Origin of the sequence: Citrobacter sp. Cb004 (genome assembly GCF_030337065.1) — a bacterium.
In the GTDB taxonomy this organism is placed as follows: Bacteria; Pseudomonadota; Gammaproteobacteria; order Enterobacterales; family Enterobacteriaceae; genus Citrobacter; species Citrobacter braakii.
In genome coordinates this window covers 1-225,498 of the sequence record NZ_JAOWCH010000065.1, presented here as the reverse complement: position 1 = coordinate 225,498, position 225,498 = coordinate 1, and the positions used below count along the sequence as shown (strand labels likewise).

The 225,498-nt window shown below is 51.0% G+C and carries 256 protein-coding genes, 5 tRNA genes, 6 pseudogenes, 1 riboswitch and 1 other annotated feature (1 of these 269 only partly in view); of the genes and pseudogenes, 110 read left to right on the top strand and 157 right to left on the bottom strand.

Annotation, left to right across the window (positions count from 1 at the left end):
• From OGV65_RS16660 to OGV65_RS16645, 4 genes are all read right to left on the bottom strand, one after another.
• Positions 1-815 carry the 5' portion of a conserved phage C-terminal domain-containing protein gene (locus OGV65_RS16660; RefSeq protein ID WP_286455209.1) on the bottom strand. Its footprint begins 52 nt before the window's first position, so the window shows 815 of its 867 coding nt (coding positions 1-815); it begins with the start codon at positions 813-815; the stop codon falls past the left edge of the window.
• On the bottom strand, positions 805-984 hold the full coding sequence (locus tag OGV65_RS16655) for a DUF4222 domain-containing protein (protein WP_200104050.1): 180 nt from the start codon (positions 982-984) through the stop codon (positions 805-807). The genes OGV65_RS16660 and OGV65_RS16655 overlap by 11 nt, the downstream gene beginning before the upstream one ends.
• A gap of 172 nt (positions 985-1,156) precedes the next feature.
• Positions 1,157-1,708: a YmfL family putative regulatory protein gene (locus OGV65_RS16650; protein WP_049015427.1), complete on the bottom strand. Its 552-nt coding sequence runs from the start codon at positions 1,706-1,708 to the stop codon at positions 1,157-1,159.
• A 22-nt stretch (positions 1,709-1,730) separates the two neighbouring features.
• Entirely contained in the window at positions 1,731-1,934 is a 204-nt protein-coding gene (locus OGV65_RS16645; RefSeq protein ID WP_000278289.1) for a Cro/CI family transcriptional regulator, read from the bottom strand.
• Positions 1,935-2,026: 92 nt separating this feature from the next.
• On the opposite strand from OGV65_RS16645, the gene OGV65_RS16640 reads away from it, so the two are divergent.
• The 16 genes and pseudogenes from OGV65_RS16640 to cmoB all read left to right on the top strand — a co-directional run bounded on the left by OGV65_RS16640 (position 2,027) and on the right by cmoB (position 11,708).
• A complete protein-coding gene (locus OGV65_RS16640; RefSeq protein ID WP_000845984.1) occupies positions 2,027-2,686 on the top strand; it encodes a LexA family protein in 660 nt (219 codons plus the stop codon).
• 347 nt (positions 2,687-3,033) lie between these two features.
• A complete protein-coding gene (locus OGV65_RS16635) occupies positions 3,034-3,405 on the top strand; it encodes a YfdP family phage-associated protein (RefSeq protein WP_001515608.1) in 372 nt (123 codons plus the stop codon).
• A 56-nt stretch (positions 3,406-3,461) separates the two neighbouring features.
• Positions 3,462-4,289: a YfdQ family protein gene (locus tag OGV65_RS16630; protein WP_286455208.1), complete on the top strand. Its 828-nt coding sequence runs from the start codon at positions 3,462-3,464 to the stop codon at positions 4,287-4,289.
• A gap of 128 nt (positions 4,290-4,417) precedes the next feature.
• A complete protein-coding gene (locus tag OGV65_RS16625; RefSeq protein ID WP_286455207.1) occupies positions 4,418-4,957 on the top strand; it encodes an HD family hydrolase in 540 nt (179 codons plus the stop codon).
• Positions 4,945-5,121 carry a hypothetical protein gene (locus OGV65_RS16620; RefSeq protein WP_286455206.1) on the top strand — a complete coding sequence of 59 codons (177 nt, stop codon included), beginning with the start codon at positions 4,945-4,947 and terminating at the stop codon, positions 5,119-5,121. The genes OGV65_RS16625 and OGV65_RS16620 overlap by 13 nt, the downstream gene beginning before the upstream one ends.
• Positions 5,118-5,372, top strand: a complete 255-nt coding sequence (locus OGV65_RS16615; protein ID WP_286455205.1) for a hypothetical protein — start codon at positions 5,118-5,120, stop codon at positions 5,370-5,372. Before OGV65_RS16620 ends, OGV65_RS16615 begins: the two co-directional genes overlap by 4 nt.
• Positions 5,373-5,392: 20 nt before the next feature.
• Positions 5,393-5,908, top strand: a pseudogene (locus tag OGV65_RS16610) (hypothetical protein); the annotation flags it as partial.
• A 4-nt stretch (positions 5,909-5,912) separates the two neighbouring features.
• Positions 5,913-6,113: a hypothetical protein gene (locus OGV65_RS16605; protein ID WP_142972720.1), complete on the top strand. Its 201-nt coding sequence runs from the start codon at positions 5,913-5,915 to the stop codon at positions 6,111-6,113.
• A gap of 3 nt (positions 6,114-6,116) precedes the next feature.
• Entirely contained in the window at positions 6,117-6,539 is a 423-nt protein-coding gene (locus OGV65_RS16600; protein ID WP_286455203.1) for a hypothetical protein, read from the top strand.
• Position 6,540: 1 nt separating this feature from the next.
• Positions 6,541-7,110: a 3'-5' exonuclease gene (locus tag OGV65_RS16595; protein WP_286455202.1), complete on the top strand. Its 570-nt coding sequence runs from the start codon at positions 6,541-6,543 to the stop codon at positions 7,108-7,110.
• Positions 7,111-7,150: 40 nt separating this feature from the next.
• Positions 7,151-7,387 (top strand): excisionase family protein, encoded by a 237-nt coding sequence (locus OGV65_RS16590; RefSeq protein WP_003839185.1) that lies wholly within the window; start codon positions 7,151-7,153, stop codon positions 7,385-7,387.
• 58 nt (positions 7,388-7,445) lie between these two features.
• Positions 7,446-8,759, top strand: coding sequence for a tyrosine-type recombinase/integrase (locus tag OGV65_RS16585; RefSeq protein WP_180484842.1), 1,314 nt, complete (start codon positions 7,446-7,448; stop codon positions 8,757-8,759).
• A complete protein-coding gene (locus tag OGV65_RS16580; protein ID WP_286455270.1) occupies positions 8,738-9,511 on the top strand; it encodes a DUF72 domain-containing protein in 774 nt (257 codons plus the stop codon). The genes OGV65_RS16585 and OGV65_RS16580 overlap by 22 nt, the downstream gene beginning before the upstream one ends.
• A 52-nt stretch (positions 9,512-9,563) precedes the next feature.
• A complete protein-coding gene (locus tag OGV65_RS16575) occupies positions 9,564-9,959 on the top strand; it encodes an MAPEG family protein (RefSeq protein ID WP_016153418.1) in 396 nt (131 codons plus the stop codon).
• A 40-nt stretch (positions 9,960-9,999) separates the two neighbouring features.
• The gene (gene cmoA / locus OGV65_RS16570; protein WP_016153419.1) at positions 10,000-10,743 is read left to right on the top strand and encodes a carboxy-S-adenosyl-L-methionine synthase CmoA; all 744 of its coding nucleotides are present in this window, start codon (positions 10,000-10,002) and stop codon (positions 10,741-10,743) included.
• Complete coding sequence (gene cmoB / locus OGV65_RS16565) at positions 10,740-11,708, top strand: tRNA 5-methoxyuridine(34)/uridine 5-oxyacetic acid(34) synthase CmoB (protein WP_286455201.1); 969 nt, start codon at positions 10,740-10,742, stop codon at positions 11,706-11,708. Before cmoA ends, cmoB begins: the two co-directional genes overlap by 4 nt.
• 167 nt (positions 11,709-11,875) lie before the next feature.
• Here cmoB and cutC read toward each other — a convergent pair whose 3' ends face one another.
• Positions 11,876-12,622 (bottom strand): copper homeostasis protein CutC, encoded by a 747-nt coding sequence (gene cutC, locus OGV65_RS16560; protein ID WP_235117132.1) that lies wholly within the window; start codon positions 12,620-12,622, stop codon positions 11,876-11,878.
• Positions 12,623-12,624: 2 nt separating this feature from the next.
• Positions 12,625-13,191, bottom strand: coding sequence for a VOC family protein (locus tag OGV65_RS16555; protein ID WP_047502136.1), 567 nt, complete (start codon positions 13,189-13,191; stop codon positions 12,625-12,627).
• 238 nt (positions 13,192-13,429) lie between these two features.
• Here OGV65_RS16555 and argS point away from each other — a divergent pair, with 238 nt between their 5' ends.
• Positions 13,430-15,163 (top strand): arginine--tRNA ligase, encoded by a 1,734-nt coding sequence (argS, locus tag OGV65_RS16550; RefSeq protein ID WP_181221654.1) that lies wholly within the window; start codon positions 13,430-13,432, stop codon positions 15,161-15,163.
• A gap of 183 nt (positions 15,164-15,346) precedes the next feature.
• Positions 15,347-17,266 (top strand): peptidoglycan DD-transpeptidase MrdA2, encoded by a 1,920-nt coding sequence (gene mrdA2 / locus OGV65_RS16545; protein ID WP_016156805.1) that lies wholly within the window; start codon positions 15,347-15,349, stop codon positions 17,264-17,266.
• Here mrdA2 and bglB read toward each other — a convergent pair.
• From bglB to OGV65_RS16500, 9 genes are all read right to left on the bottom strand, one after another.
• Positions 17,238-18,377 (bottom strand): beta-galactosidase BglB, encoded by a 1,140-nt coding sequence (bglB, locus tag OGV65_RS16540; RefSeq protein ID WP_049283059.1) that lies wholly within the window; start codon positions 18,375-18,377, stop codon positions 17,238-17,240. The genes mrdA2 and bglB overlap by 29 nt on opposite strands.
• Positions 18,378-19,964, bottom strand: coding sequence for an MFS transporter (locus OGV65_RS16535; protein ID WP_049269087.1), 1,587 nt, complete (start codon positions 19,962-19,964; stop codon positions 18,378-18,380).
• A 262-nt stretch (positions 19,965-20,226) separates the two neighbouring features.
• On the bottom strand, positions 20,227-20,619 hold the full coding sequence (gene flhE / locus OGV65_RS16530) for a flagellar protein FlhE (protein ID WP_019077041.1): 393 nt from the start codon (positions 20,617-20,619) through the stop codon (positions 20,227-20,229).
• On the bottom strand, positions 20,619-22,697 hold the full coding sequence (gene flhA, locus OGV65_RS16525) for a flagellar biosynthesis protein FlhA (RefSeq protein ID WP_016153428.1): 2,079 nt from the start codon (positions 22,695-22,697) through the stop codon (positions 20,619-20,621). Before flhA ends, flhE begins: the two co-directional genes overlap by 1 nt.
• Positions 22,690-23,841: a flagellar biosynthesis protein FlhB gene (flhB, locus tag OGV65_RS16520; protein ID WP_016153429.1), complete on the bottom strand. Its 1,152-nt coding sequence runs from the start codon at positions 23,839-23,841 to the stop codon at positions 22,690-22,692. The genes flhA and flhB overlap by 8 nt, the downstream gene beginning before the upstream one ends.
• Positions 23,842-23,981: 140 nt before the next feature.
• Entirely contained in the window at positions 23,982-26,306 is a 2,325-nt protein-coding gene (locus OGV65_RS16515; protein ID WP_286455200.1) for a family 78 glycoside hydrolase catalytic domain, read from the bottom strand.
• Positions 26,290-26,649: a glycoside hydrolase family 78 protein gene (locus OGV65_RS16510; protein WP_286455198.1), complete on the bottom strand. Its 360-nt coding sequence runs from the start codon at positions 26,647-26,649 to the stop codon at positions 26,290-26,292. The genes OGV65_RS16515 and OGV65_RS16510 overlap by 17 nt, the downstream gene beginning before the upstream one ends.
• 24 nt (positions 26,650-26,673) lie before the next feature.
• The gene (locus OGV65_RS16505) at positions 26,674-27,975 is read right to left on the bottom strand and encodes an MFS transporter (protein WP_286455197.1); all 1,302 of its coding nucleotides are present in this window, start codon (positions 27,973-27,975) and stop codon (positions 26,674-26,676) included.
• A gap of 106 nt (positions 27,976-28,081) precedes the next feature.
• Positions 28,082-28,933: a helix-turn-helix domain-containing protein gene (locus OGV65_RS16500; RefSeq protein ID WP_286455196.1), complete on the bottom strand. Its 852-nt coding sequence runs from the start codon at positions 28,931-28,933 to the stop codon at positions 28,082-28,084.
• Between the two features lie 600 nt (positions 28,934-29,533).
• On the opposite strand from OGV65_RS16500, the gene OGV65_RS16495 reads away from it, so the two are divergent.
• The 4 genes from OGV65_RS16495 to OGV65_RS16480 all read left to right on the top strand — a co-directional run bounded on the left by OGV65_RS16495 (position 29,534) and on the right by OGV65_RS16480 (position 34,639).
• Positions 29,534-30,136, top strand: a complete 603-nt coding sequence (locus tag OGV65_RS16495) for a fimbrial protein (RefSeq protein WP_103766425.1) — start codon at positions 29,534-29,536, stop codon at positions 30,134-30,136.
• A gap of 96 nt (positions 30,137-30,232) precedes the next feature.
• Positions 30,233-30,940 (top strand): fimbrial biogenesis chaperone, encoded by a 708-nt coding sequence (locus OGV65_RS16490; RefSeq protein ID WP_047502122.1) that lies wholly within the window; start codon positions 30,233-30,235, stop codon positions 30,938-30,940.
• Positions 30,941-30,945: 5 nt separating this feature from the next.
• Complete coding sequence (locus OGV65_RS16485) at positions 30,946-33,501, top strand: fimbria/pilus outer membrane usher protein (RefSeq protein WP_286455195.1); 2,556 nt, start codon at positions 30,946-30,948, stop codon at positions 33,499-33,501.
• The gene (locus OGV65_RS16480; RefSeq protein ID WP_286455194.1) at positions 33,488-34,639 is read left to right on the top strand and encodes a fimbrial protein; all 1,152 of its coding nucleotides are present in this window, start codon (positions 33,488-33,490) and stop codon (positions 34,637-34,639) included. Before OGV65_RS16485 ends, OGV65_RS16480 begins: the two co-directional genes overlap by 14 nt.
• Positions 34,640-34,742: 103 nt before the next feature.
• Here OGV65_RS16480 and cheZ read toward each other — a convergent pair whose 3' ends face one another.
• Genes cheZ through tar form a run of 6 tightly spaced genes read right to left on the bottom strand, consistent with a single transcriptional unit; the run spans position 34,743 to position 41,047 of the window.
• Positions 34,743-35,387 (bottom strand): protein phosphatase CheZ, encoded by a 645-nt coding sequence (cheZ, locus tag OGV65_RS16475; RefSeq protein ID WP_029139578.1) that lies wholly within the window; start codon positions 35,385-35,387, stop codon positions 34,743-34,745.
• A 13-nt stretch (positions 35,388-35,400) separates the two neighbouring features.
• Entirely contained in the window at positions 35,401-35,790 is a 390-nt protein-coding gene (cheY, locus tag OGV65_RS16470) for a chemotaxis response regulator CheY (RefSeq protein ID WP_016153434.1), read from the bottom strand.
• Positions 35,791-35,808: 18 nt separating this feature from the next.
• The gene (locus OGV65_RS16465) at positions 35,809-36,858 is read right to left on the bottom strand and encodes a protein-glutamate methylesterase/protein-glutamine glutaminase (RefSeq protein ID WP_016153435.1); all 1,050 of its coding nucleotides are present in this window, start codon (positions 36,856-36,858) and stop codon (positions 35,809-35,811) included.
• On the bottom strand, positions 36,855-37,727 hold the full coding sequence (cheR, locus tag OGV65_RS16460; protein WP_016153436.1) for a protein-glutamate O-methyltransferase CheR: 873 nt from the start codon (positions 37,725-37,727) through the stop codon (positions 36,855-36,857). Before cheR ends, OGV65_RS16465 begins: the two co-directional genes overlap by 4 nt.
• Before the next feature lie 19 nt (positions 37,728-37,746).
• On the bottom strand, positions 37,747-39,348 hold the full coding sequence (gene tap / locus OGV65_RS16455) for a methyl-accepting chemotaxis protein IV (protein ID WP_235117129.1): 1,602 nt from the start codon (positions 39,346-39,348) through the stop codon (positions 37,747-37,749).
• Between the two features lie 43 nt (positions 39,349-39,391).
• Positions 39,392-41,047, bottom strand: coding sequence for a methyl-accepting chemotaxis protein II (gene tar / locus OGV65_RS16450; RefSeq protein WP_286455193.1), 1,656 nt, complete (start codon positions 41,045-41,047; stop codon positions 39,392-39,394).
• 406 nt (positions 41,048-41,453) lie between these two features.
• Here tar and OGV65_RS16445 point away from each other — a divergent pair, with 406 nt between their 5' ends.
• Complete coding sequence (locus tag OGV65_RS16445; protein WP_049283066.1) at positions 41,454-42,713, top strand: dicarboxylate/amino acid:cation symporter; 1,260 nt, start codon at positions 41,454-41,456, stop codon at positions 42,711-42,713.
• Between the two features lie 75 nt (positions 42,714-42,788).
• Here the strand turns inward: OGV65_RS16445 and cheW are convergent, their stop codons facing one another.
• The 6 genes from cheW to flhD all read right to left on the bottom strand — a co-directional run bounded on the left by cheW (position 42,789) and on the right by flhD (position 48,238).
• The gene (cheW, locus tag OGV65_RS16440; protein WP_003034638.1) at positions 42,789-43,292 is read right to left on the bottom strand and encodes a chemotaxis protein CheW; all 504 of its coding nucleotides are present in this window, start codon (positions 43,290-43,292) and stop codon (positions 42,789-42,791) included.
• Positions 43,293-43,312: 20 nt separating this feature from the next.
• The gene (gene cheA, locus OGV65_RS16435; protein WP_142417409.1) at positions 43,313-45,373 is read right to left on the bottom strand and encodes a chemotaxis protein CheA; all 2,061 of its coding nucleotides are present in this window, start codon (positions 45,371-45,373) and stop codon (positions 43,313-43,315) included.
• 4 nt (positions 45,374-45,377) lie between these two features.
• The gene (motB, locus tag OGV65_RS16430) at positions 45,378-46,307 is read right to left on the bottom strand and encodes a flagellar motor protein MotB (protein WP_016153441.1); all 930 of its coding nucleotides are present in this window, start codon (positions 46,305-46,307) and stop codon (positions 45,378-45,380) included.
• On the bottom strand, positions 46,304-47,191 hold the full coding sequence (gene motA, locus OGV65_RS16425) for a flagellar motor stator protein MotA (RefSeq protein ID WP_016153442.1): 888 nt from the start codon (positions 47,189-47,191) through the stop codon (positions 46,304-46,306). The genes motB and motA overlap by 4 nt, the downstream gene beginning before the upstream one ends.
• A gap of 124 nt (positions 47,192-47,315) precedes the next feature.
• Entirely contained in the window at positions 47,316-47,900 is a 585-nt protein-coding gene (gene flhC / locus OGV65_RS16420; RefSeq protein ID WP_085951062.1) for a flagellar transcriptional regulator FlhC, read from the bottom strand.
• Positions 47,897-48,238, bottom strand: coding sequence for a flagellar transcriptional regulator FlhD (gene flhD / locus OGV65_RS16415; RefSeq protein WP_016153444.1), 342 nt, complete (start codon positions 48,236-48,238; stop codon positions 47,897-47,899). Before flhD ends, flhC begins: the two co-directional genes overlap by 4 nt.
• A gap of 793 nt (positions 48,239-49,031) precedes the next feature.
• Here flhD and uspC point away from each other — a divergent pair.
• A complete protein-coding gene (gene uspC, locus OGV65_RS16410) occupies positions 49,032-49,460 on the top strand; it encodes a universal stress protein UspC (protein ID WP_016153445.1) in 429 nt (142 codons plus the stop codon).
• A gap of 17 nt (positions 49,461-49,477) precedes the next feature.
• On the opposite strand, the gene otsA is transcribed toward uspC, so the two are convergent.
• The 6 genes from otsA to OGV65_RS16380 all read right to left on the bottom strand — a co-directional run bounded on the left by otsA (position 49,478) and on the right by OGV65_RS16380 (position 56,346).
• Complete coding sequence (gene otsA / locus OGV65_RS16405) at positions 49,478-50,899, bottom strand: alpha,alpha-trehalose-phosphate synthase (RefSeq protein ID WP_047502112.1); 1,422 nt, start codon at positions 50,897-50,899, stop codon at positions 49,478-49,480.
• Entirely contained in the window at positions 50,874-51,677 is an 804-nt protein-coding gene (gene otsB / locus OGV65_RS16400; protein WP_047502110.1) for a trehalose-phosphatase, read from the bottom strand. The genes otsA and otsB overlap by 26 nt, the downstream gene beginning before the upstream one ends.
• 175 nt (positions 51,678-51,852) lie before the next feature.
• The gene (araH, locus tag OGV65_RS16395; protein WP_047502108.1) at positions 51,853-52,839 is read right to left on the bottom strand and encodes an L-arabinose ABC transporter permease AraH; all 987 of its coding nucleotides are present in this window, start codon (positions 52,837-52,839) and stop codon (positions 51,853-51,855) included.
• A 14-nt stretch (positions 52,840-52,853) separates the two neighbouring features.
• On the bottom strand, positions 52,854-54,368 hold the full coding sequence (gene araG, locus OGV65_RS16390; protein WP_049283070.1) for an arabinose ABC transporter ATP-binding protein AraG: 1,515 nt from the start codon (positions 54,366-54,368) through the stop codon (positions 52,854-52,856).
• A 115-nt stretch (positions 54,369-54,483) separates the two neighbouring features.
• Positions 54,484-55,473 carry an arabinose ABC transporter substrate-binding protein gene (locus OGV65_RS16385; RefSeq protein WP_003034602.1) on the bottom strand — a complete coding sequence of 330 codons (990 nt, stop codon included), beginning with the start codon at positions 55,471-55,473 and terminating at the stop codon, positions 54,484-54,486.
• Between the two features lie 315 nt (positions 55,474-55,788).
• Positions 55,789-56,346: a DJ-1/PfpI family protein gene (locus OGV65_RS16380; protein WP_019077051.1), complete on the bottom strand. Its 558-nt coding sequence runs from the start codon at positions 56,344-56,346 to the stop codon at positions 55,789-55,791.
• A 553-nt stretch (positions 56,347-56,899) separates the two neighbouring features.
• On the opposite strand from OGV65_RS16380, the gene OGV65_RS16375 reads away from it, so the two are divergent.
• Positions 56,900-57,403, top strand: coding sequence for a non-heme ferritin-like protein (locus OGV65_RS16375; RefSeq protein WP_016153451.1), 504 nt, complete (start codon positions 56,900-56,902; stop codon positions 57,401-57,403).
• Between the two features lie 138 nt (positions 57,404-57,541).
• Here the strand turns inward: OGV65_RS16375 and OGV65_RS16370 are convergent, their stop codons facing one another.
• Complete coding sequence (locus OGV65_RS16370) at positions 57,542-57,793, bottom strand: DUF2766 family protein (protein ID WP_016153452.1); 252 nt, start codon at positions 57,791-57,793, stop codon at positions 57,542-57,544.
• A gap of 128 nt (positions 57,794-57,921) precedes the next feature.
• Here OGV65_RS16370 and OGV65_RS16365 point away from each other — a divergent pair, with 128 nt between their 5' ends.
• Positions 57,922-59,343: an MFS transporter gene (locus tag OGV65_RS16365; protein ID WP_286455191.1), complete on the top strand. Its 1,422-nt coding sequence runs from the start codon at positions 57,922-57,924 to the stop codon at positions 59,341-59,343.
• Between the two features lie 33 nt (positions 59,344-59,376).
• Here OGV65_RS16365 and OGV65_RS16360 read toward each other — a convergent pair whose 3' ends face one another.
• On the bottom strand, positions 59,377-60,015 hold the full coding sequence (locus OGV65_RS16360) for an RpiB/LacA/LacB family sugar-phosphate isomerase (RefSeq protein WP_279264030.1): 639 nt from the start codon (positions 60,013-60,015) through the stop codon (positions 59,377-59,379).
• 268 nt (positions 60,016-60,283) lie between these two features.
• On the opposite strand from OGV65_RS16360, the gene yecR reads away from it, so the two are divergent.
• Together yecR and ftnA are read left to right on the top strand one after the other, a co-directional pair.
• Positions 60,284-60,619: a YecR family lipoprotein gene (gene yecR, locus OGV65_RS16355; protein WP_080858829.1), complete on the top strand. Its 336-nt coding sequence runs from the start codon at positions 60,284-60,286 to the stop codon at positions 60,617-60,619.
• A 194-nt stretch (positions 60,620-60,813) separates the two neighbouring features.
• On the top strand, positions 60,814-61,311 hold the full coding sequence (gene ftnA / locus OGV65_RS16350; RefSeq protein ID WP_016153456.1) for a non-heme ferritin: 498 nt from the start codon (positions 60,814-60,816) through the stop codon (positions 61,309-61,311).
• A gap of 45 nt (positions 61,312-61,356) precedes the next feature.
• On the opposite strand, the gene OGV65_RS16345 is transcribed toward ftnA, so the two are convergent.
• A complete protein-coding gene (locus OGV65_RS16345) occupies positions 61,357-61,596 on the bottom strand; it encodes a YecH family metal-binding protein (RefSeq protein ID WP_016153457.1) in 240 nt (79 codons plus the stop codon).
• A 225-nt stretch (positions 61,597-61,821) separates the two neighbouring features.
• Between OGV65_RS16345 and tyrP the strand changes: the two genes are divergently transcribed.
• On the top strand, positions 61,822-63,033 hold the full coding sequence (gene tyrP / locus OGV65_RS16340) for a tyrosine transporter TyrP (protein WP_286455190.1): 1,212 nt from the start codon (positions 61,822-61,824) through the stop codon (positions 63,031-63,033).
• A gap of 28 nt (positions 63,034-63,061) precedes the next feature.
• Here the strand turns inward: tyrP and OGV65_RS16335 are convergent, their stop codons facing one another.
• The 5 genes from OGV65_RS16335 to OGV65_RS16315 all read right to left on the bottom strand — a co-directional run bounded on the left by OGV65_RS16335 (position 63,062) and on the right by OGV65_RS16315 (position 66,368).
• Positions 63,062-63,727: a YecA/YgfB family protein gene (locus OGV65_RS16335; protein WP_216403206.1), complete on the bottom strand. Its 666-nt coding sequence runs from the start codon at positions 63,725-63,727 to the stop codon at positions 63,062-63,064.
• Positions 63,728-63,936: 209 nt separating this feature from the next.
• Positions 63,937-64,218 carry a heavy-metal-associated domain-containing protein gene (locus OGV65_RS16330; protein ID WP_016153460.1) on the bottom strand — a complete coding sequence of 94 codons (282 nt, stop codon included), beginning with the start codon at positions 64,216-64,218 and terminating at the stop codon, positions 63,937-63,939.
• On the bottom strand, positions 64,215-64,571 hold the full coding sequence (locus tag OGV65_RS16325) for a mercuric transporter MerT family protein (protein WP_047416569.1): 357 nt from the start codon (positions 64,569-64,571) through the stop codon (positions 64,215-64,217). Before OGV65_RS16325 ends, OGV65_RS16330 begins: the two co-directional genes overlap by 4 nt.
• Positions 64,549-65,691 carry a transglutaminase-like domain-containing protein gene (locus OGV65_RS16320; protein ID WP_286455188.1) on the bottom strand — a complete coding sequence of 381 codons (1,143 nt, stop codon included), beginning with the start codon at positions 65,689-65,691 and terminating at the stop codon, positions 64,549-64,551. The genes OGV65_RS16325 and OGV65_RS16320 overlap by 23 nt, the downstream gene beginning before the upstream one ends.
• A gap of 206 nt (positions 65,692-65,897) precedes the next feature.
• Entirely contained in the window at positions 65,898-66,368 is a 471-nt protein-coding gene (locus OGV65_RS16315) for an SRPBCC family protein (protein ID WP_080858831.1), read from the bottom strand.
• A 396-nt stretch (positions 66,369-66,764) separates the two neighbouring features.
• On the opposite strand from OGV65_RS16315, the gene OGV65_RS16310 reads away from it, so the two are divergent.
• Entirely contained in the window at positions 66,765-67,106 is a 342-nt protein-coding gene (locus tag OGV65_RS16310; RefSeq protein WP_016156827.1) for a hypothetical protein, read from the top strand.
• A 333-nt stretch (positions 67,107-67,439) separates the two neighbouring features.
• Here the strand turns inward: OGV65_RS16310 and OGV65_RS16305 are convergent, their stop codons facing one another.
• From OGV65_RS16305 to OGV65_RS16290, 4 genes are all read right to left on the bottom strand, one after another.
• Positions 67,440-68,021, bottom strand: coding sequence for a YrbL family protein (locus OGV65_RS16305; RefSeq protein ID WP_047502094.1), 582 nt, complete (start codon positions 68,019-68,021; stop codon positions 67,440-67,442).
• A 282-nt stretch (positions 68,022-68,303) separates the two neighbouring features.
• Entirely contained in the window at positions 68,304-68,729 is a 426-nt protein-coding gene (gene arsC, locus OGV65_RS16300) for a glutaredoxin-dependent arsenate reductase (protein ID WP_141875343.1), read from the bottom strand.
• A 12-nt stretch (positions 68,730-68,741) separates the two neighbouring features.
• Positions 68,742-70,031 carry an arsenic transporter gene (locus tag OGV65_RS16295; protein WP_016156830.1) on the bottom strand — a complete coding sequence of 430 codons (1,290 nt, stop codon included), beginning with the start codon at positions 70,029-70,031 and terminating at the stop codon, positions 68,742-68,744.
• Between the two features lie 44 nt (positions 70,032-70,075).
• A complete protein-coding gene (locus OGV65_RS16290; protein WP_016153468.1) occupies positions 70,076-70,396 on the bottom strand; it encodes a transcriptional regulator in 321 nt (106 codons plus the stop codon).
• An 86-nt stretch (positions 70,397-70,482) separates the two neighbouring features.
• Here OGV65_RS16290 and arsH point away from each other — a divergent pair, with 86 nt between their 5' ends.
• The gene (arsH, locus tag OGV65_RS16285; RefSeq protein WP_016153469.1) at positions 70,483-71,181 is read left to right on the top strand and encodes an arsenical resistance protein ArsH; all 699 of its coding nucleotides are present in this window, start codon (positions 70,483-70,485) and stop codon (positions 71,179-71,181) included.
• A gap of 18 nt (positions 71,182-71,199) precedes the next feature.
• Here arsH and OGV65_RS16280 read toward each other — a convergent pair.
• Positions 71,200-71,373: pseudogene (locus OGV65_RS16280) on the bottom strand (IS30 family transposase); the annotation flags it as partial.
• A 131-nt stretch (positions 71,374-71,504) separates the two neighbouring features.
• On the opposite strand from OGV65_RS16280, the gene OGV65_RS16275 reads away from it, so the two are divergent.
• Positions 71,505-71,675: a YnfU family zinc-binding protein gene (locus OGV65_RS16275; protein WP_162835200.1), complete on the top strand. Its 171-nt coding sequence runs from the start codon at positions 71,505-71,507 to the stop codon at positions 71,673-71,675.
• 394 nt (positions 71,676-72,069) lie between these two features.
• On the opposite strand, the gene cspA is transcribed toward OGV65_RS16275, so the two are convergent.
• Complete coding sequence (cspA, locus tag OGV65_RS16270) at positions 72,070-72,285, bottom strand: RNA chaperone/antiterminator CspA (RefSeq protein ID WP_016153470.1); 216 nt, start codon at positions 72,283-72,285, stop codon at positions 72,070-72,072.
• 297 nt (positions 72,286-72,582) lie between these two features.
• On the opposite strand from cspA, the gene cspH reads away from it, so the two are divergent.
• Both cspH and OGV65_RS25525 read left to right on the top strand, forming a co-directional pair.
• Positions 72,583-72,795 carry a cold shock-like protein CspH gene (gene cspH, locus OGV65_RS16265; protein ID WP_049040548.1) on the top strand — a complete coding sequence of 71 codons (213 nt, stop codon included), beginning with the start codon at positions 72,583-72,585 and terminating at the stop codon, positions 72,793-72,795.
• A 65-nt stretch (positions 72,796-72,860) separates the two neighbouring features.
• Positions 72,861-72,950, top strand: coding sequence for a hypothetical protein (locus OGV65_RS25525; RefSeq protein WP_016153471.1), 90 nt, complete (start codon positions 72,861-72,863; stop codon positions 72,948-72,950).
• Between the two features lie 500 nt (positions 72,951-73,450).
• Here the strand turns inward: OGV65_RS25525 and OGV65_RS16260 are convergent, their stop codons facing one another.
• A complete protein-coding gene (locus OGV65_RS16260; protein WP_502874461.1) occupies positions 73,451-73,840 on the bottom strand; it encodes a HumD family translesion DNA polymerase in 390 nt (129 codons plus the stop codon).
• A 146-nt stretch (positions 73,841-73,986) separates the two neighbouring features.
• Between OGV65_RS16260 and OGV65_RS16255 the strand changes: the two are divergent.
• Positions 73,987-74,067: pseudogene (locus tag OGV65_RS16255) on the top strand (DinI family protein); the annotation flags it as partial.
• A 205-nt stretch (positions 74,068-74,272) separates the two neighbouring features.
• Here the strand turns inward: OGV65_RS16255 and OGV65_RS16250 are convergent.
• From OGV65_RS16250 to OGV65_RS16135, 24 genes are all read right to left on the bottom strand, one after another.
• Entirely contained in the window at positions 74,273-75,451 is a 1,179-nt protein-coding gene (locus tag OGV65_RS16250; protein ID WP_286455187.1) for an SGNH/GDSL hydrolase family protein, read from the bottom strand.
• A 57-nt stretch (positions 75,452-75,508) separates the two neighbouring features.
• Positions 75,509-77,977 (bottom strand): tail fiber/spike domain-containing protein, encoded by a 2,469-nt coding sequence (locus OGV65_RS16245; RefSeq protein WP_286455186.1) that lies wholly within the window; start codon positions 77,975-77,977, stop codon positions 75,509-75,511.
• A 56-nt stretch (positions 77,978-78,033) separates the two neighbouring features.
• Positions 78,034-80,751: a host specificity factor TipJ family phage tail protein gene (locus tag OGV65_RS16240; protein ID WP_286455185.1), complete on the bottom strand. Its 2,718-nt coding sequence runs from the start codon at positions 80,749-80,751 to the stop codon at positions 78,034-78,036.
• On the bottom strand, positions 80,748-81,128 hold the full coding sequence (locus OGV65_RS16235; RefSeq protein WP_286455184.1) for a nitrite transporter: 381 nt from the start codon (positions 81,126-81,128) through the stop codon (positions 80,748-80,750). Before OGV65_RS16235 ends, OGV65_RS16240 begins: the two co-directional genes overlap by 4 nt.
• Positions 81,129-81,137: 9 nt before the next feature.
• On the bottom strand, positions 81,138-81,620 hold the full coding sequence (locus tag OGV65_RS16230) for a DUF1833 family protein (protein ID WP_219372121.1): 483 nt from the start codon (positions 81,618-81,620) through the stop codon (positions 81,138-81,140).
• Positions 81,617-82,090, bottom strand: coding sequence for a hypothetical protein (locus OGV65_RS16225; protein WP_286455183.1), 474 nt, complete (start codon positions 82,088-82,090; stop codon positions 81,617-81,619). Before OGV65_RS16225 ends, OGV65_RS16230 begins: the two co-directional genes overlap by 4 nt.
• The gene (locus tag OGV65_RS16220; RefSeq protein WP_286455182.1) at positions 82,090-84,615 is read right to left on the bottom strand and encodes a phage tail tape measure protein; all 2,526 of its coding nucleotides are present in this window, start codon (positions 84,613-84,615) and stop codon (positions 82,090-82,092) included. Before OGV65_RS16220 ends, OGV65_RS16225 begins: the two co-directional genes overlap by 1 nt.
• A gap of 1 nt (position 84,616) precedes the next feature.
• Positions 84,617-84,772 (bottom strand): phage tail assembly protein T, encoded by a 156-nt coding sequence (locus OGV65_RS25520; protein ID WP_003833939.1) that lies wholly within the window; start codon positions 84,770-84,772, stop codon positions 84,617-84,619.
• Positions 84,773-84,882: 110 nt separating this feature from the next.
• Positions 84,883-85,260, bottom strand: a complete 378-nt coding sequence (locus OGV65_RS16215) for a phage tail assembly chaperone family protein, TAC (protein WP_042063953.1) — start codon at positions 85,258-85,260, stop codon at positions 84,883-84,885.
• Between the two features lie 50 nt (positions 85,261-85,310).
• Positions 85,311-85,808 (bottom strand): phage tail tube protein, encoded by a 498-nt coding sequence (locus tag OGV65_RS16210; RefSeq protein ID WP_048231627.1) that lies wholly within the window; start codon positions 85,806-85,808, stop codon positions 85,311-85,313.
• A gap of 52 nt (positions 85,809-85,860) precedes the next feature.
• Positions 85,861-86,226, bottom strand: a complete 366-nt coding sequence (locus OGV65_RS16205; protein WP_047741116.1) for a DUF3168 domain-containing protein — start codon at positions 86,224-86,226, stop codon at positions 85,861-85,863.
• Positions 86,223-86,708, bottom strand: a complete 486-nt coding sequence (locus OGV65_RS16200) for an HK97-gp10 family putative phage morphogenesis protein (protein WP_286455181.1) — start codon at positions 86,706-86,708, stop codon at positions 86,223-86,225. The genes OGV65_RS16205 and OGV65_RS16200 overlap by 4 nt, the downstream gene beginning before the upstream one ends.
• Positions 86,701-87,033: a phage head closure protein gene (locus OGV65_RS16195; protein ID WP_099530398.1), complete on the bottom strand. Its 333-nt coding sequence runs from the start codon at positions 87,031-87,033 to the stop codon at positions 86,701-86,703. The genes OGV65_RS16200 and OGV65_RS16195 overlap by 8 nt, the downstream gene beginning before the upstream one ends.
• A gap of 2 nt (positions 87,034-87,035) precedes the next feature.
• Positions 87,036-87,230 carry a hypothetical protein gene (locus OGV65_RS16190; RefSeq protein ID WP_033807316.1) on the bottom strand — a complete coding sequence of 65 codons (195 nt, stop codon included), beginning with the start codon at positions 87,228-87,230 and terminating at the stop codon, positions 87,036-87,038.
• Positions 87,231-87,300: 70 nt separating this feature from the next.
• Positions 87,301-87,627 (bottom strand): head-tail connector protein, encoded by a 327-nt coding sequence (locus OGV65_RS16185; protein WP_048231618.1) that lies wholly within the window; start codon positions 87,625-87,627, stop codon positions 87,301-87,303.
• Complete coding sequence (locus tag OGV65_RS16180; RefSeq protein WP_286455180.1) at positions 87,624-88,508, bottom strand: ATP synthase subunit B family protein; 885 nt, start codon at positions 88,506-88,508, stop codon at positions 87,624-87,626. The genes OGV65_RS16185 and OGV65_RS16180 overlap by 4 nt, the downstream gene beginning before the upstream one ends.
• A complete protein-coding gene (locus OGV65_RS16175; protein WP_286455179.1) occupies positions 88,505-89,857 on the bottom strand; it encodes a phage portal protein in 1,353 nt (450 codons plus the stop codon). The genes OGV65_RS16180 and OGV65_RS16175 overlap by 4 nt, the downstream gene beginning before the upstream one ends.
• A 202-nt stretch (positions 89,858-90,059) precedes the next feature.
• Positions 90,060-91,997, bottom strand: a complete 1,938-nt coding sequence (locus tag OGV65_RS16165) for a phage major capsid protein (RefSeq protein ID WP_286455178.1) — start codon at positions 91,995-91,997, stop codon at positions 90,060-90,062.
• Between the two features lie 58 nt (positions 91,998-92,055).
• Positions 92,056-93,714 carry a terminase large subunit gene (locus tag OGV65_RS16160; RefSeq protein WP_286455177.1) on the bottom strand — a complete coding sequence of 553 codons (1,659 nt, stop codon included), beginning with the start codon at positions 93,712-93,714 and terminating at the stop codon, positions 92,056-92,058.
• Positions 93,715-93,717: 3 nt separating this feature from the next.
• Positions 93,718-94,179: a terminase small subunit gene (locus OGV65_RS16155; RefSeq protein WP_052432371.1), complete on the bottom strand. Its 462-nt coding sequence runs from the start codon at positions 94,177-94,179 to the stop codon at positions 93,718-93,720.
• A 100-nt stretch (positions 94,180-94,279) separates the two neighbouring features.
• Entirely contained in the window at positions 94,280-94,648 is a 369-nt protein-coding gene (locus OGV65_RS16150) for an HNH endonuclease (protein ID WP_085396149.1), read from the bottom strand.
• Positions 94,641-95,234 carry a hypothetical protein gene (locus OGV65_RS16145; protein ID WP_286455176.1) on the bottom strand — a complete coding sequence of 198 codons (594 nt, stop codon included), beginning with the start codon at positions 95,232-95,234 and terminating at the stop codon, positions 94,641-94,643. The genes OGV65_RS16150 and OGV65_RS16145 overlap by 8 nt, the downstream gene beginning before the upstream one ends.
• Complete coding sequence (locus tag OGV65_RS16140) at positions 95,216-96,673, bottom strand: glycosyltransferase family 2 protein (RefSeq protein WP_286455175.1); 1,458 nt, start codon at positions 96,671-96,673, stop codon at positions 95,216-95,218. The genes OGV65_RS16145 and OGV65_RS16140 overlap by 19 nt, the downstream gene beginning before the upstream one ends.
• Positions 96,658-96,996, bottom strand: coding sequence for a hypothetical protein (locus tag OGV65_RS16135; protein WP_003833962.1), 339 nt, complete (start codon positions 96,994-96,996; stop codon positions 96,658-96,660). The genes OGV65_RS16140 and OGV65_RS16135 overlap by 16 nt, the downstream gene beginning before the upstream one ends.
• A 197-nt stretch (positions 96,997-97,193) precedes the next feature.
• Between OGV65_RS16135 and OGV65_RS16130 the strand changes: the two genes are divergently transcribed.
• Entirely contained in the window at positions 97,194-97,484 is a 291-nt protein-coding gene (locus OGV65_RS16130) for a hypothetical protein (RefSeq protein WP_286455174.1), read from the top strand.
• 41 nt (positions 97,485-97,525) lie between these two features.
• Here the strand turns inward: OGV65_RS16130 and OGV65_RS16125 are convergent, their stop codons facing one another.
• The 21 genes and pseudogenes from OGV65_RS16125 to OGV65_RS16025 all read right to left on the bottom strand — a co-directional run bounded on the left by OGV65_RS16125 (position 97,526) and on the right by OGV65_RS16025 (position 107,884).
• Complete coding sequence (locus OGV65_RS16125) at positions 97,526-97,819, bottom strand: hypothetical protein (protein ID WP_286455269.1); 294 nt, start codon at positions 97,817-97,819, stop codon at positions 97,526-97,528.
• Between the two features lie 33 nt (positions 97,820-97,852).
• Complete coding sequence (locus OGV65_RS16120) at positions 97,853-98,050, bottom strand: hypothetical protein (RefSeq protein WP_286455172.1); 198 nt, start codon at positions 98,048-98,050, stop codon at positions 97,853-97,855.
• The gene (locus tag OGV65_RS16115) at positions 98,007-98,276 is read right to left on the bottom strand and encodes a hypothetical protein (RefSeq protein WP_286455171.1); all 270 of its coding nucleotides are present in this window, start codon (positions 98,274-98,276) and stop codon (positions 98,007-98,009) included. The genes OGV65_RS16120 and OGV65_RS16115 overlap by 44 nt, the downstream gene beginning before the upstream one ends.
• A complete protein-coding gene (locus OGV65_RS16110) occupies positions 98,273-98,815 on the bottom strand; it encodes a glycoside hydrolase family 108 protein (RefSeq protein ID WP_268064837.1) in 543 nt (180 codons plus the stop codon). The genes OGV65_RS16115 and OGV65_RS16110 overlap by 4 nt, the downstream gene beginning before the upstream one ends.
• The gene (locus tag OGV65_RS16105; RefSeq protein WP_286455170.1) at positions 98,815-99,096 is read right to left on the bottom strand and encodes a phage holin family protein; all 282 of its coding nucleotides are present in this window, start codon (positions 99,094-99,096) and stop codon (positions 98,815-98,817) included. Before OGV65_RS16105 ends, OGV65_RS16110 begins: the two co-directional genes overlap by 1 nt.
• Complete coding sequence (locus OGV65_RS16100) at positions 99,083-99,469, bottom strand: phage holin family protein (protein WP_003833974.1); 387 nt, start codon at positions 99,467-99,469, stop codon at positions 99,083-99,085. The genes OGV65_RS16105 and OGV65_RS16100 overlap by 14 nt, the downstream gene beginning before the upstream one ends.
• A 115-nt stretch (positions 99,470-99,584) precedes the next feature.
• Positions 99,585-99,740 carry a DUF3927 family protein gene (locus OGV65_RS16095; RefSeq protein WP_114680312.1) on the bottom strand — a complete coding sequence of 52 codons (156 nt, stop codon included), beginning with the start codon at positions 99,738-99,740 and terminating at the stop codon, positions 99,585-99,587.
• Positions 99,737-100,161 (bottom strand): annotated as a pseudogene (locus tag OGV65_RS16090) (tellurite resistance TerB family protein). Before OGV65_RS16090 ends, OGV65_RS16095 begins: the two are co-directional and overlap by 4 nt.
• A 481-nt stretch (positions 100,162-100,642) precedes the next feature.
• Positions 100,643-101,221: a DUF1133 family protein gene (locus tag OGV65_RS16085; protein ID WP_191225974.1), complete on the bottom strand. Its 579-nt coding sequence runs from the start codon at positions 101,219-101,221 to the stop codon at positions 100,643-100,645.
• Between the two features lie 14 nt (positions 101,222-101,235).
• Positions 101,236-102,225, bottom strand: coding sequence for a DUF968 domain-containing protein (locus OGV65_RS16080; RefSeq protein WP_286455169.1), 990 nt, complete (start codon positions 102,223-102,225; stop codon positions 101,236-101,238).
• The gene (locus OGV65_RS16075) at positions 102,222-102,938 is read right to left on the bottom strand and encodes a phage antirepressor KilAC domain-containing protein (RefSeq protein ID WP_088583161.1); all 717 of its coding nucleotides are present in this window, start codon (positions 102,936-102,938) and stop codon (positions 102,222-102,224) included. Before OGV65_RS16075 ends, OGV65_RS16080 begins: the two co-directional genes overlap by 4 nt.
• A 25-nt stretch (positions 102,939-102,963) precedes the next feature.
• Positions 102,964-103,353 carry a RusA family crossover junction endodeoxyribonuclease gene (locus OGV65_RS16070; RefSeq protein ID WP_191225971.1) on the bottom strand — a complete coding sequence of 130 codons (390 nt, stop codon included), beginning with the start codon at positions 103,351-103,353 and terminating at the stop codon, positions 102,964-102,966.
• Positions 103,350-103,670 (bottom strand): LexA family protein, encoded by a 321-nt coding sequence (locus tag OGV65_RS16065; RefSeq protein WP_191225970.1) that lies wholly within the window; start codon positions 103,668-103,670, stop codon positions 103,350-103,352. The genes OGV65_RS16070 and OGV65_RS16065 overlap by 4 nt, the downstream gene beginning before the upstream one ends.
• Before the next feature lies 1 nt (position 103,671).
• A complete protein-coding gene (locus tag OGV65_RS16060; protein WP_003833987.1) occupies positions 103,672-103,890 on the bottom strand; it encodes a hypothetical protein in 219 nt (72 codons plus the stop codon).
• Entirely contained in the window at positions 103,877-104,545 is a 669-nt protein-coding gene (locus tag OGV65_RS16055) for an MT-A70 family methyltransferase (protein ID WP_286455167.1), read from the bottom strand. The genes OGV65_RS16060 and OGV65_RS16055 overlap by 14 nt, the downstream gene beginning before the upstream one ends.
• Positions 104,545-104,988: a hypothetical protein gene (locus OGV65_RS16050; RefSeq protein ID WP_286455166.1), complete on the bottom strand. Its 444-nt coding sequence runs from the start codon at positions 104,986-104,988 to the stop codon at positions 104,545-104,547. The genes OGV65_RS16055 and OGV65_RS16050 overlap by 1 nt, the downstream gene beginning before the upstream one ends.
• Before the next feature lie 2 nt (positions 104,989-104,990).
• Positions 104,991-105,974, bottom strand: coding sequence for a phage replication protein O (locus OGV65_RS16045; protein ID WP_286455165.1), 984 nt, complete (start codon positions 105,972-105,974; stop codon positions 104,991-104,993).
• On the bottom strand, positions 105,931-106,143 hold the full coding sequence (locus OGV65_RS16040) for a DUF4222 domain-containing protein (RefSeq protein ID WP_104651423.1): 213 nt from the start codon (positions 106,141-106,143) through the stop codon (positions 105,931-105,933). Before OGV65_RS16040 ends, OGV65_RS16045 begins: the two co-directional genes overlap by 44 nt.
• A gap of 240 nt (positions 106,144-106,383) precedes the next feature.
• Positions 106,384-106,848, bottom strand: coding sequence for a YmfL family putative regulatory protein (locus OGV65_RS16035; protein WP_286455164.1), 465 nt, complete (start codon positions 106,846-106,848; stop codon positions 106,384-106,386).
• A 4-nt stretch (positions 106,849-106,852) separates the two neighbouring features.
• Positions 106,853-107,581, bottom strand: a complete 729-nt coding sequence (locus tag OGV65_RS16030; RefSeq protein WP_286455163.1) for a hypothetical protein — start codon at positions 107,579-107,581, stop codon at positions 106,853-106,855.
• 36 nt (positions 107,582-107,617) lie between these two features.
• Positions 107,618-107,884: a transcriptional regulator gene (locus tag OGV65_RS16025; RefSeq protein WP_286455162.1), complete on the bottom strand. Its 267-nt coding sequence runs from the start codon at positions 107,882-107,884 to the stop codon at positions 107,618-107,620.
• A 69-nt stretch (positions 107,885-107,953) separates the two neighbouring features.
• Here OGV65_RS16025 and OGV65_RS16020 point away from each other — a divergent pair, with 69 nt between their 5' ends.
• The 12 genes from OGV65_RS16020 (at position 107,954) to OGV65_RS15965 (ending at position 116,113) form a co-directional block, all read left to right on the top strand.
• Positions 107,954-108,673, top strand: a complete 720-nt coding sequence (locus tag OGV65_RS16020) for a LexA family transcriptional regulator (RefSeq protein WP_048231587.1) — start codon at positions 107,954-107,956, stop codon at positions 108,671-108,673.
• A gap of 1,081 nt (positions 108,674-109,754) precedes the next feature.
• Positions 109,755-110,075 carry a hypothetical protein gene (locus OGV65_RS16015; RefSeq protein WP_286455160.1) on the top strand — a complete coding sequence of 107 codons (321 nt, stop codon included), beginning with the start codon at positions 109,755-109,757 and terminating at the stop codon, positions 110,073-110,075.
• Positions 110,076-110,177: 102 nt separating this feature from the next.
• Complete coding sequence (locus OGV65_RS16010) at positions 110,178-110,660, top strand: hypothetical protein (RefSeq protein ID WP_286455158.1); 483 nt, start codon at positions 110,178-110,180, stop codon at positions 110,658-110,660.
• The gene (locus tag OGV65_RS16005; protein WP_286455157.1) at positions 110,660-111,700 is read left to right on the top strand and encodes a ParB-like helix-turn-helix domain-containing protein; all 1,041 of its coding nucleotides are present in this window, start codon (positions 110,660-110,662) and stop codon (positions 111,698-111,700) included. The genes OGV65_RS16010 and OGV65_RS16005 overlap by 1 nt, the downstream gene beginning before the upstream one ends.
• Positions 111,684-112,250 (top strand): hypothetical protein, encoded by a 567-nt coding sequence (locus OGV65_RS16000; RefSeq protein ID WP_286455156.1) that lies wholly within the window; start codon positions 111,684-111,686, stop codon positions 112,248-112,250. The genes OGV65_RS16005 and OGV65_RS16000 overlap by 17 nt, the downstream gene beginning before the upstream one ends.
• Positions 112,247-113,083 (top strand): ead/Ea22-like family protein, encoded by an 837-nt coding sequence (locus tag OGV65_RS15995; protein ID WP_286455155.1) that lies wholly within the window; start codon positions 112,247-112,249, stop codon positions 113,081-113,083. Before OGV65_RS16000 ends, OGV65_RS15995 begins: the two co-directional genes overlap by 4 nt.
• 1 nt (position 113,084) lies before the next feature.
• Positions 113,085-113,342, top strand: a complete 258-nt coding sequence (locus OGV65_RS15990; protein ID WP_286455154.1) for a hypothetical protein — start codon at positions 113,085-113,087, stop codon at positions 113,340-113,342.
• A gap of 10 nt (positions 113,343-113,352) precedes the next feature.
• Entirely contained in the window at positions 113,353-113,952 is a 600-nt protein-coding gene (locus tag OGV65_RS15985; protein WP_286455153.1) for a hypothetical protein, read from the top strand.
• Positions 113,949-114,290 carry a hypothetical protein gene (locus tag OGV65_RS15980; RefSeq protein WP_286455152.1) on the top strand — a complete coding sequence of 114 codons (342 nt, stop codon included), beginning with the start codon at positions 113,949-113,951 and terminating at the stop codon, positions 114,288-114,290. Before OGV65_RS15985 ends, OGV65_RS15980 begins: the two co-directional genes overlap by 4 nt.
• The gene (locus OGV65_RS15975; protein ID WP_085396192.1) at positions 114,290-114,574 is read left to right on the top strand and encodes an RNA-binding protein; all 285 of its coding nucleotides are present in this window, start codon (positions 114,290-114,292) and stop codon (positions 114,572-114,574) included. Before OGV65_RS15980 ends, OGV65_RS15975 begins: the two co-directional genes overlap by 1 nt.
• A gap of 301 nt (positions 114,575-114,875) precedes the next feature.
• Entirely contained in the window at positions 114,876-115,103 is a 228-nt protein-coding gene (locus OGV65_RS15970; RefSeq protein ID WP_065944714.1) for a DUF4224 domain-containing protein, read from the top strand.
• Positions 115,103-116,113: a tyrosine-type recombinase/integrase gene (locus OGV65_RS15965; protein ID WP_080221473.1), complete on the top strand. Its 1,011-nt coding sequence runs from the start codon at positions 115,103-115,105 to the stop codon at positions 116,111-116,113. The genes OGV65_RS15970 and OGV65_RS15965 overlap by 1 nt, the downstream gene beginning before the upstream one ends.
• A gap of 125 nt (positions 116,114-116,238) precedes the next feature.
• Here the strand turns inward: OGV65_RS15965 and OGV65_RS15960 are convergent.
• From OGV65_RS15960 to uvrY, 6 genes are all read right to left on the bottom strand, one after another.
• Positions 116,239-116,325 (bottom strand) — tRNA-Leu (locus OGV65_RS15960).
• 12 nt (positions 116,326-116,337) lie between these two features.
• Positions 116,338-116,411 (bottom strand) — tRNA-Cys (locus tag OGV65_RS15955).
• Between the two features lie 51 nt (positions 116,412-116,462).
• Positions 116,463-116,538 (bottom strand) — tRNA-Gly (locus tag OGV65_RS15950).
• A 151-nt stretch (positions 116,539-116,689) separates the two neighbouring features.
• Positions 116,690-117,238, bottom strand: a complete 549-nt coding sequence (pgsA, locus tag OGV65_RS15945) for a CDP-diacylglycerol--glycerol-3-phosphate 3-phosphatidyltransferase (RefSeq protein ID WP_016153472.1) — start codon at positions 117,236-117,238, stop codon at positions 116,690-116,692.
• A 55-nt stretch (positions 117,239-117,293) separates the two neighbouring features.
• The gene (uvrC, locus tag OGV65_RS15940) at positions 117,294-119,126 is read right to left on the bottom strand and encodes an excinuclease ABC subunit UvrC (protein ID WP_016153473.1); all 1,833 of its coding nucleotides are present in this window, start codon (positions 119,124-119,126) and stop codon (positions 117,294-117,296) included.
• On the bottom strand, positions 119,123-119,779 hold the full coding sequence (uvrY, locus tag OGV65_RS15935; protein ID WP_006684079.1) for a UvrY/SirA/GacA family response regulator transcription factor: 657 nt from the start codon (positions 119,777-119,779) through the stop codon (positions 119,123-119,125). The genes uvrC and uvrY overlap by 4 nt, the downstream gene beginning before the upstream one ends.
• Positions 119,780-120,075: 296 nt before the next feature.
• Between uvrY and OGV65_RS25515 the strand changes: the two genes are divergently transcribed.
• Together OGV65_RS25515 and OGV65_RS15930 are read left to right on the top strand one after the other, a co-directional pair.
• On the top strand, positions 120,076-120,219 hold the full coding sequence (locus OGV65_RS25515) for a hypothetical protein (protein ID WP_422651153.1): 144 nt from the start codon (positions 120,076-120,078) through the stop codon (positions 120,217-120,219).
• Between the two features lie 19 nt (positions 120,220-120,238).
• Positions 120,239-120,463, top strand: coding sequence for a DUF2594 family protein (locus OGV65_RS15930; RefSeq protein WP_016153474.1), 225 nt, complete (start codon positions 120,239-120,241; stop codon positions 120,461-120,463).
• A 66-nt stretch (positions 120,464-120,529) separates the two neighbouring features.
• Here the strand turns inward: OGV65_RS15930 and sdiA are convergent, their stop codons facing one another.
• From sdiA to OGV65_RS15890, 8 genes are all read right to left on the bottom strand, one after another.
• On the bottom strand, positions 120,530-121,252 hold the full coding sequence (gene sdiA, locus OGV65_RS15925) for a quorum-sensing transcriptional regulator SdiA (protein ID WP_016156833.1): 723 nt from the start codon (positions 121,250-121,252) through the stop codon (positions 120,530-120,532).
• A gap of 231 nt (positions 121,253-121,483) precedes the next feature.
• On the bottom strand, positions 121,484-122,236 hold the full coding sequence (gene tcyN / locus OGV65_RS15920) for an L-cystine ABC transporter ATP-binding protein TcyN (RefSeq protein WP_003030477.1): 753 nt from the start codon (positions 122,234-122,236) through the stop codon (positions 121,484-121,486).
• The gene (gene tcyL / locus OGV65_RS15915; RefSeq protein WP_003030474.1) at positions 122,233-122,901 is read right to left on the bottom strand and encodes a cystine ABC transporter permease; all 669 of its coding nucleotides are present in this window, start codon (positions 122,899-122,901) and stop codon (positions 122,233-122,235) included. Before tcyL ends, tcyN begins: the two co-directional genes overlap by 4 nt.
• Before the next feature lie 21 nt (positions 122,902-122,922).
• The gene (gene dcyD / locus OGV65_RS15910) at positions 122,923-123,909 is read right to left on the bottom strand and encodes a D-cysteine desulfhydrase (RefSeq protein ID WP_104651509.1); all 987 of its coding nucleotides are present in this window, start codon (positions 123,907-123,909) and stop codon (positions 122,923-122,925) included.
• A 106-nt stretch (positions 123,910-124,015) separates the two neighbouring features.
• Positions 124,016-124,816 carry a cystine ABC transporter substrate-binding protein gene (gene tcyJ, locus OGV65_RS15905; protein ID WP_016156835.1) on the bottom strand — a complete coding sequence of 267 codons (801 nt, stop codon included), beginning with the start codon at positions 124,814-124,816 and terminating at the stop codon, positions 124,016-124,018.
• A gap of 100 nt (positions 124,817-124,916) precedes the next feature.
• Positions 124,917-125,468 (bottom strand): flagella biosynthesis regulatory protein FliZ, encoded by a 552-nt coding sequence (gene fliZ, locus OGV65_RS15900; protein ID WP_016153478.1) that lies wholly within the window; start codon positions 125,466-125,468, stop codon positions 124,917-124,919.
• 57 nt (positions 125,469-125,525) lie between these two features.
• Positions 125,526-126,245, bottom strand: a complete 720-nt coding sequence (gene fliA, locus OGV65_RS15895; RefSeq protein WP_016153479.1) for an RNA polymerase sigma factor FliA — start codon at positions 126,243-126,245, stop codon at positions 125,526-125,528.
• Between the two features lie 162 nt (positions 126,246-126,407).
• On the bottom strand, positions 126,408-128,078 hold the full coding sequence (locus OGV65_RS15890) for a FliC/FljB family flagellin (protein WP_286455149.1): 1,671 nt from the start codon (positions 128,076-128,078) through the stop codon (positions 126,408-126,410).
• Between the two features lie 255 nt (positions 128,079-128,333).
• Here OGV65_RS15890 and fliD point away from each other — a divergent pair, with 255 nt between their 5' ends.
• The 4 genes from fliD (at position 128,334) to amyA (ending at position 132,096) form a co-directional block, all read left to right on the top strand.
• Positions 128,334-129,746 carry a flagellar filament capping protein FliD gene (gene fliD / locus OGV65_RS15885; RefSeq protein ID WP_094761581.1) on the top strand — a complete coding sequence of 471 codons (1,413 nt, stop codon included), beginning with the start codon at positions 128,334-128,336 and terminating at the stop codon, positions 129,744-129,746.
• Between the two features lie 15 nt (positions 129,747-129,761).
• Positions 129,762-130,169 (top strand): flagellar export chaperone FliS, encoded by a 408-nt coding sequence (gene fliS, locus OGV65_RS15880; RefSeq protein ID WP_047357997.1) that lies wholly within the window; start codon positions 129,762-129,764, stop codon positions 130,167-130,169.
• Entirely contained in the window at positions 130,169-130,540 is a 372-nt protein-coding gene (gene fliT, locus OGV65_RS15875; protein ID WP_003030458.1) for a flagella biosynthesis regulatory protein FliT, read from the top strand. The genes fliS and fliT overlap by 1 nt, the downstream gene beginning before the upstream one ends.
• A 68-nt stretch (positions 130,541-130,608) precedes the next feature.
• Entirely contained in the window at positions 130,609-132,096 is a 1,488-nt protein-coding gene (amyA, locus tag OGV65_RS15870) for an alpha-amylase (RefSeq protein WP_049282101.1), read from the top strand.
• 40 nt (positions 132,097-132,136) lie between these two features.
• Here amyA and yedD read toward each other — a convergent pair whose 3' ends face one another.
• Entirely contained in the window at positions 132,137-132,550 is a 414-nt protein-coding gene (yedD, locus tag OGV65_RS15865) for a lipoprotein YedD (RefSeq protein ID WP_016153484.1), read from the bottom strand.
• 128 nt (positions 132,551-132,678) lie between these two features.
• On the opposite strand from yedD, the gene yedE reads away from it, so the two are divergent.
• Both yedE and yedF read left to right on the top strand, forming a co-directional pair.
• A complete protein-coding gene (gene yedE / locus OGV65_RS15860) occupies positions 132,679-133,941 on the top strand; it encodes a selenium metabolism membrane protein YedE/FdhT (RefSeq protein ID WP_353655134.1) in 1,263 nt (420 codons plus the stop codon).
• Complete coding sequence (gene yedF / locus OGV65_RS15855) at positions 133,938-134,171, top strand: sulfurtransferase-like selenium metabolism protein YedF (protein ID WP_000790504.1); 234 nt, start codon at positions 133,938-133,940, stop codon at positions 134,169-134,171. Before yedE ends, yedF begins: the two co-directional genes overlap by 4 nt.
• A gap of 45 nt (positions 134,172-134,216) precedes the next feature.
• Here the strand turns inward: yedF and fliE are convergent, their stop codons facing one another.
• On the bottom strand, positions 134,217-134,531 hold the full coding sequence (gene fliE, locus OGV65_RS15850) for a flagellar hook-basal body complex protein FliE (protein ID WP_016153486.1): 315 nt from the start codon (positions 134,529-134,531) through the stop codon (positions 134,217-134,219).
• Between the two features lie 216 nt (positions 134,532-134,747).
• Between fliE and fliF the strand changes: the two genes are divergently transcribed.
• The 14 genes from fliF to rcsA all read left to right on the top strand — a co-directional run bounded on the left by fliF (position 134,748) and on the right by rcsA (position 146,255).
• Entirely contained in the window at positions 134,748-136,430 is a 1,683-nt protein-coding gene (gene fliF / locus OGV65_RS15845; protein ID WP_047357996.1) for a flagellar basal-body MS-ring/collar protein FliF, read from the top strand.
• Positions 136,423-137,418, top strand: coding sequence for a flagellar motor switch protein FliG (gene fliG / locus OGV65_RS15840; RefSeq protein WP_016153488.1), 996 nt, complete (start codon positions 136,423-136,425; stop codon positions 137,416-137,418). The genes fliF and fliG overlap by 8 nt, the downstream gene beginning before the upstream one ends.
• Positions 137,411-138,118: a flagellar assembly protein FliH gene (gene fliH / locus OGV65_RS15835; RefSeq protein WP_137352144.1), complete on the top strand. Its 708-nt coding sequence runs from the start codon at positions 137,411-137,413 to the stop codon at positions 138,116-138,118. The genes fliG and fliH overlap by 8 nt, the downstream gene beginning before the upstream one ends.
• The gene (gene fliI, locus OGV65_RS15830; protein ID WP_016153490.1) at positions 138,118-139,488 is read left to right on the top strand and encodes a flagellar protein export ATPase FliI; all 1,371 of its coding nucleotides are present in this window, start codon (positions 138,118-138,120) and stop codon (positions 139,486-139,488) included. The genes fliH and fliI overlap by 1 nt, the downstream gene beginning before the upstream one ends.
• A gap of 21 nt (positions 139,489-139,509) precedes the next feature.
• Positions 139,510-139,953, top strand: a complete 444-nt coding sequence (gene fliJ, locus OGV65_RS15825; RefSeq protein ID WP_016153491.1) for a flagellar export protein FliJ — start codon at positions 139,510-139,512, stop codon at positions 139,951-139,953.
• Positions 139,950-141,164, top strand: a complete 1,215-nt coding sequence (fliK, locus tag OGV65_RS15820; RefSeq protein ID WP_016153492.1) for a flagellar hook length control protein FliK — start codon at positions 139,950-139,952, stop codon at positions 141,162-141,164. The genes fliJ and fliK overlap by 4 nt, the downstream gene beginning before the upstream one ends.
• Positions 141,165-141,268: 104 nt before the next feature.
• A complete protein-coding gene (gene fliL / locus OGV65_RS15815; RefSeq protein WP_016153493.1) occupies positions 141,269-141,736 on the top strand; it encodes a flagellar basal body-associated protein FliL in 468 nt (155 codons plus the stop codon).
• 4 nt (positions 141,737-141,740) lie between these two features.
• Entirely contained in the window at positions 141,741-142,745 is a 1,005-nt protein-coding gene (gene fliM / locus OGV65_RS15810; RefSeq protein WP_003030434.1) for a flagellar motor switch protein FliM, read from the top strand.
• Positions 142,742-143,155 carry a flagellar motor switch protein FliN gene (gene fliN / locus OGV65_RS15805; RefSeq protein WP_003030433.1) on the top strand — a complete coding sequence of 138 codons (414 nt, stop codon included), beginning with the start codon at positions 142,742-142,744 and terminating at the stop codon, positions 143,153-143,155. The genes fliM and fliN overlap by 4 nt, the downstream gene beginning before the upstream one ends.
• On the top strand, positions 143,155-143,532 hold the full coding sequence (fliO, locus tag OGV65_RS15800) for a flagellar biosynthetic protein FliO (RefSeq protein ID WP_286455267.1): 378 nt from the start codon (positions 143,155-143,157) through the stop codon (positions 143,530-143,532). The genes fliN and fliO overlap by 1 nt, the downstream gene beginning before the upstream one ends.
• On the top strand, positions 143,532-144,269 hold the full coding sequence (gene fliP, locus OGV65_RS15795) for a flagellar type III secretion system pore protein FliP (protein ID WP_006684053.1): 738 nt from the start codon (positions 143,532-143,534) through the stop codon (positions 144,267-144,269). Before fliO ends, fliP begins: the two co-directional genes overlap by 1 nt.
• A 9-nt stretch (positions 144,270-144,278) precedes the next feature.
• Complete coding sequence (fliQ, locus tag OGV65_RS15790; RefSeq protein WP_003030425.1) at positions 144,279-144,548, top strand: flagellar biosynthesis protein FliQ; 270 nt, start codon at positions 144,279-144,281, stop codon at positions 144,546-144,548.
• Between the two features lie 8 nt (positions 144,549-144,556).
• The gene (fliR, locus tag OGV65_RS15785; protein WP_016153496.1) at positions 144,557-145,342 is read left to right on the top strand and encodes a flagellar biosynthetic protein FliR; all 786 of its coding nucleotides are present in this window, start codon (positions 144,557-144,559) and stop codon (positions 145,340-145,342) included.
• A gap of 289 nt (positions 145,343-145,631) precedes the next feature.
• Positions 145,632-146,255, top strand: coding sequence for a transcriptional regulator RcsA (gene rcsA, locus OGV65_RS15780; protein WP_016153497.1), 624 nt, complete (start codon positions 145,632-145,634; stop codon positions 146,253-146,255).
• Positions 146,256-146,309: 54 nt separating this feature from the next.
• Here rcsA and dsrB read toward each other — a convergent pair whose 3' ends face one another.
• Entirely contained in the window at positions 146,310-146,498 is a 189-nt protein-coding gene (dsrB, locus tag OGV65_RS15775) for a protein DsrB (protein ID WP_003030419.1), read from the bottom strand.
• Positions 146,499-146,661: 163 nt separating this feature from the next.
• Between dsrB and yodD the strand changes: the two genes are divergently transcribed.
• On the top strand, positions 146,662-146,889 hold the full coding sequence (gene yodD / locus OGV65_RS15770) for a YodD family peroxide/acid resistance protein (RefSeq protein WP_003030417.1): 228 nt from the start codon (positions 146,662-146,664) through the stop codon (positions 146,887-146,889).
• A gap of 206 nt (positions 146,890-147,095) precedes the next feature.
• Here yodD and OGV65_RS15765 read toward each other — a convergent pair whose 3' ends face one another.
• Positions 147,096-147,278 (bottom strand): YodC family protein, encoded by a 183-nt coding sequence (locus OGV65_RS15765; RefSeq protein ID WP_016153498.1) that lies wholly within the window; start codon positions 147,276-147,278, stop codon positions 147,096-147,098.
• Positions 147,279-147,355: 77 nt separating this feature from the next.
• On the bottom strand, positions 147,356-148,267 hold the full coding sequence (locus tag OGV65_RS15760; RefSeq protein ID WP_016156847.1) for a DUF808 domain-containing protein: 912 nt from the start codon (positions 148,265-148,267) through the stop codon (positions 147,356-147,358).
• Positions 148,268-148,445: 178 nt separating this feature from the next.
• Here OGV65_RS15760 and yedA point away from each other — a divergent pair, with 178 nt between their 5' ends.
• Positions 148,446-149,366 carry a drug/metabolite exporter YedA gene (gene yedA / locus OGV65_RS15755; RefSeq protein WP_047502067.1) on the top strand — a complete coding sequence of 307 codons (921 nt, stop codon included), beginning with the start codon at positions 148,446-148,448 and terminating at the stop codon, positions 149,364-149,366.
• Here yedA and OGV65_RS15750 read toward each other — a convergent pair.
• The 3 genes from OGV65_RS15750 to OGV65_RS15740 all read right to left on the bottom strand — a co-directional run bounded on the left by OGV65_RS15750 (position 149,358) and on the right by OGV65_RS15740 (position 152,005).
• Positions 149,358-149,825, bottom strand: a complete 468-nt coding sequence (locus OGV65_RS15750; protein ID WP_235117119.1) for a very short patch repair endonuclease — start codon at positions 149,823-149,825, stop codon at positions 149,358-149,360. The two genes, yedA and OGV65_RS15750, sit on opposite strands and share 9 nt — an antisense overlap.
• Positions 149,806-151,236: a DNA cytosine methyltransferase gene (locus OGV65_RS15745; RefSeq protein ID WP_200107942.1), complete on the bottom strand. Its 1,431-nt coding sequence runs from the start codon at positions 151,234-151,236 to the stop codon at positions 149,806-149,808. Before OGV65_RS15745 ends, OGV65_RS15750 begins: the two co-directional genes overlap by 20 nt.
• A gap of 76 nt (positions 151,237-151,312) precedes the next feature.
• On the bottom strand, positions 151,313-152,005 hold the full coding sequence (locus tag OGV65_RS15740) for a phosphohydrolase (protein ID WP_053389322.1): 693 nt from the start codon (positions 152,003-152,005) through the stop codon (positions 151,313-151,315).
• 442 nt (positions 152,006-152,447) lie between these two features.
• Between OGV65_RS15740 and ompC the strand changes: the two genes are divergently transcribed.
• The gene (ompC, locus tag OGV65_RS15735; RefSeq protein WP_235117117.1) at positions 152,448-153,626 is read left to right on the top strand and encodes a porin OmpC; all 1,179 of its coding nucleotides are present in this window, start codon (positions 152,448-152,450) and stop codon (positions 153,624-153,626) included.
• Between the two features lie 168 nt (positions 153,627-153,794).
• Here the strand turns inward: ompC and OGV65_RS15730 are convergent.
• Positions 153,795-153,884: transfer RNA gene (locus OGV65_RS15730), tRNA-Ser, on the bottom strand.
• 93 nt (positions 153,885-153,977) lie between these two features.
• On the opposite strand from OGV65_RS15730, the gene mtfA reads away from it, so the two are divergent.
• The 5 genes from mtfA to OGV65_RS15705 all read left to right on the top strand — a co-directional run bounded on the left by mtfA (position 153,978) and on the right by OGV65_RS15705 (position 158,616).
• The gene (mtfA, locus tag OGV65_RS15725) at positions 153,978-154,775 is read left to right on the top strand and encodes a DgsA anti-repressor MtfA (RefSeq protein WP_259686339.1); all 798 of its coding nucleotides are present in this window, start codon (positions 153,978-153,980) and stop codon (positions 154,773-154,775) included.
• A gap of 99 nt (positions 154,776-154,874) precedes the next feature.
• Positions 154,875-154,950, top strand: a tRNA-Asn gene (locus tag OGV65_RS15720).
• A gap of 262 nt (positions 154,951-155,212) precedes the next feature.
• Positions 155,213-156,250: an extracellular solute-binding protein gene (locus OGV65_RS15715; RefSeq protein ID WP_286455148.1), complete on the top strand. Its 1,038-nt coding sequence runs from the start codon at positions 155,213-155,215 to the stop codon at positions 156,248-156,250.
• Positions 156,234-157,922 (top strand): ABC transporter permease, encoded by a 1,689-nt coding sequence (locus tag OGV65_RS15710; protein ID WP_286455147.1) that lies wholly within the window; start codon positions 156,234-156,236, stop codon positions 157,920-157,922. The genes OGV65_RS15715 and OGV65_RS15710 overlap by 17 nt, the downstream gene beginning before the upstream one ends.
• Positions 157,923-157,932: 10 nt before the next feature.
• On the top strand, positions 157,933-158,616 hold the full coding sequence (locus OGV65_RS15705; RefSeq protein ID WP_065554950.1) for an ABC transporter ATP-binding protein: 684 nt from the start codon (positions 157,933-157,935) through the stop codon (positions 158,614-158,616).
• Positions 158,617-158,639: 23 nt separating this feature from the next.
• Here OGV65_RS15705 and ldtA read toward each other — a convergent pair whose 3' ends face one another.
• The 23 genes from ldtA to pduF all read right to left on the bottom strand — a co-directional run bounded on the left by ldtA (position 158,640) and on the right by pduF (position 178,700).
• Positions 158,640-159,569, bottom strand: a complete 930-nt coding sequence (gene ldtA / locus OGV65_RS15700) for a L,D-transpeptidase (RefSeq protein WP_185654816.1) — start codon at positions 159,567-159,569, stop codon at positions 158,640-158,642.
• Positions 159,570-159,694: 125 nt separating this feature from the next.
• Positions 159,695-160,759, bottom strand: coding sequence for a nicotinate-nucleotide--dimethylbenzimidazole phosphoribosyltransferase (gene cobT / locus OGV65_RS15695; protein WP_204551797.1), 1,065 nt, complete (start codon positions 160,757-160,759; stop codon positions 159,695-159,697).
• Positions 160,760-160,783: 24 nt separating this feature from the next.
• Positions 160,784-161,527: an adenosylcobinamide-GDP ribazoletransferase gene (gene cobS / locus OGV65_RS15690; RefSeq protein ID WP_047415506.1), complete on the bottom strand. Its 744-nt coding sequence runs from the start codon at positions 161,525-161,527 to the stop codon at positions 160,784-160,786.
• Positions 161,524-162,069, bottom strand: a complete 546-nt coding sequence (gene cobU / locus OGV65_RS15685) for a bifunctional adenosylcobinamide kinase/adenosylcobinamide-phosphate guanylyltransferase (RefSeq protein ID WP_286455145.1) — start codon at positions 162,067-162,069, stop codon at positions 161,524-161,526. The genes cobS and cobU overlap by 4 nt, the downstream gene beginning before the upstream one ends.
• Entirely contained in the window at positions 162,066-163,586 is a 1,521-nt protein-coding gene (locus tag OGV65_RS15680) for a cobyric acid synthase (protein WP_047357945.1), read from the bottom strand. The genes cobU and OGV65_RS15680 overlap by 4 nt, the downstream gene beginning before the upstream one ends.
• Positions 163,583-164,398 (bottom strand): energy-coupling factor ABC transporter ATP-binding protein, encoded by an 816-nt coding sequence (locus OGV65_RS15675; protein WP_046275697.1) that lies wholly within the window; start codon positions 164,396-164,398, stop codon positions 163,583-163,585. Before OGV65_RS15675 ends, OGV65_RS15680 begins: the two co-directional genes overlap by 4 nt.
• Before the next feature lie 8 nt (positions 164,399-164,406).
• Positions 164,407-165,084 carry an energy-coupling factor ABC transporter transmembrane protein gene (locus OGV65_RS15670; RefSeq protein WP_200047032.1) on the bottom strand — a complete coding sequence of 226 codons (678 nt, stop codon included), beginning with the start codon at positions 165,082-165,084 and terminating at the stop codon, positions 164,407-164,409.
• Complete coding sequence (locus tag OGV65_RS15665; protein ID WP_006683999.1) at positions 165,071-165,352, bottom strand: energy-coupling factor ABC transporter substrate-binding protein; 282 nt, start codon at positions 165,350-165,352, stop codon at positions 165,071-165,073. Before OGV65_RS15665 ends, OGV65_RS15670 begins: the two co-directional genes overlap by 14 nt.
• 2 nt (positions 165,353-165,354) lie before the next feature.
• Positions 165,355-166,092: a cobalt ECF transporter S component CbiM gene (cbiM, locus tag OGV65_RS15660; RefSeq protein WP_016153516.1), complete on the bottom strand. Its 738-nt coding sequence runs from the start codon at positions 166,090-166,092 to the stop codon at positions 165,355-165,357.
• Entirely contained in the window at positions 166,089-166,802 is a 714-nt protein-coding gene (locus OGV65_RS15655) for a cobalt-factor II C(20)-methyltransferase (protein ID WP_016156863.1), read from the bottom strand. Before OGV65_RS15655 ends, cbiM begins: the two co-directional genes overlap by 4 nt.
• Entirely contained in the window at positions 166,799-167,593 is a 795-nt protein-coding gene (gene cbiK / locus OGV65_RS15650; RefSeq protein WP_046275696.1) for a sirohydrochlorin cobaltochelatase, read from the bottom strand. Before cbiK ends, OGV65_RS15655 begins: the two co-directional genes overlap by 4 nt.
• A gap of 10 nt (positions 167,594-167,603) precedes the next feature.
• Positions 167,604-168,389, bottom strand: a complete 786-nt coding sequence (locus tag OGV65_RS15645) for a cobalt-precorrin-6A reductase (protein WP_047499027.1) — start codon at positions 168,387-168,389, stop codon at positions 167,604-167,606.
• Positions 168,386-169,111, bottom strand: coding sequence for a precorrin-3B C(17)-methyltransferase (locus tag OGV65_RS15640; RefSeq protein WP_286455143.1), 726 nt, complete (start codon positions 169,109-169,111; stop codon positions 168,386-168,388). The genes OGV65_RS15645 and OGV65_RS15640 overlap by 4 nt, the downstream gene beginning before the upstream one ends.
• On the bottom strand, positions 169,111-170,166 hold the full coding sequence (cbiG, locus tag OGV65_RS15635) for a cobalt-precorrin 5A hydrolase (RefSeq protein ID WP_016153520.1): 1,056 nt from the start codon (positions 170,164-170,166) through the stop codon (positions 169,111-169,113). The genes OGV65_RS15640 and cbiG overlap by 1 nt, the downstream gene beginning before the upstream one ends.
• Complete coding sequence (locus OGV65_RS15630; RefSeq protein WP_003030275.1) at positions 170,147-170,920, bottom strand: cobalt-precorrin-4 methyltransferase; 774 nt, start codon at positions 170,918-170,920, stop codon at positions 170,147-170,149. Before OGV65_RS15630 ends, cbiG begins: the two co-directional genes overlap by 20 nt.
• Positions 170,913-171,482 (bottom strand): decarboxylating cobalt-precorrin-6B (C(15))-methyltransferase, encoded by a 570-nt coding sequence (locus OGV65_RS15625; RefSeq protein ID WP_016153521.1) that lies wholly within the window; start codon positions 171,480-171,482, stop codon positions 170,913-170,915. Before OGV65_RS15625 ends, OGV65_RS15630 begins: the two co-directional genes overlap by 8 nt.
• A complete protein-coding gene (locus OGV65_RS15620; protein ID WP_047357940.1) occupies positions 171,472-172,077 on the bottom strand; it encodes a cobalt-precorrin-7 (C(5))-methyltransferase in 606 nt (201 codons plus the stop codon). The genes OGV65_RS15625 and OGV65_RS15620 overlap by 11 nt, the downstream gene beginning before the upstream one ends.
• Positions 172,071-173,207 (bottom strand): cobalt-precorrin-5B (C(1))-methyltransferase CbiD, encoded by a 1,137-nt coding sequence (cbiD, locus tag OGV65_RS15615; protein WP_016153523.1) that lies wholly within the window; start codon positions 173,205-173,207, stop codon positions 172,071-172,073. Before cbiD ends, OGV65_RS15620 begins: the two co-directional genes overlap by 7 nt.
• On the bottom strand, positions 173,204-173,836 hold the full coding sequence (locus OGV65_RS15610) for a cobalt-precorrin-8 methylmutase (protein WP_008785140.1): 633 nt from the start codon (positions 173,834-173,836) through the stop codon (positions 173,204-173,206). The genes cbiD and OGV65_RS15610 overlap by 4 nt, the downstream gene beginning before the upstream one ends.
• 10 nt (positions 173,837-173,846) lie before the next feature.
• Entirely contained in the window at positions 173,847-174,806 is a 960-nt protein-coding gene (cbiB, locus tag OGV65_RS15605) for an adenosylcobinamide-phosphate synthase CbiB (RefSeq protein ID WP_286455142.1), read from the bottom strand.
• Positions 174,803-176,182 (bottom strand): cobyrinic acid a,c-diamide synthase CobB, encoded by a 1,380-nt coding sequence (locus tag OGV65_RS15600; protein ID WP_275395389.1) that lies wholly within the window; start codon positions 176,180-176,182, stop codon positions 174,803-174,805. Before OGV65_RS15600 ends, cbiB begins: the two co-directional genes overlap by 4 nt.
• Before the next feature lie 88 nt (positions 176,183-176,270).
• Positions 176,271-176,445, bottom strand: a riboswitch (cobalamin riboswitch).
• Positions 176,446-176,777: 332 nt separating this feature from the next.
• Positions 176,778-177,689, bottom strand: coding sequence for a transcriptional regulator PocR (gene pocR / locus OGV65_RS15595; protein WP_016153526.1), 912 nt, complete (start codon positions 177,687-177,689; stop codon positions 176,778-176,780).
• A gap of 201 nt (positions 177,690-177,890) precedes the next feature.
• On the bottom strand, positions 177,891-178,700 hold the full coding sequence (gene pduF, locus OGV65_RS15590; protein ID WP_115190477.1) for a propanediol diffusion facilitator PduF: 810 nt from the start codon (positions 178,698-178,700) through the stop codon (positions 177,891-177,893).
• A gap of 525 nt (positions 178,701-179,225) precedes the next feature.
• On the opposite strand from pduF, the gene pduA reads away from it, so the two are divergent.
• The 21 genes from pduA to OGV65_RS15485 all read left to right on the top strand — a co-directional run bounded on the left by pduA (position 179,226) and on the right by OGV65_RS15485 (position 195,986).
• Complete coding sequence (gene pduA, locus OGV65_RS15585; protein ID WP_003030255.1) at positions 179,226-179,507, top strand: propanediol utilization microcompartment protein PduA; 282 nt, start codon at positions 179,226-179,228, stop codon at positions 179,505-179,507.
• Positions 179,507-180,319, top strand: coding sequence for a propanediol utilization microcompartment protein PduB (gene pduB, locus OGV65_RS15580; RefSeq protein WP_016153528.1), 813 nt, complete (start codon positions 179,507-179,509; stop codon positions 180,317-180,319). The genes pduA and pduB overlap by 1 nt, the downstream gene beginning before the upstream one ends.
• An 18-nt stretch (positions 180,320-180,337) precedes the next feature.
• The gene (gene pduC / locus OGV65_RS15575) at positions 180,338-182,002 is read left to right on the top strand and encodes a propanediol dehydratase large subunit PduC (RefSeq protein ID WP_003030249.1); all 1,665 of its coding nucleotides are present in this window, start codon (positions 180,338-180,340) and stop codon (positions 182,000-182,002) included.
• A gap of 10 nt (positions 182,003-182,012) precedes the next feature.
• Complete coding sequence (gene pduD, locus OGV65_RS15570) at positions 182,013-182,687, top strand: propanediol dehydratase medium subunit PduD (protein WP_003844241.1); 675 nt, start codon at positions 182,013-182,015, stop codon at positions 182,685-182,687.
• 14 nt (positions 182,688-182,701) lie between these two features.
• Complete coding sequence (gene pduE, locus OGV65_RS15565) at positions 182,702-183,220, top strand: propanediol dehydratase small subunit PduE (protein ID WP_153690249.1); 519 nt, start codon at positions 182,702-182,704, stop codon at positions 183,218-183,220.
• Positions 183,221-183,235: 15 nt separating this feature from the next.
• Positions 183,236-185,068, top strand: coding sequence for a diol dehydratase reactivase subunit alpha (locus tag OGV65_RS15560; protein WP_286455140.1), 1,833 nt, complete (start codon positions 183,236-183,238; stop codon positions 185,066-185,068).
• Positions 185,058-185,408: a glycerol dehydratase reactivase beta/small subunit family protein gene (locus OGV65_RS15555; protein WP_200051474.1), complete on the top strand. Its 351-nt coding sequence runs from the start codon at positions 185,058-185,060 to the stop codon at positions 185,406-185,408. Before OGV65_RS15560 ends, OGV65_RS15555 begins: the two co-directional genes overlap by 11 nt.
• Before the next feature lie 19 nt (positions 185,409-185,427).
• Positions 185,428-185,703, top strand: a complete 276-nt coding sequence (gene pduJ, locus OGV65_RS15550; protein ID WP_001057752.1) for a propanediol utilization microcompartment protein PduJ — start codon at positions 185,428-185,430, stop codon at positions 185,701-185,703.
• A gap of 24 nt (positions 185,704-185,727) precedes the next feature.
• Entirely contained in the window at positions 185,728-186,192 is a 465-nt protein-coding gene (locus OGV65_RS15545; RefSeq protein WP_141875385.1) for a BMC domain-containing protein, read from the top strand.
• Positions 186,192-186,824, top strand: a complete 633-nt coding sequence (locus tag OGV65_RS15540; RefSeq protein ID WP_016153533.1) for a phosphate propanoyltransferase — start codon at positions 186,192-186,194, stop codon at positions 186,822-186,824. The genes OGV65_RS15545 and OGV65_RS15540 overlap by 1 nt, the downstream gene beginning before the upstream one ends.
• Positions 186,821-187,312, top strand: a complete 492-nt coding sequence (gene pduM, locus OGV65_RS15535; protein ID WP_049040282.1) for a microcompartment protein PduM — start codon at positions 186,821-186,823, stop codon at positions 187,310-187,312. Before OGV65_RS15540 ends, pduM begins: the two co-directional genes overlap by 4 nt.
• Before the next feature lie 3 nt (positions 187,313-187,315).
• On the top strand, positions 187,316-187,591 hold the full coding sequence (locus OGV65_RS15530) for a EutN/CcmL family microcompartment protein (RefSeq protein WP_003030211.1): 276 nt from the start codon (positions 187,316-187,318) through the stop codon (positions 187,589-187,591).
• A gap of 8 nt (positions 187,592-187,599) precedes the next feature.
• The gene (gene pduO, locus OGV65_RS15525) at positions 187,600-188,607 is read left to right on the top strand and encodes a two-domain cob(I)yrinic acid a,c-diamide adenosyltransferase PduO (RefSeq protein ID WP_141875387.1); all 1,008 of its coding nucleotides are present in this window, start codon (positions 187,600-187,602) and stop codon (positions 188,605-188,607) included.
• Complete coding sequence (gene pduP / locus OGV65_RS15520; protein ID WP_141875388.1) at positions 188,604-189,989, top strand: CoA-acylating propionaldehyde dehydrogenase PduP; 1,386 nt, start codon at positions 188,604-188,606, stop codon at positions 189,987-189,989. Before pduO ends, pduP begins: the two co-directional genes overlap by 4 nt.
• Before the next feature lie 10 nt (positions 189,990-189,999).
• The gene (locus tag OGV65_RS15515; protein ID WP_016156879.1) at positions 190,000-191,112 is read left to right on the top strand and encodes a 1-propanol dehydrogenase PduQ; all 1,113 of its coding nucleotides are present in this window, start codon (positions 190,000-190,002) and stop codon (positions 191,110-191,112) included.
• Positions 191,109-192,464, top strand: a complete 1,356-nt coding sequence (gene pduS / locus OGV65_RS15510) for a cobalamin reductase PduS (RefSeq protein ID WP_049281921.1) — start codon at positions 191,109-191,111, stop codon at positions 192,462-192,464. Before OGV65_RS15515 ends, pduS begins: the two co-directional genes overlap by 4 nt.
• A gap of 2 nt (positions 192,465-192,466) precedes the next feature.
• Entirely contained in the window at positions 192,467-193,021 is a 555-nt protein-coding gene (gene pduT / locus OGV65_RS15505; protein WP_003030201.1) for a propanediol utilization microcompartment protein PduT, read from the top strand.
• Positions 193,021-193,371, top strand: coding sequence for a propanediol utilization microcompartment protein PduU (gene pduU, locus OGV65_RS15500; protein WP_016156881.1), 351 nt, complete (start codon positions 193,021-193,023; stop codon positions 193,369-193,371). The genes pduT and pduU overlap by 1 nt, the downstream gene beginning before the upstream one ends.
• Before the next feature lie 4 nt (positions 193,372-193,375).
• Entirely contained in the window at positions 193,376-193,828 is a 453-nt protein-coding gene (gene pduV / locus OGV65_RS15495) for a propanediol utilization protein PduV (RefSeq protein ID WP_235117111.1), read from the top strand.
• Positions 193,813-195,027: an acetate/propionate family kinase gene (locus OGV65_RS15490; RefSeq protein ID WP_047499004.1), complete on the top strand. Its 1,215-nt coding sequence runs from the start codon at positions 193,813-193,815 to the stop codon at positions 195,025-195,027. The genes pduV and OGV65_RS15490 overlap by 16 nt, the downstream gene beginning before the upstream one ends.
• A 92-nt stretch (positions 195,028-195,119) precedes the next feature.
• On the top strand, positions 195,120-195,986 hold the full coding sequence (locus OGV65_RS15485) for a GHMP family kinase ATP-binding protein (protein WP_016153543.1): 867 nt from the start codon (positions 195,120-195,122) through the stop codon (positions 195,984-195,986).
• A 40-nt stretch (positions 195,987-196,026) separates the two neighbouring features.
• On the opposite strand, the gene OGV65_RS15480 is transcribed toward OGV65_RS15485, so the two are convergent.
• From OGV65_RS15480 to phsA, 7 genes are all read right to left on the bottom strand, one after another.
• A complete protein-coding gene (locus tag OGV65_RS15480; RefSeq protein WP_003834176.1) occupies positions 196,027-196,362 on the bottom strand; it encodes a DUF496 family protein in 336 nt (111 codons plus the stop codon).
• Positions 196,363-196,600: 238 nt separating this feature from the next.
• Positions 196,601-197,659 carry an FUSC family protein gene (locus tag OGV65_RS15475; protein WP_016156885.1) on the bottom strand — a complete coding sequence of 353 codons (1,059 nt, stop codon included), beginning with the start codon at positions 197,657-197,659 and terminating at the stop codon, positions 196,601-196,603.
• 86 nt (positions 197,660-197,745) lie between these two features.
• Positions 197,746-198,213: a DNA gyrase inhibitor SbmC gene (sbmC, locus tag OGV65_RS15470; protein WP_235117110.1), complete on the bottom strand. Its 468-nt coding sequence runs from the start codon at positions 198,211-198,213 to the stop codon at positions 197,746-197,748.
• A gap of 123 nt (positions 198,214-198,336) precedes the next feature.
• Entirely contained in the window at positions 198,337-199,509 is a 1,173-nt protein-coding gene (dacD, locus tag OGV65_RS15465; RefSeq protein WP_032931656.1) for a serine-type D-Ala-D-Ala carboxypeptidase DacD, read from the bottom strand.
• A 138-nt stretch (positions 199,510-199,647) separates the two neighbouring features.
• Complete coding sequence (gene phsC, locus OGV65_RS15460; RefSeq protein WP_032319018.1) at positions 199,648-200,415, bottom strand: thiosulfate reductase cytochrome B subunit; 768 nt, start codon at positions 200,413-200,415, stop codon at positions 199,648-199,650.
• Entirely contained in the window at positions 200,412-200,990 is a 579-nt protein-coding gene (gene phsB, locus OGV65_RS15455) for a thiosulfate reductase electron transport protein PhsB (protein ID WP_016153548.1), read from the bottom strand. Before phsB ends, phsC begins: the two co-directional genes overlap by 4 nt.
• A 14-nt stretch (positions 200,991-201,004) precedes the next feature.
• Positions 201,005-203,278: a thiosulfate reductase PhsA gene (gene phsA, locus OGV65_RS15450; protein WP_286455138.1), complete on the bottom strand. Its 2,274-nt coding sequence runs from the start codon at positions 203,276-203,278 to the stop codon at positions 201,005-201,007.
• Positions 203,279-203,675: 397 nt separating this feature from the next.
• Here phsA and sbcB point away from each other — a divergent pair, with 397 nt between their 5' ends.
• A complete protein-coding gene (gene sbcB, locus OGV65_RS15445; protein WP_016153550.1) occupies positions 203,676-205,100 on the top strand; it encodes an exodeoxyribonuclease I in 1,425 nt (474 codons plus the stop codon).
• A gap of 60 nt (positions 205,101-205,160) precedes the next feature.
• Here the strand turns inward: sbcB and plaP are convergent, their stop codons facing one another.
• The 4 genes and pseudogenes from plaP to OGV65_RS15430 all read right to left on the bottom strand — a co-directional run bounded on the left by plaP (position 205,161) and on the right by OGV65_RS15430 (position 208,586).
• Positions 205,161-206,522, bottom strand: coding sequence for a putrescine/proton symporter PlaP (gene plaP / locus OGV65_RS15440; protein WP_016153551.1), 1,362 nt, complete (start codon positions 206,520-206,522; stop codon positions 205,161-205,163).
• A complete protein-coding gene (yoeI, locus tag OGV65_RS25430; RefSeq protein ID WP_099045591.1) occupies positions 206,512-206,574 on the bottom strand; it encodes a membrane protein YoeI in 63 nt (20 codons plus the stop codon). The genes plaP and yoeI overlap by 11 nt, the downstream gene beginning before the upstream one ends.
• Positions 206,575-206,736: 162 nt before the next feature.
• Positions 206,737-207,721: pseudogene (locus OGV65_RS15435) on the bottom strand (LysR substrate-binding domain-containing protein).
• 40 nt (positions 207,722-207,761) lie between these two features.
• Positions 207,762-208,586 (bottom strand): SDR family oxidoreductase, encoded by an 825-nt coding sequence (locus tag OGV65_RS15430; RefSeq protein WP_016156891.1) that lies wholly within the window; start codon positions 208,584-208,586, stop codon positions 207,762-207,764.
• Between the two features lie 174 nt (positions 208,587-208,760).
• Here OGV65_RS15430 and hisL point away from each other — a divergent pair, with 174 nt between their 5' ends.
• The 9 genes from hisL to hisIE all read left to right on the top strand — a co-directional run bounded on the left by hisL (position 208,761) and on the right by hisIE (position 215,991).
• On the top strand, positions 208,761-208,808 hold the full coding sequence (gene hisL, locus OGV65_RS15425) for a his operon leader peptide (RefSeq protein WP_100250077.1): 48 nt from the start codon (positions 208,761-208,763) through the stop codon (positions 208,806-208,808).
• Positions 208,784-208,906 (top strand) — a sequence feature (His leader region). Its footprint overlaps the gene before it by 25 nt.
• A 45-nt stretch (positions 208,907-208,951) precedes the next feature.
• Positions 208,952-209,851, top strand: a complete 900-nt coding sequence (gene hisG, locus OGV65_RS15420) for an ATP phosphoribosyltransferase (RefSeq protein WP_200080126.1) — start codon at positions 208,952-208,954, stop codon at positions 209,849-209,851.
• A gap of 5 nt (positions 209,852-209,856) precedes the next feature.
• Positions 209,857-211,161 (top strand): histidinol dehydrogenase, encoded by a 1,305-nt coding sequence (gene hisD / locus OGV65_RS15415; RefSeq protein ID WP_046275333.1) that lies wholly within the window; start codon positions 209,857-209,859, stop codon positions 211,159-211,161.
• Positions 211,158-212,237: a histidinol-phosphate transaminase gene (hisC, locus tag OGV65_RS15410; RefSeq protein WP_286455137.1), complete on the top strand. Its 1,080-nt coding sequence runs from the start codon at positions 211,158-211,160 to the stop codon at positions 212,235-212,237. The genes hisD and hisC overlap by 4 nt, the downstream gene beginning before the upstream one ends.
• On the top strand, positions 212,234-213,301 hold the full coding sequence (gene hisB, locus OGV65_RS15405; protein ID WP_131346294.1) for a bifunctional histidinol-phosphatase/imidazoleglycerol-phosphate dehydratase HisB: 1,068 nt from the start codon (positions 212,234-212,236) through the stop codon (positions 213,299-213,301). Before hisC ends, hisB begins: the two co-directional genes overlap by 4 nt.
• Positions 213,301-213,891: an imidazole glycerol phosphate synthase subunit HisH gene (gene hisH / locus OGV65_RS15400; protein WP_003030129.1), complete on the top strand. Its 591-nt coding sequence runs from the start codon at positions 213,301-213,303 to the stop codon at positions 213,889-213,891. Before hisB ends, hisH begins: the two co-directional genes overlap by 1 nt.
• Entirely contained in the window at positions 213,891-214,628 is a 738-nt protein-coding gene (gene hisA, locus OGV65_RS15395; RefSeq protein WP_016153557.1) for a 1-(5-phosphoribosyl)-5-[(5-phosphoribosylamino)methylideneamino]imidazole-4-carboxamide isomerase, read from the top strand. The genes hisH and hisA overlap by 1 nt, the downstream gene beginning before the upstream one ends.
• On the top strand, positions 214,610-215,386 hold the full coding sequence (hisF, locus tag OGV65_RS15390) for an imidazole glycerol phosphate synthase subunit HisF (RefSeq protein ID WP_019077116.1): 777 nt from the start codon (positions 214,610-214,612) through the stop codon (positions 215,384-215,386). The genes hisA and hisF overlap by 19 nt, the downstream gene beginning before the upstream one ends.
• Complete coding sequence (hisIE, locus tag OGV65_RS15385; protein WP_103766463.1) at positions 215,380-215,991, top strand: bifunctional phosphoribosyl-AMP cyclohydrolase/phosphoribosyl-ATP diphosphatase HisIE; 612 nt, start codon at positions 215,380-215,382, stop codon at positions 215,989-215,991. The genes hisF and hisIE overlap by 7 nt, the downstream gene beginning before the upstream one ends.
• Positions 215,992-216,055: 64 nt before the next feature.
• Here the strand turns inward: hisIE and wzzB are convergent, their stop codons facing one another.
• Complete coding sequence (wzzB, locus tag OGV65_RS15380) at positions 216,056-217,033, bottom strand: LPS O-antigen chain length determinant protein WzzB (RefSeq protein WP_235117106.1); 978 nt, start codon at positions 217,031-217,033, stop codon at positions 216,056-216,058.
• A 417-nt stretch (positions 217,034-217,450) separates the two neighbouring features.
• Here wzzB and OGV65_RS15375 point away from each other — a divergent pair.
• Positions 217,451-218,445: pseudogene (locus OGV65_RS15375) on the top strand (NAD-dependent epimerase).
• Positions 218,446-218,573: 128 nt separating this feature from the next.
• Here the strand turns inward: OGV65_RS15375 and tnpA are convergent.
• The 6 genes from tnpA to cpsG form a co-directional block, all read right to left on the bottom strand.
• Positions 218,574-219,032 (bottom strand): IS200/IS605 family transposase, encoded by a 459-nt coding sequence (gene tnpA / locus OGV65_RS15370; RefSeq protein ID WP_286455136.1) that lies wholly within the window; start codon positions 219,030-219,032, stop codon positions 218,574-218,576.
• Between the two features lie 186 nt (positions 219,033-219,218).
• Entirely contained in the window at positions 219,219-220,385 is a 1,167-nt protein-coding gene (gene ugd / locus OGV65_RS15365; protein WP_235117104.1) for a UDP-glucose 6-dehydrogenase, read from the bottom strand.
• Positions 220,386-220,631: 246 nt separating this feature from the next.
• Positions 220,632-222,038: an NADP-dependent phosphogluconate dehydrogenase gene (gene gnd, locus OGV65_RS15360; protein WP_235117103.1), complete on the bottom strand. Its 1,407-nt coding sequence runs from the start codon at positions 222,036-222,038 to the stop codon at positions 220,632-220,634.
• 121 nt (positions 222,039-222,159) lie between these two features.
• Positions 222,160-223,203 (bottom strand): acyltransferase family protein, encoded by a 1,044-nt coding sequence (locus tag OGV65_RS15355; RefSeq protein ID WP_235117102.1) that lies wholly within the window; start codon positions 223,201-223,203, stop codon positions 222,160-222,162.
• A 42-nt stretch (positions 223,204-223,245) separates the two neighbouring features.
• Positions 223,246-224,058, bottom strand: coding sequence for a glycosyltransferase (locus tag OGV65_RS15350; RefSeq protein WP_235117101.1), 813 nt, complete (start codon positions 224,056-224,058; stop codon positions 223,246-223,248).
• A 78-nt stretch (positions 224,059-224,136) separates the two neighbouring features.
• A partial coding sequence (gene cpsG / locus OGV65_RS15345; RefSeq protein WP_286455135.1) for a phosphomannomutase CpsG occupies positions 224,137-225,498 on the bottom strand: 1,362 nt, incomplete at its 5' end.

Below are 225,498 nucleotides of genomic sequence, written 5' to 3'. Positions count from 1 at the left end.
TTTGCGCGGCTGGCTGAGTTAGTCTCCCATTTGCCGTTAACACGTTCAGGCCGGCCAGCACTGGACCATTTGGTCGCGCTTTGCAGGTAACCAGGGAAGTTTTTTGGAATGAACAGAGTTGCCGGGCGGAGGTATTGAGCCTGCTCGCTATCACGCCAATCAGCGTTTTTGTAATCCACCACAAGGCACAGATCATCAACAGTGAACTGTTCCCGCAGACGGGCGCGAATGTTCTCCAGCGACGTGCTGCATACCTGGTATCGTGAACCAGTTGTCTGGTTCAGATAAGACAAAACCTGTCTGGCCTGATCAGTAATCACAACCTCAGGGTCGGGTTGCGCCGCAACCGGACAAGAGGGTTTTGAAGTTACTTGTGGATCTTGTTTTGATTTTACTGACGGATCCCCGCCAGATTCTGACGGGTCAAAACCGCCGTTTTTGCCAGCTTTCGACGGGTCAGTTTTTGAGGCGTCAAATTTTGATGCGTCAGATTTTGACATGTCAGAATCTGACAGTTGAGAAAATGCGGCAGCCTGAAGTTTCACCACATTCAGTCGGTACACGTTCGAAGCATTACGGTTACCATTACGGCGCTGTGTACGCGTGAGCCAGCCATCTTTTTCAAGCTTTGCGATTGCCGTTCTGATAGTGCTCGGGCCTGCGCCAAGCTGGCGAGCAATAGTTTCAATGGACGGCCAGCACACACCTTCATCGCTGCTGAAATCAGCAAGGCGAGCCATGATCGCGACACTAGACAACTTCATGCCCGACGCTGCGCAACCATCCCATACGTAGCCGGTTAATTTAGTGCTCATGATCGTCCGTTATCTCCCTGAATTTTTGCCTGAAATGCTCAAGTGGGCTGAAGCATTCGTGCGGGTAGCCATCACGCAGATAGATAACGCGCTGTGTTTCTGGCTCCCAGCGGATAACACGGACTGGCACTCCACGGTAGTCTTTGAACCTTCGGTTAAGTTCGCGCACAGGCGTTTTGCCCTCCGGTTGTAGCCCCCCACAATTGAAACCGCCCTACTGTGGTTACACGGAACCCAGCGGTTTGATAATCTGCGTTCATACCGAAACAACGGAGTACCCGAAACCGGGATCATCCTGAGTTGCGGTAGACGGTCAAAAGCCGTTAAACTGCTCATGCGGATTATTTCTCCATACTCGAAGAGTTGTTCGCCAAGGCGCCCGGAGCTGCACACTCGCGGGCGTCACTCTTTTCAGCGACACAAAAAACTCGATAAAGAAGCGCTACGTGCTCCTGGAACTTCGCGATAACCTGATAGCTGTTTTCCTCAATCTGAGCACGCTCATCTGCGTCAATTACCCCATCAGCCGTGGCTTTACGTACAAAATTCGAATGACGGCCTATCCATTCGATGGACTCCATCAGGCGCTGATTTATATCGGCGTTATCCAGATCATCGACATCTGCCAGCGGTACAAATACGCCCTGAGAATGGCGCGCAACGGCATCAGCGATATGGGTTGAACCACCAGCACGTTGTAAAACCATTGCCCAGCCCAGCGGGAAAATCTGGTCGCCGTCAACACGAAGGCGGTTAAACAATGCGTTCTCTGTCACGCCCAACCATTCCGCCGCCTCGGCATAACCACCAGGTAGATCGGTGATCGTTTTTTTTATCGCCGCCACCAGCCAGGCTGGCTGACGTTCGACTTTCCAAATAGGTTCGTTACCCACGGCTTACTCCTTTTTCCTGTGGTTACTGGTTAGCAGATACGCCTGTAACCTTGTGATATAGGGATGCGTCATACTTAAGTTTCCCATTAGTAATTCTCTCTATTACGAAAGCTTGCTTCTCAGGGATGACCTTTCCCCAACGACATACGGCAGGGTGTGAGATATTCAAAGCAACAGCTGTTTTAGAGATACCGCCAAAATGCTTTACGACTTCGGACTTATACATAGTTCCTCCGGTGTGATGAATGAAGTAAAGGTAACAAAAGGTACATTAAATAGCAAACAACAGTTACAGGTAAAGGGTGTAACATTGGTTACATGAAAACAGAGATGAAAGACCGCATCAGATCCAGACGAATCCAGCTGGATATAACCCAATTAGCACTAGCTAAAAAGCTTGGTGTAAGCCGTGTATCGGTTACAAAATGGGAAAACGGCACGACAAAGCCTGATGGTGAGAACCTTCACCAGTTGGCTCAGGCTCTATCAACAACACCAGAGTGGATACTCTATGGAAGCGGTGATGAGGCCATTGACGACACGCGCGTCGTGCCTTTTTTGAAACCCCCTGTAGCTGTACCGATCATATCGGCAGTTCAAGCCGGTTTATGGACGGATAGCTATGCCTGCTCAAGACTTACAGACGTGATTTCCTGGACTCAAACAACTGCAAATGTATCGGATGAAGCGTTTGGGTTAGTAGTCCGCGGTGAGTCGATGACTAACCCGCAAGGACTTCCATCTATACCTGAAGGTTCTATTGTTATAGTCGAGCCCCATTATGGGCAGCTTGATGATCTATATGGGAAAATAGTCGTTGCTATATTGGATGGGACATCAGAAGCAACGGTTAAAAAATTAGTTTGGGATAGCCCCTACTCATACCTAATGCCACTGAATCCGTTATTTAAGCCAATCCAAATTGATGGTAACTGTCGCATTGTCGGAAAAGTTGTACAAATCACTCAAAACATTTAATCCCTTCAAAATTAAGAGCCGAGCATAGCCTCGGCTTTTTTACATTCCCCAAGGTAACATAAAGTACATTACTCGCTTGACCGCAAAAGTAACTAAAGGTACATTTAAATCATCAAACGTAATCATTGGTACGTTTGGTGAAGATAACAAATGCCTTGTATCACTATTCTGGCGGCCCAGTGTTTTCCCTTTTGTCTGGTTACCGCCAGCCTTTTTCAAGGCACAACATGCAAGCGCACTTCTTCACTTATCAGTTATGGGTGACAGGCGTGAAACAAGCGGAGTGCACTTCCAGTTGAGTATGGAGAAAGTTCGGCGGTTGCAGCCGCCTTAACGAGGGTAAAACCATGAGTAATGACCGCATGACCGTAGTGCCAGATTTTCTTGGCGAACTGGATGCCGGCGTGTTCATGAACAAAATCGCGGCAGCACTTAATACCACCGCGCTTGGCGTTCTGAACAACGGCAACAAAGGCAAAGTAGTCCTCACCTTTGATTTTGAGCGTATGGGTAATTCCGTTGAAGAGAAGCGCGTCAAGATCAAGCACAAGCTGAACTACAGCACCCCAACACCGCGTGGTAAAGCCTCAGAAGAGGACACAACCGAAACCCCGATGTGGGTCAACAAAGGCGGGAAGCTAACCATCCTGCAGGAAGATCAGGGTCAGCTGTTCGGGATCACTGGCGCGGTGGATGGAAAGCTTAAAGCGGCTCAGTGATCCGCAACAACAAACTCACTGATACCACTTTGATCATCAGTTAATAAGGAATTTTTATGTCTCAGTTAGACAGCGGTACCTTCAAGCAGGTCAAAGACCTGGTTCTTTCCGGTTATCACCTGAATGATATTCATGGCCTGGCTTGCCCGACCGCATTACTGCCAGAGGGTACTGGCGTTGAAAGCCTCGAGCGCTTTTCTCTGGAGCGTTTCCGCTTTCGTGGCGCAATGACCACAACCAGTATTGACGACTTCGCACGTTATTCTAAAGGTTACGCCAGCGACAGTGAGCCAGCTCGTTGCTTTATTGACGCTGACAACATGACCGCCCGTTCAGTGTTCAACATCGGCACCCTGGATAATCCCGGTCACGCCGATAACGTTGCTTCAATCACCCTGAAGAAAACCGCCCCGTTCCGTGCGCTACTGCAGATCGACGGTCAACGTCTGAAGCAAAAGCAAATCGCCGAATGGCTGGAAGACTGGAGCGATTACCTGCTGGCGTTTGATGCTGATGGCAATGCGATGCAGATTTCCCAGGCGGCTCAGGCTGTGCGTCGTATCACCATTCAACAAGCAACACAGCAGGACCATGAAACAGGTGATTTCGCTGGTAAAAGATCGCTGATGCAAAGCGTTGAAGCAAGCAGCAAAGACGTAATGCCTGTGGCGTTCGAGTTCAAATGTGTGCCGTATGAAGGTCTGGGCGAACGCCGCTTTAGCTTGCGTAACAGCCTGCTGACCAGCGATGAACCCTGCTTTGTTCTGCGCATCGTCCAACTTGAAGCCCAGGAAGAAGAGATCGCCAACGAATTCCGCGATTTGCTGATCAGCAAGTTCGAAGGTGAATCAGTGGAAACTTTTATCGGTAACTTTAAAGCCTAATTGCTCTGCATTAAATCCCCGGCGCCGCGGGGATTTATTGAAGCGTAATTCCATTAATTATCGCCACCCGGCGAGGGATTCGTGCAACCAAAATCTGCGCGGTGCAGCGCGCCAATATGGAGAAAACCATGAGCTACATTCAGACATTATCCGGTAAAAAATTTAACTACCTGACCGCCACAATCGACGATATCGATGTTGAGGATATCGCGACTGCTCTTTCCAACATCTGTCGATTCGCTGGGCATCTCCCAGAGTTCTACAGCGTGGCCCAGCACTCTGTGCTTGTAAGCCAGATTGTGCCGCCAGAGTTCGCCTTTGAAGCGCTGATGCACGAAGCTGCGGAGGCATATTGCCAGGATATTCCAGCCCCGCTCAAAGCCTTGCTGCCTGACTACCAGCGCATGGAAACTTATATTGATGGTCTTATCCGCTTTAAATTCGGTATCCAGCTTGAGCAAGCTGCCGTCGTGAAATATGCCGATCTAACCATGTTAGCTACCGAGCGCCGTGATCTGGAAATCGATGACGGTTCGAAGTGGGAAATTCTCGAAGGTATTCCCTGCTCTGATCTCGTTCAGGTTATTCCTCTCCGTCCTGGTCAAGCCTATGGCCTGTTCATGAACCGCTTTAACGAACTGGTGGAGCTGCGCCAATGCGCCGCATGAAGGTAAAAGAACTCGTTGCGGAGGCTTTTGCCTCCGTTGCTGAACTGCCACCAAAGCATGCACCGCTTATGCGCGAAGTCGCCACCAGACTAGAAGCTACGTTCGCAGTATTAAAAGAGTCTCTGGTGCAACTGGAACAGGAACGTAAAGGTAAAACGCCATGACCGTATTTGAATATCTCCAGGCTCATCCGAATACCACCAGCGGTGAAATCGCCAAAGGTATGAACAAAACGACGCCAGCGGTCGCCGGAGCATTATCGCAACTCTATGGCACAGGCCGGATCGTGAAGTCTGGTGTTCGTAAGGGCATTCCAACATACCGTGTTAACGATATGCCGTTTGGGCGCAGTAACAGCCTAACCATGATGTTTAACCAGCTGTTGAATAGAGCAAGACAGGGAACTGCACAATGAGCAAATCACTTGAAGTGCTGATTGCCAAAATCAAAAAGCAGATTGAAAGCTATGACTCCGTAATTTTGAAGGAAAGTGAAGCCATGGCACTTATCGCAGAACTGGAGGCAAAATCCGCGCCAGAATCGTTCAGTGCCATCGGCAAAAACATTTTATCACAGGATAACCGTATTACATCTGACCCGATGTTTTGCGTTTACCAAAAGCGCGAAATTGTTGTTGATGCTGATTACGACTATGACCGCATCGTTTGGGTTGATGAAGATGGTAACGAAGCTAATGAGCGCCAACGAATGCGCCTTGAATTGCTCCATGAAAACTTCCGTGAACCACCTGAAAAATGGCGCAGAGTTGCACTGAAAGAAATTGAAGATTTCGTTACCTGCTGTTTCACCGAACAGGGATGCAAAGACTACCTGGCATGTAATGGCCACAACCTACGACTGCCATTCATCTACGCCAAAAGCGGATTTAGGAATGCTGAGTTTATCAGCGTTCGTAACTGGCTCGCTGGCATTGGCGTGAAGGGGGAGTGAGTCAGTGGAAAAATGTAATCGCTGTATTGTCGGCCTGATTGGGTCACAGCCAGTTCTTTCCGGTGACTGGGCTAATGCGGTCGCAAATTTTGAAATCGTAATTGCTGACTGGAACGAGAAAACCAAACGCTTTGCCGTTCCGCATCCTGGATTCGCCCGTAAGTTCAATTACTGCCCGCATTGCGGAAACAAGGTAGAAGACTAACCCATGACAACTAACAACCACCCAGCGAACGGTCCTGTATCACTTGAGCGCCTGCACCAGATAAGCGAAATACTCAGCAAAGCAGCAGCACAAAGCGACGGCGGTAATCTCGGCTACGCAATGGCTGATGCTGTGAAGGTGATTGATGGGGCTATTGCATCGTTTGGTGCTGAGCCTGTGGCATGGATGATTATAGATATTGATACGGGCGAAAAAATAATCCGTCCTGATAGGTCGTATTTTGAAGGTCCTTGTCAGCCGCTCTACGCCGCCCAGCCAGCGCCGGTAGTGCCGGATGAAAAACCGATGCCAGAGGCGTCGAAAATGTATGTCATAGACGCTGTAGCTGCAATCGCTGAAGTCAGGGGATGGAACGCCTGCCGCGCCGCAATGCTTAAAGCAGCAACAAAACAGGAGAATATTTAACGTGAACAATTTAATGATCGACCTCGAATCCATGGGCAAAAAACCGAATGCCCCTATCGTCTCCATTGGTGCCGTGCTCTTCGATCCGCAAAGTGGTGAACTGGGTCAGGAGTTTTACACCGCAGTTAATCTTGAAAGCGCTATGGAGCAGGGAGCGGTGCCGGATGGTGACACTATTCTGTGGTGGTTAAGACAAAGCTCAGAAGCACGATCAGCAATCTGTGTTGATGATGCGATGCCGATATCATCTGCCCTATCTGAACTGAACCATTTCATTAACCGGCATTCTGATAACCCTAAATACTTAAAAGTTTGGGGCAATGGAGCTACTTTCGACAACGTTATATTGCGCGGCGCATATGAGCGTGCCGGCCAGGTTTGCCCGTGGCAATTTTGGAATGATCACGACGTCAGAACCATCGTCACATTGGGCAGAGTTGTAGGTTTCGATCCTAAGCGTGATATGCCATTTGATGGGGTTGCACATAACGCACTGGCTGATGCCCGCCACCAGGCGAAATATGTTTCAGCGATTTGGCAGAAACTAATCCCAACCACCAGCAACAGCTAAAGTTTTCCCCGGGTGCAGCCGGGATAATGGAGAAATAACTATGAGCAATATTTTCCAGTTAGCTCCCAACGATTGGGTTTGTGAAAGCGTTTTGATCGCGGTTACCGGGCTCAAACCCGGAACCATCCTCCGTGCCAGAAAAGAATGCTGGATGATTGGGAGGGAGTATATCCACGTATCGCCTGACGGAAATCCTAAACCTTCCAGTGAGTGCATGTATAACAGAAAGGCTGTAGATGCCTGGGTCGCTTCAATGAAAAGCAAGCAGCCAGGGTGATTTGATGCCATGAAAAAGGTAAGCTCGTATCGCTCTTGGGCGTCTGGAGGTAACACCAATGGATAAAGTCACATATCCAACAGGCGTCGAAAACCACGGTGGCACATTACGCATCTGGTTTAATTTTAAAGGTAAGCGTGTCAGGGAAAGTCTCGGTGTCCCTGACACCGCTAAGAACAGAAAGATAGCCGGGGAACTGCGGACATCAGTATGTTTTGCCATCCGCACAGGAACCTTTGATTATGCAACCCAGTTTCCTGACTCCCCTAACCTCAAGGCTTTTGGTGTAAGTAAAAAAGACATTACAGTGAAAGAACTTGAAGAAAAGTGGCTGGATCTGAAACGGATGGAAATCTGCGCGAACGCATTCAATCGCTATGAATCTGTCGCAAGGAATATGGTGCCGAGGATCGGAGGTAATCGCCTGGTGTCAGCAGTAACCAAAGAGGAATTGCTGTATCTTAGGAAAGATTTGCTAACTGGTTATCAGAGTCCGACGAAAAACAAAGCCCCGGCAAAAGGGCGAAGCGTTGTTACTGTGAACTATTACATGACGACAATGGCCGGAATGTTTCAGTTTGCTGCGGATCACGGTTACTTAGAGGTGAACCCATTCGAGGGAATTAAGCCTCTGAAAAAAGCCAGGGCAGAACCAGATCCTCTGTCTCGTGATGAATTTATTCGCCTGATAGATGCATGCCGGCATCAGCAGACGAAAAACCTGTGGTCATTAGCAGTATACACAGGAATGCGTCACGGGGAACTGGTCTCCCTGGCCTGGGAAGATATCGACCTGAAGGCGGGAACAATTACCGTCAGGCGTAATTATACGAAACTTGGTGAGTTCACTCTACCGAAAACCGAGGCAAGCACAGATCGAGTGGTGCATCTTATCCAGCCCGCAATCAGCATCCTGAAAAATCAGGCTGAAATGACAAGGCTGGGCAGGCAATATCACATTGAAGTGCAGTTACGTGAGTATGGCCGTTCGGTGAACCATGAGTGTACATTCGTCTTTAACCCGCATGTGGTCAGACGCAGTAAGCAGGTCGGATTTATCTACCGGGTCGATTCAGTAGGCGACTCATGGGAAGCGGCACTAAAGCGCGCGGGGATCAGACACAGAAAGGCGTACCAGTCACGACATACCTATGCGTGCTGGTCATTATCTGCAGGTGCAAACCCGAGTTTTATTGCCAGTCAGATGGGGCATGCGAGCGCGCAGATGGTGTTCAATGTTTACGGTGCATGGATGGCTGACAGCAGCGCAGAGCAGATCGCAATGCTGAATCAGAAGCTGGCAGATTTTGCCCCATTGATGCCCCATAGCCACGAGAGCAGTACGGGAGGATTATTAAAATCAGTAAGTTAACCCCTAACGCCCGTCATGTTAACTGTGTGGAGGGCAATACCACGCTGTACGCGCTGCCAAAAGCCGACATTGTGGCCCGCTGGCATGCGCAGACTACTGATGCGTTTCGATTTTGTTTTAAGTTTCCGGCCACCATTTCGCATCAGGCCGCGCTGCGTAATTGCGATGACCTGGTGCATGAGTTTTTCACGCGCATGTCGCCACTTGAATCACGCATTGGGCAATACTGGCTGCAATTACCCGCAACTTTTGGCCCGCACGACCTGCCTGCCTTGTGGCAGTTTCTTGATGCGCTCCCCAAATCCTTTACCTACGGTGTGGAAGTTCGCCATCCGGACTTTTTTGCCAAAGGCGAAACAGAGCAGCTATTCAATCGTGGCCTACATGAGCGCGGGGTAAATCGGGTGATTCTGGACACTCGACCGGTACATGCCGCCATACCACATACTGAAGCGATACGCGACGCCCAGCGCAAGAAGCCAAAGGTTCCGGTGCATGCGGTGGTGACGGCAAACCATCCGATGGTACGCTTTATCGGCAGCGATAATATGGCACAAAACAGCGCGCTTTTTGCCGTCTGGCTGACCAAGCTGTCGCAATGGCAACAAACCACAACGCCGTATCTGTTTTTACATACCCCGGATATCGCGCAGGCCCCGGAGCTTGTCGATACGCTATGGGCAAATTTACGCAGCGCCCTGCCAGAGATCGGATCAGCTCCGTCTATTCCACAGCAATCTTCTCTTTTCTGAAAATGCCACCTATCATAGTCAATGCCATCAGCCATTTTAAAAGGGAGTTTGTATGGTAAGCGCGCTTTATGCCGTATTGGGTGCGTTATTGTTAATTAAGTTCTCCTTTGACGTCGTTCGCCTGCGCATGCAATACCGCGTTGCATATGGTGACGGAGGTTTTAGCGAACTACAAAGCGCTATCCGCATTCACGGTAATGCGGTGGAATATATTCCCGTCGCATTGGTGCTGCTGTTATTTATGGAAATGAACGGCGCTGAAACGTGGATGGTGCATATTTGCGGGCTGATTTTGATTGCCGGACGACTGATGCATTATTACGGATTCCATCACCGGCTTTTCCGCTGGCGCCGTTCAGGCATGAGCGCGACCTGGTGTTCGCTGTTGCTAATGGTGCTGGCGAATCTTTGGTATATGCCCTGGGAGTTGGTTTTCTCCCTGCATTAGCGCACAATACGCCACTTTATTTTTCCCGGATTTTTACGTTATGTCTCACCGCGACACGCTTTTTTCTGCGCCTATCGCCAGTCTGGGTGACTGGACCTTTGATGAACGGGTAGCTGAAGTCTTCCCGGATATGATCCAGCGATCCGTTCCTGGCTATTCCAATATCATTTCTATGATTGGGATGTTGGCCGAACGTTTCGTACAACCCAACACACAGGTCTACGATCTGGGCTGTTCTCTGGGCGCTGCGACGCTCTCGGTGCGTCGCAATATTCATCACGAGAATTGCAAAATTATTGCCGTTGATAACTCCCCGGCTATGGTTGAGCGCTGCCGCCGTCATATTGACGCCTATAAAGCGCCGACACCGGTTGACGTTGTCGAAGGCGATATTCGCAACATTACTATCGAAAACGCCTCGATGGTGGTGCTGAATTTTACCCTGCAATTCCTTGAGCCACCTGAGCGCCAGGCATTGTTGGATAAGATTTATCAGGGGCTGAACCCCGGCGGCGCGCTGGTACTGTCTGAAAAATTCAGTTTCGAAGACGCTAACGTTGGCGAGCTGCTGTTCAACATGCACCACGATTTCAAACGGGCAAATGGCTATAGCGAGCTGGAAATCAGTCAAAAGCGCAGCATGCTGGAGAACGTGATGCTGACCGACTCGGTCGAAACGCACAAAGCGAGACTGCATCAGGCGGGCTTTGAACACAGCGAATTGTGGTTCCAGTGCTTTAACTTTGGTTCTCTGGTGGCACTGAAAGCTGAGGTTAGCGCATGATCGACTTTGGTAACTTTTATCAACTGATTGCCAAAAATCACCTTTCCCATTGGCTGGAAACGCTCCCGGCGCAAATCGCGACCTGGCAGCGCGATCAGCACGGCTTGTTTAAGCAGTGGTCAAATGCGGTCGAGTTTCTGCCCGAGCTGACGCCGCATCGCCTGGACTTACTGCATAGCGTTACCGCCGAAAACGATGAGCCGCTCAGCGACGGTCAGCTCATACGTATCGACACCCTGATGCGTAACCTGATGCCATGGCGTAAAGGGCCGTACTCGTTGTACGGCGTCAATATAGATACCGAGTGGCGCTCGGACTGGAAATGGGATCGCGTTCTGCCGCACTTGTCTGACCTCACTGGGCGCACCATTCTTGATGTCGGCTGCGGGAGTGGATATCACATGTGGCGCATGATTGGCGCGGGGGCGCATCTGGCGGTTGGCATCGATCCTACCCAACTGTTTCTGTGCCAGTTCGAGGCCGTGCGTAAACTGCTGGGCAATGACCAACGCGCTCACCTGCTGCCGCTGGGTATTGAGCAGCTTCCGGCGCTCAACGCCTTTGATACCGTATTCTCCATGGGAGTGCTTTATCACCGCCGTTCACCGCTGGAACACCTGTGGCAGTTGAAGGATCAGTTGGTGAAAGATGGCGAACTGGTACTGGAAACGCTGGTCGTCGAAGGTGATGAAAATACCGTACTGGTACCGGGCGATCGCTACGCACAGATGCGTAACGTTTACTTTATTCCTTCTGCGCTGGCGTTAAAAAACTGGCTGGAAAAATGTGGGTTTGTTGATGTGCGCATCGCTGATGTCTGCGTCACCACCACCGAAGAGCAGCGCCGCACCGAGTGGATGATAACCGAATCCCTGGCCGACTTCCTCGACCCGAACGATCACAGCAAAACGGTGGAAGGCTACCCGGCCCCATTACGCGCGGTATTGATTGCACGTAAGCCGTAGTTATTTTTGCCAGATAGCATTCTTTCTGCAAAATAGTTCAACTTGCAGCAAGGCAGACAACTCCGCTGCGGCTTGAAATATGCAGGATAAAAAAAGGCCCCTGTTGAAATTGCAGGGGCCTGGTACGAGCAAGCATCATATTGGGCGACATGATGCAACGGTAAAAATCAGCTGGCCTGGTGGTGTGCAATGATTGCTTTCATTTCCGCAACCGCCGCCCCGTCTACCGCATAGCGTGAATACTCATCCGCCTGTGCATCCGAAGACATCGACAACCCCGAATTGCGATAACGCATGGGGGAAGCCAGCCATACTCCGGCAGAACTGTGGACTTCCTGCACTCCAGCATCAAGGAACAGGGACAAATTCGAGGCGCGAACCCCCGCTCCGGCCATAATGATTGGAGCATTCACCTGCGCAATAAGTTCCATAATTTTTGTTAAACCTTGCGCCGCATCTGATTTTTGCCCGGAAGTCAGCACTCTGGCGATGCCCAAATCAGCTAATTTTTTTAGCGCATTGAATGGGTTAGCGCACATGTCAAAGGCCCGATGAAAAGTGACGTGCAGCGGTCCCGCCGCGATCATTATTTTCTCCATGCGCGGCATATCGACATCACCTTCTGCATCTAAAATGCCGGTTACCAACCCTGAGAACCCCAGATCTCTTACCAGCGCAATATCACCCAGCATTGCAGCGAATTCACCGTCGGTGTAACAAAAGTCCCCCCCGCGCGGGCGAATAATGGGATTGACCGGAATCGAGATATGCTGGCGAACCGAACGCAAGACGCCCAGGGACGGCGTTAAGCCCCCTTCTTTGGGCGCCGAGCAAAGCTCAATGCGATCCGCGCCGTTTTGCTGCGCCGTGCGTGCGCACTCCATGCTGTAACAGCAGATTTCCAGTAATGCCATACTCACTCCTGACGTTCGCTTGCCACAATGGCTTCAATCGACCACGGATGGAATTTTATCGTCACGCTGCCATCGCTGACCGCCAGCGTTGGATTCGGTAAACGTTCGCGCTCGCCTTTTGGCGAACTGGTTTTTACAAATATACCCGGCTGGCTCAGCCCGTGATCTGAAAGCAGCGCCAGCGCTCGTGCATTCAGCGTTTCCACCTCACCCGGCAGAACAATTTCAACATGCTCCCAGCCTTCATGCGGATAGCGCTTTTCGCCCGGCCACGGCAGTTCTACGATAGTAAATTGCCAGTGTTGCACACAAACTGGCTCATCGAGTTTGAACAAGCAAATCGGTCGGCCATTGATGATATTTTCTGACAGCAATTCGCCGCACTGTTCAAACCCACGACGCCAGCGCTCTGCGGTGGTATTTTGATGACAACGCAGAGAAATGTGATCGGCTTCAAGCGATGAGACATCCAGCCCAAGGCGAGTGGAAAGATCCGTTAACGCCTGAATGAAATGCGGTAAATCTGCGGAAATATCATGCAGTTCTGCAACTGTTTGCCAGTTCGCCATAATGAAAGCTCATATCCATATTCAAAGCCGCTAATTTACCCTGTTGCGCAGCCCCAACCAACTGCTGATTTTCTTAAGCGCAATATGAATAATTATACGTAATGACAATGTTTATATTTCAGGCTGCTGGCGATACTCGCAATGCTGACGGCAACGGGCATTTGCAGTATACTCCCGCCCTTAATTCTTAAACTGGTGCGGTGCATTTTAAGCCGCTTCATAAATGTAAGGTATTCCGGTGAATATTCAGGCTCTTCTCTCAGAAAAAGTCAGTCAGGCCATGATTGCTGCAGGCGCGCCTGCAGATTGCGAACCGCAGGTTCGTCAGTCAGCAAAAGTACAGTTCGGCGACTATCAGGCTAACGGCATGATGGCTGTCGCTAAAAAACTGGGTATGGCGCCGCGACAACTGGCTGAGCAGGTGCTGACTCATTTGGATCTCAACGGGATCGCCAGCAAAGTTGAAATTGCAGGCCCGGGCTTTATCAATATTTTTCTCGATCCGGCATTTCTGGCGCAGCACGTTCAGCAGGCGCTGGCTTCCGATCGTCTGGGCGTCACCCAACCGGCTAAACAAACCGTTGTGGTTGATTACTCCGCACCTAACGTAGCGAAAGAGATGCACGTTGGTCACCTGCGTTCCACCATCATCGGTGACGCTGCGGTGCGTACGCTGGAGTTCCTCGGCCACAATGTTATCCGCGCCAACCACGTCGGCGACTGGGGTACTCAGTTCGGTATGCTCATCGCATGGCTGGAAAAACAGCAGCAGGAAAATGCTGGCGAGATGGCGCTGGCTGACCTTGAAGGTTTCTACCGTGATGCGAAAAAACATTACGACGAAGATGAAGCCTTCGCGGAACGTGCCCGGAGTTATGTCGTGAAACTGCAAGGCGGCGACGAGTACTTCCGTGAGATGTGGCGCAAACTGGTCGACATCACCATGTCGCAAAACCAGTTAACCTACGATCGCCTGAACGTCACCCTGACCCGTGAAGACGTCATGGGTGAAAGCCTGTACAACCCGATGCTGCCTGGCATCGTGGCCGATCTCAAAGCTAAAGGCCTGGCTGTTGAAAGCGAAGGCGCTACCGTCGTATTCCTTGATGAGTATAAGAACAAGGAAGGTGAACCGATGGGCGTAATCATTCAGAAGAAAGATGGCGGCTATCTCTACACCACGACCGACATCGCCTGCGCCAAGTACCGTTATGAAACGCTGCATGCCGACCGCGTACTTTATTACATCGACTCCCGTCAGCATCAGCACTTAATGCAGGCCTGGACCATCGTGCGTAAAGCCGGTTATGTGCCGGACTCTGTGCCGCTGGAACACCACATGTTCGGTATGATGCTGGGTAAAGACGGCAAGCCGTTCAAAACCCGCGCGGGCGGCACGGTTAAACTGGCCGATCTGCTGGATGAAGCGCTGGAACGCGCACGCCGTCTGGTAGCGGAGAAGAACCCGGACATGCCTGCCGACGAGCTGGAAAAACTGGCGAATGCGGTCGGTATCGGCGCGGTGAAATATGCCGATCTGTCCAAAAACCGTACCACCGACTACATCTTCGACTGGGACAATATGCTGGCGTTCGAAGGGAACACTGCGCCGTATATGCAGTACGCCTACACCCGCGTACTGTCCGTGTTCCGTAAAGCGGATATCGACGAAAGCGCGCTGGCAAATGCGCAGGTGATTATCAGTGAAGATCGCGAGGCTCAGCTGGCAGCGCGTCTGCTGCAGTTTGAAGAAACGTTGACCGTTGTTGCACGTGAAGGTACGCCGCACGTGATGTGTGCGTACCTGTACGACGTTGCCGGTCTGTTCTCCGGCTTCTACGAGCACTGCCCTATCCTCAGCGCTGAAAACGAAGAGATTCGTAACAGCCGCCTGAAACTGGCACAGTTGACGGCGAAAACCCTGAAGCTGGGTCTGGATACGCTGGGTATCGAAACCGTAGAACGTATGTAAATCAGCTCACCTATCAGGCCTGACTCCGAAATTCGGACTCAGGCCTTTTTTATTTCTGTAACAGGCAATCTGTAACAACTCACAAGGAATGACACATTTCCGTAGAGATATGGAACATTTTTTGCCTGTCATCCCGTTTAAGCCTCCGTATCATGAGGCGGCGAATTAATCGGGTACGGGTCAATGACATTCAGAGATTTTGAGGCGGAGGAAAAACTCTTCCAGCGGCGTGTATTGGTGGCCTTTGGCCTGGTGGTCATCTGCTTTGGCATCCTGATTTACAATCTCTACAACTTACAAATCTGTCAGCACCAGTATTACACCACCCGCTCGAATGCAAACGACATCAAAATGCTGCCCGTGGCCCCGACGCGTGGCATGATTTACGATCGCAACGGCATCCCGCTGGTGCGCAACGTAACCTGGTACGACATTTCCGTTACGCCTTATAAAATCAGTGATATGAATGCCCTGATCAGGCAGCTCACGCCTATCATTGACCTCACTCCTGATGACATTGACCAGTTTCGCCATGCGCTGAAAGCCAGCAGCCGCTATCGCCCGGTCGTGCTAAAAAATGCGCTGACCGATGTGGAAATCGCCCGCTTCTCGGTTAACCAGTTTCATTTCAGCGGCGTCAATATCAATAGCTATGAAGACCGCCAGTACCCTTATGGCGCAGCGCTGGCGCATGTCCTTGGCTATGTGTCAAAAATCAATGACAACGACCTGAAAGCGCTGGATCAAAAAGGCCTGACAGAGAACTACGCCGCCGATCACAACATCGGTAAGCAGGGTATCGAGCACTACTATGAAAATGAACTGCATGGGAAAACCGGTTATCAGGAGGTCGAAGTTGATAACCACGGACGCATCGTACGCCTGATCAAAGATGTGCCGCCCGTTGCCGGAAAAGATATCCACCTGACGCTGGACCTCCATTTACAGCAATATATTGAGAGTCTGTTGGTGGGCCAGCGGGCCGCCGTTTTGGTTGAGGATCCGCATGACGGTTCCGTGCTGGCAATGGTTTCGAATCCCAGCTATGACCCCAACCCGTTTGTCAAAGGTATCAGCTATCAGGACTATAACAAGCTGCTTCAGGATAAGGACCTGCCGTTAATCAACCGCGTCACGCAAGGGTTGTATCCTCCCGCCTCCACGGTCAAACCGTATATGGCGATGTCAGCATTACTGGACGGCGTGATCACGCCGCAGACCCGTTTCTTCGGCGCCCCCACCTGGACGCTCCCCGGCACGGAGCGACATTACCGTGACTGGAAAAAAACGGGCCACGGTATGCTGGATGTCACCAAAGCAATTGAAGAATCTGCCGACACGTTCTTTTATCAGGTGGCATATATGATGGGGATTGACCGTATTAACAGCATGCTCAGCCAGTTTGGCTATGGCAAACCGACCGGCATCGATCTTGGTGAGGAGTATAACGGCCTGCTCCCGAGCCGCGAATGGAAGCAGAAAGTGCATAAAAAAGCCTGGTATCAGGGAGATACCATTTCGGTTGGCATCGGCCAGGGCTACTGGATTGCCACGCCGATCCAGATGGTAAAAGCCATGGTCGCGCTGATTAACAATGGCAAGGTTATCGCCCCTCACCTGCTACGTGATGAAGAGAGCGGAAAAGTCATCACGCCGTACCAGGCTCCCGAAGCACCGTCACAAATTGCCTCTGCTTCGTCCCCCTACTGGGGACTGGTGCGTCAAGCGATGTTCGGCATGGCGAATGAGCCAAACGGTACCGGTTATAAGTTCTTTCACACCGCGCCTTACGGCATTGCAGCGAAAAGTGGCACATCACAGGTCTTTAGCCTGAAAGAAAATCAGACCTACGATGCGAAAATGATCCCCGTGCGTCTGCGCGACCACGTGTTCTATACCGCATTTGCGCCATATAAGAACCCAAAAGTCGCCATAGCGTTAATTCTGGAAAACGGTGGCAGCGATGGCGTCACCGCCGCACCAGTCATGCGTCAAATCATGGATCATCTGTTTGCTGCGCAGGACGACGACGCTCAAGCGGGTCCGATAGCCGCAACGCCATCGGACACCGATATCAAAAATACTTACGCAAGTATTCGGTAAGGCACAGCATCGCCATCGCCTGACCGTAAGGCATGGAGGTCCGGGGGATGTTGCGGTAGAAATCGAGATTGTGGCCCATCCCGGTACCAAACGAGGTATGCAGCAATTCACCTTCCGGCGAAATATGTTGCACAATGCCTCTGATCGCTTTTTCGGCTACAGCCGCATAGTCTTGTCCGACATAGCGTTTACGTACCGCTTTGAGGATCCCATAGGCAAATCCGGCGGTTGCCGAGGCTTCAAGATACGACTGCGGGTCGTCCAGCAAGGTGTGCCACAGTCCGCTTTCATCCTGGCACTTCGCCAGCGCCGCGATTTGTGCGTTCAAAACTTGCACCAGATAGCGGTGCACTGCATTGTTTTCCGGCAAATCAAGTAATTCGAGGAAATCCGGGATGACTATAGTTAACCAGCTGTTGCCACGCGCCCAGCGAGCGTTGGCGAAGTTATGCTGTCCTTCATAGCTCCAGCCGTGGAACCACAGCCCCGTTTCTTTATCCATCAGGTTTTGCACGTGCAGCAGGAACTGATAGGTTGCCTCTTCAATATACTCGGGACGGTTGAGCAACTTGCCAATCTTCGCCAGCGGTAAGACCGTCATCATCAACGTGTCATCCCACATCTGCTGGTGATTTTCTTCCGCCAGCGTAATGTGCTGCATACCGCCGAATTGGGTACGCGGCATATCATGCATTGCCCACTCAGCCCAGCTGTCGAGCCACGGCAGATACGCGGGATTACGCGTCTCTTCATAGCGATATGCCAGCGTTAAAAACGGCGCCATGGTGTTAACGTTTTTAGTCGTTGCACCTTCCGCAAAGCGATCGGCAAACCAGTTGTCGATAATATCGCGCATCGTGGCATCGCCGGTTTGCTGATAATACTGATACATCCCGTACAAGCCGATGCCGTGCGTCCACTCCCATCCCGCCCAGCCTTTGGTATCAATAACGCGTCCGTCATCCAGACGTAGCAAGAACTCGCCGGTCTCGTCATGAATATTGACCAGGTTATGCGTCACCTTTTTGATCAACGCTTTTAATTCATCCCTGGCAATAAAATGTTCTGGCTGGCGCAACAATGGGCTGTGTTTAACCGGATAAACAATCATTTACTTAACCTCTGTCAATGTCGAATTCAATACAGCACCCTTTTCCAGTTTCGGTGCCGCTGGTTTATTACGATTCAGGTAACCAATATTGTTGTTACCCCAAAGTGATTCATAAGGCATGCCCGATAGCATCTCTACGGTCGCGCGTCCTTTAGCGGATAGTCCTTCCAGCACGGGTTGCCCGGACTCACGCATTTTTGCTGTCTCTTCACGCAGGGTGCTGTGCGTTTGCAGGTTCAGTTTGAAGCGCAAGGAAACCAGGAAACCCAGCGCCAGAACAATCAGCGTTCCGCAGCTCAGAATTAACAGGATGGTATGACTGACCGCCGCGGGCTGTGCGCTCTGACCGGAGACAAAACCAGACAACTGCATCACAATACCCACCAGCATCACCGCTCCCGCCTGCGACGCTTTACGCGTTAACGTCATAATGCCGGCGAAGATCCCTTCCCGACGCTGACCGGTGATCACTTCGTCAACGTCGGCAATATAGGTGTAGATATTCCAGGGAACGTAGTTGATACCACCGCGTCCCAAACCCGCAACGGCGGAAACCAATAGCAACAGAGAATAAACATCGCTTAATCCGGCGTAATACAGCCCCGCATAGGAGAGTGAACTGAGGCCAAACAGGACGACCACCATGCGATAAGACGGCGCAGGTCCGAAACGGATGCACAATGGGATCATGGCGATAACGGCAATAAACTGGAAGATAGCCATCGTACCCAGCAGGTTTGACGCCATCGATGCTTCCTGCATCAGCACAAACACCACATAGTAAGTAAAGACGGCGTTAAAGACGTCCTGGGCAATATAGCCGCCAAGATACATTCCTAAATGCTGGCGAAAGATACGGATGCGCAGTGTTGAACTCAGTTCCACAAATAAACGGTTCATACTCTGACTTAAGGTCAGGCTTTTCTTCTCTTCTTCGGCTCGCAGCGCCGCCTCAGTCCACTCTTCCCGTGGGCGTTCCCAGGTAAAGAACCAGACGAAGGTCAGCATCATTGCGCACAGCACAGAAAACACCAGGCTGGCGTAGAAAAAAGAGACGGGGTTGTCCTTGCCAAACAGCGTCAGCAGAACGCCGGGTAAGAATGAGGCCAGAATGGCAGACATTTGCGCCATCGAAATGCGCGCGCCGGAGAATTTGGTTTTCTGTTTAAAGTCATCGGTCATTTCGGGTACCAGCGTTTCGTAAGGCACCAGAATCATGGTGTAGACCACGTCAAAAATCAGATAGGTGAGCAGGTAGTACCAGAACCCCATATCACCCACCCACATTAGTGAGTAGCTAAAGACACAGGGTATCCCCAACAGAATAAAAAACTTGCGTCGCCCAAAGCGTTTGCCGAGCCAGGTGGAGCCAAAGTTATCGGTTAAAAAACCCATTAATGGGCTAACAACGGCATCCAACACCCTGGCGGTAGCGAAGATAAAGGTTGCTTCGATTGGCGTCAGGCCACAGAACGTCGTGTAAAAATAGAGTAGCCAGGCCGCGGTTAACGCCGTGGTGCCTGCGCCTAAAAAATCCCCCGAACCGTAGGCAAAATAGTTAACCAACCCAATTTTACGTGTATTCATTGCCGTTACCCCTGCACATTATTGGGAGGCCCCGCAATCCTCGCTTTGACATTGGGCCTCCTTACAGGGCCACAGTAAAAGCTAACAGCAAGTGAAACCTTTCTATTTTTGCCAGGGGTATTCGTGAAATGGCAACAGCACAAAGAGTCCGGCAACGTATGTCACCTATTTTATAAAACAGCGTTTCTATTTAATCAAAGAGGCGGACTAGAATTGCGAAGCAGCCAGCAGTTTCTGCTGCTGGCCGGAATGAAGGGAGGCGTTAACGATAGTTCACAATCACCTGATTGCTCTGAACCTGTAAGGCGGGGATCAGGCGACCGCCACCGGGTACTTCCCAGACAAAATGCATCGGTTCGATGGCGGGAACATTATTGAATCCGTTGGTGGTCCCGCTTTGCCCGTCCAGCTCAACACAGCGGGACTGAGAACATAAACGCACCCGTAAACCCGCGGGCGTTGGGCCATTGAGCTCATAGCGCCAGGCCACCAGCGTCATCAACCCCGAGACCGGCTGGCTGGGCGTCAGAGGTGCAGACGAGGCTGACTGGCCGCGGTGATTTAAAGTAATCCCCATGCCGCTGGCCTGCCAGGCGCCTTCTCCGGCAGCCTGCGCTACCAGAGGAAAAAACAACAACCACAGTAATTTACGCATTACTTACCTCCAATAGTCGCCGTCATACGGATATGGCGGTTGTCAGACAGCTCCATGTTCGATAACACCACCAGTTGCGGAATGCTGCGACGTAAAAAGCGTGCCAGTAATGGACGCAACGCGTGGTTGACCAGTAAGACCGGCGGCGCACCCAACATTTCCTGACGGGACAGCGCTTCCTGAGTCTGGGCCAGCAGTCGGTCTGCAAGACCCGGCTCCAGACCGCCGCCGCCCTGCAGCGCCTGCAGAAGCAAACGTTCGAGCGGAGTATCAAGGCCGATAACCTGAACCTCTTCATTACCCGGGAACCACTGCTGAGTGATGGCGCGTCCCAACGCAACACGTACCACCGCGGTAAGCTCATGCGGATCGTTTTGCAGCGGTGCATGTTCAGCCAGCGTTTCGAGAATGGTGCGCATATCGCGAATCGGTACTTTCTCATCCAGTAAGTTCTGCAGCACTTTATGCAGCGTAGTGAGCGTCACGACGCCCGGGACCAGGTCTTCCGTCAGTTTTGGCATCTCCTGCGAGACGCGATCCAGTAGCTGTTGCGCCTCCTGACGGCCAAACAGCTCAGCAGCGAACTGCCCAATCAGGTGATTAAGGTGCGTGGCGACAACGGTACTGGCTTCAACAACCGTAAAGCCCTGAATCTGCGCCTGTTCCTTCAATGCGCTTTCAATCCAGATAGCGTCCAGACCGAAAGCCGGATCGACCGTTTTCTCGCCCGGCAGTGACCCGGCGGCAGTACCAGGGTTAATGGCCAGCCAGCGTCCCGGATAGGCGTCACCGCTGCCAATTTCCACCCCTTTCATCAAAATACGATAGCGGGCTGGCTGCAGATCCATATTGTCGCGGATATGTACCACCGGCGGCAGAAAGCCCATATCCTGGGCAAATTTCTTACGAATACTGCGGATTCGCCCCAGCAACTCGCCATCTTGCTGAAAGTCCACCATTGGGATCAGGCGGTAGCCTACCTCCATCCCCAGGGAATCCTCCAGCTGTACATCATTCCATGTTGCTTCCACCACGGAGTTGTTTTCCGGCATTTTCACCGGCTGCGGCTCATCCGGGGCTTTTTGCTCACGACCACGCATCCACCAGGCCAGACCCAGTAACGCGGCGGTAAACATCAAAAACACCAGGTTCGGCATGCCCGGAACCAGACCCAAAAGACCAAGCACCGCCGCACTAAGCAGCATGACACTAGGATTACTGAACAGTTGGGTCACCATCTGTTCGCCTACATCCTGGTCGGTACTCACGCGGGTCACGATAACCCCAGCCGCGGTGGAGATTACCAGCGCAGGAATTTGCGCCACCAGCCCGTCACCGATGGTCAGCAGGGTATAACTTTCCGCTGCGCTACCCATGCTCATACCATGCTGCAACACCCCGACTAACAGACCGCCGACCACGTTGATCACCATGATCAAAATACCGGCGATGGCATCTCCACGTACGAATTTACTCGCACCGTCCATAGAGCCGTAGAAATCCGCTTCCTGCGTCACCTCCGAGCGTCGTTTTTTGGCTTCATCTTCGCCAATCAGACCCGCATTCAAATCCGCATCAATCGCCATCTGCTTGCCGGGCATACCATCCAGCACGAAGCGCGCGCCAACCTCGGCGATACGCCCGGCACCTTTGGTGATAACCATAAAGTTGATAATGACGAGAATAACGAAGACCACGATACCGATCGCAAAGTTACCGCCCACCAGGAAGTGACCAAAAGCTTCAACCACCTTTCCCGCCGCCGCCGCGCCGGTATGCCCTTCCATTAAAATGATACGCGTCGACGCAACGTTCAGGGCGAGGCGTAATAATGTGGTAAACAGCAAAATCGTCGGGAATGCGGCAAACTCCAGCGTACGCTGGGTGAACATCGCCACCAGCAGCACCATGATCGACAGCGCAATGTTAAACGTGAACAGCAAATCGAGGACGAAAGCCGGCAACGGCAACACCATCATCGACAGGATCAGCAGGATAAGGATCGGTCCGGCAAGGATTTGCAGTTGCGTGGATTTCAGGTTGCTGGGCAAACGCAACATCGCGACCAGATTAGCCATCAGTATTCTTCTCGTTCATGAAATCCAGTGCTTCAGGCACCGGAAGGTTTTCAGGTTGTGGTGGACGCTTGCCGCCGGCGAGACGCCAGCGTTTTAGCTGCCATACCCATGCCAGCACTTCGGCAACGGCGGCATATAATTGACCCGGTATTTGTTGACCAATCTCAGCATGACGGTATAGCGCACGCGCCAGCGGCGGCGCTTCTAACGTAGGGACTCGATGTTCAGCGCCAATCTCACGAATGCGCAGCGCCACCAGCCCCGCGCCTTTGGCAACAACTTTCGGTGCGCTCATTTTGTTCTCGTCATACTTCAACGCCACCGAATAGTGCGTGGGGTTGGTAACAATCACGTCCGCTTTCGGCACATCCGCCATCATGCGACGCTGCGCGGCCGCGCGCTGCATTTGGCGTATTTTGCCCTTAACGTGCGGGTCGCCTTCGCTTTGCTTAAATTCGTCACGGATATCCTGACGCGACATGCGCAGCTTTTTCAGATGGCTGTAAATCTGGAAAAAAACGTCGAACCCCACCATCGGAATAACGCCAAGCACCACCAACAGCGCGCACATGCCAACTAAATCCAGAGCGTTGCCCATCGCCGTAATCGGCGATTCCGCCATCAGACGCATCATCGCCGGCCAGTTATGCCAGAGATAAAATCCGGCCACGCTCCCCACCAGCGTGGACTTCAGTATCGCTTTGAGCAGTTCCGCCCCGGTTTGCGCTGAAAACATGCGTTTAATGCCCGGCAACGGATTCAGCTTAGAGAACTTGGGCTGCAGAGATTTACCGCTGAAAATCAAGCCGCCAAGCATCACCGGGGAGATTAATGCCACCAGAACGACGCCGGTAATCAAAGGTAACAGCGCAATCATCGCGTCTTTAATCAGCAGGATGATTTGGCTGAGGATCAGGTTAGGGTCATTGACCATACTGTGGTCAAAACGTAATCCGGCCGACAGCATACCGGCCAGTCTGCGGGCAAGCGACTCCCCACCAATCCAGATAATGCACACGCCCACCAGCAAAATAAGCAGTGAGGTCAGTTCTTTGGATCGGGGGACTTGCCCTTCTTCCCGTGCTTTTTCAAGTCGGTGGGGTGTGGGGGCTTCTGTTTTGTCGTCGTCGCTTTCTTCTGCCACGGCATTACTCTCGTCGTCACGGTCACGAGTATTATCGCGACCGCAACCATTGCCAATGCGTCGAATAGCGAAACGAAAACAGAGGAATTCGAGCGTTCGTTTGCCACGACAGCGCGAACGCTGCCGTGACAATCACGCGGTTAGCGCTGCCAGATAACGCGATAATGGCCCGATCCCACCTGCGCGCCATAGCCGCCGTCTACTGGCGCGAAGTCGAGGCCATCGGTATCGAGCAGCGTTTGTGCGCCATCGAGGATCACCATTGAGTGAGTATTCGGCGGAATATCTACCTCAAGAGTGATGGTCTGCAAGCCATCGCGCGCCGGTTCCTGCGTCCAGTGGACGGCAATATCACCATATACCGAGCCGTATCGCGCTTTCAGCCATGTCAGGCCACCGCCCGGAATAGGCCGCAGTACCGAAGATTTAAAGCCCGGCGCGTGTTCTTCGGTATTTACTCCCGCCGCCACGCGATACAGCCATTCACCGATCGCCCCGTAGGCATAATGGTTGAAGGAGTTCATGTCCGGGCTCCACATTGTGCCGTCCGGTTTCACGCCATCCCAGTGTTCCCAAATCGTCGTCGCCCCGGCTTTTACCTGATACAACCAGCTTGGGAAGTCCTCTTTCATCAGTAATTGCCACGCCGCGTCGGCCTGTCCGTTTTCGCTCAATGCGTGACAGAAATAGGGTGTGCCGACAAACCCCGTCACCAGATGACCGTCATTTTCCGCCAGCAGTTCCAGCAGCGTTTGCACGGTGCGCTCGCGGTGCGCATCCGGCACTAACTGGAAGTAAAGCGCCAGAATATGCGCCGTTTGCGTGCGCGCCGCCAGCCGCCCGGTGGCGGTAAAAAACTCATTGCGGAAGCTTTCGACAATCGCGGTATGCAGCGCCTGATAATGAGTGTGGTCAACGTCATTTCCCAGTGCTTTGGCTGATTTCGCCAGCAGCAGCGTGGACAACGCATAGTAGGCCATGCAGGTCAGTTCATTCGGCGTTGCACCAAAATAGCTGCCCTCTTTGGCATCCAGCGCAACCCAATCGCCAAACTGCAGTTTCCACGACCACTGGTTCTCAACAGCGTTGTCATGCATAAACTCCACCCAGGCTTTCATGCTTTTGTACTGGCGGGCCAGCGTCTGTTTATCGCCGTACATCAGGTACAGCGTCCACGGGTTAATCACCGCCGCATCGGCCCAGGCGGCGGCGGAATGGGTGCGCCCGTGGGATAAAAAGCGGTCGTTGTCGCATTTGCCGGTGAGGATATCGGGGATGACGTGCGGCACACCGCCCTCCGGCGTTTGGTCATGCTGAAGATCGGTCAGCCATTTGGCAAAAAAAGTGCGCGTTTGCATCAGATAACTGGCGGTGCGGCAGAAAATTTGCGCATCGCCCGTCCATCCCAGACGTTCATCGCGCTGCGGGCAGTCGGTTGGGATATCGACGAAATTGCCCTTAAGCCCCCACATGATGTTGTGATGCAGTTGGTTGAGATCCGCGTTTGAGGTTTCAATGTGACCCGTCGGCGTCATCGCGGAATGCAGCACGACCGCGACAAAATCATCCCGCGTCGGTGTGCCAGGCCAACGTTCAATCAGCACATAACGGAACCCCTGAAAGGTAAAATGCGGGTGATAACATTCTTCACCCTCGCCGCGTAAGGTGTAATCAATGCACTGTTTGGCGGTGCGCAGGTTCGCCAGATAAACATTGCCTTCGGCATCCAGCACTTCAAAATGGCGCAGCACCACGCGCTCACCTGCCGCACCGCGCACCCGAAACTCCACCCAGCCGCTGAGGTTCTGGCCAAAATCAAGCACCGTCTCGCCTTTTGGCGTCGTGATGATTGAGCACGGCACAAGCCGTTCTATTTCTTGTACCGGGCAGGCCGTTTGCGGTTGCAGCACCGACGTCTCTGCCGCAAGCGTCGTCACCGCGCGCCAATGCCCGGCGCTAAACGCAGGCTCGCTCCAGCCGCGCTGCTCCCGACGTGCGTCATACACTTCGCCATCATAAATTTCAGCAAACAAAATCGCGTCATCGCAGCCCTGCCAGTGTGCATCCGTGGCGATTATCCGCTGGCTACCATCGCGGAGCGTCACCACCATATGGCAAATAAACCCCGTCTGCTGGCCGTAATAGTTGCGATAGCGGTTGAAGCTCATATCCCCTTTATACCAACCCGCTCCCACCATCGCGCCAATCACGTTTTCGCCTTCTCGCAGGTGCTCGGTCACATCCCAGGTTTGATACAACAGATGGTGGTGGTAGCTCGTCCAGCCGGGCGATAACTCATCACGCCCGACTTTTTCGCCGTTGATCCACAGTTGATACAGCCCCAGCGCGCTGGCATGTACCACCGCCGAAACAATGTCATCACCGTCGGGCAAACTGAACGCATGGCGCAACAACGTGCCTTTTGAGTTGTCTTTATCCTGCGGCGTTTCAGCCGAGATAAACACCCCTTGCCACGCTTGCGCTGGCAGCGCCGGTAATAAACGTTGCCGCCGGGCTCCAGCCGCTCTCTTCACCGTGGTTGTCGGTAATATGCACCCGCACAAAATAGCGCGTCGAGTGCTGGCAGGCGACGTCGGGCAATTCGATATTACTGGAGCGGTCATCGTGCATTTCGCCGCTGTCAAACAGGCATTGGGCAAAATCTTCTTGCGCCGACAGCTGCAAACGCCAGCTACGCTGCTGTACATCGCGCAAGGTACTGGTGATTATCCAGCCGAAAACCGGCAACGTTTCGCAGCCCGTCAGCGTGGTTTCATAGTTGAGCGTAATCTTTTCTACTGCCAACATAATTTTTCCCTCAGTGGCTCATATTCAGGCTTTGGCCCGCAAAGTATCGTGCGACGCCTGTCCGTTATCAGACGTCGCCACCATTTCTGTTTCTGCATTAAATTCATTACGTTGCTTGCCGTGGAAGCACAGCCAGCCGATAACCATGCCTATCGCCACAATCGCCGTCAGCAGGCAATAAAGAACCACCGGCCCCGCGCTCAACAGCACAGGAGTGACGAACGCCAACAAGCCGCAGGTCAGACGGGCGACACCGACAATCACTCCTTGCGCGGTGGCGCGTAGCATGGTGGGGAATGACTCTTGCGCCCACACTTTCATGATGCCTTCGAAGGCAAATCCTGTGCCGATATTGGTAAACAGCAGGCAGCAGAACCAGGAGAGTGGCGAGAAATTAAACAGCACCGGCACGAAATAACCACCGGACATCATCACCGCGCCAAAAATAAAGAATGGAACCCGTTTTGAGGTATCAACGACGCGCATAAACATCAACCCAGACGCCACGCTCACTGGCAGAATCAACAGCCCCCACAGCGAGTGCGTGCTGACCGAAATGCCCACCACATTTACCGCTACATAAGCCCCAAACTGCCCGCCGGTATTGGCCGCCAGATTGGTGAAGGTATAAAAGATACACAGCGAGATAAACGGCCACAGGTATTTGCCTTCGAGCAGATGGCGCCAGCCGGTTTTCTGCGCCCGCACGGTGGCGATGCCACGACGCAGTTCATCCTTTGCCGCCAACCACAGCGGCGACTCAGGGATAGACCAACGCAGGATCATCAGCACAACCGCCACCAGCCCAACGTGCATATACATGATTTGCGCGCCAATCACCCCCCAGTCGCCGACGATAGCGGAGATCCCCATCGTGGCGCCAATTCCCACCAGCCAGAGTAAATTGGACAAGCCGATAATCTTGCCGCGGTTTTCATCGTTCGCCGCTTCGGAGATAGTCGCCAGAGAGACGGGTAAATCAGCCCCTGTCGCCAGCCCCACCAAGAGTGTGCCCAGCACCAGGAACGGGAAGTTCAAACCAAAGGCCAGCGCTAGCGTGCCGATAAAAATCATCGCCATCGTAATAATAAAAACATTACGACGACCAATACGGTCTCCAAGACGACCGCCACCAAAAGCCCCAGCGGCAATACTCAGCGTTAATAATCCAGATAAAATGCCAATTTGTAGTGCAGTAATACCCATTGTTTTTTGATAAATGACTAAGGCTGTACCACTGGAAACAATAGCCGCCGAATCAATATATGATGCCATTCCAGACACCACCCCAATATACCAGGGGTTAGGTGTTTTATTTTTTGACATAACGATTCCCTTAAATTTACAGACAGTATGGCGAGAAATAAGCGTATGGCCTACCCCCGTCACGATGGATGGTAGTAATAATTTTTTATTGTTATTAACCTAACAATTAAATCGCTATTAAAACTCGTGAATGAAGTTCACGTTCATGGCTTGGAGGATAATGAAAATACCGTCGGTACGATTCAGTCAACCTGATCGCATTCATAAAACCACAACGTGCCGCAATTTCACTGATGGTTTTATCCGTAGTGCGCAGTAATTCTTGAGCTTTTAATACACGATACAACATCTGGAATTTAACCGGAGTATAACCGGTCACTCGCTTAATTAAGCGATACATCGTGCGCCTGGCGACACCGTTATCATCACTCAACACATTCCAGTCCAAATGACGCAAGCTACTGGTCTTGAGCATACGGATCAGGTTGGCTCGCCCTCGCTCATCAGGGCTAAGCGCCTCGGTTTGGCGGTCGCACTGGCAAAGCGTGTTGATGATGTTCAGCAAAGCGACTTCACACAATGAAAAATAGAGCACGTCATAGTTACTCTCGTTACGTGAGATTATCTCCTGGCTCAATACCTCAATACGCGCCAGCGCTCCCTGAGTTAACGCCAGCGCGGTAGGCTGTAGAAGTTTTTCTTTTATACAATCGAGCAAATTATCAATGTGCTGTAAAAAATGAAAACTGCGCGGGCGACGAATCAATATATTAATAACCAACAGATTATTAGTTGAAACATAACTATGGGTATCGTTAGCGGTCACTAAAAAAAAGTCACCCTGACAGATAAAACGAACCAAGTCATTAATAATATGAAACCCGCTACCGCTACGGACAATCACCAATTCATCAAAATCATGCCCGTGCACACCTTCCATTAATTGGTTATTCATCGAAAAAAGACAAAACGCATGTTGCTCTGAATGAAAAAAATCATTCTCACGTAAAATTCGCATATCTCCCCCGCCGCTATTCGAGTAAAAACACTCGGGATATCGATAAATAACCTACTGACATAATATATTGCCTTGCACCGATAACCATTTAACTGCAATTATTATGACAAGTCTATATATCGCACTGTCACTCAGGCGTAACCTGCTGTGACCTCAGCATCATTTCGGCAAATAACCGCCAAGTTATGGCATAAAAAAGAGGATATACGCCGTGCAGATGAACCCACTTCATCCAGGCATTCAACCGGTTCTCGTAGGCTATTAGTGAAGGGAATATATATAGGTGAATCATTCTACGCAAACTGTTTACGCACCATAGGATTTACATTTATTATTTTATAATAAACGCACACCCCACACCATATTAAAAACAAATTAATAAACATTAACACATAAATATCACCAAACAATTAAAAATAGATCTTATGCGCTATTGATAAAAAAAGAAATCAAATTATAATCCGCAAAAATCAGCAAGGCTTATATCTAATAGCAGGGATTGATACACCGGTTACGCTATTCACTAAAAGATTATCAATCTCTTAAGTAGAATTACAGTGAATGGATTAATAATATTATTAACAGATGGAGTTTGTTAACATGAAGTTACGTTATAAATTAATATCCGCAGTCATTCTCACGATGGCGACCACCAGTAGTGCATTCGCTGATGAAGCCAATGCCGGAAAGATTCATTTCACCGGTGAACTGATAGAGCCAAGTTGTGTCATTGAGGGCGATACAGATACCGATAGCACCGTTCCTTTAGGGACTTATCCAACGTCGTTGTTTAACGAAGGCAACGTAGGTACCGAGTCGCCGTTGAAACCGTTTACTATTGTGCTGAAAAACTGCCCGGTTGCCACCACAGGTCTGCCACAAGTGCAACTCACCTTTCAAGGTACCCACGCGTTAACAGGCAGCTCCAGCTTACTGGATGTCAGCGCGATTACCGCCGCGGCTGAAAACCCTGGCGGCAGTAACCCAGTTGCCACCGGTGTGGGTATTGCCGTTTCACCTGCGGGTGCAGATACGACATTGTTAACGATGGACGCCACCGAAGGCCAGGTCTATATCGACCTGCCCGATACAGCGGGTGATGCCATTATTGCTGAGTTTAATGCCCGCTATAAATCCTTCGCAGCGGTCACTACCGCGGGTGCGGCAGACGCCGATATGACCGTGAATATTGTCTATCGTTAATCACACCGCAATACAGACCGTTGTTTAATATTAAACAGAGCCAGTCGCCATTGGCTCTGTTTAACGGGTTCTTTCGCTATTTCGCAGGGATTTGCGATGCGTAAAATAATTTCATCTGCTTTTTTGCTGCTGCCTCTTATCATTAGCACCGTGGCTCCCTGCGATGCAGCAGGTATTCGTATTGGTCGCACCCGTGTCGTTTACGATGCCAATAAAAAAGAGGTCGCATTATCGCTCGCTAACGAGGATAACGAATTACCGTGGCTGGTTCAGTCATGGACCGACACCGGCGACGGGAAAACCCGTGGCCCCTTTATTATTACCCCGCCGCTGTTTCGCCTTGACCCGCAAAAAGAGCAAAACCTGCGTATCGCCTGGTCAGGCGCAGCCGTCGCCCAGGACAAAGAGTCACTATTTTACATTAACGTCCGTACGATACCCGCCGTCGCCAAAGAAGATGGCAGTATCGACAAAAACGTCCTCCGGCTGATTTATAAAACCCGACTCAAACTGTTCTTTCGCCCCAAAGGTCTGGCAGGTTCGCCGGGCGAAAACTGCAAAAACCTGCGTTTTAGCCGTAACGGCAACGTCCTGCGCGTGGTCAACGAGGGAGCTTTCCACAGCATCTTCGACTCTGTGAAGCTGGGTGGCACACTGCTTAAAAAAGCCGACATGGTGACACCAAAAAGCAGCGCGGAGATCCCGCTACCGGCCAATGCCAACGGGCAATCGGTCACCTGGCGCTGTATTAGCGATTACGGCAACGCGACCCCTCCCTTTACTACCTCGCTGTCAAAGGGATAATTCGAATGGTAAAAACGTTGACACAGCCCCAGCCACACTGGCGGCTCAACCCGCTATTACAAGCGCTAGGTGCGGTTCTGCTTTTGTTCTCAACTCAGCCGTACGCCCGCGAATACTACTTTCCACCCACCGGGCTGGAAGGCGATGCGGCGCTGCACGAGGATGTTGATCTATCATTGTTTTCCAACAATAAAGCGCAGCTCCCCGGGACTTACTCATCAACGATTGTGATTAACAAGCAGCGTTCAAAACAGCAGGATATCAACTACCTCAACGACGCCAGCGGCGAATTACAGCCGCAGATTACCCCCGCGATGCTGCGCGACTGGGGCGTACGCGTGGAGGCCTTTAGCGAACTGGCCGCACTGCCCACTGATAAACCACTGCCCAAAGCACTGGGGGAGTACATTACGGCAGCCACGGCGATCTTCGATTTTAACGCCATGATGCTGCGTATCAGTATGCCGCAGGCGGCGCTGGATGAACACAGCCGCGGCTCGGTAGATCCTTCGCGCTGGGACAACGGCGTGCCGGTTCTGTTTGCCAACTATGCATTTTCTGGCTCGCAAAATGACAGCGGCAATGGCGGCACTGACAAAAACCAATACCTGAATCTACAAAGTGGGCTAAATCTCGGCGGCTGGCGGTTGCGTAATTATGCCACCTGGGGCAAAAACGACGATGAACAGTCCTGGCAGTCGCTGCAAACTTATATTCAGCATGACGTACAATTTCTCAAGTCTCAGTTCACCGCTGGTGAAAACAGCACCCGTGGTGAGGTGTTCGACAGCGTGCAATATCAGGGCGTTAACCTCGCTTCCGACGAGAATATGCTGCCCTTTAGCCAGCGAGGCTTCGCGCCAACCATTCGCGGTATTGCCAACAGCAATGCTGAAGTCTCCGTGCGGCAAAATGGCTACCTGATTTATCAGGCTAACGTCGCGCCGGGGGCGTTTGAAATTAACGATATCTCGTCCACCTCTAACAGCGGTGATATGGAAGTAACGATTAAAGAAGCCGATGGCAGCGAGCGCCACTTTACCCAACCCTACTCCAGCGTGGCGGTCATGCTGCGCCCTGGTCGGGTAAAATATGAAGTCACTGCCGCCCGTTATCGTGCCAATAACAACAGCGGCGACAAAGAACCGATGTTTGTGCAGGGCAGCGCCATTTATGGTCTGAACAATATTTTCACGTTGTTTGGTGGGCTAACGGCTGCGGAGGATTATCAGGCTGGCGTTGGCGGCGTCGGCGTCGCGCTGGGCACTATTGGATCTGTTTCCGCAGATGTCACCTGGGCAAAAACCACGCTGGATAACGGTGAACAGCACGATGGGCAGTCTTACCGCTTGCTGTACAGCAAAAATATTGAAACTACCGACACCAACATCACACTGGCCAGTTATCGTTATTCCACCAGCGGCTATTACAGCTTTGCTGATGCCAATCAGAGAATAGATGATAATGGCGATGATGACTGGCGCTATCAGTACAATAAACGTAACCGCATTCAGGCCAGCATCAGCCAAAGCATTTTCTCCAGCAGCCTGTATCTTAACGGCTACCAACAGGATTACTGGGGAACCTCACGCAAAGAACGTAATTTATCCGCAGGCTTTAGCACCACCGTCAACGGCATCAGCTACCATCTGGCCTATACCTACAGCAAAAATGACGATAGCGACAGCGATCGAATCGTCTCCTTCAGCCTTAGTGTGCCGCTGAGCCGCTGGCTGCCGAATAGCTGGGCGAGCTATAACATCAGCAACAGCCAACGCGGCGATACCAACCAGAATGTTGGGCTGGGCGGCACATTACTTGACGACCAGCGCTTGAGTTATTCACTACAGCAGAGCCACACCAACCATGACGGCACGGGTAACAGCAGCATTTACAGCACCTACCGCTCGCAGTACGCCAACTTAAGCGGCGGCTATTATTATGCGTCTGACGATTCCCGACAGATCAGCTACAGCGTCAGCGGCGCAGTAGTGGCGCATCCTCACGGCGTCACCCTGGCACAGCCGTTAAGTAGCGAATTTGCCATCGTCGATACCGATGAGGCTTCCGGCTTGCGCTTTCAGAATCAGCGTGGCGTGCAGAGCGATAGCTTTGGCAACGCGATCATTCCATCCCTTTCCGCCTATCAGGAAAATCGCATTGTGCTGGACACCACCACATTGCCGGATGATGTCGATACCAATGCCACCGTCGTCACCGTGGTTCCCACCCGCAACGCAGCCGTCACCGCCCATTTCAGCACCTGGGTTGGTTATCGTGTACTGGTCACCTTGCGGCGTGAAAGCGGCAGTCCCGTCCCCTTTGGCGCGTTTGCTAGTGTCGATGGGCAAACACAAACCGGTATTGTCGATGAAAACGGCGTGCTCTACCTGGCAGGTATCACCGATGGCATGACCATTACGGTGAAATGGGGCGATGGGCCAGAACAGCAGTGCCGTGCAACGCTGGCTCTGGCAACCGATTCTGATAGTAACAACCCAACGGGAATACGTAACACGCGCGCACAGTGTCTTCAGGAGAAAAAACATGCTCAGCCTTAACCAAAAGCGCGGGCTCGCCGGTCTGATACTCTTCAACGCCGCAGGATCTTGCGCAGCTACGCCACTACAAAGCTGCTTTAGCTCGCCGGGCATCTATACGACCCATATCGAACAAGACGTCGTGGCGGCCAACAATCTTTCCGGAATGACACACAATGCGGGACACATTGTCTCTGCGGGTGGGCCTATCACCGCCAACTGTCGCTGCCCATCAAACATGCCAATCGACAGCGGGGCCACTGTTTATTCCATATCTTTTGCTGGTAGTCCATTACCGTCAGGGACTTCAAGAGAGGGCGTTGGTTTCCTCACCGAAAAGCTGGATGTTAAGCTGGCAGGATATCCTGATGCCATCAATCACCAGGATGGTAATAACATGGTCAATATCGACATTACCGATTACACCCCCAACCGGACCATGAAGAAATATGCCGACGCCAACACAAAATCCACGGAATCACAGCAATCCGTATGCAGTGATGAAACCCGGCCTGTCGGCGCCAGCACGGTAAAACGCCAGTTTCAGTGGAATGTCATTGCCGCCACTTTCTATCTTAAAAAACCGGTGTTTGGTGAAGAGATTTTCCAGCCACAAACCGTCGTGGAAAACTATGCCTGCCTGTACTACGGTTCCAGCAACAATCCTAACGGCTGTACCGTACCTGAGAAGGTGTCCGAGATTCGCCTCGGCGGCGTTCTCCGCGCCCCGCTCAGTTGCACCATTAACGCGGGGAGTCAGATTGAGGTTGAGTTTCCGGTTCTCACTACCAGCGCATTTACCACGCCAGGCGTTCCGCCTGCTAATGGCATTAAATCGGTCGATATCTCTTACCATTGTGACAATCCCGCCACAGATAATCAGGACAAAATCAAAATGACCCTAACCGCCGACCACGGGAATAGCGGCAGCGACGGCTACATTGCCAAAATGTTAGGCCGCGACGATATCGGCGTCAGGATGTATGACGACAACGATACAGCCGTCAAGCTCGATGGCTCGTTTGACTTCCCGATAACCCTGGATGAACAGGGCAACGGCGTAATTAAAATGACCGCCGCCCCAGTGAGCACCACCGAGAGGAAACCGGTAGCCGGTAAATATGAAGGCAACGTCACCGTAAAAATGGATATTAAGTAAAGAGAACGATAGGTATCTGTAGGCCGGATAACGCGCAAGCCGTTATCGGTTAGAATGCCCGGCGGCGAGCGCCTGCCGGGCCAGCAAATAAAAACGCTACGGATCAGAACCCGAGGCTATCCAGCAGGTCATCAACCTGATCCTGACTTGCCACCACGCCGGCTTTTGAGGTGTCAACCTGCGGGCCGTTAAGCAAGCTTTCGTTTTCACGTTTTGGACGAGCGCCCTGCTCTGGAATGTTTTCCAGCAGAACCATCAGCAGCTGACGTTCAATCTCCTGGATAACATCCATCATGCGCTTGATGACCTGACCGGTGAGGTCCTGGAAATCCTGCGCCATCATGATGTCCAGCAGTTGAGCGTTAGTAAAGCTGGTATGCCCTGGCACATCACCCAGGAACTGGCGGGTATCGGTGACCAGTTCACGAGCATCAGACAGCTCGATCGGATTTTCGAACCATTCATCCCAGCGTTTGGTCAGGTCTTTGGCCCCTTTTTCCATCGCGTCCTGGTGCGGCTGCGAAGCTTCCACGCTGTTCAGCGCGCGCTCGGCCGCCTGTGCGGTCATCTGCACAACGTAATCAAGACGATCGCGGGCATCGGGAATCGCTTCTGCCGCTTCGGCAATGGCCTGATCCAGCCCCAGTTCACGCAGGCTGTCGCGCAGCATTCGGGTCAAACTGCCGATGCGCGCGATGATGTCCCCGGCTGAATGTTCGTCAGCAGGTTTAATTTGTGGTTGCATCATCATTATCACACCCTCACATGCCCAGTTTCTCAAAGATTTTATTGAGTTTCTCTTCTAGCGTCGCCGCCGTGAACGGTTTCACGACATAACCACTGGCGCCAGCCTGTGCCGCCGCAATGATATTCTCTTTCTTCGCTTCCGCCGTAACCATCAGCACCGGCAGGGCCGACATTCCGCCATCAGCGCGAATGGTTTTCAGCAGTTCCAGGCCATCCATGTTCGGCATATTCCAGTCGGAAATGACAAAACCAAATCCCCCAGCCTGTAGCTTATTCAGCGCGTCCACGCCGTCTTCGGCCTCTTCAACATTGTTGAAACCCAGTTCTTTGAGCAGGTTACGCACGATGCGACGCATGGTGGAAAAGTCATCCACAACCAAAAACTTAAGCTCTTTATCCGCCATAAAAAATAAACTCCTGATTCAAATACGTATTGCCTGTCCGGCACTGATTTTCGCCAGCATTTGCTGGCTTACCTGGCTAAGATCGACCACTTCGCTTACGCCACCCATATTGATGGCCTCGCGCGGCATGCCGAACACCACACAACTTGCTTCGTTTTGCGCAATGGTCCAGGCACCCGCCTGGTTCATCGCTAACATTCCGGCGGCGCCATCGTTGCCCATACCCGTCAGGATCACTCCCACGGCATTACGCCCCGCATGTTTTGCCACCGAATGGAACAGCACATCCACTGAAGGCCGATGCCGGTTAACCGGTGGACCATCATGAATTTTTATCTGGTAGTTCGCCCCGCTGCGCGCCAGTTCCATATGCTTGTCACCAGGGGCGATATACGCATGCCCTGGGAGCACGCGCTCCCCATCTTCAGCCTCTTTCACGGTGATCTGACACAGTTTGTTCAGACGCTCGGCGAATGAGCGGGTAAATCCTGGCGGCATATGCTGGGTAATAAGAATACCGGGACTTGAAAGCGGCAATGGCTGGAGTACATGGCGAATTGCCTCTGTTCCTCCGGTTGAGGCGCCAATCGCCAGCAGTTTTTCAGAACTGAGTAACGGTCCCGCTTTCAAGGTCACCTGTGCCGTCATGGGTTTGTGGGCCGCCAGTTTTGCCCGCGACGCGGTGCGGATCTTCTCAGCGATCATTTCGCTGTAGGCCAACATCCCTTCACGGATCCCCAACTGTGGTTTGGTGACAAAATCAATCGCCCCCAACTCCAGCGCCCGCAGCGTGACCTCAGAACCTTTACCGGTCAGCGAAGAGACCATAACCACTGGCATCGGACGCAGACGCATCAGCTTCTCAAGAAAGTCGAGGCCGTCCATGCGCGGCATTTCCACATCCAGCGTCAGGACGTCGGGATTGAATTTTTTGATTAAATCCCGGGCAACCAACGGATCCGGCGCCGTCGCCACCATTTCCATATCACTGTGGCTGTTAATAATTTCGGTCATGATTTGACGCATCAGTGCAGAATCATCAACCGATAAAACCCTGATTTTACTCATGCTTTATCCTTACCTGGCGCATGCGCATACACCGTCTGTCCACGCAAGCTAAACTCGCGCACGAGGTTGCTAAAGTTTTCTGAATGACCTGCAAACAGCAGCCCATCTGGTTTAAGAAGTGGAACAAAACGGTGCAAAATGTCCTGCTGCGTCGTTTTGTCGAAATAGATCATTACGTTACGGCAAAATATGGCATCGAAGGGGCCTGGCACGTTGTACTGCTTATCCAGTAAATTCACGCTGGAAAATTCAACATGTCCCGCCAGTTCCTGCCGAACGCGTACCAGTCCTTCATGCGGTCCGGTGCCGCGCATGAAATAACGCTGTAGCTGCTGCGGTGACAGCGTCTTTAGCTCATCAAGGCGGTAGATGCCGCTTCTGGCTTTTTCCAGCACTTCGGTATCAATGTCGCTGGCAAAAACACGCCAGCGGCCCGGAGCCATACCTAAGGTATCGGCGAGCGTAATCGCAATGCTGTACGGCTCTTCTCCGGTTGACGCCGCCGCGCTCCAGACACGGTATTCACCGCTGCGCCGACGAGCATGATCTGACAGCACTGGAAAATGATGCCCTTCGCGAAAAAATGCGGTCAGATTGGTAGTCAGAGAGTTAATAAAAGCCTGCCACTCAGCACTGTTCTGGTTAGCTTCCAGCATGCTGAGATAGCGACCAAAGTCATCCAGTCCCAGGGTTCGCAGACGGCGGACCAGGCGGTTATAAACCATGTCCCGCTTATGGTCGGCCAGTACGATCCCCGCACGCTGGTAGATTAATTGACATATCCGACGAAAATGCGCGTCAGACAGCGCGAGGCGCTGTGTCATCTGTAACAATAATGACGTTTGCCCAGGGGGCAGAGATGATGTCATAGCGCCTTCTCAATCACATTCAGGATACAACGGGCACAACCTGCGGCTGCGCCAATTCTTGTTTTGCTACGGTTTGCTCTTCAAGCTTAAAAAATGCGACACAGGCAGAAAGATTATCGGCCTGCATGGCAAGTTGTCCGGTGGCGGATGCGGCTTCTTCCACCAGCCCGGCGTTTTGCTGCGTCACAGAGTCCATCTGGCTGACGGCCTGCGCCACCTGCTCGATGCCTCTGCGCTGTTCATCAGAAGCAGAGGCAATCTCGCCCATGATGTCGTTAACCCGGGTAACCGAGCTGACAATTTCCGTCATGGTGCGCGCAGCCATATCAACCAACTGCGAGCCCTGATGCACTCGGGTGACAGACTCCTCAATGAGCCCCTTAATTTCTTTCGCCGCCTGTGCGCTACGGCTTGCCAGATTGCGCACTTCACCTGCAACCACGGCAAAACCACGCCCCTGCTCACCCGCGCGAGCGGCCTCAACCGCAGCATTCAGCGCGAGGATATTGGTCTGAAAGGCAATGCTGTCAATCACGCCGATGATGTCGCCAATTTTCTGCGAGCTCGCGGAAATCTCATGCATGGTGCTGGCGACCCGGGAGGTCTGTTCGCCGCCTTTATTCGCTGTATCTGCCGCACTTTTGGCAATTCCTGACGCCTGGCGCGCGTTATCCGCATTCTGTCCTACGGTGGCGGTCAGTTGTTCCATGCTGGCTGCCGTTTGCGCCAGCGCGGCCGCCTGCTGTTCAGTGCGCGAAGACAAATCGTTATTACCCATCGCGATTTCTGAAATACCGCTATGCATGGCTGAGCTGCCCTGGCGTACTTCGCTTACCGTTTCACGCAGTGCCTGCTGCATCTTCTTCAGACTGGCAAAAATGGCTGAGATCTCATTGCGCCCATAAACCGCTACCGGCCGGGCCAGATTACCCGCGGCAATGCTGTCGAAATGACTGCCCACGATCGCCAGCGGCTGGACAATCATCTTGCGCGACCAGTACAGCGCACCGCTGGTGAGCAGTGCCGCCAGTACCACCATGGTGGCGAAAATCACCCCCGACATATGGTAATTTCGCTGGCTCTGCTCTCCTGCCGTTTGCAACACGCGATCGATGTTGCTCTGCCACGCATTCACATTTGCATCAAAAGCATCCTGAGCAGCCTGCACCGGCGCGGTCAGAAAATCTGACAACTGATTGTTTTCAAGCCAGGTGGCCTGATGCGCGAGAGCGCTGTGCCACTGGCTGTAACTTTTCTCCGTTGCGCCAAACAGCGCCTTCCCTTGTGCCGTCGTATCCGATGTCGCCATAAAGCGTTTAAACATCAATTCAGACTGCGCCAGGCTATCACGTGCGAGGGTCATCAGCGTGTTGATATCCTCTGGCGGATAGCTCAGGGCGGTCAGCGTCCCTGCCTTATTAAGGGCCGTACTGGCCTGTAATAACACAGCGCGGGTTTGGGCCAGCGCAGCGCGTTGCTGATTACTTCGTTCGACCTGATTCAGGTTCTGAAAACCGTCCCGAAATGCCCAGAAGGACAAGCCATTACTGCCAATCTGCAAAACACCGCAGAGGATTAAAATCAAAAACAGCGTGGTCGAAATTCGAATACGATTAAACATCAACGCTCCCATTGGGCGGCACTGGCCGCGGTTTAACTATCAGTCAAAATGTTTCCCAATTCGTATCTTGCTCATTGTTCTGGCGCGGATAGGATGCGGCCGCCGTTGCAGGTAATCGTGTATCGCGCGGCTTAGCAGACGCCGGACGTGACGCAAGGCGGAAAGTCGACACCGACTGCGTCAGGCGGCTGGCCTGTTCTTCAAGAGCAGCGGCAGCGGCAGCCGATTCCTGTACCAACGAGGCGTTCTGCTGCGTAACGCGATCCATCTCGGATACCGCGAGCGCCACCTGATCAATCCCCCGGCTTTGCTCGTCGGAGGCCGAGGCAATCTCGCCCATAATGTCGGTCACCCGCGTTACGGCATTTACGATGTCGTTCATCGTTTCGCCTGCGCTTTCTACCAATACGGACCCGGTATCCACTCGGGAAACCGAATCCTCAATCAACGCTTTGATCTCTTTCGCCGCCTGCGCACTGCGACTTGCCAGATTACGCACTTCGCCCGCAACCACAGCAAAGCCACGGCCTTGTTCACCGGCACGCGCCGCTTCAACCGCCGCGTTCAGTGCGAGAATGTTGGTCTGAAAAGCAATACCATCAATAACGCTGATGATGTCGGCGATTTTCTTCGAGCTATCGGCGATTTCGTGCATGGTGTTCACCACGCTATCAACCACTTTGCCGCCATGCTGTGCGGTATCGGAGGCGCTTTTCGCCAGTTGCGAGGCCTGACGCGCGTTGTCCGCATTTTGCTTCACGGTTGCGGTCAACTGTTCCATGCTGGCTGCGGTCTCTTCCAGCGCAGAGGCCTGCTGTTCAGTACGAGATGAAAGGTCGGTGTTCCCGCTGGCAATTTCGCTGGTCCCGGAATAAATCGCATCAGAACCTTCACGTACCAGGGTGACGGTTTCCGTCAGCGAGCGCTGCATATGATCAACCGTACTGGCCAGCTCGCCGATTTCATTACGACCGCTGACGGCCAGGGTCGCGGTCAGGTTACCGCTGGCGATTTCCCGAATATGGGCAATGACGCGAGACAGAGGATTAAGCAGGGTATGGCGGATGCCGTACCACACCACCACCAGAATCAGCACCAGCACTACGGCCAGCACGCCAAGCTGCCATTGGGCGAAATGGTAATCCCGCGCACTTTTATCGAATGCCTGAGCGTAAAGCTTTTCGCTAACGCTGGCGTACTTGCCCAGCGCCTCACCGAGCGCGTTTTGCATTCCCTGAGTCGGTTGCGCGAAATAGGCGTCCATATTGCCGTTCTCCAGAAACTGAACCAGTTCTGTTAAGGCCACATGGTACTGCTGATATTTCTCCTCAACGTTGCCGCTGGCTTCTGCCATCTCGGGTAACGGTGTGATGTTCTTAAATTTTGCGTAATGTGTTTCGGCCTGCGCCAACGATGCTTTCGCATTCTTCAGCAGATCGTTTTTCGCGCTGCTTTGCTGGTTGGACGCGTCCATCATCATGCGTGCAGAAGAACGGCTTAAATTGATACGTGTTTGCAGCATCAGATCCCATGTTGAGGTGAGTTCACTTTGCTGCTGTCGAAGATCGTTAGAAATAACAAAACTTTGCTGATTCTGCTGCAATGAAGAAAACAACAGACCACCGGAAACAAGCTGTAGCAGTGCGAAAACCCCCAGCACCATCATCAGCATTGTGACAACGCGGATACGGTTAAACATAAGGCACCTTCCTGAAAACGAGTTATCAACGTTATCGGCAGTCGCTGAGATAACTTTACGTTTGCGAAAAGGAAATCCTGAAGGGACGTGAAGCCTCGCGGAAGGAGGGGAAGACGGGTGTACGGCAACCACAAATCATTCACATAAAAACGTCACAATTATCATGTGAATAACATTCAAATTTATCTGTGGACGCGGTCATATTGGATGAAATAGTCATTATTTCGTGACCAGGATCACAAATACATATCCTCTGCACCACAACAAAATGGATAAAAAATTAAAAAAAGTTGTATCAGCTGGCGCTTTAATTCAATTTATATGATGAATACTTAGTTACCAATTAATAAATATAAAAAATGAGTAACCGAACAATAAATGTTAAATCCTTACTGAGGGCTTTTTAGTGGCAAATGCAAACAAACTCACGTTGTTTATCGTGATCTTCATGCTGGCGGGGATCCTGTCAGGGGCGGTGATCCACTCTTATGCCGCCCCCAGCGTAGTGACCGCCTGGGCCGATAATATTACGCTTCTCACCGACATCTTTTTGCGCCTGATTAAAATGGTGATCGCACCTTTAGTATTCAGCACCCTGACCGTCGGTATTATGCGCCTGGGGGAAACGTCCACCATCGGGCGCGTAGGCGGCAAAGCGATGATCTGGTTTATCAGCTCTTCCATACTGTCTATTCTGGTCGGTCTGTTTGTGGTTTCTCTTGAGCAACCCGGCAGCGGGCTGAACCTGGCGATCCCGCTGGAAGCCACTGATACCGGCCTGGCCGTGAGCGGCATGAGCCTGAAAGGTTTTCTGACTCACACCATCCCAACCAGCATAGCCGAGGCGATGGCCAACAATGAGATCCTGCAAATTGTGGTGTTCTCGATGTTCTTCGGTATTGGTGGCGCATCCCTTGGTGAGAAGTTCAATGCCCCGCTGGTTGCCGCGCTGGATGTGGTCTCCCACATTATGCTTAAGGTGACTGGCTACGTGATGTACGTTGCGCCGCTGGCCATTTTCGCCGCCATTTCCTCCGTTATCTCCACCCAGGGTTTGGGGATCCTGCTTAACTATGCGTCGTTCATCGGCGGCTACTATGTGGCTATTTTGCTGACCTGCCTGGTTCTGCTGGCCGTCGGTTATGTCATGCTGAAAAAAGAGGTTTTTCGTCTGGTAAGCATGCTGAAAGATCCGGTTCTGGTCGCATTTACTACCAGCAGCTCGGAAGCCGCCTATCCAAAAACGCTGGAGCAATTAACCAAATTTGGTTGCTCGCCTAACATCGTGTCATTTGTATTGCCTATCGGTTATTCATTTAACCTGGTCGGCTCGATGGTTTACTGTTCATTTGCCTCGATGTTTATCGCGCAGGCCTATAACATTCACCTCTCCTTTGCAGAAATCACCGTCCTGATGCTGACGCTGATGCTGGCGTCAAAAGGGATTGCCGGCGTGCCGCGTTCTGCGCTGGTGGTGCTGGCAGCAACCATTCCGAGCTTTAATATTCCGGTTGCCGGGATTCTGTTACTGATGGGTATTGACCACTTCCTGGATATGGGACGTTCAGCAATCAACGTATTAGGTAACGGGATTGCAACGGCGATGCTGGCACAAGATGAAGGTTTACTGGAAGAAGAACCGGAGCTGGTTGAGCGGGAAGCGTAAGGGGAAATCTGCCGGATGCGTTACGCGTATCCGGCCTACAACAGCAATCATTGTAGGCCAGATACGGTATAGCGGTTACGCGACGTGACTGGCGGCAATATCAAGCAGCGCCATTTCTTCGCTATTGAGCAGCTTCTCAATGTTAACCAGGATCAGCATCCGGTCACCCAGCGCCCCCAGTCCCGTCAGGTATTCCGTCGACAGCGTTACGGCAAATTCTGGCGCCGGACGGATTTGATCCGTTGTCAGCGACAGCACATCCGAGACGCCATCGACCACAATCCCGACCACCCGCTGGCCCAGATTCAGCACAATCACCACGGTGTTTTCGTTGTAGTCCACATCGCTCTGGCTAAACTTCACGCGCAGGTCAACAATCGGCACAATCACACCGCGCAGATTGGTGACACCTTTGATAAACGCAGGCGTGTTAGCAATACGCGTCACCTGATCGTACCCACGGATTTCCTGCACTTTCAGGATATCGATACCGTACTCTTCATCCCCCAGCGTAAACACGAGGAATTCCTGACCTGACGGTTCGCCGGCCAGTTTAGTTACATTACTCATACCGGTCATATTATTCCCTTCTCACTCAATCAGGCGGCTGTGATCGCCACACGTTGTTCGCGGTTTAATCCCTGCAATGCAGAGACATCGACAATCAGCGCGACGCTGCCGTCGCCGAGGATCGTTGCTGCAGAAATACCTGGCACTTTGCGGTAGTTGCTTTCCAGGTTTTTGACGACCACCTGGTGTTGACCAATTAACTGATCAACCAGCAGCGCGTAGCGACGCCCTGCACTTTGCAAAATCACCACAATACCTTGAGTCGCTTCGGTTTTTGCGCCTTCAACCTCAAAGACTTTCCACAGCTCAACCAGCGGTAAATATTCGCCACGCACTTCCAGCACGCGCTCTCCTCCGGCCAGCGGATGGAGATCTTCTTCGCGCGGTTGCAGTGATTCCATAACGGCATTCAGCGGCAGAATAAAGACTTCGTCGGCCACGCGCACGGACATGCCGTCGAGGATCGCCAGCGTCAGCGGCAGCAGAATTCGGATAGTCGTCCCCTGTCCCTGTTTGGACTGGATCTCAACATGGCCCCCCATCTCCTGGATATTTCGCTTCACCACATCCATACCCACGCCGCGGCCAGAGACATCCGTCACCTGTTCAGCGGTCGAGAAGCCCGGGGCGAAGATCAGCATACCGACTTCGTCATCGCTCATGTTTTCGTGGATCGGCATCCCCTGGGAGATAGCTTTGGCGAGGATTCGTTCACGGTTCAGACCGGCGCCATCATCAGTGACTTCAATACAGATATTCCCGCCCTGGTGCTCCGCGGAAAGCGTCAGATTACCGATTGGGCTTTTCCCGGCTTCAAGGCGTTTTTCCGGCAGTTCAATACCGTGATCGAGGCTGTTACGCACCAGGTGCGTCAACGGATCGATGATGCGTTCAATCAGGCTCTTGTCGAGTTCGGTTGAGCTTCCCACCTGTGTCAGTTCGACCTGTTTACCCAGCTTACCGGCCAGGTCGCGCACCAGACGCGGAAAACGGCTGAACACATACTCCATGGGCATCATACGAATCGACATCACCGACTCTTGCAAGTCGCGGGCGTTACGTTGTAACTGACCCATACTGGTGATGAGATCGCCATGATTGACGGGATCCAGTTCGTTAGAACGTTGTGCCAGCATAGACTGGGTGATGACCAACTCACCGACCAGGTTAATGAGCTGATCGACCTTCTCAACCGCTACGCGGATGCTGGTTGACTCGCTGGCACGGGCGGGTTTGTCGCGTTCCGCGCGTCCGTTTGGCGCTTCGCTGGCGGCGGCTTTCGCCGCTGGCGCAACGGCAACCGGCTGCGGCTTCGCGACAACGGCTACCGTTTCTGCTTCAGCTTCAGCTTCAGCTTCAGTTTCAACGGCTACCGGCGCTGCGCTGACGGTTTCGAATTCAATCTGATCAGCTTCAATCACAAAGCACAGCACCGCGATGATGTCATCTTCTGCGAGGTTGCCATCAAGCGTTGCTGACAACGTGTCGCTCCCTTTCACCACATCGGTTAAGGTCGCCAGGTTCCCCAGTTCCTCTTCCAGTAAATCCACTTCATTGGCTTTCAGGCGCGTGAGAATAATGCGTTTCTTGCTCTCTTCGCTTGCAGACTCAGGCTGTGCAACCGCCTCTTCCTGCATTGCAGCGCTGTCAACAACGCTCAGTTTTGCGGTGTTGACGACTGCCGGTGCGGTTTCACCTTTCGCTTCGAGCGCTAACTGTCGTAACGCATTACAAATGTACTCAAAGCTGGCGGCATCCGGCTCCTCTGAGTTTTTATAGGCGTCGAGCTGTTCCTGCATAATATCTTTCGTTTCCAAAAACAGGTTGATAATGTCGGCATTGAGCTGCATCTCGCCACGCCGCGCTTCATCCAGCAGGTTTTCCATCAGATGGGTCGTTTCCTGCAAAATGGTAAAGCCGAAGGTGCCCGCCCCGCCTTTTATCGAGTGCGCAGCACGAAAAATTGCATTCAGCTGTTCGGAATCCGGGGCTTCAGGAACCAAATCAAGCAGGTGTTGCTCCATGTCAGCCAACAGTTCGTCAGCTTCATCAAAAAATGTTTGATAAAAATCGCTTATATCCATGCTCACGCTATCACCTCGGATTGGCTGGTGGCGATGTGGGAACGCTTGCCGGCGGGAGTTCCGCTGGCTGTTGTAAGACACTTACCGGCTCATTCTGGCTTTCAGCGTTTTCATGCAAAATGGCCTCTTCCGCCTGCTTATTGAGAACCAGCAGGCTAATACGGCGGTTGATAGCGTCTTCAGGACCGCGATCGCTCAGACGCATCGTGGCGGCCATACCTACCACACGTAATACTTTTCCATCATCCAGACCGCCGCTAACCAGTTCGCGACGCGACGCGTTAGCGCGATCGGCGGACAACTCCCAGTTGCTATACCCTTTTTCACCATTGGCGTAAGGGTAATCATCCGTATGGCCGGAAAGGCTGATTCGATTAGGAATGCCGTTAAGCACTGGCGCTATGGCTCGCAGGATATCGCGCATATACGGTTCCACCTCAGCGCTACCGGTTTTAAACATCGGGCGATTCTGACTGTCGATAATCTGTATCCGCAGCCCTTCCTGAACTAAATCAATTTTCAAATGCGGGCGCAGCGCACGCAGTTTGGGGTCAGATTCAATCAACTGATCGAGATCGCCGCGAAGTTTGCTCAAGCGGCTTTGTTCCATGCGTTTTCTCAGATCATCGATATTCGGCTGCTTGTTCACCTCTCCCTGCTGCTGGGTGTAATCATCCCCGCCGCCAGGAATTGGACTTTGGCTATTCGAAATACGATTTCCCCCGGTTACCGCAGTAGCCAGCGGCGTACGGAAATATTCGGCAATCTGGATCAATTCTTTAGGGCTAGAGATGGAAATGAGCCACATCACCAGAAAGAAGGCCATCATCGCGGTCATAAAATCGGCGTAGGCGATTTTCCACGAACCATGCGCCCCACCACCGTGACCTTTATGCTTGCGTCGCTTTACAACGATAATGGGATGGGCCTGATTTTTCATGCGTCCTCGGTCGTCTGCTGCGCAGTTGGATTTCTCACCGCACGAACATGCTCTTCCAGTTCGATAAACGATGGACGTTCGCTGGAATACAGAGTCTTACGACCAAATTCGACGGCAATTGGCGGCGCGTAACCATTCAGATTGGAGAGCAGAGTTATCTTCACACACTGCATCATTTTGGTGGTTTCAGCGCTTTTCTGGCGCAGAACGCTGGCAAGCGGAGAAATAAATCCATAGGCCAGTAAAATTCCGAGGAATGTCCCTACCATGGCATGTGCAATCAGCGAACCCAGTTCAGCCGCCGGACGATCGGCAGAAGCCAGCGCATGGACAACCCCCATGACCGCCGCCACGATCCCGAACGCCGGTAATGAATCCCCCACCATCGCCAGACTGTTGGCCGGGACTTCGGCCTCACTTTCGTGCGTCTCAATCTCTTCATCCATCAGCGCTTCAATTTCAAACGTGTTCATGTTGCCGCTGATGATCAGACGCAGATAATCGACAATGAAATCAAGCATCACGGCATCAGCAAGAATGCGCGGATAGCTGGCGAAAATTTCACTCTCTTTGGGGTTTTCGATATCGCGTTCAAGCGAGAACATGCCCTGCTGACGTGACTTGGCCATCAGGCGATACAACAGGGCCAGCAGATCCATATACATCGCTTTGGTGTATTTTGATCGACGAAAAAGCATCGGGATGGCTTTCATCGTCCCCTTAATGGCTTTCCCGTTATTGCCGACGATGAATGCCCCAATACCCGCGCCACCGATAATCACCAGCTCAGCCGGTTGATAGAGTGCCCCAAGGTGTCCGCCGGTCATCATGTAACCGCCGAAAACTGTACCAATAACAACCAGGTAACCTAATAAGATAAGCACGACATCATCCTTTCGCAATTGACTATGACAGGATGCGCAGTCGGGCAGTTAACTCGAGGTCAGGACAAAAAAAAGCAGCGGTAATCGCTTACCGCTGCTGGAGTGTTTGTCCACACCGTATCAGTTAAACAGCCTGTTCGATCTGTTCATCCAGCAGTTGTGGAATAATATCGGCAGCATTCTGGGAAAGTTTACGTCTTTTTACGGCGCGTGATGGCGGTTGGCATAAACTGCAGGCAAAGCTGCCTGCGGGTTGGTGAGCGTGGGTAATAAAATTCCCACCGCAGCAATTGCATCGGGACAACTCCAGCAATCCGCTGTCGACAAAACGCACCAACGTCCATGCGCGAGTTAACGCCAGCAGTGGCCCTTCTTCTGGCTGCGGGCACTGCTCAAGATATAAACGATACGCTTTGATCACGGCATCCACGCCGCTGCACAAACCAGTTTTGAGCAGGAATTGCCATGCGTTGCAAAACATCGAAGCATGAATGTTTTGTTCCCACGTCATAAACCAGTCGGTGGAGAAAGGCAGCATCCCTTTTGGCGGAGGGCTGCCGCGTAATTCTTTATACAGCTTGATAAGTCGGCCACGGCTTAATTGCGTTTCGCTTTCCAGCATTTGCAAACGGGCGCCCAATGTGATTAATTCCATTGCCAGCTGGATATCACGCGCTTCCTGAACAATGCTTTTTTCGCTCATCATCAAGCCCTTTTCTTGCGCGCTGCTTCATCGATGTCGCTTAACAGTCGCGTTGAAAGCATGATACCGGTATGAATTTGCTGAAGATCGTCAACGCGGGAGTCTTGCGTCAGGCGAGTAACGGTCTGGTGATCGTCGAAACGGAAATGACAGACCAGTTGGTTTGTTTCAGCCAGTTTGACCATTTGTGGAAGTGTTAATGTTGCCAACGTGTCCGCCATTTCTTCGCTGATACCAAGGCGAAACATCGCAGATGCTTTGTCCTGAACGATCAAACGCTGTGCAAGCAATAAATATGACAAATTGATGTCATAGATGTGTTTCAGCAACTCGGATGTATGCATTATTTGCATCCATAATAACCAACATTGTTTTCATGCGGTGAAACCGCACCCCGTGATGTCGCCGGGAAGGCCCGGTAAAAAAAAAGCAAAAGGTCAAATACATAGCAGCGTGACGGCACTTACGCGTTGTCTAAACATTCCCTTTTCAGAAAGCCGCGCCCCTTACAAGCTCACATCAATTCTTACAAATGTCTAAGATTTTTCCTAATTCGACGCAACTCTACCCGCCGCCCGTTACACATACAACGTAGCTATGCTGCGAATTTGAAGAATATGTGACATAGATCACATAAACCAGCTAAACACTTAACATAAATCCATCAGCACAGCTTTTACTTTGCTTATTTTTTAACCTCAAATTCGCCATTTCAATTCCTGACATACGAATATTCTTGCAATAAAAGCGAATAGTATTTTGTTCACAAACGTTAATATCACGTTGTGAAATAGCGAGCTTGATCACATATTTAATGTAAAACACCATTTCAATTAAATCCTTTATAAACAATGACTTAAATATTAAGGGTGATTAATTAATACCGGGTAGTGATAACCCATTAAATGTTAACTTTTGTTAATTTTTAATTAACACATTGTTTTCATTAGCGGTGAGTTTTACTTAAGTAAGCTGAACGTATTTACAAGTTATATGACGCAATTATTCTATTTATAAGAATAATTAATGAATAAGCATGATGACATTCACACTATCCGGGAAGGAAACGTTGCAGTATGGAGTAAGCCGAGCAATGCTGATAAACCCTCTCATAATTCTTGAAAAAAGGAGCGAGTTATGAGCTATACACACATTCTTGTGGCCGTTGCCGCCACCCCTGAAAGCCAGCAGTTGTTAGCCAAGGCGGTTTCCATCGCTCGCCCTGTCAACGCTCGTATTAGCCTGATAACCCTGGTCTCAGATCCTGAACTGTATAATCAGTTTGCAGCACCTATGCTGGAGGACCTGCGCGAAGTGATGCAAGAGGAGACTCAGGATTTTATCGACAAGCTCAGCAAAGAAGCACAGTACCCCATTGAGCATACCTTTATTACCTATGGGGCACTGAATGAACATATTCTGGATGTATGCCGTAAACACGCGGTCGATCTGGTCATTTATGGCAACCATAACCACAGCTTCTTTTCGCGCGCGTCCTGCTCAGCAAAAAGCGTGATCGGTGCCAGCCACGTGGATGTTCTGCTGGTTCCACTGGCTGGAGATTGACCTGCGTTTACTGAGCGTTACGCCAGTTTAGTGCAGGGAGAAACGTTGTCTGGCAATGGCTGTTTACTCTGACGTGGGATGACTTTTTCCAGATCGCAAATGAACCTCGCCTGCCAGTTGTCGATATCGTTTTTAATGATAGTTTCGAGCATCTCAGCGTGGCGGGAGATACGCTCAGCAAGCGGCATCGTCAGAGCCTGGTTTAATGCGCCAGCCACTTCGTCGCGGTCATAAGGATTAACAATAAGCGCGGCAGTTAGCTCATTCGCGGCCCCGGCAAATTGCGATAACACCAGCACGCCGGGGTTGGCAGGATCCTGCGCGGCCACGAATTCTTTCGCAACCAGGTTCATACCATCTCGCAGCGGCGTCACCAGCCCTACATCAGAGTAGCGGAAGATTTTCATCAGCAATTTACGATCAAAGTACTGATTCAGATAATAGAGCGGCGTCCAGCCCAACTGCCCATATTTACCGTTAATCCTCCCCGCTTCAGTCTCCAGTTGGTGCCGAATATCCTGGTAGGCCTGCACCTCTTCACGCGAAGTTGGCGCTATCTGGGTGTAGCGAATTTTACCGTGGTGCTGCGGATAGTGTTCCAGCAGAGCCTCATAGGCCTGAAAGCGCTCCGGCAAACCTTTAGAATAATCCAGACGCTCAACGGAGAAGATATTCTGCACATTTTTGAGTTCTGCTTTCAGTTGCGCCAGCTTCGGCGGCAAAGGTCCGGATGCCTGGCGGGCGATCTCATCCGGCTCAATACCGATGGGATAGACCTGGGTACGAAACGCTTTTCCCCATGCACGGTGGTGCTGCTCGCTCTGAGTGGTTACCTGAGTCTGGGCTGCCAGACAATCCAGAAAAGCCTGACGATCGTTCTCGGTCTGGAAACCGAGTAAATCAAAATCACACATCTGCTCAAGTAGCATCTGATGTGGGGGTAAGGCATTAAAGATTTCCGGCGTCGGAAAAGGGATGTGCAGGAAAAAACCGATACGGTTATTCACGCCGCGTTTACGCAGTTCGCTGGCAAACGGCAACAGATGGTAATCATGAACCCAGATTATGTCGTCATCGTTGAGCAGCGGCAGCAGTTTATCTACCAGCAAGGCATTCACCCGCTGATAGCCCTCCCATGCAGGACGCTGAAACTGTACCAAATCAAGACGATAATGAAATGCAGGCCATAAAACCGCATTAGAAAACTGGCAGTAATACTCTTCGTAATCCTGTTCACTCAAATTAAACGAAGCCCAGGTAATGTTGCCACGCGTGACTTTTTTTAATGGTTTGTCCTCATTACCCGTGTCCCCACTCCAGCCAAACCACAGGCCACCAGCAGCCTTCAACGCGCCCAGCACACCGACGGCAAGCCCACCTGCGCTTCCTTTGTCATCGGGTGAGGCGATACGATTAGATACTACGACTAAACGACTCATAGCCACCTCTTCTGTTATTCGTTGCTTTCGATTCTTGCTGCGAAGAGTTAATTTGTTCCAGCCAGTGCCAGACATCACTCACGCCATCCAGACGCCATGTCGCCTGCGTCGCTCCATTCCCCACCTTCACGGAAATGCCCCCTGCGCGATTAACCACGCCAAATCCTGTTTCGTCCGTCAGATCGTCACCAAAAAAAACGGGGACCCGTCCGGCAAAAGGTGCTTCCTGCATAAATGCGGCAATTGCGTCACCTTTGTTCGTACCCTTTGGTTTTATCTCCACAACGCATTTTCCGTGCTGTAAAGCCAACTGCGGCCATCTGTGCGTGATGCACTCAGCCAGATTAATTAGCGCCGCTTCATGTTCCGGGGCCTGGCGATAGTGCAGTGCGAACGCCATCCCTTTTGCTTCAAGCGTTGTACCCGGCATCGTCGCCAAGGCGGTACTTAATAGCTCTCCTGCTTCGCGCTCTATTGCCGCAGCCAGGCGCACTATATGAGTTTGACCATTGATGTCACGGCGCTCTGCCCCATGCACTCCGGCGAGCGGAAAACGAAAGGGAGTGGTAAGCGCGTCAAGCTCAGCCATCGAGCGCCCTGAAATCAATGCCAGCGCACCCGCATTGTGCGTCGCCAACTGATGTAATAACTGCAGGATTGTCTGAGGGACAACGACCTGGTCTGGATAAGGTTTGATCTCAGCCAGTGTCCCATCGAGATCAAAAAAATAAGCACAGCTTGCAGATTGTTCAGGGGGTAAGATCAGTGATGCTGTCACCCGGTTATCCTCCTCATCATGGTCTGTACGCCGCGCGGATCGCGCCGTATATATGATGTATGACGGATATAAGTATAGACAGTGTGACCATGCTCGCCATTTGGAAAAACAATCGCCAGCCGGGTAGCGGCTGGCGATGAGCTAAAGCTAGACTAAAAAGTTGGGGTTTAAATCATCAAACAGTACGCTTCGCTTTTTGCTTGTAACGGTCGAAGATCACCGCCGCCAGCAGGATCAGACCACGTACGACATACTGTGCGAACGGAGAGATGTTCAGCAGGTTCATTGCATTCTCAACCGTTCCCAGAATCAACACCCCGGCTACCACATATGAGATTTTTCCGATGCCGCCTTTAAGCGAAACGCCCCCTAACACGCACGCGGAAATCACGATCAGCTCATAGCCGATTGAGGTCATTGGCTGGCCGCTGGTCATACGAGATGCGAGGATAATCCCGGCGATGGCGGATACCAGCCCGGACAGAATAAAGATAATAATTTTGGTACGAACGACCGGAACCCCAGCCAGACGTGCCGCCTCTTCATTCCCCCCAATGGCCAGCGTGTTACGACCAAACGTGGTTTTATTGAGCAGTAAGCCAAAAACGATGAAACAGACGACCGTGATCCAGATAGGTGCCGGCAGACCAAACCAGTTGGCGTAGCCGAGAGTGAAGAAGCGCTCGTCTTCAATCCCTACCGCCTTACCGTCGGAAATAATGTAGGCCAGACCACGCACAATCTGCATCGTCGCAAGGGTCGTGATCAGGGCGTTAATTTTCAGCCGCGCAATCACGAACCCATTCACCAGACCACATAGAATACCGAGCAGTAGCCCGGCAGCCACGCCAATCCACAGGCTTTCGGTCATATTAATGACCACGGCTGTAGTGACCCCGGCGCAGGCAATCACGGAGGCAACGGACAGGTCGAAGTCACCGGATGCCAGGCAAAACAGCATCCCACACGCGACCATACCCGACATCGATACCGCCAGCCCCAGCCCCTTCATGTTGATGAAAGAGGCAAAGTTAGGCACAAAGAGGGAACAAACCAGGAACAGCGCGGCGAACACGACCAGCATCCCGTATTGATCCCAAATGCGACCAAGATTTAGCGCCGACTTTGCAGCACCTGAACCCGATGTTGAAACGGAAGACATCATTCTCTCCTTATTCAGGCTACAGCCTGGCTAACTTTTGGCATAGCAAGGCTTAACGCCTGGCGCTCATCCGCCTGTTCATGAAGTAACTCACCGGCAATTTCGCCTTCTCTCATCACCACGATACGGTCGGCGACACCGAGCACTTCAGGCAGATCGCTGGAAGCAAACAGCACGGCCACGCCGCGCGCTGCGAGGGCATAAATCACGTTATAAATTTCATGCTTGGCGCCCACATCAATACCGCGTGTAGGTTCGTCCAGCAAAATCACTTTCATCTCTTCCGATAACCAACGGCCGAGAATAGCCTTCTGTTGATTACCGCCGGAGAGGTTCATAATCAGTTGCTCCGCGCCCGGCGTTTTAATATTGAGTGAGCGAATATGGTGATCGGCATTGGTCTCTTCCCAGCCGTTGTTGATCACGCATCCGCCCAGAACATGTTTACGACGGGCACTGATGTTGATGTTGTTACGCACCGAATGGACCGGAATGATCCCTTCAGCCTTGCGATCTTCCGGGCACAGCATCATCCCCGCTTCAATGGCGTGGCTCGGTTTACGGATATCAATAGGCTGTTCATCGATAAACACCTGGCCTGCCGTGATACGCGTGCCGCCAAACAGACCTTTCATTAATTCGCTACGTCCGGCGCCCACCAGTCCAAACAATCCAACAATTTCACCACTGCGCACCGATAAACTGATCGGGGTACGCACGCCAGGGGCTTTGACGTCATGCAAACGCAGGCGCTCTGCACCATAAGGTCTGGATTTCCAGCCATAAATATCACCGAGGTCGCGCCCGACCATCGCCTGCACCAGCGCGTCGTGATCGACCTGCTGCATATCCGTGAACGTTTTGACGTAATGACCATCTTTAAACACGGTGATGGCATCGCTAAGGGCAAAGATCTCCTCCATACGGTGCGAAACGTACAGGATGATGCGCCCTTCGTTGCGTAGCTCACGGATGACGCGAAACAGATTCTCAATCTCGCGCGCTGAAAGGGAGCTGGTCGGTTCATCAAACGCGATAATTTTGGCGTTGCGCGCCAGCGCTTTCGCAATCTCCACCATCTGCCATTGACCAATGGAGAGGTATTTCAACGGCGTATCGGGATCGATATCCATGCCCAGATGCTTAAGCTGGAGACCCGCTTCATAGTTCAGCAGCGAGCGGTTCACAATCCCGCCTTTGTGCGGCATCTGCCCTAAATAAATATTCTCGGCAACGGTCATTTCCGGGACGAGATGCAGCTCCTGGTAAATAATGGCAACACCGGCGTTCAGCGCGGCATTGGTGTCCGCAAACGAAACCTCTTGTCCACGAATCACCAAAGATCCCGTCGTTGGCGCATAGTTGCCGCTGAGAATTTTTAATAGTGTTGATTTCCCGGCGCCATTTTCGCCCATCAGCGCATGCACCTGACCGGCATAGCAGTCGAAACTGATATCCGTGAGCGCTTTAACGCCGGGGAACGTTTTGCCAATGCCGCGAAATGAGAGATACGGGGTAGACTGTTGCATAACGTCTCCGTGAGTCAGATCTTTATGCCGGATAGCGGCTTTGCCTTATCCGGCCGACTGAGTACGCAATTCGTAGGCCGGATAAGACGCGTTGGCGTCGCATCCGGCATTTGTGTTATTTACCGCCTAAGCCTTTCTTCGCCAGTTCTTCTTTAAAGTTATCGCGGGTAATCAGCACCACATCCGTCACTTCAGTAAACGCCGGTGGCTCTGCACCTTTCGTTACCCAGTTGTAGAGCATCTCACTTGATTTGTAGCCGTGAACGTCCGGGCTTGGCAGGAGTGAACCGTAGAACCCGGTCGCTTCGCCTTTGGAGAGTTCGCTCACGGCATCAACGCCGTTGATGCCGATACCAATCACATTCGGCGCTTTGAAGCCCTGCCCTTCGGTCGCACGTACGCCGCCCAGCACGGTGTTGTCGTTCATGCCGACAATCAGCCAGTGTTTGACTTCAGGGTGCTGAACCAGCATGGAGTTAGCGGCATCGAATGCCCCGGGGATGTCATTCGATTTAGTGGGGACCTGGTAGATCTGTTTTTCCGGGAAGCCTGCGGCTTTAAGCGCTTCCATTGAACCCGATGTACGGCGACGCGCGGTATCGAGTTCATTCGCGGTAATGGCCATTACGGCTGTGGATTTCACATCCCAACCGCGCTTTTGCATCTCCTTATACAGCTCCTGGCCCTGGCGCTCACCAATTTTGGTTGCAGCCATCATCACCAGCGGCACGGTATCCATCGGCTTACCTTTGGCGTTAGCAAACTGGTCATCGACGGCAATGACTTTCATATCGTAGCCACGCGCCTTGGCCATAATGGCAGGCCCGAGTTTGGGGTCCGGCGTACAAATCACAAACCCTTTTGCGCCACTTGCAGCCAGGCTGTCGATGGCGTTAAGGGTCTTCTCGCCATCCGGGACGGCAATTTTAATCACCTCAAAGCCAAGGTCTTTACCGGCTTTATCGGCAAATTTCCATTCAGTCTGGAACCACGGTTCTTCCGGTTGTTTGACCAGGAAACCGAGCTTCATGGATTCAGCGATAGCGGATTGTGACATAATGGCAGCCAGACCGATGGCAGCCAGCGCTTTAGTGAATTTGTGCATGGTTAACTCCAGCTTTAACGTTCTTTTATGTAGGGTAAAATCAGACGATTTTTTGTAATTCGGACGTAAAACAAGGCATTACCTTTTAGTGATAAGATCAATGCCAGTGCTGAGAGTAGTTTTAGCGGGAAATTGATTCTCCATAAGAGAGCGGCATCACACCACAGAATTACAGTAATTGCGTACATAAATTCAGCGGGAAATGACATAAAAAAACGCGGTTTTGTCGACGGGAAAAAAGAGGGATAGCAAATTAATCCATAACATCAGCCAACGAATCCTTGTTCCCGAATACCGAAGCATTCGGGAACATGATTACCATCGGTAATAAATGTGGTCAGCGTGATCGCGAACCGGAATGTCATCTCCCAGCAGGCGCGCCGCAAGCGTCAACGCAAAATCGAAAATATGCCCTAACCCTTTGCCGCTAATCAGATTGCCATCTTCAACAACCGGCGCATCGATATATTCCCCGTCCGTGACGTTTTGCCACAGATCTCCTGAGCAAACATAGCGACGCCCCTTCAGCAGACCGTTGCCGCCCAACACGCGCGCGGCCGCAGAACATACGGGGCAAATGAGCTTTCCTGCCTGATCATGACGAGATACAAACTGGATGACCGCCTCACTGGCGGCAAGATTAACGCTGCCCTGCGGCCCGCCTGGCAATACGACGGCATCGTAGAGATACGTCTGGCGCGCGGCCAGCGTGCTATCCATCACCATCGGTACGTCATGATAACTCACCACCGCACGTGACTCTGCGCAGGCCAGGGTTTCGACTTCGATATTCAGGCGACGCAGAATATCCAGGGTAACAATCGCCTCCGCCTCTTCAAAACCGGGTGCCAGCAGCACCGCAACCTTCTTCATATGTAACTCCTTGCTTAATCCACATAAACGAAACAATTAATGATGACCAGTGCAGACTGTTAAATTTCTCAATTTGATTAAAACTGATCTGGCGCAAAAAATTAGCCATCAGATAATTTGTACTAATCCATCCCGATCGTGAAATTGCCTTTCAACTTGGGCAGATAATCATCAGATACCAGACAATACCTTATTGTGGAATTTAATTTTGTTATATGAAACACCATTTCATTATCATGAAAATCATTTAATGACAGAAATTTCAACCCCTTACATTCATGTCATCTATATGCCAAAACAGCAGTAGCATGAATATTGTTATGACAATATGTAAAAAAACATAAATACGCAGATTTAAGGATTTTCTTATACCAGGGCAAGCGTTATGCTGAATCTCGATCGGAGCGAATATAATTCGTGATCACTAAAGGACCGGCGGAACGGATTTATTCTGCTAACAGTTTTAATTGTACGTAGAGGTGAAGTGCAGCGGCAGCCCGCTGTACTGGCGTGAGTAACGTACATCCCCCTTTCTGGAAATAAGGATATTGATATGGCTGCAGTTGGAATTGTTCATAAACTCAATACACAAATGAATCTCGAGTTTTACGCCTCGAATCTTTACCTGCATCTCAGCGAATGGTGCTACGAGCATAGCCTGACAGGTACAGCCACGTTTCTACGCACGCAGGCGCAAGGTAACGTGACTCAAATGATGCGTATGTTCAATTTTATGAAAAGTGCCGGGGCTAATCCCATCGTCAAGGCCATGGATGTGCCGGGTGATGAACTGAGTTCCCTTGAAGAATTGTTTCAGAAAACGTTGGATGAATATCAGCAGCGTTCGAGTAAGCTCTCGCGTTTAACCAATGAAGCTGAAGCATTAAACGATGCGCCAACCATTGATTTTCTTCACGACCTGGAAAAAGAGCAGCAGCAGGATGGCGTGCTGTTACAGACGATTCTTGATGAAGTCCGCAGCGCCAAACGCGCGGGGTTGTGCATGGCGCAAACCGATAAGCACTTGCTCAACGTCGTTAACTACCAGCATCACTAATCTTCAGTTTTCATCGCGTTAATGCCGGATAGCGATGCTGCGCACCTTATCCGGTCAACCTCTGATTTTCCCTGGCACGCGCCTCCCATTCTGCGAGGCGCAAAAAAACCTTTCTAAAACCTGAAACAACGGTTTATTTTAGTGGGATTCGTTCTGCGGTGTGAATTTCAACTCGATCAAGGCAACCGCTTTTTGTATTGCGCGCATAGTGACCGGATCGGCCCCTGCAGGATGGCTGGAAAAATCGATGTTTTTCAGTTGGCTGGACATTTTTTCCCGAACTTCTACCGGGGCAATAACATCAAGAACATCCAGAATTTGCTTGATAACCAGCTGACAGGCAACAACGTCCGAGAGCAGTTCCTGATCGGCATTCAATGTTTGGGACATAGTGAGCTCCTTATAGAAAGGTCGTCATAGTACCTATTCAGCGATCGAAACGATAGCCGCGCACACATTACAAATGCGCTGAAAATAAAAAAGGTCCAGTCAGTTTCTTTTGAGATGGCAAGCACAACATGAGTGAACAGTTAGCGGTTGAGAACCAACGCGGTCTTTCCCCGGCAGCATTACTTGTTGCCGGGGCTTTCTTTATGGAATTTATTGACGGCACGGTGATTGCCACAGCCCTACCCGACATGGCCAAAAGCTTTGGCGTACAGGCGGTAGACCTGAACATTGGTATCAGCGCCTACTTGATCACCCTCGCGGTGCTTATCCCCGCCAGCGGCTGGATTGCGGATCGCTTCGGCGCCCGAAAAGTGTTTACCCTGGCGCTGGCGATTTTTACTCTCGCTTCGGTTTTATGCGGTTTGTCCGAAAGCCTTGAGAGCTTTGTAGCAATGCGAATTTTACAGGGTGTGGGTGGCGCGCTAATGGTTCCTGTTGGCCGTCTCGCGGTACTGCGCACCACGCCTAAACATCAGTTGATCACCGCTATTGCGACCCTGACCTGGCCCGCATTAGTCGCACCTATCATCGGGCCACCGCTTGGAGGATTCATTACCAGCTATGCTAACTGGCGTTGGATCTTCTTTATTAACGTACCGCTGGGAGTTTTGGCGATCGCGCTGGCGCTACGTTTTATCCCGGATATTCATGACGACGAGCGCCGTCCATTTGATATAGCGGGTTTTATCGCGACCTCAGTTGCGATGGTTAGCCTGGTGTATGCCATGGAGTTACTGGGAACCCAGCAGCCGCAGGGCTGGCTAACCGCCGGGCTACTGGCGCTAGGAACCGTGACCTTTCTGTTTGCCCTGCATCATTTTCGTCACACTACCTGGCCGATGATTCGTCTTGATGCCATGAGCGTCCCGACTTTTCGCGTCACCCTGTACGGCGGGTCACTATTTCGTGCATCTATTAGCGCTGTACCATTTCTGGTGCCGTTAATGTTCCAGGTCGGTTTTGGCATGAGCGCTTTTCACGCGGGTTCGCTGGTTCTGGCGGTGTTTGTGGGCAATCTGACGATAAAACCTGCCACCACGCCGTTGATACGCTGGCTGGGCTTTAAGAAACTACTGTTAATCAACGGTGCGCTAAACGTCCTGGCGCTGTTGGCCTGTGCATTAATTACGCCGCAGACCCCGGTGTGGGTTATTTTGTTGGTGTTGTATCTGGGCGGCGTGTTCCGCTCAATTCAGTTTACCGGCATCAGCACGCTTGCCTTTGCGGACGTCCCCGGGCCACAAATGAGCTACGCCAATACGCTGTTCAGTACGGCAACACAATTAGCGGTAGGCTTGGGCATTTCATTGGCCGCTATCGGGATCCGTATCGGCGAAGAGGTGAGTGAATGGCTGGGGTTAGGCAATATTCCGGGGATCAGTTTCCGGCTGGCCTTTGTCGCAATTGCGATTATTTGTCTGGTAGGTATGGTTGATACGCTGCGGCTTGCCCATGATGCTGGAAGCGCGGTTTCTAACAAGAACAAATAGCCCGGCAGGCGAACACCGCCGGGCCAACAGGATTTAGCCAACTATCTCGCGTACAAACGCTTCGATCGCTTTGTCCTGGCAGTTTTCAAAAAAGCACTGCTGGAAGCGCGGGCCAGATACGGCGGTTTTTACCAGTTCAGGATCGATAGCGCGCAGAGTGTCCAGATAGTTTTCTTTTACCACCGCCGCTTTCACCTGGTTCAGGATCCCCGCGTTACGCACCTGCGGCTCTTTCCGCTCTGGTGGATAACCTTCGCCGTTACGACCAGTGAATGCTTTTTCAAACATATAGCGTACATTCAGCTCAGCACCCCAGCCGAAACCTTTGGCGAATGCCAGAGAAAGCGCATTCCCGTTGTTGATCTGAGAGAACAAGAATGCGTCTGCCGGATCGAGACAGTAACCGCACACCACGCCCGGATGTATATTCAGTGACATCATTGCCCCCTGGCCCGTACCGCACCCCGTAACCACAAAATCCACGGCTTTGGAATTGAGCAGGATGCTGGCCATAATCCCTAAATGGATGTAGGTCAGATGATGGTCATTTTCGTCGCTCATCCCGACGTTATACACTGGAAAACCTTTCTCATCCGCAACGGCTTTAAGCTCGTTATGAATGATGGCATTTTTGCCTGCCTGGCTGTTTTCCATCATCAATGCAATTTTCATTCTGTAATCTCCTGAATGCGCTGCGGAGGCCCGCTGAAAGTCATAACATTCAGGCCACATTACTATTTTGCAAACTCACTTTCAAATTTAATGAAATTTTGTTTTATAAAATAATGAGGTGCTCACATTTTTTCTGAGACAGCTCAGAATAGCCTCAATAAAATGACGTCGTTGCGATTAATCGCAGGTGATCTTCGGGCTATTCAAGCCATTGATGCGCCACCACATATGCCATGATAGCCTATCTCCGAACTTTCAGAGCGATCACATGAAGACCTTTATCCTTGCCCTTTTGCCGCTCGTGCTGACAGGATGCACTATTACTAAACAGGCGCAGGTCAGCGAAGCCAGTGCCATCACCGGCGTCGTTCGCCTGACCTACAACCAGGCCATGCTACAAACGGCGCGTACCGATGACTACCTTACCCAAGGCACAGCCACCAAAGAGTGTCAGCGCCTGGGCTATGCCAACGCAATGGCGTTTGGTCAGCCGGTATCTACCTGTAGCGTATATGCCGGTTCTCTGTGCTTAAATACCAAAATCACGCTCGCCTGGCAGTGTCACGGCGTTGCGGTATCCCAATCGCCCTCCTTCAATTATTAATATTTTCGACCAGCACATTATTGCTGGTCTTCTGCCTTTTCATTATTTATATTCTCCGCTTAATAGCGTTAATGCGTTTTATTCCCATTCGCATTTTTAATAAATAAATTTATTATTTTACCTTTTGCAAATAATTAAATAACAAATTATAGTGACGCCACGCTAATATATAATAACGTTTGTGGAGCACAGCCATGCTGAAAACAGAAATGATCGACCAACTGAATGAGCAAATGAACCTTGAATTATATTCATCTCTGCTCTACCAACAGATGAGCGCGTGGTGCAGCTATCACAGCTTTGAAGGCGCCGCCGCGTTCCTGCGCCGTCACGCCCAGGAAGAGATGACGCATATGCAGCGTCTGTTTGACTACCTGACCGATACCGGCAGCTTGCCGTGTATTAACACCGTTCCTTCCCCCTTTGCTGAATATGCGTCTCTGGACGAACTGTTCCGTGTTACTTACGAACACGAGCAGTTGATTACCCAGAAAATTAATGAGCTGGCACACGCGGCAATGACCCACCAGGATTATCCGACGTTTAATTTCCTGCAATGGTATGTTGCCGAGCAGCATGAAGAAGAGAAATTATTTAAATCTGTCATTGATAAGTTATCGCTGGCTGGGAAAAGTGGCGAAGGTCTTTATTTCATCGATAAAGAACTGGCTACGCTTGATACACAGAATTAATGTTGTGGGGTAATGAAGGCAACCCGCCATCATTACCCGCTAAAATCAGTGACGGCAGATCTTGCTTTCGTGCGTAGAGAAGCCGTCTTCTTTTGCAATAAACTTTCCCTTCGCCGCTAAAAACGCCACCAGCTCAGCTGCCGACATATCCGCCGCAGAACAGGTGTGAAAACGAGCCTGCTCGCCAAACCGTGCCGTAATCGCCGCTTCAAGGCTGGCATTTGAATACTGCTCGCCAGATTCAATCATCATGTTGAGCACTTCGTGACCGTGAATAGATTCCATACTACCTCCTCAATAAAGTCCGTAGCCTAATGTGAACGGCACGGCCTTGCTTTGCGCTAACGCAGGTTTACCCGCAGATAAATATCATTTGTGATACATCTTAACGCGCCAAACATCGTAAAGATTAATGTACATTCATTGTAACGGTGATTTGACGAAAATAGCGTTTTGCCTTAACCTGCGCCGCAGATATAACCGTTGATTATCTCTGGGACAGAGGAAAGCGTGAAAAACAGAACCCTAGGTAGTATTTTTATCGTGGCGGGAACCACGATTGGTGCCGGTATGTTGGCAATGCCGCTGGCCGCGGCAGGCGTGGGGTTTAGCGTCACGCTGGTATTGTTAGTGAGTCTTTGGGCGCTAATGTGCTACACCGCGCTGTTACTGCTTGAAGTGTATCAACACGTACCGGCAGACACCGGGTTGGGTACGCTGGCAAAACGTTATCTTGGTCGCTACGGACAATGGGTAACGGGCTTTAGCATGATGTTTTTAATGTACGCGCTGACGGCGGCGTATATCAGTGGCGCTGGTGAGTTGCTGGCTTCCAGCATCAGCGACTGGACCGGGACAACGCTCTCCCCGACAACAGGCGTACTGCTGTTCACCTTTGTTGCCGGTGGCGTGGTTTGCGTTGGCACATCTTTGGTCGATCTGTTCAACCGTCTGTTGTTCAGTGCCAAGATAATCTTCCTGATGGTGATGCTGGCCCTGTTAATGCCGCATATCCATAAAGTAAACCTGCTTACGTTGCCGCTTCAGCAGGGGCTGGCACTGTCTGCTATCCCGGTTATCTTCACTTCGTTCGGTTTTCACGGCAGCGTCCCCAGTATCGTCAGCTATATGAACGGTAACATCCGTAAACTGCGTTGGGTGTTTATCACCGGTAGCGCCATTCCGCTGGTCGCCTATATCTTCTGGCAACTGGCTACGCTTGGAAGTATTAACTCCTCAACGTTCATGGGGCTGTTAGCCAACCACGCTGGTTTAAACGGTTTATTACAAGCATTACGTGAAGTCGTGGCTTCGCCGCACGTCGAACTGGCGGTGCATCTGTTTGCCGACCTTGCGCTGGCAACCTCTTTCCTCGGCGTCGCACTGGGATTATTTGACTACCTGGCCGACCTCTTCCAGCGCCGCAATACCGTAGCAGGAAGAATGCAAACCGGCGTGGTGACCTTCCTGCCGCCGCTGGCATTCGCGCTGTTCTATCCGCGTGGTTTCGTCATGGCCCTGGGGTATGCGGGCGTTGCCCTGGCGGTGCTGGCGCTGCTCATTCCCTCGATGCTGGCATGGCAGAGCAGAAAACAGAATCCACAGGCTAAATATCGCGTGGCAGGGGGTGCTCCGGCGCTGGCGCTGGTATTTTTGTGCGGCATTGTGGTAATAGCCGTACAGTTTTCTATTGCAGCAGGATTACTACCGGAAGTGGGTTAAAACAAAAGGGGCTTAATGCCCCTTTTTCTTAATGCAAACAACACTGCTTATATTTTTTACCGCTACCGCACGGACAAGGGTCATTGCGCCCTACCTTGGCATCCACTTTGACCGGTACTTTAATCGGCGTTTCCTGAGGATGCGCCATCCAGTAAGCATGCAGATCCAGCGCCGCCAGGCGGATGGCATCCACGCTCTCTTCGAACGCTTCTGGCGTCATTTTCTCAACGACCGCAAAGTTTTCTTCCGTACCGTGCAGCGCAATAGCCTCGAGTGCCGATTTTAACGAGTCTGGTAACGCGGACCAGTCCGACAGCGCGACGCCGCGCATATAACCAAAACACCACTCTTCAACGATGGTCAGTTCATGCTCGTCAATTTCACGCAAACCAAACAGCGGCTCAAACTGCTCAGGATATTCATCCAGGCGATCGGCCGTATCCGCCATATGTTGAAACGCCAGGTTCATGAAACGCGTCATTTCTTTTTCGGAGGACCAGCGAGGAACATATTGCGCGCCGCCCCAAATAGCGACCAGCCACTGCTCCGGTTCAATTTCATACGGTGAACTCAGTACCGCCGTCAGTAAACCATCCAGTTCTGACACATCCAGAATAGCCTTATCTGTATTGTACTTAGTCAGTACATCATCCAGCCATTCCAGTTCGCTCTCGTTTAATGGTCCCGTTTTCATAACGCTTTTCCTTAGTCAAAAAATCTTGCCTGTGATCATCCTACATGGCTGGAGGGATAACAGATATAAATGGGCATATGCGGCTTACAGCAGCCGCCTGTTCAGGTTAACAGGAAAAGAGGGGAATTCCGGTAGTTAACGCACAAAAGAGAACACTAAGCCGCCGGGCATCATACCGGGAAAACACAATAAAACCACCCGCAGGTGGTTTACTGTTGTTCAATACGGTTGAGCGTTGCGGTATAGCCCGTTTTCGCTACTGCGTTAAGTAGAGTATCGGTTGGGAAACCTTCTGGCACGATGGCTTCTGCCTGCCGGGTTTTGAGAGAGGATTTTGCTTTAATCACGCCGTCGGTTTCACGTAGCGCCTGATTGACCGAAATAACGCATAACGAGCAGGTCATATTTTGTATATCCAGCACCACTTTTTGATTGGCCGCCTGAGCCCACAGCGGCAACAGCAAGCATGCAACTAACGCGAAGATCTTCATTCAAATACCTCATAAAACCAGGCAACAAGCGTTGGGTAAAATAGCACCGGCAAAATCAATGCCAGCGCGCACCAGTAGAGAACGCGCGCTTGCTTCAGAGTTAACCACCCGGAGCACCACAACCGTTTGGAAAAATAGAGCCGCCAGAAGACACGCAGTAATAATCCCAGGGACAGCAGTACCAGAGGAGTTCGCAAAAACTCAAACCGGGTGAAAACGGCGAAGCTCGCCGCCGAAATACCAAACAGCAGGTAAAGTAGCGGTCCAACACAGCATAAGCCAGCGGTGACGGCGGCCGCAGCAGCCGTCAACAGGGTAATCCCCGCACCTTTAGCGTTGTTCTGTGGCGACATAGCTGTAGGAGAACGCTTTAGGATCATAAAAATTGATCGGGTCACCATCGACTTCAGCGTAAGGATAACCAAAGTTATTCATGGCCCCCTGCTCCGTTGCCGGATACAACTCGAAATCACGTCCGTAGTTGAATCCAACCCAGTTCATTTCCCAGTTACCAAACAGGTAAGCGTTAACCGCCTGGACATCGGCATCCTGATGCGTTTTTTTCTCTGCCAGACGCATTTTGGTCACGTCAGCAGGATCGCACGGTAACCAACCGTAACCTGCCAGATAGAACTCAGCACGGCAGTGTTGACCGCCGCTCACATTGGCAACGCCTGCACTGTCGGCTGTGCCAAAAGCACTTTTCGAGTAACGTTCGAGCTTATTGGCCTTGCCCAGACGGATGCCAAACAGTTCGCGCGCCGGAATACCGCTGGCCCGCGCCAGAGCAACAAAAACGGAGCTCATGTCGGTGCATTTTCCTTTGAGCTTACTGCTTTTTAATATCTCCGCCACATCCCCCGTGCCGCAGCCAATAACGTCGTTGTCACGCTCCATATGGCTGCTGACCCATTCGTAAATCAGGCGCGCTTTTTTCAGCGGATCCTGCTCATTACCGGTGATTTTACGCGCGGTTTCCAGGACCCGTCCATCAACTGGGGTATGTGCCGTCGGCAACAGATACGGTTTTACATCCAGCGGATAAATAATCTGCTCAGGTGCCTGCCAGTTTTTCAGCGCGTCCTGCTTCAGCGGTTCCCAGTCGGCGGTTTCAATGTCGATATCAACGTTAACCAACAATTCACCCTGCGAGTCAGCCCAGGTGGCAAACAGCGTTTTCGCGCCGTAGGTATTATTGGTGGTGACGTACGCCTGCTTATAGTTTCCGCTAAAGGCAAGCGCTGTCATTTGTTGAAACGCGGTATCCACCGGTAGCGGGATCCACAGTTTCACCACGCCGCTCGATCCCTTAGGAGGATTAAGTTTATACGTTTGAGATAAGACAAAGCGTCGACGAGCCACTGGCGCAACGGATGGCTCAGCGGCACGTACCGTCTGGCTAATGACTGCAGGGCCGACTAATCCGGCGGCGGAAAGGAGAACGCTATTTTTGAGAAACTGACGACGTTGCATTGCTGTCTGTCCAGGTTGTAAGAGTTGAGCTACGGCTAAAGGGGAAACCGTACGCGATCATCACAGCAGACAGAGGCTGGCATAAAAAGGCGAGTCGATGGAGATTATTCATCAATAACAGACCTGTTAACTGTGAATGAAGTGAGAAACTGCAAGGTTGCTATTAAGCCATTTACAGCCAAAAAAGTACAGCAGCGGAGATACGTTCAGACTATATACACAGTCGTTGCCAGTTTGCGGGCTAACCCTCTTGCCCCCTCGCGCATGACCGTGTTGTGATTCCAGCGAAATACAGGTGCTGCCAGCGGGGCGAGATAATTCATCCAGCGGATCGTGGTACGCACATTCCAGTCATATCTGACAATAGTCGCTGTACCATTGGCAGTAAAAGACCATACCCCTCGCCCTTCCACCGCGCCGCTGGCTTGTCCTTCAAGCAGTGTGCAAGGCCGTATTTTCAACACATTGATATCAAAGGTTAAGCGATAAGGAAGCGCCCCTTTCCAGGTATAACGATGCAACGCCCCAATACCCCGTAAATCCCCTTTCCTTATCTCAACGATGCGTTCCAGACTTCCCCACCATTCAGGCCACCTATCCGGATGGGAAAAAACATCCCATACCTCCTGAATTGAAGCCTCAACCCGCCAGACTGTGGAAAACTGATAGTCAGCCATAGTGCAGGCTCCCTCAAGGCGTGAAAAAATTGACGGGGAAACGGGTGTTGATAACCATAGCATCCAGAAGAACAGTTTCTAATCGCTGCCCATCTGGCTCATAGCTGATCACTTTGGCAGGGAGTCCGTGATAATTATCCAGCCAGATGTCGTAGCGGTGAACGCAACTCGCGGAGAAAATGAGACGCGCATAACCGCCCCCTGTATCGGTACTATCTGCAAACTGGAGTCATCAGCTGTCGACTGTTTTTATTATAGTTCTTAATTGCGCGGCACTCCTCTCCCGCCCCCTTAGACTCTGTACAGGCAACAGGCTTAAATTGTTCATTTTCTATTCAGATGAGATGACGACATAAGACTATACTTTAATAGCCATACTTTTAATGGGTATTAATCATGAAACTGCCACCGGTATTTTCATGCGCCGTCCTCGTATTGCTGCTGGCGTCATCGTCTGCCGCAGCCAGCGCGTTACAAAACCAGGCCGCAAGAGAGCAAGAGTTAAGCGCGGCACTTCTTGCAGGAAATGGCGTCATCATCATTGGCGGGACGGATGATTTCGCTTTCACATTCAGGACACGTAACCGAATCCACAGACATTTGGCGATTCAGGATGGCATAGGCGATCCCATCATGATGAATGGTTTTCAGGACCACAACTATAATCCCGCCCGGGATGGCTTTATTAACAACCCTGCTCGGGGAAGGTTTATGTTTAATGCACCGATTCGTCGATAGATTGATTGGCAATGGGGAGTGTGTAGCGGGCGGCTTAACGTATCTGGCTGGCTTACTTGACGCAAAATACCTATGGTTCGTCAAAAGTCGGCACAAAAAAACCACCCGTAGGTGGTTTCGCGACACTGCTTATTGCTTTGATTGTTCTATTCTTTCCCATGGTACCGGTGTGGGATTTGCCCCCACACAGCACGAACGCCGAGCAGTTCAGGATATTTTTCAAGAAGTTAATATGTAACTTACTTCTGCGTAAACACCTGTGTTAATCAGGTATGCGGGATCGGAAGTCCGGCAACAGAAAACTGGTGATTCGATTATTTTTAACCTGCGTGGTTAAGCTTGTTGCAGACCGTTCAAATCGTTAAGCATCCGCTTGAGACATTTGATTTTATTCTTATCGCGAACTGATTGCGAAAGCTTACTGAGTTGAAAAAACGTTTTGTCACCAAACCCGTCAATGACTTTGAAGCGATAATCCTGACGCTCGCTATCCCAGGCATAAACAATGTTTTTACAATGCAGGGAGTTAATAATGACTTTGGTGCTGACAAACCATGCTAAAAAAGCATTCAGCTTCTGCAATTTGCTGTCATCGAGTTCTTTTTTCAGAGCAAGCTGATAAAGAGTTTGAGCAATGTTGCCATGCTCATCGCACTCCTTCACAGTGATCTGCCCTAGACCTTTATTTGTTTCAACAAGACCTTCGATCTTTTGCATATAAAGAGAGTCTGTTTGATGACCAGGCTTGCATTCTTTGAGGTCCCGGAAGACTTCCCGTAACTTGCTTTTATAGTTCGCAATATCTGAAATAACGATTTTGATCAGCAGGTTACTATCCTGTGGATGCTGAAAGACGTAACGATCGTTACCTCGTGCAAGTAAGTCTTCATCTGTCAATACAAGCTCTTGTTTCATGATAGTTTTTGACTCTTACCCTAAGGGAAATGAAATTGCCTCAACTGACCTGCATCGGTAAGTTCTGCTAATCAAAAACTATTATGTATATATTTATTTCAATAATTGATAAACGAAATGCATTCGGAGTGAGACAAATGCCTCTTCTGGCAAGTGGGCAGGCTAATGAACCTGTTTTGATACCCCCGCAAATCAGCTTCTCCAGTCGTGAACGAGGGTTATCAGCGAAGAGCAGGCACCGGTATGAAGTCAACAGGCACCGGATAATATTAAGCGGAAAGATTACTTAACCCGTTTCCCTTTTTCGTCAATGACCTTTTCGCCATCCTCTTTGGTAAAAGAGCCTTTCTGAGCTTCAGGTAAAATATCCAGCACAATTTCTGAGGGACGACAAAGACGCGTGCCAAGCGGCGTCACAACAATCGGTCGATTAATCAGGATCGGATGCTGAATCATAAAATCGATCAACTGCTCATCAGAAAACTTATCCTCATCAAGACCCAATTGCTCATAAGGTTCAACGTTCTTGCGCAGCAATGCGCGTACTGAAATGCCCATATCTGAAATCAGTTTGGTCAGTTCATCACGAGTCGGGGGCGTATCGAGATAATAAATAATAGTTGGTTCGTTACCGCTGTTACGGATCATCTCCAGCGTGTTACGCGAGGTGCCACAGGCCGGGTTGTGATAGATGGTAATGTTGCTCATATCAGTATCTCATTACAAAGTGACAGAGAGCCGCCACGCCAGCGCGGCCAGCGTGACGAACAGCACGGGCAGAGTCATGATAATGCCGGTGCGGAAGTAATATCCCCAGGTGATGGTCATATTTTTCTGTGCCAACACATGAAGCCACAGCAGAGTTGCCAGACTGCCTATCGGGGTGATTTTAGGACCTAAATCGCAGCCAATCACATTGGCATAAATCATCGCCTCTTTGACGACGCCAGTCGCAGCACTCCCGTCTATGGACAATGCACCAATCAGCACCGTCGGCATATTGTTCATCACAGACGACAGGAAGGCAGTCAGGAAGCCGGTACCGAACGTGGCAGCCCATAAACCTTTGTCTGCCAGCATATTGAGTACAGCAGAAAGATACTCGGTGAGTCCTGCATTACGCAGGCCGTAGACGACCATATACATACCCAGCGAGAAAATCACGATCTGCCAGGGCGCCCCACGCAGCACTTTCCCGGTATTAATGGCGTGGCCACGCTTGGCTACCACGAACAGCACCGCAGCCCCAACTGCTGCTATCGCGCTTACTGGGATCCCCAGCGGTTCCAGAACAAAGAAACCGACCAGCAGGAACAGCAGAACAATCCAGCCCGCCCTGAACGTCGCCGGATCTTTAATCGCACTGGCAGGCATCTTGAGCAGTGAAACATCATAACTGGCCGGGATGTCGCGGCGGAAGAAGAGATGGAGCATGACCAGCGTGGCAGCAATGGCCGCCAGGTTCACAGGGACCATCACGGAGGCATACTGTGTAAAGCCCAGGCCGAAGAAATCCGCCGAGACAATATTGACCAGGTTAGAGACAATCAGCGGCAGGCTGGCAGTATCTGCGATAAACCCTGCAGCCATGACAAAGGCCAGCGTCGTCGCCTGGCTGAACCCCAGGGCGAGCAACATCGCAATCACAATCGGCGTCAGTATCAGTGCTGCACCGTCGTTAGCAAACAGCGCAGCAACAGCAGCGCCAAGCAGTATTATCCAGGTAAACAGCAGGCGACCACGCCCGTTACCCCAGCGGGAGACATGCAGCGCGGCCCATTCAAAGAAACCGGACTCATCAAGCAGCAGGCTGATGATAATCACCGCGATGAATGCCGCTGTTGCGTTCCAGACGATATTCCAGACTACGGGAATATCATCAATGTGGATGACCCCCGTCCCCAGTGCCAGTAAGGCTCCGATACTTGCGCTCCAGCCAATGCTGAGACCTCTGGGCTGCCAGATGACCAGGACCAGCGTCAGTATAAAAATACTCCCTGCCAAAAGCATTTTAGATTCCTTTATATATGATTATGTGTATGTAAAAAATTCTCTCAACAGGATGTGCAGGCTGATTTTTTCAGCCATTCACCCACATCTTTCCTCAGACACTGCCAGGACGTCGTGATCGTCTCAGCGGCCCACGCTGGCATGTGGGGAGACAGACGGTAGTGAATCCATTTGCCTTCCCGGCGGTCAAGCACCAGCTCTGCTTCACGCAGAATAGCCATGTGGCGAGAAATTTTAGGCTGTGATTCAGAGGTCGCCGCGCATATATCGCATACGCACAGTTCGCCGGATTCCCGGAGAAGCATAACAATCGCGAGACGGGTTTCATCCGACAGGATTTTAAAAAGCTGAACAGGCTGTAGCATTTTTTACTCCGTTCCCTTTAGAATACATATATGATAAATCATATGTGTTGAATTTGAAATCACAGAACCTCCCGGAGGAGTAAAAAATGGAACACTTTCCTGCACTGAATGCTGATTGCTTCGATCAGCAGATTGCTGAACGCCTGCAGCTCCAGGAGCCGCCACGCATACTGATCCTGTATGGCTCGGTAAGAGAGCGTTCTTACAGTCGTTTTGCCGCAGAAGAAGCAGGACGCCTGCTGACGGCGATGGGAGCGGAAGTAAGACTGTTTAACCCCTCAGGTTTACCCCTGCCGGATGATGCCCCAGATACGCACCCAAAAGTCACCGAGCTGCGCGAGCTGGTCAGATGGTGTGATGGGATGGTGTGGAGTTCCCCGGAGCGGCATGGGGCAATGAGTGCGGTGATGAAGGCACAGATCGACTGGATACCCTTAAGCGAAGGGGCCGTTCGCCCTTCACAGGGTAAAACACTGGCGGTGATGCAGGTCTGCGGCGGGTCGCAGTCTTTTAACGCCGTGAACCAGATGCGTATCCTTGGGCGCTGGATGAGGATGTTCACGATCCCTAACCAGTCCTCAGTAGCCAAAGCCTGGCAAGAATTCGATGAGAACGGGCGAATGAAACCTTCGTCCTGGTATGATCGTATCGTCGATGTCGCCGAGGAGTTGTTTAAAATCACGCTGCTGCTCAAGGGGCAAACCGATTACCTTGCCGATCGCTACAGCGAACGAAAAGAGAGCCATCAGGAGCTTTCATCCCGCGTCAATCAGGCCAAAATATAACGGCCTTTTTTACTGAGCTCAAAAACGTCTGCTTTTTGCTGTGCGTTCAACGCTGGATGCAACAATGTTAATTCTTTGCTGGCTGCGAACCGATAAGCCAGCTCCTTTTGGAAAATACTGTCTGAGCAATCTGTTCGTATTTTCATTAGAACCACGCAGCCAGGGAGATTGAGGATTACAGAAATAAATTTGGGAAGCCGCCCTTATCATCAGGCTCTTTGCGATACCTTTTCTTTATATTTACATATCCAAAACATCATAAAGTTAAGATTTTTTGGACAAATTAGGGTATGGTTGAAGTTCATCCACTCAAGGAAAAGCCTATGTCAGAACGTAAAGACTCTAAATCACGCCGCAACTATCTTGTCAAATGCACCTGCCCAAACTGTACCCAACAATCTGAACACAGTTTTTCAAGAGTACAAAAAGGTTCTCTTTTAATCTGTCCTCATTGCAATAAAGTATTCCAGACAAACCAAAAAGAAGCAGCCTGAATCCGTTTTAGACTCTATTTCTGGAACAGAATCACCACCTCTGTATTTTAATATTTATCAAGCTACAGATAACAGAAAACCCGCTGGCTGCGGGTTTAGTATTTTCATATTTAAAAAATAAAAATTATGGTGAGATCTGGGAAAAGCTATCCCCTTGCATACGTTGTCGTGCAAAGCAAGCGGTTAGACTTTTTGTGCAGCGAACCTACACGTACTCACAATGGTCAGCATACTTTCTCATGCAAAAGAGAGATGAAATATGCTGACCATTGCCCTGAATGCCGGATCAGTAACATTTCATCTCTACTGACCCAACAATACATCCATTGCTTCTGTCAGTATGTCTACTCAGGCTTTAGCCTTCTTCGTTATCGCATACAGACAAAAAAAGGATTTACTCTGTAATAACTACATTGCCAGCAACCGGACCTTTAGTACCATTCTCAATGGAGTAAGAGACTTTTTGCCCTTCAAACAAGGTGCGGAAATTATCGCTCTGGATAGCAGAAAAATGTACAAATAAATCTTTACTACCGTCAACAGGAGAAATAAAACCGAATCCCTTATCGGCATTAAACCATTTTACTAAACCATTCATCTTTTTTGACATTTTGTATTCCTTAATTTGGCCTTCCGGCGAACATGGTTTTATTACAGAAACTACTTAGTGCTTAGTGGGGAGACTCAAAGAAGGGATAAATATAAAACACCTGAAATGAGAACTGCTTTAGTAAACTACTTTGTATTTTGTCTGTTCTTCAAACCGACGCGACCATTAACGCACGGGCGTATATAATAATCAATGTTTATTTTAGCTATCCAGATCTCACGATTGCTGAAAAATATTTCTGGCATTATCCAGGGGTATGTGTATAGTGCAACACGTTATTAGCTTTAAGGAATTTTTTTGTCTCGTAAAATGACAGGAATTGTCAAAGCCTTTGACTGCAAGAGCGGTAAAGGCCTTATCTCCCCCTCCGATGGTCGCAAAGATGTACAGCTTCACATTTCAGCCTTAAGTCTCCGTGACTCAGAAGTACTCATCCCCGGATTACGCGTTGAGTTTTGTCGAATAAATGGTCTTCGAGGCCCCTCGGCTGCGAACGTTTATCTCTCATGACCTGTAGTCGCCCCTCCTGACTTCTGGAATCATAAAAGAGAATTTCAAAACAGGGAGAGTTTCATATGTATCAGAAAATCTATCTCAACGACTGGCTGACAGGCCTTAAGAGCTCATGCTGCACGCTGATAGTGACTCTACTTGTTTTCATCTAACCAGTTAGTTCACCGCATACTGATGGTGCAAATAGACCGGTAAGAGTTGCAATAGCGTTGGCGTATCTGTGTTGCGCCCGTCAGGGTGATATGCTGCGTTACACCCCAAATGCCTTTAATGCACAAAGGATGAAAGCCAGGGGATTTCTGATCTTGAAGGTTCGCTGCGCGAGAAGCAGGAAATTTCAGGCACAAAAAAACCACCCGTAGGTGGTTTCACGACACTGCTTATTGCTTTGATTATTCTTTTCTTTCCCATGGTACCCGGAGTGGGACTTGAACCCACACAGCGCGAACGCCGAGGGATTTTAAATCATGCGTGTTATCTCGCACTATCAACAAGTTACGCCGTTTTTTCGCCAATAACCCATGACTTTAAGATCAACTTAATCAATAGCTTATAATCATCAAGAAGGTACAATGGTGAAACATTTTTTCTCTCAACATTGTCCTAACGTGTCGGGTGAGTGAGGTTAAAATCCTCGCGAAATTTAAGGTATTCATATTACCGGGCAGTCATCAAACTCCGCGTTCCTGGCATCATTAATGATGTACGTGATCACCCCGAATATAGCGGGCGCAGAACTGTAACCGTCATCATCTGCTGGCAGCGCCTCCCTTCTCCCGTTCTCCAGATTAATCAAGTGGGGATGAGGATGAGTCCGATATCGTTTGATCATGAATTCCCCGTCTATCGCGCATATCAGCAGAGAGCCATCACAGGGAGAAAGTGACGCATCAACAACAAGCAGCGCTCCCTGGATTATCCCTTCCCTGAAATGTGAACGCGATGCCCGCATGAAGTAAGTCGCTACGGGCTGGCTGATTAGCTGTTGATCGAGGGAGATTCGTGTTTCAACATAATCTGCCGCAGGTGAAGGGAAGCCCATGGCTATAGTCCTCCGTTTGGATTGAATAGCTGAAAGGTACGGTTATCGCCTTCCTGCGTTGATACATCGCGGAACGTTGTCACATACCACTCGATCCATTCGTTGGCCTGCTTCAGCGTCCAGTTCCAGTTAACCTTACTCAGTTCATGGACAAACCGTTGTGTGGTGACTGTCTTCCGGCCATTCGGTTCTTGCTGTATCGAAGCATACCAGGCAATTTCAATATCGCTACGTCGTGGCATAATTTAACCCCCTCTTGGATACCTGAATAAGAATACAGTATAAACACTGTACACATATACAGTAAAGTGGGGTGGTTAATGTTCGTGTTACTCATTTAACACAAAATTAATAAATATGAAAAAAGATTTAAAATACAATAAATAACAAAGGCAGCGATGCTTCCTTTTATCTATCCAACGAGAGATTATTTCACACCCCCATAGCTTCTTTTATGGCGTATGCAATTAGTCGTCCACCAGTTTCTTCTATTGGATGTATTTTATCAGGACCTATTAACGGAAGTCTGCTATCCATATCATAATGACGTGGTGTTTCGCCAAAAACTTGCTGAAGATTTAGAAATCCTATCTTCTTCAACTTTGCTATCTCATATAGCGCGTTGGCATATTTTTTCATGGCTATTTTGTTCCCCTTCCTCGCGTTTTCACAAGGTGCAATCAGAAGGATGTCGCAATCATCATTAACCTCTCTAACACGGTTGATAATCTTCAGAACATTCCGCGAATATTGATCCACCGTTAAAGGAATGCTTTGGTCATTAGTGCCGAATAGAATAGTAACAAGGTCTGGGGTCATTTCTTTAAGCCCCGACACCCATAAATCCCTATCCTTTTCTACCCAATCACGAGTTGTTGATCCTGTTGACCCCAATTTGTTTACTATGACTCCAGGGGTGCCAGAGTAGGTCATTATCCCACCAATGATGCAATCACCTGAAACAACAACGAATTCTATATTCCATGCGCCATCAAAATTACAATCGCACTCATGAAATGAAATGTAAGTTGGTGATTGGCTAGCGTCAATTGTTACCCATTCGCTTCCACTGACTTTGTATTTAAATATCCCATCTGATTTCTGATAGCAGATTTTATATTTAATTACAGGGCCGCTTCCGAATACGGTTATCTTTGCTCCAGCTTTGTTAGAGCCAGCAGCGCTGAGGTCAGGGGTATTTCTGTTTGCGTATCCACCGATGGTCCATGACTCTGGATTATCGTATTTAACAATAAATTTTTTTGACCTTCCGCAGCCATTAATCGTAAAATAGCCTGGCCTATACAGCGATCCGAAACCAATCCATCCTGAGCCACCATCACCATATTTCGCAACAAGATAGTCGGCAAGAACGCCTGAATATCTGTCTGGTGCTTGAGTCCAACTATCACCGATAAAAGCAACGTTGAATATTGTCTTATCGCCAGCAGAGATTCCCATGGTCTTTATGTGAGTAGATTTGAGGCTGTTAAGCCCAAACGTATCAGGATAACCCCTAATTTTTTCAGAATTAACCGTAGCATGCACTCTCGGTACTGATGCTGAAGCCGATGCTAAAAGTATAGCTTTAAGAATGGTTCTTCTTTCCATAGTACAATTCGCCGCGCAAAATCAGCATTTTAGGTTCTGCGCGGCTGCATGTAAACGTTATATGGTGATGTTTTGCGGCATGTCAGTATTGGATTTATTTGCCGTTGGATATTGACAAGTCGCGCTTGAGTTTATTGAAGAGTTATCTCCAAACCATAGCTTGTTTGTTGATACAATACCTGATACTGCCGAACCAGAGCATCTGATCGCGTCTGTTGCATCTTTGAACATATTGTCAGCAATCCTGATGTTTTCGTACTGTGAAAGCCATGGAGTTGCCCCATCATCGATTAGTATCGTCGCGTTACCAGCTGTTCCAGGGGTTGTTGATGCCACATAGTTATATGTAAATTCTGCGTAACTGGTACCGGTTGCCTTAGATACCCCTGTCAACAATTGATTGAAAAGAAAGCCGCCTATTTGCACGTTATCAGATACAATCAAAACTTTAGGTGAATATCCAATTGGGTGGAAATTAACAACTCGGTTAGAGCAGTTCAGGAATTTATTTCTTGTGAACAAGACCGTACAGGCAGATGAGCATTTAAGTCGCATGAGAGATGGTCCGCGATCAAATTTGTTGCCTTCAATCTCTATTAGGTTCATAAGCCCAACGTTAGTTGAAGTAACAGTATCTATAAATGGGATAGCTGTTGCTGAAAAACCAGAAAAAAATGATACATTACAATCTTTTATCTGTAATTGAGTAGCAGCGGCACCAGTTGAGAACTGCATATTATTAACATTACAACCGGTTAGTAGAATTCTGTTGAAGTTTCCAAGTGATGCAAATCCTACTGAAGCAGTAGAGTCAGACCTCATTTCAACATCTGCGAAAGTTATCGAGCTATTTACCGATCCTGCATCATCGCTCGCGTTCATGAATATCGGGCTACTTGTTGATATCAGACCACCTTCAACTTTGAACTGGCAATTACTCATTGCTGCATAGTTATACATAAACAACGGAGCTGTCATCACGTTATTGCTAAATGACATAGTTGTAGATTCAATAACGGTTCCGTTTGTTCCAATCAGAAGGATTCGATCATATGCTCTGATCGTATTTCCAGATACAACCAGTGCTCTCATCCATCCGGTATCAATCCATGGAGCAGTAGAGGTACCTGGGACAATGTGGATACCGACACCCTGCGTTTTAATGTTGTTGGCAGATACAGTGATTTGGCCCCATGGAATATTACCACTAGAACCTGGCATATCCAGAACAACGGCGTTATCTAAAACGTCTAAGTTGTTTCCTATTATTGAGAAACGAGTGAAACCACAACGGCCTTTTATGCATCCGTTACCCCTTGTGTTAACCCTGTTTTTCATTGAGTTACCAATTACCGCTATCTCTTCAACAAGAGCACCAACACCAGGAGAAGCAAATGTAGCACCAGCCGTATACACAGCATGATCATACCATCCGTCCATTGTGTTTCCCTGAATGCGGATATTTCTCATATTACCGCCAACACATGAACCAGGAGAGTCATAGAATACGCAGTCAAATATCAGAACTCCACCCAGTGAGTATCTGTGATCTGACCATGTTACATTAGGTACTGGAGTTTTAACTCCATCAGAAGTGTTGTCGTAAGGTTCTGCGTTTGTCGGACACACGTCTATATATCGTGTTTGGTCAGGTATAGATGAACCTGATCCAGAAGCCCCAACCTCCATATTCCTAGCATTTCCATCAAAACGTAAACCATGGATAGAAATGTTACCGCTAGCACCTGAGGCAACCAGCAACATATTTGAACGGTCCTGAGTAGGATCAATATCCGTAGTAGAACCGGACATGAAATATGATCGCTGACTTCTTACAATCGTTGCCCCACCATCCCCCCAGAATGATGTTATTCCAGTCCATAGATTTACTTTCTTATCGACAACATAATCACCCGGAGGACAGAATACACCACAACCTTTTTCTGCTGCCTCATTAGCGGCTAACTGAAGAGCCTGATCAACAAAAACACTTCTGTCACGATTCAAAACAGATAATAGTTCAGCTTCTGTCATATATTTAGTTGCAAGAATACTTGGAGTATTTTCCACGTACTCGTCTAGGGTACCGTACCTTGTATTAACAAGAGAACCATCACCGCTTTGAAGCTCAGACCGCAAAGCTGCATCAGCAATGCTAACCCATGCGCCAATACCTACCCCACCAGCTGTATCCGGTGTTGAACCGGCTGGTACTGATTTTGGAAAGTCACCATCCCATCGGTAATACTCTCCATTACCATCAGGAAGCTTCCAGCGAAGTGCCTGATTGGGTTCCGTTAACAATGCCCCACCCTGGAATGAGTCCGTGAGTATCCAGCCATAACCGGCAATAGCATTCTCATTAAGCTTTTCCATGCCATACCAGGTTAGACGCTCTACCCCAAAGCGGTCTGCCCATTTCTCATTTATACGGTCATTTGACAGATGATCGAAATTTTGTGCGTTATCGTATAAATCTTTTGCAGCAGAAGAACCCAGCGGATTACCGGTTTTATAAGTCGTCATATAGACCTCATAAACGAAAAAACCCGCCGAAGCGGGTTTATTAGAAGGTGATTTATTTAAGCAACATTGCCTGGATATATGGCGTTGTCGTACTGATAGAAAGAATCGCGATATTCTTTTGCCGTTACCTGACAGGTTCCATCAGATTGAGGGGATATCTCTGAAATAATGCCACTATATCCAACACGTGAAGATTCGCAGAAAATTAGTCGTGGTGGCTCTATAGCTGGATCATTCATAATGATGTTATTAAATTCTGCTTGCTCAGGAACAGACAACTCATAGTCACCTTCATTCGTTGCGAGCAGCAAACCGGAAGCTGAACCATCTTGATAACGTATCAATGCGCGGGGATTATTAAACGTCCAGTCAAGAGGTTCGGACACTGTGATTTTTGTAATGCCATCAGTTGTTGTCATATCCTCTATCAGGGTACTGATAGTTTTACTTCCAGGAATATCATCAGTGAAAACTATACGGTCTCCTACGTTATAACAAAGAGCATCCATCTCTGTTGTAGTTGTATGGGTTAACCGCTGTTGCCGGTACTTCATCAACCTACGCATTCCTATCTGGTATGCACGGTCCTGATCAAGAACACCATCAAGCGTATAGTCCTCAATTTTAACTGGAGTTGGATTATCAGAAGTCCGGCATTGAACAGTTTCTTCTGCCCATGTAGTCCCGTTGATATATGTGACATCAACACCATCATAATCATCTGATGATGGTGCTATAAATGCCGTTTGAAGTGGTTCAGTCATCTCCTGAGGGCTGATAATTCCAGTCCATGGTTTCACTCCCTCCCTTGCAACAGAGGCTAATCCATCAGTCAGAAGGAAATAACTTTTCCCTGCATTGCTGACCTTCTGAAGCATCTCGAGTGCTGATACAGAATCACTGGTAGCAAAATCAAAAAACTCATTATTTGGCGTCCAGTATGCTGCCTGAAGAGCATCTATTGCTTCATGATCCATATTAAGGCCAAGCTCAGACCCTATATGGTAAAGAGCACCAGATATACTTCTTGTTGTACCAGATTCATATACCCTGGTGGCCACGACATTTACCCGGCGATCTGATTGAGCAGCCAGTTTTCCACCAGTCTCTACTGATACCGCTAATGTTGTCACACCACTGTATGATAATGGTCTGGTAAGTAGTCTTCCTCTTAATGACTGCCAGTACATATTATCCCGGCTGTTATCCTGTCCCTGCTCATTTGTGCGACGGCATCTAATTTCAACAAGCCCGGGTAAAGGAAGAACAACCCTTTCTGTAAAGCCAAGTCCGTTTATATTTTGCTGGATATATGACCCGGTTTTACTGGTCCACCCTGACCCTGAACCATAAACGCGATACTGAATTTCCCATCTGACTTCACGATTTTGTTTTTTCCCCTTTTTGTTGTACCCACATATGCCATTCGGGAAGAAAAAATTCACCTCAAACATATCCACAATTTCATTCTCAGGGCAAGCCAGAAATGGTCCCATCCAGGTATCATTTTCGTTAAGTCCGTTAGCTTCGAAGTCAAGAACAGTTCGAGGTGAAAACCCAGGCCATGAGGGATCGACAACTCCACTCACTATTCGCTCTAACGTGACAGAACTTCCATCTATTTCCAGAATTTTATACTCATTGCCAGCATGGGATACCGATAACCGAATATAACCCTCAGGAATACCTGTAAATGCAGTTCCTGTAGCACTTTCATATGCAAGTGTAATAGAAGCAGTAATCTCATCGCCAACAGGTGGTACTGAATGTGGGATATAATCAGCGATAAATAATTGGTAATCAATACTGTTAAATCCGAGAGTCACCGGCATACCGATATAAGGTGCGATTTCTTCCAGAACATCACTGGTGATTCTGCTATAGGCACCATCGTTTGTTACCACATACGAATCTGGAACGACTAATTCAACAATTGCCCCTTCTGTCCATGAGTCAGGGAGATCGTTTGTTGTAGTGTCACCGTCGTCGGTGCTCAATCCGTTAAAAGTAATAGTAGAACCAGAAACCGTTAATGACTCAGCTACCACGTCTTCAGTGTCAGGTGCTGTTTGTGCCATGTCCAGTCCAGAACCAGACGCGGTTCCCCCAACCTCTGTGGAATTGAACCAGTTTTCGGATCGTTGGTCTCCACTAACGTTTTGCCCTGGTTGATACACTGTGTATTTAAACCCATCACCAAGAGAGGCAATTGGGGTTGACCCTACACGAATATCTCCATCCCCAAATGAAAAACGCCCTCTCCCCAGAACAACGAACATTTCAACTGTCATTACAGTTGGATCATCAACTGAGAATCTTGTTACAGGCTGTACTGCATAGTCTGGATAAATACGGCTTCGACCAAATAACTCGCGTATCGGGTCTCCTAACTTTGCGTTATTAGCCTTCGCAGGATTTACATCAAGAGGGTTGCCAGTTCCTGAGGAATAACCACCAAGGTCACCTACACCAGGAGCAAAAAATAAAGCGTAAGCCACAGATGCAACTGATACTGCAACGGCAATCCAGGCGAGGGCTACAGCGCCATAAGGGACAGGGTAAATTCTGACATCACTGTCTGATTTGATAGCAAACTCAAACCACGCCTGAGGTGGAATATTTTTTCCATCAACATCAATTGTGATCGGTTGCTTCATATCAGGCTTATAGCCTTCTACTTTTTTAATCAGCCATTGGTGAATTGTGATGGCACCGTGTTCATGCATTTCAAGCGGTTCACCAGGTAAGCGAGATGGATAGATTCTGATTGTCACTTCCAGAACTCCACTTTGATAAAGCGACGTTTAAAACGCACAACGGGGAGAAATGTCACATTAATCCCCGGATTGCATTCAGCTACGTGAAGTTGACCATTTATATCAACCACGACACCAACGTGAGTGACGGTTGAACCGGAATAACATGCAGCGCCGGCACCAACACAAGGCTCGCACTTCTCAAGCGATCGCATCAGTTTGACAGCCTCTCGGTCAAGGCCACCGTCATCTTTAGTAACCCCTGAAAAATCTGGCCAGAGAGGTAATCCAAGGTCTTTCCGTACCTCATTGACGATACCGAAACAGTCAAGAGCAGGATAAACGCGACCGCCCTTCTGCCACACGACAGAAAGGTATTTGTCAGGATTGAACATAGTTTCTCCTTAACTCATGTAACGGAGTCCAGGGTAATACGGAAGGGTGTAACGGTGGCGAGGCCATGCAGTATCGAGTACGTTCATATAGCCAGCCGTTATTTGCGCCTGTGTAGACGTCCATGAACCGCTCTTAATCGCCAGAGTGTATGGAACTGAAGCAGGTGCACTGAGGTCAGTAGAAACGTAGTTACGATAGGTTAAAGATGCCTCTGAGAGATTATCCAGCGCGTTACGAATCGCTGTTGAAGTAACTCCATCAATGTTATCGATAGCAAACTGTAAGTCCTGAGTTCCATCACTATTCCTGGCAGGAAGAGCAATATCAATCGCCGCAGCCTGGAATGTCACAACATCACCATTTTCTGTGGTTGCGGTAATATCATCGAACCCCTTACATAAATAATAAACTTCACTACCGATGTTTATCTGGAGTGTTTCGATAATCACCTCTTCACCAGATGAGGCGTAAAGACGATTCAGTATTGTCACGGTCTTGGCCACTCCCTGTTGAGCGCAATATCAATAATGCTGCTGTTGATAATGTAATCCGGGAAATCAGCCCAACCAGGCGCAAGAACTGGTCGCTCCCATAACTCCAGGGTGGCTGTATATCGCCAGTAATTACCACCTTCAATAGTAGGCCCTTCATAAATATCGACGAACCGGCAAACGTACATGTCGATAATGCCCAGAGGAGAACGAAGTGGCATGTTAAACCAGTCAGCCCCATCTTTGATGGTGTCCCTGAACCACGCCTCAAACAGTTGAGCCTCCGGATCTGTAAACAACCATGCCACTGAGGCCTGAGTTGGTGTTGAAGTGTACAGGCGGCGCTGCCTTGCCCTGCCAGATGTAAGTTCTGTTCTCAGTAATGGGCTAACAGGCTTTAACCCGAACCCTTCCTGTAACGGAATCGGCAGGTAATCATTCAGATAGTTAATGCTGGTCGTTTTAGCCATTAACCAGTTCTCCTGTTAGTGTTCCATCGCATCATCGCTTTTGAGATGCTTCCCTTTCCGCTTGCCAGGTCACTGGCTGCCTGTTGATAACCAAGCTTTGCCCCTTCTGTGGTTGCTTGTTTCATCATGGCAATCTGAGTGTCGGAAGGGTCACCGTTCACATTCATGTTTATAACAGGTGAGAAACTGGCCCCCTGAGTAGACTGCTGATTTACCCTGTCGAGTGTTTCATCAAGCTTGGCCGATGTCTGTGATGTAACGACTCGCTCACCTTTCTGCAGGAGCCACGTCCCGGTTTCAGGAACGCTGTCGATACCATCGTGCGCCATACCTGCAAGGGCAGAAGTACCAACTGCAGCGACAAGCGGAGCAGTCACTGCTGCCGCCGTTGCCATAGCAGCAGGGGCAAGAGCGGGACCAACGATAGGAATTGCCGCAGTAGATGCATAAGCGGCGATCTGAGCCTGCAAGGATGATGCCTGTGCGTTTGCCAGCATTGATGCCGCTGCGCTTGCCTGAGTGGATTTACCTACCAGCAATTGCACTGCCTGATATACCAGCCATTGTGCCGCCATATCAGAAAGGGTTTTAATTATTGTTTCACCAAGGCCAGAGAAAATATTACTGAAGAAATCACCTAAATCTTCTGCACCGTGCACAAGATCATTAAGGTTGTCAGAAATAACTGAGGTTGCCCCACCAAGAATAGAGGTCATCGCATCTGCAGCTGTCTGATAATAATCAGCTGAATTATCTGCATAATCATTTAACGCATCCATTATCCCGCTTTGCCAGTCACCCATCTGAGCATCAGATTTTTTGTAGTAGTCCTCCTGAATATCAAGACGCTCATCAAGCGCCTGCTGTAGCGCTGCTGTTTCCTGGTCATAAAGAGATTTGCTGATATCGCCGCTTTGGTACTGTTTCTGCAGGTCGGCCTGCCTGTCGAGAAAGCTACGCTGGATATCAAGCAATTCCTTCATGCGCTGGCGGCTCTTGTCGCCCATACCTGCGCCGATAAAATCAGAATCATTACTTGCCTGTTCATTCTGATTTTGTTTGCGTAAATTAGCTGTGAATTCAACAAGCTTAAGATTTTCTTCGTTGGCTTTTTTGAGTGAGTTGAGACGGTCTATCTCAGTAGCAAGTTGTTCAAGTCGTTCTTTCTGAGCTGCATTAATTCCTGTTAATTTCCCAGAAGTGAAATCAAAACGCAGCTTCTCAAGCTCGGTTACCTGCTGATTCTTTTTGCCAGTTGTGTCAATTAGCGCTATCTGGCGCTGATAGCTCATTTCCAAAGACTTAAACGCTGATTCCAGTTTCTTGGCCCCGGCATCTGGAGACGATTTACCGTTTGTTTCTCCAGTACCTAAGGAATAGTTATTTCTGGATGAAGATGGTGCAGCTATAGTGGCCTGGGCGAGAGGAAGATTATTACCGGCTTTCATGATGGAGAGTCGGCGTTCTAATTGCGCTATTTCAGCTTTTTTCCCGTCAACGTCCATACCAATTCGGTTAAAGCTGGCAAGGAATCCCTGATCTTCTACATCAGCTTTAAGATTGTTGAGGCGGCGCTCTATATCAGTTACAGATGCGTTGTCACCTACAGCCTTACCGCCTTTGTACAAGTCAATTAGCTTCCCTGCTTCAGCACCAACTTTAACAAGCCAGGTCGCGAGGTCAACAACACCACCAACCAGGTCTGTCAAACCCTGAATAACCTGAGGATCTTTGAATACATCCCCCATGTCAGTGATCGCGTTCTGTAATCCTGACAGGTCAACATTGGCAAGGCCGGTTGCAATCTCAATTTTTACGCCGTTTACCTGCGTCTCCATGTCCTCAAACAGGGAGTTTACTTTCACCAACTTTTCGATATCAGCATCGTCAGGAGCAACGCCAAAATGTTTTGCCGCATCCATGTACTGGCGAAGTTTTTCTCCTCCCTGATCAAGTAAAGGGAGAAGCTTTGAAAGGTCGTTGCCAAGACTTTCAAGGATTGTGGTCTTTTCAGCGTTTGTTTTAATCTTGCCGAGTGCATTGCTGATAGCCAGCAATTGCTTATCTGGTGATTCACCGGCTAATTTTTTAGCCGATAATCCAAGTGCATTTAGAGCATCAACCGCTTCCCCTGATTTATTCAGTACAGCATCACCAATTTTATCGCCAATATCCTTGAAGATATCGGCCATCTGGTCACCGGATACGCCAGCTTTTTCAGCTGCATACTGCCAGGCAAGCAAAGACTGCGTAGACATATTGAGCGACTTAGCCCAACGGTCTGTTTCGGTAATCTGCTTTGACGTTGTTTTTAGCAGGTTGTAACCGGCGACGCCGACACCGATAGCTGCCGCACTTGCCGCGGTAGCAAAACCAGTAAATGCTACCGCCGCCGCTTTTGCATCAGCCTGAACCTGTTTTCGCCATTTTTGAGATGCTCGTTCAGCCTGGCTTAGACCAGAGACAAATCCACCAACCTTAGCTACCAGGTCAATGGTCAGCGTTCCTAGGGATTTACCAGCCATGCTATGTCCACTCCTGCATAGCCTGCTCCAGTGAAATGGAAGGCTCGTTAATGTGTGGTGTGAAGTCTGTTACTTTGAAGGAGGGGGAATCTTTTCCACGGTTGACGTTAGCCAGCACAGAAGAAATAAGGCCAGCGGCCCACTCAGTACGCATCATTCCGTTAAGGCTACCGTACTTTTGACGGTAAAGAACCCAGTCGCGATACTCTGTGACACTAACGCGTTCTTTTGCTTCAGCAATGGTGCGACCACCGATTCCGTTGAGAACTAATTCACACCAGAATTCGTCTTCTGCGCTGAGTTCGCCTTTCCCAGGTCGTTCACCTGCTGAATAGCGACAAGCAGAGCGACGGTAAGAGCACCATCAAGTGCGCCGCGCTCAGGGTCTGCTTCACCAGTAATATCGGCGACAGTGAAAACAGGTGCACCATTTTCATCACAGATTGATGCAGCAATACGCCCTGCAACACCATCAATTTTTCCCACTGCTGAAAGAACATTTGATACCGCGTCGTGATAACCCATTGGTCGGATATAAACGGTAGCTGTGATCTCCTTATCGCCTTGCTTCCAGGTAATTTCCTTTTCAACAGGACGACCAGTAAACGCCCCTGCCTGTTTTAACGAATCCATATTCAGTTTCATTTCTTTCCTCTCAATTTGCGGGGTTTCCCCCGCTCATTAATGCCTGGTTATTAGCTCGTTGGTTGGGCCTTTGGAACCCAAACCCCCTGCCCTGAACGCTGAATAGTTGCTGAGGTTTGTACGACCGTATTAGCCTGGAAGTCGAACGGGAAATCAGAAACATAGCCCTGGAATACATACCAGGTACGCGTATCCGGTAGAGAAAGACCATCTACTGCATCTGGATCACCAGAAGTCGCTACCGTTGGTTCATCCGTTCCATCAGCCCAGCCAATAGCGAAGGTCAGGTTTGTTTGATCGCTTGATTCGGCAAGATTACTCAGCATGACATGACTGGCGTTTGCCGGGTCTGCGTTAAGAGCTACCGTAGCCTGACCAGGGGTGCGCAGACCTTTTTTGTAGGAACGAGTATTGGTTTCACTCAGACAGGTATCTTCAATCTGATCTGCCGGGCTACTACCTGGTGAGAACGAAGTAATACATTCAACTTCACTGACCACACCGTTATTCAGAACGTACATCTGAGTGCCTTGAGTCACTACTGACATAATTATCTCCGGGTATAAAAAAACCGGCTCAAGGCCGGTTGTGGAAGGTTTGTTATCGGTTGACTATCCAGTCAACGTCGAAAGAATATCGATACCTGAGCGTCTCAGGGTCTCGCGTCTGATTACCCCAGCGAACAATGTTGGCTTTTACCTCAATCGCATTACGCATGGCTTTAGCAACCGCAATGGCCTCATCAGGGGTATCGGCATAGATATCAACCTGAAGCGAATACATGTCCGCATCTGGTCGTTGATTGAGAAAATTTTCAGGAGAGCCGCTGATGTTCTGCCAGACGGCGTATGGATAAACAACGTTATCGTCCTGAATGCCGAAAGGGTAAATTCTTACCGGATTGCTTCCGAGTAAGGCAGTGACTTCAGGACTCGACGCGCAAACAGGAAAAATAGGAGCAATCATGCCGTCTCTCCTTTCTTCTGCGCTCGTTTGATAGCTCGGTCAATCCCCGCTTCGTAGTTAACAGAGAAGGTGTTGAAAACCTCTATCAGCCTGGAATTTGCAGCAGCACGAACGAGCGGTTTTGCTGCCATCTTTTCAGTGCCAAACTCAAGAAGACGCCAGTGAGGAGTGGGGGCATCTTTCGCAGTGCTTGGATGCTTTTTTAGTACGGCTCCCTGAAGAATGCCTATCCTGAAGGCAAGATCACCGGTTTGCTTAAACATACGACCATTCCAGCGCAACGCAGCGTTATCAGCAATGCTACGCGCGGTGTGAGGATCGTCGAGCCGCTCTGCGTTTCTCTTTATCTGAGTTACGATAACGTTTCCCGCCTTCCTCAGTGCGGATCGCCCTGTTTTGCGCTTAGTTTCCGTGGTAATGGCTTCTAACTTACGAAGCAGTGAATCTACACCTTCAAGCTTAAACTCAATGCTGTCAGCCATCCTTAACCCCCTCTGAGCACGGAAGCGTGAGATATTCAAGTCCACTATCAGGGTCAGGAAGAATCCCCTCAATGCTGTAGATTTTGCCACGGAAAAGAATACGGTCTTTCTCCTGGATATCTTCCCGGTATCGGATAGTGATTCTGGCCGTTACTTTTACGTTTGATGCCTGGGCTGTAATGAAATCCCTGACCGAAGAGGCAACCACGCTACCCCACACATCTGCAAGGTCATTCCAGGTGTATTCCATTGCACCAGTAGTAGGTGACTGGATAGCGGTTCTCCGCTGAATGGTGACGCGGTGGCGCAGTTTTGCAAATTCCACAATTACCTCGGCTTGCCATCAAGATAGGTTTGCGGTGGCAACTCATCGTCAATTTCATCAACGAGCGTTTTTGCAATCAGAGATATCAGTGTTTCATCAGCCTGAGCCAGACGGTTTATCGCTTCTGCCTGTTTCAGTTGAGACGTTGCCAGCGCTTTCAGTGCCGCCGTTAGTTCGTTTACCTGCTGCTCGTTCATAGGCAATCCTCGTCCACTTTTTAATCCACTCGCGCCGTCTGGCACATCCTGCGCATGCCATACATGCCCCTTAAATAATTGTCGGCTTACGGAGGTCGTAAATCAGCATTGATACAGAAAAAGGAAGTTCCCCCTGTTTCAACTTTTCTTCTTCTTCGCCGCCGCGGTTACGGTCAAGATAGCCAAGAAGAACCAGCAGGGCCGTCTGAACGCGAGTTAGCGGTTCACCATCAATAAGCTTTCCTGATTCATCAACGACTAACGCGCGACTTCCCTGAATGTAGGAAAGTATTGCGGCGCTGCCGCCCTGAATTTTTAAGGTAAGGTCTGAATCTCCGTAATCGTCGTCAATACGGAGATGCAACTTAGCCTCTTCGAGCGTCACCAGTTCAATCATTGCTTATCCCTCAGGTCACGCCCCTTCTTAACAGCAAGCGTCCATCCCTTAGAACCTGGCTCACCAGGCTTATCAGTTGTAGTTTCGTTGCAATGCCACATGGAACCACCCCAGGTGACTGTATCGCCAGGCTGATATTCGGTACCAGATTTGAATACATCACGATAGATAGTTACCGGGATATCAAAAGACTTAACTTCAAGAGTACCGCTTGCTCTTTCGAGAGAAATTGAGAAGGTTCGCTGGTTATCTTGTTTGACATCAACGCCCGACACACCGTCAACAATACATTCCCAGCCCCGCATTCCGTGCGTCTTTTCATGAGAGCGCCAAAGGCCGCCTTTGTGAGTAGCATAGGTACCGCGTGGATAGCTTTTTTTCTCGTCAATGAATGGTTCAAGCTCTATTGCAAGAGCGTCACGACCATCGGAACCAGGTTCAGGATCAGGAATTTTTGACAATAAATCCTGAGCGAGCTTTTCAACGTCTACCGGCTCAGGAATTAACGAATTAACTACCTCTTCGACAAGGGGACGCAGATCATCAACCGTGACGCTTTTACCATCCTTGGGTACTGGGATTGATTCAAAAGCCTGCTTCACCGCGCTTTCGGCAGCATCGGCGATAATCTGGTTTAAGTCTGGTAGTTCTGGTGCCTTCGGTAATTCAATTTCACTTACAGCATCGGCAACCATTTTAGATACATCTGGTATTTCTACTGGTTGGAATTCTGGAATTGAAATACGAACCTCTTCAAGTTGCTTCTCCAGATTACTGGCTGTTTTCTCCAGCGCTTGCTTAAATTCGTCTGCCATTTTTTGAATAGCTAATCCAAACTCTTCGCCAAGCGCTTTAATCAGGGATAATTCACGTTCATTCATTTTGTTAATAATCCTCTGAGCATTGATTTCGCCGCGAAAAGTTCTGTTTCGCTTAACGCCTTTCCACTTTCATCTACTGGCTCTGGCGATGACTGCATCTGTTGCTGTCCTTTTCCGAACGGGTCATCTGATGCATCGCGTTTGGCCAGTGCTGCCAGGCTGAAGTTTTGCTGCTGCAGGAAGAGAGAATCACCACCTTCAACAGGAGGAAGGTTTTCACTTTTGCGGGCTTCGTTTGGTGTAAGAATGGTGTTTTTTACCCCATCACCTAGCGCCTTCATCCTGCGTTCGCTGTCCATGCGTAATAGTGCGCCGATATCAAGCTCAACCCGCTTTTTTTCTCCAAGTTCGAAAGCTTCTTTCAGGAGTGACTCGATAGACTCAATCAACACCTGCAGGCACTGTGAATAATATTGCTGCTCAAGTGCTTCAACGTTATCAGAGCTTGGGATTTCGCCAACGCCAGCCTTATATGCCGGGACGTGAAAAGCAGAGCAAACCATTTCAGCAGAGAGTTTCTGCTGTTCAACTGTCTGTGCATCAACTGCCGACATGGTGATCGCTTTATATTCAGCCCCACCAGATAACAGGCCCGTCTTACCCGCGTTTTCACCCGTGTAACCAGCGTCCCATGCTTCTTTTATTTCTTTTGCTTTTGCAGCATCAATAGATCCAGGAATGCTGATAACTCCGCTAGGTTTCCCGCCATTCTTAAAGAAGAATGCAGAGCTTTCCTGAATGTGTTTACCCTGCATTGCTGCAAGACCACAGGCATAAATAGGTGAAATACCAATCAGTGGATGGAACAGGCAGTTAAAACGGTCATGGATGATTTCGCGCGCCGGTACGGTTACCTGTGTAGGTAACCCGCTAATCTGGTCTGGACTAATTTGATAAAAGACAGAACCATCATCAGCTACAAGTGGAGTGACTTTATCCGGATCAAGAATACGAAGTTCTGTAATCTTACCGGCATTGTTTTTTACCTTCATCACGTAGGTGTTACCGCGTGAAAGTTTTGAATTCATCCATGTTTCAAAAAACTGAATTGTGTTTTGAAACTGGTTTGGCTTACTGATTAGTGTATCGAAATTAGCATCAGTAACTTCTTTCCAGATGCCATCCGAATCTTTGGCCTGAATGGCTGGCGACATCTTTGAAACGTCACTGGCAATCAGGGTTATGCAGGAAAAAACCGCATAATAGGAAAGTACGGTTTCATTCCTGATTTCCATGTTTCTTTGCCATGCACCCGCGAAAGGTTCTCTGACAAAGGAAAATATCGGAGTCCAGCCGCGAGATGATGGTTGCTGTAGTGCTTTCTCTTTCCGTCTAAAAGGATTCCACATCAGCCATTCTCCGCATTAACTTTTTTCTTTTTCGGTCCACCAGCTTTTTTGCCAGTTACATATTCAGCTTTATGCAGCAGAACCAGTACCTTTGCGCACTGGTCATTCACAATTTTCTCATCACCTGGCAATGAGTCATGTGTACGCTGTAGGTATCTGATCTTTGCCATATGAAATGGCGGGGTTTCCCCCGCCCTCCTTCTTAGCTGGTAGCGCCAGTGCTGTAATCAACGCCGGAGATAACAGCTACTGCGGCATCACGGCGGCGTTTCCAGTTAATCCAGCGCTCTGCACGGATGGCCACGCTGTTGGTCTGGAACATGGATACCAGTTCCACTGGTGTTGGGGTGGTGCTGTCATGGGTCGGATCGCTCTGCATTTCCAGAGAAGCTTCGCGAGACATATCAACTGCCACACCGCCGTCATCAGCCAGGTACACATCCGGTGCATTAACCAACACCAACTGATTGCCAACGTACTGAGATACGATTACAGGTAATCCCTGGAATGTACCTCCCAGCATGGTCATGTCCGGGTACTCTTTCTGGCCCAGTGCATTTTTACGCATAGACAGAGTGAGTGCGGTTGTGCTGGACATCAGCCATACAGCGCCATTAGGTTGCAGGTTGTTGGTAATGAACTGACCAAAAGCAGCCGCTGCATCGGCATCCGGATCGCCAGTAGACGGAGTCGCAGTGATGCCGTTGGTAATTGATGCCGGGGAAACATCAGCCACTGCCGCTTTTGCCGGGTCGATGAAGTCGGTATCCAGTCGTGCGATCACCGCTTCGGCCAGGGCGTTACGCACCAGAGCATCAGCAGATGGATTTGAGAAGCGGATCAGCTCTTCGGTCAGAACTGCAATGGACGCTACTTTAGAGAAGCCGAAGGTAATGGTTGCAAAGTCAAACTTAGTCAGAGGCTTGGCTTTACCCTGACCTACCCAACTTGCAGAGCCGCCTGAAGTTTGCGCAGGGATACGAACGTTGAATGGGACCTGACGCAGAGACGGGATATTACCCTGACCGAAGCGGCCGATAATGGTCTGAGGACGCAGGAACTCAACGAAGTCCTGCGCGTAATCCTGATATTCAACCAGTGCACCAGCCCAGGCAGGGTCTGTGGTGGTACCAGCACTAACCGCCGCTTTCAGAACATGGTGAAGTTTGGTGTCATCAGGATACTGGTTTTTCGCAATCTGTAGCGCTTCTGAGCGGCTACCGTTACCAGCTGCCAGAGACTTGGCGAAACGGGCAAAGGCGATACCTTTTTCCAGCTTAGGCTCTACACGGATGATGGATGGTGCGTTATTCACCACTGTAACTTCACCAGATGCTGCTTTAGTTACTGGCTTGGCGGTTGATGCCATGCTGGTTTCCATATCACGCAGGCGTTTAAGGTGCTCGTCGACCGCTTTGATTTCAGTAGAGGTGTTATCGTAGCTTTCTGTTTCTTCCGCATCCAGCGTGCGGCCTTCATCGGCGGCTTTGCTCATGATGTCGTTCAGTGAAGAGGCCAGCGCTGCACGCTTGTTTTCAAAACTTTTGATCTGTTCAGCGATATTCATCGTTGATTTTCCTTTTTGAGAAGATTTATTCGGTGCTGAAGCGCCAGCAGAATTTATGGTTTTAACTACCGGTTTCTCATTGCCGAGCGCGGCGAGTAACTGGCGGTCAAACGATTTAACGGTTTGAATCGAACACTCGGCATTCGCCGGGATCGTTACTGCAGAAACTTCAAGAAGCTCCCATTCAAGAAAATGGATGCCACCAGAGTCGAGATATGCGTATTTAATTGGCTTGAAACCGATAGACAGGCCTTTCACAAGACCTGATTTGATTGATGCCCACGCTTCTTCAAGCCTGGCCACCAGCTGCGATGGCATGTCAGGTGTTGGCTTAACAAGTTGCGCCGTGATCTGAAGCCCTTCTTTCACTTTCTTTGCAGAACAGTTCCCAATAGGTTGGGTTCTGTCATGCTGCCAGAGGAAAGGGTTTTCACTACCGAACTTCGCACCGTCAGGGTCCATAATGTCGCCGTCACGGTCAGGTGATGGTGTGGAAGCAATCCCGGTGATTATCCGTTTGTCCTCATCCACCGCTTTCACCGTCATGATCGTACATGCGCGGTCAAGCTTCATTTACTGTCCTCCAGAAACGAAAAAACCCGCCGTGGCGGGTCATTAACTGACGTGTTATTTATATAAAAAATACCTGGTAATCTTTCTTCTTCGCTTCAGGATTAAGTGCCATTAGCGAAACGGCATTAAACAAGGCCATAAGGGGGTCAATTTTCCCCTTTCCACTAGCCTGTTTGGTGATAAGGATAGCGTTACCTTTAGGTTCTACCCTGGCATTGCCTACACACCAGGCCATTAATGGCTGTCCACCATGAATAAGCACACCCTCAGCAAGCTTGCGCTCTGTTGTCTTAATTGCACCACCAAGTCTCCAGCCCTGGCTGACACCGACAACTGAATCTTCAGGTATTTCAGCTTCTACAAGAGCATCAAGGATTTGACCGACACCAGAAGGGTCAATGCCAATTTTATCCAGCAGTTCTGCGTCATTAATACGACTGACATATTCAGCAACTTCCTCAGTGTCCTGTCCTACCCGCTTAACGATAGTCAGGTCACCTGCCTTAACAAAATCGTTGAACCGGGATTCCTCGCTTTTGCGACGGCGAACAGCTATTTCATGCGCCCAGGCATGACCCCATCCAATCCACTCACGGGTTTCTTTATCACGACCGATGATGTAAAGACCCAGAAGGTCATCAAGGCCACCACCATCTATCCCAACCGTAGCAACCTCAGCTCGCTGAAGGATATCGCTGAATGTTACCTGCCTGATTTGCGGTTCCCAGAAATCAACACCTGCCCATCGGTCACTGCGGAGGTTCAGACCAATTTCGATATTGAGGTGTTTCGCAAGGAACTGCTGTAATGTGCCGTCTGTTTTGTTCTGGTTCTTCAGAAGCTGATCGGCGATCCATTCTTCACTTACCGAACGTCCAATATTTGGATTGGTGATGTAGAAATTTTTTGGTTCAAGGTAAGCCTTGCTTTCCACCATAGAGTCAGGGAATTCATACAGGACGCCGAGTGTTTTAAGGTCATTAATCTTCCCATCTCGCACAGCTCGCCAGTAATCAAGGCGTTCTTTGAATACACCAGCAGGCGGTTCATCACTTTGCGTAGTCAGGAATATAACCCACCCTTCGTTGCGAGATACCTGACCACCAAGTGCTTCCATAAACATGGCTTCGGCATTAGCTCGCTTGCCAAACAACCAAAGCTCATCAACGAGAATGCGGCCTGACTTTTTACCTGAAACCGTATCGGTGTCAGCTGCTACTACTTTGAGTGTATTTCGCGTTACTCGGTGTGTGATAGTGCGGATATGGTCCTGAATCTGGAACATATCAGACAACTCATCATCGGCGCGTATCATCCCGGCAGCGGGTTTAAAACTGTTATCAGCAACCTCTTTTGTCGGCGCGAGAATCAGATGTTCTTCATCCTCACGCCAGCACAGGATTAGCGCGGTAAGCATAATCCCTGCGGCGATGGTCGATTTTGTGTTCTTTTTCGAGATAAGTAGCCCATATTCGCGGATTAGCTGCTTACCGGTCTCTGCTTCATAGCCACCGAAGATGGCATTAACGAAGTCAAATACCCATTCCTCTGAGCATTCACCAAATGTTGGCTTCCCTGGTAAATCAGAGACGCGTAACTCTTTGAAGATTCCAAGTGCCTGTTCTGCCTGGTCTGGGAAAATTGGTGGTGGGATGATTGATTGCTTTGCAACCAGAAGAGATTCCCATTCAGGGCAAGCCGTGGTCCATTTCGCCATTGATTACCCCTTGTTATTAACAACAAGCTTCGGCGGTGCCATTGCCCCAAACTTGCTACCCGTGGCTGCGACCTTCGCGGCGGCATGTCTTGCATCCTTTTTACCGCCTTCTCCTTTTTTGGGGTGAAGGTATGGCAGCATCGCTTTTGCGGCGTCTTTTCTGACATCTGTCTCTTCTGATACGTCGTTCATCACTGCTTTCAGGAACTCAAGCGGATCATCAAATTCCTTCACCGTTCTGTTAACAACTTTTGGCAGATCATCTGGTTCAGAAACAGCCTGCTCGGCAATGACTTCGACCCCACGTTTTTTACTGATAAACGCGATGATATCCGGGTCTTTTGCCAGCCGGGAACCCTGAGACCTCGCGGTTTTCTCGGAGTAACCGGCCTTTCGGGCTGCTTCAGCCTGGGATGAACCGGACATCAGCGCTTGTGCGAATTTGCGCTTTTGTCCTGTTAACACGTCAACATCCTCCAAAGGGGAAAATTTTCTGTGCGTGAGAGGGGGCGCGGTGTCCAGCGCGATCGGCGTTGACACCCACCTATACCCCCCCGGTGTTTGGTCAGAGAATTACGATGCCAGATTGTGATTTATCTTTCGGCACAGAGTGCTTCAGCGCCTCACTGTCAGGTTGGTTCATTGATGCTTCGCGCGATGACTTACCTGAGTGGCAATCAATGCACAGCGTCCAGAGGTTGCTCTCATCGTTGTCACCACCGAACTGTAGTGCTATGCGGTGATCAAGCTCGCTGTCATGCAGGTCTACTACTTGATTGCACATACAGCAGTGACCACCGTCGCGCACATAGATACGACGCTTGAGGCTCACCCTAGCGCTACCGCTTACGCGGCGATTCTCACCATAGACAGGCTTTATTCGTCGGGTGTCGATAGCTTTCAGGCGAGGCTGTAGTGTCTTTAACTTAGACATGTAACCTCCATGCTCTACGGCGTTCTGTTCTTGGCTGATTGTCTCTGGCTGGTTCTACTGGCTGTCCATCAGCGTGGTCAACGAGTGAGTAGCATGGATAGACAACAGGGCCACCGTAAGCATCACCGACTGCATAGTCTGCTGCTTTGCTGTGGTTCCATTTATCCAGCACTCTCTTGATATGTTGCTGAGGTACGCTGTAGCAGACGCCATGAATAAGACGCGGCAATGTAATGAAGTCAGCTCTGGCCTTATCAGCTGCTATTAGCTTTGATGCTATCTCCAGTTGATACTGTGGTGGACGGCCAGTGCCGAGATAAAATGAACACAGTGCATCCGGATAACGTGCAAGCCATACAACAATCTTTTCGCAGAAACCAGCAACTGGCATAGCATCATCTTCAAGCACTACCACACGGCATGATTGATTGGCTGCCCATTCCAGCGCGCGGCGATGATTCCAGTTAGCACCGTGATCATCAGTATCAATCATCAGGGTGGCGCCAATAGATTCAGCCAAAATTAATGCCTGTTTACGGCGAACATGATGACCAATAACCACAAACATTACTTGTGGCGAAACCATGCGAACTCCTTACCGATACCATCAGTTTTAAAAATGGTATGAACCTTAGGGCCGGTAACGACTCTATTGCCAAATGACTTCGCAGCCATACCGAAAGCACCCATATCGACCAGCGCGGGGCGAGCTGTCTCCATCCTCCAGAAATGATGGCTTTCAATCAGGTAATACTGTCTGATGATCCTGTGAGCAAACTCCATTACATCGTCACGACTACCACCAAGTAGTCCAGCGTTGAGCAGCGGTTCATCAATGTGCTTCTCGATGAACTCGCTATACGCTTTGCCGTGGTGATTGGACTTCATCCATTCGTCGGCATACGTCTTATGCTCTGAGCCCACGTAAATTTTACCCGGCTGCATTTCTGCCCATGGCTCTCTAAGCATTTCGACATCGGTACCATCAGTACACCAGATAAGGCGATACTCTGGATGAGCACGCAGATACTGATAAATATGCAGCCATCGTGCGAAATAGGGACTCATTGACAAAGGTGATACTTTGAAAAGGTCCGCACCTTTCGGTGCTGTATCGAGCTCATCGGCCAGTACCACTGCATCAGCGCCACGAATAGACGTGGCCCATCCCTGAATCAACTCAGGAGACGCTTTCATCCTTACCTGACGTTGTGGATCATCCTGACTAGTCAGCAATGCAGTAATCACCACGTTGCGCTGTTTCCTGAACGGAACGTATGCGGTGTAACCGTTATCGCGTCGGTCGCTATAAATAACAGCATTAGCTTTTGCTAACGCTTCACGCTCAGGTCTGGGGATCGAACGTGCACCCTCTTCGTATTCATCCATCGAATGAATGAGCTTTTCAGAGCCAGTAACATCCGCAAACGCCCAAGTCGATAACCCTGCGTTGTGAATGCGAAGCGCCAGATCAGGATGCTCGTACATGCCACGCCCGTATACCGGATCGAAGCCGCCAACCTTATCAATGGCACTGCGGTGGTAATAAAGCATAACGCCGCGCTGCCCGGTGTAAGCGATATGCTTATCATCCCTGTACAGGACAGTCATATCGTTAATCTTTCGTGGGCCAGCGAGGTCAAGAAACTGATAAGCCAGATGGGGCTCTGGTGACTCGATGTAGGGTAGATGCCAGTTATCAGCTATTGGCCATGCATCATCATCCCACAGGAAAAGATGCTCACACCCTGCGTCCACCAGCGCTGTCAGGCTGGCGTTCTTAGAGGCGACAATGCCGAGTGATTGATCATGACGTACCAGCTTCACGTTAGCCGGTACAACAGCGGCTGGACTTGATCCATCGTCTATCACAACCACCAGCGCACCAGATGGAAGATGCTTCATGTGCTGCTCAATGGCACGCTTAAGCACTTCAGGACGATTATGGGTTGTGATTGCGATGCCTATGCGCGATGAATTGGCGCTTTCTGGTACAAACCTAATTCCGCTTATAAAGACGTCCATGCACCACCACCAGAAAGATTATGCTTAGCAAGAAATTCTTTCACCGTATCTCGAAGCTCTTCTGCCTGCTCAACGGTAAATGGCTTATCTGTATGGATAACAACATTAAGCTCGTTAGAAGCGAGGGGATTATCCAAATCAATTCGGGGCTGGTTTTCTGAGTGTTCATTACTTAAATGAAAAATTGCGGTCACTATCGGCAGATTTTTAGCGTCTGTATCTATGGTTGTTGAAACCTGATCATCAAGAAGCAAACCGCCTACAGCTATTCCATACCCGAAAAAACGTCCTCCGCGATACAGTTTTGCGAGCTGATATTTCATGTGCGTTTCCTTTTAGACGTGAGCCTGTCGCACGGCAATGCCGCCCGAGAGGTAAACGCAACCTAACGGCATCACCCAGGCTCACTACTGAAAGACTCTCTTTTATTTGCGCGTGCGAGGCGCATAAAGGTTGGAAGTGTTCACAATTTTGCAGAAATACTTATGGCATTCTGAACCTTATATATTTAGGAGGAGTTATGAAATTAACAATGCTGGCTCAACCGATCCCAATACTTGATGAAGACATATTGGCAACAATACGTGCAGGTACACGAGTTATTGTTCAACTTACCGATGGAGTTTCAGATAAATTCAATATTTCTATTGTGCTGAGGGTCCGTGACCGTGATGAGCATGTTCTGGAATGTGAATTCCTGCACCGCAAGCTCGGAAAATTTGATGACCAGAGTCTTAAGTACAAATCACCATTCCAAGAGAATGTCATTGTTTTCATCAAAGAAGCAGTGTTTGATTTTGAAAATGATTAATTCATTATCACAGGCACTCAGTGAATGCCTGCTGTAATGTCTTACTCTTCGACAGTTGCGCCTTCCGGCAACTCTACGCAGCCAAATACTGGCATCCCCGGAGAGCGATCATCTTCCACCGCCGTCAGCTGAGATTCGGAAAACCAACGCTCAGTCGCGCAATTATCTGCTGCCTGGTAATAAATGTAGTATTGATTCTCACCAGTTACATGCTGGGATCGGGCCTGTACCTCGCCAAACTCATCACTAATACGCAGGTTCACCAACTGGCCCAGGCAAAATTTAAAATCTTTTGCTACAGGCAGAATTTGACAACCGTTTTGCTCTTTTTCCATCATTCTCTCTCTTTTGGTCTTCAAAAAGCCCCGCTATTGCGAGGCCGTAGAAATTTTATTTGGACAGTTGCGTTGAACAGACCGGTTATGCGTCAACACATCTTTCTTAGTCTGGCGATCCATTACCTCAATGTCGTGCTCGGTTAGGTAGATTATGTTCACCCAGTCACAGGCCGTGTCCGTTACTTCAGGTTTTGCGGGTAAATCTTTCGCGCAACTCACGGTCAACATCGTCATCAGGAAGATGATTAACAGTCTGTTGTACATCCCTGGCTCCTTTTGTTGTCTCTACCCGGCGTTCAGCCACTGCTTCAGTGGCAGCGGCCTTTTCTTCAGTGCGTTGTTGGTCGGCTTTCGCTTCGGCTTTGCTGGTGCCGCGCGAATGGCCTAATCCAAATGCGGCGGCTATAGCAGCTAAAACAGCAGCAAGGAGTCCGATAATCATCTCAAGCGTCATATAACCACCCGCTCCTTTACCCAGCCATAAACAAACGTCTCGTTCGCGCTGCGCTGTTCTGCCAGTTCAAGATAACGTTGACCCTGGCTGCAATTCAGAGCCCGGAGCATTACCAGCTCTCCTTCTTTCCCACGTCGAGATAGGTAACTTTTTAGCGCACTGATAGTTCGCGGACCAATAAAACCATCCGCAATCAGTTCGGGATAGAGCGTGCCCTGAATGTTGAACACGTTCAGCCAGCGCTGAAACCACTTGGTCTGAACCGATGGCCCCATGTTTACGCCCGTGTCGCAGAGTTCAGCGGCGATGGTTGGTGACACCTCAGAAACAAGGTCGAATCGCGGGCCTGTCCAGTAGTCAGCCGTCAGAATATCCAGCGCCTGCTGGCGGGTGAGGTCGCGCATATCGCCTACATACCCATGTGCCCGCGCCGTCGCCTGAGTGATACCCCAATTCGTTGGGCCGCCTTTATCGTCGGGATGGTTAACATAGCCCCCCTCTTTCCCAAGGATGGCATTGAAGATGTCGTCTTTAGTCATTAGTGCCTCAGATGATCAACCAGGCGCGCCACATTACCTCTGACGGCTACCAGCACGAACAGGAAAATAATGTTGGCCCCGATAGTGGCCCATGATGAGTACGGGTAAATACCGCACAGATACGCCAGCGGAACGGCGCTATAGATGACCGTAAGCAGCCACGCTAAGCGAGATATCCACGGTCGATGTCGTGAATCGCCGCGACGGTAAAACATCAGGGTCAGCACTACCCCAGCGCAAAGAAGCGCATTGATTGTTGCCGATGGGTCATTTAGTACCACCTGAACCTCCCCGGCGAGTTATTAGCGCCACCAGCGAGCCGACATCCTGGTTATTCAGAAACGTCAGGATTTTGACAGCTAAAGCAGAAACGATTACGGCCCCGATAGCGTCCAAAGGCTTATCACTGTAACCAGTCCAGTCAGCCAGCTTTGAACCAACCAGCCCTGAGCAGATGATCCCGGCGATGTAGGACACGACAAAATACGCCAGCCGACGTGCTGCGCTAAGGTCCGCAGCCGTTGCAATGTAAAATACAGCCCCGGCAAATGCGCCAAACACCACGCCGTAATCTGTTCCGGACAGAAATCCATAGACACTGGCTCCCGTCAGGACACCACCAGCCAGCCCAGTACCGGAAATCGGATCGGACATTTAGCCCCCTCTTTATTGCTGTGAGTCCTCTCAATATGAGGGGAAAGAAATACCGTATAAACGGCTATAGTTATCACTCTGTCAAAGGCCATAAGGAATGACCTTTTGCACAGTGTTATTTACTGGATTTAATCAACGGCCAGAGCAAAGCAACAACGCAAGCCACCAGCACACCATCAGCCAGAATCGACATCATTTTACTGGTGAAGTCGATGGCCACGACCAGGAACAAGAGAACACCAGATGCGGCCCAGCGTAATTTACCCATCAGATGTACTGATCAAGCGGTAATTGCAGAGCCTGAGCGATTTTCTTCAGTTGCTTCTCTTCGTCTTCACCGATTCCGTCGTTGTCTGCCACATCCAGGCAAAGGCAGAGCACATCAACAGCATCGGGCGTACCAGCCACATCAGACAACTCACGCATTGCCTGAGCGTTGGCTGAGCGTGGTGACGCCTCGTACTGAGCACGGATATTGCTGCTCATGCTGGCGATTTCAGCGGCAAACGCAGAAAACGCCGGTTTTGCCTGAATTGTTTTTTCCAGAGTAGAAATCTCTGAAGCATCACAGGTACCATCTGCATAGGCGATCGAGTAACAACCCCATACAGTTGCTTCTACCGCATCACGATTTTCCATCTTTTAACTTCGACGATCGCTTTACGTGCTTTCTTTTTGAAGATACCGAACATAGTGACTTTCCTTTAGTGGTGAGCCTTACGCTCAGAGTGGAACAGCCCGCAGATGTAGTCACACTGACCACTGCTAAGGCTCACCCTGAAAGACTCTGCGGTTGATATGCGTCGAGCGTGACGCAGATGTAAAAAAGCCCCGCATAAGCGAGGCTATAAATTCTTTGCCACTTCCCGGAGTGGCCACGCTCATGCCCTTGAGGTGCTGGCGCTTCATCGCCGCTGATAACCGGTGCGCATCTGGCGTTCACGCTGCTTTACCGGAGCTTATTTTGATCTATGAACCCTCACCCATCACTACACGGGCTCGCCATTATGCGACTCGGGGCAGCATCATGACTGCTGCATTGTCTTTCGACTGCGGTCTATCAGTTTTACTGGTGCATTTTCATACCCTCCATAAACGCAAAAACCCGCACGACGGCGGGTTTCTTTTTGTTCTGTTGCTCAGTTCGCTTTAACGTCCCGAGCCTACCACAATTTAAGCACTTTCTTGCTCACTCTGCAACTTAAATCTGTCGCTATTTGTGCCGAATGCGTCACAAACTGGAGCGTACAGGATCGATTCTGCCAGACTTAGCCAAGTGTCAATGCGACGACGGCAGGTGATCAGTGTCCAGTCAGGATGTTTAGCCTGCAGTTCATTGGCCATCTGCAACTTGCTCTTACGTAGGCGATGGCGGTCGACAATCACGCTATAGAGCGATCGGTAGTCATCGTTCATCAGTACAGAAGCTATGACACCGTCCACTAACAGCCCTTCTTCGTCTGAACAAAACGCCATGCCGCTTTTATTTTTGCTGTTGAGGATTTCACGCAGGTACGCTTCAAGTTCTGGTTTGCTGATACCCGCTTTCTTCATCCGGCGTAGCGCTTCATTGATAGCTGTCTTGGTGATTTTCCCGGATGCAAGAAGCTGGTTAAACATGTTCCCACCGCTACCACCGCCGATATAAGACCAGCGCCCCCACATGCGCAACTTACCCTGTATCCAGATGCTTTCCAGAGTACGAAGACGAACCATTTCACCAGATTTACCAACTTCAGAAGGATTAATCATTTAGCGTTCTCCACTTACGCCAGTACGCCGATTGCCAGCGCACGATCTATAACCCGAAACACCAGGACCAGTTGGTCACCGTATTTCGCTTCAAATGCCACAGGATCAGCATGCAACTCGTCGTGATGCTCTCTGCACAGAGGAATCACAAACAGGTCGTGTGCCTTTGTACCCATTCCACCCTGCCCGTGGCCAATCAGGTGGTGGGGGTCGTCAGCTTGCTTGTTACAGCAGACGCACGGCTGGGCCTTAACCCATCTCGTGTATTTCTCATTCACCCAGCGGCGACGCTTGGGTTTAAGCATGAAGGATTCCGGCGTTTCCGGGTCTACCTTCATTGCCACTATCTTTTTCGCCTTCTCCTGTACCAGTTGTTGAGAGGGTAATGTCGGAACAATATCGCTTTCACGTGTTACCGACTGGTGAGTCTCTTCATTCAGACGAAGAGCTTTATGGGCTAAGGCTTCAGGTATTTCGTCAGCCAGGTCGTTCCTGACCATCCACCAGCAAAACTCCGGCAGCGTCAGAATGTGGTCCTCACTGAAACCTAATTGGCCGTTTACAACCTTCAGTAGCCAGGATACCAGGTTTTCACGTGCTATACCCGCCAGACCTTCAGTGAACTGATCACGAATTTTTAAGTCGCAGCCCCAGCACGTGCGGATTGAGCCAGGCGCATGCCGGGTGATGGTGTAGTTGCGATCGTGCCACTCGCTGTGTGGGTACTGACATTCCAGTTTTCTTTCGAGCCAGGCATCCAGTGAATTCAGTCCACCAGCACGATGTATGACCTTCTTATTTTCGAAGACATCACGCATCAACGGATCGTTCTGAAGCTCCTGAGCAGTCTCCGGCAGCATGCCAGACGGTAACTCAGCCATTGACTCTGCCTGTGGCTCTATAAGAACACGCCCACGTCTGAACAGATGCATCAGTTCACTGCCAGGGCGAAATATCACTACCCCGGTCATCGGTGCCACTTCAGGTGTCAGTAATGCCCTCACGCTACCTGCCCCTTAGCAATATGCTCTGCCCACAGGCCACCAATCCAGCGAACACCCTTGGCGGTGAAGCGGGACTGATTGAACGCGTAATTTGTCTGGTTTGTCGTTCCTGTCTTCACCTCGAAGCGCCCTGCTTCGATATGCTTGCTCTTTGGCGTGAGAACACGGTTAAGCCGGTACATGATGCCGTTCTCAATCAGGAACATCGCAAACTCCGGCTCTTTAGCATTAAGCAGCTTGGCAACCTGTCGGAATGTCATTGACCCAGTAGCCGTAACATAACGATCTACAAACTCGGCCTTCGGTGCGGCTACTGCCAGTTCTTCACTCAGGCGCTGTTTCTGTTCTGCCAGATCAGCAGCAAGGCGCAGGGCCTCAGGAAGTGACCGGGGAACAACCATTCCACCGTTGCTCTCCAGTTCCTGCCAGCGGTCAACAAGTCTGGCGGTAAACTCCGGCGATAACTGGGCAACAATCACATAGCTGTCTCGTTTGTTCACTTCATAGTGATGGTAGGTCTGTCCATTCTGAGGATGGGTGTACTGCAATGCAGCATACCCTCCAATCACGCCGGAATTCATGAGGCGCTCTATCGTTACGCAGACATTGCTGTGCCGGGAGTCGACCAGCTTCGCAATCTCACGGCTGGACATGGTGATCTGCTGCCCTACCGTTGCTGCATGATGGGTCGGACACGTTACTGTTATGCTCATCTGTTGCATGCTCTGTCTCCACTTATCAGGCGGCTGCACCCGCCACGGTTTCAAATCGACTGATCGTTATCTCTACCCTTCCAGGCTTTACTACCTGCCCCCACTCAATTGCCATCCGTTTAACCTGACTGTCGTCTTCCCAGACTCTGGCATTCGTCAGTGCGTCGAACAGCGCTTTGTTGTAGTTGTCCAGATCCCGCCGTCTGTTATCTGGTGGGAAAAGAACTATGTTTACCTCAACGTTGACGTTAACTGGTTTCGGTATGCCGCCGTACTGCTCAACAACAGAGGCATAAACGTTCTTCTTGAACTTCCTCCCCATCTCACTTATCAGATGCTTCCCCTTTAACGCTCCACGGTCAGGAGACCGGTAATAGGTGTTAACTGTTGGCGGGAATGGCAACGTTAATTTCATGGATGGACACCTCTCGCTTCCAGCCATGACAAGGCGCGTTCTCTTGAATCGCTATCACCGTTAATGAGTGACTTGATGATCGATATCGCGTCTACCTCATCGTTTGCTGAAATAACGGTAATCCCTCTGGAAACTCCAGGCGCAACTGAGATATATCCCTTCTTCGCTATGGCCTTCACATGCTCCGCTGCAGCGTTTGGTGATGAGCAACCAATCAGCCCAGCCAGTTCACATATCGTTGGAGGGAATCCAAACCGGCGCTGATAGTTCACGATCGAACCAAGTACTTCACTTTGTCTCACGGTAAGTTTGTTCACTTCAGCGCTCCTTAATCCGCTTGTTCAGAATCCCGACTTCGAGATACAAATGAGATGGCGTAAAGCCAAGCTGCTTAACCATCCCCATGGCACCGTTAAAAATCGGCCTGGCTATTTCGTCACAATTCATACCAGGGTTAGCCTTGCGTTTAGCGGTTATTTCCTCGTTGCATCTTCTGGCGATGTTACGAAGCGCGTTACGTGCTTCAACGTCCTGCATAAGCCACCTCCAGCAGCGGATCAGGTTTACCAACGTAACCAGGAGACATGATTACATCAGGGTTTTCTGCCTGATTTCCCCAGTGATGCCAACCGGAGGCCGCACAGCGGCTGAACAACTCAATGCGTGACACATCGCCGTATAACTGCTCCAGACGGTAACGCGCTTCTGCTGGTTTCTGGCTGTGCTCACCAAGTGGGCTGTATATAACCTGCTTCACGCTGGCGTTCTGACGCTCAAGACCTTTCCCTCTAGTGGCAATTAGCAGATCCTCGGTATTGGCGCGGGTATGGTTACCACCATTCATTCTGGTCTGAGCGTTCAACAGGTCGAGGAAGTCGTAAAAGTCCTCTACTCCACCAGCCTGAAGCGCTTTGTTGATATGCTGTTCTGCCAGTGAGTTAAACTTCACCCAGGTGAATCCCTTCATGGTCCGAACCTTAAAACCCCATGCCTCAGCAAGTTCGATCGCTTCACGGGTATGTGTACCGGTGAACCACATGGCCAGAACGGAATCTTCCGCAGCAAGCTCCCAGACAGGCAGGCGTTTTATGTCGATAAGTTTCATCGTGCCGTAATGGTTTTCCGCTGCACCATTGCTGATGGTGTTTCCGTATTCCCACGGTGGATCAGCGTAAATCAGTGAATAGTCCATTAACGACCTCCCGAAAATCGACCAGCCAGATAGCATCCGTCTTCGGAAATAACCGCTGGTTTAGCCAGGCCAAGGCAGCGCTGACGTTCTGCCAGTATTGCTGCTCGCTCTGATTCAATGGCTGATGCGCTGAAAGCCTCCATGTAAATCGTCGCGGCACGGTGAAAGAGACCTTTCGACTCCAGACCTTTCGCCGTTTCCATCAAGGCGCTGACTTCAGCAGTTGGTTCAAACACCTCGAAGTGGCAATCTGCTGGCGGTTCCGCGTAGTAACGGAATTGGCGACCGTCGCGTTTGCGCGTTGCCAGCCCAGAACCATGCAGACGGCAAACGGAGAGTTGAAGCCTGTCCTGGCTAAACTGGGTCAGACCTTCGATGATGTCCCTGGTAGTTGATCCGGGATTCATGGCAATAAACATCTGGACCGTTTTCAGAATGCTCATAGCTACCCCCTGAATCCTTCAGGAATGCGTGTATCGCACTCGTATTTGGATTTAAACATTGGGTCCTCTCGAACCTCATGTTTGCTCGCTGACGCTGATAACTTCAGAGACAACTCATCCCATTTTTCACGCAGCTTCGAAGGACTGAGAATATTTTTGCACCAAAAAGGATCGCGATTTACACGACCGTACAGCTCGCAGATCTGGCGGTGATTGCGATTATCCTGGGTGCACATCAGACGAACCTCGTTAGCCCAGGAAACCCAGTTAGGTTCTTTAGGGCGAAGCAGTTCACCGTCAGACTCAGCGGCTTGTTCGTACAGTCGGATAATCTTTCCCCAGATCCATTCTGCGCAGGTTAAATCTTCCTGAGTTCCCCATTGACGTTTTGCTGCACTGAAAACCACCGCTGTTGGATGACGAGACAGAAAATCATTTGGATTAACCAAAGCGTCCGGTTGCGAAGCTTCCGGACAAGAAGGGGTTTTATTCTCTGTAGTACTCTCTGTTGTATTCTCTGTAGGATCATCAGTGCATTTTGACCTGATGACATCGGTTCGTTTTGACCTGATGGAGCGTGTCACTTTGGACTCTTCCATCGTGTCATTTTGACCTGATGGAAAAGCGCATTTTGACCTCTTCGATTCGGTCACTTTGACTTCATCTAAAAGCTCGCTTTCATAGTTTATTGTGTAGAAGTTGGTCATGTCGCGTTGGGACTTGTTCAGTTGCTCAATTTTGAGCACACCGAGTGTCTTCAGGCGGGTGAAGGTACGCTTCAGGGTCGACTCAGACCAGAACGGGAACTGCTCCAGCCACTGTTCTGTCGTGTTGTAAATCCAGCGAACACCATCACTTTCCATGCCTGATTTGGTTTCTTGCAGCCAGTAATTAATCTGCTGCAAAGCAATCGCCTCATTCAGGCCAATGCTGTATGCAAGGTCAGGATTTATTACTATTGGCCGGGATGTCATTAACAGGCTCATTCTGTCCCTCTATTTCCCTGAATTTACGCTGAAACTGTTCGAGAGGACTGAAGCACTCATGCTCGTATCCGTCGCGCAGGTATATAACCCGTTGAGTTTCTGGCTCCCACCGGATAACCCTGACTGGGACGCCGTAGCTGTCTTTAAACCGTCTGTTGAGTGCTCGCATTCGACCTTCTCCGCCTGGCCGTTGAAATCACCTACAACCCAATCGGCAAACTGGTAGCAGACAGGCTCAAAGCATCCGGATACCATTACCCCATACACGAACTGCGCCGGACCTTTTCCACCCGGCATCGGTCGAGCAATAAGTTGCGACCTGCGGTACTGTGTTGTTACACTGTTCATGCGTTAGTTTCTCCACTGAATACGACACGCCACGACGCCAGGAGCTGCACACTCGCTGGCGTCACTTCTTTTGACGGCGGCTGAATAAGGCCACAATCGCGCGGATTTCTTCTTCACGCGCTGCCAGATGACGGCGGTGATGTTCCAGAATCTCTTCGGCTTCATGCTTTTCAATCACTCCATCTTCAAGCGCCTTCTGGATAATCTGATCAACCTGCCCTCTTGCAGCTGCTGTACGCATTGCACGGCTGAACAAGTCAACACGGTCCAGATCTTCCAGGCTTGGTACGTCCACCAGCAGTGCGCCGCGACGCTTGGCAAAGTAGTCGGCAACGAATGACGTGTTGGAAATGTCCTCCATCGCTTCCAGCTCAGTTACTTCAAAGAACCGGCATCCGTTTTTCTCGTACAGGTTGTTGTTGAACTGGGTTTCTGACATGCCTAACGCACCAGCCATAGCCTGACGGCCTCCGGGGTACGCCTTACACATCGCTTTCACAACTTCTTTCAATGACTCGTGTTTCATACTTTCACCATTTCTCTGCAATAATCTTTTTCCAGTGCCATGTATCGCGATAGGCAACCTCCAGACCATGACGAATCTGCATATCGCGGAACCATTCTCGCTGTTCCCATATCTGCCATCGTTTAGACTTGATACGCCTGCTGATGCTAAGAATTGACAACATTGCCAATGCAGGTACTTTCAGAGAACGACGATCAGGATTATGGATGCGCCAGTAATTGCGAATATTTGCTCTCATGCTGAGATAAGCCCCTACTGGAAACACAATCAAAAAAATTGAAATTTGTATAAAAATGAGGCTCCAAAATTTATGGGAATCTTCTTTAGTGAGTTTGTATTGCTGTTCAACACCAACCCCGCTCTTATCGCTTTCATCTGGACGATCATTAGCTTCGGTATTGGTTTGTGGTATGGAGATAAGAGAGCGATCACCCGGTATAGGCTTGATAAATTCAATGCTGTCTCTGACCCCATTGAATTGTTCCTTACTGCTGAACTGGAAAGGCTCAAACAAGGAAAAGTTGTACTTATGAGTAGAGGATTCGAATTTGACGCTTTGCGCCTCCACCTGCCAAGAAGACAGCAGGCAGCTTACAAAAAGGCTGTTAATGATTACCTTTCTGCAATTAACAGATACGGTAAGCAATGCAGTCAAACAGGAGCGGTAAATCTTTCTCCTGATATCCCCTCTGCCATCGTTGCTATTGAGAAAATACTTACTTATGCCAAACATCGTTAACCTACCTCTCTGTATTTGCATTGGTAGTTATCAATCAACTAAAAGTTGCGTACTGTTGGGCTGTACCGGTAATCCATCATATTTATTTGGGTAAATATCTGGTCGTAATTGATGTGGCGTTACAGTCCATCCACCCCACTGACATAACTGAATTACCCTTTCTGAAGGGACTCTGTTTTTCGAAATCCAGTTCGCAACTGATTGAACTGACTGAAATTCGAATTTTCTTGACACTTCAGAAATTGAGCCAACCGCTTTAACAGCTTTAGCGGTGACATTTTTGTGTTGATCTGACATGTTCTCTCCTGTGACTAAGCTTGCATCAATACTACTTATAGTAGCAATTATTAGCAACTTAAAATAGAAATGACAACTATGCCTTGTGCGCTTAATCTTCTACTTATGGTGGAAAATGCTAAATACAAAGACTTTGCCGATAGGCTAAACAAGTCTCTCCAAGAGCAATCAATTGGAGTTAAAGAATTGTCAGAGTTCAGTGGTGTCTCATATGAGATGGCGCGACGCTATACTCTTGGTACTGCAAAACCACGAGATGAAAAGATGATTCGAATTGCGGACAGGCTTGCCGTATCCCCTGCTTATCTTGATTACGGGGTACCTGTTAATGGTGGTGATGCGCCCGCTACCGGGACGGTTAGAATTCAGCAATTGGATGTACATGCGTCAGCCGGTTCGGGATATATCAATCAACCGTTTCCAACGATTGTCAGCTCGATAGAAATACCAGAAGAAAGGATTTTCGAATTGTTTGGCCGGAGAAGCTTAGATGGTATCGTGATGATCAACGTAGATGGCGACAGTATGATGCCTACGTTGTGCCCTAAGGATCTTCTCTTCATTGATAGTAAAGTTGAGCAATTCAGTGGAGATGGTGTTTACGTGTTCAACTTCGAGGACAGTACCTTTGTAAAAAGACTACAAAAAGTTAAAGGTCGTCGTCTGGCTGTCCTATCAGACAATGAACACTATCCTCCCTTCTTCATAGAAGAACACGAAATGAATGAGGTTTACATCTTCGGCAAACTTATCAGATGTTTGCCTCTGAAAATGATAGAGTTTGGATAATCATTCATCCATAAAGAACCGGCGAAAGCCGGTTTTTTTTCGCCTATAAAATCTGATGCACTATAAAAAAACAACCTAAAAGATAACTTTTCTACTTTTTGTTGTTGCATTTATCTACTTAAAGTAGCTATATTCTATTCACCAACAGCAAACAGCCAATCACGGTAAGCATCTCGCAGGGTTCTTACCGGGACTGGAAGAGTTACCACTTGGAGACGGTCCTTTTAAATGTCCTGGACAGTGGCGCTTTGGTCGCGATAACAACCACTCCAGTTGATCCTGGGAGTTATCAGGTCAGTGAGATGCCAGCACTCTCGACGGCAGTGACAGCCGGAAGTAGACGGCGAAGCCCAGACGATATCTGAGTGGCTGTAAAAACAGATGGGAGTCGGTGGAATCCCGGCAAATGGGTTTCATGTACCGAATGAACACATGATGACGCGGGGAAAGAACCGTGACAGGAGGGAAGTAGACCCCACGAACACAACATGAAAGCGCACTCCTTTACTTACCAGTTATGGGTGACAGGTGTGAAACAGGTGGGGTGCGCTTCCAGTTGTGGTGAATGACGGGGCTGACCGTCAAACGGTTGAGAAGAGATAAGCAGGCGAAATGTTCTAAGCGAGCATACGGACTGGTCTAACGCGGATGGAACGGGCGGCTACGATTTAAAAACACCGCGCCACTGAGCTGGAGATCAGCGCCAGCCACCACACACCAAATCACGTAGCCAGCGTGGTACCAGGAAGTAAGAAAGCTGTGTGTAGTCTTGGCGGTACCAGTACCAACCTTTGAAGTCCCTGGTACCGCCCTTTTTACTCAACTGAAAGCGCGTTCTGTCCCTTGTCATTAAGTGCCAGTTCGTTAAATCCAAAACCAGCGGAACGCGCTTTCAATTGAGTGGAGAACTAAGCACCGGCATTGCAGTACCGGTTATGGCGATCAGCCTCAAGCATCCACTGGGTGCTTGGTGATGGTAATAACGCCATCTCAACCTTACAGGAGACGTTGAGACTGTTCTGGTTGAATTGGAGAAATATTCTTAGCCCGCTTCGCGGCGGGCACTTTTTCTGGAGGTTGTATGTCTGCGAATGATCTGGCGGTTAAGTACGGTACTTACCAGCCCGAAAATTTACTGATTATTCTCCCACTGGACGAAGCATCAGACATCATTCGCGAGCGTCTTCGCGCCGAAGTAAGGAGTGAGCTGGAATCTGAATATGAAGATCGTATTTCAGACGCCGAAGAAGATGCTTCCGAATGGGAATCAAAATCTGATAGTTACGAATATGATGCTATCTGCTTCGCCAGAGCAGTTGAAAAGGCTTTACTGGCACCATCATTCGAAGAGGCAAAAATTATTCTCGAACGAGTTCGATCGGATAACAGGGAATATTTTTAACTAATTATTAATTCAGCGAATTAGGCAGCATTCATAGTGCCGGGATTCGTTCAACCAAAATTCAGCGCCGTGCAGGGCGCATATAACACGGAGAAACTAACCATGACGACCACACAGAACGTCACTGAGTTACAACCACGTATGACCAGAGAGCAACTGATCGATGCAGCCCGTAAAGCGGCCCCTCTCCTTCCTGTTGCTTACCGAGGGATCATAACAGAACTGGCTAACCGCCTTGATATCGTCAGCGTGGCGCTGTGCGAGTCAATGGAACAGCGTAAAGCACTGGCCATCGAGAACACCGTTTTACGCGACGATGTTAATTGTTGGGCCAAAGAGTGCGACCGCATCGTTGAACGTCATATCAAATCGCCGACCAATATGCACATGCTGGAGGCGCAGAGAGAATTACGAGAGTTAACTCCAGTAACCGATCAGGTTATTCGCGATATTGAAGCTACTGGCGTGGAAAAGTACGCAAACGTCACTATTGCCATAGGGAAAGAAGAGCAAGAAGAAAGCATTGTTTACGCTGGTAATCAGGCTCTGTTATTCGCTAACCAACTTCGTGAAGGTACTGCGTAATGGCCGCTAACTCATTCAAGCAGATGTCACGTGATGGGACCATCAAGCGCACCGATACCGGGATGTTTATTAGCCTTGAACATATTCACGTGCGTGAAGGTTTCAACAAGCGTGAAGACGACGAACGCACCCGCCAGGCAGATGATGACCTGTTTAACTATCTGATGAACGGTGGCACGGTTCCTCCACTGGAGGTTATCGCACGTGATGAAGGCGGTGTGTGGGTTGTTGAAGGCCATCGCCGTCGCCGTTGCTATGCGCGTTGCGCTGAAGCTGGTAAGCCAGTAGACCGCATTCATATCATGCCGTTTAACGGTAACGATGTGCAGCGTTTGGCTCGCATCATGACCAGTAATAACCAACTCCCACTTTCCGATATTGAACAGGCTGCTGTTATTCAGGAGCTTCATAACGCTTTCAACCAGACCACCAGCGAGATTGCAAAGCTGGTCAATAAGTCTGTAGCGACCGTTGAGAAGTTGCTCACTCTGAGCACCGCTAATTATGACGTTCAGCAGGAAGTTAAATCTGGTGCCGTGTCTGTAGATGTTGCTGTTGACCGCGTTCGTGAGTTTGGCGAACAGGCTGGTGAGGTTCTCCAGCACGATAAAGCCGTAGCCGCCGCCCAGGGAAAAACAAAGGTTACGCGCAGTTCTATCGCTCCAGAACTCAACATTAAAAGTGCTCGCCGCTTCGTCGAACTGATGGCCATGGCGACGATCAGCGATGAAGGCGTGTTCAGTTTGCAAGGCACTGCACTGGCTGAGGCTCTGTCGATAATAGACGAACATAAAGCCATCTCAGAAGCTCGCGAAACCTATCGCCTTTCACAGCCAATCCCGACGACAGAGATTATCGGGAAAGTGCTGTATGTGAAGCTGGACGGCAAGGAAATCGGCTCGGCAATAATTTATCGCGGAAAGAACGTCACCCTAGATTTAGGCGATAAAAAAATAATCGCAAGCCAGTCTAAAGCAGTGGCCCACTTCGTTAAGCAATACAAACTTCAGCAGGATAATCATCATGACAGCAACCAATAAACCTATGACCGGCGCACAGCTGGATGAACTGATGGCTGTTGCCATGCGCATGCAGTATGACAGCGAAAAGATGGGTGAACGTTCTGTGTCCATGTTTGCCTATGCGGTTCAGGTTGCTGTTTTAGAAATCCGAGAAACACGTTGTAAGTACGAAGAGCTGCAATCTCAAAACGCAGACCTTGCAGTACAGCTCGCTAACGCCGAGAGCAAGTGCAGGGAGATGGCGGCGGAGAATGGAGAAGCAAAGAAAATCATCAGCGAATGTAGGGGGTATTTCATTGCTGGAGTGATGAATCGCATCAGACCAACCAATGAAGGATATCTGCATATGATTTGCGACACGTTTGCAGCCGAAACCCCAGCCACCGACGCTTTCCTGGCTGAAGTGCGGGCCAGTGAACTTGATAGCCTTGCTGGGGTAGCAGAAACAATGCTGGTCAAGTTTGCAAACCAGAACGCCTCTGAAATACCAGAGGCTAAAGGGTGGGAAATGATCCGCCGACAGGCAAGCCAACGCGCCGCCAAAATTCGCCAGGAGGCAGCCCAATGACCATCAACAAACAGGCGCTGCGTGAAGCGGCAGAGAAGGCGACACCTGGGAAGTGGTGGATTGACTCACATGGTAGCGCGATGGTCTCTTTCAGCGATGATTCAGAAGTACTTCCTGTGTTTATCACTGATGGAGATAGCATGGGTCCGGCAGTGCGCCATGAAGATACCGGAAATCTTTCACACTGGCGAAATGATAACGACGCGACATTCATCGCCGCAGCCAGCCCTGCCACCGTGCTGGCGCTGCTGGATGAGCTGGAGAAGACGCAGGCGCAATCGTCAAAGTGGTGCGAAGCCTTCCATAAAGCCGTATCGGTTGGTGCTCGCTATGAAGAGCGCATAGCAGAACTGGAGTCCCTCCCCATCACCCCTGTGATGTACTCCGAGAATTCCGTCGCTGACCACTGCCGCCAGCAGGCTTGGGAGCAGGTTAAAGGCGAAGTATCAACGGATGGGTGGAGCACTGGCGATAGCGTCAACTACTTCGGTTTCTTCTGCTGGGGATGGGATATGCGTCGTCAGTACAACGAGCAGCGGCCCGTCACAGTGAATCAGACCGATTATTTTTCCTCGCTGGTCTCAATAGCACGTATTTCAGCAGATAAAGCGATGCGGAAATACCCACAGCCTAACTACGTGCTATTGAAGGTCGCCGAAGAAGCTGGGGAAGTCGTGCAGGCTGGCGTTCATTACGCTGAAAACAGAATGGGCTGGGAGCGGGTCGAGGGTGAGATTGTCCAGTTGCTGGCAATGCTAATTCGCCTCGTAACTGAGGGCGATCAAATTAATTGCGTCATTCCACCCGCAGGCATAGCCATCAAGGGGGAGTGATATGGCTACTTTGACGAAACAGGAAAAAGCCTGGGTAAAGAAACTCAATAAGCTACTGGCGGAGTGTCCCTCAAATCGGATCGCGTTTGCGACGACTGGCGATTGTGAAGTATCGCTATTTGATGTGACGCGCTATGACGAAATTTTTGATGAAGTAGAGAAGGGGAAAAGCGAATTTATCCCTTCCGCTATGCGTATCGGCGCAATCTTTAATGAGTGCCTGACATTCCCTAACCAAGTTGAAAGCACAGCAGGCTGAGGACTAACCCATGACAACTAACAACCACCCGGCGCACGGTCCTGTATCACTCGATCGCCTGCACCAGATACGCGAAATACTCAGCAAAGCAGCAGCACAAAGCGACGGCGGTAATCTCGGCTACGCAATGGCTGATGCTGTGAAGGTGATTGATGGGGCTATTGCGGCGTTTGGAGCTGAGCCTGTGCTTTATGCTGCTGAGGAAACTCTGGCTTATGCCAAGATGGGTGAGCTTCACCTTAAGTGCCTGTCTCAGCCAATGGGAGATGCGGTAATTCCGCTCTACACCGCACCGCCAGCACCGGTAGTACCTGAGTGGACAAACGAGGAGTGTCTGGAATTCCTTTCCATCGCTTTCCGTCACGCTGAAATTAAAGGTGACTTGGAATTGGATGACATTCGATTGGGTGTGAAGATGGTCAATGGTGGCCGCGCAGCCATGCTTCAGGCTGGCAACTCTCCGGTAACTCCGGATGGTTGGCAATTAGTTCCGAAGGAACCTACAGCTGCGATGAATAAAGCTGGCTGGGACGCAATGAACGAACATGATGCAATTAACCCTACATACAGAGCTATGCTCGCAGCAGCACCGAAGCAGGAGGTCGAATGAGCAGGGTGAACGGGCGCAAGCCGCCTAAGTACATGCAGGTAATGAACTCCGCCAAGCCAGTAAAGCTAACCTATGAGCAAGTAATGGCGCTTCCGTTGATGTCGGATGTTTATGTAAGGATGAATGACGGTCAAATTTTGAATGGTAAGCTCGCTTCGCACTCAGATTATCTCGTCGGATGTCCGGTAGTCGACATAGGTGAATCGAGGAGCATTGGAATTGGATACGAGGGGGAAATTATCGCAGCAGCACCGCAGCATGATGTGAAGTCAGCATTTGAACATGGGATGCATCGTTACTCCGGAGCTATGCAAAAACTGTCTGAAGGGGATAAGTGATGGCTAACCTTCAACTGGCAGTTAACGGTGAATACTTCGACCAGATGAAGTCAGGTGAGAAAACGGAAGAGTATCGCCTGGTGAATCCGTACTGGGGTCGTCGCATTCATGGTAAGGACTACGAAAGACTGATCATCACTCGTGGTTATCCGAAGCGAGACGATATGAGCAAGCGTATTGATATCCCGTATGACGGGTATGAAATCAAGGTGATTACTCATCCTCACTTTGGGCAAGAACCGATTAAAGTTTTTGCTATCAAGGTGAATATTGATGCCCAGTAAACTCAAGCAGCGGCGTGTGCGTCGCCTCAAAGCGGATGTGGCATGGTGGAAATCTGAAGCTGAATACTGTAAGGCGCGAGTGTTCGAACAGGCAAACGAAATTGCTGAACTCAGAAGCATGATGATTCGTGTACCAATGCCGGTAATGGTGCCAGTAGAGATACTTCATCAGCTAAATGGGAAGGGATCGAAAGAATATCCATTATGTCGTAATTGCAACGATGGAACTCGTCACGGATGTTCATCGTGTGCTTACAGAATGAAGTAACCGGGTGCAGCCGGTTTAAGTGGAGAACTATCTATGAGCGGACAAATCCAACGTTTTCTTACTCCAGATGACCTCTATCAATTAACTGGTTATCGTCGCCCTTCCCTACAGTGCAAAGCTCTCAGGGATAGTGGAGTATTTTTTATTCCACGTAAGGACGGCAGACCTGGAACAACATGGGATCATGTATCAAACCCGGTTGGCCTTAAGTTGATAGTGAGCAATCCAGAGGAAGAAGAACCAAACTTTAAGGATATGTAATGTCTAGAGCTCGCAAAAACCCCGATGATAACTGGATGCCTCCCCGCGTTCGTCGGGGAAAATCTGCTTATGAGTTTCGTACAACAGATGGTCGTACCGTCAGGTTGTGCAATCCTGATCTAACAAAATCGCAGGTATGGGCAGCTTACGAAAACTTCATAAACGATTTAAAGGTTGGTACTAACTTCAACGCACTTTGTGAAGAGTTCTTTAATTCCGGCGATTTCCACGAGTTAGCAACTGAAACACGTAAAGACTACAGAAAATACGGTTCAAAGGTAAATGTTGTCTTCGGGAAAATGAAGCCGGATAACATCAAGCCCGAGCACATCAGAAAATATATGGATAAACGAGGTGTTAAGAGCAGAGTTCAGGCAAACCGCGAGAAAGCATTTATGTCCAGGGTGTTTCGGTGGGCATACGAACGAGGAAAGGTGAAGATGAATCCTTGCCAGGGCGTTAAGCAATTTAAAGAGCAGGCTCGTACCCGTTATATTAGCGACAGGGAATATGATGCACTTTATAGCGTTGCTTCTATTCCCGTAAAAGTTGCAATGGAGTTGGCATATCTATGTTGCGCCCGCCAGGGAGACATTCTTGACCTCAAAAAGAGTCAATTATTGAGCGAAGGAATTTTAATTCAGCAGAGTAAAACCGCAGTTAGCCAGATTAAGGCCTGGACAAAACGTCTGGAGGATGCCGTTAATCTTGCTGACAGCATTCCTCTCAACAGCGGGATGGTAAGTATTTTTGTCATCCACCAGCCATCAGGTCTGCGATACACACGCGATGCTTTTAATGCACAGTGGATGAAGACAAAAAAACTTGCTGCTGAGAAATATCCAGACCTAGATTTCCAGTTCACTTTCCATGATCTAAAAGCCAAAGGAATTTCGGATCTTGAAGGTACGCTGAGTGAGAAACAAGAAATTTCAGGTCATAAAAACGCCTCACAAACAGCGAGATATAATCGAAGAATTTCAGTTGTTCCGGTCGTTGGGGGGCAGTAATGCCCTCTTTTTATGGCGAAGCTGAATGGCGAAACAATGGTGAACATGAAGCACAGAAACAAAAAAACCACCCGTAGGTGGTTTCACGACACTGCTTATTGCTTTGATTATTCTATTCTTTCCCATGGTACCCGGAGTGGGACTTGAACCCACACAGCGCGAACGCCGAGGGATTTTAAATCCCTTGTGTCTACCGATTCCACCATCCGGGCTCGGGAAGAAATTGGAGGCGCGTTCCGGAGTCGAACCGGACTAGACGGATTTGCAATCCGCTACATAACCGCTTTGCTAACGCGCCGAAATCTTCTGGCTTTTCAGCCGACATCCGCTATTGCCGATGTCTTTAATTTGGAGCGGGAAACGAGACTCGAACTCGCGACCCCGACCTTGGCAAGGTCGTGCTCTACCAACTGAGCTATTCCCGCATCACCAAGTAACTTTGTTAATCACTTGATTTTGTTATCGTCTGGCAATCAGTGCTGCCGTTCGATGCGTTGCATTCTACTTACCTGACGCAATGAGTCAACGATATTTTTCACCACTGACGATCGTTTGCTGAAATTTGCGCCGAAACGATCACTGTTCAAGCAAATCTCCCCACGCAGCGCTCAAATACTGGAACATTGACCACAACGTCAGTATCGCGGCGACGAAGAAAAGTGCGATCCCGGCGTACTCTACCCAAATATTTGGACGCCACAGCAGCCATGCGAGCGCGGCCATTTGCGAAGTGGTTTTCACTTTGCCGATCCAGGACACTGCCACACTGCTACGTTTACCCAGTTCAGCCATCCACTCACGCAGCGCAGAGATAATAATTTCACGCGCGATCATCGTGGCGGCAGGAAGCGTTACCCACCAGCTGTGATAGTGCTCGGTCACCAGCACCATCGCGATAGCCACCAGTACCTTATCAGCGACCGGATCGAGGAAGGCGCCAAAACGCGTGCTTTGGTTCCAGCGACGCGCCAGATAGCCGTCAAACCAGTCGGTGACCGCCGCAATACAGAAGATCAGCGCACAAACGAAGGGAGCCCAGGTGAATGGCAGATAAAAAGCCAATACAAAGAATGGGATCAGGATGACGCGAAACAGCGTGAGCAACGTAGGGATATTAAATTGCATATGACGGATAACTATCTGTTGTCAGTAAAATTACCCCTATGTTGCTACAGAGGGCCTAATGTTTCAACGAGTAGAAGATCTTTTCTGCCAGAGCTTGCGAAATACCCGGCACTTTTGCAATTTCTTCAATACTCGCGTTACGAAGGCCTTGCAAACCGCCCATATATTTCAACAACATCTGCCGACGCTTCGGCCCGACACCTTCAATAGTCTCCAGCGTGCTGGTACTTTTCACCTTCGCCCGTTTTTTACGGTGCCCGCTAATCGCATGATCGTGAGATTCATCGCGGATATGCTGGATAACGTGCAAAGCTGGCGAATCCGGCGGAAGGCTAAAGCCCTCACCTTCCGGCTCAAAGAACAGCGTTTCCAGGCCTGCTTTACGATCGGCCCCTTTTGCCACACCCAACAAAAGCGGGTGCTGTTTGTCCCAGGGAACGTCCAGCTCAGCAAACACGGCTTTCGCCTGCCCCAGTTGACCTTTCCCGCCGTCGATCAATATGACGTCCGGAATCTTACTTTCTTCAATCGCCTTACCGTAGCGCCGGCGGAGAACCTGATTCATTGCCGCATAATCATCACCCGGCGTAATACCCGTGATGTTATAGCGGCGATACTCGGCGCGCAGTGGTCCATTGGCATCGAATACCACGCAGGAGGCTACCGTCTGCTCACCCATCGTGTGGCTGATATCAAAGCACTCCATGCGTTTTACTGCGGGTAACTTGAGTACTGATGCCAGCGCCGTCAGGCGTTGAGTAATGGTCGACTGCTGGGAAAGTTTTGTGGTTAACGCCACCGCCGCGTTGGTACGCGCCAGCTTCAGATACCGCGCGCGATCGCCTCGCGGTTTCGTCTGAACGTTGATCTTCCGCCCGGCCAGCTCAGACAGAGAGTCTGCCAGCAGGGTTTTATCGCTAAGATTAAAATCGAGCAGGATCTCACCGGGTAAGGTGCGCATCTGACTTCCCTGCAGATAAAACTGTCCGACAAAGGTTTCAACGACCTCGCCGAGTTCTGTTCCACCTGGGACTTTCGGGAAATAGCTACGACTGCCTAACACTTTACCCTGGCGAATAAACAGCACGTGCACACAGGCCATGCCAGCGTCAAACGCCACGCCGATGACGTCCAGATCGTCTCCGGTATTAGAGACAAACTGTTTTTCGGTCACGCGGCGTACGGCCTGAATTTGGTCACGAATGCGGGCAGCCTCTTCAAACTCGAGATTTTGGCTGGCCTTTTCCATCCGGGCGATCAGCTGCGTTAATACCTGATCGTCTTTCCCGGACAGGAACAGACGAACGTAATCAACCTGCTGCGCATACTCTTCCTCACTCACCAGGCCCGCCACACACGGACCGAGGCAGCGGCCAATCTGATATTGCAGACAGGGCCGCGAGCGATTGCGATAAACACTATTTTCGCACTGACGAATAGGGAAGATTTTCTGCAGCAACGCCAGCGTTTCGCGTACGGCGTAGCCGTTAGGAAACGGTCCAAAGTACTCGCCTTTGGCATGCTTGGCCCCGCGATGCATTGCCAGGCGAGGATGGGTATCGCCGCTGAGGAAAATAAAAGGATAGGATTTATCGTCGCGCAGCAAAACGTTATAACGCGGCTGATACAGCTTGATGTAGTTGTGCTCAAGCAATAACGCCTCGGTTTCGGTGTGCGTTACCGTGACATCAATCTGCTGTATTTGCGCGACCAGTGCTTCGGTCTTACGCGATGCGAGGTTGCTACGGAAGTAGCTGGAAAGCCTTTTTTTCAGGTCTTTCGCTTTCCCGACGTAGATGACCGTCCCGGCGTCATCATACATACGATAAACGCCGGGCTGACTGGTCACGGTTTTCAGGAACGCTTTGGCATCAAACTGATCGGTCACTGGCTTGTTAATGTCTCCGCATTACACAGGCCATGGCGAATTGCCAGGTGAGTCAGCTCAACATCGCCGTGAATGTTTAATTTACTGAACATTCGATAGCGATAGCTGTTCACCGTTTTAGGACTAAGATTCAGTTGCTCTGAGATCTCATTGACCTTCTGACCTTTGGTGATCATCAGCATAATCTGCAACTCACGTTCAGACAAACTGGCAAACGGGGTTTCCGTTTTCTCAGGCTCAATCTGGCTAAGCGCCATCTGCTGAGCGATATCGGAGGCAATATAACGTTGGCCAGAATAAACCGAACGAATCGCACTCACGACCTCCTGGGGCGCAGCCCCCTTACTGAGATAGCCCGCGGCTCCCGCCTGCATGACTTTTGCAGGTAACGGGTTTTCGGTATGGACAGTCAGCATGATCACTTTAATGTCAGCCGTTGAACGCGCAATTTTACGCGTTGCCTCAAGGCCACCAATACCGGGCATATTCATGTCCATCAGCACAACGTCAACGGAATTTGAGCGGCACCATTTTACCGCATCTTCACCGCAGCACGCCTCGCCGACAACTTTAATGCCTTTTATATCTTCAAGAATGCGTCGTATCCCTGCGCGCACCAGTTCGTGGTCATCAACAAGAAAAACGTTGATCAAAGGAATATCTCCAGAATAGGGATAACGCTACCGATAGTTAATCGGTCCTATGTTAACGGGTTTTATCTCAACTTTGAAATGTAAAAAACGCCCGTCTTTCGATTTTGCTCTCGTTTTTGGAAATTAGAAGGTACGACGAGTGGAAACTTTCTGTTATGGCAACCTTTTGCCACGGTTATATCTGCATAGCTGTTTCAGAATAGTGACAAAAAATTCATATTCGTCCGTTGAATGCAAAATAGGCAGCTAAAGTTGTAACAATAATTAACGAGTAAAATACTCGAAATAAACAACAGGTGGAGAAAATATATGCAGCGCAACATGTTGTTTATTTTAATGTCCGCGACTTAGGTTTGCGCAGAAAACAACCGCTGATATTTTTAGCCTCGCTTATGGTATACTCCGGCGCCTTAAGATTTGACATCGCACTTTTTCATTGAAACATAACGAGGAAAATAAATGAGTACGCCTGACTTTTCCACTGCTGAGAATAACCAGGAACTGGCCAACGAAGTCACCTGCCTGAAAGCCATGTTAACGCTGATGCTGCAGGCAATGGGCCAAGCCGATGCAGGGCGCGTGATTCTTAAAATGGAAAAACAGATCGCGCTGATTGAAGATCAATCACAGGCTGCGGTATTTTCCAGCACTGTTAAGCAAATTAAACAGGCCTACCGCCAGTAATAAGAACCCGGCTGACAGCGATGCTCTCAGCCGGGTTTGCGTCTGACACTCAGAACGATAATTTACTCAGATCAGCCCGGTTGCCGCGGCATAACAGGCGATCTGCGTTTTGTTGGGTGCATTAAATTTCTTTTGCATATTTTTCTGGTGAAAGTTAACGGTATTTTCAGAAATTGACAGAATTATCGCTATCTCTGAAGAGGTTTTCCCCTCTGCCGTCCATTTCAATATCTCTTTTTCCCGCTTGCTAAAGCGCATCTCTGGCGCCATGACCATGTCATCTTGCAGCCGCGTCAGTACCGACAAGCTTTCCCGCACCAGCAGTTGCATCCTGAGCTCTACCTCATCGTTTGCAAAGCGACTATTACGGACACTCGCACGCGATACCGATAAAAAACCCAACGCCCGATTAGGCAACATTAAGCATTGCGTCATCCCTTTACGTAAACCGTGATTGCGCGCGGCATCCCACAGGGGCTGTGCATCGCGAAATAAGGTATCGTTCCAGGGTAAATGCCCCTGACTGAAGTTTTCAGGCTTCAGCACCGGATCAATAGCGAAATAATTCTCGGACTGATAATGCGCCACCCATGCTTTGGGATAGGTCGTGTGAAGCGACGTTTTAGGTCGGGTAAAAGGTACGGGATGACGAACACAGAGCGCGTAAAAATCGAACTCTAAATGCTGCGTCTGTTGTTGTAATTCATTATAGACATCCTCTGCCGTCGCCATTTCCTGAAAGCGTAACAGCATACTCCGTCGCCAGGTGAAGAAATCATGCCCCTGCATACTAAGTGGTAATACCCCTGAGATTGATAATCATCCAAACATATGAAACAAGCTAACACATAAATGTATTTTATATATGCAAATTATCGGACAAATGGTCAATTACTTGAGCATTACTCACCGACGGCAGGAAGTAACAGTATTGGGAGTTAATAATAAAGCAATAATTATAAATAGTTATGCGAACAGCACTCGCCAAAAAACAATTTCGACGAGTGCTGCATGCACTATTTATTGCATCAGAAACTTTTCAAGAAACTGACGGGTTCGCGGCTGCTGCGGATGCGTGAATAAGGATTTAGCTGGCCCCTGCTCCACTATCCGTCCTTGATCCATAAATATCGCCCGATCGGCAACGTCGCGTGCAAAGCTCATTTCATGCGTCACAATCACCATGGTGCGTTTTTCCTGCGCCAGTTGGCGGATGGTATTAAGTACCTCACCAACCAGTTCAGGATCAAGCGCGGAGGTCGGTTCATCAAAAAGAATAACCTCAGGTCGCATCGCCAATGCCCGGGCAATAGCCACGCGCTGCTGCTGCCCGCCGGACAAACGCCGCGGATAGCTAGTTTCTTTACCGGCCAACCCGACTTTCGCCAGCAGTTCGCGCGCACGGGCTGTCGCTTCGGCTTTCGGTTCGCCTTTAACAATCACCGGACCTTCAATAATGTTTTCCAGCACCGTGCGATGCGGGAACAAATTAAAGTTCTGGAACACAAAGCCCACGTGCTGGCGCAACTGACGAATCAGACCTTTCTGCTGAGTTAACGAACGCGCGGTATCAATGGTAATCTCACCCACCTTAATGGTGCCCGCCTCCGGTTGCTCCAGCAAATTAATGCTGCGCAGCAGCGTAGTTTTGCCCGAACCGCTCGGCCCGATAATCGCCACAACTTCACCGGGTTTGACGTCAAGATCGATCCCATGCAGCACCGTTTGCCCATGGAATTTTTTGACCAGGTTTCTGACTTCGATAGCACTCATTTCGGCTCTCTCTCCTGGCGATTCAGTTGCTCTTCAAAATAGTTTTGCAGTGCAGAAAGCACCGTCGCCATCACCCAATAAATCAACGAGGCTGCCAGATACATCGTGAATACCTCCAGCGTACGCGAGGTAATCAACTGCGCCTGACGGAACAGTTCCGGTACCTGAATAGTCGCGGCCAGAGAGGTGTCTTTCACCAGGCTGATAAAGCTGTTACTCAGCGGTGGGAGCGCAACCCGCGCAGCCTGCGGCAGGATTGCCCGGCGCATGGTTTGCCACCGCGTCATACCAATACTGGCACCCGCTTCCCACTGCCCTTTGTCGATGGAGGAGATTGCCGCACGCAGCGTTTCCGCAGCGTAGGCCGCCGTATTAAGCGACAAGCCAATCATCGCCGCCGGAATAGGATCAAGCTCAATACCAAACTGCGGCAGACCGTAATAGATCATGAACAGCTGGGCAATCAACGGCGTTCCGCGAAAGATAGAGATATAAAAGCGCGCCAGCCAGCGCACAGGCAGCAGCGGCGACAGACGCATCAGCGCCAGGATAAAACCCAGCACGAGACCAAAGAACATCCCACCGATACTCAGTTGCAGCGTAAAAACTGCGCCCTTGAGCAGATACGGCAGAGAATCAATCACCAGTTGGATACTTTCATGCATTAGCGTTTTTCTACCTGGTCGTTACACGTGAGGATGGTAGGCAAACAGCGCAGGCGCCCCACCAGTATGAATAAAGAGAATTGGCCCTTCATCCTTGAAGCGTTTCTGGCTGATGCCATCAATCAGACCCGCCATCGCCTTGCCGGTATACACCGGATCCAACAAAATGCCTTCCAGACGCGCCAGCAGTTTTACCGCCTCCATGCCCTCTTCGTTTGGCGTACCGTATCCCGGCGCATAATAATCGTCCCATAACAGGATTTCCGCTGAGGCCGTCAGTTCCAGCTCCCGGGCAATATCCTGCTGCAGTGCAACAACTTTGGGCTTTTGATCCGCCACGCTGCGTGAGACGGTCACGCCGATGAGTTCGACGTCTGGCATCAATTGTTCCAGGCCCACGGCCAGTCCGGCATGCGTTCCCGCACTGCCCGAGGCCACCACTACGGAAGAGAGCGAAACGGCCCCTTCACACTGTTGGGCAATTTCCAGCGCACTTTCCACATAGCCCAGCGCACCCAGTGCATTGGAACCCCCAACCGGGATCACATACGGGCGGAACCCTTGCGCTTCAATCCGCGTCGCCAGCTCCTGCAGCTGTGCATTCGGATCGGTCAGCGCATCGCACATTTCAATCTGCGTATTAAACAGGTCCAACAGCAGACGGTTGCCATTGGTGAGATAGTTTTCGGCAGTGGTGCCTATCGGATTTTCCAACAGCGCCACGCAGTGCAGGCCAAGCTTAGCGGCGACCGCCGCCGTCTGGCGAACGTGGTTAGACTGAATCGCACCCGCGGTTATCAGCGTATCCGCGCCTTCACGCAGCGCGTCTGCGGCCAGAAACTCCAGCTTACGCAGCTTATTGCCGCCCATAGCCATCGGCGTGACGTCATCGCGTTTAATGAAAATATCACGCCCGAGATAATCTGAGAGGCGCGGAAGATATTCGAGTGGCGTTGGCGCGCCAATAAATTCCAGACGTGGAAAGCGCGTTAAATTATGCAGCGGCATACAGCCTCCGGTATTCGTTGTTGTGATGTTCTTTTATTATGCACGTTCAGGCGCAATGAAATAAAAAAAGGCGCTGTTAAAGGCGCCTTTTTTCATCAGATGACGATTATTTCGTCACATCTGCTCCAAACCATTTTTCAGACAGGGCTTTCAGCGAACCGTCTTTCTGCATTTCAGCAATGGCTGCATCCACCGCTTTCAGCAGATCTTCATTGCCTTTACGCAGCGCCACGCCGGACTCCTGGCGGGAGAATGCTTCACCGGTAACGGCCAGCGTATCCTTGGTTTTTTTCACCAGATCCAGCGCGGCCAGACGGTCAACCAGGATGGCGTCGATACGACCTACACGCAGATCCTGATATTTGGTCGGGTCATCATCATAGGTACGAATATCCACGCCCTGCACGTTCTGGCGCAGCCACTCTTCATAGTTGGTTCCCAGACCCACGCCGACTTTTTTACCTTTCAGATCGGCAGCAGTCTTAATAACGCCTTCATTGCCTTTCTTCACCAGCGCCTGGATACCAGAGACCGTATACGGGGTAGAAAAATCGTATTTTTTCTTACGATCATCAGAGATAGTCACCTGGTTGATGACCACGTCAATGCGTTTGGAATCAAGAGAAGCCAGCATACCGTCCCATTTGGTCGGCTTCAGCGTGGCTTTCACTCCGAGATGCTTGGCCAGTTCCTCGGCAAACTCCACTTCGAAACCGGTCAGCTTGCCGTCATCGCCCTGAAAACTAAACGGGGGATAGGTCCCTTCCAGGCCCACCAGCAGCGTGCCGCGCTCTTTAACTTTATTTAACAGACCTTCATCTGCATAAGTCTTCACGCTCATTCCGGCGACAAGTGCAACAGCCATTACACCCATCAGAGCCTGACGTCCCAGAAGTGCTAATTTCATAGTTACCCCGAATATTGTCATTAGTGACTATCATTTATGACTACAGTGTAAAGCGTTTGCCGTGATCCACAAACACGACTCTGTTACACCTTATTCGTTTTTAATATATATCAGAACTGGCTGTCCAGGAGGATTTCTGCATATGTCCCATATGCGTATGGGCTTTAAACTGCTCATACTTACGCAAGGCGATGCGGTAATTGTTGGTGCTGGTTTCCGGTAGCCACGGGGCAAGGTTTTCGTCGAGAAACCCTTCCTGCAGCAGATCGTGAGAGATATTTTGTTCGGTCAGATGATTCCCGAGGCGACGCAGGCGCACAACGTATTCGCGTACCGTGCCGTGACTCATTTCGGTCTGCTCGAATAAAAATTGCTTGAAGCCGATAATGTCAAAAAAGTCGCTCTGCTCTTTGCAGTGCAAATCACCACAAAAACGACACAGCGCCACCCACTCTTTTTTCTCCTGTTCCCACTCTGCTTCATTCAGCAACGTGTCCAGTCGGGCGATGGCGATTTTATTCACAATTTGCCCGCGGCGAACCAGCGTGATCCTGTCGAGCAGCTTAAAGCAATGGGCGCAATGCGTCTGGCTGTGTTTGAAATCTTTGAGGTAGCGGCTTAGAGGCCGTCTTTTTGATTGCTGCACCGTCATGAGAACTCCTGGTAGTCAATTCGTAATGCGGCATTGTTCAGGGGTAATGATGTACCCCTATAGCTTACCCAGCTTGGTGCGTAGACGTTTGATGGCCTGACTGTGCAACTGGCTAACCCGTGACTCCCCCACTTCCAGTACCGCGCCAATCTCTTTCAGATTCAGCTCTTCCTGGTAGTACAGCGTTAACACCAGCTTTTCGCGTTCCGGCAACGCTTCGATCGCGTCCATCACGCGCTGGCGGAGGTTACCCTCAAGTAGCTGCTGTAACGGGTTTTCCTGCTGATGTTCTTCTGTCACCAGCTCAATACTATCGCCATGCTCTTCCCGCCACTCGTCGTAGGAGAAGAGTTGGCTATTATTGGTATCAAGCAACATCTGACGATACTCTTGCACAGGAATAGCCAGACGCTCCGCCACTTCGGTTTCCGTCGCGTTACGCCCTAATTCCTGCTCCAGTTGCCCCATCGCCTGTGCCACTTCGCGAGCATTGCGCCGAACGCTACGCGGCACCCAATCCCGGCTACGTAGTTCGTCCAGCATCGCTCCACGAATACGCTGCACTGCGTAAGTGGTAAATGCCGTTCCTTGCAAAGCGTCATATCGGTCGACTGCATTCAATAACCCGATGCCGCCCGCTTGTAGCAGGTCATCCAGTTCTACGCTCGCCGGCAAACGCACCTGAAGGCGCAATGCTTCGTGACGCACCAACGGTACATAACGCTGCCACAGCGAGTGTTTATCCATTACACCTTCAGCGGTATACAGTGAATTCACGATAAACAGCCCTGCGTTAAATGAGTTATCGGCATGATTATCCGTTTCTGCAGGGGTTTTAATCGGGTGAATAGTGGGTGAAATGAGGGGTTATTTGGGGGTTACGGGTAAAGCTGAATGTAAAAAACCCCGCCAGAGCGGGGTTTGCGCGATAAGTGTAAATTAACGCAGCAGAGACAGGACGTTCTGCGTGGTCTGGTTAGCCTGTGCCAGAACAGAGGTACCTGCCTGTTGCAGGATCTGAGCACGAGACATGTTAGACACTTCGGTCGCGTAGTCAGCATCTTCGATACGGCTACGTGCAGAAGACAGGTTGTTTACTGTGTTGCCCAGGTTAGTAATGGTAGAATCGAAACGGTTCTGCACCGCACCCAGGTCAGAACGCAGGGCATCAACCTGTGCCAGCGCTTTATCCAGAGCTTTCAGAGGGTCGGTAGTTTTATCAGTTGCTGTTTGAGCTTCAGCAGTAATTTTACCATTAGCATCTTTGTATGCAGCTTTGCCAGAACCATTGGTGATAGCACCATCAGCCTGAACAAAGTAAGTCGCCTCGTTGCTATCAACCAAAGCGCCTTTATCATTTTTAAAAATATCAGCACCCGTACCGGCTGCTACACCAGCTTTTACTACGCCAGTAGCAGAGACGTTGTATCCAGTACCAGCATCAGTGGTAAAGTCTTTACCATTAAGTGCGCTGGCCATCGATTCAGCACTCATCTGAGCTTTATCTACATCGATTTTACCTGCAGTACCACCTGCTAATTTAAGCACAGTGTCAGTACCATCGATCTTAATACTTGAAGCTTTAGCTGCTGCACCACCATTGGTCTGTAAGCCAGCTAAAGTTGCGGCTGCTGGAGCTGGGGTACCTAAGTTGTTTTTAGTCAGGTTACCAGTTGAATCCAGGAACAAAGTAGCATTATCGTCAGCCGCAGTAATAGTGCCGTCTTTTGCTATCAGAACATCTTGTGAAGTTGTGCCAATAGTTACAGTTGCTTTTGTAACGTCGCCAGTTTTGGGATTCAAGTGACCCAATACGTCAGCAGCATCTACGCCCGTCGCATCGAACTCATAAGATTTGCTGGTTCCATTGTAGGTATAATCAACACTTGCCGCTGCACCTAAACCATTATCAATGGTCGCGGTTACTTTTTTACCTGCTGTCACACCAGAAAGGACATCTGCCGCAGATGCCGCAGCATAGCCAGCATCACCTTTATAAGTTTTGCCACCATCTGTTGTCTTAAACCCAGCAGATGTCAAATCGTTAACTTTAGCCAGTGTATTAGCAACGCCACCCTTACCATTGACATTGAAACCGTCCAAGCCCAACGTAGAAGAAGTAATTTCTTTCAGGTCGATGGTGATGGTTTCGCCGTCGTTCGCGCCAACCTGAATTTTCATGGAGCTGTCGGACGCCAGTACTTTCACGCCGTTAAACTGAGTCTGACCGGAAACACGGTCAATTTCGCTCAGACGCTGGGTAATTTCGTTCTGGATGGAGTCCAGGTCAGACTGGGAGTTAGTACCGTTGGTTGCCTGAACGGACAGTTCACGCACACGCTGCAGGTTGTTGTTGATTTCGGACAGTGCACCTTCAGTGGTCTGCGCGATGGAGATACCGTCGTTGGCGTTACGGGAAGCCTGGGTCAGGCCTTTAACGTTGGCAGTGAAACGGTTTGCAATCGCCTGACCAGCAGCATCGTCTTTGGCGCTGTTGATACGCAGGCCAGAAGACAGACGCTCGATAGCGGAGCTCAGGGAAGACTGAGATTTGTTCAGATTGTTCTGGGTCAACAGCGACAGGCTGTTTGTATTGATGACTTGTGCCATGATCTTTTCCTTATCAATTACAACTTGATGTTATTGGGCTGTTGCCCACGGTTTCTCACCGTAACCCATGTATCGGCACCTTAATTTCGAACTTTAGAAAATTTTTACTTTCCGCCCTCTTTTTTCTTAGCCCCAGAAATACCCGCAATATGCCCCACTATTCTGCGCATTATTTTTGCAAAACTATCATTAAACTTTGCGCGCAGATTGCCGATAACCCGCTTAACTACTGTTTGCAATCAAAAGGAATTAGGCATGGCTTCATTTACATCTCTCGGCGTCGGTTCAAACCTGCCGCTGGATACCTTGCTAAACAATCTGACCATCGCTGAAAAAAAACGCTTAAACCCGATCACGCAGCAGCAAAGCGACAATACAGCGCGTCTGACAGCGTACGGCACATTAAAGAGCGCACTGGAAAAATTCCAGACGGCAAACACTGCGTTGAATAAAGCTGACATATTCAAAAGCACGACCGTTACCAGCAGTAATGAAGACCTGAAAGTCACCACCGAAGCGGGGGCGGCACCGGGTATCTATACAATTAGCGTCACCCAACTGGCACAAGCGCAATCTTTAAGAACTAACTCAACGACAACAATTGCATCAACAAAAGACGCGCTGGGTGATACTTCAGCAGAAACACGCACCATAAAAATTACGCAGGATGGCCGTAAAGAGCCGCTGGAAATTAAGCTTAATAAAGATCAGACCTCACTGGATGAGATCAGCAAAGCGATAAACGATGCTGATAGCGGAATTTCAGCCAGTATCGTCAAAGTCAAAGACGGCGACTATCAATTGGTACTGACCGCCAGTGAAGGCGAAGCCAATAAAATGACTATCTCCGTTGAGGGAGACAGCAAACTCAATGATCTTTTGGCTTATGACAGCAAAAGCGGTACCGGGAATATGAAGGAACAGGTTAACGCACAGAATGCGCTGTTAACCGTGAACGGTATCGATATTGAACGCTCCAGTAATAAAATTACCGATGCCCCTCAGGGTGTGGTGCTTGATCTGACCAAAAAAGTCACTGACGTTCGCGTTACGGTGACAAAGAATAACGACAAAGCAACCGAAGCCATTAAAGGTTGGGTGGATTCATATAACTCCCTTATTGATACCTTTAACACGCTGACCAAATATAAAGAAGTTGATCCGGGTGCTGAAGCGCAAGACAAAAATAACGGAGCGCTGCTTGGTGACAGCGTTGTTCGTACCATCCAAAGTGGAATTCGTGCACAATTTGCCAACGGTGCCAGTGATGGCGCTTTTAAGACATTAAATGAAATTGGTATTAAGCAGGACGGCGCAACCGGCAAGCTGAAAATTGACGATGATAAGCTGAAAAAAGTCCTGAACGAAAATACAGCATCCGTGCGTGAATTGCTGGTCGGCGATGGCAAAGAAACCGGTATTACCACCAAAATTGCCACCGAAGTAAAAAGCTATTTAGCAGATGACGGTATTATCGACAGCGCGCAAGACAGCATTAACTCAACGCTGAAAAAACTGACCAAACAGTATCTGTCGGTCAGCGCCAGCATTGATGACACTGTAGCGCGTTACACGGCACAGTTTACGCAGTTAGACACCATGATGAGCAAGCTCAACAACACCAGTACTTATCTGAGTCAGCAATTTACGGCGATGAATAAATCCTGATAACACGAGGTAAGCATGTATACCGCGAGCGGTACCAAAGCCTATGCACAGGTCGGCATAGAGAGTGGCGTAATGAGCGCCAATCCACATCAGCTGATTGAAATGTTGTTTGATGGTGCGAACAGCGCCCTGGTGCGCGCTCGCCTGTTTATGCAACAGGGTGATATCGTCGCCAAAGGTGAGGCGTTAAGTAAAGCCATTAATATTATCGACAATGGCCTGAAGGCAGGACTTGATCAAGAGAATGGCGGCGAAATCGCCACCAGTCTGTCTTCACTGTACGACTATATGATTCGCCGTTTACTGCAAGCTAACTTGCGTAATGATTGTCAGGCCATTGAAGAAGTCGAAGGGTTACTCGGCAACATTGCAGATGCCTGGAAACAGATCTCACCGAAAGCATCTTCCCAGGAGTCTCGTTAATGACCTCAGCCGTGGAGTTTATCAACCGTTGGCAGCGCATCGCGCTGCTCAGTCACTCACTGCTGGAACTAGCGCAGCGCGGTGAATGGGACCTTTTACTGGAACAGGAAGTTACCTATCTGCAAAGTATTGAAGTGGTCATGGAAGAGCAAACTCCACCAGGCATTACGCGAAGTATTCAGGATTTAGTGGCCGGGTACATTAAACAGACGCTGGATAACGAACAACTGCTCAAAACATTGTTGCAGCAGCGTCTGGATGAACTCAGCAATCTCATCGGTCAGTCGACGCGCCAAAAGACGCTAAATAACGCTTATGGCCGTCTTTCCGGCATGCTGTTAGTTCCCGACGCCCCCACTGCCCCACAATAATTTCCCGTCTCGTCTGAATAATCTTCCATACTCCAGAGGTCGGCCAAACGACTTCTGGAGCACGGAAGATGAAAAATCCCACGTTATTGCAGTATTTTCACTGGTATTACCCCGAGGGCGGTCAACTCTGGACCGAACTTGCCGAACGCGCAGGTGGACTCAATGACATCGGCATCAATATGGTGTGGTTACCTCCCGCTTATAAAGGCGCATCCGGCGGCTATTCCGTTGGCTACGACTCCTACGATCTGTTTGATCTGGGCGAATTCGACCAAAAGGGAACCATCGCTACCAAATATGGCGATAAAAACCAGCTGCTGGCGGCGATAGACGCGCTAAAACACAATGATATTGCCGTACTGCTCGACGTGGTGGTTAACCACAAAATGGGTGCAGATGAGAAAGAGAATATTCGTGTCCAGCGGGTTAACGCCGAGGATCGCACGCAAATAGACGATGAGATCGTCGAATGCGAAGGCTGGACGCGCTACACCTTCCCTGCCCGCGCAGGCCAGTACTCGCAATTCATTTGGGACTTTAAATGCTTCAGCGGTATTGACCATATCGAAAATCCAACCGAAGACGGCATTTTTAAAATCGTGAACGACTACACCGGCGAAGGCTGGAACGATCAGGTTGATGATGAGTTGGGTAATTTTGATTATCTGATGGGCGAAAACATCGATTTTCGCAATCACGCGGTCACCGAAGAGATCAAATACTGGGCGCGTTGGGTGATGGAGCAAACCCAGTGTGACGGCTTTCGGTTAGATGCCGTGAAACATATTCCGGCATGGTTTTATAAAGAGTGGATTGAGCATGTGCAGGAAGTCGCCCCCAAGCCGCTGTTTATCGTCGCGGAATACTGGTCGCATGAAGTCGACAAGCTGCAAACCTACATTAATCAGGTGGAGGGGAAAACCATGCTATTCGACGCCCCTTTGCAGATGAAATTCCACGAGGCCTCTCGTCAGGGACGCGATTACGACATGAGTCAGATTTTCACCGACACCCTGGTGGAAGCCGATCCGTTTCATGCCGTCACCCTGGTGGCCAATCACGACACTCAGCCCTTGCAGGCGCTGGAAGCCCCTGTCGAACCGTGGTTTAAGCCGCTGGCCTATGCGCTGATCCTGTTGCGCGAAAACGGCGTACCGTCAGTGTTTTATCCTGACCTCTACGGGGCGCATTACGAAGACACCGGCGGCGATGGCGAAACCTATCCTATCGACATGCCGATCATTGAACAGCTTGATGAACTGATCCTCGCGCGCCAGCGCTTCGCGCACGGGGTACAGACGCTCTTTTTCGATCACCCTAACTGTATCGCTTTTAGCCGCAGCGGAACGGACGAGGATCCCGGCTGTGTGGTTGTTTTGTCTAACGGCGATGACGGGGAAAAGACCATCAATCTCGGTGCGAATTACGGGAATAAAACCTGGCGCGACTATCTGGGAAATCGCGAAGAAAGCGTGGTCACCGATGAGAACGGTGAAGCGACGTTTTATTGTAACGGCGGTAGCGTCAGCGTGTGGGTGATTGAAGACGTGTTATAAAGCTCAACCCCGGTGGCCGTTGGCTACCGGGGCGTATAGCTTATGGCAATGGCGTTGCCAGCGGCGTTTTCTTTAACGCGTCAGCACATTCCTGCGTCGGGCGGTCGACCCGCTGCAGCGTCATACCATCATATTCCAGCGTATTGCCTTCACGCTCAATCTCATACAGCTCACGTTTCACCGTCACGTTGGTGAGATCGCCAGAGATCATCGTCAGTTTCCCCGGCAGCGCGATCACTCGCTGCCACTGGCGACAATCCAGCGTGTCGCCCTCTTTTGTTACCACCAGGCTGGCAATCGCTTCCGGGCTCACCAGACTGCGTTGCGGACCTTTTGACTGCCAGTATCCTTCCAGACCGGCTGGCGCTGGCGTTTTCACCACGTCGTTATAATTTTCTACTTCGGCGCATCCGGTAAGCGCCAGAAATACAGCAACGATTGCTAATTTTTTCATCATTCATCCTGCATGCGAAGAAAATGGGATTGTGGCATTAAAGGCCTGATGTCGCCAGCCTTTCGGCAGGGTTGAGAAAGATTGATCCAGACGGTGTTACCTCTTATTACTCATAGTCAAAAATTCTGATCGGTGTAGTATCCACACTTCTTGTTACATACCTTCTGAGTTCAGAGGCACAACGCATGTCATGGCAACACTTCAAACAGGCCTGGTTAATTAAATTTTGGGCCCCCGCCCCTGCGGTCATCGCAGCGGGTATTCTCTCTACCTACTATTTCGGCATTACGGGAACCTTCTGGGCCGTTACCGGCGAATTCACTCGCTGGGGTGGTCAAATCCTGCAACTGTTTGGCGTTCACGCCGAAGAATGGGGATACTACAAGCTGATCCATCTCGAAGGCTCACCCCTGACCCGCATTGACGGCATGATGATCCTCGGTATGTTCGGTGGCTGTTTTGCTGCCGCGCTGTGGGCAAACAACGTCAAATTACGCATGCCGCGCAGTCGGGTGCGCATTATGCAGGCGATAGTCGGCGGAATGATTGCCGGATTCGGTGCCCGGCTGGCAATGGGCTGTAACCTGGCCGCATTCTTCACCGGTATTCCACAGTTCTCGCTACACGCCTGGTTTTTCGCCCTGGCAACGGCTATTGGCTCATGGTTTGGCGCACGCTTTACCCTGCTGCCGATGTTTCGTATTCCGGTCAAAATGCAGAAAGTCTCCGCTGCTTCTCCGTTAACGCAAAAGCCGGATCAGGCCCGTCGCCGTTTCCGCCTCGGCATGCTGGTGTTTATCGCCATGATCGGCTGGGCGCTCCTCACTGCGATGGATAAGCCCAAACTTGGTTTGGCCATGCTGTTTGGCGTCGGGTTCGGGCTGCTGATTGAACGGGCGCAAATCTGCTTCACCTCCGCCTTCCGCGACCTGTGGATTTCCGGTCGCTCCCATATGGCGAAAGCGATCATCTTCGGGATGGCGGTCAGCGCCATTGGTATCTTTAGCTACGTGCAACTGGGCGTCGAGCCTAAAATCATGTGGGCAGGTCCGAATGCGGTGATCGGCGGCTTGCTGTTCGGCTTCGGCATTGTTCTGGCGGGCGGGTGTGAAACGGGCTGGATGTACCGCGCCGTTGAAGGCCAGGTGCATTACTGGTGGGTGGGTCTGGGCAACGTTATTGGCTCGACCATTCTGGCCTACTACTGGGATGATTTTGCTCCTGCGCTTGCCACCAATTGGGATAAAGTGAATCTGCTCAACACCTTCGGCTCGCTCGGTGGCCTGCTGGTAACCTATCTGCTGTTATTTATCGCGCTGATGCTCATCATCGGCTGGGAAAAACGCTTCTTCCGTCGCGCTGGGCTGACGCCTGCCAAGGAGTCTGTATGAAAAATATCGTGCCTGATTATCGCCTCGATATGGTCGGCGAGCCGTGTCCGTACCCGGCTGTCGCCACACTGGAAGCGATGCCGCAATTGAAGAAAGGTGAGATTCTGGAAGTGGTGAGCGATTGCCCGCAGTCAATCAACAATATTCCACTGGATGCGCGTAATCACGGCTATACGGTGCTGGATATTCAGCAGGATGGTCCAACGATTCGTTATTTAATTCAGAAGTAATGCGATTCTCCCGTTGCCCGACGCAGCGGGAGAATGTTCGGCTTGCTACACCTGCATCGACATCACTTCCTGATACGCCGACACCAGTTTGTTGCGCACCTGGATCCCCATCTGCATCGATACCGACGCTTTTTGCATATCGGTCATCACATCGTTCAGCGCAATACCCGGTTCACCGAGGGTAAATTTCTCAGCCTGCACACGGGACGCGGTTTGTACATCGCTGATCCTGTCTAACGCCGCATGCAGTTGACCAGCAAAGCTCACGGTCGGTTGTGGCTGCATATCCTGCATTTTTGCTGACATCGCCGTGGTCTGTAGCTGGCTGATGACCCCTTCAATCCCCTGTATTGCCGACATTCTGATCCCCTGGATAATTTTTTACGTAGTTGAGATTACCAGTTAGTCAATAAGATAAAGGCGTTAAATAACGATAAAAAACCACGGTTTTTAACGCATAGAAAAATTCGAAACCGCAAATAATGAGACCGTCAATTTTTCGAGTTTGCTGACCCGGGAGTGAGTCTTGTTCCACTTTGCAAAAAACGCCGTCCACGATAAGCCACGAGGTGCGAGATGAGTGCGACAGCATCGACTGCAACCCAGCTTAAACCTCTCGAGTGGTTAAACCGCCTGCGCGCGAATCCCAGAATTCCTCTGATTGTGGCGGGAGCCGCTGCCGTCGCGATCATCGTGGCGATGGTCCTGTGGGCCAAAGCACCTGACTACCGCACGCTGTTCAGCAATCTTTCCGATCAGGATGGTGGCGCGATCGTCACCCAACTGACGCAGATGAACGTTCCCTACCGTTTTACTGAGGGAAGCGGCGCCATTGAAGTTCCTGCCGATAAAGTCCACGAACTGCGTTTACGCCTGGCGCAGCAAGGTCTGCCCAAAGGCGGCGCGGTGGGTTTTGAACTGCTGGATCAGGAAAAGTTTGGTATCAGCCAGTTTAGCGAGCAGGTCAACTACCAGCGCGCGCTGGAAGGTGAATTAGCCCGTACGATTGAAACGTTGGGACCGGTAAAACGCGCCCGCGTGCATCTGGCTATGCCAAAACCGTCGCTGTTTGTGCGTGAGCAAAAAGCGCCTTCAGCCTCCGTCACCGTCAATCTGGAACCGGGTCGCGCGCTGGATGAAGGTCAGATCAGTGCGGTCACGCATCTGGTTTCCAGCGCTGTTGCAGGCTTGCCGCCGGGCAACGTTACGCTGGTCGACCAGGCGGGGCATCTGTTAACCCAGTCGAATACCAGTAGCCGCGATCTTAACGATGCGCAGCTGAAATACGCCAGCGACGTCGAAGGCCGCGTTCAGCGTCGTATCGAATCGATTCTGTCGCCGATTGTCGGCAACGGTAACGTACATGCGCAGGTCACCGCGCAGCTGGATTTTGCCAACAAAGAGCAAACCGAAGAACAGTACCGTCCAAACGGTGATGAGTCCCAGGCCGTGCTGCGTTCTCGTCAGTTGAACGTCAGTGAGCAGGTCGGTAGCGGAGCACCAGGCGGCGTCCCGGGCGCGTTGTCAAATCAGCCCGCTCCGGCAAATACTGCGCCAATCGCCAACCCACCCGCTAATCAGCAAAACGCGCAAAATACGCAAAACGCACAGACGGCGAATAACAGTAATAATGCCGGCCCGCGCAATACTCAGCGCAATGAAACCAGCAACTATGAAGTTGACCGCACTATTCGCCATACCAAAATGAACGTTGGCGATGTGCAGCGTCTCTCGGTGGCTGTTGTGGTCAACTACAAAACGTTACCAGACGGCAAACCGTTGCCGTTAACCGCTGAGCAGATGAAACAGATTGAGGATCTGACCCGCGAAGCAATGGGATTCTCCGACAAACGTGGCGATACCCTGAACGTGGTGAACTCTCCCTTCACGGCGACCGACGATTCCATGGGCGAGCTACCGTTCTGGAAACAGCCGTTCTTTATTGATCAGTTAATGTCCGCAGGTCGTTGGTTGCTGGTTCTGTTGGTGGCGTGGATCCTGTGGCGGAAAGCCGTTCGTCCGCAGTTGGTCCGTCGCAGTGAAGAAGCGAAAGCCGTACAAGAACAAACGCGTGTCCGTCAGGAAACCGAAGAAGCGGTAGAAGTTCGCCTCAGCAAAGACGAACAAACCCAGCAGCGTCGTACTAATCAGCGTCTGGGAGCAGAAGTCATGAGTCAGCGTATTCGTGAAATGTCAGATAACGATCCGCGCGTCGTGGCGCTGGTCATTCGCCAGTGGATGAGTAACGATCATGAGTAATCTTACCGGTACCGATAAAAGCGTCATCCTGCTGATGACCATTGGCGAAGATCGCGCGGCGGAGGTGTTTAAGCACCTTTCCACGCGCGAAGTTCAGGCGCTCAGTACGGCGATGGCCAACGTTCGCCAGATTTCCAACAAGCAGTTGACGGAAGTGCTGGCCGAATTTGAACAAGAAGCCGAACAGTTTGCCGCGCTGAATATCAACGCCAACGAATATCTGCGCTCCGTACTGGTGAAAGCGCTGGGCGAGGAACGTGCCTCCAGTCTGCTGGAAGATATTCTGGAAACCCGCGATACCACCAGCGGCATTGAAACGCTTAACTTTATGGAGCCGCAAAGCGCCGCCGACCTTATCCGCGACGAGCATCCGCAGATTATCGCCACCATCCTGGTGCACCTCAAGCGGGGCCAGGCCGCCGATATACTGGCGCTTTTCGACGAGCGTTTACGTCACGACGTGATGCTGCGTATCGCCACCTTTGGCGGCGTACAGCCTGCCGCGCTGGCAGAACTGACCGAGGTTCTCAACGGCCTGCTCGATGGCCAGAACCTCAAGCGCAGCAAAATGGGCGGCGTGAGAACGGCGGCAGAAATTATCAACCTGATGAAAACCCAGCAGGAAGAAGCGGTTATTACCGCCGTACGCGAATTCGACGGCGAGCTGGCGCAGAAAATTATCGACGAGATGTTCCTGTTCGAGAACCTGGTGGATGTCGACGATCGCAGTATCCAGCGCCTGCTGCAGGAAGTGGATTCCGAATCGTTGCTGATTGCCCTGAAAGGTGCCGAACAGCCGCTGCGCGAGAAGTTCCTGCGCAACATGTCGCAACGTGCTGCCGATATTCTGCGCGACGACCTCGCCAACCGAGGTCCGGTGCGTTTGTCGCAGGTGGAAAACGAACAGAAAGCCATTCTGCTTATTGTGCGTCGTCTGGCGGAAACCGGCGAGATGGTGATAGGCAGCGGCGAGGATACCTATGTCTAACGAACTGCCGTGGAAAGTCTGGACCCCGGACGACCTCGCCCCACCGATGGCGGAATTCGTACTGGCTGAGCACAGCGAAAACCCGCTGTCAGAAGAAACAGAAGAACCAGAGCTTTCCGCAGAGCAACAGCTTGAACAGCAGCTCGCACAGTTGCAACTGCAGGCCCATGAGCAAGGTTATAACGCGGGTCTGGCGGAAGGTCGACAAAAAGGCCACGAACAAGGTTATCAGGAAGGCCTGAGTCAGGGGCTGGAGCAAGGCCAGAACCAGGCGCGCGCTCAGCATGCGCCGATCCATGCCCGCATGCAGCAACTGGTGAGCGAGTTTCAGAATACGCTGGACGCGCTGGACAGCGTCATTGCCTCGCGTCTGATGCAAATGGCGCTGGAAGCTGCGCGTCAGGTTATTGGTCAGACGCCTATTGTGGATAACGCTGCGCTGATTAAACAAATCCAACAGCTGTTGCAGCAAGAACCGCTGTTTAGCGGTAAACCGCAACTACGCGTACATCCGGACGATCTCCAGCGTGTAGAGGAGATGCTCGGTGCGACCCTCAGCCTGCACGGCTGGCGGCTGCGCGGCGATCCGACGCTGCATCACGGCGGCTGTAAAGTCTCAGCCGATGAAGGCGATCTGGATGCCAGCGTCGCTACGCGCTGGCAAGAACTCTGCCGTCTGGCAGCGCCGGGAGTCGTGTAATGACCACTCGCCTGACTCGCTGGCTCAACACGCTGGACAGCTTCGAAGAGAAAATGTCGCTACTGCCTGCGGTGCGCCGTTACGGTCGCCTGACCCGCGCCACTGGGCTGGTGCTGGAGGCCACGGGATTACAGTTGCCGCTGGGTGCCACCTGCGTTATTGAACGCCAGGACGGCAACGAAACCCAGGAGGTCGAAAGTGAAGTCGTGGGCTTTAACGGTCAGCGTCTGTTTCTGATGCCCCTCGAAGAGGTTGAAGGCGTTCTGCCCGGCGCGCGCGTGTACGCGAAGAACATTGCCGGAGAAGGTCTGCAAAGCGGGAAGCAATTACCGCTTGGCCCTGCATTGCTGGGTCGGGTGCTTGACGGTAGCGGCAAACCACTCGACGGTCTGCCCGCCCCGGATACCACCGAAACCGGGGCGCTGATTACGCCGCCGTTTAACCCGCTACAACGCACCGCGATTGAACACGTCCTGGATACCGGCGTACGCCCCATCAACGCGTTGTTAACCGTCGGTCGCGGTCAGCGGATGGGACTTTTCGCGGGTTCCGGTGTCGGTAAAAGCGTTCTGCTCGGCATGATGGCGCGCTATACCCAGGCCGATGTTATCGTCGTGGGTCTGATTGGCGAACGTGGTCGCGAAGTTAAAGATTTTATTGAAAATATTCTCGGTACCGACGGTCGTGCACGCTCAGTGGTGATTGCCGCTCCCGCAGATGTCTCGCCGCTGTTACGTATGCAAGGTGCGGCCTATGCCACGCGTATCGCCGAAGATTTTCGCGATCGTGGACAGCACGTATTGCTGATTATGGATTCCCTCACCCGCTACGCGATGGCGCAACGTGAGATCGCCCTGGCGATCGGAGAGCCGCCGGCAACGAAAGGTTATCCCCCCTCAGTATTCGCCAAATTACCGGCACTGGTCGAACGTGCCGGGAACGGTATTCACGGCGGCGGTTCCGTTACCGCGTTTTACACGGTACTGACCGAAGGTGACGACCAGCAGGACCCCATTGCGGATTCCGCGCGCGCGATTCTGGACGGCCACATTGTGCTGTCCCGTCATCTGGCCGAGGCGGGTCACTATCCGGCCATCGATATTGAAGCCTCGATCAGCCGCGCCATGACCGCGCTTATTAGTGAACAACACTATGCGCGGGTACGTAACTTTAAACAGCTGCTATCCAGCTTCCAGCGCAACCGCGATCTGGTCAGCGTGGGGGCGTATGCCAAAGGCAGCGATCCCATGCTGGATAAAGCCATCGCCCTATGGCCACAACTGGAAGCATTCTTACAGCAAGGCATTTTTGAACGGGCGGACTGGGAAGATTCTCTGCACGCGTTAGAACTGATTTTCCCTGGTGTGTGAGTAAGCAGGAGAGCATAGGTCATGGCACAACATGGTGCATTAGCCACACTGAAAGACCTGGCTGAAAAAGAGGTAGATGACGCCGCTGTCTTATTGGGAGAGATGCGTCGTGGCTGTCAGCAGGCGGAAGAGCAGTTGAAAATGCTGATCGATTATCAGCATGAGTATCGCAACAATCTGAACAGTGACATGGGTCAGGGTATTACCAGTAATCGCTGGATCAATTACCAACAATTTATTCAGACGCTGGAAAAAGCGATTGAGCAACACCGCCAACAGCTCAATCAGTGGACGCAGAAAGTAGACCAGGCATTGAACAGTTGGCGCGACAAAAAACAACGTTTACAGGCGTGGCAGACTCTGCAGGACAGACAAACCTCGGCGGCGTTACTGGCCGAAAACCGCCTGGATCAGAAAAAAATGGATGAATTTGCTCAGCGTGCAGCTATGAGGAAACCCGAATGATTACTTTACCCCAACTGATTACCACCGACACCGACGTAGCCGCAGGTCTTCAGTCAGGCAAAGCGGTTGATTCACCCGAGGATTTTTTAGCGCTGCTGGCGGGTGCATTAGGTGCGGACAACGCGCAGGGTAAAGACGCCCCGCTGTCGTTTGCCGACTTACAGGCGGCCGGTAGCAAACTGCAAAAAGGGTTATTGCAAAAAAATGGCGATTCAGCACCGTCGCTCAAGTTGACCGAACTACTGGCGCAAAAAGAGATGCACACTGATGCTTCTCTTGTCGACATGACAGACGCTCAGCAACTGTTGTCTGCCCTCACGCCCTCACTGAAAGTTAATGCCCTGACGACTCTGGGCAAAGTCGCTCAGCAGGATGAAAAAAACACCGCACTGAGCGATGAGGATCTCGCCAACCTGAGCGCATTGTTCGCCATGCTGCCAGGACAACCGCAGACCACGCCGGCCGTCGACAGCGCGCCAGCCCCCGTTGATGCGACGCTTTCGGCGTTGTCACGAGGCTCGGTACACAGCGCTATCGCCGATAATGCTGGCGAATTGTTGCCAGGTGATGCCAAAAAAGGCAAAGCGGATATTGCAACGCCTGCCAGCAGCGTAGATCAGACAAACAATCCGACATTAACCCCGTTGACGGCAGCGGCGACGACCAGAGCGGAAATTGAAAGCTCCCCTTCGCCGACCAGCATTGGCATGACGACGGCGCCGTTAAGTGGCCCGCAGTCCCACGCTCAGCCGTTACCGACCGCCGCACCTGTGTTAAGCGCGCCATTGGGTAGCCAGGAATGGCAGCAATCACTGAGCCAGCACGTCACTCTGTTTACTCGCCAGGGCCAGCAAAGCGCAGAACTGCGTCTGCATCCACAGGATCTGGGCCAGGTGCACATTTCCCTCAAGCTGGATGACAACCTCGCGCAGTTGCAAATGGTATCGCCACACAGTCACGTGCGCGCTGCGCTGGAAGCTGCATTACCGATGCTGCGTACGCAGTTGGCTGAAAGCGGTATCCAGCTTGGACAAAGCAGTATCAGTAGTGAAAGCTTTGCCGGTAATCAGCAGTCTTCCGGGCAGCAACAGCAGGCGGGTCGCGCTCAGGGACAAGACATTTTTGCCGCTGAAGATGACGCCGTACTGGCAGCACCAGCCTCACTGCAAGCCGCAGCACGCGGTGATGGAGCAGTAGACATCTTCGCCTAACGCCAGAGGTAGCATGATTATCCGCGTCTTTTCCACGCTTTGTCGTGGACAGGACACGGGATAATCAGCCCATAAGCTGTACCGAAACAGGAAGCCCGTATCTGATGACTGACTCCGCGATTAACAAAAAAAGTAAACGCGCTATTTGGATCCCTCTGCTGGTATTGATTACCCTCGCCGCCTGCGCAACTGCGGGTTATAGCTACTGGCGCATGCAGCAGCAGCCGTCCGCCAGCGTCAAAGCGGAACCGGCTCCACCGCCAGCCCCGGTATTCTTTGCGCTGGATACCTTTACCGTCAATCTGGGTGATGCGGACCGTGTACTGTATATCGGTATCACGCTGCGCATGAAAGACGAGGCAACGCGTTCACGTCTTAACGAATATCTGCCGGAAGTGCGCAGCCGCTTGCTGCTGCTGTTCTCTCGTCAGAACGCGGCTACGCTCGCCACCGAAGAAGGTAAGCAACAGCTCATTGCCGCCATCAAAGAGACGCTCGCGACTCCGCTCGTTGTTGGGCAACCCAAACAGGTTGTCACCGACGTTCTTTATACAGCTTTTATTCTGCGGTAAAGACATGGGCGACAGTATTCTTTCTCAGGCTGAAATCGACGCATTGCTTAATGGCGATAGCGAAACTAAAGACGAACCCATTTCCGGTATCGCAAAAGAAAGCGATATTCGTCCTTACGATCCCAACACCCAGCGCCGCGTGGTACGTGAGCGTTTACAGGCGCTGGAGATCATTAACGAACGCTTCGCGCGCCAGTTCCGTATGGGGTTATTTAACCTGTTGCGCCGTAGCCCGGATATTACCGTGGGTGCGATCCGTATCCAGCCATACCACGAGTTTGCGCGCAACTTACCGGTTCCGACCAACCTGAACTTAATCCACCTGAAGCCGCTGCGCGGTACGGGTCTGGTGGTGTTCTCACCGAGTCTGGTATTTATCGCCGTCGATAACCTGTTCGGCGGTGATGGCCGCTTCCCGACGAAAGTGGAAGGCCGTGAATTTACCCATACCGAACAGCGCGTTATCAACCGCATGCTGAAGCTGGCGCTGGAAAGCTACAGCGACGCGTGGAAGGCCATCAATCCACTGGAAGTGGAATACGTTCGTTCTGAGATGCAGGTGAAATTTACCAATATCACCACGTCTCCTAACGACATCGTGGTCAATACCCCATTCCACGTTGAAATTGGCAATCTGACCGGTGAATTTAACATCTGTCTGCCATTCAGCATGATTGAACCGTTGCGTGAGCTGCTGGTGAACCCGCCGCTGGAAAACTCACGTAATGAAGATCAGAACTGGCGCAATAATCTGGTGCGTCAGGTTCAGCATTCTGAGCTGGAGCTGGTGGCAAACTTTGCTGACATTCCGCTGCGGCTATCCCAGATTTTAAAACTGAAACCCGGCGATGTACTGCCGATTGAAAAACCCGACCGCATTATTGCTCATGTGGACGGCGTGCCTGTACTGACCAGCCAGTATGGCACGGTGAACGGTCAGTATGCGTTACGCGTAGAACATCTGATAAACCCGATTTTGAATTCGCTGAATGAGGAACAGCCCAAATGAGTGATATGAATAATCCGTCCGATGAGAACACTGGTGCATTGGACGATCTGTGGGCTGACGCGTTAAACGAGCAAAAAACCACGCCCACCAAAAGTGCGGCCGATGCGGTATTCCAGCAGTTAGGTGGCGGCGACGTCAGCGGTGCCTTGCAGGACATCGACCTGATCATGGACATTCCGGTCAAACTGACCGTCGAATTGGGCCGAACCCGCATGACCATCAAAGAGCTGCTGCGTCTGACGCAGGGTTCGGTCGTCGCGTTGGATGGGCTGGCGGGCGAGCCGCTGGATATCCTGATCAACGGTTACCTGATTGCCCAGGGTGAAGTGGTGGTTGTCGCAGACAAATACGGCGTACGTATCACCGACATTATTACCCCATCTGAACGCATGCGCCGTCTGAGCCGTTAATCATGAATACCCAGGCTACAGTTTCTCAGCCAGCCGCCGTACCCGGCTCACCGCTGGTTCAGGTAAGCGGCGCGCTGCTTGGGATCATCGTATTGATCCTGGCTGCAGCCTGGGTGATTAAGCGTATGGGGTTTGCCCCCAAAAGCGCCGGTACGCGCGGACTGAAAGTTGCGGCAAGTACCTCACTGGGTCCACGTGAGCGCGTGGTGATTGTTGAGGTTGAAGATGCGCGCCTGGTACTGGGCGTCACGGCCTCGCAAATTAACGTGTTGCACACCCTGCCCCCGGCGCCTGCTGATACAGAAGAAAAACCGGCCTCCCCCACGGATTTCCAGGCCATGATGAAGAGTTTGCTTAAGCGTCCCGGGAGATCCTGATGCGCCGTTTGTTATCCATCACGCTGGCAGGCTTATGGCTTTTCAGCCCAGTAGCCCTCGCCCAGCTCCCGGGTCTGGTTAGCCAGCCGCTGCCTGGCGGCGGACAAAGCTGGTCTTTGCCCGTGCAAACGCTGGTGTTTATCACCTCGCTGACGTTCCTGCCCGCCATTTTATTGATGATGACCAGCTTCACCCGCATCATTATCGTTTTCGGTCTGTTACGAAATGCGCTGGGAACCCCTTCGGCCCCCCCGAACCAGGTGCTACTGGGCCTGGCGCTATTTTTGACCTTTTTCATCATGTCGCCAGTAATCGACAAAATCTACGTCGACGCATATCAGCCGTTCAGCGAAGAGAAAATCTCTATGCAGGAAGCCATGGAGAAAGGCGCACAGCCGCTGCGTGAGTTTATGTTGCGCCAGACCCGTGAAGCCGATCTGGCACTCTTCGCGCGCTTAGCAAACAGCGGTCCCCTACAGGGACCAGAAGCCGTACCGATGCGGATTTTGCTTCCAGCCTATGTCACCAGCGAGCTGAAGACGGCATTCCAGATAGGGTTTACCATTTTTATTCCGTTTCTGATTATCGATCTGGTCATCGCCAGCGTGCTGATGGCGCTCGGGATGATGATGGTCCCCCCGGCCACGATCGCGCTACCCTTCAAGCTGATGCTGTTTGTGTTGGTAGACGGTTGGCAGTTGCTTGTCGGCTCGCTAGCTCAAAGCTTTTACAGTTAGAGGCGCGAAATGACACCTGAATCGGTCATGATGATGGGCACAGAGGCGATGAAAGTCGCCCTGGCCCTTGCCGCGCCTTTGCTGTTGGTCGCCCTTGTTACAGGTCTTATCATCAGTATTTTGCAGGCGGCGACCCAGATAAACGAAATGACGCTGTCCTTCATTCCCAAAATTGTCGCGGTTTTTATTGCCATCATTGTTGCCGGCCCGTGGATGCTTAACCTGCTGCTCGACTACGTGCGTACGCTGTTCAGCAATATCCCCTACATCATCGGGTAGATAACATTATGCTGCAGGTGACCAGCGTTGAGTGGCTCCACTGGCTGAATCTTTACTTCTGGCCTTTGCTGCGCATCCTGGCGCTCATCTCAACGGCGCCGATTCTCAGCGAGCGCGCGATCCCCAAGCGGGTAAAACTGGGGCTGGGGTTAATGATAACCGTCGTTATCGCTCCGTCGATTCCCCCGGTAGATGTCCCTATCTTTTCTATCGTGGCGCTATGGCAGGCAATGCAACAAATCCTGATCGGCATCGCTCTGGGCTTCACTATGCAGTTTGCCTTCGCGGCAGTACGTACCGCCGGGGAATTAATTGGTCTGCAAATGGGTCTCTCCTTCGCAACCTTCTTTGATCCCGGCAGCCGTCTGAATATGCCGGTACTGGCGAGACTGATCGACATGCTCGCCATGCTGTTATTCCTGACTTTTAACGGCCATTTGTGGCTTATTTCGCTGTTGGTGGATACATTTCATACCTTGCCAATCGGCGGCAATCCGGTGAACAGCAATGCGTTTCTCGCTCTGGCGCGGGCGGGTAGCCTGATTTTCCTCAACGGGCTAATGTTGGCCCTGCCGATAATGACGCTGCTACTCACCCTAAACCTCGCACTCGGTCTGTTGAATCGCATGGCTCCTCAACTGTCGATTTTCGTTATCGGTTTTCCACTCACCCTCGCCGTGGGTATTTCATTAATGGCGGCCCTGATGCCATTAATTGCGCCATTCTGCGAGCGATTATTCAGCGAAATTTTTAATTTGTTGGCTGATATTGTCAGCGAAATGCCCGGAAAATAATAACCCTTAATTTTTATCCTGTTTTACTAAGGATTGTCCTAAATTTAAAAAGCGACAACATCCACCAGGATATCTCTGTCGCGGTTTATTTATTATTGACTCACTCACATAACGCAACATTTACTTTACTTTAAGATGTTTCCTGGCAAATTATACGCAACTTTACGGGATAGTAATTTCGCCTGAAAAACAGCGAAAGCGTCATCTTGGGTCGTTATTATTCCGTTTAGTTGTGATGAAAATAATCAGGTAAGGGGAATTATCGTTACGCATTGAGTGAGGGTATGCCATGTCAACGATTATTATGGATTTGTGCAGTTACACCCGGCTAGGGTTGACCGGATATCTGGTAAGTCGGGGGGTGAAGAAAAGGGAAATCAACAACATTTCCAACGTTGAGGAGCTCAGTCTCGCCTGTGTCTCTCAACAGCCCGCTGTGGTGTTTATTAATGAGGACTGCTTTATCCACGATCCTGCTAATAGCCAGCAAATAAAGCAAATCATTAATCAGCATCCTGGCACATTATTTATTGTGTTTATGGCAATTGCCAACGTGCATTTTGATGAGTATCTATTAGTCAGAAAAAATTTATTGATTAGTTCTAAGTCGATTAAACCAGATTCACTGGATGAACTCCTTGGCGATATTCTGAAAAAAGAAGTAGATTTTGTCATTGATGTGAATCTGCCGACATTATCATTGAGCCGTACCGAGTCCAGCATGCTACGCATGTGGATGGAGGGTCAGGGCACAATACAGATATCCGACCAAATGAATATCAAAGCCAAGACCGTGTCATCCCATAAGGGGAATATAAAACGAAAGATAAAGACGCATAATAAGCAAGTTATCTATCACGTTGTGAGACTCACCGATAACGTTACCAATGGTATCTTTGTGAATACGCGCTAACACGTTCTGACTGGTGGCGAATCCACCAGTCAGGATTATGCAGCAAAACTCACCTTATTCTACTTTTTCCACGAAGATACCATCCTGATGACCTGACTCATTAAAGAACCAGATACCGAGCGGGTAGTCTTCCAGCGAAACCAGGTACATGGTGCCTTCACTAAACTCTTCGATAGCCAGTACCACGCCCGGTCGACGAGGACCGCCGTCCGTTTTGACTGTGACCCGATCATTCACCTTCATAGTTTTCCTCCTGTGGCTTTGTGCCAGTGTAGAACAATTTCCTTTTTCTGGCAGCGCCCGGCTCGCGCGATTGCGGGTTTTATCGACGGTCTATACTTAAGTTGTGCGTATCTGATGTTTGGATGCGCTCCCCCGGTATCCTTAACGGTTGAGAGGTATGAGGATGAAAACCGCGAAAGAGTACAGCGATACGGCCAAACGTGAAGTCAGCGTCGATGTGGACGCGCTACTGAAGGCAATCAACGAAATCTGCGAGAGTGAAATTCATCGCAGTCAGGATGACCCTGAACGCGTCAGCGTCGACGGACGTGATTACCACACGTGGCATGAACTGGCCGACGCGTTCGAGCTTGATATCCATGATTTTAGCGTGTCGGAGATCAATCGCTGACTGAGGGCGAAAAAAATCCCGGCCCTTATCGGGTCGGGATCAAGCTTGCTTATGCAAGAAGCACTTGAAAATTCGTTACACCAGGAAATCTGATGTGAAACAAACCTTATCTGCAATTTTTTTGCCTGACAAGTAAATAATTCTCACTAAAATGATAAATATAACTAATGATTGAAAGATCACCCGGTTACGCGCACCCCAGGTGTTCAGGCATCCTGGCAGAGCTTTCTTCGCTCGCCCGGCACCAGTTCATCTTCACGGAATGCTTCCCGTTTGACGCCAAAGCCGTCGTACCAGCGACACTCCACCATTCCGCTGGCATACCCGGTAACGATCATGCGTGGGCCACCCTCTTTGGAGGTGACTTCCTCACTGACAGAAAAGACCATACCTGCCTCCTGTATCAAGAGAAACCTTTACACCTTAGACGACAAAGAAGGGTTTTGCGTAATCAACCCTGCGACAATTAGTGCGAAACTCCGCGCACTCTGGCGACGCCTTTCACCAGCAGCACCACTATTGCGCCAATGATAAAACCGAGCACCAGATTCAGCAGGGTCGGAAGCATCAGCGCAATCAATGCACTTTGCTGTTGGGCAAAATGTTCAATCGCATGATGCAGCGGTGTTATTCCGTGCACCACAATTCCGCCGCCAACCAAAAACATCGCCAGCGTGCCGACCACGGAAAGTGTTTTCATAAGCCAGGGGGCAACAACCAGCAATCCTTTACCCAGCGACTGGGCCAGCGTACTGCGCTTTTCTGCCAACCAGTATCCGATATCATCGAGCTTAACGATAATCCCGACCAGGCCGTAGACCCCCACTGTCACCACTAATGCGATGCCAGATAACACCAACACCTGATTCAACAATGGCGCATCCGCTACGATCCCCAGCGTAATCGCGACAATCTCAGCAGATAAAATAAAGTCGGTACGTATCGCCCCTTTGATTTTGTCTTTCTCAAAGGTGAGCGGATCCTGTGCTGCCAAAGATGTCAGACGCTGCTGACGCTCTTCCGGGGTTTCTTTGTGCTTACGCGCTTCCAGGGTATGGAGAACTTTTTCTACACCTTCAAAACAGAGGAACGCCCCGCCTACCATTAATAAGGGGGTGATCGCCCAGGGAATGAAGGCGCTTATCAATAGCGCCAACGGCACAAGGATAACTTTGTTAACAAACGATCCTTTCGCGACGCTCCAGACCACCGGGAGTTCACGGTTCGCCCGCACACCCGACACCTGCTGCGCGTTAAGCGACAGATCATCGCCCAGCACACCCGCGGTTTTTTTCGCGGCCAGTTTTCCCATGACAGAGATATCATCCAGCAAAGTGGCGATATCATCGAGTAAGGTCAATAAGCTACTTCCTGCCAAAATTTTTACCCTCAATATTATTTTTTTGCAGTCATAAGTATGAAGTAAAACACGCAATGCTGAAACTGACCTTTCTGGTCAACAAATTTTTAACATCAGCACGTAATTATAAATCTCGCCAGCAAGATAGTTTTGACGTTTACTATGTTGCACCTTTTTATTTCCACCGTGAGGGATTATGCGTTTCAGGCAATTGCTACCGCTTTTCAGTGCGCTTTTCGCGCTGTACATCATTTGGGGTTCCACGTACTTCGTTATTCGCATTGGCGTTGAAAGCTGGCCGCCGTTGATGATGGCTGGTGTTCGTTTTCTCTCTGCGGGGATTTTATTAACAGCATTCTTACTTATCCGCGGACATAAGCTGCCGCCTCTGCGCGTGCTCCTGAACGCCGCGTTAATTGGTATCCTGCTGCTGGCTGTCGGTAACGGACTGGTCACCGTCGCAGAACATCAAAATGTGCCTTCCGGTATTGCCGCCGTAGTGGTCGCCACCGTCCCGCTGTTTACGCTGTGTTTTAGCCACTTTTTTGGCATCAAAACGCGCAAACTTGAATGGATGGGGATCGCAATTGGACTCGCGGGGATCATCATGCTGAACAGCGGTGGTAATTTGAGTGGTAATCCATGGGGAGCAATTTTAATCCTGATAGGTTCGATAAGCTGGGCGTTTGGCTCAGTGTACGGCTCGCGCATAACGTTACCCGTTGGCATGATGGCCGGAGCCATTGAAATGTTAGCCGCCGGTATTGTGCTGATGTGCGCCTCGCTGATTTCCGGGGAAAAGTTGACCACTATGCCGACGTTTTCAGGCTTTATGGCGGTCGCCTATCTGGCCGTGTTTGGTTCTATTATTGCCATCAACGCGTATATGTACTTGATCCGCAACGTCAGCCCGGCATTAGCCACCAGCTATGCCTACGTTAATCCGGTTGTCGCCGTACTGTTAGGTACCGGCCTGGGAGGTGAAAGTCTGGCGCCCATCGAATGGCTGGCGCTTGGCGTGATTGTATTTGCGGTGGTACTGGTCACACTCGGTAAATACCTATTTCCCGTTAAAGCGGACGCCGTTGCGACCCCGTCGGAAAAGACGTTACAGTAAATGTATACCGAGGGTGTCGATCTGCGCACTGTCGCCACCGCCGCAGATCCACTCGATGACGCGTTCGGACAACGCGTCATCCCCCAGCTTTTCGCGCCCACGCAGGGCGCACTCCCAGACAATCAGTACGCGCCAGCCCAAAGCCTGCAATTTTTCACAATCCCGCGCGTCACGCTGAACATTTTTGCCTATTTTTTCCAGCCAGAACGCTGTTCGTGTGGTGGGGGCTTTGAATAGATAGCAGTTGTGATGATGCCAGAAACAGCCGTGGGTAAAAATCACACAACGATAATCATCCACCACGAAATCGGGACGACCGGGTAACGTCGCATCCTGCATGCGAAACGTTACCCCCTGCTCTGCCAGTACGCTGGCAAGGCGTTTTTCAATTGCGGTATCGCGGGTTGCTATCGCCCGCATATTTTTACTGCGCGTCGCTTTATCGTGAACGTCTGCCATGCAGTTTCTCTTTCTCGCGAATAGCAACCGCCTGTTTGATTTTTGGCTCCAGCAGTCTGGCTACCGCCGCAAATGCCGGGACGACCACCGAATTACCAAACTGACGATAAGCCTGTGTGTCCGACACCGGGATCCTGAACTGATAGCCCTGAGGTGATTCAAATCCCATCAGGCGCGCGCACTCTCTGGGCGTCAGCCTGCGCGGACGGTATCGCTGATTGTGCGGATCATCAAAATCCTTTTCACCCAGCGCCATATCCCAGCCGCGGTCGATCAAGATCTCGGCCCCATCTTTATAGTAACGCGCCGATAATGTGCGCGTTACGCAATCGGGATTGCCGGGATACACCATGCCATAGCCAAATCCATTGCCCCGTGCCTGATGCTTTTTCGCATAACGATACAGATATTTCCACAGCACCGGCGTGAGCACATATTTGGCATCGACGGTCGGCTCAAGTAGCTCCGCCAGCGTCGTACGCCGCTGAGGATAGAGGGAGACAATATCGCGCAGCGTGAAGTCTGATTTCAGATTCAGATCGCGGCGAAAGCCGACGAGCACAATACGTTCGCGATGCTGGGGCAAAAAATGTTGCCCATCGATAATTTTCGGATCGTCCGGCCCGTTATCGTGTGCATCAGCCACGTCATAACCCAGCTCATCCAGCGTTTGCATAATGATGCGGAACGTTTTCCCCTGATCGTGACTCTTCAGGTTTTTGACGTTTTCGAGCACAAATATTGCCGGCCGACGCGCATCAATGATGCGCACCACGTCAAAAAAAAGTGTGCCTTGCGTATCGCAGGCGAAGCCATGAGCCCGCCCTAACGCGTTTTTCTTTGATACACCGGCCAGAGAGAATGGCTGACAAGGAAATCCCGCCAGCAGCACGTCATGTTGCGGAACATGCTGGCGAATATGTTCCGCCGCCTGCAGGTCGCTCACCCCATCATGATGACTGAGGGTGATATCGCGAATATCTTCATTAAAATGGTGCTGGTGAGGATCGCAGTAGTGATTCGCTTTGTAGGTGCGCACCGCATGCTTGTTCCACTCACTGGTAAACACGCACTGCCCGCCAATCGCCTCAAAGCCGCGACGAATGCCGCCAATACCGGCAAAAAGATCGATAAAGCGAAAAGCATAATGTGGATGATGCGCAGGCGGCCTCGGCAGCAAGTCGTTCAGATGAGCCAACTCACCGTCGCTGAGGCGATGCCACGTTTCATTGGCAACTACTCGCTTGAAGATGGCCGGACTCCAACGGTTCTCGCCAACACCATTTAGATGAGCAACCAGCGTTTTCACGTCATATATTTCAAGCAACTTAGCCAAAATCACCTGTGCGGCGGCCTCGTTATCATCTGTCATCGGGTTCATGGAACCTGCTACTGAAAAATTATCCTGCATACATTTAACCGGCCGAAATGGATAGCTGACAGGTTAACATAAATTAGTGCGGTTGACGTTGCGGCTGTACTGGCGACTAACGCAGCTTAAAGGGTTGAATCGCGTCAAGATCCAGCATTTCATATTCTCCTTTTAACTCCGCACTCAGCTTCGCCATGTACGTCAGTAAGAAGTCAGCATTATGTTGCGCCAAATGCCGACCGTGTTCAGTTTGCATCGTCAGCGGCAGCGTCAACAATTTGGTCTGGAAGTGATCGAGTGCGTACTGTTTATCATCAAGGCTACGCTGTCGGGCAAACGGATCTTCCGCATCAAACAGCGCCACGCCTAACGCGCCGGACACGGCAAATACCCGTGCTAAACCAATTGCGCCCAACGCCTCAAGCCGGTCAGCATCCTGCACGATTTTGGCTTCAAGGGTTTCTGGTACGATTTTGGCGCTGAAACTGTGCGCCTCAATAGCATGGCACACGGCAGGTAATCGTTGTTGTGGGAAATCAGGGAAATCACGCTTCAAAACGCGACGCGTTTCCTGGGCTGCCAGTACCGACGAACGATGACGATCGGGATGGTTCTTCGGCAAACTGACGAGATCGTGGAAGTAGCACGCCGTCAGCACCACCAGCCAGTCTACGGTCACATCCATGCTCAACTTTTGTGATGTCATCCAGACGCGACGAAAATGAAAGATGTCATGGGCAGCGTCGTGCCCGGAATGATTGTCACGTAACCAGGCTTCAAATTTCGACTGCCAGTACTGTAGTTCCATACTCTCGCTCTTCGCAGAAAGAAAACAACCTTAGCAACAATTCTCATGTCAGACTACCGTCGACGCTTTTTATCATCACCACATATCATTCCTTTAATAACCATCACCCTCACGAATATATAAATCCATTATTCAAAACAAGCAGTTCAATTATAATCTCGCATGCAAAATAAATAACAAATATCAATAATATACAATTAAGCATATAAAAAACCCAAAATCATAACCATATGATAAAAAATACATTTATATGGTTAATATTAATTCAAATTACATACTATTTTAATTATTAAAAAGCGATAGTGAAATATTTTGAAATATCTTAAATACATTTGTTACATGTTATATTTAAAATTAAATGAACTTCATAGATAGTATTCAAATGTAGTCTTTCAGATAGCGTTACATATTCATTTTAATTATTATATAAAGGGAATACATAATGAAAAGAAAAGTAATGGCACTGCTTCTCCCTGCCTTATTAGCTGCAAGCGCAGCAAATGCGGCTGAAATTTATAATAAGAACGGCAATAAACTGGATCTGTACGGTAAAGTTGCTGCTCTGCGTTATTTCTCTGACGACGCAGGCAGCGACGGCGATCAGACCTATGCACGTCTGGGTTTCAAAGGCGAAACGCAAATCAACGATATCCTAACTGGCTATGGTCAGTGGGAATATAACATTCAAGCCAACGGCACCGATGGTGACAAAGGCGATTCATGGACTCGTCTGGCTTTCGCGGGCTTTGGATTTGGTGAGAACGGTACCTTTGATTACGGTCGTAACTATGGCGTCGTCTATGACGTAGAAGCCTGGACCGATATGCTGCCGGAATTTGGGGGTGATACTTATGCCCAGACCGACGTCTATATGACCGGTCGTACCAACGGTGTTGCTACCTACCGTAATAAAGGCTTCTTTGGTCAGGTTGATGGTCTGAACTTTGCCTTGCAGTACCAGGGTAACAACGAAGGTAGCAGCGCAAATCAAGAAGGTTCTGGTAATAGTAAAGGTAGAAAACTGGCGAAAGAAAATGGCGACGGTTTCGGTATGTCTACCTCCTATGACTTCGACTTCGGTTTGAGCCTGGGTGCCGCATACTCCAGCTCTGACCGTACCAATGACCAGGTTTCCCGTGGCCGTGGCGATAGTACTCATGTCAATAGCTACGCTGGCGGTGAAACAGCAGATGCCTGGACCGTTGGCGCTAAATATGATGCCTACAACGTTTACCTGGCAGCCATGTATTCTGAAACTCGCAATATGACCTATTACGGTTCAGGTGATGGATTTGCTGGCGGTATCGCTAACAAAACGCAAAACTTTGAAGCGACCGCTCAATATCAGTTTGATTTTGGTCTGCGCCCAGCAGTTTCTTTCCTGATGTCTAAAGGCGTTGATTTAGGTGGCTGGGAATACGACGGCAATGGCAATCCACGCTACACCGACAAAGATCTAGTTAAATATGTTGATGTGGGGATGACTTACTACTTCAATAAAAACATGTCCACCTATGTTGATTATAAAATCAACCTGCTGGACGAAGACGACAACTTCTATGAAAGCAATGGTATTGCGACAGATGACATCGTTGCCGTTGGTTTAGTCTATCAGTTCTAATTGATGCGCAAACAGGCAAGCCCGCTTTTTATAAAGCGGGCTTTTTCTTTATACGAAGCGTATTTTTTACCACACGAGCATTACAACGATAAACTTGTGAGGATACTCAAAGAAAAAGACATCCATGAGAACTGTCGTTGAAAGCAAGGCGTGCAAGTGCTTGAATAGTGGCGGAGAGAGGGGGATTTGAACCCCCGGTAGAGTTACCCCTACTCCGGTTTTCGAGACCGGTCCATTCAGCCGCTCTGGCATCTCTCCGTTTTGGCGGTTGCCATGATGCCAGGTAATTTGGCATTTTAACAGACCCAGTTCCGTCAATTTCGTTCAAGTGACGAGTTTGCGAGCAAAACGATGATTAAGTGGCCCTGGAAAGAACAAGAAGCAACCCGGAGTGACGATTGGCCGTGGGACAACGCCCTGGCTATTCCCCTTTTGGTGAATCTCACCGAGCAAGAACAAGCCAGACTTATTGCCCTGGCCGAGCGCTTTTTACAACAAAAAAGATTAGTCGCTCTTCAGGGGTTTGAGCTGGACCCACTAAAAAGTGCGCGCATAGCTCTGCTATTCTGTTTACCTGTTCTGGAAATGGGGATTGAGTGGCTCGACGGGTTTCATGAAGTTCTCATCTACCCTGCCCCATTTGTCGTAGACGATGAATGGGAAGACGATATTGGGCTGGTGCATAATCAACGCGTGGTACAGTCCGGGCAGAGTTGGCAACAAGGCCCGATAATCCTCAACTGGCTTGATATTCAGGATTCCTTTGATGCCTCCGGCTTTAATCTGATCATCCATGAAGTGGCGCACAAGCTTGATATGCGTAATGGCGATCGTGCCAGCGGTATTCCGGCGATTCCCCTGCGCGATATCGCCGGTTGGGAACACGACCTGCATGCTGCAATGAACAATATTCAGGATGAGATCGATCTGGTTGGAGAAACTGCGTGCAGTATAGATGCCTACGCAGCGACCGATCCTGCTGAATGCTTTGCCGTGCTATCGGAGTATTTTTTCAGTGCTCCTGAATTATTTGCTCCGCGTTTTCCTGCCTTATGGCAGCGTTTCATCCAGTTTTATCGCCAGAACCCCATGGAGCGGTTACGCGATACCCGGGGAGACGACGATTATCGCTCACCAAACACGCATTAACACTGAATTTGAAGATTAATTAACCAATTGAAATGACGCGCTAATTTTACTGTTGACACCTCATGATGAGGTCAGTAATATGCGCCTCGTTCACACGATTCCTCTGTAGTTCAGTCGGTAGAACGGCGGACTGTTAATCCGTATGTCACTGGTTCGAGTCCAGTCAGAGGAGCCAAATTTAAGAAGCCCGCTTAAGGAAACTTAAGCGGGCTTTTTGCTTTTCACGTCTGTGTAAAAGCTGCCTCTATGAGCGCTCAGTCTGCCATAACTCCCCATTCCATGCCGCATCACATCGTTGATTAAAGTTGTGTAAATGTAAATCGTTTAAACTTTGCAATTATTGTAAGTGCTAGTGATTATCATTTATTGTACGCGAGCCAAAAGAACGAGCCCCGACTCGGTTCACTGTATGTTCCAATTACTCTGGGATAAAAACGATGAATGCTCTGACTCGCACCGGATTGCGCCGTATCACGCTTGCCTCTGCCCTCCTCTTCTCTGTCAGCCTGCCGGCTTTCGCTCAGGAAACGTTAACGCTTTACACCACCCGTGAACCGGGCCTGATCCAGCCTTTACTTGATAGCTGGACTAAAACCAGCGGTATCAAAGTAAGTACGGTCTATATCAAAGACGGTATGCTGGAGCGTGTTAAGGCTGAAGGCAAAAACTCCCCTGCCGACCTGCTGATGACCGTCGATGCCGGAAATCTCATCGATTTAGTTGAAGCCGGCGTCACCCAGCCGGTAGAGTCAGAAGCGCTGAAAGCCGCCATTCCGGCGAATCTGCGCGGCGCGGATAATCAGTGGTTTGCGCTTTCTATGCGCGCCCGCGTACTGTATGCCGAGAAGTCGCTGCCAATCGATAACTGGCATTACGAACAGCTCGCCAGCCCAGAATACAAAGGTAAAGTTTGTATTCGTTCCGGTCAGCACCCCTACAACACGGCGCTGATCGCCGCGATGATTGCCCATCATGGTGAAGCTAAAACTGAAGAATGGCTACGCGGCGTAAAGGCTAACCTGGCGCGTAAAGCCACCGGCGGCGATCGCGATGTTGCCCGCGATATCCTCGGTGGAATTTGTGATATCGGCCTGGCCAACTCCTATTATGTCGGTCATATGAAAAACGCCAAAGAAGGCAGCGATGCTCGTCAGTGGGGCGATGCCATTAAAGTCGTTAAACCAACCTTTGAAAATGGCGGTACGCACGTCAACATCAGCGGCGCTGCCGTTGCCCGCTATGCGCCAAATAAAGCCGATGCCGTTAAGCTGATGGAATATCTGGTTTCCGCGCCTGCCCAGCAGCAGTATGCGAAAGCGAACTTTGAATATCCAGTACTGAAAGGCGTAACGCTTGACCCGGTCATTAGCGCCACAATCGGTGAAATCGACGTCGATAAAACGCCGCTCACCGAGATCGTGAAGTATCGTAAACAAGCTAGTTTGATGGTAGATAAAGTTGGATTCGATCAATAAACCGCTGCAGTTTCCGACGTTACGCGGCCTGGTTTCCGGGCCGCAGTCATTATTAACGCCGTTGCATCTTGGCGCGTTGTGCGTCGCGCTTGGCGTCCTGACCCCCATCGTTGCGCTGATCTGGCAGGCCACTCAGGCTGATTTATCCCACTGGGATAATCTTATGACATATGTACTGCCTTCAGCGCTAAAAAACACCGTGCTGTTGCTAGCGGGTGTCGCGATAATGGTTGGCGTCATTGGCGTAGGCAGCGCATGGGCGGTAACGGCATGGGATTTCCCTGGGCGAAAAATTCTCAGTTGGGCGCTGCTGTTGCCGCTGGCAATGCCGACCTACATCGTTGCCTTTGCATGGCTCGATCTGCTGCATCCGATTGGCCCCCTGCAAACCTTTATCCGTTTTATACTGGGCTTTGACAACCCGCGACAGTTCCGTCTGCCCGATTTACGTTCCCTTTCCGGCGCAATAATCTTGCTCGGATTAGTGCTTTATCCTTACGTGTACCTGACAACCCGCGCCATGTTTATCAGCCAGCCGGCCCATCTATTGGAAGCAGCGCGTACGTTGGGATGCAGCGCGACCGGGACCTTTTTTCGTGTTGCACTCCCCATGGCACGCCCGGCACTGGCCGTCGGGATCAGTCTGGCGTTGCTGGAGACGCTTAACGATATTGGCGCGTCGGAGTTTCTCGGGGTACAAACGTTAACCGTTACCGTATACACCACATGGATCTCTCGCTCTGATTTATCTGCCGCAGCGCAAATCGCCTGCATGATGCTGATGTTTATATTCTTTATTCTGACGCTGGAATTTTATGGCCGCAGAAAACAGGGATTCAGCAGCCGTAGCCTGCGGGAAATTCAACCCACCCGCGTGCAAGGCTGGCGTGGCTGGCTACTCGGTGTCGTTATTTCGCTGCCGGTTGTGCTGGGCTTTCTGGCCCCGGTGCTGTTTTTAATCTGGGAAAGCGCCAAACGTATAGATGATGAGAGCCCTATATCCTCCTCGTTACTGTCTGCATTACAAAATACGTTATCACTGGCCGCGGGAACCACGTTGGTGGTGGTTTGCGTCAGTATGTTGGTGGCCTGGAGCGCGCGGCATAGCGCCGCAGACAACGCGATGTCAGGATTTCGCCGTGGTGTGATGCGTCTGGCTTCTTTAGGCTACGCGGTTCCCGGTACAATTCTGGCGATTGGTTTTTTAACCCCCGCCATGGCAGTCGACCGCTGGCTGGCAGATTTACTGGATGTTCGCGGCCTGCCGCTGATGTCCGCCGGGATCCTGCTGGTAATTTGTTGTGCCATGCGTTTCCAGGCGATCGCTATCGGCGCACTGGATTCCGGCCTGGGCCGAATTCCGCCTTCGCTGGAGCAGGCTTCTCGTCTGTTGGGTGAGAATGGTGCCGGCACATTTGCACGAGTTCATTTCCCATTGCTGCGCCCGGCGTTAGTGAGTAGCGCCCTGCTGGTTTTTGCCGATGCTATGAAAGAACTGCCAACAACGTTGCTGTTGCGCCCGGTAAACTTCGAAACGCTGGCAACGTTGCTGTATGCAGAAGCCGCCCGTGGAACCTATGAAGAAGGTGCTATCGCCGCGCTAATGATTGTTTTAGCTGGCACGCTACCGGTTATTTTGTTGGTGCGTCACCAGATGACTCGCCGTGGTTAAGAGAGTAACAATGTCAGAAATTGCATTACGACTCCAGGATGTGCACGTTGCCTACGGCAACAGCCAGCAATCGGTGCTGAGCGGGTTTTCAATGTCGGTACGTAAAGGAGAGATCGCCTGTCTACTGGGCGCTTCAGGTTGCGGAAAAACCACAGTGTTACGCGCAGTTGCCGGATTTGAACGGCTGCGAAGCGGAGAGATCTATGTGTCGCAACGCCGCGTTGCCGGTTCAGGTGTTCATCTGCCGCCGGAAAAACGGCATGTCGGCATGGTCTTTCAGGAATATGCGCTATTCCCTCACCTGACGGCGCAACAAAATGTGGCCTTTGGGTTACGACGTATGCCGCGTGAGCAGCAGCAGGTCCGGGTGGCGGAGCTGTTAAAAATGGTGGAGTTGCACAGTCATGCCAGCCGTTATCCGCATGAACTGTCCGGCGGTCAACAGCAGCGTATCGCTCTTGCGCGCGCGCTGGCGCCGCATCCGGAAATCCTGCTGCTCGATGAGCCTTTCTCCAGCCTTGATAAGCGCACGCGTGAGCGTCTTGGCAACGAGGTGCGGGATATTTTGCGTGCCGCCGGGCAAACGGCACTGCTGGTTACACACAGCGAACACGAGGCGCAGCTAATGGCAGACCATATTGGCGTGGTAAAAATGGGCCAGTATCAAATTAAAAAAGCGACCCACTCAGGCTAAGGGTCACAGGGTCGCCTTGAAAATTAGTAATGGGTCTGAGTCAGACTGATATTCACCGGCATGCCGGAGCGTCTTTCCAGTGCCTGATTTCCGCGACTCATATCCACGTCATTCCCGCTGATGAAGGTGCGCAGCGCGGGGGTGACTGGCAAGGGAACTTTTCTGTCAGACTCGTATTCCGATCGGTTTCGTGACAGTGGTTCATGCACTTCCACCCAGCGACTACCGTCCGGCTCTACGCTGTATTTCACCGGTCGGTCTATCAGTTGCACACGCGTCCCTACCGGTACGGTATCAAACAGATATTTAATGTCGTCATTACGCAAACGGATACACCCCTGACTTACCCGCAGACCAATACCGAAATTCGCATTTGTGCCATGAATGGCATAAAGCCTGCCGATATAAATCGCATACAGTCCCATCGGGTTATCTGGCCCGGCAGGAACAAACGCCGGCAGGCTTTCCCCACGTGCTGCGTATTCGCGCCGGGTATTCGGCGTAGGCGTCCAGCTTGGTGCTTCCTGCTTACGTTCTACCGCCGTCACCCAGTTACGCGGCGTTTCTCTGCCCGCCTGGCCAATGCCAATGGGTAAAACCTCAACCGTATTGCTGCCAGCGGGATAATAGTAAAGGCGCATTTCTGCGACGTTGATTACGATCCCCTCGCGTACAGTATCCGGTAATATCAGTTGCTGTGGCACAACCAGCGTCGAGCCAGACTTAGGCAGAAAAACATCCACGCCGGGATTGGCCTCCAGCATATTGCTCAACCCCTGTCCGTACTGCGCGGCAAAAGCTTCCAACGGCTGAGTGTTTCCTGAAGGTACCGTAATGGTCAAAGGGCTCCCCACCAGGCGACTGCCTTCAGGCGGGAGCGGATAACTCACCGCCTGCGCGCTCTGACTCACGAGCAGCATAATGAGTGAACAAAGCAGTTTTACACGACGCATTTTTTTCCTTTCCTTCGCCGCAGCAGATATCCGTTTATTATAGCTTTTATTATCTGTTTTAGTGGGTTACGCCTAAAATCCGCATAAAAAAACCCGCCATAAGGCGGGGTCAGGAACTCACGTAACTATGCTTCCTTACCATCCGGAAGCACAATGTTACTGGCGGCAAGCTGCCCCATGTTGTTGTACATTGCACAGGCGGCTTCAACAATCGGCATCGCCAGCGCGGCCCCGCTGCCTTCGCCCAAACGCATCCCCATATTGAGATACGGCTCCAGTTCAAGATGCGCCAGCGCGGTGCGAGCCCCCTTCTCGGCGGAGAAATGTGACGGGATCAGGTAAGGTTTAATCTGCGGCGCAATCTGGCAGGCCGCCAGCGCAGCGGAATAAGAGAGAAAACCGTCCAGCACGACCGGCAGGCCGCAGGAGGCCGCCCCCAACATCACACCCGCCATGCCGACCAGATCAAACCCGCCTACCTTAGCCAGCACATCAATACCGTCATTGCGATCCGGTTGATTGACGGCAATTGCTCGCCGCACAACATCGACTTTATTGCCTACTCTTGAAAGCGGCAGGTTAGCGCCGATGCCTACCACATCCTCGGCATCGCTGCCGGTCAGCACGCTGACGATTGCCGCCGCTGGTGTCGTATTTGCCATACCAAGTTCACCGACGCCAAACAGCGTTACGCCATCTTTGGCCAGCTCATGGGTATAGCGGATAACCTCCAGCAGCAGCTCCTCGGCCTGCGAACGACTCATTGCCGGGCCTTGTGCAATATTGCCGCAGCCGCGCGCCACGCGCATATTCACCACGCCAGGGATAAGCTCAGCATCGATGCCGACATCAATCACATGTACCTTTGCCCCCGCCTGAGCGGCCAGCACACAAACGCCTGTCGTCCCACGCGTCATATTAGCAGCCTGAATAGCCGTGACGATTTTAGGCGAAACGGCAACCCCTTCATCCCATACACCGTGATCGGCGCACATCACCAGCATCGCTTTGCCATTCACATGCGGTACGCCCTTCAGACCCGGCATTCCGGCCAGTTGCACGGCGAGCGACTCGAGTCGACCAAGACTTCCTGGCGGTTTAAGCAAGCCATCGACATGCTGCTGTGCACGCAGCATCGCAGCACTATCAGGTGAAGGGATTGCGCGGAGTAAAGAGGTTAAAGTCTGCATAAGGGTTCCAGTATGTTGGCTGACTCAGAGCAGAGCCAGCAGGAAAATCAACTCGCCAAGTTCAATGGCTGCGCCCAGCGTATCGCCGGTCTGCCCACCCAACGTGCGTTTTAATAACTGCCCAAGAATAAAAATCGCCACTATCGTGATAACCAGCGCCGCCACGCCGCGCATGCCAGGAAGAAGCACGGCAGCCAGGATCGCCGCAAATCCCAACGTGACGCAGGTTTGACGCCCGGTGACTTTACCGATAAAGACATTGCCCAGCCCTTCTTCGCGGGCGTAGCGATGTCGATACATCAGTAAAACAGCGGTACCCCGCCCGGCGACACAAGCGGCTGCAAGCGCCGCCAGCATCGGCGTGCCCCGCAAAGCCAGTTCGCTCACCACCAGCACTTTCGCCAGCAACACGAAAATTAACGCCAGTCCACCGTGGGTCCCCAGGCGGCTGTCACGCATGATTTCCAGCATCCGCTCACGTCGACGGGCCGAAAAAATACCGTCACAGGTATCCGCCAGACCGTCGAGATGAAATCCCCCGGTTAATAACGCCAGCGTGAGGACTGCAAACAGGGCCGCCAACGGCACACCACACCAGGGCTGCAGCGCCATAAAGACCAGCCCCGTCAGCCCTCCCAGCACCACGCCAATTAGCGGGAACATCACAATGCCACGTGAATAGTGCTCGAAATCCAGTCCTTGCGACCAGCGAGCAGGAACGGGCAAGCGACTAATAAAAGAGAGCATTGCCCAGAACAACTTACTCATTTAATTTTGACTCCAATTCCTGATACCACCAGCCAGACCTCATCAGCCGCCGCCGCCAGTCGCTGGTTCACACGTCCTGCAATATCGCGAAAATGCCGTGCCAGACGGTTCTCCGGAACAATCCCCATTCCGACTTCGTTAGTGACCAGCACCACCCTGGCCGGACAGCGCTGACAGGCCGCAATCAGCGAACGAATTTCATCCTCAATAGATTGCTCCATCGCCGCGTAATCCCAGCTATCCGGGTCGCTATCACCGCCCAGCGCAAACAGCAGGTTGGTCACCATCGTGGTGATGCACTCCAGCAGAATGGCTTCTTGTGGATCGTTTGCTGCCGTAATCAGTTCATCGAGATGTTGCCAGCGTTCGGCTGTCCGCCAGTGCGCAGGACGTCCGTCACGATGATGCTGAATTCGCGCAGCCATCTCCTCATCAAAAATCTGCGAAGTCGCGATATACAAAACGTTTGGAGAATCTGCGATCAGCGCTTCCGCATGCCGACTCTTGCCGCTTCGTGCGCCGCCAGTCACCAGAATCGTCATACTGGCTCCCGGTGTTGCTGCATGATGGTATAAATTTTCTCAATATCGATGTGTTGCCGCATCGCATCCGCCAGCAGATCAAACTGCTGCGATTTATATTGCGCGTAATGGAAGGTGGAATCCAGCGGCGCTAACCCTTTACGTTCTCGCAGGCCATTAACCAGCGCACGGGTAAATTCATCGCTGTCGAACAGACCGTGAAGATAGGTGCCGAACGCCAGGCCATCGGCAGTGACCGCGCCATCAGCCACGTTGCCACCGTCTTTACGCAGCGTCATCACCGACCGGCATTCCTCGGTTAATGCCGTTTCGCCCATATGAATTTCATAACCGCGAACGGATAATCCCGCGGTACCCGCCAGCCAGTCCGGCAGCGAGGAGGACATTTGTCCCTCAACCAGGGTCGTGGTTTTGTGCTGGGCAAAATGCGTTACGGTATTGAGCAAGCCCAGACCCGGCAACGTACCGAGTCCTGACTCAACTTCATCAATGATGGTTTCGCCGAGCATTTGATAGCCACCGCAAATCCCCACCACGGGTACGTTATTACGATGTAATTGCACCACGCCATGCGCCATCCCGCTTTCACGCAGCCACACCAGATCGCCCAGGGTGTTTTTGCTGCCGGGCAGAATCACCAGATCGGCCCCCGCCAACTCTTCAGGCTGGCGAACATAGCGCACGCGCACATCCGGCTGTGCGGCAAGCGCATTGAAATCAGTAAAGTTAGAAATGTGTGGTATCTGAACAACGGCGATATCGATGTCGCGTTTGTCTGTGCGCAAATATTTGCCCTTTTGCAGCGCAACGCCATCTTCATCTTCCAGATCAACGTCCAGCCATGGCATGACGCCCAGGACCGGAACGCCGGTCAGCGCTTCAATTTGCTCAATCCCGGAATACAGCAACGCCACATCACCGCGAAATTTATTGATGATCACCCCTTTTACCCTGGCGCGTTCATGGTCGTGCAGTAGCGCCAGCGTGCCGTAAATGGAGGCGAACACCCCGCCGCGGTCGATATCCGCCACCAGAACGACAGGGCACTGCGCCATTTCAGCCATCCCCATATTGACGATATCGCGATCGCGCAGGTTAATCTCAGCCGGGCTTCCCGCCCCTTCGAGTACCAGCACATCGAACTCCTGCGCCAGACTGTTATAAACAGACAGGATTTGATCCCGTAGTTTCGGTTTGTACTCGTGGTAGCTCACCGCATCCATATCGGTTGCCACTTTGCCCATCAGCACAACCTGCGCTTTACGATCGCTGGTCGGCTTAAGCAGCACCGGATTCATACGCACATCTGGCGTAATACCGGCGGCCTCAGCCTGAAAAATTTGCGCGCGGCCCATCTCTTTGCCCTCTGGCGTAATGCCAGAGTTCAGCGCCATGTTCTGCGATTTGAACGGTGCGGTACGCAGTCCATCCTGATAAAAAATTCGACACAGACCGGCGACCAACACGCTTTTACCTACATCAGATGCCGTTCCCTGCAACATTATTGCCTGCGTCATGACGCCTCCTTCAGTGCGTTCTCTCGCATACAGCTAAAAAATTCAGCCTCTGTTTTACACAGCGGGAAGCCCAGCTCGGTATGCAGCTTCACCAGCCAGGGCTGAGTTAATCCCGCTTGTTCAATAAGATCCGTCCGGGCAAACACATCACCCGGCGAGCCGTGCGTTAGCACTTCACCCCGGCGTAAAACGTACACTGCATCGCTGACTTCATAGATAAGATCGATATCATGGCTGGAGATAACCACGTGGTTTCCTTGCGCTACGATGCGTTTGATTATCTCAATCATCTGCGTGCGGCCTGATGGGTCAAGGCCCGCAGTAGGTTCATCCAGTAGCAAATACTGCGCCTGCAACACCAACGCCCCGGCAATCGCCACACGTTTTTTTTGCCCGTGGCTTAAACACTGAATAGGCTGATGGCGAAAATGCTGGGCATCAACCAGCGTGAGCGCATCATCCACCCGGCGGGAGATTTCAGCTTCATCCACCCCAAGGTTGCGCAGGCTGAAAGCAATATCGCTGTCGATATCGGTATAAAAAATTTGCTGGTCGGGATCCTGAAATACGGTTGCCACCTGCTGACGCAGCGCCAGCAGGCCGCGCTTGCTGTAATCCAGCGGTTTGCCTTGCCACATCACCGCGCCTTCCTGCGGACGCAGTAAACCACTCAGGTTCATAAACAGCGTGGATTTCCCGCAGCCATTAGCACCTACCAGCCCGGTGACGGCATGCGTTGAAAAGTCCAGCGTTAGCCCTTTGAGGATCGGGTCATCCTGATAGCGAAACCAAAGCGCTGAAGTGGCAAGCATACTTTTCCTTACAGGTGAAAATCACCCTGATACAGTTTGATATCCAGTGTGGTGGTCATTTGCTGGTAGCGGATCAACACGCGGGTAAACAGCAATCCCACCAGCATCGCCAGCGAGCGATAGCCCAGCGGCAAGCTACGATAACCAAAACGTAGCGTTTGTGCGCGATGAATAGCCAGCGCCTCGTCTAACAGGATAAAAATAAAGCGCCAGGTTAGCAGGATCTGCTCAGTGAGCAGGCGAGGAACGTGCGCGCGTTTGAGTAAGATAATCAATTGCGGAAACGGCAGATTCAGTACCAGCCAGAACGTCGCAGCCAGCGCAGCCAGGCTGCGCCAAAAGGTTTCATTGGCGGTGACAAGCCCTGGCGCGCTAACGCCTAACCAATAGCTTCCAACGGGGATGCAGGCCAGCAGCGTCTGCGGATCGCGGCTAAAACTAAACAGAATGGTCACGACACCGACCGTCAGAAAACCAAACGGTAATGCCATCCAGCGACACCAGCGCCAGAAGGAAATGCGCAGCAGCCAGCAGCTCAGCGCGGCAATCAGTAACAGCTCAATACCCTGCCCCAACGGGGGCAGAGTAAACGCCAGAATCATCATCATCAGCCAGAGCAGAAATTTCCGCACGGGTGAGACATGAAACCAGCGGCTTTGATAGCTAAGCCTGTCAAGCCCGGTCATCACGGCGTTGCCTGCCCTTGGTGTAACCCAGAATGTAGAAAATCACGGCTGCGCCCAGCGATCCCTGGAGCGTAAACAGCAGGCTTTCAATCTCACCGCTTGCCGGTTCATACAACGGCTGGAACCACGGCTCATAATGTGGGGCAATTGCCTGAATCTGACTCTCCGCCTCACCGTCTGAGCCGCCGTACTCTCCACCATGGTTGATAAAGAACGGCAGGATCACCAGCGCCACTACCATCCCTAACAAAATCAGCGTCTTTTTCATCGTTAATGTCCTTGAGCGGTAATCAACTGCCGTTTGGTTAACTGGTCATAAATCATTACGGTGAGCAGACCTTCCGCTATCGCAATTGGGATCTGCGTCAGGCAGAAAATCCCCATGAACTTGATGATTGAACCCGTAGCACCGGCGGATGGGTCCGGGAACGCCACGCCCAGTTGCACCGAGGTCACGAAATAGGTGACGAGATCCGCCAGCATCGCGCACAGGAAGACGCAAACATCACGACGCAACCCCGCACGGCAGGCCATTTTCCATACCATGTAACCCACTACCGGGCCAATCACCGCCATCGACATGCCGTTAGCGCCAAGCGTTGTCAAACCACCGTGCGCCAGTAACAGCGCCTGGAACAGCAGGACGATTGCCCCAAGGATTGCCACCACGCCCGGTCCAAACAGGATAACCGCCAGGCCTACCCCGGTAGGGTGCGAGCAACTTCCGGTAACAGAAGGAATTTTCAGCGCCGACAGCACAAAAATAAACGCGCCGCACAGAGCCAGTAACACTTTTTGGTGACTATCTTCCTGCACGATTTGGCGCAGCCGCACCAGCCCGTACCACAGGCACGGCAAAAACAGCAGCCACCAGGCCAGCGCCCACATCGGCGGCAAGAAACCTTCCATTATGTGCATGGCGAACGCTTGTTCAGGAACAACCATCAGTAATAGCGCCGCAGCCAACCCGCTGAAAGACAGCTGTTTTAGCTGTTGTTCAAGCTTCATTGTGCATACTCCCACTGTTTATTGACCAGAATGGTCGAGAAATAAGGCAGCGGCTGATCGTCGCTCACCTCATCGAGATGACGCCAGCACTGTTCACCCGGCAGCGTGGCTTCAGACATCATCAATGCACAGCCCAACAAACCCTCTTGTTGCAGCAGCGCTTTGATGCGCGCAAAACGACCGTAAACCTTCATCAGCACCAGACTGTCATGCTGCTTTAACGCCTGCTGGATTTCCGCTTCCGGCGCGGTACAAGAGACCACGGCCAGTGACTGTTGCTCCATGGCGAGCGGCGTTTTTGACCGCGCGGCAATCGCAGCGAAAGAGGTCACGCCCGGGACAATTTCTAACCAGTCAGGACAGCCAATACGCTGGAGTAAAAAAACCCAGGTGCTAAACAGCATGGCGTCGCCGAGAGTAATAAAGCCCACCTGCTTACCCGCTTCGACTTCCTGAACCAGCGCGGCCGCAACGTCATCCCATACCGCCTCTTTTTCGGCGCTGTCAGCACTCATAGGAAAATGGCAGCAGCGAACTTCGGTCTGCTCGCCGATATATTCACGTACGATCGACAGAGCCAGACTGTCGCCACCTTTGCGCCCGGCGGGTGCATAGAGAATATCCAGCGTACCCAGCGTGCGTGCGGCCCGCACGGTGATAAGATCGGAAGCGCCAGGCCCGGTGCTTAATGCGTACAGTTTTCCGCTCATGCTGCTTCCTCCAGCGCCACATTAAGCGCCTGTTGTAAATGCGCCACGAACATAGCGCGAACCGCAGGATTCTCACCCAGACCACTGAGCCACGGCGTAGCCGGTATCCCGGCCGCATTGAACAATGTTTTCCACGAATCCTCTTCGTCAGAGGCCATATCATTGATGGCATGATCGCCAGCAACTAACATCAGCGGCATCAGATGCACCGCCGTCACCCCTTCCTGAGACAAACTTTCAATCAGCACATCGACTTCCGGGTAGCTTTCCACCGCCCCAACCCGCGCCGGGTAGCGCTGTGCCGTCATCATATGGTCGAGGCAGGCATAGGCAGCAAAGGCATGATGGCTGGCACCGTGTCCCATAAACACCACTTTTTCATTTTCGCCAAGCACTGGCATTTGCTGTTGCAGCGCCAGCATCAGCTGGGCGTAATCGTCATGGCTGCTCAGCAGCGGAACACCCAGCGTCAGGCGAGAAAAAAGCGGGCGCATGCTTTGCACTTCGCGGACAATTTTTTCGTATTCATCACCGTTGATAATGTGCAACGACTGAATAGCCACGTCCTGATACCCCTGCTCCGCCAGCTTTTGCAGTGCCTGCAGCGGCGTGTCGATCTCAATGCCGTCGCGCTGCTTGAGCTTGCGGATAATCATCCCGGAGGTAAACGCCCGAAACAGGTCGCGGTCAGGGCAACTGGCTGCGAGATCGCGCTCACAAGCCACAATATTTTTCTCACAGGTGTCGTGATAGCTGGTGCCAAAGCTGACCACCAGAAGCGCCTTTTTCATCTCTAACTCCTTAAGCAGCGGCCAACCAGCGCGTTAAACGCGCCCCAAAGGCGGCCTGACTTTCCAGTAACTCTTCTCCCGTCACCAACGGTGCCGGACGTGTAATCACGATGCAGGGGATACCAGCATCCAGACAGGGTTGAACTTTTTCCTGATAACCACCTTCCGCACCGGATGCCTTAGTGATCACCACATCAGCCTGACACTGGCGATAAAACGCAGCGTTGAACTCGGCGCTAAACGGCCCGCACAATGCAAAAATCTCACCGACGCCAAATCCCAGGTCCGCGCATTGCTGAATAACCTCGGGTACAGGTAGGACGCGCGCCAGCAGCGTTTTTTCAGGCAACCCTTCGCGCCAGATAGCCAGATCTTTACTGCCGGTCGTCAGCAGCACGCGGTCGCCGAAACGGCGCGCAACCTCGCAGGCTTGCTGAATACTCTGAACGGTATGAAGCTGCGGGTGAGTTAAACCGCTCAACTGCTCAGGACGTTGATAGCGGCTCAGCAGTACCCCCGCCGCTTCGCAGGCGTTCATGATGTTGCGGCTCACCACCTCGGCATACGGATGCGAGGCGTCTATCACCCAGCGCGTCCGATTTTCCTGTAGCCAGGCAATCATTTGTTCGCGCTCCAGACGCCCGCAGCGCACCTGACCTTTGATATCTCCCGCCAGCTGCTTCCCCGTTGGCGTCGCAACTGACAGGGTGTAGGCCACATTGGCTGCGTCCAGTTGCTGGCACAGCATGCGCGCATCGCTGGTACCGCCCATGACCAACACATCACCGTAATTCACAGCACATAACCTCGTGGCGTGATCATCAGACCGTCCTGAACATAGGTTGTTTTGTTGCCAACAATCACAATGCTGGTCATATCAACCGGTTCAAAGTCCATTTCACCCAGGGTGGTCAACCATTTTTCCTGTTTTTTACGTCCGGCTGACTTCACAATACCCACCGGCGTTTGCGCGCTCTTGCTGGTAGAAAGCAGCTCAAATGCGCGCGCCAGATGTCCTTCGCGACCCCGACTGCGCGGGTTGTAGAAACAGATTACAAAGTCTGCTTCGCCGGCAGCCACTATGCGTTTTTCGATAACTGGCCACGGTGTTAACAGATCGCTCAAGCTGATGTGGCAGAAGTCGTGCATCAACGGCGCACCCAGCAAAGAGGCGGCGGCAATACTGGCCGTCATTCCTGGGATCAGCCTGACCTCAACGTCCAGCTTTTGCTTGCTGACCAGCTCAAGCACCAGCCCGGCCATACCGTAAATCCCTGCATCACCGCTGCTGATCAGCGCCACATTGTGACCTGCCTGCGCCAGTTCGATCGCCGCCTGGCAGCGTTCAATCTCTTTGCACATCCCGGTTTTGATCACCTGCTTGTCGCCAGTGAACGCTTTTACCAGGTGGGTGTAGGTTTTATAGCCAACGATGATTTCCGCTGCCTGCAATGCTTCAACGGCTTCCATGGTCATCATTGCCTGCGAGCCAGGGCCAATTCCAATTACGCTTAACATCAGTGTGAAACTCCCAAAGTGATAGTGACGCCCTGTTCTCGCAGGGTCTCGCCTAACAGTTTTCCGTGGCTCAGCAGCCAGGCTGCAGGACCGGAAACGCTTCCTGTACCCACCGTTTTGCGAACAAACGATGAGGCCGGAAAACGGTGTTCATGCTCACGCAGCGCGTCAGCAGTAAAGGTTTCGAAAGGAACGCGACAGCACGAAGCCAGTTGGATAAGTCCCTGTTCATCTTTTTTCAGCGTGATACTGCCAATCGCTTTTAGCGCCAGCGGATCGAGCTGCTGGGCTTCGAGTTGCCTGGCAAGCAGCGCGGCCAGCAACGGGAACGGCGTGTCACGACGACAACCAATTCCGGCCACAACACGCTGCGGCACCAGCTTCCAATGCGGAACAGGCAGATCGGGTAAGTTGGTGCGTAAGGTGATACACACCAGCGCATCTAGTTCAGGAAGCTGATTGAGATCGGTTACCGTGATAAAACCGCGCCGGTCGCAATGACTGACATCCTGCGTCAGTTCATCATCCCACCACAGCCCAACCCGCTTATTACTGACCAGCATCTGATTAACGATCTTCACCGCCGAACGGAAATCACTCATCCGGGCATTCAGTTGAAATGCCAGCGTATCCAGTGCCGCCATATCGTTGACATCCGTCGCCGTGGTGATCACCGGATCGGCGCCCAACATGCCCGCCAGATACCGCGCCAGCGCATTGGCACCGCCCGCGTGACCGGAGAGCAGGCTGATGACATGCTGGGCGCGTTCATCAATGACTACCACCGCCGGATCGCAAAATTTGTCGTTGACCAGCGGGGCCAGCACGCGCACCGCAATGCCGGTCGCACCGATAAAAATCAGCGCCGAGTAATTCGCAAACGCTTCGCGGGCAGTATTCGCAAAGCCGTTTTCGAAAGGAATGAATCCCTCCTCCAGCAGCTTTTCACTGGTAAAACAGGTGACCGGCAGCATGGCTGCCAGACGTTTTGCCAGCGTAACGCCTCCCGGGGTCAGGCAAAAAAGCGCAATTGACTCAGGCTTTACGGTATTCATGGCTAAAGTCCGCCGCATAGAGTTTGGAGTAGTGATACTCCGAGCCCAGGAAATTACCGACCAGAATAAGGGCCGTTTTACGGATGCCCGCATCACGAACCTTGTCGCCAATATCCGCCAGGGTACCGCGCACAGTCTGGCTTTCCGGCCAGGTTGCCTTGTAGATCACCGCCACGGGCGTGGTCGCCGGATAACCGCCTTCAATCAAACGCTCGGCCACACGATGAATACGCTGAACGGACAGGTAAATCGCCATAGATGTCTGGTGACTGGCAAATGACTCCAGCTGTTCGCGCTCCGGCACCGGCGTGCGTCCTTCCAGGCGGGTAATGATCAGGCTCTGTGAGACCTCAGGCACGGTATACTCAACGCCCAACTCCGCCGCCGCACCAAGGAATGCGCTGACGCCGGGCACCACCTGCCAGTCAATCCCGCGTTTGGTCAGTTCCTCGCCCTGCTCGCGCACGGAACCGTACAGCGAAACATCGCCGGTTTGCAGACGCACCACGGTCTTACCCGCTTTCACTCCGGCTTCCATCAGATCAAGGATCTGCTCCAGATGCAGTTCAGCGCTGTCGTGGCATTCAGCACCAGCAGGACAATATTCCAGCAGTTCGGTGTTAATCAGCGATCCGGCGTAGATAACAACCTGCGCCTGCTGTAGCAACCGGTAACCTTTGAGGGTAATCAGCTCGCGATCGCCAGGACCTGCGCCAACAAACCACACGCTACGGGGATCAAAAATCTCAGACATGGTTTCCTTCCTTCTGACAGGCGATAACAAATACGGGGTTATTCGGTTTGAAATAGTGACCACTGCCAAGCGTGGTAAGCGAGGAAACCTGTAGCTGCAGGCAATCCACTCCCGGTACGCCAAGATGGTCCAGATGTGCCAGCGCGGTGTTGAGGTTTTCCTGGAGGATGAATGTCATCACCAGCCGCCCTGCGGGATGCAATTGACGCATTGACCAGTCAATCAGTTCAGTCAAATGGCCACCGCTGCCGCCCATGAAAATGGCATCGGCTTTTTCAGCGATGGTCATCGGTGCAACACCGGGAAAAATGTCGATGTTTGCACAGGCAAAATGCTGGCGGTTTTCATCCAATAACCTGAGCGCCGCCGGGTTACGCTCGATTGCCGTCACGCGCAATCCAGGGTATTGCAGCGCGGCTTCTATCGACACGCTGCCGGTTCCTGCGCCAATATCAATCAGGTGACTGGCGCGGTGTAATTCAAGTTTTGAGAGGGCAAGTGCACGTACCGCTTCTTTGGTCATCGGCACTTTCTCTCCACGTAAAAACAGCTCATCTTTCATCAAGGATCACCACTGCATTCATGTCATAGTCGGCGTTAACTTCGCTCACAGGCAGGAAATGGATCCGTTCGTTTTCCATTGCCAGGTTTTCGCCAATCACCATCCAGCGATGTCCCTTGCCTCGTGCAATGAGCTGCTGCGCAATTTCACGCGGGCCGCACTGCGCATCTGTCACCATCGCCACCTTGTTATGTCGCGCCAGTTCATCGAAACAGACGCTGCGACCATGGCTACTGGTCAGCCACATATCGTTCATATCAATACCGGACTGCGCACACAGGTACTGCACCGCGCTAATACCGGGAATAATGCGCACATTTTCAATACCGAAATGCGCCACCATGCGCGTCCCGATGCCGTAAAACAGCGGATCGCCAGATGCCAGCACCACAACGCGTTGCTCCTGGTGCGCGCAAATCCAGTTCAAGAGTTCGAGAATATTGGCGCCGAGAACAAACTGTTCACCGGTAAAATCCGGGAATTGCTGCAAATGTCGCTTTCCACCGACCAGAACATCAGCCGTTGCGACCGCTTCACGCGCCGCAGGCGTCATCAAATGCAAACCGGCTGGTCCCATCCCTACAACGGTTAACATTGCATCTCCTCAGCAATCTCTGCGACCGGGCGATTACTTCCAAGCACCTGATTATCAAAAGAGAACATGATGGCGTCACAGGTCGGGGGATTTTTGGTAAAGCGCAACGTTTGCAGGACGCGCATACAGATGCGCTTAGCCAGATGGTTGTAAATGTGCTGAAAACCGTATGCTTCTATGTGTTCCATCGCCGCCTCGGTGGTATCGCAGTCGCTGACCAGCGTGAGCAGTTCCAGCGGCGCCCCCAGTAACGCGAGGTGGGCCACCAGCGTTTCCATGCGAGCATCGGCAATATGGCTGTGGGTATGAAAGATCCCCGCCGCAATTTTGACGAGCTTACCAGGGTGTCCCACCAGCACAATTTGTCGGAACCCCAGACGGACGGCTTCTTCAATCATGTAGCCGACAAAATTGCTCATAGTGACCACAACCTGGGTGTCGATCCCCATCTGCTCACGCACAAAACGTTCGCCGTGGTTTCCTGGTACCAGTACGACACGCTCCAGCCCCGCCGCTCGCTTAATTTCCAGCTCCAGCGACAGTGAACGTTTCCAGCTTTCTTCTGACATCGGCGTGACGATCCCAGTCGTACCAATGATCGAAATGCCGCCCAGAATGCCAAGGCGGGAGTTGTAGGTTTTTTGCGCCCGCTCTTCGCCTTCCGGCGCGAAAATTTCAATTTGCGCCCCACGATTCGGACCAATCGCCTCACGAACCGCAGACTCAATGGTCTGGCGAGGTGTGCGATTAATCGCCGAACTGCCCACCGGCAGGCCGATCCCTTTGCGGGTTACCGTGCCAACGCCTTCCCCGCCCTGAAGGGTTATCTCTTTGCTATCGTTTAACGTCACGCGGGCAAAAATCAGCATGCCGTGGGTGGCATCCACATCATCGCCACCGTCTTTGCGGATGGCGGCTATCGCCTGCTGTCCTTCGATATGCGGTGACTCTACGTTCAGACACAGCGTCACACCTGATGGCGTCACGATAGAAACCTGATGGATCAGGTGCTGGCGCAATACCATCAGCGCCGCCACTTTTGCCGCCGCCGTCGCGCACGATCCCGTGGTATATCCTTTACGCAGCGCTTTACCGTTGTGCCACACAGGCGTATCGAAGGACTCGCTCATCGCGCCCCCTGCATGTGATAAAGCATGGCGTTGACGATCGCGGCGGCGACGTTACTTCCCCCTTTACGACCTAACGCAGCAATGGCGGGTAGATTGCTTTGGGTCAGTGCATCTTTCGACTCTTCTGCACCGACGAACCCAACCGGTACGCCAACGACGCCACTGACGGCCACATCATGCTCAAGCAGGCGGAACAGCGCTGTCGGCGCGTTGCCAAACACAAACAGCTTTTCACCCTCTTCCTTCACCGCAATGTCAACGGCCGCCATTGACCGGGTAATGCCCTGCTCTTTTGCCGTCCGCACGACCCGCGGGTCGCTGATGTAGCAGCGGCATTCGCCACCGAATTTTGCCAGCAGCGTTTTATTAATCCCGGAAAGGGCCATAGTGGTATCGGTATAAATCACGCTCGAACGGCTAAGCGCCGCACAGAACTGCTCCAGCACATCACTGGAAAACCACAGAATGTCCAGCCAGTCGAAATCCGCTGTCGTGTGAATGACCCGCTTGATAATGGCTTCATGTAACGGGCTGGCAAACTGATAGTCCGGGCGGGTTTCACGGATGATCTCGCCAATAATGTCGAAACTTTTGGCCTCAATCGCCTGGGGTTGCTGGATATATTGCATTGTGTTGTCCTCAGGCCACACCGACCAGCAGCCACCGCAGCGCAATAAACAGCGCCAGTGCCAGCATCGATGCCACCCACATCAATCGAATCGTATGGGAAATGTCGTCTACCGAAATGTCGCGTTGTGCATCACCGATCCACGGTTTCTCAACGCGCTCGCCAAAGTAGTCATTAGGACCACCCAGACGAATTCCTAATGCCCCGGCAACGGACGCTTCTGACCACGCGCAGTTTGGGCTGCTGTGGTTGTAGCGATCGCGCCAGCCAATCTGCAAAGCACGCGAGCCGTCATGGCGACATAAAAATGCCGCTGCGCCCAGCAGCAGCCAACTTAGTCTCGCGGGAATATAATTTGCGACATCGTCCAGACGAGCGCTGACCATACCGATAGCGCGGTATTTTTCATGTTTGTAGCCCACCATGGAGTCAAGGGTGTTTACCGCTTTGTAGGCCATCGCCAGAGGCGCACCGCCGAGGAGCAAGAAGAACAGCGGCGCGATGATGCCATCAACGGTGTTCTCAGCCACGGTTTCCACTACACCGCGGTTGATCTGTTGTGGCTGTAATTGCGAGGTATCGCGTCCCACAATCCATGACAGCTTTTCCCGACTTGCAGCAAGGTTACCGGCACGTAGCGGACGCTCGACATCCTGCGCGGCGTTTGCCAGGCAGCGCCCGGCCAGCACGGTATAGATCATCCAGACCTCCACCACCCAACCAAGCCAGGGATGAATAGAGTGCGCCAGCGCCAGTACTCCCCAGGACACAACCCAGGTCAGCCCCACCACCACAATCCACATCACCCCGCCACCGATGCGTAGCGCACGGTCGCTATGGCAGTAACGCCGAACAACTCGCTGCACCGCAGAAATCAGATTGCCAATCCAGCGCACCGGATGCGGCCAGTTCTGCGGATCGCCGATGATAAAATCAAGCAGCCAGGCAACACACCACGCGAGGATGGTCATAGTGCGCTCCTCGCGGCTGCCAGCCAGTGGTTAAGCATCTGCGGACGTTGAGCAAAATGAACGTGTAGATAGCTGGCGAAGGTATTTCCCACCTGCCAGCCGCCGGACCAGGCTTGCAGCGTTTTGCCATCGCGCACTTTGCGACAGTTCATCACCGCGGAGGTTTCAGGGGTAAAATCGGAGTAGTGGAATTCATGTCCGCGCAGCACTTCGCCTTCTGCAGCTAACAACGTTTGCTGCGCGGCCTGCGCTTCGCAGTAGCCAAATCGGGTCAGACGTTTTCCCATTTTGCTGTGACCGGGAATGATATCCGCCATCAGCCAGGTATCACCCTGGCTGTCTTCCAGCGAACTGCCGAGATACATCAGCCCCCCGCACTCGGCATAAATCGCGACACCCTGCTGGTGCGCCGCCCGCAGTTGGTTAAGCATTGCAATATTACGGGCCAACGCCGCAGCATGTAACTCAGGATAGCCCCCCCCCAGCCAGATCATCTGACAGTCGGGTAAACAGGTGTCGTGCAACGGGCTAAAACGGACAATCTTAAGCCCCGTGCGCTCCAGTAGCGTAATGTTGTCCGGGTAGTAGAAATTGAACGCTTCGTCATCGGCGATGGCAAGCGTTAGCCCTGCCCCGGCGTCTGCGGCGGGCAGCGCTGGCCATTCACCCGCAGGAAGCGTGTCTAACTGGCTTAATCTCAGCAGCGCGTCGATATCAAGGGTTTGCTCCAGCGTCGCAGCAAACGCCTGCCACGGCTGCTGGTTGATAACCGACTCACGCGCGGTAACCAAACCCAGATGACGCTCAGGAAGCGCAACGCCTTCCATACGGGGAACGTAGCCTAAGACGGGTACAGCGCAGTAACGCTCAATTGCCACTTTCAGGAGCTGGTAATGCGTTTCGCTGTTAACCCGATTAACAATAACGCCGGCAATATTCAGGGTTGGATCAAAATGCTGAAACCCCATTACCGTCGCGGCGATCGAGGTGGAAACGGCTTTGCCATCAACCAGTAGGATAACCGGACAGCCTAACTGTTTGGCCATCGCGGCGGTGCTGCAGTAGTTTGGGTCGGTGCCATATCCGTCATACAACCCCATAACGCCTTCAATAACGGCGATATCCGCATGTTGCATGTGCTCGCGAAATAAAGCATTCAGGGTGGGGACGGGAAGCATGAAGCTATCAAGATTGCGGGAAGCAGTGCCGCATACCGCGGTATGCCAGCCGGTATCAAGGTAATCGGGGCCCACTTTGCAAGGCTGGACGCGTAAACCGCGTTTTTTCAACAAGCTCAACAAGCCCAGAGTCACTGTGGTTTTACCACAGCCGCTTCCGGTACCTGCAAGAACAAAAGCGTGAAAATTGGCCGCCATACCCTGATCCTGTTCAGGGTGGTAGGGGTGTAAAGATACCCAGTCTCTCGACTGTATGCATCTGAACCACCCACTTCCCACCGAAGTTGTTGGTAGTCACTGACAGGCAGGTCTTCTGGCTTAGCGTCATCCTCACCCGTCCTTCCCAATCTTGCGATCAGTGGTCAATACGGGGTCGTCAGCATCACAGCAGCGGGGGCTGCGGGGGATTCTCACCCCCTTCCCTACCACAAATGTGGCAAACCTGTCAGTTCAAGAGCCTGATTAATTAAGCTCTCTGTTATGAGGTAAATTCACGACCTCATGACAATAATTCAATTTAATATCTTGCCGGGTTCATTCAACCAATTACCTGGCATAAACCCACTTATTCATATGCTCGCATTCTGAATGAAAGTGCCAACAAAGAATAAAGAAAGTCATTCACAGAGACACTGTATCTCATCACAAAAATAAAAACTGGTGCAGTTTATCCCTCTAATACTAATATTTTGTTGCGCTATGACAATTTATTGACTGCTGTCGCTACTTTTCATTTTATAATGACTGGCATAGCGCCCTATATCAAAAATCGGCAATAGCAAAATATTGCCATTTAAGCGGATTCGCCACGTGAAATGACATTTATTTGCTGGCGAAATGCCTGCGGCGTGACCTGATACGTTTGACGAAAAACTTTGCAAAAATAACTGGTTTGCGAAAATCCTAAATTACGCGCAATGCTGGCTATGCTCCAGTCACTGTGGCAAAGCAGCTCTTTTGCACTGGCCATTCGCTGCTGGTTTACCCATGCGTTAAAACCGATACCATGATATTTTTTGAACAATTTGCTGAAATAGTAAGGGCTAAGGTAAACATGAGAGGCGACATCTTCCAGACGCAATTCGTCTGATAAATGCGCATCAATATAGCGCAGTGCTTTTTTCATTTTGCTGTCATGAGGATTAGTGCTGCGGTTAGCGCGTACTGGCTCTGACTGCTGCGGGTTATCTTTGATAACCACAAAATTAAGTTGTTTCTTAAGGCAATTTTCTACGATGAGCTTCAGCAGATCCGCTGAGGCGATGACTCGCGAATAGTCCATTTCCGGTACATTACGAAACTCGTTGACCAGTTCGGGATCGGCTTGCCAGCGGTCATCTACATTCAGAATATCAACCAAACCAACATCGTTACTTAAGCGTACCTGGCCACAAAGTACAAACCCTACCAGGTGCCCCGCAATGACCAGCGGAATTGAGAAATCGGTAAGTCCGGCGTGACAGCGATAGATGCAGGGTTGATCGGATTTAGAGGCTTCCAGCCCTCCACAGCGATCGCTCATACGACAACGGGTACTGTGCTGAGGATGCTGACGCATCAACTGGCAAAAAGGGGTGAAATTAAAAAGCTCAGAAATTTCATCACCGTGAATATTGACAACCACAACGGCCAGACTGGTGGCCTGCGCAAAATCCTGTGCGATTTTATTAATGAGTTCTGAGTTCAGGGCACTCGCAGAAATCATGATAAAACCTCTCAGTTAATTTATTGTTATAAATAAAACATATTATTCACATTCGTTTTCACCCTGCCATCCTGAGCATTGATGAAAGTCGTAATTGAACATAACAAAAGTCTCCCATTCTTGGGAGACTTTTTGGGCAGTTCAGGATACCGGATCACGAAAACAGTTTTTACTTTTCAAAAATAAACTTCTTCTGTGAAGCTAGCTCTCATTTTCGTCCAGCTTACACGTATTACACGGTAAATTTTTGCCAATCAAATAACGATAAATTGCTGCACCCGCGCACGCGCCGATGATAGGGGCCACAATCGGTATAATGAAATAAGGGATATCACGCCCACCGGTCATCGCAACATCTCCCCACCCGGCCATCCAGGCAAACAATTTAGGACCAAAATCACGCGCCGGATTCATCGCAAATCCGGTGAGCGGACCGGTGGATGCGCCGATAACAGCAACCAGAATACCAATCAGCAATGGTGCCAACGGACCTTTAGGTACGCCGTTACCGTCGTCAGTCAGCGCCATGATCATCCCCATAAGAATGGAGGTAATCACCACTTCGACCAACGCTGCCTGCCAGACGCTGAGCGCCGCCGCAGGATAAGTACTAAAAATACTGGCAAGGTGCAGGCTTTCCAGACTGCCGCGCACCATCTGGTGGGCCGACTCATACTCGGTAAACAGACTGCCGTAGAGCAAGTAAGCCAGCAAAGCGCCACCAAAGGCCCCCGCGACCTGCGCCACAGTGTAAGGTAAAACTTTGCGCCCCGGAAAACAGGCAAACAGCCACAGTGCGATGGTGATAGCAGGGTTGAGATGCGCGCCAGAAATCCCGGCCGTCAGGTAGACTGCAAGCGAGATCCCCAGACCCCAAATGATGCAGATCTCCCACAATCCCAGGCTGGCACCTGCGACTTTCAGAGCGCTCAGGCAGCCAATACCAAAAAACAAAAACAGCCCGGTACCCAAAAACTCAGCAATGCATTGCGCTTTTAGTGAATCGTTCATTGTGACACCTTCTAAGCAGAGTTCGTGTCTTTACCAGCGGACTCCTTACTGGCAAGTAGAATACTTCGAGGCTTACTATAAAAGGCCATATCAGCAAATTGTTGGCATTCTGCGGATAGCTTGCCCTTTAAAATCGTGGCGCAATAGCAAATTCTTGCTACACACTTTATTAAAACATTAGAGTCAATCGGGATTCCGCGTATTACACGGACATTTTCAAAACAATAAAATATTGCTATTAGCAGAAATCTGTTTTCAAACCACCATCACAATTTCATTTTTTTCGCATAGCAAATGATATTTATAATGTCACCAGAAAAAGTGTAAATGTGGAACTGACATAACTAAATAATCACATCAAAGAGATTTAATATAGCCATTAAAAACAACAAGTTAAAATAATTAATAGCAATTTTACATCACCTTACCTCTATTATTTTTTCACTCTCAATTTCAAGTCAGCCATTCTTTTTCCTCGCTTCTTTTTATAGTCATGAACATCGGGACAACCCAGGCGAGGTCTTTATGCAACAAGAAGCGTTAGGAATGGTAGAAACCAAAGGCTTGACTGCAGCCATAGAGGCCGCAGATGCAATGGTGAAGTCAGCCAATGTAATGCTGGTCGGCTACGAAAAAATTGGTTCGGGGCTGGTAACAGTCATTGTCCGCGGCGATGTTGGCGCAGTCAAAGCAGCAACAGATGCAGGTGCCGCCGCAGCACGTAATGTGGGAGAAGTGAAAGCCGTACACGTCATCCCACGCCCTCACACCGATGTAGAAAAAATCTTACCGAAGGGAATTAGCTAATGAGCAGCAATGAGCTGGTTGATCAGATCATGGCGCAGGTGATTGCTCGCGTGGCAACGCCGGAACAGCAGGCTATCCCTGAAAATAATCCTCCAACACGAGAAACGGCTATGGCAGAGAAAAGCTGCAGTTTAACGGAGTTTGTCGGTACTGCGATTGGCGACACCGTCGGTCTGGTAATCGCCAACGTGGACAGCGCCCTACTGGACGCAATGAAACTTGAAAAACGGTATCGCTCCATTGGCATCCTTGGCGCGCGTACTGGTGCAGGCCCGCACATCATGGCCGCAGATGAAGCGGTAAAAGCCACCAATACTGAAGTCGTCAGTATTGAGTTGCCACGTGATACCAAAGGCGGTGCGGGTCACGGTTCGCTGATTATTCTCGGCGGCAACGATGTTTCCGACGTGAAACGCGGAATTGAGGTTGCGCTGAAAGAACTGGATCGCACCTTTGGCGATGTGTATGCCAACGAAGCCGGTCACATCGAGATGCAATACACCGCACGCGCCAGCTACGCGCTGGAAAAAGCCTTTGGTGCACCGATTGGCCGTGCCTGTGGCGTGATCGTCGGCGCCCCGGCATCCGTTGGTGTCCTGATGGCTGATACTGCGCTGAAATCCGCCAACGTGGAAGTAGTGGCCTACAGCTCCCCAGCCCATGGCACCAGCTTCAGTAACGAAGCCATTCTGGTCATTTCAGGCGATTCCGGCGCTGTACGTCAGGCCGTTATCTCCGCCCGCGAAATCGGTAAAACCGTACTCGGGACCCTCGGCTCAGAACCGAAAAACGATCGTCCGTCCTACATCTGATATCAGTGAGGCTGATTCATGAGATCGAAAAGATTTGAAGCACTGGCGAAGCGCCCTGTGAATCAGGATGGCTTCGTTAAGGAGTGGATCGAAGAAGGCTTCATTGCGATGGAAAGCCCGAACGACCCTAAACCGTCGATTAAAATCGTCAACGGTACAGTCACAGAACTGGACGGCAAATCCGCCAGTGAATTTGACTTAATTGACCATTTCATTGCCCGCTATGGCATTAACCTGGCGCGCGCTGAAGAAGTCATGGCGATGGACTCAGTAAAACTTGCCAATATGCTTTGCGATCCTAACGTGAAGCGCAAAGACATTGTGCCGCTGACTACCGCAATGACCCCGGCAAAAATTGTCGAAGTGGTGTCCCATATGAACGTCGTTGAGATGATGATGGCCATGCAGAAAATGCGTGCTCGTCGTACACCGTCTCAGCAGGCACACGTCACTAACGTTAAAGATAATCCGGTGCAGATTGCCGCTGATGCGGCTGAAGGCGCCTGGCGCGGATTTGACGAACAGGAAACGACGGTTGCCGTTGCGCGTTATGCCCCCTTTAACGCCATTGCGCTGTTAGTCGGCTCACAGGTTGGGCGCCCTGGCGTATTAACCCAGTGCTCGCTGGAAGAGGCGACCGAACTTAAACTCGGTATGTTAGGCCACACCTGTTACGCGGAAACTATCTCCGTCTATGGTACTGAACCCGTCTTTACCGACGGCGATGACACGCCATGGTCGAAAGGCTTCCTCGCCTCTTCCTACGCCTCACGCGGTCTGAAAATGCGCTTTACCTCCGGCTCTGGCTCAGAAGTTCAGATGGGTTACGCCGAAGGTAAATCGATGCTTTACCTTGAAGCCCGCTGTATTTACATCACCAAAGCCGCTGGCGTACAGGGTTTACAAAATGGTTCAGTAAGCTGCATCGGCGTGCCTTCCGCTGTGCCGTCAGGCATTCGTGCGGTGTTAGCTGAAAACCTGATCTGTTCCTCCCTGGATCTGGAGTGTGCCTCCAGCAACGACCAAACCTTTACCCACTCGGATATGCGTCGTACTGCCCGCCTGCTGATGCAGTTCCTGCCGGGTACTGACTTCATCTCTTCCGGTTATTCCGCTGTGCCGAACTACGACAACATGTTTGCGGGTTCGAACGAGGATGCCGAAGATTTTGACGACTACAACGTCCTCCAGCGAGACCTCAAGGTAGATGGGGGTCTGCGTCCGGTTCGTGAAGAAGACGTTATCGCCATTCGTAATAAAGCGGCACGTGCACTGCAGGCCGTCTTTGCCGGGATGGGATTACCGCCAATCACTGATGAAGAAGTAGAAGCGGCGACTTACGCCCACGGTTCGAAAGATATGCCGGAGCGAAACATCGTTGAAGATATCAAGTTTGCGCAAGAGATCATCAATAAAAACCGTAACGGTCTGGAAGTGGTGAAAGCCCTTGCTCAGGGCGGGTTTACCGATGTCGCTCAGGACATGCTCAACATCCAGAAAGCCAAGTTAACCGGGGATTATCTGCATACCTCCGCCATTATCGTTGGCGACGGACAGGTGCTATCCGCAGTAAATGACGTCAATGACTATGCCGGTCCGGCAACAGGTTATCGCCTACAAGGCGAACGCTGGGAAGAGATCAAAAACATCCCTGGCGCACTTGATCCCAACGAACTTGGCTAAGGGGTGAAAAATGGAAATCAATGAAAAGCTGCTGCGCCAGATAATTGAAGACGTACTGTCTGAAATGCAAACCAGCGACAAACCCGTCTCATTCCGCGCATCGACAGCGGCTAGCGCGCCACAGGCTGCAGCGGCGCAGGGCGACAGCTTTCTGACCGAGATTGGCGAAGCCAAACAAGGCCAGCAGCAGGACGAAGTGATTATTGCCGTAGGTCCCGCGTTTGGACTGTCGCAAACCGTCAATATCGTAGGGATCCCGCATAAGAACATCTTGCGCGAAGTGATTGCGGGTATTGAAGAAGAAGGCATTAAAGCGCGCGTTATCCGCTGCTTTAAATCCTCCGATGTGGCATTTGTCGCCGTGGAAGGTAACCGTCTGAGCGGTTCCGGGATCTCTATCGGCATCCAGTCAAAAGGCACCACGGTAATCCACCAGCAGGGGTTACCGCCGCTTTCTAACCTGGAGCTGTTCCCTCAGGCACCACTTCTGACGCTGGAAACCTATCGTCAGATCGGTAAAAACGCCGCGCGTTATGCCAAGCGTGAATCTCCGCAACCGGTCCCTACTCTGAATGACCAGATGGCTCGTCCTAAGTACCAGGCGAAATCGGCCATTCTGCACATTAAAGAGACCAAATACGTCGTGACGGGCAAAAACCCGCAGGAACTGCGCGTGGCGCTTTGATAAAGGATAACTCCATGAATACCGACGCAATTGAATCGATGGTTCGGGATGTGCTGAGCCGGATGAACAGCCTGCAAGACGAGCCCGTGACGCCGGCCGCGGCGAGTTCACCAGCACATACCGCGAAAGTCACGGATTACCCTCTCGCGAATAAACATCCTGAGTGGGTAAAAACCGCAACCAACAAAACTCTGGATGACTTCACGCTCGAAAATGTTCTGAGCAACAAAGTGACGGCGCAGGACATGCGCATCACCCCTGAAACGCTGCGCCTTCAGGCGGAAATCGCCAAAGATGCCGGACGTGACAGACTGGCGATGAACTTCGAGCGTGCCGCTGAGCTAACCGCTGTACCTGACGATCGCATTCTTGAGATCTACAACGCGCTGCGCCCATACCGCTCAACGAAAGACGAGCTGATGGCTATCGCCGACGATCTCGAAAATCGTTATCAGGCAAAGATCTGTGCAGCTTTCGTTCGTGAAGCGGCAGCGCTGTACGTTGAGCGTAAAAAACTCAAAGGCGACGACTAACTCAGGGACAGGATCATGCGATATATAGCTGGCATTGACATAGGCAACTCATCAACGGAAGTCGCTCTGGCTACCCTCGATGAGTCTGGCGCACTGAGCATCACCGGCAGCGCGCTGGCAGAAACCACCGGAATTAAAGGCACATTACGTAATGTGTTTGGTATTCAGGAGGCACTTTCGCTGGCAGCAAAAAACGCCGGTATCAATGTCAGCGATATTTCGCTCATCCGTATTAACGAAGCCACCCCGGTCATTGGCGACGTAGCGATGGAAACGATAACCGAAACCATCATCACTGAATCCACCATGATCGGCCATAACCCTAAAACGCCGGGCGGCGTCGGATTAGGCGTTGGCGTCACTATTACGCCGGAAGACCTGCTCAGCCGTCCGGCGGATACGCCCTATATTCTGGTGGTGTCATCGGCATTTGATTTCGCCGATGTCGCCACGATGATTAATGCCTCCGTCCGCGCCGGATACCAGTTAACTGGCGTTATTTTGCAGCAGGACGATGGCGTATTGGTCAGTAATCGTCTGACTCACCCCCTGCCTATCGTCGATGAAGTCCTTCATATCGACCGCATCCCGTTAGGTATGCTGGCTGCCATTGAGGTCGCGATTCCAGGAAAAGTCATTGAAACGCTTTCTAACCCTTACGGGATTGCGACCGTTTTTGGCCTCAACGCCGACGAGACTAAAAACATTGTCCCGATGGCGCGGGCGCTGATCGGCAATCGTTCTGCCGTGGTCGTGAAAACACCGTCAGGTGATGTGAAAGCACGAGCCATTCCTGCCGGAAATCTGGAGCTACAGTCGCAGGGTCGTACCGTACGGGTCGACGTTGCAGCTGGCGCTGAAGCGATTATGAAAGCGGTTGGTGAATGCCCGAAACTGGATAACGTCACCGGAGAGGCTGGCACCAATATTGGCGGCATGCTGGAGCATGTGCGCCAGACAATGGCTGAATTAACCAACAAACCCAGCCACGAAATTTTTATTCAGGACCTGCTGGCAGTCGATACCTCGGTTCCCGTCAGCGTGACCGGCGGACTAGCCGGTGAGTTCTCGCTGGAACAGGCTGTCGGCATTGCTTCCATGGTGAAATCAGACCGCCTGCAAATGGCGATGATTGCTCAGGAAATCACGCAAAAGCTCAATATTGACGTCCAGGTTGGCGGCGCCGAAGCCGAAGCGGCCATTCTGGGGGCCTTAACCACCCCCGGCACGACGCGGCCACTGGCTATTCTGGACCTCGGTGCAGGATCGACCGACGCCTCCATCATCAACCCGAAAGGCGAAATTATTGCCACGCACCTGGCGGGTGCGGGCGATATGGTAACGATGATTATTGCCCGTGAACTGGGGCTGGAAGACCGTTATCTCGCTGAAGATATCAAAAAGTACCCGCTGGCGAAAGTCGAGAGCTTGTTCCATCTTCGCCACGAAGATGGCAGCGTCCAGTTCTTCCCTACACCTCTCCCACCAACGGTTTTTGCCCGCGTATGCGTAGTAAAACCCGATGAACTGGTGCCACTGCCAGGCGAACTGGCGCTGGAGAAAGTCCGGGCCATTCGCCGCAGCGCTAAGGAACGCGTTTTCGTCACCAACGCACTCAGAGCGCTACGTCAGGTGAGTCCGACCGGGAACATTCGGGATATTCCCTTTGTGGTGCTGGTTGGCGGCTCATCCCTGGACTTTGAAGTTCCGCAACTGGTCACCGATGCGCTGGCACACTATCGCCTGGTTGCCGGGCGCGGCAACATTCGTGGCACCGAAGGTCCGCGCAACGCGGTCGCGACAGGGCTGATTCTCTCCTGGTACAAGGCATTCGCTCATGGAAAGTAATCTCACCACGCCAGCCATCGTTATCTTCGCCACTGCTGGATGCACTGACGTCTGGAGTGATGTGCTGCTGGGTATTGAAGAAGAAGGGATCCCCTTTGTGATTCAGGAGAGCCCGTCAACTGACGTTATCCACAACGCATGGCTGGCGGCTTGCCAATCGCCGCTGCTGGTTGGCATTGGCTGCAGTCGCGAAAAACTGGTCGTGCACTATAAAAACTTACCCACATCAGCGCCACTATTTACGCTGACATATCAACAAGATAACTACGCCAAACGCAGCATTGGTAATAACGCTGCGCGGCTGGTTAAAGGCATTCCGTTTCGGGAATGCCACTCATAACCCACAGGAGAAAAGCAGTATGAATAACGCACTGGGACTGGTTGAAACAAAAGGGCTCGTCGGCGCTATTGAAGCCGCTGATGCCATGGTGAAATCCGCAAACGTGCAGTTGGTTGGTTACGAAAAAATCGGCTCAGGCCTGATCACCGTTATGGTTCGCGGCGATGTCGGCGCAGTGAAAGCTGCCGTAGATGCAGGAAGCGCTGCAGCAAGCGCCGTTGGCGAGGTGAAATCCTGCCACGTTATCCCACGTCCGCACAGCGACGTTGAAGCCATTTTACCTAAATCCGCATAAGTCGTTGCAACCAAGGAGCACAGCGTGAAGCAATCACTGGGATTACTTGAAGTTAGTGGTCTGGCATTAGCCATCAGTTGCGCGGACGTCATGGCGAAAGCCGCCTCCATCACGCTGGTGGGCCTCGAAAAAACCAACGGTTCAGGCTGGATGGTGATCAAGATAATCGGGGATGTGGCCTCCGTCCAGGCGGCCATTTCCACCGGTGTCAGTTTCGCTGACCAGCGAGATGGACTGGTGGCTCACAAAGTCATATCCAGACCAGGGGATGGCATTCTGTCACATAGCGTCACCCCAGAGTCTGAGCCAGCGCCCGCCCCGACACCTGTCGTACCACATGAAGAGATCCCTGAGGACCATGCAGCGCCCGAAGCGCCACAAGATGCAGAGTTGATTAGCTGCAATCTGTGTCTTGACCCTGCCTGCCCCCGTCAAAAGGGCGAGCCGCGCTCTCTTTGTCTGCACTCAGGCAAACGAGGTGAAGCGTGATGGATAAACAGCAACTGGAGACAACGGTCACCAAAGTTCTGGATGAAATGCGTGAGCGCCCTATTCCGCTAGGGATCTCTAATCGTCATATTCATCTATGCGCTGAAGATTACGACCGCTTGTTTCCCAATCACCCTATTAGTGAGAAAAAAGAGCTGCTGCAGCCCGGACAATATGCAGCAGACCAGACCGTCACGCTGGTGGGACCAAAAGGTCAGTTAAAAAATGTGCGCTTACTCGGCCCGCTGCGTAGCACCAGTCAGGTCGAAATTTCTCGTACCGACGCTCGTACGTTGGGAATTGCTGCTCCACTACGGATGTCAGGCAGTATCGAGGGCACGCCAGGCGTTCGCCTTATCAGTCCATTTGCTGAACTGGACTTAGCATCCGGGGTAATCGTCGCCCAACGCCATATCCATATGTCGCCGCTCGATGCCCTAATCCTGCGCGTTTCCCATGGCGATAAAGTCTCTGTTGCCATTAATGGTGATGAACGTCGACTGATTTTCGATAACGTCGCCGTACGCGTTTCGCCGGATATGCGCCTTGAGATGCATATCGATACCGACGAAGCCAATGCTGCGGGCGCAGATAATCCGCAGGCATTTGCCACACTGGTGAGCCCACGATGAACAACGAACTGCTGCAACGCATTATCGAGGAGGTTGTTTCCCGATTAAAAAAACGCGCGGAAAGCACGCTCTCGCTTAGCGTCGCGCAGTTACGCGAAATCGAACCACGGACATTGTGCTGCCAGTACTCGTCGCTCCACCTCCTGCAGGCGGACCTGCCATTGCTGGAGCAAATTGCCGAGGGCTGCGCGGACAACATGTCGGTGGTAACGATCCACGAAGCGCTGGCATGCGGAGTCCGCGTGAAAATTTCACTACAACACCGATTGTTACCCGCAATCCCCGTTAGAAAACTCGCGCGTCTGCCTCTGGAGTTCAGTGACGAGCTGGGGCGAATCATCGTTTTGCATCCTGACAAACTTCTCAGCTATGCCGACGTCGCCCAACTGAAGGGGGGCGTTCTGGTGCTACGTCGTCGATGTGTCGTGACGGCTCTGGCTCAGGACGCCGTCGGTACGCGAAATGTCCAATTAATTAAGCAGGAGTGAGCTATGCATCTGGCACGGGTTACAGGCGTTGTGGTTTCCACGCAAAAATCTCCATCACTGGTGGGGAAGAAACTGTTGCTGGTACGTCGGGTGAGTGCGGACGGAGAACTTCCCGCGTCCCCTGTGAGTGGAGATGAAGTCGCGGTTGATTCTGTCGGCGCTGGAACTGGAGAACTGGTATTACTCAGCAGTGGCTCCAGCGCCAGACACGTTTTTTCCGGCCCTAATGAGGCCATCGATCTGGCTATCGTCGGCATTGTCGACACGCTTTCTCGTTAGGAGGAACTATGGCGATTTATACCCGCACTGGCGATGCCGGCACAACGGCCCTCTTTACCGGGCAACGCGTGAGCAAAACGCACCCGCGCGTCGAGGCTTACGGTACGCTGGACGAACTTAATGCGGCGCTTAGCCTGTGTGTTTGCGCAGCGAAAAACCCGCAGCACCGCCAGTTACTCGAAAACATTCAACTGCAGCTTTTTTGGTTCAGCGCCGAGCTGGCAAGCGAAAGCGAACAGCCAGCGCCAGAGCAGCGCTACATCAGCTCAGAAGAAATTGCCGCGCTGGAGGCCGCTATCGATACAGCGATGGGAAGAGTCCCCTCCCTACGCAGCTTTATTTTACCTGGCCGCAGCGAAGCCGCCAGCCGTCTGCACTTTGCCCGCACGCTGGCCCGCCGCGCAGAGAGGCGACTGGTCGAACTCTCCACCGAGATTTCCGTCAGACACGTGCTGATGCGTTATATCAATCGCCTGTCCGACTGCTTATATGCGCTTGCACGAGCAGAAGATCATGACGCCCATCAAAACAACATTATTCAGAAAGTGGCGGAGCGTTATCTCGCAGCCATCCGTACATCAGCTACCAGGGAGCCGGCTATGTCTCTGTCTTTTCAGGAACTCCACCAACTCACTCGCGCTGCGGTAACGAGAGCAGAAGAACTTCAGGTTCCGGTCGTCATCAGCATTGTTGATGCGAATGGGACCCAAACGGTGACCTGGCGCATGCCTGACGCATTACTCGTCAGTAGCGAACTGGCACCGAAAAAAGCCTGGACCGCCGTGGCAATGAAAACCGCCACGCATGAGCTGACATCGGCAGTGCAGCCAGGCGCCGCGCTTTACGGTCTGGAAAGCCATATGCAGGGAAAAGTCGTCACCTTCGGTGGCGGGTACGCATTATGGCGTGAGGGGTTACTCCTTGGGGGTCTTGGCATCAGCGGGGGAAGCGTTGAGCAGGATATGGACATTGCAGAAACGGCCATTGCGGCAATTAACGTGAGAACACATCAATGAACACTTCAGAACTTGAAACCCTTATTCGTAACATTTTGAGTGAGCAACTTGCACCGGCAAAAGCAGAAGTTAAGGGTAATGGAATTTTTCCGTCCGTTAGCGAAGCGATCGATGCCGCTCATCAGGCTTTTCTGCGTTATCAGCAATGTCCATTGAAAACCCGCAGCGCCATCATTAACGCCCTGCGAGAAGAACTGACGCCTCACCTTGCTTCATTGGCTGCTGAAAGCGCTGCCGAAACGGGAATGGGCAACAAAGAGGATAAGTTCCTTAAAAATAAAGCTGCGTTGGACAATACCCCGGGTATCGAAGATCTCACCACCACGGCGCTTACCGGCGACGGCGGCATGGTGTTATTCGAGTATTCACCCTTTGGCGTGATTGGTTCCGTCGCCCCCAGTACCAACCCGACGGAAACCATTATTAACAACAGCATCAGTATGCTGGCTGCGGGAAATAGCGTTTATTTTAGCCCACATCCAGGTGCAAAAGCGGTCTCACTGAAGCTGATTACCATGATTGAAGATATTGCTTTTCGCTGCTGCGGGATTCGGAATCTTGTCGTCACGGTCACAGAACCCACTTTTGAGGCTACCCAGCAGATGATGGCGCACCCTAAAATCGCAGTTCTGGCGATTACCGGTGGTCCAGGCATTGTTGCTATGGGCATGAAAAGCGGGAAAAAAGTCATTGGCGCAGGCGCAGGCAATCCTCCCTGCATTGTTGATGAAACAGCCGACCTGGTTAAGGCGGCGGAAGATATCATCAATGGCGCATCCTTTGATTACAACCTCCCCTGCATTGCTGAGAAGAGTCTGATTGTTGTTGATGCCGTTGCCGAACGACTGGTTCAACAAATGCAGTCTTTTGGCGCGATGCGACTCAATAGCGAAGATATAGACAAACTGCGCGCAGTTTGTCTGCCAGAAGGAATAGCCAATAAACAACTGGTAGGGAAAAGCCCGGCAACCTTACTGGAAGCCGCGGGAATACCGGTTCCGGCAAAAGCACCTCGATTACTGATAGGTATCGTCAAGGCTGACGACCCATGGGTTACCAGCGAGCAACTGATGCCAATGCTCCCCATCGTAACGGTGAGCGATTTTGACAGCGCGTTAACGTTGGCCCTGAAGGTTGAAGAGGGATTGCATCACACCGCCATTATGCATTCGCAAAATGTGTCACGTCTGAACCTTGCCGCGCGCACGCTTCAGACCTCCATTTTTGTGAAAAATGGCCCCTCTTATGCTGGGATTGGCGTTGGTGGTGAAGGCTTTACCACCTTCACCATCGCAACGCCGACCGGTGAAGGAACGACATCTGCGCGCACTTTCGCACGCTCTCGTCGTTGCGTGCTGACAAACGGTTTTTCTATTCGCTAATGGGGCCGTTATGAAAAGCTTTTCACTGCAAACTCGATTGTACAGCGGCCAGGGAAGCCTGGATGTGCTTAAGCGTTTCACGAATAAGCATATCTGGATTATCTGCGATGGTTTTCTCGCGCGTTCTCCCCTGATTGAAAAGCTGCGCGACGCGCTGCCAGCGGATAACCGCATCAGCATTTTCAGCGATATCACCCCCGATCCCACCATTAGCACGGTAGTACAAGGGATTGCGCAAATGCAGTCCCTACGACCGGACGTCGTCATTGGTTTTGGCGGTGGATCTGCACTGGACGCCGCAAAAGCCATCGTCTGGTTCAGCCGACAGTTCGGTATTGAGATTGAAACCTGCGTTGCAATTCCCACCACCAGCGGCACGGGATCGGAGGTGACCAGCGCCTGCGTGATTAGCGATCCGGATAAAGGCATTAAGTATCCATTATTTAATAATGCGCTTTATCCGGACATGGCCATCCTTGATCCGACGCTGGTCGTCAGCGTTCCACCAGCCATAACAGCGAATACCGGCATGGACGTATTAACGCATGCGCTGGAGGCTTATGTATCCACGAAAGCCAGCGACTTCACCGATGCGCTGGCTGAAAAAGCGGCACAAATTGTCTTCCAGTACCTGCCTGTCGCCGTCAGCAAAGGCGACTGCCTGGCAACCAGAGGAAAAATGCACAACGCGTCAACGCTCGCGGGAATGGCATTCAGTCAGGCTGGTCTGGGTATCAATCATGCGATTGCCCATCAGTTGGGCGGCCAGTTTCATCTGCCCCACGGACTTGCCAATGCGCTGCTGCTGACCCATGTCATTCATTTTAATGCCCGCGATCCGCGGGCTGCGAAGCGCTATGCCCGTTTCGCTAAAGCCTGCCACCTATGCCCGGATAACGCGAACGATACGGCGGCACTGAATGCGCTAATTCGTCATATAGAGCTACTCAAAAAACAGTGCGCGTTACCTTCTTTTGCTGACGCGCTTAAAGATGGAAAGCAAGCCTGGTCACAACGTATACCGTCGATGGTTCAGGCCGCGCTGGCTGATGTCACGCTGCAAACCAATCCTCGTGTTGCCGACGCCAGCGCCATGCAGGAACTGCTTGAGGAATTATTATGAAGACAGCCATGACGGCAGAGTCCACGCTTTATGATGCGCAGACAATTCGCGAACGCGTTCGCGCAGCGGGTGTTGTCGGGGCCGGAGGCGCAGGCTTTCCTGCTCACGTAAAATTACAGGCGCAGGTCGATACGTTTCTGGTCAATGCGGCAGAATGTGAACCGATGCTGAAAGTTGACCAGCAATTGATGGCCGTTCAGGCTGAGCGACTTATCCGTGGCGTTCAATATGCCATGACGGCTACCGGAGCCAGGGCCGGTATTATTGCGCTCAAAGAGAAATATCAAAGGGCTATCAATGCATTAACGCCCCTTCTGCCTGCCGGGATCCGCTTACATATTTTGCCTGATGTCTACCCGGCTGGTGACGAGGTTTTGACCATCTGGATGGCAACAGGCCGGAGAGTTCCGCCTGCCGCGCTGCCGGTCAGCGTCGGCGTGGTGGTCAATAACGTCCAGACTGTACTCAACATCGCCAGAGCCGTTGAGCAGCAGTATCCGGTTACGCGCCGTACCCTGACCGTTAATGGCGCGGTCGCCAAACCAATCACTCTTACCGTCCCTATCGGAATGTCTTTACGTGAGGTTCTGGCGCTGGCCGGTGGTGCTACCGTTGACGATCCCGGTTTTATTAACGGTGGCCCGATGATGGGCGGCCTGATTACCTCACTGGATACCCCAGTCAGCAAGACCACCGGGGGACTGCTGGTTTTACCAAAGTCTCATGCGTTGATTCAGCGGCGGATGCAGGATGAACGCACCGTGCTTTCCGTCGCAAAAACCGTTTGCGAGCAGTGTCGGTTGTGTACGGATTTGTGCCCAAGACATTTGATCGGCCATGAATTATCGCCGCACCTGCTGGTTCGCGCGGTTAATTATCAGCAGGCGGCCACACCGCAGTTACTGCTCACGGCCCTGACCTGTTCAGAATGCAATGTATGTGAAAGCGTAGCCTGTCCGGTTGGGATTTCACCGATGCGAATCAACCGCATGCTTAAACGCGAGCTACGGGCGCTCAACCATCGTTATGAAGGGCCGTTAAATCCTGAGGATGAAATGGCGAAGTATCGGCTTATTCCGGTGAAGCGCCTTATTACCAAACTGGGCCTTAGCGACTGGTATCACGATGCGCCACTGGCTGAGACTGATTATCCCACAGATAAAACGACGCTGTTGCTACGCCAGCATATTGGTGCCAGCGCCATCCCATGTGTACTGCAGGGCGAACACGTTGTTCGCGGTCAATGCGTTGCCGATGTGCCGTCCGGTGCATTAGGCGCACCTGTCCACGCCAGTATTGACGGTATTGTCAGCGAAATTACTGAGCAATCCATCACGGTAATAAGAGGTTAATCATGTCTCAGGCTATAGGGATTTTAGAACTCACCAGCATTGCCAAAGGAATGGAAGCTGGCGATGCCATGTTAAAAAGCGCGAATGTGAATTTACTGGTCAGCAAGACCATCTGCCCGGGTAAATTTCTGCTCATGCTCGGTGGTGACGTAGGCGCAGTACAACAGGCGATCGCCACCGGAACTTCTCTTGCTGGCGATATGCTCGTTGATAGTCTGGTACTACCCAACATTCACGCCAGCGTACTTCCTGCGATCAGTGGACTTAACAGCGTGGATAAGCGTCAGGCCGTGGGCATTGTTGAAACATGGAGCGTTGCGGCCTGCATCTGCGCCGCCGACCGTGCGGTTAAAGCCTCCAATGTCACGCTGGTACGCGTCCATATGGCATTTGGTATTGGCGGCAAGTGCTACATGGTTGTCGCTGGCGATGTATCTGATGTGAATAACGCAGTGACAGTTGCCAGTGAAAGTGCGGGTGAAAAAGGTCTGTTGGTTTACCGTTCGGTCATCCCTCGTCCGCATGAAAGCATGTGGCGACAGATGGTGGAGGGATAATGGAAAGACAACCCACCACGGATCGTATGATTCAGGAATATGTCCCTGGCAAGCAGGTTACGCTGGCGCATCTTATCGCTAATCCGGGTAAAGATTTGTTCAAGAAACTGGGATTACCAGAGTCGGTTTCCGCAATCGGTATTCTGACGATTACCCCCAGCGAAGCCTCAATCATCGCCTGTGATATCGCCACGAAATCCGGGGCGGTAGAGATTGGTTTTCTCGACCGTTTTACCGGCGCAGTGGTACTGACGGGCGATGTTTCCGCCGTTGAGTACGCGCTGAAACAGGTAACCCGGACGCTGGGCGAAATGATGCGTTTTACCGCCTGTCCCATCACCCGGACATAATCTCATGAAACGCATAATGCTAATTGGCCCCAGCCAGTGCGGTAAAACGTCACTCACGCAGTGCATGCGGGGAGAGGCGCTTCACTATCAGAAGACCCAGGCCATTGTCTGGTCTCCCACAACGATAGACACACCGGGTGAATATCTCGAAAACCGCTGCCTGTACAGCGCGCTGCTGGCCAGCGCCTGTGAAGCAGACATCATCGCACTGGTTCTCAATGCTGACGCGCCGTGGTCACCTTTTTCTCCAGGTTTTACTGGTCCGATGAACCGACCCGTTATCGGCCTCGTCACCAAAGCCGATATAGCCAGCCCGCAGCGTATTTCTCTCGTGGAGAGTTGGTTAGTTCAGGCTGGCGCGCAAAAAGTATTTGTCACCAGCGCGCTGGAGAATACCGGGGTCGATGAGATGTTCATTTTTCTGAATGCAAAGGAACCTTCATGTCTCACAAAATAATGGCCATTAATGCAGGCAGTTCCTCGCTTAAATTTCAGCTTCTGGCGATGCCGCAGGGTGAAATGATTTGCCAGGGACTGATCGAGCGTATCGGTATGTCTGATGCGCAGGTCACCCTAAAAGCACCAGCGCAAAAATGGCAGGAGACGTTGCCCGTAGCCGATCACCGTGAAGCAGTAACGCTGCTACTGGAAAAACTGCTCAGTCACAATATTATCAGCAGTCTTGAAGAGATCGACGGCGTTGGCCATCGCGTCGCACACGGTGGAGAATCCTTCAAAGATTCCGCACGGGTAACCGATGAAACACTGGCGGAAATCGAACGCCTAGCGGAACTGGCACCGCTTCATAACCCGGTTAATGCGTTGGGGATTGCGATATTTCGCCAGCTACTGCCGAAAACGCCAGCCGTTGCGGTTTTTGACACGGCTTTTCATCAGACCCTTGATGAGCCTTCTTTCATCTATCCCCTGCCCTGGCGCTACTACTCAGAGCTGGGTATTCGTCGTTATGGTTTTCATGGTACCAGCCACAAGTATGTCAGCGCTCAGCTTGCTGAAAAGCTGGGCGTGCCGCTCAGCGCCCTGCGGGTTGTTTGTTGTCATCTGGGCAACGGCAGCAGCATCTGCGCTATCAAAGGCGGACACTCGGTAAATACCTCCATGGGTTTTACGCCGCAGTCTGGCGTAATGATGGGCACGCGAAGTGGCGATATTGATCCATCCATTCTGCCGTGGATTGCCCTGCGTGAAGGCAAAACCCCGCAGCAGCTCAACCAATTGCTCAACAATGAGTCCGGATTACTCGGAGTTTCTGGTGTTTCACCCGACTACCGGGATGTTGAACATGCCGCAGATACGGGCAATCACCAGGCAGCACTGGCGTTGACGCTTTTTGCCGAGCGGATTCGCGCCACTATTGGCAGCTATATTATGCAGATGGGCGGTCTGGATGCGCTGGTGTTTACCGGGGGAATTGGTGAAAATTCAGCGCGGGCTCGCGCCGCGATTTGCCACAACCTGAATTTCTTAGGTCTGGCCGTTGATGAAGAAAAAAATCAGCGTAACGCCACCTTTATTCAGACGGAAAATGCGGTGGTTAAAGTGGCGGTGATTAATACCAATGAAGAGCTGATGATAGCCCAGGACGTTATGCGTTTAGCGATATCAGAAACTGTGACATTGGGCATTCCCGCCTGATATTGCCGCACCGCAAATTGCGGCAAATCATGGTAATAGCGCGATCGCCATGACACTATGCGCCGAGGATTGCTGAACACAAAGGTGAAGACGTGGCTGTTGCGCAATGTCCCGCATCGTGCGGAGAACTTATCCAGGGCTGGATTCTGGGCAGTGAGAAACTGGTCTCCTGCCCAGTCGAATGGTATAGCACCGTTGAGGTCACTTCAGGCTCACCGCTGACAGATGAACGTCCACTTTCTCGGGCAATGGTTGACAGGTTATTACAGCACTGGCAGTACCCGGCGCATCTCAGTCAGGATATCCGGATAGATGTTCAGTCAACCATTCCCATCGCGAAAGGAATGGCCAGCAGCACTGCGGATATTGCCGCCACGGCCATCGCCGCGGCGCATTATCTGGGCCATCAGCTGGACGAGCCAACACTGGCACAGCTTTGCGTTTCGCTGGAGCCGACCGACAGCACCGTTTTTCGTAAGCTTACTCTTTTCGATCATAACAACGCCTCCACGCAAATTGGTTGTGAAGCTCAGCCTCAACTCGATCTGCTGGTTCTCGAAAGCCCTGAAACATTGCGTACCGCGGATTATCACCGTATTCCACGTCATTCCGGCTTGCAGGCGGGAGCTGCGGCCCTCAAACGGGCATGGGAAAAAGTACAGGAAGCCTGTATTAGTCAAAATCCTTACCGGTTGGGAGAAGCGGCTACGCTTAGCGCTATCGCCAGCCAATTGCTGTTACCAAAGCCGGATTTTGATTCACTATTAGCACTGGTGGAAGAATGTGATTTATACGGCGTCAACGTCGCGCACAGCGGCAGCGTAGTCGGACTGATGCTGGACAGAAATCGTCATGATGTGGATTACATTAAATGGATGCTGACGCAGAAAAAACTTACGATTCACTGGCCAGAACAGCATTTGTTACGCATGGTGACGGGCGGGGTCGAACTGCAATAAGGGTCGCCGCACGGCAGCGACCCGGACAAGCATAAAATCGTTACTCGGCTTTCGCTTCGCCGTTTTTCACTTCGCCCATGGCTTTCAGCTTTTTAGAGATATCGCGGCGTTCTTTAGAGATCTCGGCGTTTTTGATGATGTAGTCATCAACACGATCTTCATAATCGCTTTTCATGCTGGCAATGATGCCCTGAATCGCTTCCACGCTCATACCAGGCTTGATGTAGTCGCTCAGGTTGTCCAACAGCAGAACGCGTTTCTGGTTGTCACGGATCTTTTTCTCAACGTCCTGGATTTCACGTTGCAGTTTGTTTTTACGACGGAACAGACGAACAAATTCCAGCACGTCCTGGAAAGAAGGCTTGGTAGTTTCCATTTTTACACCCCTGATAATGTGAGATTCGGATTCGTTAAAACAACGGCTAAAGTGGGTCAACATTACTTTCATGCCCGCCATACTTCAAGTTGCATCTGCATCGACAATGCATGGTTGAAACCTGAGTTATCGAGGGTAAAGTCATTGCAGTTACCAATGGTTTTAGCCTTTTTCAGTATCATACCTCTAATCTTTGCTGAATCGAAGCAGCAGTAGAACCAATCCCCTCATCTGCTCTTTATTTGCGCAGTGCGCGACAGATTAAATGTGACAGTAACTCCAGTTGTCGAGCCATCTCCATGTTCAACCAAACGTAGCCGTGAATGGGCGTTTCTGCGACATTATCGCCTTTATGCTCAGCAATAAGCTGACGCAGCTCTGCTACGGTGTCATTGAGCTTTTCCGTATTGGCAAGCACCGGCTGCGGATTACCTTCATACAAGGCGTGGGTTATTGTCAGTAGTGCCTGCTGGGTCCTGAGCTGAGTTTCACGCAGCGTATGCGCATTCAACATGACAAAGTGGCTGGTACGGCTGGCCCACAGCGCATTAATTTGCAGCTCGAGCATGCAGACCAGATTGCGATTCACCGTCTGAATAGCCTCAAAGATCGATTTTTGAATGCGGGTTTCCTTGCTGGCAGGAGCGATGAGCCCACGCATTTTGACAACGTCGCTCAACAGTTGTTGTAAATGTTTTTCCAGCCGCGGTTGCTCGAGCAGATTGGGGGATAGCGCGGCCTGATACACCCGATTGTACCCCGTGACACAATGCGCCAGTTGGATACGCCAGTGTATAAATGCCCGCTGCGGCCAGATGCCGGTAAACAGCATCGCCAGTAACGACCCCAGAATAACATCACCACCGCGCCATAACGCGGTGTTCATATCTCCGGCAGGCGCACCCACGACCACGGCAAGCGTTATGCCAATCAGCAGCGCCTGATACGGCCTTTTACCCAGCGCCAGCCAGCCGCAGAGAAACATCGCTACCGCGCACCATATCAGCATTAACGGCAGCGAGAAGAGTTCCAGACGCAGGGCAACCAGTCCCAGGACCGAGCCCAAGATCGTGCCACCTATACGTTCAAAGGCCCTGGGAACAACGTTACCCCAAAAAGATATTGGCCCCATAATCACCACCAGCGTGATCAGAGGCCATGTACCTTCGGGAATGTTTAACAGGCGTACCAACAGAAAAGTAAGGAGAAACGCCAGCGCAATGCGAATACCATGCACCACACGATAATGACGATACAAACGAATTTCAAAAGGACTCAGCGATTTGTCTGCACGCACTCATGCACTCCGTCAGGGAATAGCAAAGAAGCGAATTGTACCTGTTTTTAGCGTGAAAAGATCATCCTGATTTACACCCCAAACAGTTACTTCGTCTGCACTGGCACGTACATTTCAATGTCCCAGTAACCGTCCTCCATGCCATTGTTCATATAAACTTCAAAGCAGGGTTTAGCGGCTATCGCATAAGTCGTATCCTGCAACAGGCGCTCGAAGAACTGATACCAAGGCGTCGCAAAATCGTGATTCTCAACGCGCGCAACGGCGACAGCATAGTCGCCACCCGCCAGTTCGGTGAGGATCACCCCTTCGCTGTTTTCCGGGATTTCAAAACCTTGAGGCACAGAAACCACGGTATCACAGCGCAGTTTTTCCGCAGGAACAACATCAGGGTTGTCGTAATAAACAGCAATCCATTCCAACGGCACAATCTGTTTACCGTCGACCCACTTCATTAATTGCTCAAACCCCTGCTTCACCGTTTGTTCCCACGGTCCAACCATATGGAAACCGGCAATCATGCGTTTATCGACCAGCTTTATCTCGTACTCCATACAACCTCCACTGTTACACTGTATTTATATACAGTGTAATTTCTGGCTATGTCGGCCACAAGGAAATAGTGATTATTATGTGAGCAGATTCGCACTCTTGCCAGTCAGACGCATCAGGAAAAACTACGCCTTGTGGTGGAAATAATCGCTCAGGCGCGAGAAAACGCCGCCTTCGCCGACGGATTCCAGCGTAACCAGAGGCCAATGCGCCACCAGCTTATCCCGATCGTAGAGTTCAATTTCCCCCACACGTTGATGCGCAGCGATGGGAGCAACCAGCTCTTTCTTATCAAGGACATATTTTGCTTTGATGTTAGGGACTTCTGCTTTAGGCAGGGCCATCCAGAAATCCTGCTCGGTTCCGAGGCTGATTTTTTCTTTATCGCCATACCAGATCCGTTCAGTGCCAACCTGCTTACCGCTACGCAAAACCTGCACTGTATCGAAGTTGTGTTGCCCCCATTGCAGCAGTTTACGTGCCTGATCTTCGCGCCCTTTAGCACTCTCCGCGCCCATCACCACCGCAATCAGGCGGCGCTGACCATCGACGGCGGAAGCAATCAGGTTAAACCCGGCACCGGACGTATGCCCTGTCTTCAGGCCATCTACGTTCATGGTTTTATCCCACAACAAACCGTTACGGTTTTGCTGTGTGATGCCGTTCCAGGTAAGGCTTTTCTCACTGTACATATGGTAGAAATCCGGTTCCCCGTGGATGATAGCGCGGGACAGCACGGCCAGGTCGTACGCGGAGCTATGCTGACCCGGCGCATCCAGACCATGTACCGTTTCAAAATGGGTGTCCTGCAGGTTCAGTTTTTGCGCATAGTTGTTCATCATCGCGACAAACTGCGGCTGCCCTCCAGCGATGTAATCCGCCAGTGCCACGCAGGCATCATTACCGGAATCAACAATTAACCCACGGCTGAGGTCGCGTACCGAAACGCGATCCCCTTCTTTCAGGAACATCAAGGATGAACCGACAAATACCGGATTATCTTTTGCCCAGGCATCGCGCCCGACGGTCACAATATCTGTCGGACTAATACGCTTGCTGTCAATTGCGCGATCGACAACATAGCCAGTCATCAGTTTCGTCAGGCTGGCAGGATTGCGCTGCTGGTGTTCATTACCGGCTGTCAGGATTTGGCCCGTGGTGTAATCCATTAACACCCATGCCCCGGCAGTAATCGCAGGAGGTTGTGGGGCGAAGCTCACGGCATCGCTCGCCCAGGCGGGCGAAAAACTCATCGTTAATAATGAAGCGGCAATAAACAAACGGCGTTTCAACAGCATGTCCTCAGGAAAGGGAGAAATAGCCGTTCTTTTTACGGAAGTTCTGTCGAAGAAACATGGATAAATTGCAAGAAAATGTGACATAAGGCACATTTTCTTGCTATCAGGAAAGGGTTTCAGAGACAAATCTCGCCGGAACTACCCTTTACGCGGCGCGGTCTCTGCGTGATGACTGCGATGGCGGTGATAACCATCGATCATACTGCGAAAAATTTGCCCTGGCGTGTCACCCAGCGTGCACAGGTAAATATGCGCGCAGATGAACAGTAAGCCCACAATCGCTAACGCCATATGCAGCACCAGCATCACCGGCCCCGCCCCTACCACCTGTGGGTAGAGACATAGCAACCCAGTGATGATCAGTAGTGGAACCAGTGCGTACATGATGGCCAGGTAGGCCAGCTGTTGCAGCGGGTTAAATTTGTCCTCTGCCGTTGCGGCAAACGGGTGCGGCTCACCTTTCATAATGCCATACAGATAAAAGCGTGTTTGCAGCAGGCAGCGTGATATCAACCCGCTAAATTTCACGCGATAATGGCAGCCGTTGCCGCTGGTTGCGTTTATTAACACAAAGCCAATCCAGAAGGCCAGCAATGCGAAGCCACACCAGGTATGTACCTGCACCATTAAGGCCACCGGTCCGACAGAAAAGTGGCCAAACAGGCCGCTCAGCAGAAGCAGGATAAAGAGCAGCGCATTACCCCAGTGCCAGCGGCGGACCGCCAGCGAATAGAGGTAGTCCCGATGCTCTTCCCCGGTTGCCGTTTTGGGCGCCAGCATCCGACGTAACAGCGCGTGCGTGACCAGGCCCGCAATCATCAGCACAATAATAACGCCTGCATAAATGAGCCACAGCGGCCAGTAGTCCGGCGCATAGTTAAGCTCTGCTCCCCAGATAGAATTCATACATTACCCTCCTGATGGATCTCTTTACGCCGATAGACACTTACCGGGCCGCTACGCGTATCCTGCTGGCGATAAACCTCTTTTTGATTAATCCAGTGCTGAATTTCCGGGTCATCGCGACGACCAAATTTCAGCGCATCCGTCGGACAAACGGAAACGCAGGCTGGCGATTGTCCGACCTCCAGGCGAGTATCGGCGCAGAAGTTACATTTGTCGGCAATCCCCGTTTGTGGGTTGAGGTAGCGGACATGGAACGGGCAAGCGGCAACGCAGTAGTCACAACCAATACAGCGAGACTTATCCACTTGCACAATGCCATTTTCGTCACGAAATGAAGCGCCGGTAGGACAGACGCTGACGCACGGCGCATCTTCACAATGCTGACAGGAAACGCGAACAAACTGGAAGTGGGACAGCACTTCGGGTTCATGTTCGGGTGAACGGATCTGCACTTGTAGGCGACTAAATCCCTCCGGCACGTCATTCAGTACCTTGCAGGCAACCGTACACGCCTGACAGCCAATACAGCGTTTCTCGTCATGCAGCATGACATAAGGGTTTGTTGATTGATTCATGATGTTCTCCTTTCTCATGCCCGACGAAGCGTGACGCCAGCGGTGTGCACCACCGTACCGGAAACCGGACTGGTAACATGCGGAAGCAAATTACCGCAGTGAATACCGTGCGTCGTCGCCGCGGTTTTAGCTCCCGCCTTGGCGCCAAATCCCATATAAACGAACAGCGTATCGGGTCGTATTCCGGCAGTAACCAGCGCTTTGCCTTTTTCCTTACCGGTCGCATTTTCCAGCCAAATCTCATCGCCGTTTTTGATGCCTTTTTCACGGGCCGTTTGCGGGTGGATCCACACCGCGTTATCCCACATCAGCTCACTCAGCAGTGGTACATATTGCGTCGCGCCGTTGGTATGCACCGCCACTTTTCCCTGAATAAAATAGAGTTCATTGTCGCCTTTGAGGGCAAAATTGCGGGCGCGCGGAATACCGTAGCCAGGCAAAAGAGCTTCCAGCTCTTCAGAGTAGAGTTCAATTTTTCCAGACGGGGATTTAAAGCGCAGTTGCTCGCCATAGGTACCGTCGCCGTCAACCGCCACCGCCCCCGGATAACGCGCCACAAACTGACGCACTGCTTCAGGTTCCCGCAGCAGCAGCGGAATCCCCCACTCCCGATATCCTTTCTGACGCAGTTCAGCGGAAAGCGCATGATCGCCATTAAGCTGGTACAGCTGCCGCGTCTGCATATCCTGCCAGGGGTAGAACTGCCCAAGGCCTAACTGCACGGCCAGTTCTTTCCAGATTTGCCAGCTCGGACGCGCATCCCCTATCGGCTCTACAACCTGCTGGCGCAGGGCATAGGCTGGATTCAGGCCCGACATGTCAGAGACTTCTTCATCGCGTTCAAGGTAGGTGCATTCGGGTAACAGATAATCGGCATATGCCGCGCTTTCGCTTAAATAGACATCGCAACTGACCACCAGATCGAGTTGTTCGACGGTTTTGACCAGATCAGGTCGGCAGGTCACGGTTTGGAAAGGATTGTGACGGGACATAATCCATCCCTTCACCGGATACGGTGTCTGGTTTAACACGGCATCGATGATGCTTTGCACCACGCCGCCGCCCGCCGCGATGTACTTGAATTGTGGGGCAACCAAATCGATGCGCTGCGCCGTTGGTTTGGGCAATTTGGCATCAGGTTTTGCCAGCACCGGAGCGACCTTCTCTCCGGCCAGCTTATTGTAGGTCGCCGCGGCTTTTTTCTGGTACAAGCCGCCTTCACGCTCAATATTTCCCAGCAGCGCATTGAGGGTGAAAATCATACGCCGCATATCAATTTCTTCTTGCGAAAACGTCGCGCGATGGCCAGGGCTGACGATAGCATGAGGCGCACAGGCGGCCATTTCGCGGGTGACCCGAACAATGACATCAGCAGGCACATCAGCTTGATTTTGCGCCCATTCCGGCGTGGTCTCTTGAACCGCTTCGGCCAGTTGGTCAAACCCTGTGGTGTAGCGCGCTACGAAGTCCGCGTCATACAGATGTTCATTAATCATGACGTGACACATGGCCATTAACACCGGCAAGTCGCCGCCCGGCTTGAGCGCATGCCATTCATCCGCCTTGCTGGAGAAAACTGACAAACGGGGATCGAAGCTGACCATTTTTGCGCCCTTTTCCTGCGCGGCCATCAGCTCATGCGTTTCGGCAACCTCAATACCTTCATAGAGATTGTGGCCAAAAGAGACCATATAACGGGTATTGGCGATATCCATAGCCAAATCGCCGCCCATCATCACTTTAGCGGCAATCGATTTTCCGGCAGGGCATGTCGACGCATGCGTAAAGGTGTTTGGCGATCCAAATGCCGTTGCCAGCTGAAATAAATGACCCGAAAGCGAACCAGATTTGGAAGAGAATACGACCCCCTGAGGACCATGCTGCGCTTTTATTGCCGTCATTTTTTCGGCAATTTCTTTGTAAGCCTGTTCCCAACTAATAACCTGCCATTCTCCGCTGCCGCGAGGCCCTGTGCGTTTCATGGGTTTGACAATACGGTGCGGGTCGTTGACCAGGCTAACACCACTGCCTCCTCGCGCGCAGACACGCGTGCCTTGTTGAGGCGCATTAGGGTTCCCCTGAATAAAAACCGTCTTGTTATTAATTACCTGTGCCTGTATTGGGCAACGATAAGAACACATTTCGCACAAGCTTGGCGTCAGAGATGTTTTCCCCTTAATGCTCTCTGGAGAATTTCGCGCCAGTGCGCCTGGCGGAAAACTGCCTATCGCGCAGGCTGAGCAACCGATACCCACTCCTCGCAAAAAATTACGCCGACTAATGCTCATATAACCTCCTGTTATTAGATATATCCAATTATTATATGGTGTTTAAATTATTAATTTTTAACCTCACTCACATTTCATTAGAATATAGAGCAGCTAACCGCCAAAATAAAAACCCATTGTTTATAAAAGAATTTTAAAATTTCCAGAACACAACAAATCAGCACCAAATAACAATAATGGTTCTCATTTATATTATTTATCGGATCATAGCTTTCAGAAAATTTATTCCAGTAATTTCCCTTAACAGTACAAAATTTATTAATCAATTCTATTAAAGCCTGTTCATCTCAATTTTATTGCGTACATCATTCAGCATTGATAATCGCTTTGCTGATTACCTCGCTATTTTTTGGTATTCTTGGACGAGCGCTAAATTGATCCCGGACATAACTGAACAATGAATGACGGCAAGCAGCAACCTGGTTTTCTCTTTCACGATTACGAGACCTTTGGTACCCATCCGGCGCTGGACAGACCCGCGCAATTTGCGGCTATCCGCACAGATAGCGATTTCAACATTATTGGTGAACCTGAAGTCTTTTATTGCAAACCCGCAGACGACTATCTGCCGCAGCCTGAGGCGGTGCTGATAACCGGTATCACACCGCAGGAAGCGCGTGAAAAAGGAGAAAATGAAGCCGCCTTTGCTGCTCGCATCCACGCCCTGTTCACCGTGCCGAAAACCTGTATCCTGGGCTATAACAACGTGCGCTTCGATGATGAAGTGACGCGCAACATCCTGTATCGCAATTTCTACGATCCCTACGCCTGGAGCTGGCAGAACGATAATTCACGCTGGGATCTGCTGGATGTGATGCGCGCCTGCTATGCCCTGCGTCCTGAAGGAATTAACTGGCCGGAAAACGACGACGGCTTACCCAGCTTTCGCCTGGAGCATTTGACCAAAGCCAACGGTATTGAACATGCCAATGCCCACGATGCGATGGCCGATGTATACGCCACAATTGCGATGGCGCAATTAGTGAAGTCGCGCCAGCCGCGCCTGTTTGATTATCTCTACAGCCATCGCAATAAGCACAAGCTGGCCGCATTGATTGATGTCCCGCAAATGAAGCCGCTAGTCCATGTTTCGGGGATGTTCGGCGCATGGCGCGGCAACACCAGTTGGGTGGCGCCATTGGCCTGGCATCCTGAGAATCGCAACGCGGTGATTATGGTCGACTTAGCCGGTGATATTTCACCGCTGCTCGAACTGGACAGCGACGCGCTGCGTGAGCGGCTCTACACTGCTAAAGCTGATCTGGGAGATAACCCAGCCGTGCCGGTCAAACTGGTGCACATCAACAAATGCCCGGTACTGGCACAGGCGAATACCTTGCGCCCGGAAGATGCCGATCGCCTTGGCATTAACCGCCAGCATTGTCTGGATAATCTCAAAATACTGCGCGAAAACCCGCAGGTTCGCGACAAAGTGGTGGCCATCTTCGCCGATGCGGAACCCTTTACGCCATCAGATAACGTAGACGCACAGTTATACAATGGTTTTTTCAGCGATGCCGACCGTGCCGCGATGAAAATCGTTCTGGAAACTGAGCCGCGCAATTTACCGGCGCTGGATATCTCCTTTGTCGATAAGCGCATTGAAAAGCTGCTGTTTAACTACCGCGCACGTAACTTCCCCGGAACGCTGGATGAAGCCGAACAGCAGCGCTGGCTGGACCATCGTCGTCAAATATTCACGCCGGAGTTTTTGCAAAATTACGCCAATGAATTGCAGATGCTGAGCCAGCAATATGCAGATAACAAAGAGAAACTGATGCTGCTGAAGTCACTCTGGCAGTATGCGCAAGAGATTGTATAACTCCCACGTATAAAAAAACCGGAGAACATGTCTCCGGTTTTTTTTATCTAAATACAGCTATTACGCGATATCTTCGTCGTACTGTGGCACCGGGTTACGGAAACTTTTGGTCACGCAAGCCAGGTAAATCAGACCAATAGCGGCCCAGATCAGACCCAGAACCATTGAGCTCTCTTCCAGGTTCACCCACAGCGCACCAACGGTCAGCGCACCGCACATTGGCAGGAACAGATACTGGAAGTGGTCTTTCAGCGTCTTGTTACGCTTCTCACGGATCCAGAACTGGGAGATCACCGACAGGTTAACGAAGGTAAACGCCACCAGCGCACCGAAGTTAATCAGCGCCGTCGCCATCACCAGGTCGAAGTTAATTGCCAGCAGAGCAATCGCACCAACCAGAATGATGTTCATGGACGGAGTACGCCATTTCGGGTGGACATAACCGAAGAAACTTTTCGGGAACACACCGTCACGCCCCATCACATACATCAGACGCGCTACGCCTGCATGCGCCGCCATACCTGACGCCAGTACGGTAATGGTAGAGAAAATCAGCGCGCCGACCTGGAAGAACTTACCAGCGACATACAGCATGATTTCCGGCTGCGAAGCGTCCGGATCCTTGAAGCGCGAGATATCCGGGAAGTACAGCTGCAACAGATAGGTGGAGACGATAAAGATCAGGCCACCAATCAGCGCGGTCAGGAAAATCGCCCGCGGGATCACTCGTTCAGCGTCTTTGGTTTCTTCAGACAGGTTGCTGATACCGTCAAAACCGGTGAACGAGAAGCACAGGATAGTCGCTCCCGTGATCATCGGGATCACATGCGCATCACCTGACCAGAACGGACGGCTGCTCGCCAGCGTACCGGCACCTTCCCCTTCGAACACGCCATAAACGACCATGCCGAGGATCACTGCAATCAGCACCACCTGCAACAACACGATGACGGTGTTGAAATTCGCAACAGATTTCAGGCTGCGCAGGTTAAAGGCGGTCATAAAGGCCACCAGCGCCACCACGAATATCCATGACGGTATCGACGGCACCAGAGCTTCAAAATAAATTTTCGCCAACAGAATGTTGATCATCGGTGCGAACAGGTAGTCCAGCAGTGATGACCAACCCACCATAAAGCCAACGGTCGGGCTAATGGATTTCTGGGCGTAAGTGTAGGCAGAGCCTGCAGACGGATAGCGACGCACCAGTTTACCGTAGCTCAGTGCGGTAAAGAGGATGGCGATCAGTGCAAAGGCGTAAGCTGTCGGGACGTGACCATCGGTCATTCCTGATACGATACCGAATGTATCGAACAGCGTCATCGGCTGCATATAGGCAAGGCCCATCATGACAACCGGAACCAGCGTAAGCGTTTTACGTAATTCCACGCGAGAGGTGTTTGGAGTAGCGTTATGCGACATGGTTATCCCCCATTACGGCGAAAACCGTCGCGTAAGCAAAAAATTGCCCCATTTTTTGTTAATCCTCAGCGACAACAACTGTCGATTTTTAAGTAAGTATCTATCCGGTACGAAGCCCGGCCTCTTTTATGAATGATTGGTTTGATGCAAAAAAATAACCGACGCGTATTAAAACGTCGGTTAATGTCATTTTTTGCAAGCGGCGTATTTTGCACTAATTTGGAGAGAAATAACAAGAGATTGAAGCTACTACAAAAGAATATTTTTTCTTAACTGATTGATTTATCAGCAGCCGTTTTAACGTACACCCCCGCAATAGCACTATTTGCTAAAATCTCATCCCGCCACCAGGCACTGGCCAACCCGGCAGTCTGTTCATTCCAACCTATCCACACGGGTTCAAAGATAATTTGTGCGACCACCTTTTTCTCAATCAGAGCGCCACTCTCCAGAAATCGCTGCGCCAGATAGCGCGGAATATAGCCGCATCCCAGACCACTGATTTGCAGTTCCAGCTTGGTTTTGAAGTCAAAAACGGTGATGGCTTCCTGATCGTCAAGCACCTGGGAGCCGGAGACGTTGGCATGCTGTGCATTGTCGCCCACCACAATCGCGCGAAAACGCCGAATAGTGCGACGATTCAACGGCTCCTGTTCCTGCGCCAGCGGATGATGCGACGCAACCACAAACACCTGCTCCAGAACCCCTAGCTGCGCAAAGCCAAATTCGCTCGCGGCAGGCGGCTCATGCGTGGCGCCGACAATAATATCCGCCCGCCCCTGAGTGAGGGCATCCCAGGAGCCGCCCAGCACGCCATTGATAAATTTCAGGCGCGTCACACTGTGGTGTTGATAGAAAGATTCGATGAGTGGGGCCAGCAGCGAAAAGGGAAACGTATCATCTACGCCAATAACCAGTTCATTCTCCCAGCCTTCGTGAAGTTTAATCGCCTGCTTTTCGAGTTCGCGGACGGTGTGCAACACCTCCCGCCCCTTTTCCAGCAGCATCTGTCCGGTACGGGTAAACTTAGCCCGATGGCCGCTGCGATCGAGTAGCTGAATATTAAGATCGCTTTCCAGCTTATGGACGGTGTAGCTAAGCGCAGACGGCGTCTTAAACAATTTTGCCGACGCCGCTGCGAAACTGCCCTCTTTTTCCAACGCATCGAGGATGATAAGAACGTCCAGCAGTGGTTTCATACTCGCCCCCTGGCGGTATCAGCGGCACTCTGCTGGTCTGTCACTCCATCGGCATCACCAGCGGGTCAGGATACTGGTACTCAAACCCAAGCTCGTTACAAATACGGTTGCCATCAATGACTTTACCTTTACCGTTATCCTCATTGCCACGAAATTCCGGCGGCTCCATCCCCAACTGGCGGGCCATCTGTGGATAGAACACATTGCGCGCCGGATGCATAGGCGCACATATATTATAGATGTGTCCCCCTTTTGGCGCTTGCAGCAGCAAAGAGATGGCGGAAACCACATCATCCAGATGCACCAGATTGACGCCATGGTGTCCATCTGGCGCTGTCTTGCCAGCGAAAAAACGACCGGGATGTCTTCCCGGGCCGACAAGTCCGGCCAGGCGCAAAATATCCACCGAAGTGCCGGGTAAATTGTGCAACCAGTCTTCAAGTTCTTTCAAAACGCGACCACTTGCCGTGACCGGGTTACGCGGAGTCCCTTCTTTCACGATGCCTTGTGCATCGCCATAGACCGACGTCGAACTGGTAAAAATAATCCGCGGGATACGGTACGCCAGCGCACTGTCGACCAGCTCCTGCATAGCCTGCAGGTAAAATGTCTCCCCCGGACCGCTACGGCGCGCAGGTAGCGTAATAACCAGCGCGTCGGCATCCATCAGTGCGTCGAGATCGTCTGTCTCACAGACCAGTTCAGGCTCCAGGCGCAGCGAGTAGCTCTCTATACCACTCATGCGGGCCGCTTCCACCCCATCCAATGTGGTTTTGCTGCCGGTAACCTGCCAGCCTCTCGCCGCCAGCGACATAGCTAACGGCATGCCTAACCAACCTAAACCGACAATTGCGACCTTTTTCATGCCTTCTCTCCTGACTTTTGGCCTATAACGCAAGGCTACGCTAGCCCACAGTGGCTGACAATTCATAGTATCAATATGAAATGAATTAATGATCAAAAAAAGCCCTTGCTTTCCGTAGCTAAAGTGGTTTAGGTTAAAAGACATCAAATGAATAAACATTCATCGAGAAAATTTATGACACGCGCTCAATTCAAACACCATCATCACCATCATCCTGACTAGTCTTTCAGGCGATGTGTGCTGGGAGACATTTAAATCTTCCAGCGGTGCATGAGCGTATGAGAAAGCCCCCGGAAGATTTCTTCCGGGGGCTTTTTTTTGTGCGTGACCCAAACTGATTCAGACAGGATAACGAGGAATAAAGAATGTTAGATAACACCCGTTTACGCATAGCTATGCAGAAATCAGGTCGTTTAAGCGAAGATTCACGCGAATTGCTGGCCCGTTGCGGCATTAAAATTAATCTTCACACCCAGCGCCTGATCGCGATGGCTGAGAATATGCCGATCGATATTCTGCGCGTGCGTGATGATGATATCCCGGGTCTGGTGATGGACGGCGTCGTAGATCTCGGCATCATCGGGGAAAACGTTCTCGAAGAGGAACTGCTCAACCGCCGGGCACAGGGTGAAGATCCGCGCTATTTTACCCTGCGTCGTCTGGACTTCGGCGGTTGCCGTCTTTCGCTGGCTACCCCGGTTGATGAAGCCTGGGATGGCCCGGCAGCGCTGAACGGTAAGCGTATCGCTACCTCTTACCCACACCTGCTTAAACGTTATCTTGATCAAAAAGGGGTGTCGTTTAAATCCTGTCTGTTAAACGGCTCTGTAGAAGTCGCTCCCCGCGCAGGTCTGGCTGATGCGATTTGCGATCTGGTGTCAACCGGAGCCACGCTTGAAGCCAACGGTCTGCGTGAAGTGGAAGTGATTTACCGCTCTAAAGCCTGCCTGATTCAGCGCGACGGCGAAATGGCCGAAGCCAAGCAACAACTGATTGACAAACTGCTGACCCGTATTCAGGGGGTTATTCAGGCACGTGAATCAAAATACATCATGATGCACGCGCCGAGCGAACGTCTGGACGAAGTCATCGCCCTGCTGCCTGGCGCTGAGCGCCCTACCATTCTGCCACTGGCAGGTGACCAACAGCGCGTAGCCATGCACATGGTCAGCAGCGAAACCCTGTTCTGGGAAACGATGGAAAAACTGAAAGCGCTCGGCGCCAGCTCCATTCTGGTGCTGCCGATTGAGAAGATGATGGAGTGATAGCCATGAGCTTCAATACCCTGATCGACTGGAATAGCTGTAGCCCCGAGCAGCAGCGCGAACTGCTGATGCGCCCGGCGATATCCGCCTCTGAAAGCATCAGCCGTACGGTGGCCGAGATTCTTGAGAACGTCAAAAATAACGGCGACCGGGCGCTGCGTGAATACAGTGCTAAGTTTGACAAAACCGAGGTCGGCGCGCTGCGCGTCACTGAAGAAGAAATTCAGCAAGCCAGTAGCCGCCTGAGCGACGAGCTGAAACAAGCCATGCAGGCGGCGGTGCGTAATATTGATGCGTTCCACACCGCGCAAATTCTGCCGCCAGTGGATATTGAAACTCAGCCTGGCGTGCGCTGCCAGCAGATTACTCGCCCTATCGCCTCCGTAGGCCTGTATATTCCAGGGGGATCGGCACCGCTCTTCTCGACCGTATTAATGCTGGCGACCCCGGCGCGTATCGCCGGCTGCAAAAAAGTGGTGCTCTGCTCACCGCCGCCGATTGCCGATGAAATCCTCTACGCCGCGCAACTGTGTGGCGTAAAAGAGGTGTTCAACGTGGGCGGCGCGCAGGCCATTGCCGCGCTGGCGCTGGGTACCGAATCTATTCCTAAGGTCGATAAAATCTTCGGGCCAGGCAATGCGTATGTGACCGAAGCCAAACGTCAGGTCAGCCAACGTCTTGACGGCGCGGCTATCGACATGCCTGCGGGCCCGTCTGAAGTGCTGGTTATTGCCGACAGCGGCGCAACGCCTGACTTTGTTGCTTCCGACCTGCTTTCTCAGGCCGAACACGGCCCCGACTCGCAGGTTATCCTGCTGACGCCAGACGCTACGCTGGCCGAAGGCGTGGCCAAAGCCGTTGAACGCCAGCTCGCCGAGCTTTCCCGCGCCGACACCGCACGTCAGGCGCTCGCCGCCAGCCGACTGATCGTCGCCAGAGATCTTGAGCAATGCGTGGCCATCTCTAACGCCTACGGCCCGGAGCACCTGATTATTCAGACCCGTAACGCGCGTGAACTGGTTGATGATATCACCAGCGCTGGTTCGGTATTCCTGGGTGACTGGTCCCCTGAGTCGGCTGGTGACTATGCTTCCGGCACCAACCACGTTCTTCCGACCTATGGCTATACCGCAACCTGCTCAAGCCTTGGGCTGGCTGATTTCCAGAAACGGATGACGGTACAGGAATTAACTCCCCAAGGTTTCTCTGCCCTGGCCTCCACCATTGAAACACTGGCCGCGGCTGAACGACTGACTGCCCACAAAAATGCCGTCACCCTGCGCGTTAACGCCCTGAAGGAGCAAGCATGAGCACTGACAACTTTCTCAGCGTCACTGATTTAGCCCGTAAGAATGTTCGCGAGTTAACGCCCTATCAGTCTGCCCGTCGTCTTGGCGGTAACGGGGACGTGTGGCTCAACGCGAATGAGTACCCAACCGCCGTTGAGTTCCAGCTACGCCAGCAGACGCTGAACCGCTATCCGGAGTGTCAGCCGAAAGCCGTAATTGAGAATTACGCGCAATATGCTGGCGTCAAACCAGAACAGGTGCTGGTCAGCCGCGGCGCAGATGAAGGGATCGAACTGCTGGTGCGCGCTTTTTGCGAACCCGGTAAAGATGCAATTCTCTACTGTCCGCCGACTTACGGCATGTACAGCGTCAGCGCCGAAACGATTGGCGTTGAATGCCGCACCGTCCCGACCCTGGATAACTGGCAGCTGGATTTACAAGGCATCGCGGACAAGCTTGATGGCGTGAAAGTGGTCTACGTATGCAGCCCCAATAACCCAACCGGCCAGCTGATAAATCCGCAGGACCTACGTTCACTGCTCGAAATGACGCAGGGTAAAGCTATCGTGGTCGCTGATGAGGCCTATATTGAATTTTGTCCTCAGGCCACGCTGGCAGGCTGGCTGTCTGAGTATCCGCATCTGGCAGTATTACGCACGCTGTCTAAAGCGTTTGCTCTCGCCGGTTTACGCTGCGGATTTACGCTGGCGAATGAAGAGGTTATCAATCTGCTGTTAAAGGTGATTGCCCCCTACCCGCTTTCTACCCCGGTAGCGGATATTGCCGCCCAGGCGCTGACGCCACAAGGGATTTCCGCCATGCGCGAACGCGTAGAGCAGATCCTGCAAGAGCGTCAGTATCTGATGGAGAACCTGAAAACCATTCGCTGTGTAGAGCAGGTTTTTGACTCTGAAACCAACTATGTTCTGGCGCGCTTCACCGCATCAAGCAGCGTATTTAAATCTTTGTGGGATCAGGGCATTATCTTACGAGATCAGAATAAACAACCTTCATTAAGCGGCTGCCTGCGAATTACTGTCGGAACCCGCGAAGAGAGCCAGCGCGTCATTGACGCCTTACGTGCGGAGCAAGTATGAGCCAGAAGTATCTTTTTATTGACCGTGATGGAACCCTGATTTCCGAACCGCCAAGTGACTTTCAGGTCGATCGCTTTGACAAACTCGCCTTCGAGCCGGACGTCGTTCCCGTTTTGCTGAAGCTGCAAAAAGCAGGCTTTAAGCTGGTGATGATTACTAACCAGGATGGACTCGGTACGCAGAGCTTTCCGCAGGCCGATTTTGACGGTCCGCATAACCTGATGATGCAAATATTCACCTCTCAGGGCGTAGCATTCGATGAGGTGCTGATCTGCCCGCACCTGCCAGCGGACGCGTGTGATTGCCGTAAGCCAAAAGTGAAACTGGTTGAGCAATATCTGGTTGAACAGGCCATGGATGTGGCAAACAGCTACGTCATTGGTGACCGGGCGACCGATATTCAGCTCGCAGAAAACATGGGCATTAGCGGATTACGCTATCACCGCGACACCCTGAACTGGGCGATGATCGGTGAGCAGTTGACCAAACGAGACCGCTACGCGCACGTTGAGCGCAATACCAAAGAGACGCAGATTGACGTCAAAGTCTGGCTGGACCGCGAAGGCAGTAGCAAAATCAATACCGGCGTTGGCTTCTTTGACCACATGCTGGATCAAATCGCCACCCACGGCGGTTTTCGCATGGAGATTGCCGTCAAAGGCGATCTGTATATTGACGATCACCACACCGTTGAAGATACCGGTCTGGCGCTGGGTGAAGCCTTAAAGCTGGCATTAGGCGATAAACGCGGTATCAACCGTTTTGGTTTTGTGCTGCCGATGGACGAGTGCCTGGCACGTTGCGCGCTGGATATCTCGGGGCGTCCGCACCTGGAATACCGCGCGGAGTTTACCTACCAGCGCGTTGGCGATCTGAGCACAGAGATGATTGAACACTTCTTCCGTTCACTCTCTTACACCATGGGTGTCACCTTGCACCTGAAAACCAAAGGGAAAAATGACCACCACCGTGTGGAGAGCCTGTTTAAAGCCTTTGGTCGTACGCTACGTCAGGCTATTCGCGTAGAAGGCGATACGCTGCCCTCCTCAAAAGGAGTGCTGTAATGAACGTGGTGATCCTTGATACCGGCTGCGCCAATCTGCACTCGGTGAAATCCGCCGTCGCACGCCATGGATACGACCCGGTTGTCAGCCGTGACCCGGACGTGGTGCTACGTGCCGATAAACTGTTTCTGCCGGGCGTCGGTACCGCCCAGGCGGCTATGGACCAGTTGCACGAGCGTGAACTGATTGAACTGATTAAAGCCTGTACGCAACCGGTACTGGGGATCTGCTTAGGCATGCAACTGTTGGGCCGCCGCAGCGAAGAGAGTAACGGTGTCTCTCTGCTGGGCATTATTGAGCAGGACGTTCCGAAGATGACCGATTTCGGTCTGCCGCTGCCGCATATGGGCTGGAATCGCGTCTATCCGCAGGCGGGAAATCGTCTGTTCCAGGGCATTGAAGATGGCGCGTATTTCTACTTTGTACACAGCTATGCTATGCCGGTGAACCCGTGGACCATCGCCCAGTGCCATTACGGCGAACCATTTACCGCGGCAGTACAAAAGGACAATTTCTTTGGCGTGCAGTTTCACCCTGAACGCTCAGGCGCGGCTGGGGCGCAGTTGCTGAAAAACTTTCTGGAGATGTAATGATTATTCCGGCATTAGATTTAATCGACGGCACGGTGGTGCGTCTTCATCAGGGCGATTACGCAACGCAACGTGATTATGGCAATGATCCTCTCCCCCGTTTACAGGATTACGCAGCTCAGGGTGCCGAAGTACTGCACCTGGTTGATTTAACCGGCGCGAAAGACCCGGCGCAGCGGCAGATCCCGCTGATTAAAACGCTGGTCGCTGGAGTCAATGTTCCGGTACAGGTTGGCGGTGGCGTGCGGACTGAAGCGGACGTTGCGGCGCTGCTTGACGCAGGCGTGGCGCGCGTGGTGGTAGGTTCGACGGCAGTAAAATCCCCCGAGGTAGTCAAGAGCTGGTTTGCCCGTTTTGGCGCCGACGCGCTGGTACTGGCGCTGGACGTGCGTATTGACGAGCGCGGTAATAAACAGGTAGCGGTTAGCGGCTGGCAGGAAGATTCCGGGGTTTCTCTGGAAGAACTGGTTGAGACCTATTTACCCGTCGGCCTGAAGCACGTGCTGTGCACCGATATCTCCCGCGACGGCACGCTGGCTGGCTCAAACGTCGCGCTTTATGAAGAAGTGTGCGCCAAATATCCGCAGGTAGCATTCCAGTCATCTGGCGGCATTGGCGGGATCGAGGACGTAGCAGCCCTGCGTGGAACCGGCGTACGCGGCGTGATCGTCGGACGCGCCCTGCTGGAAGGTAAGTTCACCGTTGAGGAGGCCATTCAATGCTGGCAAAACGCATAATTCCTTGTCTGGACGTTCGTGATGGGCAGGTGGTAAAAGGCGTCCAGTTTCGCAATCACGAGATTATTGGCGACATTGTCCCGCTGGCAAAACGCTATGCCGATGAAGGCGCAGATGAACTGGTGTTCTACGATATCACCGCCTCCAGCGATGGCCGCGTAGTGGATAAAAGCTGGGTATCTCGCGTGGCGGAAGTGATCGATATTCCGTTCTGCGTTGCCGGTGGCATTAAATCCATCGACGATGCGGCGCGCATCCTCTCCTTCGGGGCGGATAAAATCTCTATCAACTCCCCGGCGCTGGCCGAACCGGAGCTTATCACCCGCCTGGCGGACCGCTTCGGCGTGCAGTGCATCGTGGTGGGTATTGATACCTGGTATGACGCTGAAACCGGCAAATATCATGTTAATCAATATACCGGGGATGAAAGCCGTACCCGCGTCACGCAGTGGGAAACGCTGGACTGGGTGCAGGAAGTACAGAAGCGCGGCGCGGGTGAAATCGTCCTGAACATGATGAACCAGGACGGCGTGCGTAACGGTTATGACCTGGAGCAACTGAAAAAAGTGCGCGACGTTTGCCATGTACCGCTGATTGCCTCCGGCGGCGCGGGCACCATGGAACACTTCCTTGAAGCATTCCGGGACGCCGACGTTGACGGCGCGCTTGCCGCTTCCGTCTTTCACAAGCAAATTATTAATATTGGCGAATTAAAAGCGTACCTGGCAACACAGGGCGTGGAGATCAGGATATGTTAACGAAGCAACAATGCCGCGAGCTGGACTGGGAAAAAACCGACGGACTGATGCCAGTCATCGTGCAGCATGCGGTTTCCGGTGAGGTACTAATGCTGGGTTATATGAACCCGGAAGCACTGGATAAAACGCTTGAAAGCGGCAAAGTGACCTTTTTCTCGCGGACCAAGCAGCGTCTGTGGACCAAAGGAGAAACCTCCGGTCACTTCCTGAACGTGGTGAGCATCGCGCCTGACTGCGACAACGACACCCTGCTGGTGCTGGTTAACCCGATTGGCCCAACCTGCCATAAAGGCACCTCAAGCTGCTTTGGCGACGCCAGCCACCAGTGGCTGTTCCTGTATCAGCTTGAGCAACTGCTGGCCGAACGTAAAACCGCTGACCCGGCAAGCTCCTACACTGCGAAGCTGTATGCCAGCGGCACTAAACGTATTGCCCAGAAGGTAGGCGAAGAAGGCGTAGAGACCGCGCTGGCCGCAACCGTGAACGATCGTCTCGAACTGACCAATGAAGCCTCTGATCTGATGTATCACCTGCTGGTTCTGCTGCAGGACCAGGACCTCGACCTGACGACGGTGATTGAGAATTTACGCAAAAGACATCAGTAATCTGCACATGTAAAAAAACCGGGCTCGCCCGGTTTTTTGTTGTCAGAATAAAACTGCTTTAGGATTACAGTGCTTTGGCTTTGTAACCGCGCAGCGCATTTCGCCCCAGCACGATCCCGGCACCAATCATCCCGCCGAGCAGAACCGCCAGCACCAGGGTGATTGCTTTTTTCGGACTGTCACGACGAATCGGTAACGTTGGTTTCAACACATAGCGGTAGGAGTGCAGTTTTGCCTTTTCAAGATTTAACGCCTCAATGTCCAGTAGGTTTTGCTTGGTCTGGTAGTAATTACCAGAGAAGATCAAGGGACGAGTCGCTTCGTGTTCAATCATTGATTTCAGTGCATCACTGCCCAGCAGTAGCATACTGTCCTGCGTGACATCCTGAGTTTGCTGAATTTGTGGCTTCACCACCCCAGCCTGTTCTGCATAACGCAAAGCTTCCTGGATTTGCTTGATACGCAAATCCTTTTGCTCCTGAGCAATAACCTCTTGGGTTTTCAGCGAGTCTGTAAGCGCTGTTGTTCGTAATTGAATATTATCTGCCAGATCAACAACCATCTCTTTGGCGACTTTGTCATCAATTTGTTGGATGTATTCAGAAAGCTGGCGCTGCGCCCTTTCCGCGGAATCCCCTACATAAGAGACGACCAATGGTAATTGCTGGCCTTTTACTGACTGCTCAATAGTCAGTTTTTCCGATTTTTCTTGATTGTCCAATGTTTCAACTAATGCAGAAAAAGCGGTACTAAAACGCCCAATCACATTCATTTGAAGCGATGCTGGCGCACTTGCACCATACAATACATTCAAGGCATTGTTGTAAGCGGCTATCTGCCCAACATCCGGTTGCGTGATAATTGCATTCGATGTCCATTTCTCTTTCGCAACGGCCAGGTATCCCACGGCCAACACAATCGCGACAACCACACAGACAATTATCGTTACTTTACCACGCCATAATTGTATTACTAAATCAATAAGATCAATCTGATCCGGATCGTTGCTGCGTCCAGATATTTTGTTATCACCTACAGACATAAATACCCTAAACTCTGAATGAGGAAAGACTTAAACTCGAATTAGTTTAGCTATAATTTGAGGCAATGCCATAGGATTAATGATAAAAAAATCAAATTGTTTGAGGGAATTTGATTGGTATTTCAATCACTACTGAAGAAGGGAAGAGATAAAACAGCAGTGTCAATACACAAGTCTCCTCCTGAGTAAATTATTTCACTCAACGGGTCCCATGCCAGACAGTCGATATAGTCTACTTTTCATTGTCATTGTATTAAATTCAAGCAATGAATACTTGCATTCTAATGAGTAAAACGACAAGAGTAAAAAGAGATAACGATTAGCTTTTTAGCCATCTATCGGTTTCATTCCACTTTTAGCAGTATTCGTTGGTACCTGGCTATTATTTAGCCAAAAAGAGGAATAAACATATAATACCTGGTTACGGGGGCCGCTGGTTTCATCGGCTTCCACGTTAGCAAACGCCTCCTTGAGGCTGGCCATCAAGTAGTCGGTATTGATAACCTGAACGATTACTACGACGTAAGCCTTAAGCAGGCCCGTCTGGAATTACTGGCACAGCCAACTTCCATTTTCATAAAATGGATTTGGCCGACCGCGAAAGTATCTCCGAACTCTTCGTATCTGGGCATTTTGATAGTGTGATTCATCTTGCAGCACAGGCGGGTGTTCGTTATTCACTCGAAAATCCGCATGCTTACGCGGACTCTAACCTCACCGGTTTTTTGAACATACTGGAAGGTTGTCGGCACAATAAAATTCAGCATTTGCTCTATGCCTCCTCCAGTTCGGCATACGGATTGAATCAGAAAATGCCTTTCTCAACAGATGATTCTGTTGATCACCCCGTGTCACTGTATGCGGCAACAAAAAAAGCCAACGAACTGATGGCCCATACCTATTCTCATCTGTACGGATTGCCAACAACCGGCCTGCGTTTTTTCACCGTGTATGGTCCATGGGGTCGCCCGGATATGGCGCTGTTCAAGTTCACCAAAGCGATGCTTGAAGGGAAAAGTATTGATGTTTATAACTACGGCAAAACGAAGCGCGATTTCACCTATATTGATAATATCGCAGAAGCAATCATTCGCCTGCAGGATGCCATTCCGCAAGCAGATGCCCAGTGGACCGTTGAAACAGGAACACCAGTGACCAGTATCGCCCCGTATCGCGTCTAGAATATCGGCAATAGTTCACCGGTTGAGATAATGGACTATATCAAAGCCCTTGAAGAAGCTCTTGGCATCGACGCTTCAAAAAATATGCTACCGCTACAGCCCGGTGACGTGCTGGAAACCAGCGCAGAGACCAAAGCGCTATAAGATGTAATCGGTTTTAAACCAGATACGACGGTTAGGGATGGAGTGCGTAACTTTGTCGACTGGAACCGTGACTTCTACAAAGTTTAATTACTGACCTGTTTAAAATAATAAATATCCTCCGGCATAGCCGGAGGTTTTTCGGATGCACCTATAAGGCTCTGTTACCAGCCGCGCCCTAACAGGCGCATACGATCTGACATTTGCATCAGACTTCGTTACTTACGGCCCGTAAACGGGCTACCCGGATAAGCGATCGATAACTGCTCACCCATTTTATCTTCTGCAAGCTGGTGCTTTATGCATTCCTGTATCTTCACCGTGTTCTTACCCGCCGTATCTACGTAGTATCCCCGGCACCAGAACTCTCTATTCCTGTACTTGAATTTCATATCCCCAAACTGTTCATACAGCATCAGACTGCTTTTCCCTTTCAGATACCCCATAAAGCCGGATACGCTCATTTTGGGTGGGATTTCCACAAGCATATGAATATGATCTGCACAGCATTCCGCTTCCAGGGTCCGCACGTTTTTCCACTCACACAGCTTTCTTAAGATGCTGCCTATCGCCCTGCGTTTCTCACCGTAGAATGCTTGTCTTCGGTATTTGGGCGCAAAAACTATGTGATATTTACAGTTCCATCGGGTGTGCGCTAAGCTCTTTTCGTCCCCCATTGGGACCCCCTTTTGATTTCTTGTTAAACATTTGCAGTTGCCAGACCGCAATGTGTTTTAACAAATCAAAAGGGGTTTTAATAACTGGCCCAAAGCTGAAAGCTTTCCGGAACCCCCAGCCTAGCTGGGGGTTTTCTGTGCACAATAAAAAGGCCTTTTTAAAGGCCTTTTTTGTAGAGAGGAATATTAATCGCTACCAAACAAATCGCGGGTATACACCTTATCGACAACGTCAACTAATTCTGGAGTCATACGGTTAGAAATAATAATATCCGCCTCACTTTTAAACGCATCCAGATCACGGACAACCCGAGAGTGGAAAAATTCATCCTTTTCCATTACGGGCTCATAAATAATAACCGGTACGCCTTTAGCTTTGATGCGCTTCATGATTCCCTGTATAGAGGATGCCCTGAAATTATCAGAGCCACTTTTCATGATCAAACGGTATACGCCTACGACTTTGGGTTTTCGTGCCAGGATTGAATCTGCAATAAAATCTTTACGTGTACGGTTGGCATCCACAATTGCAGAAATAAGATTATTCGGTACAGTCTGATAGTTTGCCAGCAGCTGTTTAGTATCTTTTGGTAAGCAATAACCACCGTAGCCGAATGACGGATTATTGTAATGGTGGCCAATACGTGGATCCAGACAAACACCTTCAATAATTTGTCGAGCATTTAGACCTAAGCTTTCAGCGTAGCTATCCAATTCGTTAAAATATGCCACACGCATAGCAAGATAAGTATTTGCAAACAGTTTAATCGCTTCAGCTTCAGTAGAGTCAGTAAATAGCGTTGGAATGTTTTGTTTTACTGCGCCTTCCTGCAATAACTCTGCGAATCGAGTAGCACGTGGCGAACACTCCCCAATCACAATACGTGAGGGATGAAGATTATCATAAAGCGCTTTTCCTTCTCGCAAAAACTCAGGCGAGAAAATAATATTATCTGTGCCTAAACGTTCTTTAATTGACTGGGTAAAACCTACCGGGATGGTTGATTTAATAATCATCACTGCCAGTGGATTCACTTCCAACACATCGCGGATGACTGATTCAACGCTGGAGGTATTAAAATAGTTGGTTTTAGGATCGTAATCAGTCGGAGTAGCTATAATAACATAATCGGCATTTTTGTAAGCATCTTGCTTGTCGGTTGTTGCGCGAAAATTAAGATTTTTCGTTAACAGATACTCTTCTATCTCTTTATCTACAATGGGGGATTGCTTCATGTTAAGCATATCCACTTTAGCCTGCACAATGTCCAGCGCGACTACTTCGTGATTTTGGGCAATCAAAATACCGTTTGAAAGACCAACATAACCTGTTCCTGAAATAGTTATTTTCATTTGCTCTGACTTCTTTTGGTTAAACGTTTTAAGAGAATACATTTCCCAACAACCGAAACAACTGTTAGGTTTTTACCCCTGACATCGCTGAACTGTCAAGACGAGACAGTAAGCTGGAATACCTATATTATATCGCTATTCCGCTCAATCCCCTGCACTTACTCCTCCGTAGCATACTGTTTTGCTCAATAAAAAAAGCCCGGAGGAGCGCTCCGGGCCTGGATTTTCATGTTAGGCTAAATCAGATTAATCCAGCCATTCGGTATGGAACACACCTTCTTTATCAGTGCGTTTATACGTATGCGCGCCAAAGTAGTCACGCTGGGCCTGGATCAGGTTAGCCGGCAGTACCGCAGAACGGTAGCTGTCGTAGTAGGCTACCGCTGCAGAGAAGGTCGGTACCGGAATACCGTTCTGAACAGCGTAAGCCACAACATCACGCAGCGCTTGCTGATATTCATCAGCGATATTTTTGAAGTACGGTGCCAACAGCAGGTTTGCGATGCCTTTGTTTTCAGCATAGGCGTCGGTGATTTTCTGCAGGAACTGCGCGCGAATGATACAGCCTGCGCGGAAGATCTTGGCGATTTCGCCGTAGTTCAGCTCCCAGTTGTATTCGTCAGATGCGGCACGCAGTTGAGAGAAGCCCTGTGCATAGGAGACGATTTTGCCAAGGTACAGCGCACGGCGCACTTTCTCAACGAACTCAGCTTTATCGCCAGCCAGCTTAGCCTGCGGACCAGAAAGTACTTTAGATGCCGCAACACGCTGGTCTTTCAGAGAAGAGATGTAGCGGGCGAATACGGATTCGGTGATCAGCGACAGCGGTTCGCCCAGATCCAGAGAGCTCTGGCTGGTCCATTTACCGGTACCTTTGTTCGCCGCTTCGTCCAGGATCACATCAACCAGGTATTTACCCTCTTCATCCTTTTTGGTGAAGATATCTTTGGTGATGTCAATCAGGTAGCTGCTCAGCTCGCCTTCGTTCCACTCGGTGAAGGTAGTGGCTAGCTCGTCGTTAGACAGGTTCAGGCCGCCTTTCAGCAGAGAATAGGCTTCAGCAATCAACTGCATATCGCCATATTCGATACCGTTGTGCACCATCTTCACGTAGTGACCTGCACCGTCAGCACCAATATAGGTTACGCACGGTTCACCATCTTCAGCTACTGCAGCAATCTTAGTAAGGATCGGTGCAACCAACTCATACGCTTCTTTCTGGCCGCCAGGCATGATAGAAGGACCTTTCAAGGCACCCTCTTCACCGCCGGAAACACCAGTACCGATGAAGTTAAAGCCTTCGGCGGACAGTTCACGGTTACGACGGATAGTGTCCTGGAAGAAGGTGTTACCGCCATCAATGATGATGTCGCCTTTATCCAGATACGGCTTCAGGGAGTCAATAGCAGCATCAGTGCCTGCACCTGCTTTCACCATTAACAGGATACGACGTGGGGTTTCAAGAGACTCGACGAACTCCTTCACCGTGTAGTGCGGAACCAGCTTCTTACCTGGATTCTCGGCTACAACTTCTTCGGTTTTTTCACGGGAGCGGTTGAAGATGGAGACAGTATAACCGCGGCTTTCGATGTTGAGCGCCAGGTTGCGCCCCATCACTGCCATACCGACGACGCCGATCTGTTGCTTGGACATTACATACTCCTGTCAGGTGTGGTCACCGCGCGACATATGCGCGGCTTGAATGTGACTTAGATGTTAACTCAACTCAGATATAAAATGATAGAAGCAAACTAAATACTATACTTAGTAAGTATTAAGTACTCTGTCCCAACACATCATGTTTTTTCACATATGATTTATTTACTTTAAGAAACTTCGACTCAACAAAATGCCATGAAAGGAACCCAAAAAAAATTGACACAATGATACTAACAAACATTCCGAAATAAAATTCAAACTGCAGTTTATTTATAATAAACTGTTGCACCGGGAAAGAATATATATATATACCATATGAATAATCAAATCGACCAGATATTATCTGGTCTTTAAATGAACAGCCAACAACTATTGTGATAATTGATAATAAAATATAACCCAACACATTAATTTCATTTTTATAAGCGACAGATAAAAGAATAAAAAACGATATCATAAATATATATTTCTTTATTTTTTTATCATTCCAATAACTTATCGTGAGAGCCATTACAGCTCCTGTTAAAAAGGATAAAGCCCTCACCGGAAGTGCCTGTAAAACCACTCCAAAAAACACTATTGATGTTTTATTAAACAGTAAATAAATAGAAATAATAAAAAGTACCACGAAAGAAATTAACATTGCTTTTAAAGCATTTTTAAATAAAAAAAACACTACACCCAAAAGAAGATAACATAAAAACTCAAGTGGTAACGTCCATAAACTATCATTGAGAGAGTATGGGTGAATAAAACCATCAAATATCCCGGAGTGAGGCGGTGCGCCCTGGATGGTTACGACGCTAATAATATTTTTCAGAATTGATATATTAATATAAGAAGATAAATCCCCCCACCTCAAGTACACGCCCAACACTAGATACATAAAAATTGCGCATGGCAACAACGCAGGGAATATTCTCCTTGCACGTTTTGATATATATGAGATGAACCCTTGACTTCTCATGCAAGATTTAGTAATCAAGAATCCCGAGATAGCAAAAAAAACAATAACCGCTACCCCCCCGTAAGTACTCATACCAAGAAAAATTGGCTCAGACAGTCCAGAAAGAGAGTACTGATGGGAGATAATGACGGTTATTGCCGCAAACAATCTAATTATGTCAAAACAGTTATCCCGATGTTCCATATTTTTCATTTAATAATCTTCATTTTATAAATATTCATATCCACCGCACATTTAGCGATGTCTTTTATAAGCATAGCGAATCAAAAACAAAGGTAACACATGAAAAAAGAATTTAATAATCAGAATAATACACCTCTTAAAACTAGCCTCTTTTAGCTTAAACATATACTTGAAGCGAACTGAAAACTCACTTATTGCTTTTCCAATCCCCCTTCTTCTGGAAAAAGTGCTATCATTAAGCCTATAGTCCAGCAAGACCTCGGGGATATTATGAAAACGATATCCTTTTTCAAGGAGAAAGAACCACAACGCCATATCCTCAGTAAATTGTGTATCTAAAGGATAACGAATCCCATCTTTGAAAACTGAACTTCTAAACATCACTGTTGGGTGTATAAATGGGCAACGGATTATACTGTATTTTTTAAGATCATCATGTTCGAGCGGAACTTTCTTTAATTCAAGTGCGTACTCACTACCAAATTCATGGCAATATCCGCCTAGTACGTCAATCTCCGGTCTATCTTCCATGAACCTAAACTGTTTTTCAATACGGTTTAAACGTGACACATCATCCGTATCCATCCTTGCAATGTATCGATAACCTCTACTTAAAGCCACATCGATAAGTGTATTCAGAGCAAAGGCCAGACCTTTATTTTTCTCTCCTCGCACAACATAGAAATTAGGTTCAGCTTCAAAACTCTCAATCACACTTTCCAAGGACTTATTAATTCCCCCATCAATATAAAGGTAAATATCTGCTTTCATAGTTTGAGAAAAAAGGCTAGAAAGACTTTGATGCAGATAATCTGGTTTTTCTGAATTATAAACACTCAGAATTATTGCTATGCTATGATTCATCCTAAGAAATAATCCATCTGATGAAACCTTAAAAAGAAAATAAAGGCTATGCTTTCGACACAGCCTTATACTTAAACATTAATTTAAAATTCTGAGTATTTCTTCTGTTTTACTTCTCATAAGTTGCTCATCTCCGCGCGATTCCACGTTCAGGCGCACCACCGGTTCGGTATTGGAAGAGCGTAAATTAAAGCGCCAGTCGACAAACGCCATGCTGATACCGTCCGTTCTGTCCACCGTCAGCGCCTCACTGGAAAAGTGCTGCTCCACACGCGCAATCGCTGCCGCCGGCTCTGCCAGCGTGCTGTTGATTTCCCCACTCGCCGGATAGGCCACCATCCGGTCACGGACCAGTTCACCCAGCGACTGTCCTTTCAGACTCAGCAGTTCCGCCACCAGCAGCCACGGGATCATTCCGCTGTCGCAGTAAGCAAAATCACGGAAATAGTGATGCGCGCTCATTTCACCGCCATAAATGGCATCTTCATGGCGCATCCGCTCTTTGATAAACGCGTGCCCGGTTTTTGACATCACCGGTTTACCGCCTGCCGCCGTCACCACGTCCACGGTATTCCAGGACAGGCGCGGGTCGTGGATAATTTTCGCCCCCGGATTCTTCTCCAGAAACGCTTCTGCCAGCAGGCCGACAATGTAGTAGCCCTCAATGAACTGACCTTTTTCATCGAACAGGAAGCAGCGGTCAAAATCACCGTCGAAGGCAATCCCCATATCCGCACCGTGTTCAATCACCGCATTGCGCGTGTCGGCCCGGCATTCCGGCAGCAGAGGATTGGGGATACCGTTGGGGAAGTTGCCATCCGGCGTATTGTGAATTTTGATGAACTCGACCGGCACCCCCAGCGCCTTAAAACGGGCTTCAATGACGTCAACCACTGGACCTGCCGCACCGTTGCCGGAGTTGAGCACCAGCTTCATCGGTTTCAGGCTGCCGGGATTGATGTAACCCAGCAGGTGGTCGATGTAGGCATCGCGGGTAGTAATACGCTGATAGTGGCCACGTTTTGTCGCATCAACCGCCGGGAAGTCGTTGGCTTCCGCCAGGCGCTGCACGTCGCGCAGACCGGTATCACCGCTGATGGGCCGCGCCCCTTCCCGCACCAGCTTCATGCCGTTGTAATCCATCGGATTATGGCTGGCGGTCACTTCAATACCGCCGTCAATGCCAAGGTGGAAGGTGGCGAAGTAAATCTCTTCGGTGCCCGACATGCCAATATCCAGCACATTCACCCCCGCATCCTGCAGCCCTTTCGCCAGCGCCAGCTTTAGCGTCTCGCTGGTCAGACGCACATCGCCGCCCAGAACAATAGATTTAGGCTTCAGGAACTCGCCGTAAGCGCGGCCAATGCGCCACGCAATCTCTTCATTCAGCTCTTCGCCCAGCCTGCCGCGAATATCGTAGGCTTTGAAACAGGTTAATTT

Bases quoted from the DNA above. Each gene is read 5' to 3' on its own strand.
- OGV65_RS16645 (WP_000278289.1), bottom strand. From the start codon at position 1,934: ATGTATAAGTCCGAAGTCGTAAAGCATTTTGGCGGTATCTCTAAAACA.
- OGV65_RS16640 (WP_000845984.1), top strand. From the start codon at position 2,027: ATGAAAACAGAGATGAAAGACCGCATCAGATCCAGACGAATCCAGCTG.
- OGV65_RS16635 (WP_001515608.1), top strand. From the start codon at position 3,034: ATGAGTAATGACCGCATGACCGTAGTGCCAGATTTTCTTGGCGAACTG.
- OGV65_RS16630 (WP_286455208.1), top strand. From the start codon at position 3,462: ATGTCTCAGTTAGACAGCGGTACCTTCAAGCAGGTCAAAGACCTGGTT.
- OGV65_RS16625 (WP_286455207.1), top strand. From the start codon at position 4,418: ATGAGCTACATTCAGACATTATCCGGTAAAAAATTTAACTACCTGACC.
- OGV65_RS16620 (WP_286455206.1), top strand. From the start codon at position 4,945: ATGCGCCGCATGAAGGTAAAAGAACTCGTTGCGGAGGCTTTTGCCTCC.
- OGV65_RS16615 (WP_286455205.1), top strand. From the start codon at position 5,118: ATGACCGTATTTGAATATCTCCAGGCTCATCCGAATACCACCAGCGGT.
- OGV65_RS16600 (WP_286455203.1), top strand. From the start codon at position 6,117: ATGACAACTAACAACCACCCAGCGAACGGTCCTGTATCACTTGAGCGC.
- OGV65_RS16590 (WP_003839185.1), top strand. From the start codon at position 7,151: ATGAGCAATATTTTCCAGTTAGCTCCCAACGATTGGGTTTGTGAAAGC.
- OGV65_RS16585 (WP_180484842.1), top strand. From the start codon at position 7,446: ATGGATAAAGTCACATATCCAACAGGCGTCGAAAACCACGGTGGCACA.
- OGV65_RS16575 (WP_016153418.1), top strand. From the start codon at position 9,564: ATGGTAAGCGCGCTTTATGCCGTATTGGGTGCGTTATTGTTAATTAAG.
- cmoA (WP_016153419.1), top strand. From the start codon at position 10,000: ATGTCTCACCGCGACACGCTTTTTTCTGCGCCTATCGCCAGTCTGGGT.
- cmoB (WP_286455201.1), top strand. From the start codon at position 10,740: ATGATCGACTTTGGTAACTTTTATCAACTGATTGCCAAAAATCACCTT.
- cutC (WP_235117132.1), bottom strand. From the start codon at position 12,622: ATGGCATTACTGGAAATCTGCTGTTACAGCATGGAGTGCGCACGCACG.
- OGV65_RS16555 (WP_047502136.1), bottom strand. From the start codon at position 13,191: ATGGCGAACTGGCAAACAGTTGCAGAACTGCATGATATTTCCGCAGAT.
- mrdA2 (WP_016156805.1), top strand. From the start codon at position 15,347: ATGACATTCAGAGATTTTGAGGCGGAGGAAAAACTCTTCCAGCGGCGT.
- bglB (WP_049283059.1), bottom strand. From the start codon at position 18,377: ATGATTGTTTATCCGGTTAAACACAGCCCATTGTTGCGCCAGCCAGAA.
- OGV65_RS16535 (WP_049269087.1), bottom strand. From the start codon at position 19,964: ATGAATACACGTAAAATTGGGTTGGTTAACTATTTTGCCTACGGTTCG.
- flhE (WP_019077041.1), bottom strand. From the start codon at position 20,619: ATGCGTAAATTACTGTGGTTGTTGTTTTTTCCTCTGGTAGCGCAGGCT.
- flhA (WP_016153428.1), bottom strand. From the start codon at position 22,697: ATGGCTAATCTGGTCGCGATGTTGCGTTTGCCCAGCAACCTGAAATCC.
- OGV65_RS16510 (WP_286455198.1), bottom strand. From the start codon at position 26,649: ATGTTGGCAGTAGAAAAGATTACGCTCAACTATGAAACCACGCTGACG.
- OGV65_RS16505 (WP_286455197.1), bottom strand. From the start codon at position 27,975: ATGTCAAAAAATAAAACACCTAACCCCTGGTATATTGGGGTGGTGTCT.
- OGV65_RS16500 (WP_286455196.1), bottom strand. From the start codon at position 28,933: ATGCGAATTTTACGTGAGAATGATTTTTTTCATTCAGAGCAACATGCG.
- OGV65_RS16495 (WP_103766425.1), top strand. From the start codon at position 29,534: ATGAAGTTACGTTATAAATTAATATCCGCAGTCATTCTCACGATGGCG.
- OGV65_RS16490 (WP_047502122.1), top strand. From the start codon at position 30,233: ATGCGTAAAATAATTTCATCTGCTTTTTTGCTGCTGCCTCTTATCATT.
- OGV65_RS16485 (WP_286455195.1), top strand. From the start codon at position 30,946: ATGGTAAAAACGTTGACACAGCCCCAGCCACACTGGCGGCTCAACCCG.
- OGV65_RS16480 (WP_286455194.1), top strand. From the start codon at position 33,488: ATGCTCAGCCTTAACCAAAAGCGCGGGCTCGCCGGTCTGATACTCTTC.
- cheZ (WP_029139578.1), bottom strand. From the start codon at position 35,387: ATGATGCAACCACAAATTAAACCTGCTGACGAACATTCAGCCGGGGAC.
- cheY (WP_016153434.1), bottom strand. From the start codon at position 35,790: ATGGCGGATAAAGAGCTTAAGTTTTTGGTTGTGGATGACTTTTCCACC.
- OGV65_RS16465 (WP_016153435.1), bottom strand. From the start codon at position 36,858: ATGAGTAAAATCAGGGTTTTATCGGTTGATGATTCTGCACTGATGCGT.
- cheR (WP_016153436.1), bottom strand. From the start codon at position 37,727: ATGACATCATCTCTGCCCCCTGGGCAAACGTCATTATTGTTACAGATG.
- tap (WP_235117129.1), bottom strand. From the start codon at position 39,348: ATGTTTAATCGTATTCGAATTTCGACCACGCTGTTTTTGATTTTAATC.
- tar (WP_286455193.1), bottom strand. From the start codon at position 41,047: ATGTTTAACCGTATCCGCGTTGTCACAATGCTGATGATGGTGCTGGGG.
- cheW (WP_003034638.1), bottom strand. From the start codon at position 43,292: ATGACCGGTATGAGTAATGTAACTAAACTGGCCGGCGAACCGTCAGGT.
- motB (WP_016153441.1), bottom strand. From the start codon at position 46,307: ATGAAAAATCAGGCCCATCCCATTATCGTTGTAAAGCGACGCAAGCAT.
- flhD (WP_016153444.1), bottom strand. From the start codon at position 48,238: ATGCATACATCCGAGTTGCTGAAACACATCTATGACATCAATTTGTCA.
- uspC (WP_016153445.1), top strand. From the start codon at position 49,032: ATGAGCTATACACACATTCTTGTGGCCGTTGCCGCCACCCCTGAAAGC.
- otsA (WP_047502112.1), bottom strand. From the start codon at position 50,899: ATGAGTCGTTTAGTCGTAGTATCTAATCGTATCGCCTCACCCGATGAC.
- araH (WP_047502108.1), bottom strand. From the start codon at position 52,839: ATGTCTTCCGTTTCAACATCGGGTTCAGGTGCTGCAAAGTCGGCGCTA.
- araG (WP_049283070.1), bottom strand. From the start codon at position 54,368: ATGCAACAGTCTACCCCGTATCTCTCATTTCGCGGCATTGGCAAAACG.
- OGV65_RS16385 (WP_003034602.1), bottom strand. From the start codon at position 55,473: ATGCACAAATTCACTAAAGCGCTGGCTGCCATCGGTCTGGCTGCCATT.
- OGV65_RS16380 (WP_019077051.1), bottom strand. From the start codon at position 56,346: ATGAAGAAGGTTGCGGTGCTGCTGGCACCCGGTTTTGAAGAGGCGGAG.
- OGV65_RS16375 (WP_016153451.1), top strand. From the start codon at position 56,900: ATGGCTGCAGTTGGAATTGTTCATAAACTCAATACACAAATGAATCTC.
- OGV65_RS16370 (WP_016153452.1), bottom strand. From the start codon at position 57,793: ATGTCCCAAACATTGAATGCCGATCAGGAACTGCTCTCGGACGTTGTT.
- OGV65_RS16365 (WP_286455191.1), top strand. From the start codon at position 57,922: ATGAGTGAACAGTTAGCGGTTGAGAACCAACGCGGTCTTTCCCCGGCA.
- OGV65_RS16360 (WP_279264030.1), bottom strand. From the start codon at position 60,015: ATGAAAATTGCATTGATGATGGAAAACAGCCAGGCAGGCAAAAATGCC.
- yecR (WP_080858829.1), top strand. From the start codon at position 60,284: ATGAAGACCTTTATCCTTGCCCTTTTGCCGCTCGTGCTGACAGGATGC.
- ftnA (WP_016153456.1), top strand. From the start codon at position 60,814: ATGCTGAAAACAGAAATGATCGACCAACTGAATGAGCAAATGAACCTT.
- OGV65_RS16345 (WP_016153457.1), bottom strand. From the start codon at position 61,596: ATGGAATCTATTCACGGTCACGAAGTGCTCAACATGATGATTGAATCT.
- OGV65_RS16335 (WP_216403206.1), bottom strand. From the start codon at position 63,727: ATGAAAACGGGACCATTAAACGAGAGCGAACTGGAATGGCTGGATGAT.
- OGV65_RS16330 (WP_016153460.1), bottom strand. From the start codon at position 64,218: ATGAAGATCTTCGCGTTAGTTGCATGCTTGCTGTTGCCGCTGTGGGCT.
- OGV65_RS16325 (WP_047416569.1), bottom strand. From the start codon at position 64,571: ATGTCGCCACAGAACAACGCTAAAGGTGCGGGGATTACCCTGTTGACG.
- OGV65_RS16320 (WP_286455188.1), bottom strand. From the start codon at position 65,691: ATGCAACGTCGTCAGTTTCTCAAAAATAGCGTTCTCCTTTCCGCCGCC.
- OGV65_RS16315 (WP_080858831.1), bottom strand. From the start codon at position 66,368: ATGGCTGACTATCAGTTTTCCACAGTCTGGCGGGTTGAGGCTTCAATT.
- OGV65_RS16310 (WP_016156827.1), top strand. From the start codon at position 66,765: ATGAAACTGCCACCGGTATTTTCATGCGCCGTCCTCGTATTGCTGCTG.
- OGV65_RS16305 (WP_047502094.1), bottom strand. From the start codon at position 68,021: ATGAAACAAGAGCTTGTATTGACAGATGAAGACTTACTTGCACGAGGT.
- arsC (WP_141875343.1), bottom strand. From the start codon at position 68,729: ATGAGCAACATTACCATCTATCACAACCCGGCCTGTGGCACCTCGCGT.
- OGV65_RS16295 (WP_016156830.1), bottom strand. From the start codon at position 70,031: ATGCTTTTGGCAGGGAGTATTTTTATACTGACGCTGGTCCTGGTCATC.
- OGV65_RS16290 (WP_016153468.1), bottom strand. From the start codon at position 70,396: ATGCTACAGCCTGTTCAGCTTTTTAAAATCCTGTCGGATGAAACCCGT.
- arsH (WP_016153469.1), top strand. From the start codon at position 70,483: ATGGAACACTTTCCTGCACTGAATGCTGATTGCTTCGATCAGCAGATT.
- OGV65_RS16275 (WP_162835200.1), top strand. From the start codon at position 71,505: ATGTCAGAACGTAAAGACTCTAAATCACGCCGCAACTATCTTGTCAAA.
- cspA (WP_016153470.1), bottom strand. From the start codon at position 72,285: ATGTCAAAAAAGATGAATGGTTTAGTAAAATGGTTTAATGCCGATAAG.
- OGV65_RS25525 (WP_016153471.1), top strand. From the start codon at position 72,861: ATGTATCAGAAAATCTATCTCAACGACTGGCTGACAGGCCTTAAGAGC.
- OGV65_RS16260 (WP_502874461.1), bottom strand. From the start codon at position 73,840: ATGGGCTTCCCTTCACCTGCGGCAGATTATGTTGAAACACGAATCTCC.
- OGV65_RS16250 (WP_286455187.1), bottom strand. From the start codon at position 75,451: ATGGAAAGAAGAACCATTCTTAAAGCTATACTTTTAGCATCGGCTTCA.
- OGV65_RS16245 (WP_286455186.1), bottom strand. From the start codon at position 77,977: ATGACGACTTATAAAACCGGTAATCCGCTGGGTTCTTCTGCTGCAAAA.
- OGV65_RS16235 (WP_286455184.1), bottom strand. From the start codon at position 81,128: ATGTTCAATCCTGACAAATACCTTTCTGTCGTGTGGCAGAAGGGCGGT.
- OGV65_RS16225 (WP_286455183.1), bottom strand. From the start codon at position 82,090: ATGGCTAAAACGACCAGCATTAACTATCTGAATGATTACCTGCCGATT.
- OGV65_RS16220 (WP_286455182.1), bottom strand. From the start codon at position 84,615: ATGGCTGGTAAATCCCTAGGAACGCTGACCATTGACCTGGTAGCTAAG.
- OGV65_RS25520 (WP_003833939.1), bottom strand. From the start codon at position 84,772: ATGATGCGTACTGAGTGGGCCGCTGGCCTTATTTCTTCTGTGCTGGCT.
- OGV65_RS16215 (WP_042063953.1), bottom strand. From the start codon at position 85,260: ATGAAACTGAATATGGATTCGTTAAAACAGGCAGGGGCGTTTACTGGT.
- OGV65_RS16210 (WP_048231627.1), bottom strand. From the start codon at position 85,808: ATGTCAGTAGTGACTCAAGGCACTCAGATGTACGTTCTGAATAACGGT.
- OGV65_RS16205 (WP_047741116.1), bottom strand. From the start codon at position 86,226: ATGATTGCTCCTATTTTTCCTGTTTGCGCGTCGAGTCCTGAAGTCACT.
- OGV65_RS16200 (WP_286455181.1), bottom strand. From the start codon at position 86,708: ATGGCTGACAGCATTGAGTTTAAGCTTGAAGGTGTAGATTCACTGCTT.
- OGV65_RS16190 (WP_033807316.1), bottom strand. From the start codon at position 87,230: ATGAACGAGCAGCAGGTAAACGAACTAACGGCGGCACTGAAAGCGCTG.
- OGV65_RS16185 (WP_048231618.1), bottom strand. From the start codon at position 87,627: ATGATTGAACTGGTGACGCTCGAAGAGGCTAAGTTGCATCTCCGTATT.
- OGV65_RS16180 (WP_286455180.1), bottom strand. From the start codon at position 88,508: ATGAATGAACGTGAATTATCCCTGATTAAAGCGCTTGGCGAAGAGTTT.
- OGV65_RS16175 (WP_286455179.1), bottom strand. From the start codon at position 89,857: ATGTGGAATCCTTTTAGACGGAAAGAGAAAGCACTACAGCAACCATCA.
- OGV65_RS16165 (WP_286455178.1), bottom strand. From the start codon at position 91,997: ATGAAGCTTGACCGCGCATGTACGATCATGACGGTGAAAGCGGTGGAT.
- OGV65_RS16160 (WP_286455177.1), bottom strand. From the start codon at position 93,714: ATGGCGAAATGGACCACGGCTTGCCCTGAATGGGAATCTCTTCTGGTT.
- OGV65_RS16150 (WP_085396149.1), bottom strand. From the start codon at position 94,648: ATGTCTAAGTTAAAGACACTACAGCCTCGCCTGAAAGCTATCGACACC.
- OGV65_RS16145 (WP_286455176.1), bottom strand. From the start codon at position 95,234: ATGGTTTCGCCACAAGTAATGTTTGTGGTTATTGGTCATCATGTTCGC.
- OGV65_RS16140 (WP_286455175.1), bottom strand. From the start codon at position 96,673: ATGGACGTCTTTATAAGCGGAATTAGGTTTGTACCAGAAAGCGCCAAT.
- OGV65_RS16135 (WP_003833962.1), bottom strand. From the start codon at position 96,996: ATGAAATATCAGCTCGCAAAACTGTATCGCGGAGGACGTTTTTTCGGG.
- OGV65_RS16130 (WP_286455174.1), top strand. From the start codon at position 97,194: ATGAAATTAACAATGCTGGCTCAACCGATCCCAATACTTGATGAAGAC.
- OGV65_RS16125 (WP_286455269.1), bottom strand. From the start codon at position 97,819: ATGGAAAAAGAGCAAAACGGTTGTCAAATTCTGCCTGTAGCAAAAGAT.
- OGV65_RS16120 (WP_286455172.1), bottom strand. From the start codon at position 98,050: ATGTTGACCGTGAGTTGCGCGAAAGATTTACCCGCAAAACCTGAAGTA.
- OGV65_RS16115 (WP_286455171.1), bottom strand. From the start codon at position 98,276: ATGACGCTTGAGATGATTATCGGACTCCTTGCTGCTGTTTTAGCTGCT.
- OGV65_RS16110 (WP_268064837.1), bottom strand. From the start codon at position 98,815: ATGACTAAAGACGACATCTTCAATGCCATCCTTGGGAAAGAGGGGGGC.
- OGV65_RS16100 (WP_003833974.1), bottom strand. From the start codon at position 99,469: ATGTCCGATCCGATTTCCGGTACTGGGCTGGCTGGTGGTGTCCTGACG.
- OGV65_RS16085 (WP_191225974.1), bottom strand. From the start codon at position 101,221: ATGATTAATCCTTCTGAAGTTGGTAAATCTGGTGAAATGGTTCGTCTT.
- OGV65_RS16075 (WP_088583161.1), bottom strand. From the start codon at position 102,938: ATGAGCATAACAGTAACGTGTCCGACCCATCATGCAGCAACGGTAGGG.
- OGV65_RS16070 (WP_191225971.1), bottom strand. From the start codon at position 103,353: ATGAAATTAACGTTGCCATTCCCGCCAACAGTTAACACCTATTACCGG.
- OGV65_RS16060 (WP_003833987.1), bottom strand. From the start codon at position 103,890: ATGCAGGACGTTGAAGCACGTAACGCGCTTCGTAACATCGCCAGAAGA.
- OGV65_RS16055 (WP_286455167.1), bottom strand. From the start codon at position 104,545: ATGGACTATTCACTGATTTACGCTGATCCACCGTGGGAATACGGAAAC.
- OGV65_RS16050 (WP_286455166.1), bottom strand. From the start codon at position 104,988: ATGAGCATTCTGAAAACGGTCCAGATGTTTATTGCCATGAATCCCGGA.
- OGV65_RS16045 (WP_286455165.1), bottom strand. From the start codon at position 105,974: ATGAGCCTGTTAATGACATCCCGGCCAATAGTAATAAATCCTGACCTT.
- OGV65_RS16040 (WP_104651423.1), bottom strand. From the start codon at position 106,143: ATGCGAGCACTCAACAGACGGTTTAAAGACAGCTACGGCGTCCCAGTC.
- OGV65_RS16035 (WP_286455164.1), bottom strand. From the start codon at position 106,848: ATGAAACACGAGTCATTGAAAGAAGTTGTGAAAGCGATGTGTAAGGCG.
- OGV65_RS16030 (WP_286455163.1), bottom strand. From the start codon at position 107,581: ATGTTTGGCATAAGTAAGTATTTTCTCAATAGCAACGATGGCAGAGGG.
- OGV65_RS16025 (WP_286455162.1), bottom strand. From the start codon at position 107,884: ATGTCAGATCAACACAAAAATGTCACCGCTAAAGCTGTTAAAGCGGTT.
- OGV65_RS16020 (WP_048231587.1), top strand. From the start codon at position 107,954: ATGACAACTATGCCTTGTGCGCTTAATCTTCTACTTATGGTGGAAAAT.
- OGV65_RS16015 (WP_286455160.1), top strand. From the start codon at position 109,755: ATGTCTGCGAATGATCTGGCGGTTAAGTACGGTACTTACCAGCCCGAA.
- OGV65_RS16010 (WP_286455158.1), top strand. From the start codon at position 110,178: ATGACGACCACACAGAACGTCACTGAGTTACAACCACGTATGACCAGA.
- OGV65_RS16005 (WP_286455157.1), top strand. From the start codon at position 110,660: ATGGCCGCTAACTCATTCAAGCAGATGTCACGTGATGGGACCATCAAG.
- OGV65_RS16000 (WP_286455156.1), top strand. From the start codon at position 111,684: ATGACAGCAACCAATAAACCTATGACCGGCGCACAGCTGGATGAACTG.
- OGV65_RS15995 (WP_286455155.1), top strand. From the start codon at position 112,247: ATGACCATCAACAAACAGGCGCTGCGTGAAGCGGCAGAGAAGGCGACA.
- OGV65_RS15990 (WP_286455154.1), top strand. From the start codon at position 113,085: ATGGCTACTTTGACGAAACAGGAAAAAGCCTGGGTAAAGAAACTCAAT.
- OGV65_RS15985 (WP_286455153.1), top strand. From the start codon at position 113,353: ATGACAACTAACAACCACCCGGCGCACGGTCCTGTATCACTCGATCGC.
- OGV65_RS15980 (WP_286455152.1), top strand. From the start codon at position 113,949: ATGAGCAGGGTGAACGGGCGCAAGCCGCCTAAGTACATGCAGGTAATG.
- OGV65_RS15975 (WP_085396192.1), top strand. From the start codon at position 114,290: ATGGCTAACCTTCAACTGGCAGTTAACGGTGAATACTTCGACCAGATG.
- OGV65_RS15970 (WP_065944714.1), top strand. From the start codon at position 114,876: ATGAGCGGACAAATCCAACGTTTTCTTACTCCAGATGACCTCTATCAA.
- OGV65_RS15965 (WP_080221473.1), top strand. From the start codon at position 115,103: ATGTCTAGAGCTCGCAAAAACCCCGATGATAACTGGATGCCTCCCCGC.
- pgsA (WP_016153472.1), bottom strand. From the start codon at position 117,238: ATGCAATTTAATATCCCTACGTTGCTCACGCTGTTTCGCGTCATCCTG.
- OGV65_RS15930 (WP_016153474.1), top strand. From the start codon at position 120,239: ATGAGTACGCCTGACTTTTCCACTGCTGAGAATAACCAGGAACTGGCC.
- sdiA (WP_016156833.1), bottom strand. From the start codon at position 121,252: ATGCAGGGGCATGATTTCTTCACCTGGCGACGGAGTATGCTGTTACGC.
- tcyN (WP_003030477.1), bottom strand. From the start codon at position 122,236: ATGAGTGCTATCGAAGTCAGAAACCTGGTCAAAAAATTCCATGGGCAA.
- tcyL (WP_003030474.1), bottom strand. From the start codon at position 122,901: ATGCATGAAAGTATCCAACTGGTGATTGATTCTCTGCCGTATCTGCTC.
- dcyD (WP_104651509.1), bottom strand. From the start codon at position 123,909: ATGCCGCTGCATAATTTAACGCGCTTTCCACGTCTGGAATTTATTGGC.
- tcyJ (WP_016156835.1), bottom strand. From the start codon at position 124,816: ATGAAATTAGCACTTCTGGGACGTCAGGCTCTGATGGGTGTAATGGCT.
- fliZ (WP_016153478.1), bottom strand. From the start codon at position 125,468: ATGACGGTGCAGCAATCAAAAAGACGGCCTCTAAGCCGCTACCTCAAA.
- OGV65_RS15890 (WP_286455149.1), bottom strand. From the start codon at position 128,078: ATGGCACAAGTCATCAATACAAACAGCCTGTCGCTGTTGACCCAGAAC.
- fliD (WP_094761581.1), top strand. From the start codon at position 128,334: ATGGCTTCATTTACATCTCTCGGCGTCGGTTCAAACCTGCCGCTGGAT.
- fliS (WP_047357997.1), top strand. From the start codon at position 129,762: ATGTATACCGCGAGCGGTACCAAAGCCTATGCACAGGTCGGCATAGAG.
- fliT (WP_003030458.1), top strand. From the start codon at position 130,169: ATGACCTCAGCCGTGGAGTTTATCAACCGTTGGCAGCGCATCGCGCTG.
- amyA (WP_049282101.1), top strand. From the start codon at position 130,609: ATGAAAAATCCCACGTTATTGCAGTATTTTCACTGGTATTACCCCGAG.
- yedD (WP_016153484.1), bottom strand. From the start codon at position 132,550: ATGAAAAAATTAGCAATCGTTGCTGTATTTCTGGCGCTTACCGGATGC.
- yedF (WP_000790504.1), top strand. From the start codon at position 133,938: ATGAAAAATATCGTGCCTGATTATCGCCTCGATATGGTCGGCGAGCCG.
- fliE (WP_016153486.1), bottom strand. From the start codon at position 134,531: ATGTCGGCAATACAGGGGATTGAAGGGGTCATCAGCCAGCTACAGACC.
- fliF (WP_047357996.1), top strand. From the start codon at position 134,748: ATGAGTGCGACAGCATCGACTGCAACCCAGCTTAAACCTCTCGAGTGG.
- fliG (WP_016153488.1), top strand. From the start codon at position 136,423: ATGAGTAATCTTACCGGTACCGATAAAAGCGTCATCCTGCTGATGACC.
- fliH (WP_137352144.1), top strand. From the start codon at position 137,411: ATGTCTAACGAACTGCCGTGGAAAGTCTGGACCCCGGACGACCTCGCC.
- fliI (WP_016153490.1), top strand. From the start codon at position 138,118: ATGACCACTCGCCTGACTCGCTGGCTCAACACGCTGGACAGCTTCGAA.
- fliJ (WP_016153491.1), top strand. From the start codon at position 139,510: ATGGCACAACATGGTGCATTAGCCACACTGAAAGACCTGGCTGAAAAA.
- fliK (WP_016153492.1), top strand. From the start codon at position 139,950: ATGATTACTTTACCCCAACTGATTACCACCGACACCGACGTAGCCGCA.
- fliL (WP_016153493.1), top strand. From the start codon at position 141,269: ATGACTGACTCCGCGATTAACAAAAAAAGTAAACGCGCTATTTGGATC.
- fliM (WP_003030434.1), top strand. From the start codon at position 141,741: ATGGGCGACAGTATTCTTTCTCAGGCTGAAATCGACGCATTGCTTAAT.
- fliN (WP_003030433.1), top strand. From the start codon at position 142,742: ATGAGTGATATGAATAATCCGTCCGATGAGAACACTGGTGCATTGGAC.
- fliP (WP_006684053.1), top strand. From the start codon at position 143,532: ATGCGCCGTTTGTTATCCATCACGCTGGCAGGCTTATGGCTTTTCAGC.
- fliQ (WP_003030425.1), top strand. From the start codon at position 144,279: ATGACACCTGAATCGGTCATGATGATGGGCACAGAGGCGATGAAAGTC.
- fliR (WP_016153496.1), top strand. From the start codon at position 144,557: ATGCTGCAGGTGACCAGCGTTGAGTGGCTCCACTGGCTGAATCTTTAC.
- rcsA (WP_016153497.1), top strand. From the start codon at position 145,632: ATGTCAACGATTATTATGGATTTGTGCAGTTACACCCGGCTAGGGTTG.
- dsrB (WP_003030419.1), bottom strand. From the start codon at position 146,498: ATGAAGGTGAATGATCGGGTCACAGTCAAAACGGACGGCGGTCCTCGT.
- yodD (WP_003030417.1), top strand. From the start codon at position 146,662: ATGAAAACCGCGAAAGAGTACAGCGATACGGCCAAACGTGAAGTCAGC.
- OGV65_RS15765 (WP_016153498.1), bottom strand. From the start codon at position 147,278: ATGGTCTTTTCTGTCAGTGAGGAAGTCACCTCCAAAGAGGGTGGCCCA.
- yedA (WP_047502067.1), top strand. From the start codon at position 148,446: ATGCGTTTCAGGCAATTGCTACCGCTTTTCAGTGCGCTTTTCGCGCTG.
- OGV65_RS15750 (WP_235117119.1), bottom strand. From the start codon at position 149,825: ATGGCAGACGTTCACGATAAAGCGACGCGCAGTAAAAATATGCGGGCG.
- OGV65_RS15745 (WP_200107942.1), bottom strand. From the start codon at position 151,236: ATGCAGGATAATTTTTCAGTAGCAGGTTCCATGAACCCGATGACAGAT.
- OGV65_RS15740 (WP_053389322.1), bottom strand. From the start codon at position 152,005: ATGGAACTACAGTACTGGCAGTCGAAATTTGAAGCCTGGTTACGTGAC.
- ompC (WP_235117117.1), top strand. From the start codon at position 152,448: ATGAAAAGAAAAGTAATGGCACTGCTTCTCCCTGCCTTATTAGCTGCA.
- mtfA (WP_259686339.1), top strand. From the start codon at position 153,978: ATGATTAAGTGGCCCTGGAAAGAACAAGAAGCAACCCGGAGTGACGAT.
- OGV65_RS15715 (WP_286455148.1), top strand. From the start codon at position 155,213: ATGAATGCTCTGACTCGCACCGGATTGCGCCGTATCACGCTTGCCTCT.
- OGV65_RS15705 (WP_065554950.1), top strand. From the start codon at position 157,933: ATGTCAGAAATTGCATTACGACTCCAGGATGTGCACGTTGCCTACGGC.
- ldtA (WP_185654816.1), bottom strand. From the start codon at position 159,569: ATGCGTCGTGTAAAACTGCTTTGTTCACTCATTATGCTGCTCGTGAGT.
- cobT (WP_204551797.1), bottom strand. From the start codon at position 160,759: ATGCAGACTTTAACCTCTTTACTCCGCGCAATCCCTTCACCTGATAGT.
- cobS (WP_047415506.1), bottom strand. From the start codon at position 161,527: ATGAGTAAGTTGTTCTGGGCAATGCTCTCTTTTATTAGTCGCTTGCCC.
- cobU (WP_286455145.1), bottom strand. From the start codon at position 162,069: ATGACGATTCTGGTGACTGGCGGCGCACGAAGCGGCAAGAGTCGGCAT.
- OGV65_RS15680 (WP_047357945.1), bottom strand. From the start codon at position 163,586: ATGACGCAGGCAATAATGTTGCAGGGAACGGCATCTGATGTAGGTAAA.
- OGV65_RS15675 (WP_046275697.1), bottom strand. From the start codon at position 164,398: ATGCTTGCCACTTCAGCGCTTTGGTTTCGCTATCAGGATGACCCGATC.
- OGV65_RS15670 (WP_200047032.1), bottom strand. From the start codon at position 165,084: ATGACCGGGCTTGACAGGCTTAGCTATCAAAGCCGCTGGTTTCATGTC.
- OGV65_RS15665 (WP_006683999.1), bottom strand. From the start codon at position 165,352: ATGAAAAAGACGCTGATTTTGTTAGGGATGGTAGTGGCGCTGGTGATC.
- cbiM (WP_016153516.1), bottom strand. From the start codon at position 166,092: ATGAAGCTTGAACAACAGCTAAAACAGCTGTCTTTCAGCGGGTTGGCT.
- OGV65_RS15655 (WP_016156863.1), bottom strand. From the start codon at position 166,802: ATGAGCGGAAAACTGTACGCATTAAGCACCGGGCCTGGCGCTTCCGAT.
- cbiK (WP_046275696.1), bottom strand. From the start codon at position 167,593: ATGAAAAAGGCGCTTCTGGTGGTCAGCTTTGGCACCAGCTATCACGAC.
- OGV65_RS15640 (WP_286455143.1), bottom strand. From the start codon at position 169,111: ATGTTAAGCGTAATTGGAATTGGCCCTGGCTCGCAGGCAATGATGACC.
- cbiG (WP_016153520.1), bottom strand. From the start codon at position 170,166: ATGAATACCGTAAAGCCTGAGTCAATTGCGCTTTTTTGCCTGACCCCG.
- OGV65_RS15630 (WP_003030275.1), bottom strand. From the start codon at position 170,920: ATGTCTGAGATTTTTGATCCCCGTAGCGTGTGGTTTGTTGGCGCAGGT.
- OGV65_RS15625 (WP_016153521.1), bottom strand. From the start codon at position 171,482: ATGAAAGATGAGCTGTTTTTACGTGGAGAGAAAGTGCCGATGACCAAA.
- OGV65_RS15620 (WP_047357940.1), bottom strand. From the start codon at position 172,077: ATGTTAACCGTTGTAGGGATGGGACCAGCCGGTTTGCATTTGATGACG.
- cbiD (WP_016153523.1), bottom strand. From the start codon at position 173,207: ATGAGCGAGTCCTTCGATACGCCTGTGTGGCACAACGGTAAAGCGCTG.
- OGV65_RS15610 (WP_008785140.1), bottom strand. From the start codon at position 173,836: ATGCAATATATCCAGCAACCCCAGGCGATTGAGGCCAAAAGTTTCGAC.
- cbiB (WP_286455142.1), bottom strand. From the start codon at position 174,806: ATGACCATCCTCGCGTGGTGTGTTGCCTGGCTGCTTGATTTTATCATC.
- OGV65_RS15600 (WP_275395389.1), bottom strand. From the start codon at position 176,182: ATGGCGGCCAATTTTCACGCTTTTGTTCTTGCAGGTACCGGAAGCGGC.
- pocR (WP_016153526.1), bottom strand. From the start codon at position 177,689: ATGATTTCTGCGAGTGCCCTGAACTCAGAACTCATTAATAAAATCGCA.
- pduF (WP_115190477.1), bottom strand. From the start codon at position 178,700: ATGAACGATTCACTAAAAGCGCAATGCATTGCTGAGTTTTTGGGTACC.
- pduA (WP_003030255.1), top strand. From the start codon at position 179,226: ATGCAACAAGAAGCGTTAGGAATGGTAGAAACCAAAGGCTTGACTGCA.
- pduB (WP_016153528.1), top strand. From the start codon at position 179,507: ATGAGCAGCAATGAGCTGGTTGATCAGATCATGGCGCAGGTGATTGCT.
- pduC (WP_003030249.1), top strand. From the start codon at position 180,338: ATGAGATCGAAAAGATTTGAAGCACTGGCGAAGCGCCCTGTGAATCAG.
- pduD (WP_003844241.1), top strand. From the start codon at position 182,013: ATGGAAATCAATGAAAAGCTGCTGCGCCAGATAATTGAAGACGTACTG.
- pduE (WP_153690249.1), top strand. From the start codon at position 182,702: ATGAATACCGACGCAATTGAATCGATGGTTCGGGATGTGCTGAGCCGG.
- OGV65_RS15560 (WP_286455140.1), top strand. From the start codon at position 183,236: ATGCGATATATAGCTGGCATTGACATAGGCAACTCATCAACGGAAGTC.
- OGV65_RS15555 (WP_200051474.1), top strand. From the start codon at position 185,058: ATGGAAAGTAATCTCACCACGCCAGCCATCGTTATCTTCGCCACTGCT.
- pduJ (WP_001057752.1), top strand. From the start codon at position 185,428: ATGAATAACGCACTGGGACTGGTTGAAACAAAAGGGCTCGTCGGCGCT.
- OGV65_RS15540 (WP_016153533.1), top strand. From the start codon at position 186,192: ATGGATAAACAGCAACTGGAGACAACGGTCACCAAAGTTCTGGATGAA.
- pduM (WP_049040282.1), top strand. From the start codon at position 186,821: ATGAACAACGAACTGCTGCAACGCATTATCGAGGAGGTTGTTTCCCGA.
- OGV65_RS15530 (WP_003030211.1), top strand. From the start codon at position 187,316: ATGCATCTGGCACGGGTTACAGGCGTTGTGGTTTCCACGCAAAAATCT.
- pduO (WP_141875387.1), top strand. From the start codon at position 187,600: ATGGCGATTTATACCCGCACTGGCGATGCCGGCACAACGGCCCTCTTT.
- pduP (WP_141875388.1), top strand. From the start codon at position 188,604: ATGAACACTTCAGAACTTGAAACCCTTATTCGTAACATTTTGAGTGAG.
- OGV65_RS15515 (WP_016156879.1), top strand. From the start codon at position 190,000: ATGAAAAGCTTTTCACTGCAAACTCGATTGTACAGCGGCCAGGGAAGC.
- pduS (WP_049281921.1), top strand. From the start codon at position 191,109: ATGAAGACAGCCATGACGGCAGAGTCCACGCTTTATGATGCGCAGACA.
- pduT (WP_003030201.1), top strand. From the start codon at position 192,467: ATGTCTCAGGCTATAGGGATTTTAGAACTCACCAGCATTGCCAAAGGA.
- pduU (WP_016156881.1), top strand. From the start codon at position 193,021: ATGGAAAGACAACCCACCACGGATCGTATGATTCAGGAATATGTCCCT.
- pduV (WP_235117111.1), top strand. From the start codon at position 193,376: ATGAAACGCATAATGCTAATTGGCCCCAGCCAGTGCGGTAAAACGTCA.
- OGV65_RS15490 (WP_047499004.1), top strand. From the start codon at position 193,813: ATGTCTCACAAAATAATGGCCATTAATGCAGGCAGTTCCTCGCTTAAA.
- OGV65_RS15480 (WP_003834176.1), bottom strand. From the start codon at position 196,362: ATGGAAACTACCAAGCCTTCTTTCCAGGACGTGCTGGAATTTGTTCGT.
- sbmC (WP_235117110.1), bottom strand. From the start codon at position 198,213: ATGGAGTACGAGATAAAGCTGGTCGATAAACGCATGATTGCCGGTTTC.
- dacD (WP_032931656.1), bottom strand. From the start codon at position 199,509: ATGCTGTTGAAACGCCGTTTGTTTATTGCCGCTTCATTATTAACGATG.
- phsC (WP_032319018.1), bottom strand. From the start codon at position 200,415: ATGAATTCTATCTGGGGAGCAGAGCTTAACTATGCGCCGGACTACTGG.
- phsB (WP_016153548.1), bottom strand. From the start codon at position 200,990: ATGAATCAATCAACAAACCCTTATGTCATGCTGCATGACGAGAAACGC.
- phsA (WP_286455138.1), bottom strand. From the start codon at position 203,278: ATGAGCATTAGTCGGCGTAATTTTTTGCGAGGAGTGGGTATCGGTTGC.
- sbcB (WP_016153550.1), top strand. From the start codon at position 203,676: ATGAATGACGGCAAGCAGCAACCTGGTTTTCTCTTTCACGATTACGAG.
- plaP (WP_016153551.1), bottom strand. From the start codon at position 206,522: ATGTCGCATAACGCTACTCCAAACACCTCTCGCGTGGAATTACGTAAA.
- OGV65_RS15430 (WP_016156891.1), bottom strand. From the start codon at position 208,586: ATGAAAAAGGTCGCAATTGTCGGTTTAGGTTGGTTAGGCATGCCGTTA.
- hisG (WP_200080126.1), top strand. From the start codon at position 208,952: ATGTTAGATAACACCCGTTTACGCATAGCTATGCAGAAATCAGGTCGT.
- hisD (WP_046275333.1), top strand. From the start codon at position 209,857: ATGAGCTTCAATACCCTGATCGACTGGAATAGCTGTAGCCCCGAGCAG.
- hisC (WP_286455137.1), top strand. From the start codon at position 211,158: ATGAGCACTGACAACTTTCTCAGCGTCACTGATTTAGCCCGTAAGAAT.
- hisB (WP_131346294.1), top strand. From the start codon at position 212,234: ATGAGCCAGAAGTATCTTTTTATTGACCGTGATGGAACCCTGATTTCC.
- hisH (WP_003030129.1), top strand. From the start codon at position 213,301: ATGAACGTGGTGATCCTTGATACCGGCTGCGCCAATCTGCACTCGGTG.
- hisA (WP_016153557.1), top strand. From the start codon at position 213,891: ATGATTATTCCGGCATTAGATTTAATCGACGGCACGGTGGTGCGTCTT.
- hisF (WP_019077116.1), top strand. From the start codon at position 214,610: ATGCTGGCAAAACGCATAATTCCTTGTCTGGACGTTCGTGATGGGCAG.
- hisIE (WP_103766463.1), top strand. From the start codon at position 215,380: ATGTTAACGAAGCAACAATGCCGCGAGCTGGACTGGGAAAAAACCGAC.
- wzzB (WP_235117106.1), bottom strand. From the start codon at position 217,033: ATGTCTGTAGGTGATAACAAAATATCTGGACGCAGCAACGATCCGGAT.
- tnpA (WP_286455136.1), bottom strand. From the start codon at position 219,032: ATGGGGGACGAAAAGAGCTTAGCGCACACCCGATGGAACTGTAAATAT.
- ugd (WP_235117104.1), bottom strand. From the start codon at position 220,385: ATGAAAATAACTATTTCAGGAACAGGTTATGTTGGTCTTTCAAACGGT.
- gnd (WP_235117103.1), bottom strand. From the start codon at position 222,038: ATGTCCAAGCAACAGATCGGCGTCGTCGGTATGGCAGTGATGGGGCGC.
- OGV65_RS15355 (WP_235117102.1), bottom strand. From the start codon at position 223,203: ATGAAAAATATGGAACATCGGGATAACTGTTTTGACATAATTAGATTG.
- OGV65_RS15350 (WP_235117101.1), bottom strand. From the start codon at position 224,058: ATGAATCATAGCATAGCAATAATTCTGAGTGTTTATAATTCAGAAAAA.